The organism is Citrobacter rodentium NBRC 105723 = DSM 16636 (assembly GCF_021278985.1).
Lineage (GTDB): Bacteria > Pseudomonadota > Gammaproteobacteria > Enterobacterales > Enterobacteriaceae > Citrobacter_A > Citrobacter_A rodentium.
In genome coordinates this window covers 1,261,416-1,492,101 of sequence record NZ_CP082833.1, presented here as the reverse complement: position 1 = coordinate 1,492,101, position 230,686 = coordinate 1,261,416, and the positions used below count along the sequence as shown (strand labels likewise).

Below are 230,686 nucleotides of genomic sequence, written 5' to 3'. Positions count from 1 at the left end.
AGCGACGGTGCCGGACAGCCCTTCCCACATGCAGCCGGACAGCTGGGCCACCCTGCTGGCGCAGTGGGCGGATCGGGCGCTGCGTTCCGGTCATCAAAATCTGTTGTCTGAAGCGCAGCCGGAAATGGAGCGCACGCTGCTGACCACCGCGCTACGCCACACTCAGGGGCATAAGCAGGAGGCGGCGCGGCTGCTCGGCTGGGGACGAAACACCCTGACGCGGAAGTTAAAAGAGCTGGGAATGGAGTAAGCGTTCACGCTTGTGTAAAGATTAATAATTGAGCGCAAATTGCGGTTATTTTGCGCTTTACTGTTCCGATGAGTTGAGTATGATCATGCCCGGCAAACGGGGGACTTACTATGCTGGAATCGATTATAAATCTGCTATCAAGAGGAGCGGTCGATAGCCACACGCCACAAACTGCGGTCGCCGCAGTGCTGTGCGCGGCGCTGGTTGGGCTGTTCAGCTAACGATGTGCCGGATGGCGCTACGCTTCATGGACCTGGATATTGCAGGCCGGATAATAAGCGAAGCGCCATCCGGCAATATATTAAATCACCCGTGAGAACTGCTGCATCCGCGCTTTCTGCCGCAGATAGGCGTCAAAGCACATGCAAATGTTGCGAATCAGTAGCCGCCCCTTCGCCGTTACCCGAATCCCCTTCTCATTAACCTCCACCAGCCCGTCATTCGCCAGCGGCGCCAGCAGCTTCAGGTCTTCCGCAAAGTAGTCGGCAACGTTGAGATCCCACTGCTGTTCCACGGCGGCATAGTCGAGACGGAAGTTGCAGATCAGCGACTTAATGACGTCGCGGCGGATACAGTCGTCGCGCGTCAGCGCAATACCGCGCCACAGCGCGTTCCCCTGTTCATCCACCTGCTGATAATAAAGCTTCAGCTCTTTCTGGTTCTGCGCGTAACAGTCGCCAATCATACTGATGGCCGAAACGCCCATCCCCAGCAGATCGGTGTCGCCCTGGGTGGTGTACCCCTGGAAATTACGGTGCAAAACGCCGTTACGCTGGGCAATCGCCAGCTCATCGTCCGGGCGGGCAAAGTGATCCATGCCAATAAACTGATAGCCCGACTCCGTCAGCGAGGCGATAGTCTGCTGGAGAATATCCAGCTTCTGCTGCGCGCCCGGCAGGTCTGCGTCTTTAATCTTGCGCTGCGCGGCGAACAGCGTCGGCAGATGCGCGTAGTTAAAGACGCTCAGGCGATCCGGGTTCAGTTCGGCAACTTTCTTCAGGGTAAAGGCGAAGCTTTCCGGGGTCTGTTTTGGCAAACCGTAAATCAGGTCAATATTGGTCGAGGTAAAGCCGATGTCGCGGGCATGGCGAAGCAGCGCGAAGATAAACTCTTCGTCCTGTTCACGATTAACCAGACGCTGGACCTCTTTATTGAAGTCCTGCACCCCCATGCTCAGGCGGTTAAAGCCTTCGGCGCGTAAATGATCGAGCACGTCCAGTTCAATTTCACGCGGATCGACTTCGATCGAGATTTCCGCGTCAGCGTTGAAGCGAAAGTTGTCGCGCAGCAGCGTCATTAAGCGGCTGATTTGCGCTTTGTTGAGGTAAGTCGGCGTTCCGCCGCCCCAGTGCAGCTGGCTGACCTGGCGCCCTTTAAACAGCGGCGCCCGATGGCGGATTTCCTGTTCCAGCGCATCCAGATACCGATCGGCTTTATGCTGCTGGCGGGTGACAATCTTATTGCAGCCGCAGAAATAGCAGAGCTTATGGCAAAACGGGATATGGACGTAAAGCGAGAGCGGACGCTCAGGATAGCGCGCGACGGCCTGCAGGAATGCCTGCTCGTCAAAGGCTTCAGAGAACTCCAGCGCGGTCGGGTACGAGGTATAACGCGGCCCGGAATAGTTATATTTCTGGATCAGGGCCAGATCCCAGTCTATTTGTTGTTCAGACATGCTCACTCCTTCCGATGGCGTCTCTGGCGGGTACGGCGGACCGGCCTCACTCCACTGCGAGCGACAAGCCGGTTGCGCAGCCACTTTTGTCGCCGCGACAACCGCTGTAGTTTAACGAATAACCACACCAGATAACATATAACCGGAAGGGTTATAAGCAGGACGGGGAGGCCCACGCTGTAAACCGTCAGTTACCCCCGCGAAGCAGGCGCATCATATCTTCCTGCTTCTCGTCTTCTTCCTCTTCTTCGTCATCGTCGTAAGAGAGGCCCAGCTTCTGCATCAGTTCGTCGATACGATCCAGTCTGGCATCCACCCAGCTCTGCTCTTCGGCGCTCAGGGTTTCGCCTGCTTCCAGACGTTCTAACAGCGCATCCAGGCGCTCATCCGTTTCCAGTAAATCCAACTCAGCCTGCGGTGAAAGCATAGGTTTCTCACTCTTCGGTTTTTGCTGTCTGGTGACTTTTTCCGTCACGCCCAGGGGAATGGGGGTTTTACTGCCGATACGTGGGTCTTTTTGCTTGTTCTGGTTTTTTGCGCCCGATGCCGCGCCGCCGCCTGTCGCACGGCTTCCCGCCGTGTGACCACGGTGTTTTTTCTGGCGCTTGCGGTCGCGCGCTTCCTGATTCAACTCTTCGCGGGTTTTACGGCGCGCCTTTGCGGGGCCTTTGCCGCGTGATGTCGATGTGGATTTCATAGTGATTCGTCTTTGGCTGTTTTATTCAGTATACAATTGCGCCGGAATCTAGCAGAAATAAAGAAAAAAGGCGACAGATTGCTCTGCCGCCTTTTAACCTGACTCATAACCCTTAGCGGGTTCCACATTCCGTGTCGGCTCTCAACACACCCTGTTTTTCCTTCAGCCTGGAACGATCCGTGTCTTTTCCTTTTCCGTAAATTAAACGTCTCCGAACGTCTTGTCATCCTGACAATCCTGTGTCTTCGCCTCCTGGCGCTCCTGACCCTCATCCTGAGTCGTTTATCCTTCCAGCATCCTCGCTATGGGGTGTACTTTACTCTATTGACTTAAACTGACAACCCACTAACCACGCAAATCATACATTTTCAGAATAATACACAAAGTTAATTCTCTGATTTAGTTAGCATATTTAATTAATGGCCCTGCAATTACTCCTGGATTTCTTCCAGTAACAATCGGCAATGTCTCACAAAGCGAAGGGTTTTTACTTACATCGCGCTCGTGTCGAAAAATCCGTCTTTTGCTGCTGTTCAGGTATAATCGCCGCAAAGCTTTGACTGACGGAGACGACCGCTTTGATTAACCTGAATTATCAACAGACGCATTTTGTGATGAGTGCGCCTGATATTCGCCATTTACCTTCCGATACCGGAATTGAAGTGGCTTTTGCTGGCCGTTCTAACGCAGGCAAATCCAGTGCGCTGAACACGCTAACCAACCAGAAAAACCTCGCGCGGACGTCAAAAACGCCTGGCCGCACCCAGCTTATTAACCTGTTTGAAGTGGTCGACGGCAAGCGTCTGGTTGACCTGCCCGGCTACGGCTACGCCGAAGTGCCGGAAGAGATGAAGCGCAAATGGCAGCGCGCGCTGGGTGAATATCTGGAAAAACGCCAGAGCCTGCAAGGGCTGGTCGTGCTGATGGACATTCGCCATCCGCTGAAAGATCTCGACCAGCAGATGATCCTGTGGGCGGTAGAGAGCAATATTCAGGTGCTGGTTCTGTTGACCAAAGCGGACAAACTGGCCAGCGGCGCGCGTAAAGCTCAGCTGAACATGGTGCGTGAAGCGGTACTGGCGTTTAACGGCGATGTGCAGGTTGAAGCCTTTTCGTCGCTGAAGAAGCAGGGTGTGGACAAGTTACGGCAGAAGCTGGACAGCTGGTTCAGCGATCTGGCGCCGGTGGAAGAGGCGCAGGACAGCGAGTAAGTTGTACGCTGCCGGATAGCGACGCGATGCGTCTTATCCGGCCTGGCGATGGATACCGACAATAAAAAACGCCCCAGTCAGAAACTGACTGGGGCGGCTAAAATATTCAGCCAAATCCGATTACGTGAAGTAAAAGGTCTGAAAGATAGAACATCTTACCTCTGTACCCTACGCGAATAACTTTACTCTTTTTTAAGCAGCTCAGAAAGCACTTTTTGTAATTTTTTTTCATTCTTTACATAAGGAATTCCAATGCTCATCACAAAACGTGGTTTCTTATGTTGCTTAATTACGAAAAGAGCGCGTTATTCACCGTTCTCTTAGTGCGCCTGATCCCAGTTTTCACCGCTTCCCACTTCCACCAGCAACGGCACATCAATGCGCGTACAGTTTTCCATCAGTTGGTGAATCTTTTTCGAGACGACGTCGAGGTCGTCTTTATGCACTTCGAATACCAGTTCATCGTGCACCTGCATGATCATCCGCACGCGCGGCTGCTCGCTTTCCAGCCAGCCATCTACGGCAATCATCGCGCGTTTAATGATATCGGCGGCAGTCCCCTGCATCGGGGCGTTGATCGCCGCACGTTCAGCGCCAGCGCGGCGCGCGCCGTTACTGGATTTAATATCCGGCAGGTAGAGGCGACGCCCTTCCAGCGTTTCAACGTAGCCCTGCTCTTTCGCCTGGGCGCGCGTGCGCTCCATATATTCCAGCACGCCTGGATAACGCTCGAAGTAGAGATCCATATACTTCTGCGCTTCCTTACGCGGAATGTTCAGCTGGCGCGCCAGACCGAATGCGCTCATCCCGTAGATCAGGCCAAAGTTAATCGCCTTCGCGCTGCGACGCTGTTCGTTCGTCACCGTCTCCAGCGGTAAACCAAACACTTCCGCCGCGGTCGCGCGGTGAATGTCCTTACCTTCGGCAAACGCCGTCAGCAGCCCCTTATCGCGCGACAGGTGCGCCATAATGCGTAACTCAATCTGCGAATAGTCAGCGGAAACAATGACGTGATCCTTCGGCGGAATAAACGCCTGACGGATACGACGCCCTTCTTCATTGCGTACCGGAATGTTTTGCAGGTTCGGATCGGTAGACGACAGTCGCCCGGTGGCGGTTACTGCCTGATGATAGGAGGTATGGACACGTCCTGTTTTCGGGTTGATCATCAGCGGCAGCTTGTCGGTGTAGGTCGATTTCAGCTTCGCCAGGCCGCGATACTCAAGAATCACCTTCGGTAACGGATAATCCAGCGCCAGCTCTTCCAGTACCTCTTCCGATGTGGACGGCGCGCCGCCAGGGGTTTTCTTCAGCGGCTTGATCCCCTGTTTTTCAAACAGAATGGTTTGCAGCTGCTTAGTGGATGAGAGGTTAAACGCCTCACCGGCAATGTCATGCGCCTTCTGCTCCAGCTCCGCCAGACGCAACGTGATTTCTTCAGAGTGCTTATGCAGCACGGCGGGATCGATCATCACGCCGTTACGCTCAACGCGGGACAGCACCGGCACCAGCGGCATTTCGATATTTTCAAATACGTTCAGCGGGCCTTTATGCTGCTGAAGCTCTGGCCACATTTTCAGATGCAGCTGTAGCGTGACGTCCGCATCTTCAGCCGCATAGCGCCCCGCCTCTTCCAGCGCGATCTGGTTGAAGGTCAGTTGATTTTTGCCCTTGCCTGCAATCTCTTCAAAGGTAATGGTTTTGTGCTTCAGCCAGCGGTCAGACAGGCTGTCCATATCGTGACGCCCGGCGACGCTGTTCAGGATGTACGACTCCAGCATCGTATCAAAAGCAATGCCGCGCAGTTCAATGCCATAGTTGGCCAGAATACCGCGATCGTACTTCAGGTTTTGCCCGACCTTGCTAACCTTCTCATCTTCCAGCAGCGGTTTCAGCAGCTCCAGCGCGCGATCGCGGGCGATCTGATCCGGCGCGTCCAGATAATCGTGGGCGACCGGCACATAGGCCGCCACGCCGGGTTCAACCGCAAATGACAGCCCCACCAGATTGGCAGTGATGTTATCGAGGCTGTCCGTCTCGGTATCAAAGGCGAAGACAGGCGCTTTTTCCAGCTTCGCGATCCACGCTTTCAGCGTCGCTTCATCAAGAATAGTGACGTAGTTTTCATAAGAAAGCGCAGCGGTAGCCTCATCGGGCGATTCGTCAATAACGAGGGTTTCCTGTGGCTTAGCGGCAGGCTTTGCCCCTTTCGCCTGTAGCCACTTACCGGCTTCGACATCGGCGGTCCAGCGTTTGAACTCATATTTCCGGAACAGGTCCAACAGCTCATCGGCGATGGGCTGTTTCACTTCCAGCTGTTCGCAGGTTAACTCCAGTTCGACGTCGGTTTTTATCGTCGCCAGCTTATACGAGAGATAAGCCACCTCTTTATTTTGTTCCAGCTTGCCCGCCATCGTTTTGGCGCCGCGGAAGGTCAGCCCGGCAATTTTGTCTGATTCGGCATACAGAGTATCCAGCCCACCCAGACCCTGCAGCAGTGCCTGGGCGGTTTTTTCGCCCACGCCCGGTACGCCCGGAATATTGTCAGATGAGTCGCCCATTAGCGCCAGGAAGTCGATAATCAGCTCGGGCGGCACGCCATATTTATTAACCACTTCCTCCGGACCCAGAATCGTATTGGTCATGGTGTTGATAAGCGTAATGTTCGGCGTAACCAACTGGGCCATATCTTTATCCCCGGTACTGATCAGCACCGGACGGCCTGCTTTTTCCGCTTCACGCGCCAGGGTTCCGATAACATCGTCCGCTTCTACGCCGGATACCGCCAGCAATGGCAATCCCATCGCTTTAACCATCGCGTGCAGCGGTTCGATTTGCGCGCGCAGGTCGTCCGGCATCGGCGGGCGATGCGATTTATAGTGTTCAAATAATTCGTCACGGAAGGTTTTACCCTTGGCATCAAACACCACTGCGGCATGCGTCGGCTGGTACTGCATGATCAGGCTGCGCAGCATGTTGAGGACGCCGTACATCGCGCCGGTCGGTTCGCCAGCGCTGTTGGTCAGCGGTGGAAACGCATGGTATGCGCGATAGAGATAAGAGGAGCCGTCTACAAGGATAAGTGGGTTTTCTGGGATCTGAACCATAATGTCCGTGCCTGTTTATCAGTTTATGAGTAAAGGATGCCACAGACGGGATGAAAACATGAGTTTTTCGCCACATTTATGGCAAATCTTTTAGAGATCTTGTGGATCGCTCGCCAGGCTTCCTGTGGATAACTTTGTGCATATTTAGTTTTCTTCGATTTAATTTCAATCGGATACTTTTTTCTCTCTGTTTTTTGTCGTTTTATTTCATCTATTTATAAAAAATGTTATTCGTTTTCTTTACGATTTCAGGGAAATACGAATTGTGGATAGATAGACTGGCTTTTCCCCGGCAACGCAGAACCGTCATTTACATCATTTTCTGATAAAATCAGCCACCTTGTGCGATTTAGCGCACTGTTTATGGCTAATCCTTTGAATACGTTAATCATGAGGCGATGGCTCGCTCCAGTTACTTTGTTGCTGAGCATCGTATTGACCATTCTGGTCACCATTGTTTGCTCTGTGCCGATCATCATTGCCGGGATGGTAAAGCTTCTGCTGCCTGTCCCCTGGATCTGGCGCAGCGTCTCCCGCTTCTGTAATTTTATGATGTACTGCTGGTGCGAAGGGCTTGCATGTCTGTTACACCTGAATCCCTGGCTACAATGGGATGTGGAAGGGCTTGAGGGACTCACTAAGAAAAACTGGTATTTGTTGGTCTGCAATCATCGCAGCTGGGCGGATATTGTGGTGCTTTGCGTACTTTTTCGTAAGCACATTCCGATGAATAAATACTTCCTCAAGCAGCGGCTGGCCTGGGTGCCTTTTATCGGGCTCGCCTGTTGGGCACTGGATATGCCGTTTATGAAGCGCTATTCGCGCGCTTATCTCCTGCGCCACCCGGAACGACGCGGTAAAGATGTGGAAACCACCCGCCGTTCATGCGAGAAGTTTCGCGCGCAACCGACAACAATCGTTAATTTCGTCGAGGGTTCCCGCTTTACCGTAGAAAAACGCCAGCAAACCCGCTCGCCGTATAAAAACCTGTTGCCGCCCAAAGCGGCAGGGATTGCGATGGCGCTGAATGTGCTGGGCACCCGGTTCGATAAATTGCTCAACGTTACGCTGTGCTATCCGGAAAACGATCGGACCCCTTTCTTCGATATGCTGCAAGGAAGGCTGACGCGTATTGTAGTGCGCGTGGATATGCAGCCGGTGACCGGTGAACTGCATGGCGATTACGCGAATGATAAAGAGTTTAAGCGCCATTTCCAGCTCTGGCTGAATACGCTGTGGAGTGAAAAAGACGCGCAGATAGACGCTATCAAAGCGGTAAATAAAAAAGCCGGTCAGTGACCGGCTATATGTTATTTTTTGCTGACCAGATATTTCACGGTATCCGCATACTGCTGAACAAAGATATCCATACTGCTGGTATCCATGCCCTGCGGATTCACCTGATATTTGCCGTTAACAAACATCGCCGGCACACCCTGCAGTTGCAGGTCGGCAGCCGCTTTCTCCTGCTGGGCGACCAGCGATTTCACCACAAAGCTGTTCCACGCCGCGTCGTATTCTTCACCTTTGACGCCTGCGTCAACGAACACTTTACGAATATCCGCCACGCTCTGGATAGTCTGGGTTTTCTGTACCCCTTCAAACATCGGTACGGTCACTTTATCTTCGACGCCCAGCGCCATCGCCACTGCCCAGGCCTGCGTCATCTCCTTGCCCAACGGTCCGAGGAATTCGACGTGATATTTGGTCATTTTGACGCCTTCCGGCAGTTTTTTCCTCACGTTGTCAGAAACATGAAGAACTTCTTCAAACTGATAGCAGTGTGGGCAATAGAAAGAGAAAAATTCCAGCACCTGCGGTTCACCGGCAACGGGCTTTTCCAGGGTGGTGTACTGTTTGCCATCCTCGAACTGCGCTGCCGATGCGCTAAAAGCTAAAACCATACCAGCCAGCGCCAGCCAAATCTTCTTCATGATCACATCTCCGATTAATACATAGGTGTTAATTGTAATGGGGGTTGTTGCAAGATTTTAATCTGTTCAAGAAAAGTCGCGGTCTGCCGCCGCCAGTAATCTTCACCGGTTAACCACGGGAAATTTTTGGGGAAGGCGGGATCGTCCCAACGACGCATCAGCCAGGCAAGATAATAAACCAAACGCATCGCACGTAAAGGTTCCATCAGCCCGATTTCAGCCATACTAAATTCGCTATATTCTTCATATGCTTCAATAATGGTTTCCAGCTGCATACGTTGTTCAGCGCGATCGCCATTAAGCAGCATCCACAGATCCTGAATTGCCGGACCGTTACGGGAATCATCCAGATCAACGAATAGCGGCCCGTCGCGCCAGAGAATATTGCCGGCGTGGCAGTCGCCATGCAGACGTAACGGGGTAAAGTTCGTATGCCAGCGCCCGGTAACCGCCGCGATCAACGCATCCGTCGCCTGTAAGAACGCCTCTTTTTGTCCGGAAGGAATAAGCGTGGCACGTTCGAAAAGCTGGCGGGGCTCAATGAGATATTCATTCAGGCCAATCGTGGGCCGGAACGTAAAAGGCTGACGACGTCCGGTTCGATGCATGCGTCCCAGATAGCGAGCAACAGCTTCCATCTGGTCGATATTGTCCGCTTCAAACTGCCGTCCGCCTACGCTCGGAAAGATTGCGTAGTGGAATCCCTGATGATGCAGAAGCGTCTGGCCATTAAAAACCAGCGGGGCGGCGACCGGAACGTCATCACTGCACAATTCCAGAGTAAAGCGATGTTCTTCGAGGATTTGCTCAACTGACCAGCGCTCAGGGCGATAAAATTTGACGACAAAGCGCTGGCGGTCTTCATCCTGAAACTGGTAAACGCGGTTTTCGTAACTGTTAAGCGGGGTCAGACCGGAATCCACCCGGATCCCCTGCTCAAACAGCGCATCCATGATGGTATCCGGGTGTAGTGTCTGGAAAGTAAAAGCGTTATCGTTCATCCCATCATCCGGAAAATGCTTTGAATGATTCAGGATAACATTTCGCAGCGCTTCCGGTGCCGTCTCTTACAAGCTTTTACTCTTTAATTACGCCCCGTGCGCGCAGCAGCGCCGTCTTAAAATCTTCCTCGTAGTCCTTCTGGATACCGGGGATAACGGCGTCTTTCGCAGAATCGCGCATTTTCAGGTGATAGATCAGAATGTCGTCAGTTAAATCCGCCAGTTCGCCGTCAAAACCTGACTCTTTCGCCAGTTTCTGCAAAAATTGCAGCAGGTTAAGTTCGGGCTCTTTTTGCCAGGCTGGCTGGAGGAGTTCGATAACTTCATTCAGGCGTTTACATTTCATACTCGTGCTCCTTACTCTTGAGACAGACACGTTAGCAGGGTCAATCCCACAATAAAAGAGGCGATATCAGTGAATGAGGTTAGTGCAATTACCGGGGTTGTGCTGGCAGGCGGTAAGGCCAGACGAATGGGCGGTATTGATAAGGGGTTGCTTGAGCTAAAAGGGAAACCACTGTGGAAATACGTCTCCGATGCGCTCCTGCCGCAGCTGAATGAGGTAATTGTGAATGCAAATCGTCACCTTGAGATTTATCGCTCTGCCGGCCTGAAGGTGATTGCAGACTCGCTGGAGGATTATCCTGGCCCGCTGGCCGGAATGCTTTCCGTTATGCAGCAGCAAACAGGCGACTGGTTTCTGTTCTGTCCGTGCGATACGCCGTTTATTCCCGATGATTTGGTCATCCGCTTGCGATCTCAACGGCAAAATTCGCCAGTAGTGTGGGTACACGATGGCGAACGGGATCATCCCACTATCGCGCTGGTTAACCGCTCGGTTCAGCCATTTTTGCAGCAGTATTTGCTCTCCGGGGAGCGTCGGGTGATGGTTTTTATGCGCCAGGCAGGCGGACATGCCGTTGATTTCAGTGATTGCAAAGAGGCATTCGTAAATGTGAATACGCTTGAGGAGCTCGCCAGATGGCAGGAGCAACCGTGATCCCATTACTGGCAATCGCCGCATGGAGCGGGACCGGAAAAACAACTCTGTTAAAAAAGCTAATACCGATGTTGTGCGCCCGCGGCGTCCGTCCGGGTTTGATCAAGCATACCCATCATAATATGGACGTGGATAAGCCAGGCAAGGACAGCTATGAATTACGCAAGGCTGGCGCAGCGCAGACGCTGGTCGCCAGCCAGCAGCGTTGGGCATTGATGACCGAAACGCCGGACGAGCCCGAGCTGGATTTAACGTATCTGGTAAGCCGGATGGATGCCTCTAAGCTGGATATGGTGCTTGTGGAAGGCTTCAAACATGAAGCGGTTGCGAAGATCTTATTGTTTCGTCAGGAATGTGGTCACGGCGTGGAAGAACTGATTATTGATGAGCATGTGATTGCCGTTGCCAGTGATATACCACTCGATGTGGATGTGCCTGTTCTGGATATAAACGATATTCCACAGATCACAACGTTTGTTCTGGAGTGGCTCAAAAGCGGTTCATAACCGTGGAACTGACCCCGTAGGCCGGATAAGGCAACGCCGCCATCCGGCGTCATCACGGCGGACGTGCCTGATGCGCTGCGCTTATCAGGCCTGCAACACGGTCCGTTGTTGAATGTGATGCATCGCAGGCCGGGCTCTGTAGGCCGGATAAGGCGGAGCCGCCATCCGGCGTCATGACGGTGGACGTGCCTGATGCGCTGCGCCTGTCAGGCCAGCGACAAAACGCAAAAAGCCCATCCGTCAGGATGGGCTCTTCACCTTAATTAATGCCTGGCAGTTCCCTACTCTCGCATGGGGAGACCCCACACTACCATCGGCGCTACGGCGTTTCACTTCTGAGTTCGGCATGGGGTCAGGTGGGACCACCGCGCTACGGCCGCCAGGCAGATTCTGTCTGTCTGACGCCGGCAGGCGGCAGACTGTAATCTGTATCAATGCTGAAAATCTTCTCTCAACCGCCAAAACATCTTCGGCGTTGTAAGGTTAAGCCTCACGGTTCATTAGTACCGGTTAGCTCAACGCATCGCTGCGCTTACACACCCGGCCTATCAACGTCGTCGTCTTCAACGTTCCTTCAGGAGACTTAAAGTCTCAGGGAGAACTCATCTCGGGGCAAGTTTCGTGCTTAGATGCTTTCAGCACTTATCTCTTCCGCATTTAGCTACCGGGCAGTGCCATTGGCATGACAACCCGAACACCAGTGATGCGTCCACTCCGGTCCTCTCGTACTAGGAGCAGCCCCCCTCAGTTCTCCAGCGCCCACGGCAGATAGGGACCGAACTGTCTCACGACGTTCTAAACCCAGCTCGCGTACCACTTTAAATGGCGAACAGCCATACCCTTGGGACCTACTTCAGCCCCAGGATGTGATGAGCCGACATCGAGGTGCCAAACACCGCCGTCGATATGAACTCTTGGGCGGTATCAGCCTGTTATCCCCGGAGTACCTTTTATCCGTTGAGCGATGGCCCTTCCATTCAGAACCACCGGATCACTATGACCTGCTTTCGCACCTGCTCGCGCCGTCACGCTCGCAGTCAAGCTGGCTTATGCCATTGCACTAACCTCCTGATGTCCGACCAGGATTAGCCAACCTTCGTGCTCCTCCGTTACTCTTTAGGAGGAGACCGCCCCAGTCAAACTACCCACCAGACACTGTCCGCAACCCCGATAAGGGGCCCACGTTAGAACACCAGCCATTAAAGGGTGGTATTTCAAGGTCGGCTCCATGCAGACTGGCGTCCGCACTTCAAAGCCTCCCACCTATCCTGCACATCAAGGACCAGTGTTCAGTGTCAAGCTATAGTAAAGGTTCACGGGGTCTTTCCGTCTTGCCGCGGGTACACTGCATCTTCACAGCGAGTTCAATTTCACTGAGTCTCGGGTGGAGACAGCCTGGCCATCATTACGCCATTCGTGCAGGTCGGAACTTACCCGACAAGGAATTTCGCTACCTTAGGACCGTTATAGTTACGGCCGCCGTTTACCGGGGCTTCGATCAAGAGCTTCTCCGCGAGGATAACCCCATCAATTAACCTTCCGGCACCGGGCAGGCGTCACACCGTATACGTCCACTTTCGTGTTTGCACAGTGCTGTGTTTTTAATAAACAGTTGCAGCCAGCTGGTATCTTCGACTGGTTTCAGCTCCGTGAGCAAGTCACTTCACCTACGCGCCAGCGTGCCTTCTCCCGAAGTTACGGCACCATTTTGCCTAGTTCCTTCACCCGAGTTCTCTCAAGCGCCTTGGTATTCTCTACCTGACCACCTGTGTCGGTTTGGGGTACGATTTCGTGTTACCTGATGCTTAGAGGCTTTTCCTGGAAGCAGGGCATTTGTCACTTCAGCACCTTAGTGCCTCGTCATCACGCCTCAGTGTTAATGAACAACCGGATTTACCTGGTCGTTCCACCTGCACGCTTAAACCGGGACAACCGTCGCCCGGCCGACATAGCCTTCTCCGTCCCCCCTTCGCAGTAACACCAAGTACAGGAATATTAACCTGTTTCCCATCGACTACGCCTTTCGGCCTCGCCTTAGGGGTCGACTCACCCTGCCCCGATTAACGTTGGACAGGAACCCTTGGTCTTCCGGCGAGCGGGCTTTTCACCCGCTTTATCGTTACTTATGTCAGCATTCGCACTTCTGATACCTCCAGCATGCCTCACAGCACACCTTCAACGGCTTACAGAACGCTCCCCTACCCAACGAACGTATCCTTAAACCGACTCGACTTTGTATACGCTTTGACGTCGCTTCGCTCCGTCAATCGTAAGACGCTGAATCGCTTTAAGTGATACGTTCGCTGCCGCAGCTTCGGTGCATGGTTTAGCCCCGTTACATCTTCCGCGCAGGCCGACTCGACCAGTGAGCTATTACGCTTTCTTTAAATGATGGCTGCTTCTAAGCCAACATCCTGGCTGTCTGAGCCTTCCCACATCGTTTCCCACTTAACCATGACTTTGGGACCTTAGCTGGCGGTCTGGGTTGTTTCCCTCTTCACGACGGACGTTAGCACCCGCCGTGTGTCTCCCGTGATAACATTCTCCGGTATTCGCAGTTTGCATCGGGTTGGTAAGCCGGGATGGCCCCCTAGCCGAAACAGTGCTCTACCCCCGGAGATGAATTCACGAGGCGCTACCTAAATAGCTTTCGGGGAGAACCAGCTATCTCCCGGTTTGATTGGCCTTTCACCCCCAGCCACAGGTCATCCGCTAATTTTTCAACATTAGTCGGTTCGGTCCTCCAGTTAGTGTTACCCAACCTTCAACCTGCCCATGGCTAGATCACCGGGTTTCGGGTCTATACCCTGCAACTTAACGCCCGGTTAAGACTCGGTTTCCCTCCGGCTCCCCTATACGGTTAACCTTGCTACAGAATATAAGTCGCTGACCCATTATACAAAAGGTACGCAGTCACCCCATAAAGAGGCTCCCACTGCTTGTACGTACACGGTTTCAGGTTCTTTTTCACTCCCCTCGCCGGGGTTCTTTTCGCCTTTCCCTCACGGTACTGGTTCACTATCGGTCAGTCAGGAGTATTTAGCCTTGGAGGATGGTCCCCCCATATTCAGACAGGATACCACGTGTCCCGCCCTACTCATCGAGCTCACAGCCTGTGCATTTTCGTGTACGGGACTTTCACCCTGTACCGTGCGACTTTCCAGACGCTTCCACTAACACACAAGCTGATTCAGGCTCTGGGCTCCTCCCCGTTCGCTCGCCGCTACTGGGGGAATCTCGGTTGATTTCTTTTCCTCGGGGTACTTAGATGTTTCAGTTCCCCCGGTTCGCCTCGTTAACCTATGTATTCAGTTAACGATGATGCACCGTGGTGCACCGGGTTTCCCCATTCGGACATCGCCGGGTCAAAGGTTCATATCACCTCGCCGGCGCTTTTCGCAGATTAGCACGTCCTTCATCGCCTCTGACTGCCAGGGCATCCACCGTGTACGCTTGTTCGCTTAACCTCACAACCCGAAGATGTTTCACTTCATGATTGCGATAATTGAGAGACTCACGAACAACTTGCGTTGTTCTGTGTTTCAATTTTCAGCTTGATCCAGATTTTTAAAAGAGCAAAACTTCGCAGTGAACCCTTTCAGGTACACTCTGAAGTTTTATAACGTAAACATTCCACAGAATGGTGGAGCTATGCGGGATCGAACCGCAGACCTCCTGCGTGCAAAGCAGGCGCTCTCCCAGCTGAGCTATAGCCCCATACGGTGTGGTTAAACCTCATTACCCGTAATTTTTGCTGAGGCAAGGCGTGGTGACACGAAGCATACTTAAAGTATGTGAGTGTCGCCGCAACGCAGCATCAGCAAAAATTTGGTAGGCCTGAGTGGACTTGAACCACCGACCTCACCCTTATCAGGGGTGCGCTCTAACCACCTGAGCTACAAGCCTGTAGAGGTTTTTACTGCTCGTTTTTCATCAGACAATCTGTGTGGACACTACAAAGGCAGGTTCTTTAAGGTAAGGAGGTGATCCAACCGCAGGTTCCCCTACGGTTACCTTGTTACGACTTCACCCCAGTCATGAATCACAAAGTGGTAAGCGCCCTCCCGAAGGTTAAGCTACCTACTTCTTTTGCAACCCACTCCCATGGTGTGACGGGCGGTGTGTACAAGGCCCGGGAACGTATTCACCGTGGCATTCTGATCCACGATTACTAGCGATTCCGACTTCATGGAGTCGAGTTGCAGACTCCAATCCGGACTACGACATACTTTATGAGGTCCGCTTGCTCTCGCGAGGTCGCTTCTCTTTGTATATGCCATTGTAGCACGTGTGTAGCCCTGGTCGTAAGGGCCATGATGACTTGACGTCATCCCCACCTTCCTCCAGTTTATCACTGGCAGTCTCCTTTGAGTTCCCGGCCGGACCGCTGGCAACAAAGGATAAGGGTTGCGCTCGTTGCGGGACTTAACCCAACATTTCACAACACGAGCTGACGACAGCCATGCAGCACCTGTCTCAGAGTTCCCGAAGGCACCAATCCATCTCTGGAAAGTTCTCTGGATGTCAAGACCAGGTAAGGTTCTTCGCGTTGCATCGAATTAAACCACATGCTCCACCGCTTGTGCGGGCCCCCGTCAATTCATTTGAGTTTTAACCTTGCGGCCGTACTCCCCAGGCGGTCTACTTAACGCGTTAGCTCCGGAAGCCACGCCTCAGGGGCACAACCTCCAAGTAGACATCGTTTACGGCGTGGACTACCAGGGTATCTAATCCTGTTTGCTCCCCACGCTTTCGCACCTGAGCGTCAGTCTTCGTCCAGGGGGCCGCCTTCGCCACCGGTATTCCTCCAGATCTCTACGCATTTCACCGCTACACCTGGAATTCCACCCCCCTCTACGAGACTCAAGCCTGCCAGTTTCGAATGCAGTTCCCAGGTTGAGCCCGGGGATTTCACATCCGACTTGACAGACCGCCTGCGTGCGCTTTACGCCCAGTAATTCCGATTAACGCTTGCACCCTCCGTATTACCGCGGCTGCTGGCACGGAGTTAGCCGGTGCTTCTTCTGCGGGTAACGTCAATGACTGCGGTTATTAACCACAATCCCTTCCTCCCCGCTGAAAGTACTTTACAACCCGAAGGCCTTCTTCATACACGCGGCATGGCTGCATCAGGCTTGCGCCCATTGTGCAATATTCCCCACTGCTGCCTCCCGTAGGAGTCTGGACCGTGTCTCAGTTCCAGTGTGGCTGGTCATCCTCTCAGACCAGCTAGGGATCGTCGCCTTGGTGAGCCGTTACCCCACCAACAAGCTAATCCCATCTGGGCACATCCGGTGGCAAGAGGCCCGAAGGTCCCCCTCTTTGGTCTTGCGACGTTATGCGGTATTAGCTACCGTTTCCAGTAGTTATCCCCCTCCACCGGGCAGTTTCCCAGACATTACTCACCCGTCCGCCACTCGTCAGCGAAGCAGCAAGCTGCTTCCTGTTACCGTTCGACTTGCATGTGTTAGGCCTGCCGCCAGCGTTCAATCTGAGCCATGATCAAACTCTTCAATTTAAGTTTGATGCTCGTGAATTAAACTTCGTAATGAATTACGTGTTCACTCTTCGAGACTTGGTATTCATTTTTCGTCTTGCGACGTCAAGAATCTATGTCACTTTGAGTGCCCACACAGATTGTCTGATAAATTGTTAAAGAGCAGTGCCGCTTCGCTTTTTCTCAGCGGCGCGGGGTGTGCATAATACGCTTTCCCGCCTCAGAGTCAAGCATTTATTTTTTGCTTTTCTCCGTGAGGTTCCTCCCGGAACCCCGCTGACCCGGCGGCCTGTGTGCCGTTGTTCCGTGTCAGTGGTGGCGCATTATAGGGAGTTATTCCGGGCTGACAAGAGGAAATTTAAAATAATTTATCAACCGCGCATTTTTTATGCTTTGCGTTTATTTAACCGACGATTTGTCAGTTAATTGAGCGATTTCGCGGGCAAAACTGGCGACCTGCTCCCAGTCGGTATAGATCACTTCTTTACGGGTATCCGTTTCGCCACCCGACATTTTCATAATCAGCTTGATCATGATGCGGTCATACCAGCGATAGCGCGGATAAAGCAGCGCCCCGGCGATCACCGCGCTGCGGTCTGGCCGCCATTGGGAATGCATTAAAAACTTACGCGCGTAGCTGTTCGTCTGCGGCGTGCGTTTTTCCGGCTTACGCGCAACCAGATTGACCGAGTAAAACGCGCTTGGCATTTGGTTCAGGCGTGTCGCATGTTTCTTCACAAAATCCAGGAAAGCAGAATGATAATGCCCGTAACGGATAGAGGCGCCGATGACCACGCGGTCATAGCTCTCCCAGTCCGGCTCTTCGGTTCGGTGCAGATTGAAGACATCTGCCCAGATGCCAAGCTCTTTCAGTTCCGACGCCAGATACGCGGCGATTTCGCGAGTTTGCCCATCCCGGGAAGAAAAAAGTATCAATGTTTTCACGCGTTACTCCATTATTCACGCCAGAAGGTCGGGGTAAAAAGCACCAGCAAAGTGAAGACTTCGAGACGACCAAACAGCATATTGGCAATCAGGATCCATTTCGCCACCGGATTCATACTGGCAAAGTTGTCCGCCACCACCCCCAGCCCAGGTCCGAGGTTGTTCAGCGTCGCCACCACGGACGCAAAAGCGGAAAAGTCATCCACGCCGGTAGCGATAATCGCCAGCATACTGACAATAAATACCAGAGCATACGCCGAGAAAAAACCCCAAACTGCTTCGAGAATACGTTCCGGTAGCGCTCGGTTGCCCAGCTTAATACTGTAGACCGCATTAGGATGCACCAGGCGCTTCAGTTCGCGGTTCCCCTGTTTGAACAGCAGCAGAATACGGATCACCTTCAGCCCGCCGCCCGTAGACCCGGCGCAGCCGCCGATAAATGCCGAGCACAGCAGCAGCACCGGCAGGAACAACGGCCAGCGCGCAATGCTGTCGGTGGTGAAACCTGCCGTTGTGGCCATCGACACCACCTGGAAAAACGCCTGGTTAAGGGTCGTCAGCGCAGAGTTATAGACGTCATGGAACCACAGCACGAGCGTGCAGATCACCACCAGCGTCAGCTGGACGCCGATGAACATGCGGAACTCGGGATCGCGCCAGTACACTTTCAGGCTGCGCCCGCTCAGTAAAGAGAAGTGCAGACCATAGTTACAGCCGGAGATTAATAAGAAGATGGCGATAATGCTGTTGATTGTCGGGCTGTCAAAATAGCCCACGCTGGCGTCGTGCGTGGAGAATCCGCCGATAGCGATCGTGGCAAAGCTGTGTCCGATGGCGTCAAACGCGGGCATTCCGGCAAACCACAGCGCCAGCGCGCAGGCCACCGTCAGCAGGACGTAAATCAGCCACAGCGTCTTTGCCGTCTCCGCAATACGCGGTCGCATTTTGTTGTCTTTCAACGGCCCCGGCATTTCTGCGCGATAGAGCTGCATCCCCCCGACGCCGAGGATAGGGAGTATCGCCACCGCCAGCACAATAATCCCCATACCGCCAAACCACTGGAGCATCTGGCGGTAAAAGAGAATCGCATGCGGTAACGAATCTAATCCCACCAGCGTGGTGGCGCCGGTGGTGGTTAAACCGGAAAACGATTCGAAAAACGCATCGGTAATGGTGAGATTCGGGCTTTCCGAGAAGATAAAGGGCAGCGCACCCACGCTGCCCAGCACGGTCCAGAACAGCACCACGATGAGAAACCCTTCGCGGGACTTCAGTTCGCCCTTCTCCTTGCGGTTCGGCCACCACAGCATGGAGCCAATCGCCAGCGCGACAAAAAAGGTTTGCGTAAATGCACGTCCCGCGCCATCACGATAGATGAGGGCTACCAGTCCGGGAATAATCATCGTCCCCGAAAATAAGATGACCAGTAGTCCAACGATTCGGGTAATGGCGCGAAAATGCATCTCTGCCGCTTCCTTAGTTCTTCAAAATGAGGGGGGATTATTCTTCAATCGCTAACAATTGCAATGAACCACGGCTAAAATCCGCCAGCTTTGCTGAAAATTCGTCCACTTTGGCATAAGGAAGCGCCACCCTGAGCAGAACGCAGGCCTGGTAATCACTGCTGACGATATTGCCGCCATGCTGAGCCAGAAGCGTTTCAACGCCGGTCAACTGCGCATACTCACACTGCAAAGTATATTCGGTTAACGGCGTCTTGCGCTGTGTCGTCAACTGCCGCAGCGCCTGATTGACGCCGCCGCCGTAGGCTTTCACCAGGCCGCCCGTGCCGAGAAGTATGCCGCCGTAGTAGCGCACCACCACGGCGGTAATTTCCCCGACGCCGCTGCCCATTAACTGAGCGAGCATCGGTTTGCCCGCGGTGCCTGCCGGTTCGCCGTCGTCGGAAAAGCCCAGCTGCTGTGAATCATCCGGCGCGCCCGCCACCCACGCCACGCAATGGTGGCGGGCATCCGGGTGCGCCGCTCTGACCGACTCAACAAAGGCTTTCGCCGCCTCCACGCCGTCAGTGTGCGCCAGCAGCGTAATGAAGCGGCTTTTTTTGATCTCCTCAACAACGGTGACCGACGCAGCGGGAATTAACCAACTCTCCATTACGCCAGTTTCAGATCCCGCGTCATGTTTTCCACGCTGTTTTCGTGGATCACGACGTTATCTTCAATACGAATGCCGCCAAACGGCTTCAGCGCCTCAATTTTCTGCCAGTTAAAGTGCTTACTGAACGGGCCTTCGCGCCAGGTTGCGAGCAGCGACTCGATGAAGTAGATCCCCGGCTCAATGGTCAGCACCATGCCCGGCTGGAGCACACGGGTGCAGCGCAGGTACGGATATTTTGCCGGCGCGGCGAGATGCGTACCGCTGTCATCCTGCATAAAGCCCCCGACGTCATGCACCTGAAGCCCCAGCTGATGGCCGATCCCGTGCGGCATAAACGGCCCGGTCAGATCGTTTTCCACCATCGCCTCTTCGCTCATGTCGGTAACAATCTGGTGTTTACGCAGCAGTTTAGCGATGCGCTGATGGAACTGAATGTGATAGTCGATGTAGCTGACGCCCGCTTTCATGGTGGCGATTAACGCCAGTTGCTCATCGTTAACGTCTTTTACCAGCTGCGCATAGTCGTTGTCGCTTTTCGCCGACCAGGTCCGCGTCAGGTCCGCCGCATAACCGTTATACTCCGCGCCCGCGTCCAGCAGGAAGCTGCGGATTTCCGACGGCGCCTGATGATCCAGCTTTGTGTAATGCAGCACGGAGGCGTGCTCGTTAAGCGCAACGATGTTGCTGTAAGGCACATCAGTGTCACGGTGACCGGTGGCGGTCAGATAGGCCAGGTTAATATCGAACTCGCTCATGCCGGAACGGAACGCTTCTTCCGCCGCACGGTGCCCGTTCACCGCCATTTTCTGCGCTTCGCGCATACAGACCAGTTCGTAGTCCGTTTTACAGGCGCGATGATAGTGCAGGTAATCAATCACCCCTTTCGGGTTGATGTTGCTGGCCGCAATATCCAGTTGCAGCGCCCGCTCCGGCACCGGACCGATATAGCCAATGTTGCCGCGCGCGGCGGGCAGCTGGCTGCCAATACCGTCGGCTTTCGGCAGGGCAATCACCTCAATCTCTTCCGTCCAGAACGAGGTCGGCAGCGGCTCCACGTTGTGCCAGTAATCTACCGGCAGGTAAAACCACAGTTTGGGTTTATTTACGCCATCCACCAGCAGCCAGCAATTTGGCACCTGGGTGACCGGCACCCAGGCTTTGAACTGCGGGTTAACCTTGAAAGGATAGGGATGATCGTCGAGAAAAACGTTAACCAGCTCGCCGGAGTGAATAAGTAACGCATCCAGTTTGAAGCGCGCCAACGCGTCGCGCGTCCGCTCCTGTAAGGTAACGATATGATTTTTATAGAGCGCGGCCAGTGATTCCATTTTCTATCCTTCTGTTTTTGACCTTTCGTCTCCGCATCTTAGCACAACGTTTCGGGAGAGCGTGATTTCTGCCGAGCGTGATCTGAACGGCATTTTTTTAATCACTTGTTTGCATTTCCTTAACACAAAATACACACTTCGACTTATCTGGTACGACCAGATAACTTTGCGGATTCAGGAGACTGACATGCTTTACAAAGGCGACACCCTGTACCTCGACTGGCTGGAAGATGGCATCGCCGAACTGGTGTTCGATGCCCCTGGCTCGGTCAATAAACTCGACACTGCGACCGTCGCCAGCCTCGGCCAGGCGCTGGATGTACTGGAAAAGCAAACAGATTTAAAAGGGCTGCTGCTGCGTTCGAATAAAGCGGCCTTTATTGTCGGTGCGGATATCACCGAATTCCTTTCGCTGTTCCTTGTTCCTGAAGAACAGTTAAGCCAGTGGCTGCATTTCGCCAACAGCGTCTTTAACCGTCTGGAAGATCTGCCGGTGCCGACCCTCTCCGCCGTCAACGGCTATGCGTTGGGCGGCGGCTGCGAATGCGTGCTGGCGACCGACTACCGTCTGGCGACGCCGGATCTGCGCATCGGCCTGCCGGAAACGAAGCTGGGGATCATGCCCGGCTTCGGCGGTTCCGTACGTATGCCGCGTATGCTCGGCGCGGACAGCGCGCTGGAAATTATTGCCGCCGGTAAAGACGTCGGCGCGGAGCAGGCGCTGAAAATCGGCCTGGTCGACGGCGTGGTGAAGCCCGAAAAACTGGTTGAAGGCGCGCTGGCGGTTTTACGCCAGGCGATTAACGGCGATCTGGACTGGAAAGCCAAACGCCAGCCGAAGCTGGAGCCGCTGAAGCTCAGTAAGATTGAAGCCACGATGAGTTTTACCATCGCCAAAGGCATGGTCGCGCAGACGGCGGGCAAGCATTACCCGGCCCCCATCACCGCGGTAAAAACCATTGAGGCGGCAGCGCGTTTTGGTCGTGAAGAAGCGCTGAATCTGGAAAACAAAAGCTTTGTTCCGCTGGCGCACACCAATGAAGCCCGCGCGCTGGTCGGTATTTTCCTGAACGATCAGTTTGTTAAAGGCAAGGCGAAGAAGCTGACCAAAGATGTTCAGACGCCGAAGCAGGCTGCCGTACTGGGCGCCGGTATTATGGGCGGCGGTATCGCTTATCAGTCGGCGTGGAAAGGCGTGCCGGTGATCATGAAGGATATCAACGACAAATCGCTGACGCTGGGGATGAACGAAGCCGCCAAGCTGCTGAATAAACAGCTTGAACGCGGTAAGGTTGACGGCCTGAAGATGGCGGGCGTGATTTCGTCGATTCATCCGACCCTCGACTACGCCGGTTTTGAACGCGTGGATGTGGTTGTCGAAGCGGTGGTCGAGAATCCGAAAGTGAAAAAAGCGGTACTGGCGGAGACCGAAGAAAAAGTCCGTCCGGATACCGTACTGGCCTCGAACACCTCGACCATTCCCATTAGCGAACTGGCAAGCGTGCTGAAACGCCCGGAAAACTTCTGTGGGATGCACTTTTTTAATCCGGTTCACCGGATGCCGCTGGTTGAAATTATTCGCGGAGAGAAAAGCTCGGATGAAACCATCGCTAAGGTGGTCGCCTGGGCAAGCCGTATGGGTAAAACGCCGATCGTGGTCAACGACTGCCCCGGCTTCTTTGTTAACCGCGTGCTGTTCCCTTACTTCGCTGGCTTCAGCCAGCTGCTGCGCGACGGCGCGGACTTCCGCAAAATCGACAAGGTGATGGAAAAGCAGTTTGGCTGGCCGATGGGCCCGGCGTACCTGCTGGACGTGGTGGGCATTGATACCGCGCATCATGCTCAGGCGGTAATGGCCGCTGGCTTCCCACAGCGAATGCAGAAAGATTATCGCGACGCGATCGACGCCCTGTTTGACGCCAACCGTTTTGGCCAGAAAAACGGCCTCGGATTCTGGCGTTATAAAGAAGACAGCAAAGGCAAGCCGAAGAAAGAAGAAGACGCTACCGTAGAGAGCCTGCTGGCCGACGTCAGCAATGCGAAGCATGACTTCAGCGATGAAGAGATCATCGCCCGCATGATGATCCCGATGGTCAACGAAGTGGCGCGCTGTCTCGAAGAAGGCATTATCGCCAGCCCGGCGGAAGCCGATATGGCGCTGGTCTACGGCCTGGGCTTCCCGCCGTTCCACGGCGGCGCGTTCCGCTGGCTGGATACGCTCGGCAGCGCCAGATATTTCGATATGGCGCAACAGTACCAGCACCTCGGCCCGCTGTATGCCGTGCCGGAAGGTCTGCGTAATAAAGCGCGTCATAACGAACCGTACTATCCCCCGGTTGAGCCTGCCCGTCCGGTTGGTTCCCTGAAAACGGCTTAAGGAGTCACAATGGAACAGGTGGTAATTGTTGATGCGATCCGTACCCCGATGGGCCGTTCGAAAGGGGGCGCGTTTCGCAATGTGCGCGCGGAGGATCTGTCCGCGCATCTGATGCGCAGCCTGCTGGCGCGCAATCCGGCGCTGGAGGCGACGGCGCTGGACGATATCTACTGGGGTTGCGTGCAGCAGACGCTGGAGCAGGGCTTTAACATCGCCCGTAACGCCGCGCTGCTGGCGGAGATCCCGCATTCCGTCCCGGCGGTTACCGTTAACCGTCTGTGTGGTTCGTCAATGCAGGCGCTGCATGACGCCGCGCGTATGATCATGACCGGCGACGCGCAGGCGTGTCTGGTCGGCGGCGTGGAGCATATGGGCCATGTGCCGATGAGCCACGGCGTGGATTTCCACCCGGGACTCAGCCGCAACGTCGCCAAAGCCGCAGGCATGATGGGGCTGACGGCGGAAATGCTCTCCCGTATGCACGGCATCAGCCGTGAAATGCAGGATGCCTTTGCCGCGCGTTCGCACGCCCGCGCCTGGGCCGCCACCCAGTCCGGCGCGTTTAAAAACGAGATTATCCCGACCGGCGGTCATGACGCGGACGGCGTGCTCAAACAGTTTAACTACGACGAAGTGATCCGCCCGGAAACCACCGTCGAAGCGCTGTCCACTCTGCGCCCGGCGTTCGATCCGGTCAGCGGGACGGTAACGGCAGGCACCTCGTCCGCCCTCTCCGATGGCACTGCCGCGATGCTGGTAATGAGCGAAAGCCGCGCCCGTGAGCTGGGCCTGACGCCGCGCGCCCGCGTACGTTCAATGGCGGTAGTCGGCTGCGATCCGTCAATCATGGGCTACGGTCCGGTACCGGCGTCGAAGCTGGCGCTGAAAAAAGCCGGGCTGAGCGCCAGCGATATCGGCGTGTTTGAGATGAACGAAGCGTTCGCCGCGCAGATCCTGCCGTGCATTAAAGATCTGGGACTGATGGAGCAGATTGATGAGAAGATCAACCTCAACGGCGGCGCGATCGCCCTCGGTCATCCGCTCGGCTGTTCCGGCGCGCGAATCAGCACCACGTTGCTCAACCTGATGGAGCGTAAGGACGTAGAGTTTGGTCTGGCGACGATGTGCATCGGTTTAGGCCAGGGGATCGCGACGGTGTTCGAGCGCGTTTAATCACAGAGTGTCATATGTTGTAGGCCGGGAAAGCGAAGCGCCCCCGGCAACGATGCCGGATGGCGACGTAAAAACGTCTTATCCGGCCTACAACTTATACCGGGCAAATCGCGGGATGAAATACCCTTTTCGCCAGGCCATTGTGATCAGAAAATTTAGTTGCCGTTCTTCCCGCCTGTCAGGGGCGGGTTTTTTATTGCTTAAATGAAGGCGAAGGCGTCGCCAAACAGGCGATCGGCCCGCGCGCTGCGCTCATTGCAGAACAGATCCCGCGCGATTTTCGCCATCTCAAAACGTCCCGCGATGTAAATATCATGCTCCGCCAGCGTGCCGTGGTCCTGCATCACAGCGGTGAGAACCGTGCCGGTACGCCCGCGCCAGTCCGCTTCCGGCTGTTCCACCACCGGTTCGACGCGCAGATTAGGGTGATTCACAGAGAGCGCTTCAAGCTCAGAGAGATCGTAGAGGTGTTTTTCTTCCCGGCCGCCCCAGTAAATCGTGATATCACGATTCGGGTTACGCGCCAGCGCCGTCAGCAGAATTGAACGGACGTAGGAGAAACCAGTGCCGCCCGCAATCAGGATCAGCGGACGCTCTTCGTCATCACGCAGCCAGGCTTCGCCATGAGGAATATCAACGATAACTTCATGATCTTTCAGGATGCGATCCATCACCGCTTTCGCATAGAGATTAATTTCAGACGCGCCGATATGGAGTTCAATAAAACCCTGCTCGTCCGGCGTTGACGCCATTGAGAACGGGCGTTTGTCCCGTTCATCCATCACGACCATCAAATACTGACCGGCACGAAAGGAAAATGCCGCATCGGGTACTAATCGAACGCGGTATACGGTATCGGTGATAGCTTCTACCGAGGTCACTTTACAGCTTAAGGTTGTCATGCGCTCCCTCTATGGGTCTGTAGGGCAGTACGTTCGCGCCTCAGGCGCCCTTACCGTTATTAAAGATGGCCAGTTCATCCCAGATTGCATCAATACGCGCTGTCACATCGGCATCTTTTCTGATTGGTCGTCCCCACTCGCGTTGGGTTTCGCCTGGCCATTTATTGGTGGCATCCAGCCCCATTTTTGAACCCAGCCCGGAGACCGGAGAGGCAAAATCCAGGTAATCAATGGGCGTGTTTTCGACCAGCACCGTATCCCGCGCCGGGTCCATACGGGTGGTTATCGCCCAGATAACATCGTTCCAGTCGCGTGCGTTGACGTCGTCATCGCAAACGATAACAAATTTGGTGTACATAAACTGACGTAAAAACGACCAGACGCCCATCATGACCCGTTTGGCATGTCCCGCGTACTGTTTTTTCATCGTGACGACGGCCAGACGGTACGAGCAGCCTTCCGGCGGCAGATAGAAGTCGACAATTTCCGGAAACTGCTTTTGCAGAATCGGCACGAACACTTCGTTCAGCGCCACGCCGAGCACCGCAGGCTCATCCGGCGGACGTCCGGTATAAGTGGAGTGGTAAATCGCATCGTCACGCCGGGTGATGTGCGTGACGGTGAAAACCGGGAAACTGTCCACTTCATTGTAATAGCCGGTATGGTCGCCGTAGGGGCCTTCCGGGGCCATTTCGCCGGGTTCAAGATACCCTTCCAGCACGATTTCCGCGCTGGCGGGCACCTCGAGATCGTTAGAAACGCATTTCACCACTTCGGTTTTCGTGCCGCGCAGCAGACCGGCAAACGCATACTCCGAGAGGGTGTCCGGCACCGGCGTAACGGCGCCAAGAATAGTGGCCGGGTCCGCGCCCAGCGCCACGGAAACCGGGAAGCGTTCGCCAGGGTGCGCCGCGCACCACTCCTGATAATCCAGCGCGCCGCCGCGATGGGACAACCAGCGCATAATGAGCTTATTTTTACCAATCAACTGTTGACGATAAATCCCCAGATTCTGCCGCTCTTTGTGCGGCCCGCGGGTCACGGTTAACCCCCAGGTGATCAGCGGCGCGGCATCTTCCGGCCAGCAGGTCATAATGGGAATCTGGGTTAAATCAACGTCATCGCCAGAGAGGACTTTCTGCTGACACGGCGCGCCACGCAGCCGCTTCGTCGGCATATTCAGCACCTGCTTAAACTGCGGCAGTTTATCGAACAGATCGCGAAAACCTTTTGGCGGCTCCGGCTCCTTCAGAAAAGCCAGCAGCTTACCCACTTCCCGCAGCGCGGAGACGTCCTCCTGCCCCATCCCCATCGCCACGCGTTTTGGCGTGCCGAACAGATTGCACAACACCGGCATTGAATAGCCTTTCGGATTTTCAAACAGCAGCGCAGGACCGCCAGCTCGCAGCGTACGGTCAGCAATTTCGGTGATTTCCAGGTGCGGATCGACTTCAAGCGTGATGCGTTTCAGTTCGCCCTGTTGTTCAAGCAGCGTCAAGAAGTCGCGTAAATCGTGATATTTCATGGCGTCCATTATAGCCTCTGGGTAAGCGCCTCATTATACGGCGTTCATCATCGTGATGCTGTATTTTTGTTAAATTAGCGTGAACTCTGGCAGTCCGCAAACAAGCGGCCCGAAATACGACAGGGATAATTAACTTAGCGCATAGCTTTTGTTATGCTTGCGCCCCGAACTAGCGGATAAGAGTCATTATGCAATCCTGGTATTTACTGTACTGCAAGCGCGGGCAACTTCAGCGTGCCCAGGAACACCTCGAAAGACAGGCTGTAAACTGCCTGACGCCGATGATCACCCTGGAAAAAATGGTGCGCGGAAAACGTACCGCAGTCAGCGAACCGCTGTTTCCCAACTATCTGTTTGTGGAATTCGATCCGGAAGTGATCCATACCACCACGATCAACGCCACGCGCGGCGTCAGCCACTTCGTCCGCTTTGGCGCATCGCCGGCGACGGTACCTTCCGCCGTCATTCACCAGCTGTCTGTTTATAAACCGGAAGGCATTGTCGATCCAGAAACGCCCTACCCCGGCGACAGCGTGATTATCACCGAAGGCGCCTTCGAAGGGCTTCAGGCGATTTTCACCGAACCGGACGGCGAAACGCGTTCTATGCTGCTGCTCAACCTGCTGAATAAAGAGGTGAAGCAGAGCGTTAAAAATACCGGTTTCCGAAAGCTGTAAACGCTTTTTCCGCGCGGAGGAGTGAGGCCTTAAGCGGACTTCAGGGTAATGCCAAACAGTTTTTCAGCGTTGGCATCCGTGGCGGCGGCCAGCTGCTGCGGATCTTCACCACGCCAGTGCGCGATGCGCTGAAGGATATGCGGCAGATACGCGGGCTCGTTGCGTCGTGATGCCGGTTTCGGCGACAAATCACGCGGCAGCAGGTATGGCGCATCGGTTTCGATCAGAAGCTTTTCGGTCGGAATCAACGGCAGCAGTTCGCGCAGCGCCAGCCCGCGGCGCTCATCGCACACCCAGCCCGTAATGCCAATATACAATCCCCGCTCAAGGCACTCCTGCATCTCCTGGCGCGTGCCGGTAAAACAGTGCAGCACCGCGCCCGGCAGTTTGTCCAGCCACGGGTCGAGCAGCGCAAGGAAACGCGTATGGGCATCGCGACAGTGCATAAAGACCGGCATCTGTAGTTCGGCGGCGATCCGCAGTTGCGCCTCAAAAGCGTGCTCCTGCGCCTGCGGCGTGGAGAAATTACGATTGAAATCAAGGCCGCACTCACCTATCGCCACCACCTCTGGCAGCGCGGCCAGTGCGACGATAGCCTCTCCGGTATCTGCCCGCCATTCGCTGCTGTCGTGGGGATGGACGCCAGCGGTAGACCAGCAGTGGGGATAATGCTGCGCCAGACGTTGCGCCTGCTGGCTTTCATAAAGATTGGTTCCGGTAAGAAGCAGGCCGTTCACGCCAGCCGCATACGCGCGCGCCACCACCTCGTCGTGGTCTTTCACAAACTGCGAACTGGTTAAATTCACGCCGATATCGAACATGCTTCTCTCCTTACAACAACCGCCCTGACGGGCGGTTGAAATTACTCTTCTGTCTTTCCGGCTTTCTCAGCTTCTGCTTCCGCCTCGTTGTCTTCATCCCGCGAAACTCGCTTTCCGACATAGAAACGCGCGAAGAAAACGCCGACCTCAAACAGGCAGTACATCGGTATTGCCAGCAGCGTTTGCGAGAAGACGTCCGGCGGCGTCAGCAGCATCCCCACGACAAACGCGCCAACCAGTACGTAAGGACGTTTTTTACGCAAATCTTCCGGAGTGGTAATGCCGACCCAGCACAGCAAGACGATGGCGACCGGCACTTCAAAAGAGACGCCAAACGCCATAAACAGCGCCATGACGAAACTCAGGTAGCTGGCGATATCGGTCGAAACCTGTACCCCTTCCGGCGCGGTGTTGGCCAGAAAGCCAAACGCCAGCGGAAAGACCACAAAGTAGGCAAACGCCATACCGATGTAGAACAGCAAAGAGCTGGAGATCAGCAGCGGCACGACCAGACGGCGTTCATGCTTATACAGCGCTGGCGCAACAAACGCCCAGACCTGATAAAGAATGACCGGCGCTGACAGGATCAGCGACACCATAAAGGTCAGTTTGATGGGGGTGAAAAACGGTGAGGCGACATCCGTCGCGATCATGGTCGCCCCATGTGGCAACTGTTTAATCAGCGGCGCGGAAACCAAGTGATAGATGTCATTGGCAAAATAAACCAATGCCACGAAGATCGCGATAACTGCGACAATGCAGTAAAGCAGGCGTTTGCGCAGCTCAATCAGATGCGTGATAAGCGGTTGAGTATCTTCTACAGCCATGTTTACGGTTTATCACTCGTCGTAGGGGAAGTGCCAGCAACAGGCGTTGCGGGTTTTGGTTCAGCGTCATTCGCCTTAACGGCAGGTTGGTCCGCATCAGCAGGCTTCGTCGCCTCAGCGGTTGCAGGAGCCTGTTCCGGCGCGCTGGCCTGTACTTCTGCCGTCGCGGGAGTGACCCCTTCATGCTGCGCTTCGTTCCCTTTGACTACCGGATTATGGATAGTATGCGCTTCATCGCTCGCCTTTTCCGGCTCGTTAGCGCTATAAGAACGTTTCATGGACTCTGCCGCCTGACGCAGTTCATCCATCGAGGCTTTAAGCTCGGGCGTCAGGTTTTCCAGACTCGCTTTTTCCACCTTTTTCAGACTGTCCTGAAATTCCTGCAGCTTCAGTTCCTGGGTCAGCTCATTCTGAACGGTCGTCGCGAGGGATCGCAATGCGCGAACCCAGCCCGCAATCGTTTTGACTGCAACCGGCAGTCGCTGCGGCCCCAGAACCACAAGGCCAATAATAAATACCAGTAACAGCTCGCTAAAACCAATATCAAACACGAATTATACCTGCTCTTTATCGTGGCGCTTGGCGTCTTCGGTTTTAGCGTCTGCGGGTTTGTCAGCGATAGACTTCGCGGTAAAGTCGGCATCCTGGCTGGTTTTATCCTGTTTAGCATCATCATCGCTCATGGCTTTTTTGAAGCCTTTGATGGATGCGCCGAGGTCGGAACCGATGGAGCCGAGCTTTTTGGTGCCAAACAACAGTACAACGATGACGGCAATGATCACCAACTGCCAAATACTGATACCACCCATACATGTTCCTCTGTGATAGATGATGAAATAATAAAGCCGCATTATACGTTATGCGACCTGTCCTGGGCGATGAAAAAATCAGCGCGTTTTGCGCCAGCCAACGATCCAGGCGACGATACCGCCCGCCATCAACCAGCCGGGCGTCAGCCCCCATTCAGGACGACTAATCAGCAGGAATGTGCCGCTCAGCAATAACGTTACGCCAATACCCAATAAATAGCGGGACTGGCCCTGACGCACATGGTTCTCTTGAAGCTCGCGCGCAATCTTATCAACACTGTGCCGTAAATATTTGCCCTGGCGCAAACTGTCGTACACCAGTTCAGGTAGTTCTGGCATTTTTTCGACCCAGAACGGCGATTTTTCCTTTAATGCCCTGACCAGAGCAGGAATGCCGACCTGATCTTTGATCCACGACTCGAGGAAAGGCTTCGCCGTTTTCCATAAATCGAGCTGCGGATACAGCTGACGCCCCACTCCTTCAACGTACAGCAATGTCTTCTGCAACAATACCAGCTGCGGCTGTACTTCCATGTTAAATCGACGCGCCGTATTGAAAAGGTTTAACAACACGTGACCAAAGGAGATTTCCGCCAGCGGTTTTTCAAAGATGGGCTCGCATACGGTACGAATAGCGAACTCAAACTCCTCAACGTTGGTATCCGGCGGCACCCAGCCTGAATCAACGTGCAGTTCCGCCACTTTGCGGTAATCGCGGTTGAAGAAGGCGATGAAATTCTCCGCCAGATATCTTTTATCTTCTTTGTTCAACGAACCGACAATGCCGCAGTCAATACCAATATATTGCGGGTCTTCGGGGTGTTCATAACTGACAAAAATATTGCCGGGGTGCATATCGGCGTGGAAAAAACTGTCGCGAAACACCTGCGTGAAGAATACCTGCACGCCGCGTTCCGCCAGCAGCTGCATATTGGTGCCGTTCTTCTCCAGCGCCGCCACATCCGAGACCGGAATGCCGTAGATGCGCTCCATCACCATCATATTCTCACTGCAATAGTCAGAATAGACTTCAGGCACGTAGAGCATCGGGCTGTCTTCGAAGTTACGGCGCAGCTGGATGGCGTTGGCCGACTCGCGCAGCAGGTTCAGCTCATCAATGAGCGTCTTTTCATATTCGCGCACCACTTCGGTTGGCCGCAGGCGGCGGCCATCCGGCAACAGGCGCGGAACCCAACGCGCAAGGCGGTAGATAAGTTTAAGATCCGCTTTGATGACCGGCAGGATATCCGGGCGGATAACCTTGATGACCACCTCTTTACCGTTCGATTTCAGCCTGGCGGTATGCACCTGGGCAATGGATGCTGACGCCAGCGGTTTGATGTCAAAATCATCAAACCAGGCTTCCACCGGCAGTCCGCCCATCGCCGCTTCAATTTGCGCTTTCGCCCGTTCGCCGTCGAACGGCGCGACTTTATCCTGCAACAGCGCGAGCTGATCGGCAATTTGCGGCGGAAAAAGATCGCGACGGGTAGAGAGCATTTGCCCGAACTTAATCCACACAGGACCCAGCTCTTGCAGCGCCAGTCTCAGCCGCTCGCCGAGGAGTTTGTCTTTGTGTCGGTTCGGCATCCAGAACAGGCCGTAACGCCATAACCGTAGCGGCAGCGTGATCCGCATCCGGGGAATGAGCTCATCAAGTCCGTAGCTTAAAAAGGTGCGAATGATGAAATATAGGCGCCGTACTTCACCTGGCGTCATTTAGCCTCCAGTTTTTCCAGCCGTCGGGTCAGCGCATCGACAGCGCGATCCACCGCCGCCGTCTCTTCCGCAAACCAGGCGACCTCAAGGGGTCCGGGCGCCATTCGCCACTCTTCAGTCATCGCTTCGGCGATATAGCGCTGTTGGCGTTGAAGACCGTGGCGAAGAAATTTAGTCCCGCCGCGCAGGGCTTTGCTGATCCCTTCGGCCGCAATATCGCCGGTATAAGGCACCAGCAGTTCCGCGGGGTCGAACTCCGCTAAATCGGCAAGGGCAACGAAATTCTGCACCACCTGAATGTCACCCTGCACTTCCAGTTCGCCACTGCGAATCAGCGCGGTAAGCTGCTGTCGGTCACGAAGCTTAGGCAGCACGCTGGCGTAGGTAATGACGGTGCAGTCAGCCTCGCCCGCCCATTCTCCCAGCACGTCGACCTGCCGCTCGCCGAACAGCAAAATTAAAGATGTCGAAAAGCCTTTTAGCTCCACTCGCAGCACTTTGCCCAGCAGACGCGTGCGCGCTGTTTTCAACGCCGGTGAACGGTACAGAAAGGTATTGAGCAGACTTTCCATTCCTGCGGTCACTAAGGGTTTAAAAGGCATTCCCGTCTCCAGTCAGAACTTATAGCCACGATGCAGCGCAACCACACCCGCCGTCATGTTGTAGTAGTCAACGCTTTCAAACCCGGCGTCCTGCATCATGGCCTTCAGCGTATCCTGATCGGGATGCATACGGATGGACTCCGCCAGGTAGCGGTAGCTGTCGGCATCATTTGCGACGATAGAACCAATACGCGGCAGAATGTGGAAGGAATAGGCGTCGTAGGCTTTGCTCAGCGGTTCGATAATCGGTTTGGAAAATTCCAGCACCAGCAGGCGACCGCCCGGCTTCAGCACGCGGAACATGGAACGCAGAGCTTTGTCTTTGTCCGTGACGTTGCGCAGGCCAAAAGAAATGGTAATGCAGTCAAAGGTATTGTCCGGGAAAGGCAGCGCTTCGGCGTTGGCCTGGACATATTCCACATTGCCGACGATCCCGATATTGCGCAGCTTCTCGCGACCCATTTTGAGCATTGAGTCATTGATGTCCGCCAGAACCACTTTGCCGGTTTCGCCAACCAGGCGGGAGAACTTAGCCGTCAGGTCGCCGGTGCCGCCCGCTAAATCAAGAACCGTCTGACCGCGGCGTACGCCGCTACAGTCGATAGTGAAGCGCTTCCACAAACGATGAATGCCGAATGACATCAAATCATTCATGACATCATATTTTGAGGCCACCGAATGAAAAACGTGGGCCACCATATCCGCTTTCTGCTCTTTAGCGACTGTCTGAAAACCAAAGTGCGTCGTTTCTTGTGAATTATCCACCATCTCAGTGCCTGCTCATCAAAAAATTGTTCAAGAAGTGTAACAGATTGGGGCAATTTGCCCTACTCTTCTGCCCGATCCGGCAACGCTGAACGGACTACAGCGACTGCTGTTTTATCCCATCATCGTCGTAATTCAGTGTCTTTTCATGCTCTTCGGGAACGGCCCGCAAACGGTACTCCTCATCCTGCGAGGTGGCCTGTTCCGCCAGTTCCGGATTAATCTCGCGTTTAATTTCTACCCCTAATCCGCGAAAGGCTTCCGCCTGGGCCAGTACATTGCCGCGCCCCGAAGCGAGCTTTTTCATGGCCTGGCAGTAGTTATCCTGGGCTTTCTCCAGGCTTTGCCCAATCGCCGACATGTCATCCACAAACAGCCGCATCTTGTCGTAAAGTTTACTGGCCCGATCGGCAATCTGCTGTGCGTTACGGCTTTGATGCTCGTAGCGCCACAGATTAGCGATGGTACGTAAAGCCACCAGCAGCGTCGTGGGGCTGACCAGCATAATATTATTTCTCAGCGCCTCGGTAATCAGTTCGGGCTGCCTGTCCAGCGCCAGTAAAAACGCCGGTTCTACGGGGATAAACATCAGCACGTAATCCAGCGTTCGCAGCCCCGGAAGCTGCTGGTAATCTTTTCGTCCCAACAGACGAATATGATTACGCACGGAGGCAATATGCTCCTGAAGCGCGCTTTCGCGGGTGTACTCATCATCGGCGTTAAAATAGCGCTCGTAGGCCACCAGCGTCATTTTAGCGTCGATCACCACATCTTTACCCTGCGGTAAACGCACAATCACGTCAGGCTGCATCCGCGAACGGGCATCATTTTCGATGCTGACCTGCGTTTCGTACTCATAGCCTTCGCGCAGCCCGGACGCCTCCAGCACGCGGGTAAGCACCACCTCGCCCCAGTTGCCCTGGGTTTTATTATCGCCTTTCAGGGCCCGCGTCAGGTTGATTGCCTCCTGCGCCATTTGCGCGTTCAGCTGTTGCAGATTGCGGATCTCATGCGCCAGCGTGTGCCGCTCGCGCGCCTCCTGACCAAAGCTGTCCTGCACCTGGCGGCGAAAACCGTCCAGCTGTTCACGCAGCGGCGTCAGCAGGCTGTTAAGACTTTGCCGGTTTTGCTCATCGACCCGGCGATTGCTCTGTTCAAAAATACGGTTAGCCAGATTCTCAAACTGTTCGCTGAGACGCTGCTCGCTGTTGATCATCTGACGAATTTTGTCTTCCGCATGTTGCTGCGCGGCTTCCATCCGCGTGGTGACTTCACGCAGATCCGCCTCCAGAGAGGTGTTAATGCTGCGCAGGCTGCGAAGTTCGTTATTCAGCAGTTCGCACTCATCGCGCCAGTGCTCGCTTTGCGCAAGCTCCTGTTTCGCCGCGCTTAACGCCGCCACCATATCTTCACGTTCGGCAAGCTGATCGGCTTTTTGCTGCGCGTGCTGATAGCTGGCGATCAACCAGCCAAGCGCAATGCCCACCAGCGCTATCACCGCGTAAATTACGATTGAGATGTCCAAAATGCCTCCTGCCGCTGCCGCTCACCTGCACAAAATAGGATTGTGCTGTATAAACGTCCAGTTTAAAAGGAAATTCCTGCGAGGCGTTACGCAAAATAAAAAGGCCGAACGCGTCGGCCTTATACGGAAATCATGAGGATTAGATCAGACGGCGAGCCGCTTCCACCACGATTTTCACCGCGTGGCTTTCGGTTTGCTTCATGGTCTCAGCATTCGGGATCTCTTGCTGAGTGCGGTTGACGATGACGCCTGCCACCATTCCCGCACGCAGGCCCTGGCTGGCGCACATGGTCAGCAGCGTGGCGGACTCCATTTCATAGTTCATCACGCCCATTGCCTGCCACTCTTCCATAGAGCCCTTAAAGCGGCTGACCACGCGCCCGGAATAGGTGTCGTAACGCTCCTGGCCCGGATAGAAGGTATCGGAAGAGGCGGTGACGCCCACGTGCGTGGTCGCGCCGACCGATTTCGCCGCGTCAACCAGCGCGGTGGTACATTCAAAATCCGCCACCGCCGGGAACTCCATTGGCGCGAAGTGCAGGCTTGCGCCGTCGAGACGCACGGACGCCGTGGTCACCAGAACATCGCCAACGTTAATGTGCGGCTGAATCGCACCGGTCGTGCCAATACGCAGGAAAGTGCGGATACCAAGCTGCGCCAGCTCCTCTACGGCAATCGACGTCGACGGGCCGCCAATGCCGGTCGAGCAGACGATCACGGGCTTGCCGTCCAGTTCTGCGCGCCAGGTGGTAAATTCGCGATGCGATGCCAACTTAACCGGCTTATCCATCAGCGCGGCGATTTTTTCCACACGCTCAGGATCGCCAGGGACGATGGCAAGCGTAGCCCCTTGTAAATCGTTTTTGGTGAGGCCGAGATGAAAAACATCCGATCCGGACATAAGAAACTCCTCTGTGATTCGATTTGGGTCAGAAGAAGCAAAAAGATACTTTACCGAAGGATACAGCCCCTTTTTGTGATACCTATCACTTTGAGATAAACCACTTGCATAACATTACGCAATAAAAGTGATAACCCTCACATTAATGCACTGATTTCATCTTTCATTGCACAAAAATTGAACCGAATCAGGCAGTGTGGGTTTGTTAAAGGCTGTCTATAGTTAACACTGCGCTAATTATCTGAGGGTACGGAGAATACCATGACAACATCACAACAAACCGGCTTTGCACCTGCTGCCTCTCCCCTTGCCTCGACAACGGTTCACACCCCGGACGATGCCATTCTTGCGGGCTTCACGACCATTCCCTCACAGGGTGAGGAGATGCCGGCTTACCACGCACGTCCGAAAACAAGCGATACGCCGCTGCCTGTGGTCATTGTAGTGCAGGAAATTTTTGGCGTGCATGAACATATCCGCGACCTGTGCCGCCGTCTGGCGCTGGAGGGATACCTGGCGATCGCGCCTGAGCTCTATTTCCGCGAAGGCGATCCGAATGATTTCGCCGATATCCCTACGCTTATCAATGGCCTGGTAGCCAAAGTGCCCGATTCCCAGGTGCTGGCCGACCTGGACCACGTCGCCAGCTGGGCGTCCCGCAACGGCGGCGATGCTCATCAACTGATGATGACTGGCTTTTGCTGGGGCGGACGTATTACCTGGCTGTACGCGGCGCATAACCCGCAGCTGAAAGCCGCCGTCGCATGGTACGGAAAACTGGTCGGCGATAAGTCGTTGAATTCACCGAAACATCCTGTCGATATCGCCACCGATCTCAACGCCCCGGTGTTAGGGCTTTATGGCGGGCAGGATAACAGCATTCCGCAGGATACCGTCGAAACGATGCGTCAGGCGCTACGCGCCGCTAACGCCAACGCGGAGATTGTGGTTTACCCTGAGGCTGGTCATGCCTTTAATGCCGACTATCGCCCGAGCTACCATGAAGAGTCAGCCAAAGATGGCTGGCAGAGAATGCTGGCGTGGTTTGCGCAGTACGGTGGTAAGAGATAATCGCGGGCCGGGTAAGATGGACTACCGCCAGGTAAATCGCCGGGCGGCGGCGTCGCCTTACCCGGCCTACAGAAATTACCCCTGACGCAGATTCTGCGCGGCCTGCACCATATTCGCCAGCGCCGCGCGGGTTTCCGGCCAGCCGCGGGTTTTCAGGCCGCAGTCCGGGTTAACCCACAGGCGCTGAGCCGGAATACGCTGCGCCGCTTTTCGCAGCAGCCCTTCAATCCACTCCACGCTCGGCACATTCGGCGAGTGAATATCGTAGACGCCCGGCCCGATCTCGTTCGGATAATCAAACTCCTCAAACGACTCCAGCAATTCCATATCGGAACGTGAAGTTTCAATGGTAATCACATCCGCATCCAGCGCGGCGATGGACTCCATGATGTCATTAAACTCGCAGTAGCACATGTGGGTATGGATCTGCGTTTCATCCTTCGCCACCGCGGCGTTGAGGCGAAACGCCTCCACGCTCCATGTCAGATAGGCGTCCCATTCGCTGCGACGCAGCGGCAACCCTTCACGCAGCGCCGGTTCGTCAATCTGAATAATGCCAATCCCGGCGGCTTCCAGATCCGCTACTTCATCACGTAGCGCCAGCGCGATTTGCTTCGCGATGGTTTCACGGCTCACGTCTTCACGCGGGAACGACCAGCAGAGAATCGTTACCGGACCGGTCAACATCCCTTTTACCGGCTTGTCGGTCAGCGACTGCGCGTACTTCGCCCATTCGACGGTGATGGGTTCAGGGCGGCTGACGTCGCCAGTCACCACCGGCGGCTTAACGCAGCGCGAACCGTAGCTCTGCACCCAGCCGTTCTGGGTAAAGACAAAGCCGTCCAGATGCTCGCCAAAGTATTCCACCATGTCGTTACGTTCAGCCTCACCGTGAACCAGCACGTCGAGGCCCAGTCGCTCCTGCTCAACAATCGCCTGCTTAATATGTTCAGCGATGCCGGTACGGTAGTGATTCGCATCCAGATTACCCTTTTTGAAATCCAGCCGCAGGCCGCGAATTTCCGTGGTTTGCGGGAAAGAACCGATCGTGGTCGTCGGCCAGGCGGGTAAGTTAAAACGCGCGCGCTGGGCTTCAGCACGGACTTCGTATGGATTCGCCCGCTGACTGTCCCGTTTGCTAATCGCCGCCAGGCGCTTCGCTACCGCCGCGTTGTGTACGCGCGTTGAGTGTCGACGCGCCTGTATCGGCGCGCTCCATTCGCGAATTGCCGTCGTGTCGCCGCTGTTCAGCGCATCGCGCAGCAGCGCCAGCTCTTCACATTTTTGCAGGGCGAAAGCGAACCAGCTTTTGACTTCCGCATCCAGACGGGTTTCCACGCTCAGATCGATTGGGCTGTGCAGCAGCGAACAGGAAGAAGCAACCCACAGCGCGCGTTCGCCGACAATCGCTTTGATTTGCGCGTATTTTTCCGTCAGATCGGCGCGCCAGACGTTACGACCGTTTACCAGACCGGCAGAGAGCAGCCAGTCAGCGGGCAGACGCTCGTGCAGTTCTGCCACATCGTCTTTACCGTGGACCAGATCGACATGTAGCCCCTGTACCGACAGCGCGGCGATGGTGTCGAGATTCGGCGTTACGCCTTCAAAATAGGTGGTCAGCAGCAGCTTCACCTGTCCTGCGAGCGCCTCATAAGCCGGTTTAAAGGCATCCAGCCAGGCCTGCGGCAGTTCCAGCACCAGCGCAGGTTCATCGATTTGCACCCACTCAACGCCGCGTTTTGCCAGCTCAGCCAGCAGTTGTTGATAAACCGGCAGAATGTCATCAAGCAGGCTCAGACGATCGAACTGCTCGCCTTTCACTTTACCCAGCCACAGATAGGTCAGCGGCCCCAGCAATACAGGCTTTACCCTGTGGCCCAGCTGCCGCGCTTCGTCCACTTCCTCCAGCAGTTGAGTCCAGGTGAGCGCAAATTTTTGCCCCTTCACAAACTCCGGCACCATATAGTGATAGTTGGTGTTAAACCATTTGGTCATTTCCGCTGCGGCAGCCGGTTCACCGGTCGGCGCACGGCCGCGCCCGATGCGGAACAGGGTATCGATATCAACAGAACCGTCTTTGTTCTGATGACGAGCCGGCACGTTGCCCAACAGCAGACTGGTGGTGAGCACATGGTCGTACCAGGCGAAATCGCCCACCGGCAGCAGGTCAATGCCCGCCTGTTTTTGCTGCTCCCAGTGGCGGGCGCGCAGTTCGCGCCCCACCGCCAGCAGTTCTTCACGGGACGCGTTGCCCGCCCAATAGCTTTCTTGCGCTTTTTTCAGCTCGCGACGCAGGCCAACGCGAGGAAAACCGAGGGTGTGATTAATAATTGTCATTTTTATAACCTCATAATGTGTAATCCGAAGGATTTCGGATTCAGGGAAGGCGGCAAACTTGCTCATCCTCAGGAGCTTACTGAAGTAAGTGACTGGGATGAGGAAGTGCAGCCAACGCACCATAAATTCGAAAGACACAGGATTTAGCCATCCAGATGTTTACACATCCATATTTGGCGGTTACTGTATATTCCTCAAGCGCAATTTGCTCATGCCGAAGTGAAGGACTTTCATGATCGAGATTAAACACCTGAAAACGCTCCAGGCGTTGCGGAATACCGGGTCGCTCGCCGCCGCCGCGGCAACGCTACATCAAACCCAGTCCGCCCTGTCCCACCAGTTCAGCGATCTGGAACAGCGCCTTGGCTTCCGGCTGTTTATACGTAAGAGCCAGCCGCTGCGCTTTACGCCGCAGGGCGAGATTTTGTTGCAGCTGGCCAACCAGGTGTTGCCGCAAATTAGCCGCGCGCTACAGGCCTGCAATGAACCGCAGCAAACGCGTCTGCGCATCGCTATTGAGTGCCATAGCTGCATTCAGTGGCTGACCCCGGCGCTGGAAAACTTCCGCGTCAAATGGCCGCAGGTGGAGATGGATTTCAAATCCGGCGTGACCTTTGATCCCCAGCCTGCGCTGCAACAGGACGAGCTGGATCTGGTGTTGACCTCCGACATTCTGCCGCGCAGCGGCCTGCACTATTCGCCGATGTTCGATTTTGAGGTGCGTTTGGTGCTGGCGCCCGACCACCCGCTGGCCGGTAAAACACAGGTCACGCCGGAAGATTTGGCCAGCGAAACGTTGTTGATCTATCCGGTCCAGCGCAGCCGACTGGATGTCTGGCGACATTTCCTGCAGCCTGCGGGGGTCAGTCCGGCGCTGAAAAGCGTGGATAACACGCTGCTGATGATTCAGATGGTAGCGGCAAAAATGGGCATCGCCGCCCTGCCGCACTGGGTGGTGGAGAGTTTTGAACGCCAGGGCCTGGTGGTGACTAAAACCCTGGGCGATGGATTATGGAGCCGCCTCTACGCCGCCGTGCGCGACGGCGAGCAGCGCCAGCCGGTGACCGAAGCGTTTATTCGCTCGGCGCGCAATCACGCCTGCGATCATCTGCCGTTTGTGCGGAGCGCGGAGCGACCCAGCGGCGATGCACCCACAGCGAAGCCAGGATCACAGCCGCGCCTGTAATAAAGCTCGGCCAGTGAGGCTGCTGATGCCAGATCGCCAGATTGACCAGCAGTCCCGCCGGCACATGCATGTTGTTCATAATGCCTAACGTACCGGCGTCCACCTGGGTTGCGCCGTAGTTCCACATGAAGTAGCCAATTCCTGACGCCGCCACGCCCAGAAACACCAGGATACCCCACTGGAGCGACGTTTGCGGCATTTTCTGCCCGTTGCCCAGAGCAAACCAGGCCACCACCGCCACCAGAAACGCGCCGACGTAAAACCAGGCAAAAGCGTTATGCTGCGGCATCGGACGGGTTTCCATCAGGCGCTTATAGCCCACCATGCCAATGGCAAAGCTGATATTGGAAAGCTGGACCAGCAGCAGGCCGGTCCAGAAGTGGTCGGTGACCTGGTCATAACGAATAATCCCGGCGCCAATCACCGCCAGCAGCGCGCTGAACGCATAGCCCCAGCGCAGGCGACGTCTGCTCATCAGGTCATAAATCAGGGTGATATAGAGCGGCGTCAGCACCGTAAACAGCAGCAGTTCAGAAACCGTCAGGTAGAGATAGGCATGGAAACTCAGCATGTACATAATGCCAAGCTGCATCGCGCCCACCAGCATGTACAGCCCTGCCGTTTTCAGGCTATGGCCACGGGTGCGCAGGAACGGCAGAAAGACCAGCGCCGCGAGCCCCACCCGCACCAGCACGGCAAAATAGCTGTCGACATGCCCGGCAAGGTATTCGCCATACAGGCTGAAGGAGAAAGCCCACAGGATGGTGGTAATAATGAGTAACGCCACAATGGATATCTCTGAGAACAAGGAGCATCCATTGTAGCGGAGAGTCAGGTTGACAACTGGCTAACGAATAAACAGTCGATTAACGTAAAAACAGATCGCGCAGGTAGTGCGGCACCGCGTCATCGGCGTTAATGCCGATCACCTCCAGCTGCGGATAGAGATCTTTTAGCCGCTGGTGAGCGTTGCCCATAATGCAGCCTTTGCCCGCCATCGTCAGCATTTCAGCGTCGTTCATGCCGTCGCCAAAGGCGATGCAGTCGGCCAGACTGTAGCCCATCGCCTTCGCTACCGCTTCCAGCGCATGGCCTTTTGAGACGCCGCCAGCCATCACCTCCAGACAGGTAAGCGTGGAGAAACTGACGTTCACGCGATCGCCCCAGCGGGCGTTTATGGCCTGTTCCAGCGGCAACAGCGCTTCATGGCTATCGCTGGTGAAGAACACTTTGCTGACCCCTTCCGGCTCAAGCAGCGCAGGCTCAAACAGCGAATAGTTAAATACCGCCTCTTTAAAAAAACGCATTTCATCCGGACGATGGCGGTTCATAAACCATTCATCGTCACGGTAGACGTTAGTGATGATATCCGGATTCGCATTTACCACGCCAAACAGGTCGCTGGCGATATCGCGATCCAGGTTGTGGGTAAACACCAGATTACCGTCCATATCATGCACCCGCGCGCCGTTAGAGGTGATCATATAGGACCTGATCGCCAGATTATCGCGGATCTGTCCGACATCGACATGGTGACGACCGGTGGCGAAAACAAAGTTAACGCCGCGCGCGGTCAGCAGCTTCAGCGTCTCTTTGGCGTAAGGAGATAAGGTATGGTCGGGCGAGAGCAACGTGCCATCTAAATCAGACGCAACAACCTGATACATATAAAAATTCAACCTCTGAATAAAGCGGTTTCCGCTGGTGAGTTATGCTTGTTGAAAAAATCAACAATAGCGTTAAGCGCGACTGAGCGCATGGCGTCCTTTTCAAAAAGGATCTCATGGTACGCGCCTTTAATGACCAGCGGTTGCTCCCCTTCGACCGGGTACCCCGCCGCAGCGCGAATTTCACAATAACGATCGTGCATGCGGTTATCCACCACACGCTCTTCTTCTGCCTGAATCAATAGCGTCGGCGTGGCGTCATCGCCCGCCCCGGCCAGCACCTGCTCCGCCGCCAGAATGCCTTCGCGCACCCAGTGGTAGGTCGGACCGCCGACGCGCAGCTGCGGCTCGTCAGCATAAAAACGCAGGTTACGCCGGTAACGCTGTCGGCTATGCGTTAACAGATTCATGCCGAACGGCAACGCCCGCCAGCGCCCGGTGCCGATAGCGTAACCTTCGCGGAACCGCGGATGCCCCTCAGCCCAGTCGAGAATATGCCGCACCACCCAGTCGGGCAGACGCATCATAATCCCGAACATCGGCGCGCAGAGCGCGATGGCATCGCACTGGTGCGGATGACGTTGCAGAAACAGCGTCGCAATCGCGCCGCCCATTGAGTGCGCCAGAATATAGCGTTTCCGCCACGGCCCCGGCTGGACCTCCTGCTGCCAGAACGCGGTTAAATCATCCACATAGTCGTTAAAGTTTTCGACATGACCACGATGTGGATCGGACAGCATACGCCCTGAACGCCCCTGACCGCGATGGTCGATAATGAGAATATCGAAGCCCTCATGAAACAGGTCATAGGCCAGTTCGGCGTATTTAACGTAGCTTTCGATACGTCCCGGACAAATCACAATGACCCGATCGTTCTTCCCGGCGCAAAAACGGACGAAACGCACCGGCAAATTATCCACGCTGGTAAATTCCGCTTCCTCGCGCTGGCGCCAGAAATCGGTCAGAGGCCCCATTGCAAAAGCCGCGAACGCATTTTCTCTTGTTTCCCAGTCTTTTTGCTGCTGAAACATCGGATATCCAGCCTCGTTTGCCCGGTAAAATCATTTTTTCGCCGTTGCCTGATACAACCGCGCAACAGTAGGGTATTGTGGCATAAAAACAGACAAGCAGGGAATTTCACATGACCTTTGAATGGTGGTTCGCCTACCTTTTGACTGCCATAATTCTGAGCCTTTCGCCCGGCTCTGGCGCTATTAACACCATGACCACCGCCATCAACCACGGCTATCGTGGCGCAGCGGCGTCCATCGCCGGGTTACAGACTGGCCTTGCGATACATATTGTGCTGGTCGGCGTCGGCCTGGGAACGCTGTTCTCGCGCTCGCTGCTCGCCTTTGAGGTGCTGAAATGGGCGGGCGCGGCCTATCTGATCTGGCTGGGCATCCAGCAGTGGCGCGCAGCGGGCGCAATAGATCTGAATACGATGGCGAATACCCGCTCCCGCGGGCGACTTTTTCAACGCGCCGTGCTGGTGAATCTGACCAATCCGAAAAGCATTGTCTTTCTCGCCGCGCTGTTCCCGCAGTTCATTATGCCGAAGGAGCCGCAGCTGATGCAGTATCTCATCCTCGGCGTCACGACGATTGTGGTCGACATCGTGGTGATGATTGGTTACGCCACGCTGGCGCAGCGCATCGCGCAATGGATTAAAGGGCCGAAGCAGATGAAAGCGCTGAATAAAGCGTTTGGTTCGCTGTTTATGCTGATAGGGGCGCTACTGACCACGGCAAGGCATGCGTAATAAATGGAATCACGTTCGCAATGCATTGTTAACTTGCTGATAAACGACAGGGAGCAGACTGGGAACACACAAGATGTTCAGGTGGTATAAACTGGCGCAGTAGCAGGACATTCGCCCGGGTATGATGCCCGGGCGGGAAGAAGATCAGCGCGAAATGATCAAATGGATGCCAAACCCGGCGAACAGCGCGCCGGCAACGCCATCGATCCATTTCGCCAGCCGCTGATAGCCGCGACGCATCCGCGGCAGCGCGAACAGGCTGGCCACCACCGTAAACCATGCGAATGTCTCCACGATAATCAGCACGAAAATCCCCCAGCGCGCGGCAGTGCCGACGTTATCGCCAACAAACAGAGAGAACACCGAGCCGAAATAGATAATCGCTTTCGGATTGGCCAGGTTAGTCAGCAGACCTTTCAGGAAGCTGCGCCCGCTTTGCGCCAGTTCAACCTGAGGCGCAGGCGCGGCTGCGTCCTGCTTTTTCAGCGCCCCACGCAGCATCTGGTAGCCCATCCAGCACAGATACAGGCCGCCGCCGACCATAATAATGGTGTGCAGCCAGGCCATTTTTTGGATAATCAGATGCAGGCCGAGCAGCGCGATGCCCGCCCAGACCATGACGCCGCAGGTGATCCCCAGCACACCCATCATCGCTTCTTTACGTGAGCGGCTGACGGCGGTCTGCGAAACGAAAAAGAAATCCGGACCCGGGCTCATCAGCGCCACAATGTGCACCATCGCCACGGTGAGAAATAACATAAGCATGATCGATATACTCGCGGGGGAAATAGTTCAGTGAGTCACCATCCTGACACTTTTTTGCCGGGCTGGCTACTCCTCATCGTCACCGTCGACGTGGGCGCGAATCAGCGCCATAAACTCTTTACCGAAGCGCTCCAGTTTGCGCATACCCACGCCGTTAACGCTGAGCATTTCGCTGGCGGAAACCGGCATCTGTTCCGCCATCTCAATCAGCGTAGCATCGTTAAACACCACGTATGGCGGGATGTTCTCTTCATCAGCAATCGCTTTACGCAGCTTGCGCAGTTTGGAAAACAGTTTGCGATCGTAATTGCCGCCAAAGGATTTCTGCATGACCCGCGGCTTAAGAGCGACGATACGCGGAACGGCCAGCTGCAGCGACGCTTCGCCGCGCAGCACCGGGCGCGCCGCGTCGGTCATTTGTAACGCCGAATGCTGGGCGATATTCTGCATCACCAGTCCCAGATGAATCAGCTGACGGATCACGCTGACCCAGTGCTCATGGCTCTTCTCGCGACCCATGCCGTAAACCTTGAGCTTGTCGTGGCCCAGTTCGCGGATGCGCTGGTTGTTCGCGCCGCGGATCACCTCAACCACGTAGCCCATCCCGAAACGCTGATTTACCCGCCCGATAGTCGAGAGGGCAATCTGCGCATCCTTCAGGCCATCATAGCGTTTTGGCGGATCGAGACAGATATCGCAGTTGCCGCACGGCTCCTGCCGCCCTTCGCCAAAGTAGTTCAGCAGCACCAGACGGCGACAGGTCTGCGCCTCGGCAAACGCCCCCATCGCATTGAGCTTGTGTCGCTCTATATCCTGCAACTGGCCCTGCGGTTTCTCTTCCAGACAGCGGCGCAGCCACGCCATATCCGCCGGATCGTAAAACAGCATCGCTTCCGCTGGCAGACCGTCGCGACCAGCGCGACCGGTTTCCTGATAGTAGGATTCAATGTTGCGCGGAATATCAAAATGGACCACAAAGCGCACGTTGGGCTTGTTGATGCCCATCCCGAACGCCACGGTCGCCACCACGATTTGCAGATCGTCGCGCTGGAATTTCTCCTGCACGTCGGCGCGAACGTGATTCTCCAGCCCCGCATGGTATGCCGCCGCGCTGAGCCCCCGGCTTTGCAGGCGCGCAGCGGTGTCTTCCACCTTCGCCCGGCTATTGCAGTAAATGATGCCGGACTTGCCGCGCTGCTCCTGCACGTAGCGCATCAGCTGGTCGAGAGGCTTAAATTTCTCCATCAGCATGTAGCGAATGTTGGGCCGGTCAAAGCTGCTGATCTGAATTAAGGGGTCGTTGAGGCCTAATAAACGAACAATATCCAGCCGGGTGGTTTCATCCGCCGTGGCGGTCAGCGCCATAAACGGTAGCGCAGGGAAGCGCTGGCGAAGCTGGCCTAACGCCGCGTATTCCGGGCGGAAATCGTGGCCCCACTGGGAAATACAGTGCGCCTCATCGACGGCCAGCAACGCCGGATTCCAGTGCGCCAGATGCTCAAGAAAGTTATCCAGCATCAGCCGCTCAGGCGCGATATACAGCAGGCGGATTTTCCCGCTGCGGCATCCGGCCATCACCTCAAGCTGCTGTTCACGCGTCTGGGTCGAATTCAGGCAGGCCGCCGCCACGCCGTTCGCCAGCAGCTGATCGACCTGGTCTTTCATCAGGGAGATCAGCGGCGATACCACAACCGTCAGGCCATTAAGCAGTAAGGCGGGAATTTGATAGCACAGCGATTTTCCGCCGCCGGTCGGCATCACCACCAGGCAGTCGCGTCCGGACATAACGGTGTCAATGATCGCTTCCTGACCCGGGCGGAACTGTTGGTAGCCAAAGGTTTCCTGCAAAACCTGTTTAGCCCCGGACTCCAGATTCATCACTTCCGCCTGCGCCACATTCACCCCGTTCGCCCATCAAACAAAACAGGCGCTATTTTCAGCGCCTGAGAGAGAAACTGCAATGTTTAATCGATCAGAAGATGTCGTTAAGCATCACGCCAACGCCCACGCGCGTCTGGTTAAAGTTATAGTCGATAAGTGATTCGCCATAGCCGCTGTACACCTGGGTGTAGAGACGGACGTGCTTCGTCAGCGGATAGCTCAGACCCAGCTCGGCGCCGCCGTAGCCGGTATTCCAGTTATATTGTCCCTTCGCGCTCAGCACCGCATCGCCCAGGTGATAACCGATCTTCAGCTGATAGTAGCCCATATATTTGGTGATATCCGGGTTATCGTCAGTGCTGCCGATGACATACCACGGCTTCACTTCCACCAGCCAGTTGCCGTTTTGCGCCATCAGGCGCGTGTAAAGACGGTTCCAGCTGCGGGAGGTCGGGTCGGAGCGGCCATTGGAATCGTGGTTGTAGCCCATTTCAATATCGCGCAGCGTCCAGCCCGCAAAGCGATAGTCGGTCGCAAAGCCGAGAAACAGCTGCGGCTCATAGTTAGTTTCCCGAAACGGCGCAGACTCTTCGCTGTTGGACAACTGCCACCAGGATTTCTGCGTATACGATGCGCCAAGCACCGAGTTCGGTCCGAGGATCCCCCGCCACAGCGGGAACGCCAGGCTCAACTGGAATTTCACTTCATCTTTACGGGCGTTTTCAGACCAGTTATAGGTGCTGATCGCTTCTTTGTTTAGGTCGCTGGTATTGGTGTAGATCAGGTAGTTAGTGTCGTAAGGGTAAAGCGTGAACGGGTTATCATGCTCTACCAGCATATTGGCGATAATGCTGCCCTGTACCGCTGGCGTATCATGTACTTCTTTTACCGTCGCTTCTTGCGCAAATGCTGCCACTGGCAGCATGGCGGCTGCCGTTAACCCACCCAGAATCGCCCGCATTCGTGTTGTTCTCCTGAACAAAATATTTAAGATTTGAATAAAATTGTGCCTGTCATTCTACATATTTACACACGCCGCGGTTAGTTATCCCGTCTTAAAGTAGAAATCAACAAACAAGAAGCATAACATCAACATTTCATTAACCAATGGAGTGACAAAATCGTATGTCTGCTGTTCTCACCGCGGAGCAAGCCCTGAAGCTTGTGGGCGAAATGTTTGTCTATCATATGCCGTTTAACCGGGCGCTGGGGCTGGAGCTGGAACGCTACGAAAAAGACTTTGCCCAACTGGCCTTTACAAATCAGCCGATGATGGTTGGCAACTGGGCGCAAAGCATTCTGCATGGCGGGGTCATCGCCTCTGCGCTGGATGTCGCCGCCGGGCTGGTTTGCGTCGGCAGCACGCTAACCCGTCATGAGACGATCGGCGAAGACGAACTGCGCCAGCGCCTGTCGCGCATGGGTACGATCGACCTGCGTGTCGACTACCTGCGTCCGGGCAGAGGCAACCGCTTCACCGCTACCAGCAGCCTGCTGCGGGCCGGGAACAAAGTCGCCGTGGCGCGGGTGGAATTGCATAACGAAGATCAGCTTTACATTGCCAGCGCCACCGCCACTTATATGGTAGGGTAAAACACGATAAACTGTTGTTACATTTCAGACATGAGTTTTCCCGATGGATGCAAAGCAAACGCGGCAGGGCGTTTTACTCGCTCTTGCCGCTTATTTTATTTGGGGCGTGGCTCCCGCGTACTTCAAGCTGATTCATTACGTTCCCGCTGACGAAATTCTGACCCATCGCGTGATCTGGTCATTTTTCTTTATGGTGGCGCTGATGAGCGTCAGCCGTCAGTGGTCAGGCGTTAAAACGCTGCTGCAAACGCCAAAGAAGGTGTTCCTGCTGGCGCTCTCTGCCGTACTCATCGGCGGCAACTGGCTGCTGTTTATCTGGGCGGTCAACAACCATCATATGCTGGAGGCCAGCCTCGGTTACTTTATCAACCCGCTAGTGAATATCCTGCTGGGGATGCTGTTTCTTGGCGAACGCTTTCGCCGGATGCAGTGGCTGGCGGTGATCCTGGCGGTGTGCGGCGTGCTGGTGCAGCTATGGACCTTCGGTTCGCTGCCGATTATCGCGCTGGGCCTGGCCTTCAGCTTTGCCTTTTACGGCCTGGTGCGCAAGAAGATCGCTGTTGAAGCGCAAACCGGGATGCTATTCGAAACGCTATGGCTGTTGCCGGTGGCGGCAATTTATCTGTTCGGTATTGCCGACAGCCCAACCAGCCATATGGGGCAAAACCCGATGTCGCTCAACCTGCTGCTGATCGCCGCGGGCGTCGTGACCACCGTACCGCTGCTGTGCTTTACCGGCGCGGCGACGCGCCTGCGTCTCTCAACGCTGGGCTTTTTCCAGTACATTGGCCCAACGCTGATGTTCCTGCTGGCGGTGACGTTTTACGGCGAAGTACCGGGCGCGGATAAGATGGTGACCTTCGCCTTTATCTGGGTGGCGCTGGCGATATTTGTGATGGATGCGGTGTATACCCAGCGCAGAGCGCGTAAGGGGTTGTAACGCCTTCCGCCGGATGGCGGCTGCGCCTTATCCGGCCTACATTAACGTGCACTTGTGAGCCGGATAAGCGAAACGCCACCGGATATGAGGGACGTAGATACTGTTATCGCCTGCAAGCTTTTTTATTTTCCGCCTTACCGGATTGCAGGCATACCAGTCACAGCGCCGTCAGGCGCTGTTTTTTCATCCCTTCCACCATATTTTACGCTGCTACCGGATTATGCCGGGACGCATCGAACGGCACGCCTGACTTCAGAACACCGTACGCCACCTGCGCCAGCTTGCGCATCATCGCACCGATTATCACTTTCCCTTTTTTACCGTTCCCTGCCAGACGGTCACGGAACGCTCTTCCCCATTCCGTTTTACTTACCGCCACCATCGCAGGCATATACAGCGCCCTGCGAAGCGACGCATGTCCGGCTTTACTCATCCGGCTGGCCCTGTTCACACTGCTGCCTGATTCATACCGCCGCGGCGTCAGACCCGCAAAAGCGGCGAACTGCCTGGCATGGGTGAAGCGCTCCTTCAGACCGGTATAAGCCAGTAATACCGCGGACGTTTTCTCCCCGATGCCCGGGATACTTTCCAGCAGCTTCCTGCGGTGCTTCATATCCGGGTCATCATCCGTCAGGTCCTTTATCTGCTTTTCGATGCGCTTAAGTTCGGCATGAAGCCACAGCAGATGGGCGTCTATACTCGGACGCTGCACCTCACGCGCTGTCTCCAGGCGGTTCAGCTCCTGCGTGTGCATGTCCGTCAGCGACTGATGGCGCAGCACCAGAGCCCGCAGGGCCCGTTCAACCGGATGCGGGGCTTCCCACGCCGGAGGGCGCTTCTGACGACAGAACTCTGCCAGCATACGGGCATCCACTGCATCGGTTTTGCTGCGCAGACCTTCACTCTGTGCAAAGGCTTTACCCAGGGCGGGGTTGATGACGGAGACGGTGTAACCGGCATCACTGAGATGAGCGGCAACGTCTTCCATATACGTACTGGTGGCTTCCATGCAGATATGTGCCGGTGCCACGCGATGACCGCTGAGCCAGCGGAGAAGTTCGTCGTGGCCCTTCGGGGTGTTGGCAAATTTTTTGCTGCGGTGACGGCCATCAGGCCGCAACACATCGACATCCAGCTTAGCTTTAGAGACATCGATACCGATAAAATGAAGTTCCTGTTCCATAGTGAGACCAGCCTTGTGAATGCGGATTACCGGGAAAACCGGTCCATGATACTGTCCGGTTTGTCACTTGTGGAGAACGGCGGTCCGCTGCATAAATCTACGTCACAGGTTATTAGCCTGAGGCCTGATACGGCATGCGGACCGCATGGCAGAGAGAACTGGCCGGTTCTCCCTGCACTGAAGGGATAATACAAGGCCGGATAAGCGCAGCGCCATCCGGCATGAGGGAGCGTAGGCCCGGTAAGCGCAACGCCACCGGGCGGAATATCAAAGCCAGTTCTTCCGCTTAAAGTACAGATACGGCGCCAGTCCGGCGAGGATCATAAAAATAATCGCGCCAGGATAACCGAAGCTCCACTTCAGCTCCGGCATAAACTCAAAGTTCATCCCGTAGCTGGAGGCCACCAGCGTCGGCGGCAGGAACACCACGGAAACCACCGAGAAGATCTTGATGATGCGGTTCTGCTCAATGTTGATAAAACCCATCGCCGCCTGCATCAGGAAGTTGACCTTCTGGAACAGCGATTCATTGTGCGGCAGCAGAGACTCGATATCGCGCAGGATCTCCCGCGCCTGCTCCAGCTGACCGCCCGGCAGACGCGCTTTGCGCACCAGGAAATTCAGCGCGCGCTGGGTATCCATCAGACACAGACGCACCTTCCAGCCGATATCTTCCAGCTCCGCCAGGGTGGAGAGCGCCTCGTCATACTCATCGCCCTGATGCCCTTCCATGATCACACGGCTGAGCTGCTCCAGGTCGCTGTAAATATTTTCAATTTCATCCGCCAGCTGTTCGATTTTGGTTTCGAACAGATCGAGCAGCAGTTCGTAAGCGTTGCCGTCGATCATCGCCTGGCTACGGGCGCGCATACGATACAGCCGGAACGCCGGTAGCTCGCGCTCGCGCAGGGTAAACAGACGGCCATCGCGGATGGTGAACGCCACCGTTGAGTTACCGGCGTGATCCTCCGCATCTTCAAAGAAGAAAAAGGAGTGGATGTGCAGACCATCCTCATCTTCAAAAAAACGCGCGGAGGCTTCGATGTCTTCCAGTTCAGGGCGGGTCGCCAGGCTCTGGCCCAGCTCCGATTGTACGCGCAGACGCTCGTCGTCGTCCGGTTCGACAAGGTCGACCCATACGGCGTCAATCAGGGTTTGTGATTCTTCGACTTCCAGCCGGCTCAGTCGATTGTTTTCCAGTTGAAATGCGCTCAGCATGACCGGGACTCCCAATGCTTAAAAATATCGGACAGTTCGGTGGGCACACAGAAACAAATTGGGTTTCAGACCATAAAAGCCTGACTCAGCGCGACGGGAAAGAATACAGGTCGCTGACAACCGCTAAGGCTATCAGCAAAAAGGGATAGCCTTAGGAGTTGATCCTGGATGACAGGATAGTGAGCCAGTATCTACTGGGTGTGTCCAAGGCGAATGTCCTCATAGCGTAATCGTGCGCGCATGTTACGCCAGCGGCAATATGGCGTCAACACGCAACGGAACGCGAAAAAGTAATAATTTCCCCTTATACAAAAAGGTTAGCAGAGCAGGGGGATTTATCTATGATTTCAGAATATTAAGCGGCAGTCTGCCGGGGAAAAGGGTAAACCTGATAAGCGTACGACATCCATGCCGGATGGCGGCGTAAACGCCTTATCCGGCCTACAAATCAAAATATTACGCTTCACGTAGGCCTGATAAGCATAGCGCCATCAGGCAATCAAACCGTTTCCAGCTTCGCGTAGGCAGCGACCAGCCATTTGATCCCCTGCCCCTGGAAGGCGACCTGCAAACGGCTGTGCTCGCCGCTGCCTTCCAGATTCACGATGGTGCCTTCGCCGAACTTCGCATGACGCACGCGCTGGCCCAGCTTGTAGCCGGTATCGTTTTCCGCAATGGGTGTGCCCATCCGCTGATGGCTCACCGGTCGGCTGACCGTGGCGCGCAGGCGAACTTCCTCCACACACTCTTCCGGCAGCTCGCCGATAAAGCGCGACGGGCGATGATAGACCTCTTTGCCGTACAGACGGCGCGTTTCGGCATAAGTTAAGGTGAGTTTTTGCATCGCGCGGGTGACGCCAACGTAGGCCAGACGGCGCTCCTCTTCCAGACGACCGCCTTCATCGAGCGACATCTGGCTCGGGAACATCCCCTCTTCCATCCCGACGATAAACACCTGCGGGAACTCCAGCCCTTTCGCCGAGTGCAGGGTCATTAACTGCACCGCATCCTGCCAGGTATCCGCCTGCCCTTCGCCCGCTTCCAGCGCCGCGTGCGAGAGAAACGCCTGCAACGGCATTAAATCTTCGTCTTCTTCGTTGTAGCTGAACTGGCGCGTCGCCGTCACCAGTTCCTCTAAGTTTTCAATACGGGTCTGCCCCTTCTCGCCTTTCTCCTGCTCGTACATGGTGCGCAGGCCGGAGTCTCTGATGACCCGATCGGTCTGTACGTGCAGCGGCATATCGGCGGTTTCCTGCGCCAGCGCGTCGATAAGCTCCATAAAGCGTTGCAGCGCGCTGGCGGCGCGTCCGGCCAGCGCTTTCTCCTGCAACAGCTCGCGACAGGCCTGCCACAGCGTAAGCTGACGATCGCGCGAGGTCTGGCGCACCACGTCCAGAGTCCGATCGCCAATTCCGCGGGTCGGGGTATTCACCACGCGTTCAAAGGCGGCGTCGTCATTACGGTTGGCGATCAGGCGCAGATAAGAAAGCGCGTCTTTAATCTCCTGGCGTTCGAAGAAGCGCATACCGCCATAGATCCGGTACGGCATACTCGCCTGCAGCAAAGCCTCTTCCAGTACGCGCGACTGAGCGTTGCTGCGATAGAGGATGGCGCACTGCTCAAGCGCCCCGCCGTTGTCCTGCCAGGTCTTGATGCGGTTAACCACAAAGCGCGCTTCGTCCAGTTCGTTAAACGCGCAGTAGAGCGAAATCGGCTCGCCGTCGACGCCGTCGGTCCACAGTTTTTTGCCCAGACGCCCGTTGTTGTTCTCAATCAGGGCGTTGGCCGCGCTGAGGATATTGCTGGTCGAACGGTAGTTCTGTTCCAGACGAATGGTCTGCGCGCCGGGGAAGTCGTTGAGGAAGCGCTGGATGTTTTCCACCTGCGCGCCGCGCCAGCCGTAGATCGACTGATCGTCATCGCCGACGATCATCACCTTACCGGTATCGCCCGCCAGCAGGCGCACCCAGGCGTACTGAATGTTGTTGGTATCCTGGAATTCGTCCACCAGGATATTGGTGAACCGCTCGCGGTAGTGCTGGAGAATGTGCGGTTTGTTGAGCCACAGCTCATGGGCGCGCAGCAGCAGCTCGGCGAAATCCACCAGCCCGGCGCGATCGCACGCCTCCTGATAGGCCTGATACACCTTCTGCCAGGTCTGTTCCACCGGATTACCGAAGCTTTGCAGATGATGCGGACGCAGCCCTTCATCTTTCTGGCCGTTGATGTACCACATCGCCTGGCGCGGCGGCCACTGCTTGTCGTCGAGGTTCATCGCCTTCATCAGACGTTTGAGCAAACGCAGCTGATCTTCGCTGTCGAGGATCTGGAAATCCTGCGGCAGGTTCGCGTCCATATGGTGCGCGCGCAGCAGCCGGTGCGCCAGCCCGTGGAAGGTGCCGACCCACATCCCGCCCTGGCTGGTGCCCATCAGTTGGCCGATACGGTGGCGCATCTCCGCCGCCGCCTTGTTGGTGAAGGTCACCGCCATAATCGAATAGGGCGAGTTGTTCTCCACGGTCAGCAGCCAGGCAATGCGGTGCACCAGCACGCGGGTTTTACCGCTCCCCGCCCCCGCGAGCACCAGCATGTTGCTACGTGGCGCGGCCACCGCTTCACGCTGTTTATCATTGAGGCTGTCAAGCAGGTAAGAAACGTCCATTGGCACCGCCGCGTAAAAACATGAAATCAGAAACCGCCCGGTGGCGCTTCGCTTACCGGACCTGCGTTGTCGTAGGGCGGATAAGCGCAGCGCCATCCGCCAGAATGCCTGGGAATTTATACAGAACTGTTGACGATTATATCAGCGAGGTCAGAGATGCCAACCGCGAAATTTCCATATGCGGCAGCAATCGACTATCAAACGTCTGCATCAGGTCGGCATTTTGCGGTTTGATCCAGCAGGCCTGCAAACCGCTGCGGATCGCCCCGGCAACGTCGGTGGTCAAATCGTCGCCGACGTGCAGGATCCCGCCGGGCGGCAGGTTGAGCTTTTCCGCCGCCAGCAGGTACATGTCGCTGAACGGCTTTGAACGCCCGTCCGGACCGGCACGCAACACAAAGGTAAAGTAGTCGCCAAGACCAAACAGTTCCGGCCGGGCGTTGCCGTTAGTGATCGCCACCAGCGGCCACTTCTTCGCTAACGCTTTCAGCGTGTCGTGGGTTTCCGCGGGAACGTCCACCTGACTGCGCCATTTGGCAAAGTTTATCATCGCGGCGTTAGCGCCAGCCGCCGCTTCTTCCGCCGAAAGGCCCGCGTTGAGCATCGCCTGCTCCACCGCACGGTGTCGCCAGCGGGTGACATCGTGATAGATCTCCGGCTCCGCTTCCCGCACCACCTGACGCAGCTGTTGCAGATCGGCGTTCTGAATCGTGCGCAGCGCCGGGTGATAACTTTGCACAAAGGCGAGCGCTTCCTGCTCGGTGCGCAGGATAACCGGACGGTTATCATACAGGGTGTCATCGAGATCGAAGGTGATCGCACTGATCTGCCCTAAGGAGCGGTAAAAACGCATTATTTCCCCCGTTTGGCGCGCGGATGCGCCGCATCGTACACCGAGGCAAGGTGTTGAAAATCAAGGTGTGTATAGATCTGCGTGGTGGAGAGGTTAGCGTGCCCCAACAGCTCCTGTACGCCACGCAGGTCGCCGCTCGACTCCAGCATGTGGGTCGCAAAGGAGTGGCGTAATTTGTGGGGATGCACATGGCTGTTCAGCCCTTGCTTAATGCCCCACTCAGCGAAGCGCTTTTGCACATTACGCGCGGAAATACGCTTGCCGAGTTTCGACAGGAACAGCGCGTTTTCCTCGCAGCCAAACAGCCCGCGCAGATCCAGCCAGTGTTCGATCCACGCCACCGCGTTACGGCCAATCGGCAGACGGCGCTCTTTGCTGCCTTTGCCCATTACCCATACTTCGCCGGTGTCGAGATCGAGATGATTGATATCCAGCCCCACCAGTTCCGACAAACGCAGCCCCGCGCCGTACATCACCTCCAGCATCGCCCGGTCGCGCACGGCGAGCGGATCGTTAAGGTCAATATCCAGCAGGCGGTTCACGTCGTCGACGTCGATATTTTTCGGCAGATGGCGCGGGGCCTTAGGCGCCGAAACGCCTTTCGCCGGGTTAGCATTCAGTTTGCCTTCGCTGACTATCCAGTCAAAGAAACTGCGCAGCGCGGAAAGACGTAACGCCAGGCTGGCGGGACCAAGCCCTTTACGACGGCTACGCACCGCGAAACTGCGCACCATCGCGGCGTCACACTGCTGCCAGCTCTCCAGTCCCGCCTCTGCGGCGAGGGCGATGATAGCGTCAAGCTGGCGCTGATAATTCTTTAAGGTAATGGGGCTAAGCTGCCGCTCCACGCCGAGATAGCGCAGGAAGCGGTCGACGTCGGTGTGAAAATCGCTCATACGCGTTCAATCCAGCGCTCCAGCAGATCCGGCATCATCAGCGCTATTTCCTGCAACAGTTGCGTGCCCTGCCCCTGCTGGTAATGATGCACATCGCGGCTGCTGAACAGAATGACGCCCAGATCGCCGTCACGCCCCAGCATCGACATCGCCACCGACCCAATAGCTTTGGCTTCCGGCAGCACCACCAGCAGTTCCGGGCCGTTTAACGGTCCCAGATAGTGCCGCTCCTGCCCGAGACGCTGAATACGCAGCGGCTCGAAAGCCTGACGGCTTAACGCCAGATGGGTGTAACTCGACGGCGCGCCAAGCCGCCAGCGGTCGGGAAACAGACGCACCGTCGCGCCCGCCAGCCCCAGATCGCGCGCCCAGCGATGGAAGCGCATCAGCATATCGTCCAGACTGCTCGCCGCAACCAGACGGCTCTGCAGATGCAGAAGACGATAAAACAGACTTTCGTTGGCGGTCGCCTGCGCCATCAGCAGCGACATGTTCTCTTCAAGAACGTTGATGTGGTTGCGCGCGCGCGCCATATGCCACTCAACAAGCGATACCGTGCCGCGCACCGGATGGGGAACGCGCATCGATTCCACCGCGTGCGCATTGCGGATAAAGAATTCAGGATTCTTTTGCAGATAGTCGACGACCGCCCGGTCATCGAGTTCCATAAGCGTTTCCTGTAGTCCTTCTCCTGGCTGCTTCATAGATGGATAAACCCGTCGTAAACATGTGTCGCCGGGCCTGTCATGTATAACGGATGGCCCGGCCCTTTCCAGACGATATCAAGGCGACCGCCCGTTAATTCCACGCGCACTTCGTCAGCCAGCAGCCCCTGCTGGATGCCAACGGCGACCGCCGCGCACGCGCCGCTGCCGCAGGCCTGCGTTTCTCCCGTGCCGCGCTCGTAAACGCGTAAACGAATATGCTCGCGCTTCACGACCTGCATAAAACCGATATTCGCCCGTTCCGGAAAACGTTCATGGCTTTCCAGCACCGGTCCCAGCGTCTCCACCGCCGCGGTGTCGACATTGTCGACCTGTAACACGCAGTGCGGGTTGCCCATTGAAACCACGCCGCACAATATGGTCTGCTCAGCCGCGCGCATAATATAGGTCTTTTCCGCTTTGTTAGCGCGAAAAGGCACCTGCGACGGCTCAAAGTTGGGTTCCCCCATATTGACGCGCACCAGTTCGTCATCCGTTACGCTCAGCACCATTCGGCCATTGGCCGTGCTGACGCGGATATCGCGCTTATTGGTCAACCCTTTCAGGCGTACGAAGCGGGCAAAACAGCGCGCGCCGTTACCGCACTGGGCGACTTCACTGCCATCGGCATTAAAAATACGGTAATGAAAATCCAGCTCCGGATCGTAGGGCGGCTCCACCACCAGCAGCTGGTCAAACCCCACCCCAAGATGCCTGTCAGACAAACGACGGATCAGTTCTGGTGAAAAAAAGACATTCTGCGTTACCGCGTCGACGACCATAAAATCGTTGCCAAGGCCATGCATTTTAGAGAATTGCATCATTCACTCCGTTCACGCGGGGACAGAAACACACCGTCAGTAGTTCACCTGTGTCGGCCCGTTACCCGTAGCCCGATCGTTCTGGTCGGGTAGCGTTGATTGCGTTTGCGGATCGACCGGCTTCGTCGGCGGCGGTGCGTTTTTATCGGCTGGCGGGAAATAGAGCGGACCTTTTAAGCCGCAGCCCGTCAGGCTGAACAGAGCCAGAAGTACAGCGAGTGCCTGAAACACGTTTTTCATTATGGTTTGCCTGTAAGTTCATGCTTTCTGCTTTCTATCATCGCAGGAGAAGATGTAAAAGCAAGAGTTTGCCCGTAATCTGCAACACGTTTTGTTTCGCGTTATACTGCCGCCATCAACAAAAAAATGGAAAACGACAATGAACGACAGTGAATTTCATCGCCTTGCAGACGCCCTGTGGATGTCCATCGAAGAACGTCTGGACGACCGGGACGGTGACAGCGATATCGACTGCGAAATCAACGGCGGCGTATTGACCCTCAGTTTCGAAAACGGCAGCAAAATTATCATTAACCGTCAGGAGCCGCTGCATCAGGTGTGGCTGGCAACCAAACAGGGCGGCTATCACTTTGATCTGAAAGGCGACGAGTGGGTCTGCGATCGCAGCGGCGAAACCTTCTGGGATCTGCTGGAACAGGCGGCGACGCAGCAGGCGGGCGAGCAGGTCAGCTTCCGTTAGTCTGGTTACGTTCGCCCGGACAGAGGCCCGATAAGGCATAGCCGCCATCGGGCACGATAATTACGAAAAATACTGTTGCAGCAGCGGCGCGTCGTTATCCTGATTGGCAGGCGGAAGGGGGTTGAGGGCCTGCGTGCGGAACGGGATCACCTGCGCGCGCCCGTCGGTTTTCACAATCTGATAGAACTGCGGCAGGTTGAAGTTGATAAAGCTGGAGCCGTAGGTAAAACGGTCATGCGAAGACGAATAGAAGCGGCTGACGTCACGCACCAGATCCTCTTTGCTGCCCTCGCAGTGGTGATACACTTCCGCACGGTTACTCTCGTCCAGAATATAAATGTTAAAGCCCTTCTCATCGCCGCTCTCTTCAAAGAAGAACTGAATAATACCTTCGCTGGCGAAGCCATCCACCACCGGCGGCAGTTTCACCTGATTGGTCTCCACCTGAACGGAAAGACCGTGCAGCTTGTTGTGCGAGATCGCGCCATAAAATTCAATGGCATTTTCCAGTTTCTGCACCGACACGTTCAGACGTTCAAAGAACAGTCCCCAGGTCTGGCCGGAGACTCGCAGCGCCTTAAAGCGTCCCGTCTCCTGGCGCGTACTGGAGAGACGCAGCTCGATGCATTCGGAAACCAGCTGCTGTACGCGGGTGCGAATCAGACCGCGCAGATGCTGGCTGTAGCAGAACACCTCCACGCTGTCCGGCGGCGCAGCGTCCTGGTGCATCTTGCCGAGAATGGTTTTCAGCGCTTCAATCATCGCCTGTTCGCCGTTGAAGTGCAGCGTACGCACCTCGTTCCACGAGTTGCGGTACAGCAGGTCAATGCTGCCCACCAGGCAGTTTTGCTCTTCGCCGAAGCTGAACACGTTCAGCTTACGGAAATCGAAATGCACCACCTGATTGCGGAACGCCACCGTCGGGTCATATTCGAGGTTGACGATAATCGCCAGATGGCGAATTTCACACGGGCTGTAGAGCGCTTTCGGCGTTGGCGCAGGCAGGCGCAGCGGGAAGTGGTGCGAAACGTCAGCGACCATCTCCTGTAGCTTCGGCAAATCGACAATGCCGTTGCCCTTGATAAACAGATGCGTCCGCGAGGTCAGTAGACCGTTAAACCACGCCCAGGCCACCAGCTTGTTCAGATAGCGGTTATATTCCAGCGGCTGATGGCTGATGATCGAATCCATGTTCGGCGCGCGATTGTACAGATACCAGCCAGAACGGTTGGCGCGGCCCGGCGGCACATGGATAAAGGTTAAATTCGGTTCGGAGAGGTCGGGGGAAATCTGCGGGTTCACCAGCGTCACTTTCCCCGGCAGAGCTTCAAACGCGGCGTACAGCTTACGGGTGAGCACGCCAATATCCTGCGGGCTGGCGCTGACGCTGAGGTTGTTGCGTCGCGCGAAGCGGATCAGGTTGCGGTAGCTTTGCATCATGGCGTCAAGCAGTTCATTGTGCGCTTCGCGTACCTGATCGATCTTCCAGTTCGCCCGGTTATCGAGCATTGCCAGGCGGGCGTCGTCCCATCCCCATTCGTTGACCAGCTGGCTTAACACTTCACGACGCCAGCCCACGCAGGCGCGCTCGCGGCTCAGTTTCTCGCACACTTTCAGATAGAAACATCGACGCACCAGATCCAGACGCGTCGGATCTTCAATCGCCGTGAGGTATTCGGTGACGCGCTCCAGCATCATGCAGTACGGATCGAGACCAAACGACACGATCTCGCCGTCATGCAGGCGCTGTTTAATGTCTTTCGCCAGCAGGCGCGGATTAGGATATTCCCAGGAGTAAGCTTCCAGCAGCAGCGTTTTCAGCACCGCTTTATACGGGGAGTCGATACTTTTATACAGCTGCCAGAGGCTGGCGCCAAAGTACTCTTCGGCGGAGAGCGAGCTTAAGCCGCCCAGATCGAGCCACTCGTTCGGCGTGAGCACGCCCTGCGCGTACAGCGACATGACGTAGTCGTCATAGTGCTCTTCTTCATCGCCCGGCACCATATTCCACAGAATACGTTTACCGGCGAGGCGCACCGCGGTGCGGTAGAATTCATCAAGCAGCAGGATGTGCTGCGTGGAGCCACAGTCCTCACCACCCAGACTGCCGCTTTCATTATGGCGGAAACGGTTTTCGTCGATCAGGAAGAAACTCACTTCCACGCCCAGCGAGGCGGCCCAGCTTTCCAGCAGGCTGCATTTTCGCTGCAGCAACTGACGTTCTTCGCTGTCGAGCCACGACTGGTGGCACACCCAGATATCCAGGTCGGACGAGCAGCTCTGGCCGACCGAAGAGGTACTGCCCATCGAGTACACGCCGGTGATCGGCAGCTCGCCTTTCGGCGGGTCCTGCGGCGTAAGCCCGCGGTGCAGCTCGAGTTCATTCAGGTAGTGGCGTTGGGTTTCATCAGGCGTGTAGAAGCAAATGCCTCTGGGAACGTTACCATCAAGGTATCCCGGCATCAGCGGATGGTGGTAATGCAATAATGTCGGCAGAAGACTGTATACCTGCTGGAAGGCAGGTCCCATGGCAGCAAGCGCGCGATCGACACGCAGTTGGTTTATGGCATCCAGTCTCTGTTTCAGAGTCTCAATATAGAGGTACAAGACGTATCGCCTGATGTTGCTACCCGTCATGTTGTTGATTGCCGCAGCGCTGACGCCGTTGAACAACCTTCACCATTCGGGATAAACCGTATGTCAAAAAAACCGTTACCCTTCTCGCCGGTGATTTTGTGCTGACCGACGAAAAAATGGTCTAAAACGTGATCAATTTAACACCTTGCTCATTGACCGTAAAGAAAGATGCACTACTTACAAGTGTAGCATCAATCCCTGCGCGTAAATTCTGGAATACATCCGGGCGGCATACCGTCAGGGTTTACTGCCAACAGTCGCGCAGCGTCCTGGCCTATACTTACCTTTAACCGTAAAACTGACATCCCGGTTATAAGGATGTTAGGATGAACCACGGACGATAATGACGGTAACAAGCATGTTAGACAATGTTTTAAGAATTGCCACACGCCAAAGCCCCCTTGCGCTCTGGCAGGCACATTATGTCAAAGACGCGCTGATGGCAAATCATCCGGGCCTGGTCGTGGAACTGGTGCCGATGGTAACGCGGGGCGACGTCATTCTTGATACCCCTCTGGCGAAGGTGGGCGGCAAAGGCCTGTTCGTCAAAGAGCTGGAAGTCGCGCTGCTGGAAAAACGCGCCGATATCGCGGTGCACTCAATGAAAGATGTGCCGGTAGAATTTCCGGCCGGTCTGGGACTGGTCACTATCTGCGAGCGCGAAGATCCGCGCGACGCCTTTGTCTCGAATAACTATCCCTCGCTTGATGCGTTGCCTGCGGGCAGCATCGTCGGCACCTCCAGCTTACGCCGCCAGTGCCAGCTGGCCGAGCGTCGTCCGGATCTCATTATCCGCTCGCTGCGCGGCAACGTCGGCACGCGCCTGAGCAAGCTGGATAATGGCGAGTATGATGCGATTATCCTCGCCGTCGCCGGCTTAAAACGCCTGGGGCTGGAATCGCGCATTCGCGCCGCGCTGCCGCCGGAAGTTTCGCTGCCTGCCGTAGGCCAGGGCGCGGTCGGCATTGAATGCCGCCTCGACGACAGGCGCACTCAGGCGCTGCTGGCGCCGCTGAATGATGAAATCACCGCCCTGCGGGTGAAAGCCGAGCGGGCGATGAACACCCGTCTGGAAGGCGGTTGTCAGGTGCCGATTGGCAGCTACGCGGAAATGATCGACGGTGAACTCTGGCTACGCGCGCTGGTTGGCGCGCCGGACGGTTCGCTGATGGTGCGCGGCGAACGTCGCGGTTCACCGGAGCAGGCGGAACAGATGGGCATCTCGCTCGCCGAAGAGCTACTGGACAACGGCGCCCGCGCAATTCTGACCGAGGTCTATAACGGAGAGTCCCCCGCATGAGCATCCTGGTCACCCGCCCGTCTCCCGCAGGGGAAGCATTAGTGAGCCGTCTGCGCACACTGGGGCTGGAGGCCTGGAGTTTTCCGCTCATTGAATTTACGCCGGGCCGCGATCTGCCGCTGCTGGGCGATGCGCTGGCGGCGCTTACCGATAACGATCTGCTGTTTGCGCTGTCGCAGCATGCCGTCTCGTTTGCCCATGCTCAGCTGGAACGACAAGGCGGAAAATGGCCCGCCGCTCCGCGCTATTTCGCCATTGGCCGCACTACCGCGCTGGCGCTGCATACCGTTAGCGGCCACGATATTCGCTATCCTCAGGATCGGGAAATCAGCGAAGTCTTGCTACAATTACCTGAATTACAAAATATTGCGGGTAAACGCGCGCTGATTTTACGCGGTAACGGCGGTCGGGAACTGCTGGGGGAAACCCTGACGGCGCGCGGTGCCGACGTCGCTTTCTGTGAATGCTATCAGCGCAGCGCGAAGCATTATGATGGCGCGGAAGAGGCGATGCGCTGGCAGGCGCGCGGGGTGACGACGGTGGTTGTCACCAGCGGCGAAATGCTGCAACAGCTCGCCGCGCTGATCCCGCAGTGGTATCGCGAAAACTGGTTACTCCGCTGTCGGCTTCTTGTCGTCAGCGAGCGTCTGGCGCACCTCGCCCGGGAACTGGGCTGGCAAGATATTCAGGTCGCCGATAACGCCGACAACGATGCGCTACTGCGCGCATTACAATAACTCTCATAATGGGAAGCCATAATGACGGAACAAGAAAAATCCTCCGCCGTGGTTGAAGAAACCAGGGAGGCCGTGGATACCACGCCACAGCCAGTTACTGCTGAAAAAAAGAGTAAAAACAGCGCCGCGCTGGTTCTGAGCGCAGTGGCCATCGCCATTGCATTGGCGGCGGGTGTTGGACTTTATGGCTGGGGGAAGCAACAGGCAACCACGCAAACCGCGGCAAACGATGCGCTGGTTAACCAACTGACCGCACTGCAAAAAGCGCAGGAAAGCCAGAAAAGCGAGCTGGAAGGCATTATCAAACAGCAGGCCGACCAGCTTGAGCAGGCTAACCGCCAGCGGGCTGAACTGGCGAAACAGCTGGACGAAGTACAGCAGAAAGTGGCGACCATTTCCGGCAGCGACGCGAAAACCTGGCTGCTGGCGCAGGCCGACTTCCTGGTCAAGCTGGCCGGGCGTAAGCTGTGGAGCGATCAAGACGTCACCACCGCGGCGGCATTGCTGAAAAGCGCCGACGCCAGCCTGGCGGACATGAACGATCCGAGCCTGATTACCGCGCGCCGGGCAATTACCGACGATATCGCCAGCCTCTCCGCTGTCGCCCAGGTCGACTATGACGGCATTATCCTTAAAGTGAATCAGCTGTCGAACCAGATCGACAATCTGCGCCTGGCGGATAACGACAGCGACGGTTCGCCGATGGATGCCGACAGCCCAGAGCTTTCCAGTTCGATTCGCGAATGGCGCATCAATCTGCAAAAGAGCTGGCAGAACTTTATGGACAGCTTTATCACCATTCGCCACCGTGATGACACCGCGGTGCCGCTGCTGGCGCCGAATCAGGACATCTATCTGCGGGAAAATATTCGTTCCCGTCTGTTAGTCGCTGCGCAGGCCGTGCCGCGCCATCAGGAAGAGACGTACCGCCAGGCGCTGGATAATGTCTCCACCTGGGTGCGCGCCTATTACGATACCGAAGACGCCGCCACCAAAGCGTTCCTTGAAGAAGTGGATAAGCTGAGCCAGCAGAACATTACGATGGACGTGCCGGAAATGCTGCAAAGCCAGGCCATTCTTGAAAAACTGATGCAGACCCGCGTGCGTAATCTGCTGGCGCAACCCGCAGCGACGCCGTCTGCACCTGCACCTGCACCTGCACCTGCACCTGCCGCACCGCAGGCTGATGCCCCGGCAGCCGCGCCGCAAGGAGAATAATGATGCTGAAAGTATTATTGCTCTTTGTGCTGCTGATTGCCGGGATTGTCGTCGGTCCGATGATTGCCGGGCATCAGGGCTACGTGCTGATCCAGACCGACACCTACAATATCGAAACCAGCGTCACCGGACTGGTCATCATCCTGATCCTCGCGATGGTGGTGCTGTTTGCCATTGAGTGGCTGCTGCGGCGAATCTTCCGCACCGGCGCGCACACCCGCGGCTGGTTTGTTGGCCGTAAGCGCCGTCGCGCGCGTAAGCAGACCGAACAGGCGCTGCTGAAGCTGGCGGAAGGCGACTATCAGCAGGTTGAAAAACTGATGGCGAAAAACGCCGATCACGCGGAGCAGCCGGTGGTGAACTATCTGCTGGCGGCGGAAGCGGCGCAGCAGCGCGGCGATGAGGCGCGCGCCAATCAGCATCTGGAACGCGCGGCGGAACTGGCCGATAACGACACCATCCCGGTGGAAATTACGCGCGTTCGTCTGCAGCTGGCGCGTAATGAGAACCATGCGGCGCGTCACGGCATCGACAGGCTGCTGGAAGTGACGCCGCGTCATCCGGAAGTGCTGCGTCTGGCGGAACAGGCTTATATCCGCACCGGCGCCTGGAGTTCGCTGCTGGATATTATCCCGTCCATGGCGAAGGCTAACGTCGGTGATGAAGAGCATCGCGACGCGCTGGAACAGCAGGCGTGGATTGGTTTAATGGATCAGGCGCGGGCCGATCGCGGAAACGAAGGTTTGCGCGAATGGTGGAAAAATCAGAGCCGTAAAACCCGCCATCAGGTTGCCCTGCAGGTAGCGATGGCTGAACACCTGATTGAGTGCGACGATCACGACATGGCGCAGCAGATTATTATCGACGGACTGAAACGTCAGTATGACGATCGTCTGCTGCTGCCGATTCCGCGTCTGAAAACCAATAATCCGCAGCAGCTGGAAAAAGTGCTGCGCCAGCAGATTAAGTCCGTCGGCGATCGACCGCTGCTGTGGAGCACCCTCGGCCAGTCGCTGATGAAACACGGAGAGTGGCAGGAAGCGACCATCGCCTTCCGCGCCGCGCTGAAGCAGCGCCCGGACGCCTATGACTACGCCTGGCTTGCCGACGCGCTGGATCGCCTGCACCAGCCGGAAGAAGCGGCCACCATGCGCCGTGACGGTCTGATGCTGACGTTGCAGAATAATCCCCCGCAGTAATCCCCTCTGCCCGGTAGCGACGACGCTAACCGGGCCTGCAATACCCTAAAAATGCATAAAAAAACGCCTGCCCGGTAAGGGGCAGGCGTCAAAACAGGTCTGTATGACAACATAAATGGGTGCTTCACTCAACGTTATGTCCATGGTGTCTGATGAGGCCGAAGCGACATCTGTCAGTGGACGATAAGCACCGTAAACGGCTCTGCATCATTCCTGAGTTTATGAGGCACTATGGCGAGCATAAGAGATGGAATGAGCATCTACAGGTCTATTATTGCACATAGCGTGCCAGAGATGCACTGCCAAAAATAAGGATTCAGACTTTTTACCGCGCCAGCGCTGGCGCGGTTCAGGGCGAAGGATTTTGTTTTATCCCTCACAGGCTAAACGCAGGTTGTCGCCAGTCGGAGACAGCTATCAGCGAGGAAAGGAAACTGACTTAGTTTCAGTAAGTTATCCGTCACCAGATGGCGACAGCAGAGGGGGGAGTTTGTCGCCTGCGGGCGACTGCGCGGGAGAGTCGCAGAAAACAAAAAACCCCGCCGAAGCGGGGTTCAAAATTGGTCGGCGAGAGAGGATTCGAACCTCCGACCCACTGGTCCCAAACCAGTTGCGCTACCAAGCTGCGCTACTCGCCGATGTACTGCTTTTTTGAATTTTTAGTTCAATTCATTAAGTCGTGGTGCGAGGGGGGGGACTTGAACCCCCACGTCCGTAAGGACACTAACACCTGAAGCTAGCGCGTCTACCAATTCCGCCACCTTCGCATTTCACAACTTTTAATAATGGGGTGGCTAATGGGATTCGAACCCACGACAACTGGAATCACAATCCAGGGCTCTACCAACTGAGCTATAGCCACCACTGCAAATCTGTATTACGCGGTATCAAACCACCGCAGCTCCAGCACCGGGTGAATGGTGCGCCCGACAGGATTCGAACCTGAGACCTCTGCCTCCGGAGGGCAGCGCTCTATCCAGCTGAGCTACGGGCGCTTAGCGCCGTTGCGGGGGTGGATAATACGGACTTCACTCCCCGCTGTCCAGTGCCTTTTTAAATAAAATGCGCGTTTGGTTACGCTTTGCGCGTTTTGTCGCTTATTCCCCCGTTCCGCGGGTGATACCGTGACGGTTGAGGCCAAAAACCTTGTAAATAAGCGTCACGCCAAGCAAAAAGAGGATACCGACAAACAGCGACAGTCGGGTATCTTCATTTATGTACATGCCGATCAGCACGCAGATCAGGAAGGCCATCGTCAGCCAGTTCGCCCACGGAAACAGCACAGAGCGGAACGGATGGCTGGCGATCGTCTCTTTGTGCGTGCGACGAAAACGCAGCTGGCTAATCAGAATCACAAACCACGGCACCATACCCGGCAGCACGCTGGCGCTGTAGACATAGACAAAGACGCGCTGCGGATTGGGAATGATGTAGTTCAGGCAGGAGCCGATTAGCAGAATCAGGATCGACAGCGCCACCCCCGCCACCGGAACGCCGTGACGCGACACCTTCGCCATTGCCGTCGGCAGTTGGCGGTTCTTCGCCAGCGCGTAGAGCATTCGCCCGCAGCTGTACATCCCGCTGTTGCAGCCGGACAGCGCCGCCGTCAGCACCACAAAGTTGATAATCCCCGCGGCGGCGGTAATGCCGATTTTGGCAAAGGTCAGCACGAACGGGCTGCCGCTGCTGCCAATTTCATTCCACGGGAAAATAGTGACGATAACGAAAATCGCCCCGACGTAGAAAATCAGGATGCGCCACAGCACTTTGCCGACCGCGCTACGCAGAGTGACCTGCGGATTTTTCGCCTCACCGGCGGTGATGCCGATCAGCTCCACCCCCTGATAGGAGGCGACCACAATACATAACGCGGTGAGAAAGCCTTTCCAGCCGCCGGCGAAAAAGCCGCCGTGTTCGGTCAGATTGCCAAAGCCGATCGCCTGACCGCCGTTGCCAAAGCCGAAGAAAATTACCCCCAGCCCGATGACAATCATCACGATAATGGTGGTGACTTTAATCATCGCAAACCAGAATTCGATTTCGCCATACAGACGCACGGCAGCCAGGTTCGCCAGCGCCACCAGCCCGACGGCGATAAGCGCCGGTATCCACTGCGCCATCTCCGGAAACCAGAACTGAACGTAAACGCCAATGGCGGTAATTTCCGAGATCCCGACCGCCATCCACATAAACCAGTACGACCAGGCGGTAAGATAGCCAAAAAACGGGCTCATGTAGCGGTGCGCGTAAACGGCGAACGATCCGGTGACCGGCTCCAGAAACAGCATCTCGCCCATAGAGCGCATAATGAAAAAGACGAACAGGCCGGCGATGATGTACGCCAGTAAGACCGACGGCCCCGCCCACTTCAGGGTACTGGCCGCGCCCATAAACAGCCCGACGCCAATGGTGCCCCCAAGGGCAATCAATTCGATGTGACGAGCCTCCAGCCCACGCTGTAGCTCAGGTTTATTCTCTGCCATACGTCCTCTTGTCGTGTTTGCTTACTGTCCGGCTTTGCCGGTTATTGTTATGGGTACATCGATGGGGGCGCATGGTTTCGCAAATTTGCTGAAATGGCAAATGAAGCATTAAAAAAATGCATGTTTTGGGTAATAAACAAACGATTCATAGCGTGACGGACGGCGTATTTAGCTCAATACGCTGTCCGTTGATAAGAGAGAGTCAGAGATCGCCGGTATAGTGCCAGCGCAGATAGCGCAGTAAACGAAGCTGACGCGTGATGCGGCTCGGCTGCGAAAGCAGGCGATAAAGCCACTCCAGCCCCAAGTTTTGCCACATCTTCGGCGCGCGCTTCACATGACCGGTAAACACATCGTAGGTCCCGCCCACGCCCATATACAGCGCCTGCGGATGCACCTGACGGCAGTCGCGCATAAAGATTTCCTGTTTCGGCGATCCCATCGCCACGGTGACAAACTGCGCACCGCTGGCCTGAATACGCGCAAACAGCGCCTGCTGCTGTTCCGCTTTGAAATAACCATCCTGGCTGCCGACAATATTGACGTTCCACTGCGCGCGCAGTTTCGCTTCGGTTTGCGCCAGCACGTCGGGTTTACCGCCGACAAGAAACACCGGCGTTCCCTGCTGCCCTGCCCGCGCCATCAGCGCTTCCCAGAGATCGGCCCCCGCCACTCGCGACACCTGCGCCCGGGGAAACTTTTTCCGTACTGAACGCACGACGCTGATGCCGTCGGCGTATTTGAATTCTGCCGCCTCAATCAGCGCTCTGACCTGCGGATTATCTTCCGCCGTCAGCACCTTTTCCGCGTTAATTGCCACCAGCGTACCCTGTCTGAGCTGGCCGTCGGCATAGAGGTAATCCAGCGCGTGCCGCATGTCACGCCAGCCAATCAGCTGTAGCCCGCGCAGCGCATACATCGGCGCCGTTGTATTATCAGTCATCACTATCCTTCAACCTGTTTGCCTGGCAGTGTTTTTATGCGTTTATGGATCAGCCCGGCGCTGGCAAACAGCCAGAACAGCAGTTTTGCCATCAGCAGACAGGCGCCAAAAACCACAAGGAAAAAAACCACGCGCGATACAAACGAGTCCAGCCCTTCCCGGGCCAGCACGATCATATTGAATATCGCGCCGAAGCAGAAACTATGCAAAATCGCCGCCTTGTAGCGGTTAGTTTCCCGGTTTCCCAGCTCATACAGCCAGTCGAACCATTTGATGATCAGTCCCACCACGAGCGCGCCCAGCGGAATAAACGGCGCACCGCCCATCACCACCAGCGATCCGATCAGCGTCGGCGAAATCGCCAGCCCGGAGTGGTTGTTCAGCACTTCCCAGGTAAAGTAGTTCGCCGCGTTCAGCACCATCGTCGGACGCCCCGGCCACAGCCAGGAAGGGATAAACACATAAAAGTCGCGAACGATCGGCGCCAGCCCCTGAAACGCGATCTTGTCGTAATTTTGCAGCAGTAGCGCCAGATTTTCCCACGGTGAAAAGGTATCGCGGGTCAGATAGAGGAAGGTATAGAACGCCTCATCGCCACTGACGTTCAGCCCGTAGCGTTTTAGCGCCAGCCAGAACATGCCGACAATGCCCAGCACGCCCGCAGCCGCCAGCATCCACAGCGAGATCCAGCCGCGGATAATGCCGATAAACAGGAAAATAGCGAAGGCGATGATGATATTGGCGCGCGTGCCGCCGACAATCATATAGGTCAGCAGACCAAACGCCACGGTGCTGACGAGGAAAAACAGCCAGGCTTTGCTGTCCTGACGCAGAAAATAGACCACCAGCATCGCCGGAATAAAAAAGTAGAAGAAGCGCTTTAACGCCACGCCGGAGACTTCGCTGGAGAAAATCTGGCTGTAAGAGTGCAGGCGAAACAGCAGAAAACCATTGTGCATGAAGAAGATACCGACGCTGACCAGCGCGATGCCCATCAGCACCACCCAGGTCAGTTGGGTCTCCACGCGGTTCATGGTAAACAGCGGTTTGCGTGGGGCATCGCTTACCCGTTTGCGTAAGCGGGTCTTATAAGTGACGTAATAGACCGCGTAGAAACAGGCGGCGGAGAGCAGCGCCTGTAGCAAAATTTCCGGCGGCGCGACGCCGACGTCAAAGCGGAACACCAGCACGCTGGTCAGCGGAAAACCAAAAAAGAAGGTCAGCAAAAACAGCAGTGAGAAAAAGACGTTGAAGTTAAAGCGCACACGGCGAAACTCGAACCACGTTAAGGTGGCGATAAACAGCGTCGCGAGTAGCCAGACGGCAAACAGACCGCTGAACTGCATCAGGCTCATACGGCCTCCCCTGCGGCAATTCTGATGGCGCGAAGCCAGGGTTGCTGGTAGTTCGGGCTGAAGAAGGTAATCGCGCTCTTGTCTACCGACGCCAGCTGGCGCTGGGCTTCACGCACCACCTGTTCGTTCAGCGCATCGCTGGTAAACAGCACCGGTAGCTGCTGCTCCACCATATCCTGCCAGAACGGGTTCTCGCGGTTCAGCACGCACGGCACTCCGGCCTGGATCAGCAGACACAGCGTACCAATCCCCTGCTGACGGGCAAAAATAAAGTAGCCGAGATCGCACTGGCGAAGCAGCGCCAGATAGGCGTCAAATTCCAGCTTTTCTTCAAGTATTTGCAGATTTTCGCCGCTGAACAGCGCCAGACCGACCTGTTTCACCTCGGCGATATAGGCCGCGTTATTTGCCGGATAGCCCATTGGCACAATCACATTCACCGTATCGCCAAACTGCTGATGTACCGCTTCCAGCGCGGCAACATGTTCGTTGCTGCGATCGCCGGAGTTCCCCACCAGGATGGTCATTTTTCCGCTGCGCTGGCGATCGTTCACCATATTATTCAGCGCCGGGTCCATGCGCGTCGGGAAATAGAGTAGCTCCCCAGGCACGCGCGGATGCTGTCCGGCAAAGTAGCTTAGATCGCCACGGGTGGCGAACACGCAGCCCACGCGGTTCTGCGCCAGTCGGCGAATCGGGTAGAACAGTTTGAATTTCAGGCCGCTGGAGACTTCATACAGATCCGCTCCCCAGATATGCCAGTAAAACTGAGCGGGCTTAATGCCGCCGCTGAGCAACGCCAGCCACAGCGCGGTATTGAACTGGCCGTGAAAGAAGAAGCGCTGCTGGCGGTTCGCTTTGGCTTTGGCGATAACCGCCTCAGCCAGCGATTTTTTACCTTTGTAGAACGAGATGGCGAGCGCCGGACAGCTTGCGCTCAGCCCGGCGTCTTCTCCGGCCACCATAAATACGCGGGCATGCTCGCTGGTCTGCGCCAGCGCGTCGTTAAAAAACCGCAGCACGGTTTGATTATGGTGAGGGATATCCGATCCCAGTACGTGAATCAGTACAGTCATGCCCGCCTACGCCAGAGTAAAAATACGCCACAACACAGTGAAAAATAGACGACATAGGTTGCCATGTACGCCTGCGCCGCGCCCAGCGCGCCGTGCGCGGGGATCAACCCGTGCGCAAATGCCGTCAGTAAAATGAACTGGCTGACCTCAGCCAGTATGTAAAACCGCAGCGACGCTTTCGCGATCACCAGATAACCGAACACATAGGCGCCGACTTTCAGCACATCACCCACTAACTGCCAGGCAAACAGATCGCGCATGGCGGTAAATTTATCAGAGAAAAGCAGCCAGATGGCGACATCGCGCAGCAGCCAGACGGTAAAACTCGCCGCCGCCACCGCGGGCAGCACAAACTTCAGCGATTTCACCACCTCCCGCGTGATATCGCCTTTCTCCGTCAGGCGCGACAACGTCGGCAGCAGCCAGACGCTGAACGAGGCGGTAATAAATTGCAGGTAAGCATCGGAGATACTGCTTACCCCCTGCCAGATGCCCACTTCATCCCAGCTGTAGTGCGCCGCCAGCAGGTTTCGCATCATCACGTAGGCCACCGGCAGCGTCACGGAGGTGATCAGCGCCATCAGGGTAAATTTGCTGAGCTGGCCCGCCAGTCCATTATCCCAGGAGGGTTTCAGATAGCCCAGCGGGATCGTCCCCCGCTTCATCAGCATCGCCGCTGCGGGAATGACCACCAGCGCAGGCACCAGCGCCAGGCCGAGCAGCGCGCCTTCATAACCGCCCACCCGGTAACAGCCGTAGTAGGCGACGACGCCCACCAGACTGCCGATAATTAACGACAGCGCGTTTCCGGCGGCGTCGCGAAAGCCCTTCATCAGCGCCAGCAGCAGGTTCGCCCATGCGATGCCCATCTGCACCAGCGCCACCAGGCGCACCAGCCCCTGATACTGCGTGTGGCCGAATAAGCCCTGGCTAATCGGCGCTGCCGCCAGCAGGAACGCCAGCGCCAGCAGCGTGGAGAATCCCAGCACCATCGCTGAAGCGGTGCCGACGACGTTGCGCAGCTGTTGCGGGTTATCGTGGGTCTGCGCGACGTATTTAGTGACGCCGTTAAAAATCCCGGCCCCCGCCAGCACGCCGAGCACGGTCACCATCTGGCGGAAGTTTCCCGCCTGCCCGACGCCCGCCGGACCGAATGACACCGCCAGCAGTTTAACCACCAGTAAACCCGCGCCAATTTTGACCAGCGTGCTGGCCGCCGTCCACAGGGACGCTTTCGCAAGCGACATATCAGGCGAAATAGTTCAGCAAGGTGGTAATGACCGTGCGCTGGTTAACCGCTGACAGGTTATAGAACAGCGGCAGGCGCAGCAGGCGCTCGCTCTCTTTGGTGGTGTGGCGATCTTCGCCGTGGAACGCGCCAAACTTATCCCCTGCCGGGCAATCATGCAGCGGGATATAGTGGAACACCGCCATAATTTCCGCCTCTTTGAGAAAGTTGATCAGCGCGCTCCGGTCATCAATATCACGCAGCTTGATATAGAACATATGGCCGTTCTGTTTGCAGTCGTCCGGAACGGACGGTAGTTCAATACGCCCGGCGCGCGCCAGCGGTTGCAGGGCGTCAAAGTAAGTTTGCCACAGCGCCAGACGCTGTTGGTTAATGCGGTCAGCGGCTTCCAGCTGCGCCCACAGATAGGCAGCCTGTAGATCGGACATCAGATAGCTGGAGCCGATATCACACCAGGTGTATTTATCCACCTGCCCACGGAAAAACTGGCTGCGGTTAGTCCCTTTTTCGCGGATGATCTCCGCGCGTTCGATCAATTTACTATCGTTAATCAGCGTTGCGCCGCCTTCGCCGCCCGCCGTGTAGTTTTTCGTCTCGTGGAAGCTAAAACAGCCGATGTGGCCAATCGTCCCCAGCGCACGGCCTTTATAGGTCGACATCACACCCTGCGCGGCGTCTTCCACCACGTACAGGTTATACTTTTCCGCCAGCGCCATGATGGTATCCATTTCACAGGCCACGCCCGCGTAATGAACCGGCACAATCACCCGGGTTTTGTCAGTAATCGCCGCTTCAATGCGCGTTTCGTCAATGTTCATGGTATCCGGGCGGATATCCACAAAGATGATTTTCGCGCCGCGCAGCACGAAGGCGTTAGCGGTGGAAACAAAGGTGTAGCTCGGCATGATCACTTCATCGCCCGGCTGAATATCCAGCAGCAGCGCCGCCATCTCCAGAGAGGCGGTGCAGGAGGGCGTCAGCAGCACTTTCGCACTGCCGAAGCGCTGCTCCAGCCACTGCTGGCAGCGACGGGTAAAGCCGCCATCGCCGCACAGTTTGCCGCTGCCCATCGCGGACTGCATATAGTCGAGTTCGGTTCCCACCACCGGCGGCGCATTAAATGGAATCATATTGTCACCTGTATAACCAGTACGCGGTGCCTGCCACATTGGCACCGCTTTGTATGTAACGTTTAAGCGCGGCGGTGTTGCCCATCTGGGTCGCCACCCGCAATGTTGTTTTGCCGCGCGCCTGTGCCCAACCCAGCGCCGCCTGCATCAGTTCAGCGCCCGCGCCGCGCCCGGCCAGTAAGCCGATGCGCGCCTCACGGTCATTCAGTTCACGCAGCGAGACATAGCCGCGAATATCGCCGTTTGCCGCACGCAGAAGCAGACACTGGTGATCGAACGTGCCGCGCACCGCGTTCTCAATCCACTGAGCATAAAAACGCGCGCTGGCGTCCGGCGCGTACCAAGGCGCGCGGAAGCGACTCTGCGCAAAGGCAACGGCAGCCAGCTGACGCAGCGCCGGAATATCCGCAGGTTGTGCAATTTCCGCGCCAGCCTGTTCGCCGGTTGGCGTCACCGGCAGCGCCAGATCCACTTCGCCCTCAACCAGCGAAAAGCCAAGCTGCTGCAAGGCATCCAGCCAGGCGGTTTCGGCTGCCGGGATTTTCGCCTGCACCCGTGACCAGGCCTGCAACCGTTCTGCCGTCAGGGGCGCTGCCGCCGGGTCGATGCGCACAATGGCGCTGTTAACGCCAAAAAAGGCGTTTTCCCACTCAAGCGGCTCAATACTGGCGTGGACGCGCACGGAGCAACTCCAGCAGATACTGGCCGTAGCCGGTTTTCGCCAGCTGGCTGGCGGCGCGTTTGACGTCGTCATCGTCCAGCCAGCCGTTGCGCCAGGCAATCTCTTCCAGACAGGCGATTTTAAAGCCCTGGCGTTTCTCTACCGTCTGCACAAAGGTGCTCGCTTCAATCAGGCTGTCGTGAGTCCCGGTATCCAGCCAGGCGAAACCGCGTCCCAGTAACTCAACGGTCAGCTTTCCGGCTTCAAGATACATCTGGTTAATCGAGGTGATCTCCAGCTCGCCGCGCCCGGAAGGCTTTACGCGCTTTGCGTACTCAACGACCTGACTGTCATAGAAATAGAGCCCCGTCACCGCCCAGTTAGATTTGGGCTGCTTCGGTTTTTCTTCTAATGAGATAGCGCGAAAGTTGTCATCGAACTCAACGACGCCAAACCGCTCAGGATCCATAACCTGATAGCCAAAGACCGTCGCGCCTTCGCTCCGCGCCACCACCTGTCGCAGCTTAGGACTGAAGCCCTGACCAAAGAAGATGTTGTCGCCAAGCACCAGACAGGAGGGTTCGCCGTTAAGGAACGTTTCACCAATGATAAACGCCTGAGCCAGGCCATCCGGGCTGGGCTGTTCGGCATACTGCAAATCAATGCCAAACTCTGAGCCATTCCCCAGCAGCCGCTGAAAATACCCTTTATCTTCCGGCGTGGTGATGATCAAAATCTCACGTATCCCCGCCAGCATCAGCACGGACAGCGGGTAATAGATCATCGGCTTGTCGTAAACCGGCAGCAGCTGTTTTGACACGCCGCGCGTAATGGGGTGCAAACGGGTGCCGGACCCGCCCGCCAGAATGATACCTTTCATGCCTCTCTCCTTCAGGAGTTAAAGCCTGGCTGTTAGCCCTTAAGCCCTAAACGTTCACCCCGATAGCTACCGTCCTGCACAGGCTTCCACCAGGCCTCATTCGCCAGATACCATTGCACGGTTTTACGCATCCCGCTTTCAAAGGATTCCCGCGGCGTCCAGCCCAGCTCGCGCGCGATTTTCGATGCATCGATAGCGTAACGTAAATCGTGACCGGGACGGTCATCGACAAAGGCGATCAAATCACGGTAGTGGGCAATACCCTGCGGTTTTTCCGGCGCCAGTTCTTCCAGCAGATCGCAAATCGTCTCGACCACCATCAGATTCTTACGCTCGTTGTGACCGCCAATGTTCCAGGTTTCCCCCACCGTTCCGGCGGTCGCCACGAGATACAGCGCCCTGGCATGATCTTCGACATACAGCCAGTCACGAATCTGCTGCCCGTTGCCGTACACCGGCAGGGGTTTACCCGCCAGCGCATTGAGGATCGTCAGCGGAATCAATTTTTCCGGGAAGTGATAAGGACCGTAATTGTTGGAGCAGTTCGTCACCAGCGTCGGCAGACCGTACGTGCGCAGCCAGGCGCGAACAAGGTGGTCGCTGCTGGCTTTTGACGCTGAATAAGGGCTGCTTGGCGCATACGGCGTGGTTTCCGTAAAGAAATCATCCGTAGAATGCAGATCGCCATACACCTCGTCAGTGGAAATATGGTGAAAGCGGAACGCCGCTTTTTTGTCCGCTGCCAGCGCATGCCAGTAGGCGCGCGCCGCTTCCAGCAGGGTGTACGTGCCAACGATATTCGTTTCAATAAACGCCGCCGGGCCGTCGATGGAGCGATCGACATGGCTTTCCGCCGCCAGGTGCATCACGCAGTCCGGCTGATAGTGCTGAAAAACGCGATCCACCGCGGCGCGGTCACAAATATCCACTTTCTCAAAGGCGAAACGATCGCTCTGCGCAACCGGCGCCAGCGACATCAGATTTCCCGCGTAGGTGAGTTTATCGACCACCACCGCGGCATCTGCCGTTTCGTTAATGATATACCGCGCCACCGCCGAGCCGATAAACCCCGCGCCGCCGGTAATCAGGATCCGTTTCATTAGCGCCAGACTCCTTTGGTATCCACAACATATTGCTGACGGATCGCATCGCCCTGTATCGCTTTAAATTCATTATGGTCGACCAGCATCACCAGCACGTCGGCGGTTGCCAACGCATCGTTAAGCGTCGCCAGCGTGCAGAGGCCATCCAGCTTTTTCGGTAACTGATGGATATTCGGCTCCACCGCCAGCGTTTCGCCGCTGTGCCAGCGCGCGATACCCTGCGCAATGCCCATCGCCGGGCTTTCTCGCAGGTCGTCGATATTGGGCTTAAACGCCAGGCCGAAGCAGGCAATTTTAATCTCGCTGGCGCGCTTGTTTGTGGCCGCAAGACAATCCGCCACCGCGGCTTTCACCCGCTCGACCACCCAGTGCGGTTTGCCGTCGTTAACCTCGCGCGCGGTGCGAATCAGACGCGACTGTTGCGGATTTTGCGCCACGATGAACCACGGATCGACGGCGATGCAGTGACCGCCGACGCCAGGGCCGGGCTGGAGAATATTAACCCGTGGATGACGGTTCGCCAGGCGAATGAGTTCCCAGACGTTAATCCCTTGATCGGCGCAAATCAGCGACAGTTCGTTTGCAAAGGCGATATTAACGTCGCGGAAGCTGTTCTCGGTAAGCTTGCACATTTCCGCCGTGCGGGAGTTTGTGATGACGCACTCGCCTTCAAGGAAGATTTTGTACAGCTCGCTGGCGCGCGCCGAGCATACCGGAGTCATGCCGCCGATGACGCGGTCGTTTTTTATCAGTTCGACCATAACCTGCCCCGGCAGTACGCGTTCAGGGCAATAGGCGACGTTGACGTCCGCCTGCTCGCCAGCCTGCTGGGGAAAGGTGAGATCCGGGCGTATTTCCGCCAGCCACGCGGCCATCTGCTCGGTCGCCCCGACCGGCGAAGTCGATTCGAGGATCACCAGCGCCCCTTTTTTCAGCACCGGCGCGACGGATTTCGCCGCAGCCTCCACATAGGCCATATCCGGTTCATGGTCGCCTTTAAACGGCGTGGGAACCGCAATCAGATACGCATCGGCTTCAACGGGCGTGGTGGTAGCGCGCAGATAACCCCCCTCTACCGCCGTTTTCACGACCTTATCCAGATCCGGTTCGACGATATGAATTTCGCCGCGGTTGATGGTTTCCACCGCATGCGGGTTCACGTCCACGCCAATGACCTGTTTCTGACGCGAAGCAAAGGCCGCCGCAGTGGGTAAACCGATATAACCCAGCCCAATAACAGAAATGGTCGAAAAACTCATAGCGATACTCGATTATTTTTTAAAGCGTCCAAAATGCGTCCACAGGCCTGCCCGTCGCCGTAAGGATTATGGGCGCGGCTCATGACCTGATATTCGTTTTCGTCATGCAGTAAACGCGTGACTTCCTCAACAATGCGCCGCGGATCCGTTCCCACCAGCCGTACCGTGCCTGCGGTAATGGCCTCGGGCCGTTCGGTTGTCTCACGCATCACCAGCACCGGTTTGCCCAGCGACGGCGCCTCTTCCTGAATTCCCCCTGAGTCGGTCAGGATCAGCCAGGCGTGATTCATCAGCCAGACAAAAGGGAGATAATCCTGTGGTTCAATCAGCATCACGTTTTCAACGTGGCCGAGAATACGGTTGACCGGTTCACTGACGTTGGGGTTCAGATGGACTGGATAGACAATCTGTACATCCTGATTCGCCGCGGCGATTTGGGCCAGCGCATGGCAAATCTGCTCAAAGCCGCGGCCAAAGCTCTCACGACGATGACCGGTCACCAGGATCATCTTTTTATCGGCGTTAAGAAAAGGATACTGCACGGCCAGTTCGGTACGCAGCGTATCGCTAGCCAGCACGCGGTCACGCACCCAAATCAGCGCATCAATCACCGTGTTGCCGGTAACAAAGATGCGGTTGTCGGCGATATTCTCGCGCAGCAGGTTTTGCCGGGAGTTTTCCGTCGGCGCAAAGTGGTACATCGCCAGATGCCCGGTCAACGTGCGGTTTGCCTCTTCCGGCCACGGGGAGTACAGGTCGCCGGTGCGGAGTCCGGCTTCTACATGTCCGACGGGAATACGCTGGTAAAAAGCGGCAAGGCTGGTCGCAATGGTGGTGGTGGTGTCGCCATGCACCAGAACCACATCCGGCTTAAAATCGGCGAGAACAGGCTTAAGCCCTTCCAGGATTCGACAGGTAATTTCCGTCAGTCCCTGGCCGGGCCGCATAATGTTGAGATCGTAGTCAGGTACAATGGAAAAGAGATTCAATACCTGATCGAGCATCTCCCGGTGCTGCGCGGTGACGCACACTTTCGCGTCGAACTCAGGATCCTTTGCCAGCGCATGCACCAGGGGCGCCATTTTGATGGCTTCCGGTCGCGTGCCAAACACAGTCAGTACTTTCACATCGATTCTCTTCGAATAGTCAGTGAGGGCCCAGCCCCCCACTGCGGCAGTCGTGCTAGATCGTGCGGCGGCGGGTTAACGCAACGCCTGCGCCGATAAGCCCCCCAACGATGCCCCACATCACCATCAGGAAGGCTCGGCGCGGGCTATCGCGTTTTACCGGTTCTTCCGGCGTCCGCAAATAGCGATAGGTCTGAAAACGCGGATCCAGAGTCGGCCCCACATCCAGCGTATTGAGCATGGCCCGATTCTGGAAGTAGTCCAGATCGAAGGAAGGACCGACAGCCTGCAGGTTTTCAAGGCGCGCCTGGAGCATCGGGCGACCTAACAGAAACAGTTCGGAATCAGGCAGCTCGTCCGGCGGCACGTCTGTCTCCGTACGGGAAATATTATGCTGTTCGGCGATTTTGAGCGCCCGTTCAATGCTGCTTACGCGGCGGGAGTAAATGGCTTTCGCCACCTCTTCCTGACGCTTCACCTGCGCCTTCATTTGTATGGTTCGCGCCGCCCACGCGCCCTTCAGCTCATCATTCAGATGGCTGGCGGCACGCTGGCTGGAGAAGGCGACATACTGACGCAGCAGGTTATTTGCATCTGGCGCCGTTTCAGCGATGAGCTTAACGCTGTCGTTAATCGCGCGGGTGAAATCGCCGGGAATAAACTGAATGTTATTGATCAGTTCATCAAGCATTGCGGCGTCGGCTTTACTGTTGCCAACCATCCGCTGCTTGTAATAATCGGTTTGCAGCCAGAAGTCGCGACGCGTATCCCAGGAGGCCAGCTGCATCACAAACTCTTTATAAGCTTCATCCATCACCGAAGGCTGGTCGGCGGGGGCGCTGCTGGCTTTGACGTCCAGATTGCGCAAAAATTGCTGCTGAGAATAGTAGCCGCCCAGCATGTTTACCGTGGGGCGATCGGAGATGGCGGTCGCGCTCCACTCCTGGCGGGCAAAAAAGGTATACGCTAAGGCGATCAGCGCGAATAACAGCGCAATACCGACAATCCACACCTTCCCGGCCCATAAAGTACGAAACAACCCACGAATATCCAGTTCATTTTCAGCGCTCACGGCGTGTGCCCCCGGTAATGGTTGAGTCATCGCACCCTCGATTTACTTAGTTAATTTTGGATTGTTATCACGGTTTCTTCGCAGTCTGCGCTTTATGCGTTTGATAAACCTTGCCACTTTCCAGGCACGCTTAATGCAGTAACCGTAGAGGAAGAATGCTAGCAAAAACAGCACCAACATGACCCATTCAGGTACAAAATGGGAGTATTCCGCAAACACGCCAATGGCGGCCAGTATCGCGGCGGCGAGGGTGATCAGCACAAACGCCTGGCGGGAAGTAAACCCTGCGCGCATGATCAAATGATGAATGTGCTGGCGATCGGGGGAGAACGGGCTCATGCCTTTACGCAGACGGCGGTACATAATGGCGACCATATCCATCAGCGGAATGGCGATAATCCACAGCGCGGTCACCGGACTGATAGGATGCGTTTTGCCCTGAGTGGTTTCCAGCAGGATCCAGATAACGGTGAAACCAATCAGCGTACTGCCGGCATCGCCCATAAACACTTTATAGCGCCGCCCGAGCGCGCCGAGGTTAAGCAGGATATACGGCAGAATGGCGGCAATCATGGCAAAGCACCAGATAGCCAGGCTCGTCTGACCGTCAAACCACAGGATAAGCCCCATCGCGGCAAACGAGACGCTGGACAGCCCGCCCAGCAGTCCGTCGATACCATCCACCATATTAAACGCATTGATCGCGGCCCACACCGCGAAAAGCGTGAGGAAATAGCCAAACGGACCGAGCACCAGCTCCCACGGACCAAAAATGTAGCCCAGGCTGCTGAGGTAGAGTTTACCGACCACCATCATGACCACGCCGATAGCGGCCTGGATGGTGGCGCGTATTTTTACGCTGATGTCAAAACGATCGTCGAGCGCGCCGATAAATACCAGCACACCCGCACAGGCCAGATAGAGCGCCGCATGAGGGATATAGTAATTGACGATGCCAAAGGTAAAACAGATCCCTGCGTAAACTGAAATGCCCCCAACTAACGGTATCAGCCCCTGGTGACGTTTGCGGAAGTTGGGTTTATCCACTAAACCGATCTTTTTTGCCACCTTGCGCGCAAAAAACAGGAACAGTGTCGTGAATAAAAAAATACTGATGAGATCAGTACTGACGGTCAGTAAATTCACAATGCGTGCTCTCAGAGAAAATTATTAGCTGAAGTATAACCACGAAGCCCTTTATTCAGAAGGGAAACTCCCTTCCGAAGCGACTGTTTTGTATAATTTTTAACCCAATCTCGCTTTTGGCAAAAAAACGCAAAGCGGCGGCGTGGAGTAGCACGCCAAAATTGTTAAGCTGTCGTTAAGATTACAGTTATAAAAGCAAAACGCCACGTAAAAACGTGGCGTTTTCGGCAGAGAACGCGATTACGAACGCTTCATCATGTCGAAGAAGTCGTCGTTGGTCTTGGTCATTGCCAGCTTGTTAATGAGAAATTCCATCGCGTCGATTTCGCCCATTGGGTGAATGATCTTACGCAGGATCCACATTTTCTGCAGTTCTTCCTGAGTGGTAAGCAGCTCTTCTTTACGCGTACCGGAACGGTTGTAGTCAATGGCCGGGAAGACGCGTTTTTCCGCGATCTTACGGGAAAGGTGCAGTTCCATGTTACCGGTGCCCTTGAACTCTTCGTAGATAACCTCGTCCATCTTGGAGCCGGTATCGATAAGCGCGGTCGCGATGATGGTCAGGCTACCGCCCTCTTCAACGTTACGCGCCGCGCCGAAGAAACGCTTCGGACGGTGCAGGGCGTTGGCATCCACACCACCGGTCAACACTTTACCGGAGGCCGGAACAACGGTGTTATACGCACGCGCCAGACGGGTGATGGAGTCGAGCAGAATGATAACGTCTTTCTTATGTTCAACCAGACGTTTCGCCTTCTCGATAACCATTTCAGCTACCTGAACGTGACGGGATGCCGGTTCGTCGAAGGTGGAAGCGACCACTTCGCCTTTCACCAGACGCTGCATCTCGGTCACTTCTTCCGGACGTTCGTCAATCAGCAGCACCATCAGCACGCAGTCCGGATGGTTGTAGGCGATGCTCTGCGCGATATTCTGCAGCAGCATGGTTTTACCCGCTTTCGGCGGCGCGACAATCAGACCACGCTGACCGCGACCGATTGGCGAAGCCAGATCCAGCACGCGCGCCGTTAAGTCTTCGGTAGAACCGTTACCACGTTCCATGCGCAGACGTGAGTTGGCATGCAGCGGAGTTAAGTTTTCGAAGAGAATTTTGTTACGGGCGTTTTCCGGTTTGTCGTAGTTAACTTCGTTAACTTTCAGCAGCGCAAAGTAGCGTTCGCCTTCTTTCGGCGGGCGAATCTTACCCGAGATGGTATCACCAGTGCGGAGGTTGAAACGGCGGATTTGGCTGGGAGAAACGTAGATGTCATCAGGACCGGCAAGGTAGGAGCTGTCTGCGGAGCGGAGGAAACCAAATCCATCCTGCAATATCTCCAGCACACCGTCACCAAAGATATCTTCGCCACTCTTTGCGTGCTGCTTCAGGATGGCAAAAATAATGTCCTGCTTGCGCATACGGGCCAGGTTTTCCAGCCCCATATTTTCGCCGAGAGTGATCAGCTCAGAAACCGGCGTATTCTTTAATTCGGTAAGATTCATAATGGTGTGAGTTCTTAAACTTGGGGTAAATCTCGAACTTAATGTTGTGAATGGTATGGCAGGGTCATCCATGCCTGTTTACGGCCATCAATTCATGTCTGTTCGCTGTCTGGTCACAGGAAAGTACGCAGCACTGAAACGACAAGACGGATTGAATGATAAGGCCCAGAATCTATCCACTTCTCGCGCGAGAAAAAACGGGAAGTATCGGAAATAACAAGATTCAAACTAAATAAGGTATGTTTACTACGTAGTCAACATTAACTTAGCACGACTCACGTCGGGCGTCCAGTCATCCACAACAATTAGGATTAAGGGCGCCCGAGCATGGACATCCTCTTACGCGATGTTCGCGTCGAGGAACTCTTTCAACTGACCTTTGGACAGCGCGCCCACTTTGGTCGCCGCCACTTCACCGTTGCGGAACAGCAGCAGGGTCGGGATGCCACGAATACCGTACTTCGGCGCAGTACCCGGGTTCTGGTCGATGTTCAGTTTAGCAACCGTCAGTTTGCCCTGATATTCGTCAGCGATTTCATCCAGAATCGGGGCGATCATTTTGCACGGTCCGCACCACTCTGCCCAGAAATCAACGAGGATCGCCCCGTCCGCTTTGAGTACATCCGTGTCAAAACTGTCGTCAGTCAGGTGAATAATTTTATCGCTCATATATAACTCCACAGGAATAAGCCTGGCGTGTTGGTGTGGCTATTGGTGTAGCATTAACCAACTAAAGGTTGACTTTATTTCACCGGATACGCTTTCGTAAAGCAATAGTAAGCTGATATTCTACCACACTATGAGCAAAACACATTTAACAGAACAGAAGTTTTCCGACTTCGCCCTGCACCCACAGGTTATTGAAGCCCTTGAAAAGAAAGGGTTTCATAACTGCACGCCCATTCAGGCTCTCGCGCTGCCGCTTACGCTGGCTGGTCGTGATGTTGCGGGGCAGGCGCAAACCGGTACCGGAAAAACGATGGCGTTCCTTACGTCCACGTTTCATTATCTCCTCTCTCATCCCGCGATTGACGATCGCAAGGTGAACCAGCCGCGCGCCTTAATTATGGCGCCGACGCGCGAGTTAGCCGTGCAGATCCACGCCGATGCCGAACCGCTGGCGCAGACCACCGGCCTGAAGTTAGGCCTCGCTTACGGCGGCGACGGCTACGACAAACAGCTGAAGGTGCTGGAAAGCGGCGTCGATATTCTGATCGGCACCACGGGTCGTCTGATCGATTACGCAAAACAGAATCACATCAATCTGGGCGCTATCCAGGTTGTCGTCCTCGACGAAGCCGATCGCATGTACGATCTGGGCTTTATTAAAGATATCCGCTGGCTGTTCCGCCGCATGCCGCCCGCAACGCAGCGTCTGAACATGCTGTTCTCAGCCACCCTCTCTTATCGCGTTCGTGAACTGGCGTTTGAACAAATGAACAACGCCGAGTATGTCGAAGTCGAACCTGAACAGAAAACCGGTCACCGCATCAAAGAAGAGCTTTTCTACCCGTCTAACGAAGAAAAGATGCGCCTGCTGCAGACGCTGATCGAAGAAGAATGGCCCGATCGCGCCATTATTTTCGCCAATACCAAGCACCGCTGCGAAGATATCTGGGGTCACCTGGCGGCTGATGGCCATCGCGTCGGTCTGCTGACCGGCGACGTGGCGCAGAAAAAACGCCTGCGCATTCTTGATGAATTCACCCGCGGCGATCTGGATATCCTTGTCGCCACCGACGTCGCCGCCCGCGGCCTGCATATTCCTGCCGTGACGCACGTATTTAACTACGATCTGCCGGATGATTGCGAAGACTACGTTCACCGTATCGGCCGTACCGGTCGTGCCGGCGCGAGCGGTCACTCAATAAGCCTGGCGTGTGAAGAATATGCGCTGAACCTGCCGGCGATCGAAACGTATATCGGTCACTCTATTCCGGTCAGTAAATATAACCCGGACGCGCTGATGACTAATCTGCCGAAGCCGCTGCGCCTGACGCGCGCGCGCCCTGGCAATGGTCCGCGCCGTACCGGCGCGCCGCGTAATCGTCGTCGTTCAGGTTAAAAAATATGCTCAGCTCCACCTCGTCGCTCTATGCCGCTATTGATTTAGGTTCGAATAGTTTTCATATGCTGGTAGTACGCGAGGTGGCGGGCAGCATCCAGACGCTCACGCGCATAAAACGCAAGGTGCGTCTGGCGGCTGGCCTGAACAGCGATAGTGTGCTTTCCGCGGAAGCGATGGAGCGCGGCTGGCAGTGCCTGCGCCTGTTCGCCGAACGCCTGCAGGATATACCCCCCTCTCAAATCCGCGTGGTCGCCACTGCGACATTACGCATTGCGGTCAATGCCGACGCGTTTATCGCCAGAGCGCAGGAGATCCTTCACTGTCCGGTGCAGGTCATCAGCGGCGAAGAAGAAGCGCGTCTGATTTACCAGGGAGTGGCGCATACCACCGGCGGCGCCGACAGGCGTCTGGTGGTAGATATTGGCGGCGCGAGCACCGAGCTGGTTACCGGCACCGGCGCGCAAACCACCTCGCTGTTCAGCCTGTCGATGGGCTGCGTCACCTGGCTTGAACGCTACTTTTCCGATCGTAACCTGGCGCAGGAGAATTTCGACGAGGCGGAAAAAGCCGCGCGCGAAGTGCTGCGTCCGGTCGCCGACGAACTGCGTCACCACGGCTGGAAAGTGTGCGTAGGCGCCTCCGGTACGGTACAGGCGTTGCAGGAAATCATGATGGCGCAGGGGATGGACGAGCGCATCACGCTGGCGAAGCTTCAGCAGCTGAAACAGCGGGCGATCCACTGCGGCAGGCTGGAAGAGCTGGAAATTGAAGGCTTAACGCTTGAGCGCGCGTTAGTGTTCCCGAGCGGGCTGGCTATTCTGATCGCCATCTTCACCGAGCTGAATATTCAGGGCATGACGCTGGCAGGCGGCGCGCTGCGTGAAGGGCTGGTTTACGGCATGCTCCATCTCACGGTCGAGCAGGATATTCGCAGCCGCACCCTGCGTAACATTCAGCGGCGTTTTATGGTGGATACCGATCAGGCGAATCGCGTCGCCGTACTGGCGGCCAATTTTCTCGATCAGGTAGAAAATGAGTGGCATCTGGAGCCAATCAGCCGCGAACTGCTGAACAGCGCCTGTATGCTGCATGAAGTGGGCCTCAGCGTCGACTTCAGACAGGCCCCGCAGCACGCGGCATATCTGGTCCGTAATCTCGATTTGCCTGGCTTTACGCCCGCGCAGAAAAAGCTGCTCGCCACGCTGCTGCTGAACCAGACTAACCTGGTCGATCTGTCATCGTTACACCAGCAAAACGCCGTGCCGCCGCGGGTGGCCGAGCACCTCTGTCGTCTGCTCAGACTGGCGATTATTTTCGCCAGCCGCCGGCGTGACGATCTGCTGCCCGCCATTTCGCTCCAGGCGGCAAATGAAATTCTGACCGTTACGCTGCCGCAGGGGTGGCTGGAACAGCATCCGCTGGGTAAAGAGCTGATTGAACAGGAAAGCCAGTGGCAAAGCTATGTTCACTGGCCTTTAGATGTTCAGTCATCGTGACGTTGCCGGATAAGGGCGTCAGCGCCTTATCCGCCCTGGGGCTTCGCGCGCTTTGCCGCCATCATCGCTTTCAGATTCGCCAGATGGTTTTGTCCCTTTTGCATCCGCTCTTCGGCGCTCACCACCTTGCGCTCCTGCTCCCAGATCAGATCATCCTGCGGTAGCTCAAGCAGAAAGCGGCTCGGCTCCGGGCGCACCAGTTCACCGTACTGTCGCCGTTCTTTACAGAGGGTAAAAATCAGCTCTTTCTGGGCGCGGGTGATCCCCACGTAAGCCAGGCGGCGCTCCTCTTCTATGTTATCTTCATCAATGCTGCTCTGGTGCGGCAGAAATCCCTCTTCCATGCCCACCATAAACACGTACGGAAACTCAAGACCTTTAGAGGCATGCAGCGTCATCAGCTGCACCTGATCCAGTTCTTCTTCGCTTTCACCGCGCTCCATCATGTCGCGCAGCGTAAAGCGCGTGACCACCTGGGTCAGGGTCATCGGCTCATCCAGTTCGCTGCCTTCGAGCATTTCGGTCATCCAGCTAAACAGCTGATTGACGTTTTTCATGCGCATTTCAGCCGCCTTCGGGCTGGGCGAGGTTTCATAAAGCCAGGATTCGTAGTCAATGCCATGAATCAGATCGCGCACGGCGGCCACCGGCTCGCGCTCCGCCAGACGCTGGACTTCGCCCAGCCAGTGGGTGAAGCGGGTCAGCGATTCATATCCCCGCCCGGTAAGCGTCTGGGCCAGCCCCAGATCGAAGCTGGCGGTAAACAGGCTTTTATTACGCGTCATCGCCCACTCCCCCAGCTTTTGCAGCGTGGCCGGGCCAATCTCGCGTTTTGGCGTATTCACAATGCGCAGGAAGGCGCTGTCATCATCGGGGTTGGTCAGCACCCGCAGGTAGGCCAACAAGTCTTTAATCTCCGGGCGGGAGAAAAACGACGTGCCGCCGGAAATTTTGTACGGAATACGGTTCTGCATCAGGAATTTTTCAAACACCCGCGACTGGTGGTTGCCGCGGTACAGAATGGCGTAATCCTTATATTGCGTTTTATTGACGAAGTGGTGGGCGATCAGTTCGCCAGTCACCCGTTCCGCTTCGTGTTCTTCGTTATTGGCGCTGAGCACTTTGAGTTCCGCGCCGTAGCCAAGCTCGGAAAAGAGGCGTTTTTCAAAAACGTGCGGGTTATTGGCGATGAGGATGTTCGCCGCTTTAAGGATACGTCCGGACGAACGGTAGTTCTGCTCCAGCTTGATCACCTGTAACGCCGGAAAGTCCTGACTTAACAGAACCAGGTTTTGCGGGCGCGCGCCGCGCCAGGAGTAGATCGACTGATCGTCATCGCCCACCACGGTGAATCGCGCGCGGCTGCCCACCAGCAGTTTCACCAGCTCGTACTGGCTGGTATTGGTATCCTGATACTCATCCACCAGCAGGTAGCGTATTTTGTTCTGCCAGCGCTCTCGCACCTCTTCATTGCGCTGAAGCAGCAGGGTCGGCAGCAAAATCAAATCGTCAAAATCGAGAACGTTACAGGCTTTCAGGTGCGCATCGTACAGGCCATAGCAGTGCGCAAAGATACGATCGCGCTCCCCTTTAGCGCCAGCCGCAGCCTGTGCGGGCGTTTGCAGATCGTTTTTCCAGTTCGAGATTGTCGAGATCAACTGTTGCAGCAGCACCTTGTCCTCTTCAAGCAGACCTTCCGTCAGCTCTTTCAGCAGCGCGAGCTGGTCGGTATCGTCAAACAGCGAGAAGTTGGATTTCATGCCCAGCGCGGCGTATTCACGCTTAATGATTTCCAGCCCCAGGGTATGGAAAGTGGAGATCATCAAACCGCGCGCTTCTTTACGTCCCAGCGTCTGCCCGACGCGCTCTTTCATCTCGCGCGCCGCTTTATTGGTGAAGGTGACCGCTGCGATATGGCGCGCCTGGTAGCCGCAGCCGCGAATCAGATGGGCGATTTTATTGGTGATAACGCGCGTCTTGCCGGAACCCGCCCCCGCCAGCACCAGGCAAGGGCCGGTGACGAATTCGACAGCTTGTTGTTGGCCGGGGTTTAAACGCATGGGAAAAGTGCTCAATCTTCGAACGGGGGAGGGATTGTAGCAGAAAGCGAAGCAGAGATTGAGCTTTCAGTTCCTTCGTGCGCCGTTTGCCTGCCGGTAAAAAAGCGTCGATCGCGCTCGCCGGCAATGATGAGTTCCTGAACAATATCCTACGGCGATCACACCGAAAAGGGAAAGTGAGTGAGACGGCATGCACAGAATTAATCTGTTGAGTTTGAAAGAAAAAAGGCAACCACAAATCTGTTGGACGGCTTTAAGTTGTACAAATACACAAAAAAGCAGCCACGCAAAGGCGTTTCTTTGTCTGTTCTCCCGAAACATTTCAGACCTAAATACGCTAATACAACGGGAGCAGGCCACCTACTGCGCCCTCCTCTTATGCTGAGCATACAATGAATAAGATTCAAGCCAATTACTATCTACAGGACGCTACCGCTCGTCAGATTGTGCAACGTACCATGGGGATTATTCCCTACTCGGTGAATGTAATGAATGAGCACGGGATGATCATCGCTTCCGGTGAAAGCTCACGTTTACATCAGCGCCATGAAGGCGCGGTGCTGGCGTTAACTGAAAACCGGGTCGTTGAGATCGACTCGGCAACGGCAAATAAACTCAAAGGCGTTAAGCCGGGCATAAATTTACCGATTAATTTTCGCGATCGGCTTATCGGCGTGCTGGGTATCACCGGTGAACCGAGTGAAGTAAAAGCCTACGCGCAACTCGTGAAAATGGCCTCGGAATTAATCATCGAGCAAATGGCGCTCCTTGAGCAAAAACAATGGGATAAACGCTACCGCGAAGAGCTGATTAACCAGCTGATTTTACGCGATCCCCCGCCGGACTCGTTGAGCGCGGTAGTGTCATGGCTGGGGATTAACCTTCAGCTACCGCGGGTAGTGGTGATTATGGAACTGCAACAGCCGGATCGCGATGCGCTGCGCAATCTGATGGATTATTTTGAATACCGCGCCCGCGATCATCTGGTGACCTTCTCCGATTTCAACGAACTGATCATTTTAAAACCCGTCGCGCTAAAAAATGGCGTCCGGGATAAATCACAGGAGCTGAGCGAGCTGCAAAGATTTAAACACTACGCGCAGTCGTGCGGTTTTTCACGGCTGATCGTCGGCAGCTATTTCTCCGGCGACAGCGGTCTGCGGCGCTCTTTTCAGACGGCGAAATCAACGCAGGCGATGGCGAAAAGGCTGAAATTAAAGCATCAGTTTATCTTTCACGACGACTATGCGCTGGCGTCGTTATTAGGCGGCCTTTCAGGCACCTGGCAAGCGGAAGAGCTATCCAAAATCTGGCGCGAACTGGTGGTCCATGACGCGAAAGGCGTTTTGCAAAAGACCCTGCAACACTATTTTGAACACAATTGTGATCTCTCGCAAACAGCGTCCAGCCTGCATATTCACGTCAATACTTTACGCTACCGATTACAGCGTGTTGAAGAAATAAGCGGAATAAAAATCAACAATTTAAAACAACTGCTTTGGTTGTATATCGGTATGGAATTACAACGCTAAACTGTATTTTCCTCCAGATTTACGGTCAGTTAGCCGCCTGAATTTGGTGCCTGCTACCAGGCGTATTGATGTCGGCTTCTCCATACTGCCCCCTGTTATTTTTATGGAGAAAGCAGACGATGGTTTCAATTTCCGCAACAGGCGCCGTCATCGCACTGGTGGTGGCTATCGTTTTAATCTTACGCAAAGTTTCTCCCGCTTACGGCATGATGGCGGGAGCGCTGGTTGGCGGGCTCGTCGGCGGCGCCGATCTGGTGCAGACCGTTACGCTGATGGTGACTGGCGCGCAGGGCATTACCAACGCCGTGCTGCGCATTCTGGCGGCGGGGGTGCTGGCCGGCGTGCTGATTGAATCCGGCGCGGCGAACACCATCGCCGAAACGGTGGTGAAAAAAGTCGGCGAAAGCCGGGCGCTTTTAGCGTTAGCGATTGCCACCATGATCCTGACCGCCGTTGGCGTGTTCATCGACGTGGCGGTGATTACCGTCGCGCCGATTGCTCTGTCGATCGCCCGGCGCGCCGGACTCTCCAGGCTCGCCATTCTGCTGGCGATGATTGGCGGCGGTAAAGCAGGCAATGTGATGTCGCCAAATCCTAACGCCATCGCCGCTTCGGACGCCTTTCACGTCCCGCTGACCTCGGTAATGATGGCGGGCGTTATTCCCGGCCTGTTCGGTCTGATAATGGCCTATTTCCTCGCTAAGCGCCTGAGCCACAAAGGTTCAATGGTGACAACGGAAGAGGCGATTTCACATGACGCGCAGGGTACGCAGCCGGGGTTCCTGGCCGCGATCAGCGCGCCGCTGGCGGCCATTGTGCTGCTGGCCTTGCGTCCGGTTGCGGGTATCGCCATCGACCCGCTCATCGCCTTGCCGGTGGGAGGCCTGGTCGGCGCGATCCTGATGGGCAGATTTAAGCAAAGTAACGCATTTATGCTGTCCGGGCTGACGCGCATGGCGCCGGTCGCCATTATGCTGCTCGGAACCGGTACTCTCGCCGGGATCATCGCTAACTCCGCGTTAAAAGATGTGCTGATTGAGGGGCTGACCGCCTCCGGCCTTCCTTCTTACCTGCTGGCGCCGATTTCCGGGGCGATTATGTCGATGGCAACGGCGTCGACAACCGCAGGCACCGCCGTCGCCGCCGGGGTATTCAGCCAGACGCTGCTGGGGCTTGGCGTGTCGGCACTCGCTGGCGCGGCGATGATTCATGCAGGCGCGACCGTACTGGATCACCTCCCCCACGGCAGTTTCTTTCACGCTACCGGCGGCAGCGTCAGTATGCAAATCCACGAACGCTTAAAACTGCTGCCTTATGAAACCCTTGTCGGTTTTGTTATCGCCCTGATTTCCACACTGATGTTTGGCGTCTTCGGACTTGCCGGGTAAAGAGATGATGAAAATAGTCATTGCACCAGATTCGTTTAAAGAAAGTTTATCAGCCATGCAGGTCGCAAACGCCATCGAGCAGGGGTTCCGCGAGATTTATCCCGACGCCCAGTATGTCAAACTGCCGATGGCTGACGGCGGCGAAGGCACCGTTGAGTCGATGGTCGAAGCCACCGAAGGCCAGTACCGGCATCAGGTGGTAACGGGTCCGCTGGGGAGCCCTGTGCAGGCGCGCTGGGGCATTCTGGGCGACGGAAAAACGGCGATTATTGAAATGGCGGCGGCATCCGGACTGCATCATGTCCCGCCCGCACGTCGTAATCCTCTGCTTACCACCAGCTATGGCACCGGCGAGTTACTTCTCGCCGCGCTGGATCACGGCGTTGAGCATGTCATTCTTGGTATTGGCGGCAGCGCCACCAACGACGGCGGCGCCGGGATGCTCCAGGCGCTCGGTGTTGCTCTTCTTGATGCTAACGGAGACAAACTGCCGTTTGGCGGCGACGCGCTGAGCAGGCTGGCGAAAATCGATATCGCACATTGCGATCCGCGCCTGAACAACATTGCGCTGACCGTTGCCTGCGACGTCAATAATCCGCTGTGTGGCCCGACGGGAGCATCGGCGATATTCGGTCCGCAAAAAGGAGCGACGGCAGAGATGGTCGCGACGCTGGACAGCGCGCTGGCCAACTTTGGCAAACGGCTTCAGGAGACGACCGGACGAGATGTGATGAACGCGCCGGGCGCAGGCGCGGCTGGCGGTATGGGCGCGGCATTATTAGGGCTACTCAACGCGGAATTAAAGCCGGGCGTTGAGATTGTCATTAACGCCCTGCAGCTTGCAAAACTGGTTGCGGATGCCAGCCTGGTGATCACCGGGGAAGGCCGTCTCGATAGTCAGAGCATCAGTGGAAAAACGCCGATTGGCGTCGCGCGCTGCGCCAAACAGTTCCAAAAACCGGTGATTGCGCTGGCGGGCGGATTAACGCCCGATCATCAGATAGTGCATCAACACGGGCTGGACGCGGTTTTCTCCGTTCTGACGCGCATAGCCACGCTGCCGGAAGCGCTCCAGGAGGCAGAGTATAACCTGCGCGTCTCGGCGCGAAATATTGCCAGCATCTGGAAGCTTTCGCAGCAGCAGACCGGCTGACACATTGCCAGGCCAGCGAACAAAAGCTGGCCTGGATATTCTTTCGCTCATCCCCCGTGCTAAAATCCCTCGCTTCAATTCCCTCACGCAAGGCGCAATCATGGCAAAAACCGCAGCAGCACTGCATATTCTTGTAAAAGAAGAAAAACTGGCACTGGATCTTCTGGAGCAAATTAAGAACGGCGCCGATTTTGGCAAGCTGGCGAAAAAACACTCTATCTGTCCGTCAGGCAAACGCGGCGGCGACTTAGGCGAATTCCGCCAGGGTCAGATGGTCCCGGCGTTTGATAAAGTGGTCTTTTCCTGCCCGGTGCTGGAACCAACCGGTCCGCTGCACACCCAGTTTGGCTACCACATCATTAAGGTACTGTACCGTAACTAATAAAAAACCCGGTGACTCAATGCACCGGGTTTTGCCGGATGGCGGCTACGCCTTATCCGGCCTACGAAACGCTTCTGCTGCTACCTTCCTCTATGCCAACACATCGGCAAATCAGCTGGCGACCGCAATACGCTTCATATCGGTCATATAACCGCGCAGTTTCTTACCCACCTGCTCGATCGCGTGGCCGCGAATCGCTTCGTTGACGTCGCGCAGTTGAGCATTATCAACCGCCCCTTCGGCAATCGCTTTACCCAGATCGCCCGGCTGCAGCGTGGTCATAAACTCTTTAAGCAGCGGCACGCAGGCGTAAGAGAACAGATAGTTACCGTATTCGGCGGTGTCGGAGATCACCACGTTCATTTCGTACAGACGCTTACGGGCGATGGTGTTGGCGATCAGCGGCAGCTCGTGCAGTGATTCATAGTAAGCAGACTCTTCAATGATGCCGGAATCCACCATCGTTTCGAACGCCAGCTCAACGCCCGCTTTCACCATCGCGATCATCAGGACGCCCTTATCGAAGTACTCCTGCTCGCCGATTTTGCCTTCATACTGCGGCGCGGTTTCAAATGCGGTTTTACCGGTTTCTTCACGCCAGGTCAGCAGTTTCTTGTCGTCGTTGGCCCAGTCAGCCATCATGCCGGAAGAGAATTCGCCGGAGATAATGTCGTCCATATGTTTCTGGAACAGCGGCGCCATAATGGTTTTCAGCTGTTCAGAGAGCGCATAAGCGCGCAGTTTCGCCGGGTTAGAGAGTCTGTCCATCATCAGGGTAATACCACCCTGCTTCAGCGCTTCGGTGATGGTTTCCCAGCCGTACTGAATCAGTTTTTCGGCATATGCCGGATCGGCGCCTTCTTCCACCAGCTTGTCAAAGCACAGCAGCGAACCCGCCTGCAACATACCGCACAGGATGGTCTGTTCACCCATCAGGTCGGATTTCACTTCCGCCACGAAAGAGGACTCCAGAACCCCCGCGCGGTGGCCGCCGGTCGCTGCCGCCCAGGCTTTGGCAATCGCCATACCTTCGCCTTTCGGATCGTTTTCCGGATGCACCGCAATCAGGGTCGGAACGCCGAAACCACGTTTGTACTCTTCGCGCACTTCAGTACCCGGGCACTTCGGCGCCACCATCACGACGGTAATGTCCTTACGGATCTGCTCGCCCACCTCCACGATGTTGAAGCCGTGGGAATAGCCCAGCGCGGCGCCGTCTTTCATCAGCGGCTGTACCGCACGCACCACGTCGGAGTGCTGCTTGTCCGGAGTCAGGTTAACCACCAGATCCGCCTGCGGGATCAGCTCTTCGTAGGTGCCCACCTTAAAGCCGTTTTCGGTCGCTTTACGCCAGGAGGCACGCTTCTCGGCAATGGCCTCTTTACGCAGGGCGTAGGCAATATCCAGACCGGAGTCGCGCATGTTCAGCCCCTGATTCAGACCCTGAGCGCCGCAGCCAACGATGACCACTTTTTTACCCTGAAGGTAGCTTGCACCATCGGCAAATTCGTCGCGGCCCATAAAGCGACATTTACCCAGCTGCGCCAGCTGCTGGCGCAAGTTCAGTGTATTAAAGTAGTTAGCCATGGTGGTGTACTCCGTGATGTTGTGTGGTCGTGCTTATTGTCCGGTTCGCAAATTCATATTTGCGGGAATGAACCCACATTACAACAGGAAATTCATTGCGGAAATTGATATATTCACAACGTTACGTTGCAATTTATGCAATATAAAATAAGGGAGAATGCCCCGTGGATTTACGCGATCTGAAAACCTTCCTGCATCTGGCGGAAAGTCGCCACTTTGGCCGCAGCGCGCGGGCAATGCACGTCAGTCCCTCCACGCTTTCCCGACAAATACAGCGGCTGGAAGATGACCTCGGCCAGCCGCTGTTTGTGCGCGACAACCGTACCGTCACCCTGACGGAGGCGGGCGAGGAGCTACGCATCTTCGCCCAGCAAACGTTGTTGCAATATCAGCAGTTGCGCCACACGCTCGATCAGCAAGGACCGTCGCTCTCCGGTGAACTGCATATCTTCTGTTCGGTAACGGCAGCCTACAGCCATCTGCCGCCGATACTCGATCGTTTTCGCGCCGAACATCCTTCGGTGGAAATCAAGCTCACCACCGGCGATGCCGCCGACGCCATGGAAAAAGTGGTCAGCGGCGAAGCAGATCTGGCGATAGCCGGAAAACCGGAAACGCTGCCCGGCGCGGTGGCGTTTTCGATGCTGGAGAATCTGGCGGTGGTGCTGATTGCCCCGGCGTTGCCCTGCCCGGTGCGTAATCAGGTGTCGGTGGAGAAGCCCGACTGGTCAACGGTGCCGTTCATTATGGCCGATCAGGGACCGGTGCGCCGTCGCATTGAACTGTGGTTCCGCCGTCATAAAATCAGCAGCCCGTTGATTTACGCCACCGTAGGCGGTCATGAAGCGATGGTATCAATGGTGGCGCTCGGCTGCGGCGTGGCGCTGCTGCCGGAGGTGGTGCTGGAAAACAGCCCGGAACCGGTACGCAACCGCGTGATGATTTTAGAGCGTAGCGACGAAAAAACGCCGTTTGAGCTGGGCGTTTGCGCGCAAAAAAAGCGGCTGCATGAGCCGCTGATTGATGCGTTCTGGAAGATATTACCGAATCACTAATTGCCGGATGGCGGCTACGCCTTATCCGGCCTACAGTCGTGATCAGGCGCTTTTCTGAAAGTCCTGGCCCGCCAGAAAGAACCTGAACGCCGGGTTGTTGCTCTCATCGTGGCAGTCGTAGCCCAGTTCATTAAGACGGGTTTCGAAATCCGGTTCATGATCGCCCAACTCAAACGCCGCCAGCACGCGGCCATAGTCGGTCCCGTGACTGCGGTAGTGGAACAAAGAGATATTCCAGCGCGTGCCCAGCGTATGCAGGAACTTCAGCAACGCGCCCGGTGATTCCGGGAACTCAAAGCTGTAAAGACGTTCCTGGAGCGGCTTCGAAGGACGACCGCCCACCATGTAACGCACGTGCAGCTTCGCCATTTCATCGTCGGAAAGATCGACCACGCTGTAGCCGCCGTCATGCAGCAAATTAAGGATCTCTTTGCGCTCTTCCATACCGCGGCTCAGACGCACGCCGACAAAAATGCAGGCATCTCTGGCATCGGCAAAACGGTAGTTGAACTCCGTCACCGAGCGCCCGCCCAGCAGCTGACAGAACTTAAGGAAACTGCCCTTCTCTTCCGGAATGGTCACCGCCAGCAGCGCTTCGCGCTGTTCGCCCAATTCGCAGCGTTCAGAGACATAGCGCAGGCCGTGAAAGTTAACGTTAGCGCCGGAAAGGATGTGCGCCAAGCGCTCGCCGCGGATGTTGTGGCGGGCGATATACTTTTTCATCCCCGCCAGAGCCAGCGCGCCGGACGGCTCCGCCACCGCGCGCACATCTTCGAACAGATCTTTCATCGCCGCGCAAATCGCATCGCTGTCGACGGTGATGATATCGTCGAGATACTCCTGGCACAGACGGAAGGTTTCATCGCCAATGCGTTTTACCGCCACCCCTTCGGCAAAGAGGCCAACGCGCGGAAGGTCGACAGGCTGCCCGGCCTCCAGCGCCGCCTTCAGGCAGGCGGAATCTTCCGCTTCCACGGCAATCACCTTGATTTGCGGCATCAGCTGTTTGATCAGCACCGCCACACCTGCCGCCAGTCCACCGCCGCCGACCGGCACAAACACCCGGTCAAGGTGGGCATCCTGCTGCAACAGCTCCAGCGCCAGGGTGCCCTGACCGGCGATTACCATCGGGTGATCGAAAGGCGGAACCCAGGTAAATCCCTGCTGCTGCGCCAGCTCAATCGCTTTGGCTTTCGCCTCATCAAAGTTAGCGCCGTGCAGCAGCACTTCGCCGCCGAAACCGCGCACCGCATCGACTTTAATATCGGCCGTCGCCACGGGCATGACAATCAGCGCCTTGACGCCCAGACGCGCCGAGGAAAACGCCACCCCCTGCGCATGGTTACCCGCCGAGGCGGTGATCACGCCGCGCGCTTTTTGCTCTTCGTTCAGCCCCGCCATCATCGCGTAGGCGCCGCGCAGCTTAAAGCTGTGAACCGGCTGCCGATCTTCACGCTTTACCAGCACTACGTTATCGAGACGCGCCGAAAGCTTTTCCATTTTTTGCAGCGGCGTCACCTGCGCGGCTTCATAAACCGGCGCGCGCAGTACCGCCCGAAGATACTCCGCGCCTTCCGGGGCGGCTGACAGAGGTTGCGATTCGGCCATCATCAGCCTCCCAGTTTCGATTTATCGCGCACCGCGCCTTTGTCTGCGCTGGTCGCGAGACTGGCATAGGCACGCAGGGCGAACGACACCTGGCGCTGACGATCTTTCGGCGTCCAGGCTTTATCGCCGCGCGCTTCCTGCGCTTCACGACGTGCCGCTAGTTCGGCCTCGCTTACCTGAAGCTGAATGCTACGGGCAGGGATATCGATCGCGATAGTATCGCCATCTTCAATCAGACCGATATTGCCGCCGCTGGCCGCTTCCGGCGAAACGTGACCGATGGAAAGGCCGGACGTACCGCCGGAGAAACGCCCGTCGGTGATCAGCGCACAGGCTTTACCCAGTCCCATCGATTTCAGGAAGCTGGTCGGATAGAGCATCTCCTGCATCCCCGGCCCGCCTTTCGGCCCTTCGTAGCGGATAACCACCACATCGCCTTCCACCACTTTGCCGCCGAGAATCGCCTCAACCGCATCGTCCTGGCTCTCGTAGACTTTCGCCGGACCGGTGAATTTCAGGATGCTGTCGTCCACCCCGGCGGTTTTCACAATGCAGCCGTTTTCCGCAAAGTTACCGTAGAGCACCGCCAGACCGCCGTCTTTGCTGTAGGCATGCTCCAGAGAGCGGATACAGCCTTCCGCACGGTCATCATCCAGCGAATCCCAGCGACACTCTTGAGAAAACGCTTTTGTGGTGCGAATACCTGCCGGACCGGCGCGGAACATCTGCTTCACGGCCTCATCCTGCGTCACCATCACGTCATATTGTTCAAGCGTCTGCGGCAGCGTCAGGCCCAGCACGTTTTTCACGTCGCGGTTCAGCAGACCCGCGCGATCCAGTTCGCCGAGGATCCCCAGCACGCCGCCCGCACGGTGGACATCTTCCATATGGTACTTCTGGGTGCTCGGCGCAACTTTGCACAGCTGCGGCACCTGGCGGGAAAGCTTATCGATATCGCTCATGGTGAAGTCGATTTCCGCTTCCTGCGCCGCCGCCAGCAGATGCAGTACGGTGTTGGTGGAGCCGCCCATGGCGATATCCAGCGTCATGGCGTTTTCAAACGCCGCCTTGCTGGCGATGTTGCGCGGCAGCGCGCTTGCGTCATCCTGCTCGTAATAGCGTTTGGTCAGCTCAACGATGCGCTTACCGGCATTCAGGAACAGCTGTTTACGGTCGGCGTGGGTCGCCAGCAGAGAACCATTACCCGGCTGCGACAGCCCCAGCGCTTCGGTCAGACAGTTCATTGAGTTGGCGGTAAACATCCCTGAACAGGAACCGCAGGTCGGACAGGCGGAACGCTCCACCTGATTACTTTGATCGTCAGAAACTTTCGGATCCGCCCCCTGCACCATCGCATCCACCAGATCGAGCTTGATGATCTGATCCGACAGTTTGGTCTTTCCGGCCTCCATTGGCCCACCGGAAACGAAGATCACCGGTATATTCAGGCGTAAAGAGGCCATCAGCATCCCGGGCGTGATTTTGTCGCAGTTAGAGATACAGACCATCGCATCGGCGCAGTGGGCATTCACCATATACTCTACAGAGTCAGCGATCAGTTCGCGGGACGGCAGTGAATAAAGCATCCCCCCGTGGCCCATCGCGATACCATCATCCACGGCAATGGTGTTGAACTCTTTCGCCACGCCGCCCGCCGCCTCGATTTGTTCGGCCACCAGCTTGCCGAGATCGCGCAGATGAACGTGACCCGGCACAAACTGTGTGAACGAGTTCACGACGGCGATGATCGGTTTGCCAAAATCATCATCAGTCATTCCGGTTGCGCGCCACAGCGCGCGGGCTCCTGCCATATTGCGGCCATGAGTGGTGGTGGCGGAACGGTACTTAGGCATGCTTTTTACTCCCAGTGTCTGTCTGTTAAACGGGGCGGTGCGTGCCGTCCCATTTTTTATTCTTAGTGATTAACCTGATCCAACCAGCCGTATTTATCTTCGGTTTCACCGGTAAAGAGGCCAAAGAAAGCCTGCTGGATGCGTTTTGTTACCGGGCCGCAGCGGCCTTCGCCGACCTGAATGCCGTCGACGCTGCGAACCGGGGTAATTTCCGCGGCGGTGCCGGACATAAAGACTTCGTCCGCCAGATACAGGGATTCGCGTGACAACACCTGTTCGCGTACTTCAATGCCCAGATCTTTCGCCAGTTTAATGATCGCGTCGCGGGTGATGCCCGGCAGCGCAGAGGAGGTAAACGGCGGCGTAAACAGTACGCCATCTTTCACTTCAAACAGGTTTTCGCCTGCGCCTTCGGAGATATAACCATTCACATCCAGCGCAATCCCCTCCTGATAGCCGTGACGACGCGCTTCGCTGCCGACCAGCAGCGAGGAGAGGTAGTTGCCGCCCGCTTTCGCCGCGGTCGGGATGGTATTCGGCGCCGCACGGTTCCAGGAAGAAACCATCGCGTCGATCCCCTGCTCCAGCGCTTCTGCGCCCAGGTAAGCGCCCCACGGGAACGCGGCGATGATCACGTCGGTGGTGTATCCTTCAGGCGGATTCACGCCCATTCCAACGTCGCCAACAAATACCAGTGGACGAATGTAGGCGCTGGTCAGATTGTTTTTACGAATCACTTCACGGCAGGCTTCCATCAGTTCATCCACGCTCCGGGAAACCGGGAAACGATAGATTTTGGCTGAATCATGCAGACGCTGCATGTGTTCACGATGACGGAACACCACCGGCCCTTTGTGAGAATCGTAGCAACGGATACCTTCAAACACAGATGTACCGTAATGCAGCGCGTGGGACATCACGTGGACTTTCGCGTCCTCCCAGCGAACCATCTCACCATTGAACCAAATGTAATCAGCTTTTTTCGTCGTCATTTTTTCTTCCTGTCGCGCTCAGGCGCGGATTTGTTGTGATGTGGTTGTGCTCTGGCAGATAGCGACATGCGCAACGTCTGCCAGCTTTGTTAACTGACTAAACAGTAAGTCGACCGACCGTGGGCTGGCAACGGTCAATTCGATATTTATGTTTTGCGCGTCGCTGGCCGCTTCCATATTCATGGCGCAGACCTGAAAACCGCGATGGCGGACCACACGTAAAACGCGTTCTAATGTTTCTGGATTAAAGCGAGCTTCTACAGCGACCTGATGTTGCATCATGATGATTTCTCCAGCATTTCTGAGTTGCTGGCGCCAGGCGGCACCAGTGGCCAGACGTTCTCAAGTTCGTCGATTGAGACATGAAGCAGGTATGGCCCCTCACTGTTCAGCATGGTGTCGAGCGCCGCTTCAACCTGGTCTTTACGGGTGATGTGTTGGCCAGGTATGCCGAAGGCGCTGGCTAACATAAGGAAATCGGGGTTATCGGTCAGGGTGGTTTCGCTATAGCGTTCCTCGAAAAACAGCTGCTGCCACTGTCGGACCATCCCTAACCGTTGGTTGTCGAGCAAAACAATTTTCAACGGCAGCTGTTTGCGTTTCACGGTGCCCAGCTCCTGAACGTTCATCATGAAAGAGCCGTCACCGGAGATACAGATTACGGTATCGTCAGGACGCGCAACCTGCGCCCCTACCGCAGCCGGTAAGCCAAAGCCCATCGTACCCAGGCCGCTGGAGGTGATGAAATTTTCCGGACGACTGTAGCTCATGTGCTGCGCTGACCACATCTGATGCTGACCAACGTCGGTCGTCACTACGCTGTCAGCGGGTTTACGCTCAGAAAGCTGTTTCAGCAGCAGCGGCGCGTAAATGGCCTCTCCCGGATGGTCGTAGCGCCAGGCATGTTCCGCCCGCAGCGCCGCGTTATGTTGACGCCATGCATCGATGCTTATCGTTTGCTGCAGCGCAGACAGCAGCCTGTTCAGATCGCCCTGCAAGGCAACGTGCGCCTGACGCAATTTATTCAGTTCTGCCGGGTCTATATCCATATGGATCACGCTGGCGTGCGGTGCGAAAGTATTCAGCTTACCCGTCACCCGGTCATCAAAACGTGCGCCTACTGCAATCAGCAAATCGCACTCCTGGACCGCGAAGTTCGCCGCTTTGGCGCCATGCATGCCCAACATACCCAGATAGTACGGATAATCCGCCTCGACGGCGCCCAGACCTTTCAGCGTGCAGGTGACGGGCATCTGCGTTACTGCCAGAAACTCGCGCAGCGCCGGCACTGCCTGCGCCATCCCTACGCCGCCGCCGACATACAGCATCGGTTTTTGCGCCTGCGCCAGCATAGCGCGGGCCTGTTCAACATCGGCATAAGGGAAAACCGCTTCGCTTTCGACGGTGGTGAAATAAGGTTCCAGCGCGCCGCTGGCTAACTGAATGTCTTTCGGAATATCGACCAGAACGGGTCCGGGACGGCCGGAACTGGCCACTTCAAACGCCTCGGCCATGATACGCGGCAGTTCCTCCAGCGACTGCACCAGAAAACTGTGCTTCGTGCAGGCCAGGGAAAGCCCAAGAACGTCGACTTCCTGAAAGGCATCGGTGCCGATGAACGGGGCAGAAACCTGGCCGGTGATCGCCACTACCGGAACGGAATCCAGCAGCGCATCCGCCAGTCCGGTGATCAGGTTGGTCGCTCCCGGACCGGAAGTGGCAATACAGACCCCGGTTTTACCAGTAGCGCGGGCATAACCGATCGCGGCCATCGCTGCGCCCTGTTCGTGGCGGCACAGCAGGTGTTCCACGCCGCCGTCATACAATGCGTCGTAGACCGGCATTATGGCACCGCCGGGGTAGCCGAATACTGTCTCGACACCCTGCGCACGCAACGCGTGTACCACCCACTGTGCTCCGTTCATAGTTAGTTCCCCGTCATAAATCCTGAGAAACAGAGTTTTATGCTATTGTTCATTTCCTGCTCCTCATTTCTGTTTTTAAGGTCAAAAAAAACCCCGGACCTTTCGGTGCGGGGGTCTTAGTTCGTTAAGGCTTGATTTCTAAGCCTTTCCTCGTCCAAGTGCAGCCCCGCACGGTGGGATAATAATCACCACCACGCTAATCACGACCAAGCTAATCACTCGTAGAAGGGCTGTCATTGTTGTCTGTTCTTGCATCTTGTTCGAAGGAATGCCTAAAGAGTTACCATAGTATTTACCGATAGCACAAGAATTTTTTATGGACCTGTTTCTGGCTTCGCTGACAATTTTGCTGAAACAGTTTGTTTTTTATAGAAAAAACAAAAACTGAAAAAATTTCACTTATCGTTTGTCTGGTTCAGGACTTTTTTACTGCGCGATCCGGCAAAAAGTGCGTCTGCGAGCGACTTCCCAAGGCCTTCACAATCGGCTGAAAACATAAAAACTTCCTGGAATGCGCGTCGAAAAAACGCAATTTGACGCGATATAGAGAAATCATACTCCGCCATAATAGCGGCATCGGGAGGATCTATGTCACTGTCTATTGTTCATACGCGAGCTGCGCTTGGCGTTCACGCCCCAGCCATCACTATCGAAGTTCATATCAGTAATGGTCTGCCCGGTTTAACCCTGGTGGGTTTGCCGGAAACCACCGTTAAAGAGGCTCGCGACCGGGTGCGTAGCGCCATCATCAATAGCGGTTATGAATTTCCGGCGAAAAAAATCACCATTAACCTGGCTCCGGCCGATCTGCCGAAAGAGGGAGGAAGGTACGATTTACCTATCGCTGTCGCGCTTCTGGCGGCTTCAGAACAGCTTACAACCCATAGGCTTAATCAATACGAGTTAGTGGGCGAATTAGCGCTTACAGGCGCGCTACGCGGCGTTCCTGGCGCCATATCCAGCGCAACGGAAGCGATACGGGCAGGAAGAGGCATCATTGTCGCCAAAGAGAACGAAGAGGAAGTCGGGCTTATTGGTGGCGATGGCTGCCTGGTGGCCGATCATTTGCAGGCCGTCTGCGCTTTTCTGGAAGGAAAGCAGTCGCTTGATCATCCCACCGCCAGTGAAGCTGCGCCCTGCGCTACGCATGAGGATCTGCGCGATATCATTGGTCAGGAGCAAGGTAAACGCAGTCTCGAAATTACGGCGGCAGGCGGACATAACCTGCTGTTGATAGGTCCACCAGGTACAGGGAAAACGATGCTGGCCAGCCGTCTCAATGGACTTTTGCCGCCGCTGAGCAACGAGGAGGCGCAGGAGAGCGCGGCTATCCTCAGCCTGGTCAACGCAACCTGTGTGCAAAAGCAGTGGAAACAACGCCCTTTTCGGGCGCCGCATCACAGCGCATCCCTGACGGCAATGGTCGGCGGCGGCTCAATCCCCGCGCCGGGAGAAATATCGCTGGCGCATAACGGCATACTTTTTCTGGATGAATTACCCGAATTTGAACGCCGCACCCTGGATGCGCTACGTGAACCCATTGAATCCGGTCAGATTCATCTTTCGCGTACGCGAGCCAAGATCACTTATCCCGCCCGCTTTCAGCTGGTTGCGGCTATGAATCCCAGCCCTACGGGGCATTATCAGGGCAATCATAACCGCTGTACGCCCGAACAGACGCTGCGCTATCTCGCCCGACTCTCCGGTCCGTTTCTTGATCGCTTTGATCTCTCACTGGAGATCCCTTTACTGCCGCCTGGCATTCTCAGGCAAACGGAGCTCAAAGGGGAAAGTAGCGATACGGTAAAACGGCGGGTCATCGCCGCACAGTCGCGCCAGTATCAGCGCCAGGGCAAACTGAATGCACATTTACACAGCAGGGAGATTCGCCAGTATTGTTCGCTGGCTGCTGAGGATTCGCAGTGGCTGGAGGAGACGCTTATCCATCTCGGGTTATCAATACGGGCGTGGCAGCGGCTATTGAAAGTATCGAGGACCATTGCCGATCTTGAACAGGCGGAGGAGATTACACGCCGGCACTTGCAGTAGGCGGTCAGCTACCGGGCGATCGATCGTCTGCTTGCTCACCTGCAAAAACTACTGACGTAAAAAAAGGGCTTACGCCCTTTTTTCATTAGTCATCAGACTCTGTGTAGTCTTCAGCGCCTTCCATCTGCGGCTTACCGCCAGACAGCGTGTGGAAACGTTTTGGACGCTTGATGCGCGACATGTATTTGGACCATACACGTTCCGCTTCGGTCACCGGCTCGCGCTCACCACGGCATACCGCCACAAAGAGTTTCTCCTCTTCGGTAACCGGCTCACGTTTGCCCAGATTCAGCTCGTTGAAGGCATAACCATGACGTTCAAGCAGTTGCGCCTCTTTGATGGTGAAATCACCATGACGAGAGAACCCGCGTGGATAATATTTGTTGTCGAAATATCGATTAGTCGTCGTAAAGCTTTCCGCCATCCTGCACGCTCCTAATTCTTTGGCCGAGCTATTTATGGCGCGGAGTATTAGTTACGCTTGACAGAGTGTAAAACAAAACATTTAAATCATAACGACAAATAATTTTGCGGAGAGCACTGTGGATACGGAATTGTTAAAAACTTTCCTGGAAGTAAGCCGGACGCGCCATTTTGGCAGGGCTGCGGAAGCGCTCTATTTGACGCAGTCGGCCGTAAGCTTTCGCATCAGACAGCTGGAAAACCAGCTCGGTGTGAACCTTTTTACCCGGCACAGAAACAATATCCGCTTAACTGCCGCCGGTGAGAAACTCTTACCCTATGCCGAAACGCTGATGAATACATGGCAGGCGGCGCGTAAGGAGGTTGCCCATACGTCACGGCATAACGAGTTCTCTATCGGCGCCAGTGCTTCTCTGTGGGAATGTATGCTCAATGAATGGCTGGGACGTCTCTATCAGACTCAGGAACCGCAAGCCAGTCTGCAGTTTGAAGCGCGAATTGCTCAACGCCAGTCGCTGGTAAAACAGCTGCACGAACGCCAGCTTGATCTGCTTATTACCACCGAAGCCCCTAAAATGGATGAATTCAGCAGTCAGCTACTGGGACAGTTCATGCTGGCATTGTATTGTTCACGCCCGTCAACAACAAAGGATGCGCTGAATTATCTGCGTCTGGAATGGGGACCGGATTTTCAACAGCACGAAGCCGGATTGATCGCCGCAGATGAAGTACCGGTGCTGACAACCAGTTCAGCTGAGCTGGCCAGGCAGCATTTGCCTGTGCTGAACGGGTGCACCTGGCTACCCACGAAATGGGCTAAAGAGAAAGGCGGACTGCACACGGTTGCCGACAGCAAAACGTTAATACGGCCACTTTACGCAATATGGCTGCAAAACAGCGATAAACATACGCTTATCAGAGATCTTTTGAAGACTAACGTGCTGGCTGAATAAGAGAAATAAGCTGGCAGGGATGCCATAAGAAAAGGGGCGAAGGTATTTCAGAGGCAAAAAAAATCCTTAGCAAATGCTAAGGATTATTTTATGGCAGGGGCGGAGAGACTCGAACTCCCAACACCCGGTTTTGGAGACCGGTGCTCTACCAATTGAACTACGCCCCTAATTAGGGTGGCGGAACGGACGGGACTCGAACCCGCGACCCCCTGCGTGACAGGCAGGTATTCTAACCAACTGAACTACCGCTCCACCGAATTTTTCTACAACCACTGATTTTTACATCAGTTTACTGCTTAATTTGATGCCTGGCAGTTCCCTACTCTCGCATGGGGAGACCCCACACTACCATCGGCGCTACGGCGTTTCACTTCTGAGTTCGGCATGGGGTCAGGTGGGACCACCGCGCTAGTGCCGCCAGGCAAATTCTGTGTCAGAAACGAATCTTTTTCACTGATGCTGCGTTGCCTGCGCTCGTAAAGTCAGTCACATACTTCAGTATGCTCCTTCCTTTCCTTCGCTTGCCGCCTTGCCTCAGCGCAAAATCTTTCGTTTCCGCTAATCTGTATCAGAACTGAAAATCTTCTCTCAACCGCCAAAACATCTTCGGCGTTGTAAGGTTAAGCCTCACGGTTCATTAGTACCGGTTAGCTCAACGCATCGCTGCGCTTACACACCCGGCCTATCAACGTCGTCGTCTTCAACGTTCCTTCAGGAGACTTAAAGTCTCAGGGAGAACTCATCTCGGGGCAAGTTTCGTGCTTAGATGCTTTCAGCACTTATCTCTTCCGCATTTAGCTACCGGGCAGTGCCATTGGCATGACAACCCGAACACCAGTGATGCGTCCACTCCGGTCCTCTCGTACTAGGAGCAGCCCCCCTCAGTTCTCCAGCGCCCACGGCAGATAGGGACCGAACTGTCTCACGACGTTCTAAACCCAGCTCGCGTACCACTTTAAATGGCGAACAGCCATACCCTTGGGACCTACTTCAGCCCCAGGATGTGATGAGCCGACATCGAGGTGCCAAACACCGCCGTCGATATGAACTCTTGGGCGGTATCAGCCTGTTATCCCCGGAGTACCTTTTATCCGTTGAGCGATGGCCCTTCCATTCAGAACCACCGGATCACTATGACCTGCTTTCGCACCTGCTCGCGCCGTCACGCTCGCAGTCAAGCTGGCTTATGCCATTGCACTAACCTCCTGATGTCCGACCAGGATTAGCCAACCTTCGTGCTCCTCCGTTACTCTTTAGGAGGAGACCGCCCCAGTCAAACTACCCACCAGACACTGTCCGCAACCCCGATAAGGGGCCCACGTTAGAACACCAGCCATTAAAGGGTGGTATTTCAAGGTCGGCTCCATGCAGACTGGCGTCCGCACTTCAAAGCCTCCCACCTATCCTGCACATCAAGGACCAGTGTTCAGTGTCAAGCTATAGTAAAGGTTCACGGGGTCTTTCCGTCTTGCCGCGGGTACACTGCATCTTCACAGCGAGTTCAATTTCACTGAGTCTCGGGTGGAGACAGCCTGGCCATCATTACGCCATTCGTGCAGGTCGGAACTTACCCGACAAGGAATTTCGCTACCTTAGGACCGTTATAGTTACGGCCGCCGTTTACCGGGGCTTCGATCAAGAGCTTCTCCGCGAGGATAACCCCATCAATTAACCTTCCGGCACCGGGCAGGCGTCACACCGTATACGTCCACTTTCGTGTTTGCACAGTGCTGTGTTTTTAATAAACAGTTGCAGCCAGCTGGTATCTTCGACTGGTTTCAGCTCCGTGAGCAAGTCACTTCACCTACGCGCCAGCGTGCCTTCTCCCGAAGTTACGGCACCATTTTGCCTAGTTCCTTCACCCGAGTTCTCTCAAGCGCCTTGGTATTCTCTACCTGACCACCTGTGTCGGTTTGGGGTACGATTTCGTGTTACCTGATGCTTAGAGGCTTTTCCTGGAAGCAGGGCATTTGTCACTTCAGCACCTTAGTGCCTCGTCATCACGCCTCAGTGTTAATGAACAACCGGATTTACCTGGTCGTTCCACCTGCACGCTTAAACCGGGACAACCGTCGCCCGGCCGACATAGCCTTCTCCGTCCCCCCTTCGCAGTAACACCAAGTACAGGAATATTAACCTGTTTCCCATCGACTACGCCTTTCGGCCTCGCCTTAGGGGTCGACTCACCCTGCCCCGATTAACGTTGGACAGGAACCCTTGGTCTTCCGGCGAGCGGGCTTTTCACCCGCTTTATCGTTACTTATGTCAGCATTCGCACTTCTGATACCTCCAGCATGCCTCACAGCACACCTTCAACGGCTTACAGAACGCTCCCCTACCCAACGAACGTATCCTTAAACCGACTCGACTTTGTATACGCTTTGACGTCGCTTCGCTCCGTCAATCGTAAGACGCTGAATCGCTTTAAGTGATACGTTCGCTGCCGCAGCTTCGGTGCATGGTTTAGCCCCGTTACATCTTCCGCGCAGGCCGACTCGACCAGTGAGCTATTACGCTTTCTTTAAATGATGGCTGCTTCTAAGCCAACATCCTGGCTGTCTGAGCCTTCCCACATCGTTTCCCACTTAACCATGACTTTGGGACCTTAGCTGGCGGTCTGGGTTGTTTCCCTCTTCACGACGGACGTTAGCACCCGCCGTGTGTCTCCCGTGATAACATTCTCCGGTATTCGCAGTTTGCATCGGGTTGGTAAGCCGGGATGGCCCCCTAGCCGAAACAGTGCTCTACCCCCGGAGATGAGTTCACGAGGCGCTACCTAAATAGCTTTCGGGGAGAACCAGCTATCTCCCGGTTTGATTGGCCTTTCACCCCCAGCCACAGGTCATCCGCTAATTTTTCAACATTAGTCGGTTCGGTCCTCCAGTTAGTGTTACCCAACCTTCAACCTGCCCATGGCTAGATCACCGGGTTTCGGGTCTATACCCTGCAACTTAACGCCCAATTAAGACTCGGTTTCCCTCCGGCTCCCCTATTCGGTTAACCTTGCTACAGAATATAAGTCGCTGACCCATTATACAAAAGGTACGCAGTCACCCCATAAAGAGGCTCCCACTGCTTGTACGTACACGGTTTCAGGTTCTTTTTCACTCCCCTCGCCGGGGTTCTTTTCGCCTTTCCCTCACGGTACTGGTTCACTATCGGTCAGTCAGGAGTATTTAGCCTTGGAGGATGGTCCCCCCATATTCAGACAGGATACCACGTGTCCCGCCCTACTCATCGAGCTCACAGCCTGTGCGTTTTCGTGTACGGGACTTTCACCCTGTACCGTGCGACTTTCCAGACGCTTCCACTAACACACAAGCTGATTCAGGCTCTGGGCTCCTCCCCGTTCGCTCGCCGCTACTGGGGGAATCTCGGTTGATTTCTTTTCCTCGGGGTACTTAGATGTTTCAGTTCCCCCGGTTCGCCTCGTTAACCTATGTATTCAGTTAACGATGATGCACCGTGGTGCACCGGGTTTCCCCATTCGGACATCGCCGGGTCAAAGGTTCATATCACCTCGCCGGCGCTTTTCGCAGATTAGCACGTCCTTCATCGCCTCTGACTGCCAGGGCATCCACCGTGTACGCTTGTTCGCTTAACCTCACAACCCGAAGATGTTTCACTTCATGATTGCGAAATTGAGAGACTCACGAACAACTCTCGTTGTTCTGTGTTTCAATTTTCAGCTTGATCCAGATTTTTAAAGAGCAAATATCTCAAACATCACCCGAAGATGAGTTTTGAGATATAACGGCTGGCGACTTTCACTCACACAAACCAGCAAGTGGCGTCCCCTAGGGGATTCGAACCCCTGTTACCGCCGTGAAAGGGCGGTGTCCTGGGCCTCTAGACGAAGGGGACACGAAAATTGCTTATCACGCGCTGCGTGATATTTTCGTGTAGGGTGAGCTTTCATTAATAGAAAGCGAGCGGCCTTATTTCATTCAGCCTCACTCCCAACGCGTAAACGCCTTGCTTCTTTACTTTCATCAGACAATCTGTGTGAGCACTACAAAGGCAGGTTCTTTAAGGTAAGGAGGTGATCCAACCGCAGGTTCCCCTACGGTTACCTTGTTACGACTTCACCCCAGTCATGAATCACAAAGTGGTAAGCGCCCTCCCGAAGGTTAAGCTACCTACTTCTTTTGCAACCCACTCCCATGGTGTGACGGGCGGTGTGTACAAGGCCCGGGAACGTATTCACCGTGGCATTCTGATCCACGATTACTAGCGATTCCGACTTCATGGAGTCGAGTTGCAGACTCCAATCCGGACTACGACATACTTTATGAGGTCCGCTTGCTCTCGCGAGGTCGCTTCTCTTTGTATATGCCATTGTAGCACGTGTGTAGCCCTGGTCGTAAGGGCCATGATGACTTGACGTCATCCCCACCTTCCTCCAGTTTATCACTGGCAGTCTCCTTTGAGTTCCCGGCCTAACCGCTGGCAACAAAGGATAAGGGTTGCGCTCGTTGCGGGACTTAACCCAACATTTCACAACACGAGCTGACGACAGCCATGCAGCACCTGTCTCACGGCTCCCGAAGGCACAACCGCATCTCTGCAGTCTTCCGTGGATGTCAAGACCAGGTAAGGTTCTTCGCGTTGCATCGAATTAAACCACATGCTCCACCGCTTGTGCGGGCCCCCGTCAATTCATTTGAGTTTTAACCTTGCGGCCGTACTCCCCAGGCGGTCTACTTAACGCGTTAGCTCCGGAAGCCACGCCTCAGGGGCACAACCTCCAAGTAGACATCGTTTACGGCGTGGACTACCAGGGTATCTAATCCTGTTTGCTCCCCACGCTTTCGCACCTGAGCGTCAGTCTTCGTCCAGGGGGCCGCCTTCGCCACCGGTATTCCTCCAGATCTCTACGCATTTCACCGCTACACCTGGAATTCCACCCCCCTCTACGAGACTCAAGCCTGCCAGTTTCGAATGCAGTTCCCAGGTTGAGCCCGGGGATTTCACATCCGACTTGACAGACCGCCTGCGTGCGCTTTACGCCCAGTAATTCCGATTAACGCTTGCACCCTCCGTATTACCGCGGCTGCTGGCACGGAGTTAGCCGGTGCTTCTTCTGCGGGTAACGTCAATGACTGCGGTTATTAACCACAATCCCTTCCTCCCCGCTGAAAGTACTTTACAACCCGAAGGCCTTCTTCATACACGCGGCATGGCTGCATCAGGCTTGCGCCCATTGTGCAATATTCCCCACTGCTGCCTCCCGTAGGAGTCTGGACCGTGTCTCAGTTCCAGTGTGGCTGGTCATCCTCTCAGACCAGCTAGGGATCGTCGCCTTGGTGAGCCGTTACCTCACCAACAAGCTAATCCCATCTGGGCACATCCGGTGGCAAGAGGCCCGAAGGTCCCCCTCTTTGGTCTTGCGACGTTATGCGGTATTAGCTACCGTTTCCAGTAGTTATCCCCCTCCACCGGGCAGTTTCCCAGACATTACTCACCCGTCCGCCACTCGTCAGCGAAGCAGCAAGCTGCTTCCTGTTACCGTTCGACTTGCATGTGTTAGGCCTGCCGCCAGCGTTCAATCTGAGCCATGATCAAACTCTTCAATTTAAGTTTGATGCTCGTGAATTAAACTTCGTAATGAATTACGTGTTCACTCTTCGAGACTTGGTATTCATTTTTCGTCTTTCGACGTCAAGAATCCATGTCACTTTGAGTGCCCACACAGATTGTCTGATAAATTGTTAAAGAGCAGTGCCGCTTCGCTTTTTCTCAGCGGCGCGGGGTGTGCATAATACGCTTTCCCGCCTCAGAGTCAAGCATTTATTTTTTGCTTTTCTCCGTGAGGTTCCTCTCAGAACCCCGCTGACCCGGCGGCCTGTGTGCCGTTGTTCCGTGTCAGTGGTGGCGCATTATAGGGAGTTATTCCGGGCTGACAAGAGGAAATTTTAAATAATTTTCTGAGTGTTTCTTTTTTCACCAATCCGGGCGTTAAGCTGCCATAAAATAAGCGATTTGCTGTTTTTGCGGCCGCATTCATCCTTCCCGGTGGCATACTAATAAGTAATAAAAAGAGAAAGGACAACAAGTAATGCCTTTAAACGCACAACAATTGGCTGCACAGAAAAACATTTCCTGGGTGCTGGCGGAAAAGCTGGCGCAACGGATCTTAAAAGGTGAGTATGCCCCCGGCGACATCCTTCCCGGCGAGATTGAACTGGGCGACCAGTTTGGCGTCAGTCGCACTGCGGTCAGGGAAGCGGTCAAAACGTTAACCGCTAAAGGGATGGTGCTCCCTCGCCCTCGCATTGGAACCCGGGTAATGCCCCAGGCTAACTGGAACTTCCTCGACCAGGAGCTTCTCAACTGGTGGATGACAGAGGAAAACTTCCAGCAGGTAATCGACCATTTTCTGGTAATGCGCATCAGCCTGGAGCCGCAGGCCTGCTCGCTCGCGGCGACGATTGGCACGGCGGAACAGAAAGCGCACCTCAACACCTTAATGGAAGAGATGGTCGCGCTGAAAAAGAACTTTAAACGCGAGCGCTGGATTGAGGTCGATATGGCCTGGCATGAGCATATTTATAAGATGAGCGCGAATCCGTTCTTAACCTCTTTCGCCTCGCTGTTTCATTCCGTTTATCACACCTATTTCAATTCAATTACCTATAACACCGTTGTGAAGCTGGATCTGCACCAGGCGATAGTAGACGCCATTGCGCAAAGCGACGGTGACGCCGCCTTCAAAGCCTGCCAGGCTTTACTTATCGCCCCGAATGAGCGTCCGGATAATTAATGGGATTGTGAATGACCAGTAAAAAAGCACGCAGTATGGCCGGGTTGCCGTGGATAGCGGCAATGGCCTTTTTCATGCAGGCACTGGACGCCACTATTCTGAATACCGCTTTACCCGCTATCGCGCAGAGTCTTAACCGTTCACCGCTGGCCATGCAGTCCGCCATTATCAGTTACACCCTGACGGTGGCGATGCTGATCCCGGTAAGCGGATGGCTGGCGGATCGCTTCGGTACGCGCCGCATATTTATGCTTGCCGTCACGCTGTTCACCCTTGGCTCGCTCGCCTGCGCGCTTTCCGGTTCGCTGCCTGAACTGGTTATTTTTCGCATCGTACAGGGAATCGGCGGCGCGATGATGATGCCGGTCGCACGCCTGGCGCTTTTACGGGCTTACCCGCGAAGCGAACTGTTACCGGTACTGAACTTTGTCACGATGCCCGGTTTAGTCGGGCCGATTCTGGGACCAGTGCTGGGCGGCGTGCTGGTTACCTGGGCCAGCTGGCACTGGATTTTCCTGATAAATATACCCATCGGCGTCGCAGGCATTTTGTACGCGCGCAAATATATGCCGAACTTCACCACGCCGCGCCGCAAATTTGATATGTCCGGCTTTTTTCTCTTTGGCCTGAGCCTGGTGCTCTTTTCCAGCGGAATGGAGCTGTTTGGCGAGAGGATTGTCGCCACCTGGATTGCGCTGGCGATTATCGTGCTCAGCATTGTTCTGCTACTGGCTTACATTCGCCACGCCCGTCGCCATCCCACTCCGCTGATTTCGCTGTCGCTATTTAAAACCCGCACCTTCTCTGTTGGTATTGCCGGTAATCTGGCGACGCGGCTGGGCACAGGATGCGTCCCGTTCCTGATGCCGCTGATGATCCAGGTAGGATTTGGATACCCGGCGCTGATTGCCGGCTGCATGATGGCGCCTACCGCGCTGGGCTCAATACTGGCGAAATCAATGGTGACCCAGGTTCTGCGCAGCCTGGGCTACAGGAGAACGCTGGTAGGAATTACGATTTTCATCGGCCTGATGATTGCGCAGTTCGCTTTGCAGTCTCCTGCAATGCCCATCTGGATGCTGATCCTGCCGCTGTTTATTCTGGGGATGGCGATGTCGACGCAGTTTACGGCGATGAATACGATTACGCTTGCCGACCTGAATGACGACAACGCCAGCAGCGGCAACAGCGTGCTGGCCGTAACGCAGCAGCTCTCTATTAGCCTGGGCGTTGCCGTCAGCGCGGCGGTATTACGCATTTACGAAGGCGTTGCGGGAACCAGCACCGTGGAACAGTTCCACTACACCTTTATTACTATGGGCGCGATCACGATCGTATCCGCGCTAATGTTCATGCTGTTGAGGGCGAAAGATGGCCGCAACCTGATCAAAGACCGGCACAAGCCTAAACCGACCCCCGCGCCATCAGAACAGGAGTAAGCTGCAGACGCTGCTGCTGTAAATCGGGCTGCGCCATGCGATGGATCAGCACATCAATGGCCAGCTCGCCCAGTTCATCTTTCGGCTGATGAATAGTGGTCAGCGGCGGCGTCATGTAACGCGCCAGTTCGATATCATCGTAGCCAATCACCGCCATGTCCTGCGGGATGCGCAGTCCGGCCTGGTATAACGCCTGATAAGCGCCGACCGCCATCGCATCGTTGCCGGTAAAAACCGCATGAGGGCGCTGCGGATGCGCGAGCAGTCGATGCATGGCGTCAAACCCGCCGCCAAACTCAAAATCGCCCATAATTTCATATCCCGCAGGGATGACCAGTCCGGCACGTTTCATGGCGGCGCGGTAACCCTCGACACGCAACCGCGCCGGGGTTTTGTCCAGCGGACCGGTGATACAGGCGATGCGGGTAAATCCTTTATCGATCAGATACTGAGTGGCTAAGTCGCCGCCGAGCAAGGAGTTATCCTGAATCAGATCGCTGTCGCCTTCGCCATCGAAAGGCGACCAGTCCATCATCACGGTGGGAATGGACGGATAACGCTGCATAATTTCACGCGACGGCTGATGCGTTTCGGTACAGAGCAGCAGTAAACCGTCTACCCGCTTTTGCATCAGCGTCTCCAGGTTGCGGTTCATGCGCTGCTCATCGCCTTCGGTGTTGCATAACACCAGGCTGTAGCCGCGCTCGAAGCAGCTACGCTCTACGCCGCGCACCAGTTCGGAGTAAAAAGGGTTAGTACTGGCGGTAATCAGCATACCAATGGTGCGCGTCTGATTAAGCTTCAGGCTGCGCGCCAAGGCAGAAGGAGCATAGTTTAACGCTTTGATCGCCGCGTCGACTTTTTCGGTAATCGCTTCGCTGACAAAGCGATCCTTATTAATGACGTGCGAAACGGTAGATGTGGAAACGCCCGCCAGGCGGGCAACATCCTTCATGGTAGCCAAACGTTACCTCTGCTGACCTAAAAACGCCTCGATCTCTTCACGCCACGGCACAGAAGGCTGAGCACCTTTACGGGTAACAGCGATAGCCGCGGCAGCATGGGCGAAACGAATCGCATCAGGCAGCGGCATATCTTCCAGCAGCCCGGTAATCAGCGCGCCGTTAAAGGTATCTCCCGCTGCGATGGTATCGACAGCCTCGACCTTAAAGCCAGGTACGCGACGTCCTTCACCTTTCACGCTGGCCCAGACGCCCCGGCTACCCAGGGTGATCAGCACCGTATCGATGCCTTTATCATGCAACGCCTGCGCGGCTTTCACGGCGTCATCGTCATTTTCCACGCGGACCCCGGTCAGCTTTTCCGCTTCCGTTTCATTAGGGGTAATGATATCCACCAGCGCCAGCAGCTCGTCAGAAAGCGCCCGCGCCGGCGCCGGATTCAGCACCACGCGCGTGTTATTTTGCCGGGCGATTTTCGCCGCGGCGAGTACGCTTTCGATCGGCGACTCCAGCTGCATCAGCAGTGCGGAAGCCTGAGCGATGCGTTCACGCTGCGCGTCAACTAACGCCGGGGAAAGCGCGGCGTTTGCCCCGGCATGAATGCCGATAACGTTCTCACCTGCGCCGTTCACAAAAATGAGCGCCACGCCGGTGGCTTCACCCGCAATAACGCTGACGGGTGCAACATCGATATTGTCGCTCGTCAGCTGTTGACGAATATTGTTTCCGATGGCGTCATCACCCGTACAGGCAATAAACGCAATGTTTGCCCCGCTGCGTCCCGCAGCCACTGCCTGATTCGCGCCTTTACCACCAAAAGCGACCTGATAGTGATTACCGGTGACGGTTTCACCGGGTGCAGGAAATGTCTCGAGATTAAGGATATGGTCGGCGTTGATACTGCCGAGAACGACAAGTTTGCCTGCGGTTTTCATGTTCGGGGTGTCCATCAGAGAGCGCCACCGGTATGACCCGGTGGCGTATGCCACACTTTACTTTTCTTTATTTGATGTCCCTCAGGCAACGCGCGGTTGCCTGAATCGCATTTTACTGCTTGATGACCAGCTTCAGATCAACCGGATATTTGGCCTGAACTTTTTCGCCTTTCAGCACCTTATCCGCCGTCTCAACGCCTTTGGCGCCGATCTGGTCAGGTAACTGCGCGATGGTCGCTGCCAGTTTGCCATCATTTACCGCTTTTTCGCCATCCGGCGTGCCGTCAAATCCGACAACCATCACATCAGATTTACCGGCGGTTTGCAGCGCACGTAGCGCGCCCAGCGCCATTTCGTCGTTCTGCGCAAACACCGCCTGTACGTCCGGATGCGCGGTCAGCAGGTTCTGCATTACGTTCAATCCTTTGGTGCGGTCGAAGTCAGCTGGCTGGCTGGCCAATACATTGAATTTATGCGCGGCAACCGCCTGCTGGAAACCTTCGCCACGTTCACGCGCCGCGGACGTTCCGGCAATCCCCTGCAGTTCGATTACTTTCGCGCCAACGCTGGCTTTCTTCGCGATGTAGTCACCGGCAATTTTGCCGCCCAGCACGTTATCGGAGGCGATATGGCTCACGACCTCGCCTTTGGTTGCCTGACGGTCAAGGGTAATCACCGGGATATTCGCCTGGTTAGCCATCTTCACGGCGTTACCCACCGCGTCGGAATCAGTCGGATTGATCAGCAGAATTTTGGTGCCGCGTACCGTTAAATCCTGAACGTTAGCCAGCTCTTTCGCCGGGTTGTTCTGGGAATCCAGCACCACCAGGTTGTAACCCAGCTTATCAGCTTCTTTCTGCGCCCCATCTTTCAGGGAAACAAAGAACGGGTTATTGAGCGTGGAGACCACCAGCGCAATGGTATCTTTTGCCATCGCGTTCGCGCTTACGGTGGCGCTTAGCGCAACGGCAGAAACCAGGGTAGCCAGTTTTTTCATGTTCATATTTAAGATGTCCTGTAATCGTTGTTACTGTTTTTTGTTGTCTACCAGTACCGCCAGCAATATCACCACCGCTTTGACGATCATCTGGTAATAGGAGGATACACCTAACAAATTCAATCCATTATTCAGGAAACCAAGAATTAATGCGCCGATCAAGGTCCCGACAATACGTCCCTTACCGCCCGCCAGGCTGGTGCCGCCAAGCACGACGGCCGCGATGGCATCCAGTTCATAACCGGTCCCGGCAGTGGGCTGCGCGGAGGAAAGACGCGCCACCTCAATAATGCCCGCCAGCGACGCCAGCAAACCGCAGAGTGAATAAACAATGACTTTGATTTTACTGACGCTGATGCCGGACAGACGGGTTGCCGCTTCGTTGCCGCCCAGAGCATAAATATAGCGGCCCAGGCGGGTATGGTGCAGCATGTACCACGCCGCCAGGAAGACAATGCCCATAATCCACACCGGCGTTGGCACGCCCAGCGGTCGGCCAATACCAAACCAGCCAAACAGATCGGCATTATCAGTAAAGCCGGTGTTTATCGGGCTGCCGTTGGTGTAGACCATCGTCACGCCGCGCAGCAACAGCATCATCACCAGCGTGGCGATAAACGCCTGCACCCGTCCTTTCGCCACGATAACCCCTGTCACCGCTCCCACCGCGGCGCCCAGCGCCAGCGCGGCTGCCACCGCCACCAGCGCGTTAACTTCAATTCCGACAATTGAAGCGGCAACCGCACCGGTGAGCGCCAGCAGGGAACCGACGGACAGATCGATCCCCGAAGTCAGAATAACCAGCGTCATTCCGACCGCCATGATGGCGTTCACCGATGTCTGTTGAAGAATATTGAACAGGTTATTGACGGTAAAAAAGTTAGGACTCAACGTCGAAACAATCGCGATCAGCACCAGCAGGGCGATAAGCGACTTCTGCTCCATCAGCCACGCTTTGGTGAAATAACGGCGACCAGAAACAGCCTGGGTAGTCATCTTTTTTACTCCTGATTCACGCGATTAAGCTTGCCGACAGCGGCAGCCATCAGAACTTCCTGGGTGGCCTGCTCGCGAGTGAACTCACCGCCGAGATGCCCTTCATGCATGACGATAATGCGATCGCTCATGCCTAATACTTCTGGCATCTCAGAAGAGACCAGAATGATGCTCAGGCCGTCGGCCTTAAACTGGTTGATAAGCTGATAAATTTCTTTTTTCGCCCCGACGTCCACGCCGCGCGTCGGCTCATCAAGGATCAGCACTTCAGGACGGGTCATCAGACCGCGGGCAATCGCCACTTTCTGCTGATTACCGCCGGAAAGCAGGCCAATCGCCTGTTCCATCGACGGCGTTTTCACATTGAACAAGCGGATAAAATCGCTCACCGCCTGCTGTTCATCTTTATGTCTTAGTCCACCACCGGCACGGCTGAAATAGCGCAGGGCGGTCAGCGACATATTCTCTTTTACCGACATACCAAGCACTAAGCCGTCGCGCTTGCGGTCTTCGGAGATATAAACAATTCCGTTCGCCAGGCCGTCCTGCGGCGAACGGGTGACCACCTCGCGTCCGTCGAGGGTCACGTGGCCGCTGGTGCGCGGCAGGGCGCCATACAGCACTTTCATCAGTTCGGTTCGCCCGGCGCCCATCAGGCCGGAAACGCCGAGGATCTCCCCTTTACGCAACGTAAAGGAGACATGATTAACGCCCGGTCCGCACAGGTTATCGACCTTCAGACGAACCTCGCCTGGCGCTTTATCCAGCCGTGGATATTGATCTTCCAGCTTACGCCCCACCATCATTTCAATCAGTGAATCTTCGGTCAGCGAGGCGACTTCACGTTCGGCAATAAACTGCCCGTCACGGAAGACGGTCACATCGTCGCAGATCTCGAAAATCTCTTTCATGCGGTGAGAGATATAGACAATGCCGCGCCCCTGCGATTTCAGTTCGCGAATGACGCGGAACAGGGATTCGGTTTCAGTATCGGTAAGCGCGTCGGTCGGCTCATCCATAATGATGACTTTTGATTCGAAGCTCAGCACCTTGGCGATTTCCACCATCTGCTGATCGCCTATCGACAGATCGCCCAGCAGGCGGTCGCTCTTAAAGCGCAGGTTGAGCTTCGCTAACAGCAGGTCCGCTTCGGCATACATTTTTTTCCAGTCGATTTTGCCAAAGCGGTTCACAAACTCGCGGCCAAGGAAGATATTTTCCGCAATGGTGAGCTGCGGGATCAGGTTCAGTTCCTGGTGGATGATGCCGATCCCGGCTTCCTGAGATGATTTTGGTCCGTTAAAGGTAGTCTCTTTTCCCAGCCACAACAGCGACCCGGCATCGCGGGTATAGATGCCGGTCAGCACTTTCATCATGGTGGATTTACCGGCGCCGTTTTCACCCACCAGCGCCATCACGCGGCCTGCATAAACGTTGAGCGCGGCGCCGGAGAGCGCCTTCACGCCGGGGAACGACTTATCGATGCCTTTGAGTTGCAGTAATGCGTCCATGATGGCCTCAGAAGGTGACGCCGGCACAGAGAATGATATTCGCATACGGGGAACACTCCCCGCTGCGAATTACCGCCTGACTGTCTGCGGTCTGTTGCTTAAATTGTTCGTGCGTGGTGTAACGAATGTCTATGGTATTTCCCTGGCGTTGTTGCAGTTGCTCAATAAAGCTGAGCAACGTTTCGTGGAGTTGCGGATTATGTTGTTTTATTTCCGCCGCAAGAATGGCCGCCTCGACCTGCATTTCACGCGTCACCACCTCCAGTACCTGCATGAACGACGGTACGCCCTGGGTTAACGCCATATCAATACGCGCTGTGCCGTTGGGGATGGGAAGCCCTGCGTCACACACCACCAGCGTATCGGTATGCCCCAGACGGGAGATGACCGATGAGATCTCAGAGTTGAGTACTGCGCCTTTCTTCATTTTTCTGCTCCACCAGCGAAACGTTTCGCTGGCGTCAGTTTAATCTTAAGAGCGCTCAGAAAACCACCATGACGTAGCAGATTTGTGATCGTCGTCGAAACGTTTCGCTAAATGAAATGGAGACTGAAGAAGGTGCCCGGCGGCGCTTCGCTTGCGCGGGCCTACGGGTGTGGTAGGCCGGGTAAGCGTAGCGCCACCCGGCATGTTGAAAGGTTAAATCTCGACCTGAGTACCCAACTCGATGACGCGGTTAGGCGGGATCTCAAACTGGTCCGGCGCGCGCAGCGCGTTACGCTGGAGAATAAGATACAGCTTGCCGCGCAGGCGCAGATACCACGGGCGCTTGCCGATAATTAACGACTCATGCGACATAAAGAAAGACGTCTCCATCATCCGGCAGCTCAGTCCTTCCAGACCGCAGCGATGGAATACCTCTTCCACATTCGGCGTTTCCCGCCAGCCGTAGCTGGCGACAACGCGCCAGAAGGTCGGCGAGAGTTGTTCAATCTGCACGCGGCGAACGTTGTGCACATAGGGCGCATCTTCCGTCCGCAAAGTCAGCAGGATCACCCGCTCATGCAGCACCTTGTTATGCTTCAGGTTGTGCATCAGGGCAAACGGAATGACGTTCAGCGCGCGGGACATATACACGGCGGTGCCCGGCACCCGCACCGGCGGTGATTTTTCCAGCGAGGCGATCATCGCTTCCAGCGAATTACCGTGCTCATGCATACGGCGCAGCAGACGGAAGCGCTCGCTTTTCCAAGTGGTCATGATGGTGAACATTAGCAGACCCAGCGACAGCGGTAGCCAGCCGCCGGACAACAGCTTGTCGAGGTTGGCGGAAAACAACGGAACATCGATGCACAGGAAAGCCACCAGAATCAGCGCCACGAAGTACTTATTCCAGTGCCAGTTTTTACGCGCCACGGTAGTGGAAAGAATGGTGGTCAGCACCATCGTACCGGTGACGGCAATCCCATACGCCGCCGCCAGGTTGCTGGAGTGCTCGAAGCTGACGATAACAATCACCACGGCGATATAGAGCATCCAGTTGACGAACGGAATATAGATCTGCCCGGACTCCATTTCGGAGGTGTGAATAATACGCATCGGCGACAGATACCCCAGGCGAACCGCCTGACGGGTCAGCGAAAAGACGCCGGAGATGACCGCCTGCGAAGCGATAACCGTCGCCAGCGCGGCGAGGATCAGCAGCGGAATCAGCGCCCAGTCAGGCGCCAGCAGGAAGAACGGGTTTTTGATCGCTTCCGGTTGCTTTAACAGCAGCGCCCCCTGACCAAAGTAGTTCAGCACCAGCGACGGCAGCACGACAGAGAACCATGCCAGACGGATCGGGAACTTACCGAAGTGCCCCATATCGGCATACAGCGCTTCAACGCCGGTGATCGAGAGCACCACCGCGCCAAGCGCAATAAACGAAACGGTTTTATATTCGAGGAAGAAATGTATCGCCCACATCGGGTTTAAGGCGTGGAGAACTTCCGGGTTGCCAATAATGCTGCGCACGCCCAGCACCGCCAGCACCAGAAACCAGGTCAGCATGATCGGCGCAAACAGCTTGCCCACCATCCCCGTACCGTGCTTCTGAATCATAAACAGCAGCGTCAGAACGACAATCGACAGCGGAACAATCCAGGTATCCAGCTGCGGCGCGACGATCTCCAGACCCTCTATCGCCGACATGACCGAAATCGCCGGGGTGATCACCACCTCGCCATAAAAGAAGCTGCCGCCAATCAGCCCCATAATCACCAGCATGGAGGTTGTACGCGCGGAGGTATTCCGCCCGGCCAGCGACATCAGCGTCAAAATGCCCCCCTCACCGGCGTTATCCGCCCGCATGACGAAGGTCAGGTACTTGATGGAAACCACCAGGATCAGCAGCCAGAAAATCAGCGACAGAAAGCCAAAAACAGCATCGCGTTCAACGCCAAAGCCAAACTGACCGGACAAACATTCACGAAGAGTATAGAGTGGGCTGGTGCCAATATCACCGTAGACAACCCCGATCGCCGCGAGGGTAATCGCAGACAATGATTGCTTATTATGAGTGCTCATAGACTAGTCTTTCATATATAAAGAAATGTGTACCTGGTCCCCTGGCCCACAAAAAAGCGCACAGTATGCACGATTAATCGCAAAATCGTACCCCTAAATAAGACCAGATTAACCTGGCTCAAAGAAAAAGAAACCGCCTGCCAAACCAGTTCAGCCTCTGATACGTTACGTCTATACTCGCTGATAACGCTGTCCATTTCACGAAGGATGCCACTCTATTATGGCTCACCCACATTTAATAGCGGAAAGAATTTCGCGCCTGAGCAGCGCGCTGGAAAAGGGGTTATTCGAGCGCAGCCATGCCATTCGTTTATGCCTGCTGGCGGCCCTGAGCGGCGAGAGCGTTTTCTTACTGGGCCCGCCAGGGATAGCTAAAAGCCTGATCGCCCGCCGCCTGAAATATGCTTTCCGGAATGCGCGCGCTTTCGAATATTTAATGACCCGTTTTTCCACGCCGGAGGAGGTATTCGGCCCGCTTTCGATTCAGGCGCTGAAAGACGAAGGGCGTTATGAGCGTTTAACCACCGGCTATCTTCCGGAAGCCGAAATAGTCTTTCTTGATGAGATCTGGAAGGCAGGTCCGGCCATCCTGAATACCCTGCTGACCGCCATCAATGAGCGCCACTTTCGAAACGGGGCGCATGAAGTAAAAATCCCGATGCGTCTGCTGGTGGCGGCATCCAACGAACTGCCGGAAGCGGACAGCAGTCTGGAGGCGCTGTACGACCGTATGCTTATCCGCCTGTGGCTGGATAAGGTTCAGGATAAGGCGAATTTCCGCGCGATGCTCACCAGCCAGCAGGATGAAAATGAACTCCCCGTCGCCGCCTCGCTACAGGTCAGCGATGACGAATATGTCCAGTGGCAGAAGGACATTGGCGCGATATTGCTGCCCGATCACGTATTTGAACTGATTTTTACCCTGCGCCAGCAGCTGGAAAATTTGCCCAACGCCCCCTATGTTTCCGACCGGCGCTGGAAAAAAGCCATTCGTCTGTTACAGGCCAGCGCCTTCTTTAGCGGCCGCGAAGCGGTAGCGCCTGTCGATCTCATCCTGCTGAAAGATTGCCTGTGGCACGACGCCCAGAGCCTGAACCTGATGCAACAGCAGCTGGAAATATTGATGACCGGACACGCCTGGCAGCAGCAGGCGATGCTGACGCGCCTCGGCGGCATCGTCCAGCGGCGCATCCAGCTCCAGCAGCAGCAAAGCGATAAAACCGCCCTGACGGTAACTCGTCAGGGCGGCATGTTCAGCCGTCGACCGCATTATGATTTACCGCCAGAAATCACGACCTCCACGGTAACGCTGCTGCTGCAAAAACCGTTGCGGCTTCATGATATGGAAGTCATTCATATCACCTTCGATCGCAGCGCGCTGGCGCAGTGGCTGGCGAAAGGCGGCGAGATCCGCGGCAAACTCAACGGGATCGGTTTTGCCCAGACGCTGAATATGGAAGTCGACAGCGCCCAGCACCTGGTGGTGCGCGACGTCAGCTTACAAGGCACCCGCCTGGCGCTTCCCGGCGCATCTGAAGAAGCCATGCCGGGCGAGATAAAACAGCAGCTCGATGAACTGGAAAACGACTGGCATCAGCAGCATACCCGCTTCAGCGAGCAGCAAAAATGCCTGTTTATCCACAGCGACTGGCTGGGACGTATTGAAGCGAGCTTACAGGACGTTGGCGAGCAGATCCGTCAGGCGAAACAATGCTGACGCTGGATACGCTGAATGTGATGTTAGCCGTCAGCGAAGAGGGGATGATCGAAGAGATGATCCTCGCGCTGCTGGCCTCGCCGCAGCTGGCGGTGTTTTTTGAAAAATTCCCGCGCCTGAAAGCGGCGATTACCGACGATCTCCCCCGCTGGCGCGAAGCCTTACGCAGTCGGCTGAAAGATGCGCGCGTACCGCCGGAACTCACCGAAGAGGTGTTGTGCTATCAGCAGAGCCAGCTACTCTCTGGCGCGCAGTTTATTGTCCAGCTCCCGCAGATCCTCGCCCTGCTGCACCGTCTGCATTCGCCTTATGCCGCGCAGGCGCAGCAGCTGGTGGACAGCAACGCGGTGATAACGCCCGCGCTGCATACCCTTTTTCTCCAGCGCTGGCGTTTAAGCCTGGTGGTGCAGGCGACCACGCTCAACCAGCAATTGCTTGAAGAAGAGCGCGAACAGTTGCTCAGCGAAGTCCAGGAAAGAATGACCCTCAGCGGACAGCTCGATCCGGTACTGGCGGAAAATGACAACGCCGCGGGCCGCCTGTGGGATATGAGCGCCGGGCAGCTCAGACGCGGTGATTATCAGCTGATCGTCAAATATGGCGATTTTCTCGCAGAGCAGCCTGAGTTGAAACAGCTGGCGGAACAGCTGGGACGTTCGCGGGAAGCCAGGTCCGTTCCACGCAAAGACGCGCCGATGGAAACCTTCCGCACGCTGGTGCGCGAACCGGCAACGGTGCCCGAGCAGGTCGACGGCATTCAGCAAAGCGACGACATTCTGCGCCTGTTGCCGCCCGAACTGGCGACCCTCGGCATTAGCGAGCTGGAATATGAATTCTATCGCCGACTGGTGGAAAAACAGCTGCTCACTTACCGTCTGCACGGCGAAGCGTGGCGTGAAAAAGTCACCGAACGTCCGGTGACGCATCAGGATTTCGACGAACAGCCGCGCGGACCGTTTATCGTCTGCGTGGACACCTCCGGTTCGATGGGCGGCTTCAACGAACAGTGCGCAAAGGCTTTTTGCCTGGCGTTGATGCGCATCGCCCTCGCCGATAACCGTCGCTGCTTTATTATGCTGTTTTCCAGCGAGGTGGTGCGCTACGAGCTTACCGGACCGGAAGGTCTTGAGCAGGCGATTCGCTTTTTAAGTCAGCGTTTTCGCGGCGGTACGGATATCGCCAGCTGTTTTCGCGCCATTATCGAACGGATGCAGGGACGGGAGTGGTTTGATGCCGATGCGGTGGTTATTTCAGATTTTATCGCCCAGCGTTTGCCCGACGATGTGGTCAGTAAGGTCAGCGAGCTACAGCGCGCCCATCAGCACCGTTTTCATGCGGTAGCGATGTCGGCACACGGCAAACCCGGCATCATGCGCATTTTCGATCATATCTGGCGCTTTGATACCGGGATGCGAAGCCGCCTGCTGCGACGCTGGCGGCGATAAGAAAATTACAGCAGAGACGGAACGTTTTCACGCACCTGCGCAGGCCACACGCCGCACTGCACCTGTCCGATGTGCGGCAGTTGCAGCAGCAGCATGGTCAGGCGGGACTGGCCGATACCGCCGCCGATGGTCTGCGGCATTTCACCGCGCAGCAGCGCCTGGTGCCATTCCAGGCTCAGACGGTCTTCATCACCGGTGAGCTGAAGCTGACGTTTCAGCGCCTCAGCATCAACGCGGATACCCATTGAGGAGATCTCGAAAGCGTCTTCCAGTACCGGGTTCCACACCAGAATATCGCCGTTCAGCCCGGCATAGCCCAGTTCAGAGGCGGAGCTCCAGTCATCATAATCCGGGGCGCGAACGTCATGACGGTGTCCGTCGCTGAGCTTACCGCCGATACCAATCAGGAATACCGCGCCCAGCTCTTTCGCAATGGCGCGCTCGCGGCCTTTAGCATCCAGATGCGGAAAACGCGTCAACAGATCCTGACTGTGAACAAAGTGGATCTCATCCGGCAGGAACGGCGCCAGACCAAACTCTTTGCTGACCGCGGCTTCAGTCGCCTTAATTCCCGCCCAGATAGCCTCTACCGTGCTTTTCAGGGTGGAAAAATGACGTTCGCCGTCGCCCATCACGCGCTCCCAGTCCCACTGGTCAACGTAGACCGAGTGTAATGGAGAAAGCCGGTCTTCATCCGGACGCAGGGCTTTCATGTGCGTGTACAGCCCTTCACCCGCGCTGAAGTCATGCTGACCCAGAGTCTGACGTTTCCACTTCGCCAGTGAATGCACCACTTCGAACTGGGCGTCAGGCAGCGCTTTCACTTTTACCTGCACCGCTTTTTCACAGCCAGACAAGTTATCCTGCGTGCCATCGCCTACCCGGCTCAGAATCGGCGCCTGAACTTCAATCAGACCCAGACGCTCCTCAAGCTGACGAGAGAAGTGCGATTTCACGAAGCTAATTTGACGTTGTTTGGCGATATAAGCGGTTTTCATTGTAATTACTCCTGCGTCCTGTTGCCTATGATTAAGCAACAAAATGCGGGCACAATTCAATATTCAACAAATAAAAAGCCTGCATCAGTTTTAATTCTCTAAAATTTACCGCTAAAATAGTGTGAATCATTAATCTTCATAAGAAAAACCTATGGAAAATTATCAGATCGACAATCTGGACCGCGGCATTCTCGACGCCTTAATGGAAAATGCCCGCACCGCCTATGCCGAACTGGCGAAACAGTTTGGCGTCAGCCCCGGGACGATTCACGTGCGGGTAGAAAAGATGAAGCAGGCGGGGATCATCACCGGCGCCCGCATCGATGTCAGCCCCAAGCAGCTGGGCTATGACGTTGGCTGCTTTATCGGCATCATCCTGAAAAGCGCCAAAGATTACCCTTCCGCGCTGGCCAGGCTGGAAAGTCTTGCTGAAGTGACCGAGGCCTATTACACCACCGGCCACTACAGCATCTTTATAAAGGTAATGTGTAAGTCGATCGACGCGCTCCAGCACGTACTTATCAACAAGATCCAAACAATTGATGAAATTCAGTCCACCGAGACATTGATCGTCCTGCAGAACCCGATTATGCGTACCATCAAGCCATAGTCGGCTTTTTTAATCCCACATTTTTCCACAGGTAGATCCCAGCTCGCTCACAGCGTACAATAGCCGCCTCTTTATATGAGCGAGCGATCAATGGCAGATATTACTCTTATCAGCGGCAGCACCCTCGGCGGTGCGGAATACGTGGCGGAACATCTGGCTGAGAAGCTGGAAGAGGCCGGTTTTTCAACCGAAACCCTGCACGGTCCGCTGTCAGAAGAGCTATCTCCCTCCGGGATCTGGCTGGTGATCAGTTCCACCCACGGCGCGGGGGACATACCGGACAATCTGCTTCCTTTCTATGAAGAGCTTCAGGCGCAGAAGCCCGATCTGTCACAGGTCCGGTTTGGTGCGATTGGCATCGGCAGCCGTGAATATGACACCTTCTGCGGCGCGATCGAAAAGATAGAAGCGGAACTGAAGCGTGCAGGCGCGAAACAGATCGGCGAAACGCTTAAGATCAACATCCTTGAACACGATATTCCGGAAGATCCGGCGGAAGCCTGGCTGGGATCGTGGATTAATTTACTCAAATAAGTGTAAAGATCGTGCGATCGAGTGTGGATAACTCTGGTAAGAAGCTTGGATCAACCGGTAGTTATCCAAAGAATAACCGTTGTTCAGTTTTTGAGTTGTGCATAACCCCGCATTCTGATCCCAGCTTATACGGAGCAGGATCACCGATCATTCACAGCTAATGATCCTTACCAATGTATTGATCTTATTAGCAGGATCCGGCTTATCCACACCCTGTCGCGATCCTAATAAGAGATCACAATAGAACAGATCTCTAAATAAAAAGATCTTCTTTTTAATACCCAGGATCCCGGGTCTTTCTCCATCGACTAAAGTTGAGTAGAATCCACCGCCCGGGCTTCAATCCATTTTCATACCGCGTTATGCGAGGCAATAACCATGTTTTATCCGGATCCTTTTGACGTCATCATCATTGGCGGGGGTCATGCAGGCACTGAGGCCGCGATGGCCGCAGCGCGTATGGGTCAACAAACCCTGCTTTTGACACACAATATCGATACGCTGGGGCAGATGAGCTGCAACCCGGCGATTGGCGGTATTGGGAAGGGACATCTGGTAAAAGAAGTGGATGCGCTCGGCGGACTGATGGCGAAGGCGATCGACCAGGCGGGGATCCAGTTCAGGATACTAAACGCCAGCAAAGGTCCAGCTGTTCGCGCCACCCGCGCCCAGGCGGATCGCGTGCTGTATCGCCAGGCGGTCCGTACCGCGCTGGAAAATCAGCCGAACCTGATGATCTTCCAGCAGGCGGTGGAAGATCTGATTGTCGAGAACGATCGTGTCGTGGGCGCCGTCACTCAGATGGGGCTAAAGTTCCGCGCGAAAGCCGTTGTGCTTACCGTCGGGACCTTCCTTGACGGCAAAATTCATATTGGTCTGGATAACTACAGCGGCGGCCGCGCCGGCGATCCGCCCTCCATTCCTCTCTCCCGCCGTTTGCGTGAACTACCGCTGCGCGTAAGCCGCCTCAAAACCGGTACGCCGCCGCGTATTGACGCGCGCACTATCGATTTCAGCGTGCTGGCTCAGCAGCATGGCGACAACCCGATGCCGGTTTTCTCGTTTATGGGTAATGCGGCGCAGCACCCGCAGCAGGTGCCGTGCTATATCACCTACACGAACGAGAAAACCCATGACGTGATCCGTAATAACCTCGATCGCAGCCCGATGTACGCCGGGGTGATCGAAGGGATCGGCCCGCGTTACTGCCCGTCGATCGAAGACAAAGTGATGCGCTTTGCCGATCGTAACCAGCATCAGATCTTCCTCGAGCCGGAAGGGCTGACTTCCAACGAAATCTACCCGAACGGCATCTCCACCAGTCTGCCGTTTGACGTGCAGATGCAGATCGTCCGCTCAATGCAGGGCATGGAAAACGCGAAAATCGTGCGTCCGGGCTATGCCATTGAGTATGACTTCTTCGATCCGCGCGACCTGAAACCGACGCTGGAAAGCAAATTTATCCACGGCCTGTTCTTTGCCGGACAAATTAACGGCACCACAGGATACGAAGAGGCGGCCGCGCAGGGTCTGCTTGCCGGTCTGAATGCCGCACGCCTGTCTGCGGACAAAGAGGGTTGGGCGCCCGCGCGCTCCCAGGCCTATCTCGGCGTGCTGGTGGACGATCTCTGTACGCTGGGCACCAAAGAGCCGTACCGCATGTTTACCTCCCGCGCCGAATATCGCCTGATGCTGCGTGAAGATAACGCCGATCTGCGTCTGACTGAAATGGGGCGTGAGCTGGGGCTGGTGGATGATGAGCGCTGGGCGCGTTTCAACGAGAAGCTGGAGAATATCGAACGCGAACGCCAGCGGCTGAAATCGACGTGGATTACGCCGACGGCGGAAACTGCGGTGGAAGTCAACGCTCACCTTACCGCGCCGCTTTCCCGTGAAGCCAGCGGTGAAGATCTGCTGCGTCGCCCGGAAATGACCTATGCGCAGCTCACCGCGCTGTCGCCGTTTGCGCCTGCGCTTGCCGACGCTCAGGCCGCTGAACAGGTCGAAATTCAGGTGAAGTACGAAGGTTATATCGCCCGTCAGCAGGATGAGATCGAAAAACAACAGCGCAACGAGAATACGCTGTTGCCGGCAACGCTGGACTACCGCCAGGTTTCCGGACTGTCGAACGAAGTGATCGCCAAGCTCAACGATCATAAACCGGTTTCTATCGGCCAGGCTTCGCGTATCTCTGGGGTGACGCCTGCGGCGATCTCTATTCTGCTGGTATGGCTGAAAAAACAGGGAATGCTGCGCCGCAGCGCATAACGTTTTGAAATCCGCCCGGTGACGCGACGCTTACCGGGCCTGCAAACAGTTCTGGCGAAGAGCTTCGCCCGCCCGGCAAATTTCCGGGGCGGATAAGGCGAAGCCGCCCGCCGGCAAGGACAACGACAGGTAACCACCGTGCTCAATAAACTCTCTCGTCTGCTGGCTGATGCCGGCATTTCGCTTACCGATCACCAGAAAAATCAGCTGATTGCCTATGTCGATATGCTGCACAAATGGAACAAAGCCTACAACCTGACCTCGGTGCGCGACCCTGACGAAATGCTGGTGCGTCATATCCTGGACAGCATTGTTGTGGCGCCGCATTTACACGGCGAGCGCTTTATTGACGTCGGTACCGGACCGGGGCTGCCCGGGATTCCACTCTCTATCGTCCGTCCGGAATCGCATTTTACCCTGCTCGACAGCCTGGGTAAGCGGGTCCGCTTTTTACGTCAGGTCCAGCATGAGCTTGCGCTTAAAAACATTACGCCGGTACAGAGCCGCGTTGAAGCGTTTCCAGCCGAACCGCCGTTCGACGGCGTGATCAGCCGGGCATTCGCCTCGCTCAACGATATGGTGAACTGGTGTCATCATCTGCCCGGCGAGAACGGCTGTTTTTATGCGCTGAAAGGTCAGTTGCCTGAGGATGAGATTGCCGCGTTACCCCCGCAGTTTAGCGTCGGGGCGGTGTTCAAATTGCAGGTGCCGCAGCTGGAAGGCGAGCGTCATCTGGTAGTGATTAAGCCAAACAAAATTTAATTTTTATCAAAAAAGTTAGAGAAAAATCGCATTTTCGCTTGTTAACACATTGAGGCGTTCTGGTCGTTTAACCTCGTTACATTTAACGTCATGATCACTGGCTGTTATCAACGAAGCAACGTGGCTTTTTTTGTAAAGCGATGGATTAGTCATTCATGAAAATATCAGCCTGCTAAAAATGCAGCGAGCAAAGCAATCGTTGATGTTAAGTTTTTATTAAAAATGTCAATAGCTGGTTTTTGAAGTGTAAGCAGCCGTTTTTAAAACAGTGATTAATTTTCGGCTTAAATATCAGAAAGTTGAAATGGCGACATTTGCCAAGTCATAAAACAACGTCGGCGCGAATATGCTTAATGTGTGATCTGAAGCACGCTTTGTAGCCAGTGTTTATGCGGTATTTGCCGTTTTGCACGATCGTTCACAGTTTGGCGAAAAGTAATAAATGTGGGCTGGAGAAAAATATTTAAACATTTATTCACCTTTTGGCTACTTATTGTTTGAAATCACGGGGGCGCACCGTATAATTTGACCGCTTTTTGATGCTTGACTCTAAGCCTTAAAGAACGTTTTATACGACACGCGGCATACCTCGATGGGAGCAGGAGTGAAAAACGTGATGTCTGTGTCGCTCGTGAGTCGAAACGTTGCTCGTAAGCTTCTGTTCATTCAGTTTCTGGCGGTAGTGGCAAGTGGATTGCTGTTCAGCCTCAAAGACCCCTTCTGGGGCACTTCCGCAATCTGCGGAGGTATGGCAGTCTTTCTGCCTAATGTGTTGTTTATGATATTTGCCTGGCGTCACCAGGCGCATACGCCTGTCAGGGGCCGGGTGGCCTGGACGTTCGCCTTCGGCGAGGCCCTGAAGGTGTTGGCGATGCTCGTTTTGCTGGTGGTGGCGTTGGCGGTTTTGAAGGCGGTTTTTTTGCCGCTGATCGTTACGTGGGTTTTGGTGCTGGTGGTTCAGATACTGGCGCCGGCTGTAATTAACAACAAAGGGTAAAAGGCATCATGGCTTCAGAAAATATGACGCCGCAGGATTACATAGGGCACCACCTGAACAACCTTCAGCTGGACCTGCGTACATTCTCGCTGGTGGATCCGCATAACCCCCCAGCCACCTTCTGGACGCTCAATATTGACTCCATGTTCTTCTCGGTGGTGCTGGGTCTGTTGTTCCTGCTTATGTTCCGTAGCGTAGCCAAAAAGGCGACCAGCGGCGTACCAGGTAAATTTCAGACCGCGATTGAGCTGGTGATCGGCTTTGTAAATGGTAGCGTGAAAGACATGTACCATGGCAAAAGCAAGCTGATTGCGCCGCTGGCCCTGACGATCTTCGTCTGGGTGTTCCTGATGAACCTGATGGACTTACTGCCTATCGACCTGCTGCCGTACATCGCGGAGCACTGGATCGGTCTGCCGGCACTGCGCGTGGTTCCGTCTGCTGACGTGAACATCACCCTGTCTATGGCGCTGGGCGTATTTATCCTCATTCTGTTCTACAGCATCAAAATGAAAGGCATCGGCGGCTTCACGAAAGAGTTGACGCTGCAGCCGTTCAATCACTGGGCATTCATCCCTGTCAACTTAATCCTTGAAGGGGTAAGTCTGCTGTCCAAACCGGTTTCTCTCGGTCTGCGACTGTTCGGCAACATGTATGCCGGTGAGCTGATTTTCATTCTGATTGCTGGTCTGTTGCCGTGGTGGTCACAGTGGATTCTGAATGTGCCGTGGGCCATTTTCCACATCCTGATTATTACGCTGCAAGCCTTCATCTTCATGGTTCTGACGATTGTCTATCTGTCGATGGCGTCTGAAGAGCATTAATTTACCAACACTACTACGTTTTAACTGAAACAAACTGGAGACTGTCATGGAAAACCTGAATATGGATCTGCTGTACATGGCTGCCGCTGTGATGATGGGTCTGGCGGCAATCGGTGCTGCGATCGGTATCGGCATCCTCGGGGGTAAATTCCTGGAAGGCGCAGCGCGTCAACCTGATCTGATTCCTCTGCTGCGTACTCAGTTCTTTATCGTTATGGGTCTGGTGGATGCTATCCCGATGATCGCTGTAGGTCTGGGTCTGTACGTGATGTTCGCTGTCGCGTAGTAAGCGTTGCTTGAATTAAGAGCAATATCAGAACGTTAACTAAATAGAGGCATTGTGCTGTGAATCTTAACGCAACAATCCTCGGCCAGGCCATCGCGTTTGTCCTGTTCGTTCTGTTCTGCATGAAGTACGTATGGCCGCCGTTAATGGCTGCCATTGAGAAGCGTCAAAAAGAAATTGCTGACGGTCTTGCTTCTGCAGAACGAGCACACAAGGATCTTGACCTTGCAAAGGCCAGCGCGACCGACCAGCTGAAAAAAGCGAAGGCGGAAGCTCAGGTAATCATCGAGCAGGCGAACAAACGCCGTGCCCAGATCCTGGACGAAGCCAAAACTGAAGCAGAGCAGGAACGTACTAAAATCGTGGCCCAGGCGCAGGCGGAAATTGAAGCCGAGCGTAAACGTGCCCGTGAAGAGCTGCGTAAGCAAGTTGCTATCCTGGCTGTTGCTGGCGCCGAGAAGATCATCGAACGTTCCGTGGATGAAGCTGCTAACAGCGACATCGTGGATAAACTTGTCGCTGAACTGTAAGGAGGGAGGGGCTGATGTCTGAATTTGTTACGGTAGCTCGCCCCTACGCCAAAGCAGCTTTTGACTTTGCCGTCGAACACCAAAGTGTAGAGCGCTGGCAGGACATGCTGGCGTTTGCCGCCGAGGTAACGAAGAACGAACAAATGGCAGAGCTTCTCTCTGGCGCGCTGGCGCCGGAAACGCTCGCCGGGTCGTTTATCGCAGTATGCGGTGAGCAGCTGGACGAAAACGGTCAGAACCTGATTCGGGTAATGGCTGAGAATAACCGTCTGAACGCGCTCCCGGATGTTCTTGAGCAGTTCATTCACCTGCGTGCCGCAAGTGAGTCTATCTCTGAGGTAGAAGTCACTTCCGCGACCGCACTGAGTGAAGAACAGCTTGCGAAGATTAGCGCTGCGATGGAAAAACGTCTGTCACGCAAAGTTAAGCTGAATTGCAAAATCGATAAGTCTGTAATGGCAGGCGTTATCATCCGTGCGGGTGATATGGTCATTGATGGCAGCGTACGCGGCCGTCTTGAGCGCCTTGCAGACGTCTTGCAGTCTTAAGGGGACTGGAGCATGCAACTGAATTCCACCGAAATCAGCGAACTGATCAAGCAGCGCATTGCTCAGTTCAATGTTGTGAGTGAAGCTCACAACGAAGGTACTATTGTTTCTGTAAGTGACGGTGTTATCCGTATTCACGGCCTCGCCGATTGTATGCAGGGTGAAATGATCTCCCTGCCGGGTAACCGTTACGCTATCGCACTGAACCTGGAGCGCGACTCTGTGGGTGCGGTGGTAATGGGTCCGTACGCTGACCTCGCCGAAGGTATGAAGGTGAAATGTACGGGTCGTATCCTGGAAGTTCCGGTTGGCCGCGGCCTGCTGGGCCGTGTGGTTAACACCCTGGGCGCGCCAATCGACGGTAAAGGTCCGGTTGAGCACGACGGCTTCTCGGCTGTTGAAGCTATCGCGCCGGGCGTTATCGAACGTCAGTCCGTCGATCAGCCGGTACAGACCGGTTATAAATCCGTTGACGCCATGATCCCAATCGGTCGTGGTCAGCGTGAACTGATCATCGGCGACCGTCAGACAGGTAAAACCGCTCTGGCTATCGACGCCATCATCAACCAGCGCGATTCCGGCATTAAGTGCGTGTACGTCGCTATCGGTCAGAAAGCGTCCACCATCTCTAACGTGGTGCGTAAACTGGAAGAGCACGGCGCGCTGGCGAACACCATCGTTGTGGTGGCTACCGCGTCTGAATCTGCCGCGCTGCAATACCTGGCGCCGTATGCCGGTTGCGCAATGGGCGAATACTTCCGCGACCGCGGCGAAGATGCGCTGATCATTTATGATGACCTGTCTAAACAGGCTGTGGCCTATCGTCAGATCTCCCTGCTGCTCCGTCGTCCGCCTGGACGTGAAGCATTCCCGGGTGACGTATTCTACCTCCACTCCCGTCTGCTGGAGCGTGCTGCGCGTGTTAACGCCGAATACGTTGAAGCCTTCACTAAAGGTGAAGTGAAAGGGAAAACCGGTTCTCTGACCGCGCTGCCGATTATCGAAACGCAGGCTGGCGACGTTTCCGCGTTCGTTCCGACCAACGTTATTTCCATTACCGATGGTCAGATCTTCCTGGAAACCAACCTGTTCAACGCCGGTATTCGTCCTGCGGTTAACCCGGGTATCTCCGTATCCCGTGTAGGTGGCGCAGCGCAGACCAAGATCATGAAGAAACTGTCCGGCGGTATCCGTACCGCGCTGGCGCAGTATCGTGAACTGGCGGCGTTCTCCCAGTTCGCTTCCGATCTTGACGATGCAACCCGTAAACAGCTTGACCACGGTCAGAAAGTGACCGAACTGCTGAAACAGAAACAGTATGCGCCGATGTCCGTTGCGCAGCAGTCTCTGGTTCTGTTCGCGGCAGAGCGTGGTTATCTGGCGGATGTAGAACTGGCGAAAATCGGTAGCTTCGAAGCCGCTCTGCTGGCTTACGTCGACCGTGATCACGCTCCGTTGATGCAAGAGATCAACCAGTCCGGTGGCTATAACGACGAAATCGAAGGCAAGCTGAAAGGCATCCTCGATTCCTTCAAAGCAACCCAGTCCTGGTAACGTCTGGTGGCCTGCCTTAAGGCGGGCCGCAAGGCATTGAGGAGAAGCTCATGGCCGGCGCAAAAGAGATACGTAGTAAGATCGCAAGCGTCCAGAACACGCAAAAGATCACTAAAGCGATGGAGATGGTCGCCGCTTCCAAAATGCGTAAATCGCAGGATCGCATGGCGGCCAGCCGTCCTTATGCAGATACCATGCGCAAAGTGATTGGTCACCTTGCAAACGGTAATCTGGAATATAAGCACCCCTATCTGGAAGAACGCGACGTTAAGCGCGTGGGCTACCTGGTGGTGTCGACTGACCGTGGTCTGTGCGGCGGCTTGAACATTAACCTGTTCAAAAAACTGCTGGCGGATATGAAAGCATGGTCCGATAAAGGCGTTCAGTGCGACCTCGCAATGATCGGCTCTAAAGGCGTGTCTTTCTTTAATTCCGTTGGCGGCAACGTTGTCGCTCAGGTAACGGGCATGGGGGATAACCCTTCCCTGTCCGAACTGATCGGTCCGGTGAAAGTGATGTTGCAGGCCTATGACGAAGGCCGTCTGGACAAGCTTTACATTGTCAGCAACAAATTTATTAACACCATGTCTCAGGTTCCGACCATCACTCAGCTGCTGCCGTTACCGGCTTCAGAAGATGATGAACTGAAACGCAAAGCCTGGGATTACCTGTACGAACCAGACCCGAAAGCGCTGCTGGATACCCTCCTGCGTCGTTATGTGGAATCTCAGGTTTATCAGGGCGTGGTAGAAAACCTGGCCAGCGAGCAGGCCGCCCGTATGGTGGCGATGAAAGCCGCGACCGACAATGGCGGCAGCCTGATTAAAGAGCTGCAGTTGGTATACAACAAAGCTCGTCAGGCCAGCATTACTCAGGAACTCACCGAGATCGTCTCGGGGGCCGCCGCGGTTTAACCAGGTTATTTCGTAGAGGATTCAAGATGGCTACTGGAAAAATTGTCCAGGTAATCGGCGCCGTAGTTGACGTCGAGTTCCCTCAGGATGCCGTACCGCGCGTGTACGACGCCCTTGAGGTACAGAATGGTAATGAGCGTCTGGTGCTGGAAGTGCAGCAGCAGCTCGGCGGCGGTATCGTACGTACCATCGCTATGGGTTCTTCCGACGGTCTGCGTCGTGGTCTGGAAGTGAAAGACCTCGAACACCCGATCGAAGTCCCGGTAGGTAAAGCAACGCTGGGTCGTATCATGAACGTACTGGGCGAACCAGTAGACATGAAAGGCGACATCGGTGAAGAAGAACGCTGGGCTATCCACCGCGACGCGCCGTCCTATGAAGAGTTGTCTAACTCTCAGGAACTGCTGGAAACCGGCATCAAAGTTATCGACCTGATGTGTCCGTTCGCCAAGGGCGGTAAAGTCGGTCTGTTCGGTGGTGCAGGCGTAGGTAAAACCGTAAACATGATGGAGCTGATCCGTAACATCGCGATCGAGCACTCCGGTTACTCCGTGTTTGCGGGCGTGGGTGAACGTACTCGTGAGGGTAACGACTTCTACCACGAAATGACCGACTCCAACGTTATCGACAAAGTATCCCTGGTATACGGCCAGATGAACGAGCCGCCGGGAAACCGTCTGCGCGTGGCGCTGACCGGTCTGACCATGGCGGAAAAATTCCGTGACGAAGGTCGTGACGTTCTGCTGTTCGTCGACAACATCTACCGTTACACCCTGGCCGGTACGGAAGTATCCGCACTGCTGGGTCGTATGCCTTCCTCGGTAGGTTATCAGCCGACCCTGGCGGAGGAGATGGGCGTTCTGCAGGAACGTATTACCTCCACCAAAACCGGTTCTATCACCTCCGTACAGGCGGTATACGTACCGGCGGATGACCTGACTGACCCGTCTCCGGCAACCACCTTTGCGCACCTTGACGCTACCGTGGTACTGAGCCGTCAGATCGCCTCTCTGGGTATCTACCCGGCCGTTGACCCGCTGGACTCCACCAGCCGTCAGCTGGACCCGCTGGTGGTAGGTCAGGAACACTACGACACCGCGCGTGGCGTACAGTCTATCCTGCAGCGTTACCAGGAACTGAAAGACATCATCGCCATCCTCGGTATGGATGAACTGTCTGAAGAAGACAAACTGGTGGTAGCACGCGCGCGTAAGATTCAGCGCTTCCTGTCCCAGCCGTTCTTCGTAGCGGAAGTCTTTACCGGTTCTCCGGGTAAATACGTTGCGCTGAAAGACACCATCCGTGGCTTTAAAGGCATCATGGAAGGCGAATACGATCACCTGCCGGAGCAGGCGTTCTATATGGTCGGTTCCATCGACGAAGCCGTGGAAAAAGCCAAAAAACTTTAACGCCTTAATCGGAGGGTGATATGGCAATGACTTACCACCTGGACGTCGTCAGCGCAGAGCAACAAATGTTCTCTGGTCTGGTCGAGAAAATCCAGGTAACGGGTAGTGAAGGTGAACTGGGTATTTACCCGGGACACGCGCCGCTGCTCACCGCCATTAAGCCTGGTATGATTCGCATCGTTAAACAGCACGGTCATGAAGAGTTTATCTATCTGTCCGGCGGCATTCTCGAAGTGCAGCCTGGCAGCGTGACCGTTCTGGCTGATACCGCGATTCGCGGACAGGATCTCGACGAAGCGCGAGCCCTGGAAGCGAAGCGTAAGGCTGAGGAGCATATTAAGAGCTCCCATGGTGACGTGGATTACGCTCAGGCGTCTGCGGAACTGGCCAAAGCGATCGCTAAACTGCGCGTTATCGAGTTGACCAAAAAAGCGATGTAACACCGGCTTGAAAGCATATAAACCAGCCTGATATAAGGCTGGTTTTTTTTCGCCTGTGATTTATGGCCCATGCGGCATCTTACTTCAAGACTCAAAAAAATAGCAAAAACATCGGCCTAACGCTTTAATCAGGGTATAGCGCGACTTTTCGCAAGACAAAAGCCGTGCTAATGGTCGAAAATGACGCTATCGCCGCTGGGGGAACCCCGGTATTGAGCGTTTTATCTTCTCCCCATTTCACGCTGAAAAAAATGTAGTATTTTCAAAGTGAAACGGTATAAATTCGTTCTCAAATTACAGTCAGGACGCGTATGTTGAACAAAGCTATGAGCGTCGTGATCCTTGCCGCTGGCAAGGGTACGCGTATGTATTCCGATCTTCCCAAAGTGCTGCACACCCTTGCCGGTAAGGCGATGGTTCAGCATGTCATTGATGCGGCGAATGAATTAGGCGCCTCTCAGATTCACCTGGTCTACGGCCACGGTGGCGAGCTGCTTAAAAGTACCCTCAAAAACGACAACCTTAACTGGGTGCTTCAGGCGGAACAGCTGGGAACCGGTCATGCGATGCAGCAGGCTGCGCCCTTCTTTGGCGATGACGAAGACATTTTAATGCTCTATGGCGACGTACCGCTGATCTCTGTGGAAACACTCCAGCGCCTGCGCGATGCCAGACCACAGGGCGGCATTGGCCTGTTAACCGTGGTGCTGGATGATCCAGCCGGCTACGGGCGGATCACGCGCGAAAACGGTAAGGTCACCGGCATTGTTGAACATAAAGACGCCAGCGATGAGCAGCGTCTGATTCAGGAGATCAACACAGGTATCCTGATTGCCAACGGCGCGGACATGAAGCGCTGGCTGGCGAAGCTGACCAATAACAACGCGCAGGGCGAATATTACATCACCGATATTATCGCGATGGCGCATCAGGAAGGTCGTGAAATCGCGGCTGTGCACCCGGCTCGCATCAGCGAAACGGACGGCGTGAATAACCGCCTGCAGCTTTCCCGTCTGGAGCGCGTTTATCAGTCCGAACAGGCGGAAAAACTGCTGCTGGCAGGCGTGATGCTGCGCGATCCTTCGCGTTTTGATCTGCGCGGCGCCCTCACCCACGGGCGGGATGTGGAAATTGATACTAACGTTATCATCGAAGGCAACGTTACGCTTGGCAACCGCGTCAAAATTGGCGCTGGCTGCGTGATTAAAAACAGCGTCATCGGCGACGACTGTGAAATCAGCCCGTACAGCGTGGTGGAAGATGCGCATCTGGAAGCGGCCTGCACCATCGGCCCGTTCGCCCGTCTGCGTCCGGGGGCGGAGCTGCTTGCAGGGGCGCACGTGGGTAACTTCGTTGAAATGAAAAAAGCGCGGCTGGGTAAAGGCTCGAAAGCGGGCCACCTGAGCTATCTTGGCGACGCGGAAATTGGCGACAACGTCAATATCGGCGCTGGCACCATTACCTGTAACTACGACGGCGCTAACAAGTTCAAAACCCTGATTGGCGACGACGTGTTTGTCGGGTCCGACACCCAGCTGGTGGCGCCGGTAAGCGTAGGGAAGGGCGCCACCATTGCCGCAGGCACCACCGTGACGCGCGATGTCGCCGATAATGAACTGGTATTAAGCCGCGTGCCGCAGGTCCATAAACAGGGCTGGCAGCGTCCGGTGAAGAAAAGGTAACGAATAAATCCGTTGTGATTTTGTAGGCCGGATAAGCGTCAGCGCCATCCGGCAGACACGGGATGAGGCGGTAAAAATATATCGCCCGCCCACCAGCAATACCCATAAAAATACCCCCACTCTCTACAAGGCTCGGGGCGCCCGGAAAAACGGGTTTTATCCAAAGGATTTCGCGTTGCGGCAAGCGGGAGCTTACATAAGTAAGTGACCGACCAGCACAGCCACGGCGTGAAAGACGAAGGATAAATACAGGTCGAAAGACAACGAGAGGCATAATGCCTGAATTCGGAATCAAAAATATGTGTGGAATTGTTGGCGCTATCGCGCAGCGTGATGTAGCTGAAATCCTTCTCGAAGGTTTACGTCGTCTGGAATACCGTGGTTATGACTCTGCCGGTCTGGCCGTGGTGGATGCGGAAGGTCATATGACCCGCCTGCGTCGACTGGGAAAAGTGCAGATGCTGGCCCAGGCCGCGGAAGAACATCCGCTGCATGGCGGAACCGGTATCGCGCATACCCGCTGGGCGACCCACGGCGAACCTTCAGAAGCAAACGCGCATCCGCATGTTTCTGAACACATTGTGGTGGTGCATAACGGCATCATCGAAAACCATGAACCGCTGCGCGAAGAGCTGAAAGCGCGCGGCTACACCTTCGTTTCTGAAACCGACACTGAAGTGATTGCTCACTTAGTGCACTGGGAGCTGGAGCAGGGCGGTACGCTGCGTGAAGCGGTACTGCGGGCGATCCCGCAGCTGCGCGGCGCATACGGCACGGTAATCATGGATACCCGCCAGCCGGATACGTTGCTGGCGGCGCGCTCAGGCAGCCCGCTGGTCATTGGCCTCGGCATGGGCGAAAACTTTATTGCTTCCGATCAGCTGGCGCTACTGCCGGTCACCCGTCGCTTTATCTTCCTTGAAGAAGGCGATATCGCGGAAGTGACGCGTCGTACGGTCTCTATCTTCGATAAATCCGGCGCGGAGGTGAAGCGTCAGGATATCGAATCAAATCTGCAATATGACGCAGGCGATAAAGGCATTTACCGCCACTATATGCAGAAAGAGATCTACGAACAGCCGAACGCGATTAAAAACACCCTCACCGGGCGCATCAGCCACGGCGAAGTGGATTTAAGCGAGCTGGGACCGAAAGCCAACGAGCTGCTGTCACAGGTTGAGCACATCCAGATCATCGCCTGCGGCACCTCTTACAATTCCGGGATGGTATCCCGTTACTGGTTTGAGTCGCTGGCGGGCATTCCGTGCGATGTGGAGATCGCCTCCGAATTTCGCTACCGCAAATCCGCAGTGCGTCGCAACAGCCTGATGATCACGCTGTCGCAGTCTGGTGAAACGGCGGATACGCTGGCTGGCCTGCGTTTGTCGAAAGAGCTGGGGTATCTCGGTTCGTTGGCTATTTGCAACGTGCCGGGGTCGTCGCTGGTGCGTGAGTCGGATCTGGCGATGATGACCAATGCCGGCACTGAAATCGGCGTGGCGTCGACCAAAGCGTTCACCACCCAGCTGACCGTTCTGCTGATGCTGGTGGCGAAACTGGCGCGTCTGAAGGGGCTGGATGCGTCGATTGAGCATGATATCGTTCACGGTCTGCAGGCGCTGCCGAGTCGTATTGAGCAGATGCTTTCTCAGGACAAACGCATTGAACAACTTGCCGAAGACTTCTCTGACAAGCATCACGCTCTGTTCCTCGGTCGTGGCGATCAGTACCCGATCGCGCTGGAAGGCGCGCTGAAGCTGAAAGAGATCTCATACATTCACGCGGAAGCCTATGCGGCAGGCGAGCTGAAGCACGGTCCGCTGGCGCTGATTGATGCCGATATGCCGGTTATCGTCGTTGCGCCGAACAACGAACTGCTGGAAAAACTGAAATCCAACATCGAAGAGGTACGCGCCCGCGGCGGCCAGCTGTATGTCTTTGCCGACCAGGATGCCGGTTTTGTCAGCAGCGACAACATGCACATCATTGAGATGCCGCACGTTGAGGAAGTCATTGCCCCGATCTTCTATACCGTACCGCTGCAACTGCTGGCGTACCACGTGGCGCTGATTAAAGGCACCGATGTGGACCAGCCGCGTAACCTGGCAAAATCGGTTACCGTTGAGTAATACGCAAAATGCCCTGCGAAAGCGTAATGCCGTTCACTTAAGCGGTGCGGCATTGCGTTTCACCGGATAACGGGTTTTTGATATCTTAACCGCCCTCGGCCTTGATGGTCGGGGGCGTTTTGTTATGAACACCGCTTCCAGAGCCCCCCGCAGATGCTCCAGCCGTTTCGGGATGGTCCCCGGTGACACCGTATTTCCCAGCACTATCATTTCTGTGGCGATAAACTGGAACGCGAACTTAAAGCTGATTTCCGACGCCGCTTTTTTGTGTTTCTCCGTTGCTTTTGTTGCCTCACGCCGTATCAGATTATAAGCCAGCAACATGCCCCACACCTCCTGTTCCAGCAACTCAACCTTCCGGCTTCTCAGTACCAGAGCGTTATTCAGCAGGCTGCTTTTCAGGTTTCTGAACCCGACTTCGATTTCCCATCTTGAGTGATAAAGCTCTGCCACCTCTCTGGCCTTATAACGGTCTGCCTGAAGTGACGTCAGGACCGTTTTTTCCACTCCGTTCAGTTCATAAGTTACCGCCCGCGCATACCAGTATTCCGGCAGCGAAGGATTCTTTTTCCTTGCCTGTGGTGACACTTTCAGTTTCAGAAGCCGGTCTCCGGGACCGTAACTTTCTTCCGTTTCTGCTGCGATATTCTTCCAGGCGGGCAGCAGCCAGTGGCGGTTACAACCCTGCCGGTTCAGCGACAGCAACAGGTCTGCGCTGTAGAACAGCTTGTCAAACAGCGTAATGGAGTTATCCGGAATGGTGACGAGCATTGAGTGGGCCAGCAGGGTTTCGCTCCGTCGGTAAGGCGCGGTCGCGGCATCCAGCAGAATGTGACTACCCAGGTTCATTAAAGCCACCAGACGCATTACCGGGTATGCGCTTTGCCGCTCAGTGGATGTGTTGGCAGAGCCATAATGTTCACGCAGCTCAGGTTCATCAGGTGTCCTGAACTGTGCGCCATCGATGGCAAAAAGTTGCAGGCCATGCCAGTCATCTTTCTGGTAACGCTCAGTTCCCCATGTCTGCGCGGTCTGGCGGAAAAGCCATTCCACCGGTGCAGCACCCACGCGCTGACGCGCCTGGGTGACAGCGCTGCGGGCCAGCAGGTTCATCCCCGCTTCACCATCCGCGCTCAGGTTCAGACGACGAACCACATCGGTAATCGACTCATTACGGAAGAAGGCCATAGCCACGACCATCCAGATAACCATGTCGCCAGGTAAACGACGGCGGCGAACGGTCGCATGTGCAGAAAGAGTCAGGCAGTGTTGTATCCATTCGACGGGAAGATGCTGAGCAAACAGTTGTGCAGAAGGGGGCGGCATCAGCGGATGGTCGCTGAAATCGAGCAGGTCATTGAGAAGTGGCATAAGAAAACGGCTCCCTGTTGTGGAAGCCGTTATAGTGCCGCAGATTAAGGATCGGTCAACCGATCCTTAACTGATCGGCATTACTGCGAAAGCGGGGCTTTTTTTAATCCCCCCTCCCGCCGTTTGAATGTCACAAAACGCGCTCTTCTGCTACTTTTACCGTGTCAAAAAAAGGAAATCTTTCTGTAAAACCAGCGTCACATATATCGATAACTTTATGAAAATTAATGCTTTATTTCCCTGTTCTAAAGTGAAGTTTTCATTGTCATAAAACTGTCATATTTCGTACATTTAACTGTCACCTGTTTGTCCTATTTTGCTCAACGTAGCAACTCAAACAATGGTTTACGAAAATCGTGCAGGAGACATTATGAAAGTTATGCGTACCACTGTCGCAACTGTTGTCGCCGCGACCTTATCCATGAGCGCTTTCTCTGTATTCGCAGCAGCAAGCCTGACAGGTGCAGGTGCAACTTTTCCTGCGCCAGTGTATGCCAAATGGGCGGATACCTATCAGAAAGAGACTGGTAGCAAAGTTAACTACCAGGGTATCGGCTCCTCCGGCGGTGTTAAACAGATTACGGCAAACACCGTTGATTTCGGCGCATCTGATGCACCGTTATCTGACGAAAAACTGAACCAGGAAGGGCTGTTCCAGTTCCCGACCGTCATCGGCGGCGTGGTGCTGGCGGTAAACATTCCGGGGCTGAAATCGGGCGAACTGGTGCTGGACGGTAAAACCCTGGGCGATATCTACCTCGGCAAAATCAAGAAGTGGGATGATGAAGCCATCACCAGACTGAATCCTGGCCTGAAACTGCCTGCGCAGAATATCGCGGTGGTGCGTCGCGCCGACGGTTCCGGCACCTCTTTTGTCTTCACCAGCTACCTGGCGAAAGTGAATGAAGAGTGGAAAACCAAAGTAGGGGCTGGCTCTACCGTTAACTGGCCGACCGGTCTGGGCGGTAAAGGTAACGACGGTATCGCGGTATTCGTTCAGCGTCTGCCAGGCTCTATCGGCTACGTTGAGTACGCTTACGCCAAACAGAACAATCTGGCCTATACCAAACTGATCTCTGCCGATGGCAAACCGGTTAGCCCGACGGAAGAGAGCTTCTCCAACGCGGCGAAAGGCGCAGACTGGAGCAAATCCTTCGCTCAGGACCTGACCAACCAGAAAGGTGACGATGTGTGGCCGATTACCTCTACCACCTTCATCCTGGTGCACAAAGAGCAGAAGAAACCTGAGCAGGGCGCTGAAGTGCTGAAATTCTTCGACTGGGCATACAAAAACGGCGGCAAACAGGCGAACGATCTGGACTACGCCAGCCTGCCGGACAGCGTGGTTGAACAGGTCCGCGCGGCATGGAAGACCAACGTGAAGGACAGCAGCGGTAAAGCGCTGTACTGACAGGATATCTTTAACGAGTTGGCGGATGGCGCTACGCTTATCCGCCCTACGGTTCCTGCAACTCGCATTATTTAGGGTATGGCATTACGTTAGTCTGGAAGCACGATAAAATGCGCGCTTCCAGGCCCAAACTTAAAGAGTGATTTATGGCTGCAACCAAGCCTGCTTTTAACCCACCGGGTAAAAAGGGTGACATGATATTCAGCGCGCTGGTAAAACTGGCTGCGCTGATTGTGCTATTGATGCTGGGCGGCATTATTGTCTCTCTCGTCATCTCCTCCTGGCCGAGCATTGAGAAGTTTGGCTTCTCGTTCCTGTGGACCAAAGAGTGGGACGCGCCGAACGATATCTACGGCGCGCTGGTGCCCATCTACGGCACGCTGGTGACCTCTTTTATCGCCCTGCTGATCGCCGTTCCGGTGAGCTTCGGCATTGCGCTGTTTCTGACTGAACTCGCGCCGGGCTGGCTGCGTCGCCCGCTGGGTATCGCTATCGAACTGCTGGCGGCGATTCCCAGCATCGTTTACGGCATGTGGGGCCTGTTTATTTTCGCCCCGCTGTTCGCCACTTACTTTCAGGAGCCGGTCGGCAATATTCTTTCCAGTATTCCGTTTGTCGGCGCTCTGTTCTCCGGCCCGGCGTTTGGTATCGGGATTCTGGCGGCTGGGGTGATCCTCGCTATTATGATCATTCCGTACATCGCCGCGGTTATGCGTGATGTGTTTGAGCAAACCCCGGTGATGATGAAAGAGTCGGCCTACGGCATCGGCTGCACCACCTGGGAAGTTATCTGGCGTATCGTCCTTCCGTTCACCAAAAATGGGGTCATTGGCGGCATTATGCTGGGTCTGGGGCGCGCGCTGGGGGAAACGATGGCGGTGACCTTTATCATCGGCAACACCTACCAGCTCGACAGCGCTTCTCTGTACATGCCGGGCAACAGCATCACCTCGGCGCTGGCTAACGAATTTGCCGAAGCGGAGTCCGGTCTGCACGTTGCGGCGCTGATGGAGCTGGGGCTGATTCTGTTCGTGATTACCTTTATCGTGTTGGCGGCGTCTAAGTTTATGATTATGCGCCTTGCGAAGAACGAGGGGACGCGCTAATGGCTACGCTTGATATGCAAAATACCGCAGCGCTGGCGGAGTCTCGCCGCAAAATGCAGGCGCGTCGCCGTCTGAAGAACCGCATCGCCCTGACGCTCTCGATGGCGACGATGGCGTTTGGTCTGTTCTGGCTTATCTGGATCCTGATGTCCACCATTACGCGTGGCATCGACGGAATGTCACTGGCGTTGTTTACCGAAATGACGCCGCCGCCGAACACCGCGGGCGGCGGGCTGGCGAACGCTCTGGCGGGCAGCGGCCTGCTGATCCTCTGGGCGACCGTGTTCGGTACGCCGCTGGGGATCATGGCGGGGATTTATCTTGCCGAATATGGCCGTAAATCCTGGCTTGCCGAAGTGATTCGCTTTATCAACGACATCCTGCTTTCCGCGCCGTCTATCGTGGTCGGTCTGTTTGTCTACACCATCGTGGTGGCGCAGATGGAGCACTTCTCCGGTTGGGCCGGGGTGATTGCGCTGGCGCTGTTGCAGGTGCCTATCGTGATCCGCACCACCGAAAACATGCTGAAGCTGGTGCCGGACAGCCTGCGTGAAGCGGCCTATGCGCTGGGCACGCCGAAGTGGAAGATGATTTCGGCCATCACCCTTAAGGCCTCCGTTTCCGGGATTATTACCGGCGTGCTGCTGGCCGTTGCGCGTATCGCGGGGGAAACCGCGCCGCTGCTGTTTACCGCCCTCTCCAATCAGTTCTGGAGTACCGACATGATGCAGCCGATCGCCAACCTGCCGGTGACCATTTTTAAATTTGCGATGAGTCCGTTTGCGGAATGGCAGCAGCTGGCCTGGGCCGGGGTGCTGATTATTACCCTGTGCGTCCTGCTGCTGAATATTCTGGCGCGCGTGATTTTCGCTAAGAAGAAACACGGCTAAGTCTGGATTTATTGCCGGATGGCGGCGTAACCGCTTTATCCGGCCTACCGTAGGCCTGATAAGCAAAGCGCCATCAGGCATGATGAGGAAAAGATTGAAATGAGTATGGTTGATACTGCCCCGGGTAAGATTCAGGTTCGTGATTTGAACTTCTACTACGGCAAATTCCATGCCCTGAAGAACATCAACTTGGATATCGCGAAGAACCAGGTAACGGCGTTTATCGGGCCTTCGGGCTGCGGTAAATCGACGCTGCTGCGTACCTTCAATAAGATGTTTGAGCTGTATCCGGAGCAGCGTGCGGAAGGCGAGATCCTGCTGGATGGCGATAATATCCTGACCAACAGCCAGGATATCGCGCTGTTGCGCGCGAAAGTGGGGATGGTATTTCAGAAGCCGACGCCGTTCCCGATGTCCATCTATGACAATATCGCTTTTGGCGTGCGTCTGTTTGAGAAGCTTTCCCGCGCCGATATGGATGAACGCGTGCAGTGGGCGTTGACCAAAGCCGCACTATGGAATGAAACCAAAGATAAATTGCACCAGAGCGGGTACTCTCTCTCCGGTGGTCAGCAGCAGCGTCTGTGTATTGCGCGCGGGATCGCGATTCGCCCGGAAGTTCTGTTGCTGGATGAGCCGTGTTCAGCGCTGGACCCCATCTCTACCGGTCGCATTGAAGAGCTGATCACCGAACTGAAGCAGGATTACACCGTGGTGATCGTAACCCATAACATGCAGCAGGCGGCGCGTTGCTCCGACCATACGGCGTTTATGTATCTGGGCGAGCTGATTGAGTTCAGCAACACAGACGATCTGTTCACCAAGCCTGCGAAGAAACAGACCGAAGACTATATTACTGGCCGCTACGGTTGATATGCCCTCAGAAATCTTTTGGGCATCTGCATCTGGAGAAATGATGGACAATTTAAATCTCAATAAACATATTTCCGGCCAGTTCAACGCTGAACTGGAGAGCATCCGCACGCAGGTGATGACCATGGGCGGCATGGTGGAGCAGCAGCTTTCGGATGCGATCACCGCGATGCACAACCAGGACAGCGAGCTGGCGAAGCGCGTTATTGATGGCGATAAGCACGTCAATATGATGGAAGTGGCGATCGACGAGGCCTGCGTGCGCATCATCGCCAAGCGCCAGCCGACGGCGAGCGACCTGCGTCTGGTGATGGCGATTATTAAAACCATCGCTGAGCTGGAGCGTATCGGCGACGTGGCGGATAAAATCTGCCGTACCGCGCTGGAGAAGTTTTCGCAGCAGCATCAGCCGCTGCTGGTGAGCCTGGAGTCGCTGGGGCGTCATACCGTGCAGATGCTGCATGACGTGCTGGACGCCTTCGCGCGCATGGACCTCGATGAAGCGGTGCGAATCTATCGTGAAGACAAAAAAGTGGACCAGGAGTACGAAGGCATCGTCCGTCAACTGATGACCTATATGATGGAAGATTCCCGTACCATTCCGAGCGTGCTGACCGCGCTGTTCTGCGCCCGTTCCATCGAGCGTATCGGCGACCGCTGCCAGAATATCTGCGAATACATCTTCTATTTCGTGAAGGGGCAGGATTTCCGTCACGTTGGTGGCGACGAGCTGGACAAGCTGCTGGCGGGAAAAGACCCGAAAGAGTGATGTTTGTGGCGGGTGGCGCTAACGCTTACCCGCCCTACCTGTCTTCCAGGCCGGATAAGCGTTAGCGCTATCCGGCACAGGGTACGGTAATATTACCGTGTAATATCCCACCCGCGCGCTTTCCACAGTTCCGGCAACTGCGCCAGATCGGTAAAGGTGGTCACTTTAGGATGTTCGATCGGTTTGTTATGCGGATCGGCGCAGAAGTAGAACACTTCCATTCCCGCATCAATTCCCGCCTGCGCGCCCGCGGACGAATCGTCCACCAGAATGCAGTTCTCCACGTTAACGTTCATCGCTTTGGCGGCATGAAACATCAACGCCGGATCGGGCTTCCAGCGCTGGATGTCGTAGCCGCTGAACAGTTTTTCCGGGAAATGATGCAACATGCCGAGTTTGCCCAGCGAGTGCTGCATTTTACTCACCGGACCGTTAGACACGACGCACATCGGCACGGTCATGCTGTCGAGCAGCGCGTTGGCGCCGGCGATAACGTCCAGTTCTGAGTCGAAAAGGCGTGCGACCTCGGCGCGGTAAACGGGTTCTAAGTCGGCCTTGGCCAACGAAACCCCCTGCTCCTCATTAATGATATCAATGATTTCATAGAGTTTTACGCCCTTAAAGCGTTTGAAAACCTCTTCGAGATCGAGCGTGATACCAAATTCCTGGAACATGGTGACATACGCACGGGAACAGATAACCTCACTGTCAACCAGCGTACCGTCACAGTCGAAAAATACCGCTTCAATTCCGGACATGCCTTTCCCTTTTTACCAGTTTAACGTTTACGTACGACGCGATCGTGAGACGCAATCGTTGCCGTATAAGCAAAATCAATGAAAAAAACCTCTCACAATCACCCCCTATTGTCGCATTTTGGTATAGGATAGCGACGAATTTTCCCTCCTTGTTCGGAAATTGATAATGAGTCAACAACACACCACCCAGACTTCTGGTCAGGGGATGCTGGAACGCGTGTTTAAACTGCGCGAACATGGCACGACGGCACGCACCGAAGTGATCGCCGGTTTCACCACCTTCCTGACGATGGTTTATATCGTTTTTGTTAACCCGCAGATTCTCGGCGTTGCTGGCATGGACACCAGCGCCGTCTTTGTCACCACCTGCCTGATCGCCGCATTTGGCAGCATTCTGATGGGACTGTTCGCCAACCTGCCGGTGGCGCTGGCGCCAGCGATGGGGCTGAACGCCTTCTTTGCTTTCGTGGTGGTTGGCGCGATGGGCCTGCCGTGGCAGGTGGGCATGGGCGCAATTTTCTGGGGCGCGGTCGGTCTGCTGTTACTGACTATTTTCCGCGTGCGTTACTGGATGATTGCCAATATCCCCGTCAGCCTGCGCGTGGGTATTACCAGCGGTATCGGTCTGTTTATCGGTATGATGGGGCTGAAAAACGCGGGAGTTATCGTCGCCAACCCGGAAACGCTGGTCAGCATTGGCAACCTGACCTCCCACAGCGTGCTGCTGGGCGTGCTCGGCTTCTTTATTATCGCTATTCTGGCGTCGCGTAATATTCACGCGGCGGTGCTGGTGTCGATCATCGTCACCACGCTGCTGGGCTGGATGCTGGGCGATGTGCACTACAACGGTATCGTCTCCACGCCGCCGAGCGTTTCTTCGGTAATTGGCCATGTCGATCTGGCGGGTTCCTTTAACCTCGGGCTGGCAGGCGTTATTTTCTCCTTTATGCTGGTGAACCTGTTTGACTCCTCCGGCACGCTGATCGGCGTAACCGACAAAGCGGGTCTGGCGGATGAGAAAGGAAAATTCCCGCGCATGAAGCAGGCGCTGTTTGTCGATAGCGTCTCTTCCGTCAGCGGGGCGTTTATCGGCACCTCTTCCGTTACCGCCTATATTGAGTCTTCTTCCGGCGTTTCCGTAGGTGGACGTACGGGCCTGACCGCCGTGGTGGTGGGTCTGCTGTTCCTGCTGGTTATCTTCCTGTCGCCGCTGGCGGGAATGGTGCCGGGCTACGCGGCAGCCGGGGCGTTGATCTACGTTGGCGTGCTGATGACGTCGAGCCTTGCCCGCGTGAAGTGGGAAGATCTGACCGAGTCCGTTCCGGCCTTTATCACCGCGGTGATGATGCCGTTCAGCTTTTCAATTACCGAAGGGATTGCGCTGGGCTTTATCTCTTACTGCGTGATGAAAATCGGCACCGGACGCCTGCGCGACCTCAGTCCGTGTGTGGTGGTGGTGGCGCTGCTGTTCGTGCTGAAGATTGTCTTTATCGACGCGCACTAAATCTGGTCGTTGTCGGATGGCGCTAACGCTTATCCGGCCTACAAATTGCGTAGGCCGGTAAGCACAGCGCCATCAGGCATTACGCTTTCACCCGCTGGATATAATCGGCAAACGCGGTCAGCTGGCCAGTCAGATGATCCAGCGTGCTCTGATCAATCACTTCGCCGCTCTGCGGATCCACCTTGTTCTGAATCACCCCGCCCATAAATTCCGGTTTGTTCATCACCATGGCATCCAGGAAAACCAGGATCTGGCGCAGATGATACTGGCAGCGAGCGCCGCCGATTGCGCCCATCGAGCTGGTCTGAATCAGCACCGGCTTGCCAGCCAGCGGCTGCTCGGGCAGACGGGACAGCCAGTCGATGGCATTCTTCAGGCCGCCTGGCACAGAGTAGTTGTATTCCGGCGTTACGATGACCACTCCATCGGCCTTGCGGATCTGTTCCGCCAGCGCTTCCACGCTCGCCGGGAAGCCTTCTTCCTGCTGCACGTCAGCATCATAGAGCGGAATATCGCCAATAGACGGCAGCGCATTCACTTCCATTCCTGCCGGGGCGATTTTGGGCAGCGTACGGGCAACCATTGCGTTAAACGAGCCTTTGCGCAGGCTTCCCAGTAACGTTACAACTTTCAATGTCTCAGACATGGTGACTCCATCAGTTATGCGTATAAGTTTTCGCTGCGGATAAATGCGCGAATCGAATCAGACGACCCGTTTCCGCATTTGCGCGGCTCTGGATGTCGGGCAGGCTTTTCCAGCCCTGCTTCCCATCAAATTCCCAGATTTGAAGTTTATCAATGGCTGGTGTAACCGCAACTGACCACACCAACAGATCTTCCGCATCGCAGATGGCTTCAATCTGCGCGGCATGCGCGCACTTCAGGCGGCCTGCGCCGGGCAGAAGCTGGAGTTCGCGAGGATCGTCATTACAGACATCGCCGGTGAGTTTCAGGATGCTCTGACGTAGGGTGATCAGCTGCGCGCGCGCTTCATCTGGATCGTTCTGCTTGCTGATCCACAGGCTTTCATTACTGGAAAAGGTTGGGGAGCGTACCTTATGTGGACTCATAAAACCCCGATTAGCGCGCTGGAGTTCCATATCCAGCCCACAAACACCTTCGGTTGCCAGCGCCACGCCCACCATATTCCCGGCGCAGGCGAAGGAGAAAGCTGGCAGATTTTTGTCGCGAAATACCGGTTTGCCTTTAGCCTGAAGTACGATTTCAGGTAACTCGATGGTGCCATACAGCATGAACATAAGTTCTGCGAGTAGTCCTCTCGACGCCAGGAAGCGGGTCTGGCGATGCGCCGGAAGGTTGCGCGCTTCGAGATGGCATAATGACGGGAGACGTTCTGAAAACAATCGGCCTTCCGTAAGGACCCCTCTGGCAAAATGTATCCCCATTTTTCGCTCCATGATTAATGGTCTGTGATGATAACGAGAGTAACATTGACAGCTGTTATAGACAGGGATAATCGCCAAAAAATCCGCTGTAAGCAGCCTTGCTTACGCGGATTTACATTTCAGGGGAACGGCGGTTTGTCGACAGGCCGCATAAGGCGTTAGCCGCTATCTGGTCGTGGCATATTGCCTGTTTCAGGATTGATTCTTCTCTGCCATTTTTACGTGTAAAAGCCTGGTTCGGGCACAAATCTCATTAAAAAGTACGGACAGCGATAAATTGATATTCATCACATGGTTTCGGTAATTTTTTTGCTATTTAATTTTTCTCTTAACAGGGAGGGGTAATATGCCGAGGCCATTAAATTTAACATTAGATCTGTCGTTCATGCATGAAAGGGAAAAAATAATTAACCGGATGAGAGAGTTTGGTATTGAATATGTGCATGGAACTAATAGCAAAGCGCTTCACGGGTTATCTGTTGGAAAGGCATTGTGGTCTCGTGCCATGCTGGATGCCATAAAATTAACGCCGCTCTCTGGAGAGGATGGCTACACGCGTCTGGCATCTCACGATCAGCCTGTATACACAGGGGTTTCGCTGATGAGCGTGTTCCGGTATGAAGAAGCCGTGTATTATTCAAAACTCAGGCTTGAGCCGCATAAAGATGGCCATGAGCCATTTAGTGTGCTGCTTGGTATTTCTGCTGATATTATTCTTTCCGATGAGATAGATGAGCATAAGTTAGCTAAGGGATCCATCCCGCAGACAAAGATAATGAAAGTTATTGTCCCGCCAGGGAAAGGGAATATCGCAAAAGAGCTGTTGGTCTATTCTGGTGATTTGATGTCTAAGATATATGAATGGGATATATTTGGCTGATTTATTTTTAAAGATAGCTAATAAAGGGAGTTTATTATATAGCCGCTATTTCTTTTTCGGCATTTTGGCTGCGCGATGAGCATATACATGGACACAACCATCGCCGATGTCCTCACACAACCCCGTACAGTAAAACCCGCATTAACAGGAAGTCTTTGCGGGTTAGTGAACGTTCACGGACGTAAAACTTACTTACCGATACAAAAGCTGGAGAAAATCCGCCCCAGCAGATCGTCTGAAGTAAATTCGCCGGTAATTTCGCTCAATGCCTGCTGCGCCAGGCGCAGTTCTTCCGCCAGCAGTTCGCCCGCCCAGGCGCCCAGCAGTTGACCCTTGCCCTGCTGGAGATGCTCTGCGGCCTCGGCCAGCGCCTGTAGATGACGGCGACGGGCCAGGAAGCCGCCTTCCATATTGGTGTCAAAGCCCATGCTCTGCTTAAGATGGTTACGCAGCACGTCAACGCCTTCGCCGGTACGCGCGGAGAGGCGAACAAGTGAGTGACCATTCACTTCGCTGATGCCCAGCGCCTCGCCGGTAATATCCGCTTTGTTTCGCACTACGGTAATCGGCAGTTTCGCCGGTAGCCGGGCGATAAAATCGGGCCAGATCTCAACCGGGTCAACGGCGTCCGTGGTGGTGCCGTCTACCATAAACAGTACGCGGTCCGCCTGCTCGATCTCCTGCCATGCGCGTTCAATGCCGATGCGCTCCACTTCATCGCTGGCATCGCGCAGACCGGCAGTGTCGATGATGTGCAGCGGCATACCGTCGATATGAATATGCTCGCGCAGCACGTCGCGGGTAGTGCCGGCAATATCCGTCACGATAGCCGCTTCACGGCCCGCCAGCGCGTTCAGAAGGCTCGATTTACCGGCGTTAGGGCGTCCGGCAATGACCACCTTCATCCCTTCGCGCAGCAGGCTGCCCTGACGTGCTTCAGCGCGCACCGCATCGAGATCGGCAATCACCTCGTTAAGCTGCGCTTCGATTTTGCCATCGGAGAGGAAGTCGATTTCCTCATCCGGGAAGTCAATCGCCGCCTCCACATAGATGCGCAGGTGAGTGAGCGCTTCCACAAGGTGGTTGACGCGTGCGGAGAACGCCCCCTGAAGCGAGTTCAGCGCCGAACGCGCCGCCTGTTCGGAACTGGCGTCGATCAGGTCGGCTATCGCTTCCGCTTGCGCCAGATCGAGCTTATCGTTGAGAAACGCGCGCTCGGAAAACTCGCCGGGTCGGGCAATGCGCACGCCAGGAAGCGTCAGAATGCGTTTTAACAACAGGTCGAGAATGACCGGTCCGCCATGCCCTTGCAGCTCCAGCACGTCTTCGCCGGTAAACGAGTTCGGGCCGGGGAACCACAGAGCAATCCCCTGATCCAGCGCGGCGCCATCGGCGTCTTTAAACGGCAGATAGTCGGCGTAGCGGGGCCTGGGCAGTTTGCCCAGCACGGCTTCGGCAACCTCGCGCGCCTTAAGGCCGGATATACGCAGAATGCCGACGCCGCCGCGTCCCGGTGGGGTTGCCTGGGCGACGATAGTGTCGTTATGGCTCATGATAAATCTCGTTATTTCGCAATAAAAAAGGCGGTCATCAGACCGCCCTTCAGGTTATGTTCCGTGTGCCGGATGGCGGCTTCGCCTTACCCGGCCTGATGCCAGGTTAAGACTTTTTCTCGCGGCTATGCAGACCACGTTTTTCCAGCCCGCGATAAATCAGCTGCTGCTGGATGATGGTCACCAGGTTGCTGACGATATAGTACAGCACCAGACCTGACGGGAACCACAGGAAGAACACGGTGAAGATGACCGGCATAAAGGTCATGATCTTCTGCTGCATCGGGTCGGTCACGGTGGTCGGCGACATCTTCTGGATGAAGAACATCGTCACGCCCATCAGGATCGGCAGGATGTAGTACGGGTCCTGTGCGGACAGGTCATGGATCCACAGAGCGAACGGCGCATGGCGTAGTTCAATGGAGCCCATCAGCATATAGTACAACGCCAGGAAGATTGGCATCTGGATAATCAGCGGGAAGCAGCCGCCCAGCGGGTTAACCTTCTCAGCTTTGTACAGGGCCATCATCTCCTGGCTCTGACGCTGTTTGTCATCGCCCAGACGCTCACGCATAGCCTGAATCTTCGGCTGCAGCATACGCATCTTCGCCATGGAGGTGTACTGCGCTTTGGTCAGCGGGTACATGATGCCACGAACGATAAAGGTGATAACGATGATGGAGAAGCCCCAGTTACCCAGGAAGCTATGGATCCACTTCAGCAGTTTAAACAGCGGCTGAGAGATGAACCACAACCAGCCGTAATCCACGGTCAGATCCAGGTGCGGTGCAACGGCCGCCATTTTATCCTGAATTTCCGGGCCGACCCACAGGGTGCTGGTCATCGCGCCAGTCTGGCCAGGTTGTACCAGTACCGGCTGAGATTTATAGCCGATAGCCGCCACGCCGTTACCCAGATTCGCGGTATAGAAGTTGTTGGTGCCGTCGTTACGCGGAACCCACGCGGTGGCGAAATACTGTTGCAGCATCGCTACCCAGCCGCCGTTGGCGTTGACGTTCAGGTTTTCGTTATCGGCGATGGTGTCGAATTTGTATTTCTCATACTTCTCATCCGGCGTGGAGTACGCTGCGCCACGGAAGGTATGCAGCGCGAAGTTGCTGCTTCCGGTATCGCGATGAGACGGCAGATTGATGGATTGCTTCAACTGGCCAAAGGTGGAGATTTCCAGCGGTTTCGCGCCGGCGTTCAGCACGTTGTAGTTGACGTTAACCGCATAATCGCCACGTTTGAGGACAAACGTTTTAGTAAACGTATTGCCCGCAGCGTCGGTATACGTCATCGGAACCTGCAGCTCGTTCTGACCGTCGGCCAGCACAAACGTATCTTTTTCAACGTTGTACAGCGGACGCGGGCCGTTAGCCGGATTATCCGGGCCATCACGACCGGTCAGGCCGCTCTGTGCCTGATAGATAAACTGCGGGGTGGTTTCCAGCAGCTGGAACGGTTCGCTGGAACCGAGTTCTTTCGGATAAGCTGGCAGCAGGGCCTGTTCCACATCACCGCCACGGGTGTTAATGGTCAGATCAAGTACGTCGGTCTTAACCGTAATCAGTTTCCCCTGGCCACTGGCCGGTACGCCCTGGTCGGCGGCGCTACCCGCTGCGGTGGTCGTTGTCTGCGTGGTCTGTTGGGTCTGAGGTTGCGGATTTTTATCCTGCTCCCAGGCTTGCCAGATCATGAAAGACACGAACAGCAAAGCGATGATAAGAAGATTGCGTTGCGAATCCATCGTTAGTGTTCTCTGGTATCAAATGGTCCGGGCGGGACGGGATCGTCACCACCAGGGTGTAAAGGGTGGCATTTTAATACGCGTTTCACCGTCAACCAACTGCCTTTTATCACTCCAAACCTGCGCAATGCCTCAATTCCGTAGCTTGAGCAGGTTGGTGTGAAACGACAGTGCGGCCCAAGCAGCGGACTGATCAGGCGCTGATAGACCCGAATAAGGGCTATCAGGACCCGCGAGCCAGGCGACAATGGCGGCGCCATAATTTTTCCAACGCTTCCGAAAGAGCACGGTTATCGAGGTCGGCAACCCCCTTTTTCGCCACCACCACGAAGTCCATTGCGGGGAGTTCGTGCTGACGCAGACGAAAGCTTTCACGCGTCAGACGTTTAATCCGGTTGCGTTCATGAGCGCGTCGAACGTGTTTCTTGGCGACGGTAAGACCGATACGGGGATGCCCCAGCGAATTCAGGCGGCCGAGGATGGTGATTTGCGGCGTGCCAGCCCGTTGTGGCTGCTGGAAGACGAATGTGAAATGACTGGGAGTTAACAAACGTAACTCCCTGGGAAATGCGAGCTTAACCACTCAGGGGTTAGCTTTATTACTTGGAAACGGTCAGACGAGCGCGGCCTTTAGCACGACGACGTGCCAGAACCTGACGACCATTTTTAGTAGCCATACGAGCACGGAAGCCGTGAGAACGGTTGCGCTTCAGTACAGACGGTTGAAAAGTGCGTTTCATGGCGATTTCTACCTAAACTTGAATAAATTCATGACATTTACGAGAGCCCGAACGAATTTCAAATGACGGACGCCCAAGTCGTGGGTGATTAAAGAGGCCGGATTGTAATAATTGTACACTCCGGAGTCAATTCTCTTTCCTTAAATCCCTGCCTTTTTCCGCACCTTTTCGTGCGAAAAACAGCCAGTGCTGACGCCATGTTACGGGCATCGCGCGACGGGTGGAGAATTATACGGACAACCGGCCAAAGCGCAAGGATCGCGCCGGATCTTTATGAGATCGTTTTAAGGCGCAACGCAACGTTTCTCATTAATTTTTCCGATATGCGCGCGAAATCGTGCTGATCTTCGCCAGGATCGTTTACACTTACCCGGTCATGTGACGACCTGTGGATAAATCGGGAAGAATCTGTGAGAAACAGAAGATCTCTTTCTCAGTTTACGCTATGATCCGCGGTCCCGATCGTTTCAAAGATCCTGATCGGGGAAAATTGCAGATAGCAATTCGCACGTCACCCTTTGCACAGGGTCTTGTCGATGTGCGTCAACAATCATGAATGTTTCAGCCTTGTCATTATCGACTTTTGTTCGAGTGGAGTCCGCCGTGTCACTTTCGCTTTGGCAGCAGTGTCTTGCCCGATTGCAGGATGAGTTACCAGCCACAGAGTTCAGTATGTGGATACGCCCGTTGCAGGCGGAACTGAGCGATAACACGCTGGCTTTGTATGCGCCAAACCGTTTTGTGCTCGATTGGGTAAGAGACAAGTATCTCAATAATATCAATGGGCTGCTGAATAACTTCTGCGGAGCGGACGCCCCGCAGCTGCGTTTTGAGGTCGGGACGAAGCCCGTGACTCAAACCCTGAAAACGCCGGTGAACAACAATTTCGCCGCGCCCGCTCAGGTGACTCAGGCGCAGCCGCAGCGTCCGGAACCCACGGCGTCCCGTCCTGGCTGGGACAACGTTCCGGCGCCGGCGGAACCGACCTATCGCTCAAACGTCAACGTCAAACACACCTTTGATAACTTTGTCGAAGGTAAATCTAACCAGCTGGCGCGCGCGGCGGCGCGTCAGGTGGCGGACAACCCCGGCGGCGCTTACAACCCTTTATTCCTGTATGGCGGCACCGGCCTGGGTAAAACTCACCTGCTGCACGCGGTAGGCAACGGCATTATGGCCCGCAAGCCCAACGCGAAAGTGGTCTATATGCACTCCGAACGCTTTGTGCAGGATATGGTAAAAGCCCTGCAAAACAACGCTATCGAAGAGTTTAAACGCTATTACCGCTCCGTTGACGCGCTGCTGATCGATGACATCCAGTTCTTTGCCAACAAAGAGCGATCCCAGGAAGAGTTTTTCCACACCTTTAACGCCCTGCTTGAAGGCAATCAGCAGATCATTTTGACCTCGGATCGTTATCCTAAAGAGATCAATGGTGTCGAGGATCGTCTGAAATCCCGCTTCGGCTGGGGGCTGACGGTAGCGATCGAACCGCCAGAGCTGGAAACCCGCGTGGCGATCCTGATGAAAAAGGCTGACGAGAACGACATTCGTCTGCCGGGCGAGGTGGCGTTCTTTATTGCCAAGCGGCTGCGCTCTAACGTGCGCGAGCTGGAAGGGGCGCTGAACCGCGTCATTGCCAACGCTAACTTTACCGGTCGGGCGATTACCATCGACTTCGTGCGCGAAGCGCTGCGCGATCTGCTGGCGTTGCAGGAAAAACTGGTCACTATCGACAATATTCAGAAGACGGTGGCGGAGTATTACAAAATTAAGATTGCGGATCTGCTTTCCAAGCGGCGTTCCCGCTCGGTAGCGCGTCCGCGTCAGATGGCGATGGCGCTGGCGAAAGAGCTCACCAACCACAGTCTGCCGGAAATCGGCGACGCGTTTGGTGGGCGCGACCACACCACCGTGCTTCATGCCTGCCGTAAGATTGAGCAGCTGCGTGAAGAAAGCCATGATATTAAAGAAGATTTCTCCAATTTAATCAGAACATTATCTTCGTGACGCTATGAAATTTACCGTTGAACGTGAACACTTATTAAAACCGCTTCAGCAGGTCAGCGGCCCGCTGGGTGGTCGTCCTACGCTGCCGATTCTCGGTAACCTGCTGTTGCAGGTCGCTGACGGTACGCTTTCCCTTACCGGCACCGATCTGGAAATGGAGATGGTGGCGCGCGTTGCGTTGATTCAGGCGCATGAGCCTGGTGCGACCACCGTGCCGGCGCGCAAATTCTTCGATATCTGCCGCGGCCTGCCGGAAGGCGCTGAAATCGCCGTCCAGCTGGAAGGCGATCGTATGCTGGTGCGTTCCGGACGCAGCCGTTTCTCGCTGTCCACCCTGCCTGCCGCCGACTTCCCGAATCTGGATGACTGGCAGAGCGAGGTCGAATTCACGCTGCCGCAGGCCACGATGAAGCGCCTGATTGAAGCCACGCAGTTCTCGATGGCGCATCAGGACGTGCGTTACTATTTAAACGGCATGCTGTTTGAGACCGAAGGCGAAGAGCTGCGCACCGTGGCGACCGACGGTCACCGTCTGGCGGTCTGCTCTATGCCCGTTGGCCAGTCGCTGCCCAGTCATTCGGTGATCGTGCCGCGTAAAGGCGTTATTGAACTGATGCGTATGCTCGACGGCGGCGACAACCCGCTGCACGTGCAGATTGGCAGCAACAACATCCGCGCGCACGTGGGCGACTTTATCTTTACCTCCAAGCTGGTGGATGGTCGCTTCCCGGACTATCGTCGCGTACTGCCGAAGAACCCGGATAAACATCTGGAAGCGGGATGCGACATTCTCAAGCAGGCGTTTGCCCGCGCGGCGATCCTGTCCAACGAGAAGTTCCGCGGCGTGCGTCTGTATGTGAGCGAAAATCAGCTCAAAATTACCGCTAATAACCCGGAACAGGAAGAAGCGGAAGAAATTCTGGATGTGACCTATCCGGGCACGGAAATGGAGATCGGCTTTAACGTCAGCTACGTGCTGGATGTGTTGAATGCGCTGAAGTGCGAAACGGTGCGCATTATGCTGACCGACTCTGTGTCGAGCGTGCAGATAGAAGATGCGGCGAGCCAAAGCGCAGCATACGTTGTTATGCCCATGCGCTTGTAGTGGAAAATATCGGGCTATCTTACTTGCCATTTTCAACCTGGGCTGTGCTCGCCCCTGTCACGTACTTCGTGTACGCTCCAGGGTCTGCGCGCAGTCCGCGTTGAAACTGGCTGCGCCGATTACGCCCTGGCCTGAAGAATCTCTGATATGTCACTAACGCGCCTTCTTATCAAAGACTTCCGCAATATCGAAAACGCGGATCTCGCTTTATCTCCCGGCTTTAACTTCCTGGTCGGCGCCAACGGTAGCGGCAAAACCAGCGTGCTGGAAGCCATCTATACGCTCGGCCACGGCCGGGCGTTTCGCAGTTTGCAGCCTGGTCGCGTGATTCGTCACGACCAGGAGTCGTTTGTCCTGCATGGTCGATTACAGGGTGATGAGCGGGAAACCTCGATCGGCCTGAGCAAAGATAAACAGGGCGACAGCAAAGTGCGCATTGACGGCACCGACGGCCATAAGGTCGCGGAACTGGCGCACCTGATGCCGATGCAATTGATTACGCCGGAGGGGTTTACTTTACTCAACGGCGGCCCCAAATACAGAAGAGCGTTCCTTGACTGGGGATGCTTTCACAACGAAGCCGGATTCTTCACCGCCTGGAGCAACCTGAAACGGCTGCTGAAACAGCGCAACGCGGCGCTGCGCCAGGTGAGCCGCTACGAACAACTGCGTCCGTGGGATAAAGAGCTTATCCCGCTGGCGGAACAGATCAGCGCATGGCGCGCGGCGTACAGCGCCGGTATCGCACAGGATATGGCGGACACCTGCCAGCAGTTTCTTCCTGAGTTCACGCTCTCCTTCTCCTTTCAGCGCGGCTGGGAGAAAGAGACTGACTATGCCGAAGTGCTGGAGCGCAGCTTTGAACGCGACCGCATGTTGACCTACACCGCGCACGGTCCGCATAAGGCGGACTTTCGCATTCGCGCCGATGGCGCGCCGGTGGAAGATACCCTGTCGCGCGGGCAGCTTAAGCTGCTGATGTGCGCCTTACGTCTGGCGCAAGGCGAGTACCTCACCCGTGAAAGCGGGCGGCGGTGTCTCTACCTGATAGATGATTTTGCCTCTGAACTTGATGATGCGCGCCGCGGGCTGCTGGCCAGCCGCTTAAAAGCGACGCAATCGCAGGTCTTCGTCAGCGCAATCAGCGCTGAACACGTTCTGGACATGTCGGATGAAAATTCGAAGATGTTTAACGTAGAAAAGGGTAAAATAACGGATTAACCCAAGTTGAAATGAGCGAGAAACGTTGATGTCGAATTCCTATGACTCCTCCAGTATCAAAGTCCTGAAAGGACTCGATGCGGTGCGTAAGCGCCCGGGTATGTATATCGGCGACACGGATGACGGCACCGGTCTGCACCACATGGTATTTGAGGTGGTAGATAACGCTATCGACGAAGCGCTCGCGGGTCACTGTAAAGATATTATCGTCACCATTCACGCCGATAACTCCGTTTCCGTACAGGATGACGGACGCGGCATCCCGACCGGTATTCACCCGGAAGAGGGGGTGTCGGCGGCGGAAGTGATCATGACCGTTCTGCACGCGGGCGGTAAATTCGACGATAACTCTTATAAAGTGTCCGGCGGTCTGCACGGCGTTGGCGTTTCCGTAGTAAACGCCCTGTCGCAGAAACTGGAACTGGTTATCCAGCGCGATAACAAAATTCACCGTCAGATCTACGTGCATGGCGTGCCGCAGGCGCCGCTGGCCGTAACCGGCGACACCGACAAGACCGGTACGATGGTGCGTTTCTGGCCGAGCCTGGAAACCTTCACCAACGTCACTGAATTTGAATATGAGATCCTGGCGAAGCGTCTGCGCGAGCTGTCCTTCCTTAACTCCGGCGTCTCTATCCGTCTTAAAGACAAGCGCGACGGTAAAGAGGATCATTTCCACTACGAAGGCGGCATCAAGGCGTTCGTTGAGTATCTGAACAAGAACAAAACGCCGATCCACCCGAACATCTTCTACTTCTCCACGGAAAAAGACGGTATCGGCGTGGAAGTGGCATTGCAGTGGAACGATGGTTTCCAGGAAAACATCTACTGCTTTACCAACAACATTCCGCAGCGTGACGGCGGTACGCACCTGGCAGGCTTCCGTGCGGCGATGACCCGTACTCTGAATGCCTACATGGATAAAGAAGGCTACAGCAAAAAAGCCAAAGTCAGCGCCACCGGCGACGATGCCCGCGAAGGGCTGATCGCGGTGGTGTCCGTGAAGGTGCCGGATCCGAAATTCTCCTCCCAGACCAAAGACAAGCTGGTGTCGTCTGAGGTGAAATCGGCGGTGGAACAGCAGATGAACGAACTGCTGAGCGAATACCTGCTGGAGAACCCGTCCGACGCGAAAATTGTAGTCGGCAAGATTATCGACGCGGCGCGCGCCCGTGAAGCGGCGCGTCGCGCCCGTGAAATGACCCGTCGTAAAGGCGCGCTGGACTTAGCCGGTCTGCCGGGCAAGCTGGCGGACTGTCAGGAACGCGATCCGGCGCTGTCCGAACTGTACCTTGTGGAAGGGGACTCCGCGGGCGGCTCTGCGAAGCAGGGGCGTAACCGCAAGAATCAGGCGATTCTGCCGCTGAAGGGGAAAATCCTCAACGTCGAGAAAGCGCGCTTCGACAAGATGCTCTCTTCTCAGGAAGTGGCGACGCTGATCACCGCGCTGGGCTGCGGCATTGGCCGTGACGAGTACAACCCGGACAAACTGCGCTATCACAGCATCATCATCATGACCGATGCGGACGTCGACGGCTCGCACATCCGTACGCTGCTGTTGACCTTCTTCTACCGTCAGATGCCGGAAATCGTCGAGCGCGGGCACGTCTACATTGCCCAGCCGCCGCTGTACAAAGTGAAGAAAGGCAAGCAGGAACAGTACATTAAAGACGATGAAGCTATGGACCAGTACCAGATCTCCATCGCGCTGGACGGTGCGACCCTGCATACCAACGCCAGCGCCCCGGCGCTGTCTGGCGAAGCGTTAGAGAAGCTGGTTTCTGAGTACAACGCGGCGCAGAAAATGATTGGCCGTATGGAGCGTCGTTTCCCGAAAGCGCTGCTGAAAGAGCTGGTTTATCAACCGACGCTGGTGGAAGCCGATCTCGCTGACGAGCAGAAAGTGACCCGTTGGGTGAACGCGCTGATCACCGAGCTGAACGAGAAAGAGCGGCACGGCAGCATGTGGAAATTCGATATTCAGCACAATGCGGAACAGAATCTGTACGAGCCGATCGTTCGCGTGCGTACCCACGGCGTGGATACCGACTACCCGCTGGATCATGAGTTTGTCACCGGCGCGGAATACCGTCGTATCTGCACGCTGGGCGAGAAGCTGCGCGGCCTGATTGAAGAAGATGCGTTTATTGAACGCGGCGAGCGTCGTCAGCCGGTCGCCAGCTTCGAGCAGGCGCTGGACTGGCTGGTGAAGGAGTCCCGTCGCGGCCTCGCTATCCAGCGTTATAAAGGTCTGGGCGAGATGAACCCGGAACAGCTATGGGAAACCACGATGGACCCGGAAAGCCGTCGTATGCTGCGCGTTACCGTGAAAGATGCGATTGCCGCCGACCAGCTGTTCACCACGCTGATGGGCGACGCCGTGGAACCGCGTCGTGCGTTTATCGAAGAAAACGCCCTGAAAGCGGCGAACATCGATATTTAACGTAACGCCCCGCGTTGTTGGCCCGGTAAGCGCTTGCGCCACCGGGCTTTTCTTTGCCCGCAAAAAAGGAATCCGGCTTCCCCTTTCCATCCCCCTTTTGATAGCTGTTTTTTGAGCGGAATCGCGTTAGCATGAGGCAGTGCTCATTTAATGCGGGGAATTCATGGCTATCAAACTCATTGCTATCGATATGGATGGCACCCTTTTGCTGCCCGATCATACCATTTCACCGGCGGTTAAAAACGCCATTGCCGCCGCCCGTGAAAAAGGGGTCAACGTGGTGCTGACCACCGGTCGTCCCTACGCCGGAGTGCATAACTACCTGAAAGAGCTGCACATGGAACAGCCTGGCGACTACTGCATTACCTACAACGGCGCGCTGGTGCAGAAGGCGGGCGACGGCAGTACCGTTGCGCAAACGGCGTTGAGCTATGACGACTATCGCTATCTGGAACAACTCTCCCGCGAGGTCGGTTCGCACTTCCACGCGCTGGATCGCAATACGCTGTATACCGCCAACCGTGATATCAGTTACTACACCGTACATGAGTCGTATGTGGCGACGATTCCGCTGGTGTTCTGTGAAGCGGAGAAGATGGACCCGGCGACTCAGTTCCTGAAAGTGATGATGATTGATGAACCTGCGATCCTCGATAAAGCCATATCCCGCATCCCCGCAGAGGTGAAAGAGAAGTACACCGTGCTGAAAAGCGCGCCGTACTTCCTCGAAATTCTTGACAAGCGGGTCAATAAAGGCACAGGCGTGAAATCTCTGGCCGATGCGCTGGGGATCAAAGCGGAAGAAATTATGGCGATTGGCGATCAGGAGAACGATATCGCGATGATCGAGTACGCCGGAACGGGCGTGGCGATGGACAACGCCATACCTTCAGTGAAAGAGGTTGCTGACTTCGTCACCAGGTCCAACCTTGAAGACGGCGTGGCGTATGCCATTGAGAAGTTTGTGCTGAATTAACCCCTGCTTTTGCCTGATGGCGTTACCTTATCAGGCCTGTAAGTCATTAACCTGCCATGCGAACCCGCTCCCGTAGCGGGTTTTTTTATGCTTGCTGTTGCCCATCCTTCATAACAATTTTATTACGAATTGTCGTTTTTGTGATCTAAATTGTAGTACAACACAGTATGATTGTACTACATTGAGCGCATGGCGATGATGAACAGCATCACGTTAGTACTACAAAAGTGAGGCGTATTGCAGCGGTAACGGTAAAGTAGAGCAGTACATTCAGAGCATAAGGACTCTCCATGACTCTCAACAAAACCGATCGCATCGTTATCACGCTGGGCAAACAGATTGTTATCGGCAAGTACGTGCCGGGTTCGGCGCTTCCGGCGGAAGCGGAACTGTGTGAGGAGTTTGCAACCTCACGCAACATCATTCGCGAAGTGTTCCGTTCCTTGATGGCGAAGCGACTTATCGAAATGAAGCGCTATCGCGGCGCATTTATCGCGCCACGAAACCAGTGGAATTACCTCGATACCGACGTATTGCAATGGGTGCTGGAAAATGACTATGACCCGCGGCTGATTGGCGCAATGAGCGAAGTGCGTAACCTGGTGGAGCCGGCTATTGCGCGCTGGGCGGCAGAGCGGGCCACCTCGAGCGATCTGGCGGAAATCGAATCGGCGCTCAACGACATGATCGCCAACAACCAGAACCGGGACGCCTTTAACGAAGCGGACATTCGCTATCACGAGGCGGTTTTACAGTCGGTGCATAACCCGGTTTTACAGCAGCTCAGCGTGGCGATCAGCTCGCTACAGCGGGCCGTTTTTGAACGAACCTGGATGGGGGACGAGGCCAACATGCCGATGACGCTCCAGGAACATAAGGCGCTATTCGATGCGATACGGCATCAGGATAGCGATGCGGCAGAGCAGGCGGCCTTAACCATGATCGCCAGCTCAACACGAAGGCTCAAGGAAATTACATGACAGCTCGCTACATCGCCATTGACTGGGGATCGACCAATCTGCGCGCTTGGCTTTACCAGGGCGAAAAATGTCTCGACAGCAGACAATCAGAAGCAGGCGTCACGCGCCTGAACGGGAAATCTCCCCAGGCGGTGTTAGCTGAAGTCACGCACAGCTGGCGCGACAGCGCCACTCCGGTGGTGATGGCGGGAATGATCGGCAGCAACGTGGGCTGGAAAATCGCTCCCTATTTGCCGGTTCCCGTCCATTTTTCCGCTATTGGCGAGCAGTTAACCGCCGTTAGCGACAATATCTGGATCATTCCCGGCCTGAGCGTTTCACGCGAGGATAACCACAACGTCATGCGTGGCGAAGAAACGCAACTGCTGGGTGCCCGCACACTCTCTCCTTCTTCTGTCTATGTCATGCCGGGAACCCACTGTAAATGGGTGCTGGCCGATGCCGAACAGATTCACGATTTCCGCACCGTTATGACCGGCGAACTACACCATCTCCTGCTGCGTCATTCGCTGGTGGGCGCAGGTTTACCGGAGCAGGAAACGTCTGCCGGGGCGTTTAACGCCGGGCTTGAGCGCGGACTCGCCTCGCCTGACCTGCTGGCGAAACTTTTTGAAGTTCGCGCCTCGCACGTGCTGGGAAGTCTGCCGCGCGAGCAGGTCAGCGAATTTTTATCCGGCCTGCTGATTGGTGCGGAAGTCGCCAGTATGCGCGATTTTGTCGCGAACGAGCGGGCTATTACTCTCGTCGCGGGCTCATCGCTGACCGCGCGCTATCAGCAGGCGTTTCGCGCCGCCGGGCGCGAGGTGGCGACGGTGGCCGGCGATACGGCATTCCAGGCTGGTATAAGGAGCATCGCACATGCAGTGGCAAACTAACCTCCCGCTGATCGCAATTTTGCGCGGCATTACTCCCGATGAGGCTCTTGCGCACGTTGGCGCCGTCATCGACGCAGGCTTTGATGCGGTCGAAATTCCGCTTAACTCGCCACAATGGGAAAAAAGTATCCCCGCCGTCGTTGACGCGTATGGCAAGCGGGCGCTGATTGGCGCCGGAACGGTACTCAGGCCCGAACAGGTCGACAAGCTTGTGCAAATGGGGTGCAGGCTGGTGGTTACGCCGAATATTCAGCCTGAGGTGATTCGGCGCGCGGTGGGCTACGGCATGACCGTTTGTCCGGGATGCGCGACCGCCAGCGAAGCCTTCACCGCGCTGGATGCCGGTGCGCAGGCGTTAAAAATTTTCCCGTCATCGGCCTTTGGCCCGGACTACATCAAAGCGCTAAAAGCGGTGCTCCCGCCGGATGTGCCGGTATTTGCCGTGGGCGGCGTTACGCCGGAAAACCTGGCGCAATGGCTTAACGCAGGCTGCGTAGGGGCCGGGCTGGGCAGCGATCTCTATCGCGCCGGTCAGCCGGTGGAACGTACCGCGCAGCAGGCGGCGGCATTTGTGAAAGCGTATCGAGAGGCAGTGAAATGAAAATAACCAAAATCACCACGTACCGTTTACCTCCGCGTTGGATGTTCCTGAAAATCGAAACCGACGAAGGCGTGGTGGGCTGGGGCGAACCGGTGATCGAAGGGCGCGCCCGCACCGTGGAGGCGGCGGTGCATGAGTTTGGCGATTATCTGATTGGGCAGGACCCGTCACGGATTAACGATCTGTGGCAGGTGATGTACCGGGCCGGTTTTTATCGTGGCGGCCCCATCATGATGAGCGCCATTGCCGGTATCGATCAGGCGTTATGGGATATCAAAGGCAAGGTGCTGAACGCGCCGGTCTGGCAGCTGATGGGCGGCCTGGTGCGCGATAAAATTAAAGCCTACAGCTGGGTCGGCGGCGACCGCCCGGCAGAGGTGATTGATGGTATTAACAAGCTGCGCGGCATTGGCTTTGACACCTTCAAGCTTAACGGCTGCGAGGAGATGGGCGTTATCGATAACTCGCGCGCCGTTGACCGCGCCGTCAATACCGTGGCGCAGATCCGCGAAGCTTTCGGCAGCGAAATCGAATTTGGCCTCGATTTCCACGGCCGCGTCAGCGCGCCGATGGCGAAGGTGCTGATTAAAGAGCTGGAGCCGTATCGCCCGCTGTTTATTGAAGAACCGGTGCTCGCCGAACAGGCGGAGTATTATCCGAAGCTGGCCGAACAGACCCACATTCCCATCGCCGCGGGGGAGCGTATGTTCTCGCGCTTCGAGTTCAAACGCGTGCTGGAAGCGGGCGGCATCGCCATTTTGCAGCCGGATCTCTCCCACGCCGGCGGCATTACCGAATGCTACAAAATTGCCGGGATGGCGGAAGCATACGATGTGGCGCTGGCGCCGCACTGTCCGCTGGGCCCCATCGCGCTGGCCGCCTGCCTGCATGTCGACTTTGTATCGCGCAACGCGGTATTCCAGGAGCAGAGCATGGGGATTCACTATAACCAGGGCGCGGAACTGCTCGACTTTGTGAACAATAAAGAAGATTTCAGCATGGACGGCGGCTTCTTTAAACCGTTAACCAAACCGGGTCTGGGCGTGGAAATTGACGAAGCCAAAGTGATTGCGCTGAGTAAAAATGCGCCGGACTGGCGTAACCCACTTTGGCGTCATGAGGACGGTTCTGTAGCCGAGTGGTAAATGCGCGTCATACTTCGCGCTGGTGATGCGTTGGCTGCGTTTTCTTACCCCGGTCACATACTTTTGTATGCTCCCGGGGATGCGAAAACTTGCCGCCTTTCCCAAGCACGAATTATTTAGCGCATTTCGTTTACGTTTTTAATTAAAAAAAACCAATACACCCTCTGTAAATTACAGGGCATGGTGAGCGGCTTCGCTATGCCCAAAATCTGGAGACAGATTGCGATGGATATTCCAGTTACTGCTGCAAAAACCGGGCGTCGCCGCTACGTGACGCTGATTATGATCTTTATTACCGTAGTTATTTGTTACGTTGACCGCGCCAACCTGGCCGTGGCCTCCGCGCATATTCAGGAGGAATTTGGCATTACCAAAGCGGAAATGGGCTACGTCTTTTCCGCCTTCGCCTGGCTGTATACGCTGTGCCAGATCCCCGGCGGCTGGTTTCTTGACCGCGTCGGCTCGCGCCTGACCTACTTTATCGCTATTTTCGGCTGGTCGGTGGCGACGCTATTGCAGGGCTTCGCCAGCGGGTTGCTGTCGCTGATCGGCCTGCGGGCGATTACCGGGATTTTCGAAGCCCCGGCCTTTCCGACCAATAACCGGATGGTGACCAGCTGGTTCCCGGAGCACGAGCGCGCCTCGGCAGTCGGCTTTTACACCTCCAGGCAGTTTGTCGGCCTGGCGTTCCTCACCCCGCTACTGATCTGGATCCAGGAGCTGCTGAGCTGGCACTGGGTGTTTATCGTCACCGGCGGCATCGGCATTATCTGGTCGCTGATCTGGTTTAAGGTTTACCAGCCGCCACGCCTGACCAAAAGCATCAGTAAAGCGGAGCTGGACTACATTCGTGACGGCGGGGGGCTGGTGGATGGCGATGCGCCGGTGAAAAAAGAGGCGCGACAGCCGCTGAGCAAAGCCGACTGGAAGCTGGTGTTTCACCGTAAGCTGGTAGGCGTGTATCTGGGGCAGTTTGCCGTTACCTCCACGCTGTGGTTCTTCCTGACCTGGTTCCCGAACTATCTGACCCAGGAAAAGGGCATTACCGCGCTGAAAGCCGGTTTTATGACGACGGTGCCTTTCCTTGCCGCCTTCTTCGGCGTACTGCTCTCCGGCTGGCTGGCCGATAAGCTGGTGAAAAAAGGCTTCTCCCTTGGCGTGGCGCGAAAGACCCCGATCATCTGCGGTCTGTTGATCTCCACCTGCATCATGGGCGCCAATTACACCAACGAGCCGGTATGGATTATGACGTTGATGGCGCTGGCCTTTTTCGGCAACGGTTTCGCCTCTATCACCTGGTCGCTGGTTTCTTCCCTGGCGCCGATGCGTTTGATTGGCCTGACCGGCGGCGTGTTTAACTTTGTCGGCGGTCTGGGCGGGATCACCGTACCGCTGGTGATTGGCTACCTGGCGCAGGACTACGGCTTTGGTCCGGCGCTGGTCTATATCTCGGCGGTTGCCCTGATTGGCGCGCTCTCTTATATCCTGCTGGTGGGGGATGTTAAACGCGTAGGGTAACCATCGCTTATCAGCCCGTCAGTCTGAACGGCGGGCTGTTCATCCTGCGCCAGAGGAATATGCGCCACGCCGCTTTGCATAACCCGCTTTCGGGTCAGCGCCGAGGTTAATATCCGGCTCTTAAGGATCTTGCCATACAGCTTAATGCGCAGTTGACGGGTGACCTTTCGGTAAGCGCTATTTTTGTCGGCCGCATGACGCGTCAGCACGGCGTTAAGCCTGTCTGCGCTGTCCAGCGCGTAGCTTATTCCCTCCAGTGAGCTGGCGCTGATAAATCCGGCCGCCTCGCCAATCAGGAATGCGTTATCTTTACCGCAGACAAAATCTTTCCAGCGTGAGGGAAATAGCACCGTGCATTTCTCGCTTTTCAGCGGGTTACCGAAGCGGAACTGAAAGGCTTCCATCTTCGCTTTTAGCGCCTCGAATCGCGCCTGGCCGTCTTTCATTGGATATGCGCCGCCGAAAATAAAATAGCCGTCCTTGCTGATGCTCCACGAATAACAGTCCGTTATCGCATTATCGAAAATGCAGGAATAAAACGGCACCGGATGGCTTTCGGCAAACCACTGCTGGATGGCGACATATTTGCGAATCTGATGCTGTGGGTAGAGATAGCGACGCACCAGCGAATTTGCGCCGTCGGCGCCGACCAGATAGCGGGTGGTGACTTTCTGCTCCTGGCCATCGGCGCGAAAAATAATGTGCCATTTATCCTCTTCCCGCCAGATTTTACGACACAGGCTGTCGTGATAAACCCGCACATCGTCAGGAATCAGCGATTTCAGCCATAAATCGAAGGCGTGACGGTTTATATTGATATAGCTGCGCTGGTAGTTACGTTCCAGCGAAGCTTCAACGTCTATTGTTTTAACGCTGAAGATTTGCGGGTTGGCGATGACATCGACGGGCAGCGTGAGCCCGTCGCGAATAAATGCCCGCTGCGCGTCCGGCGCCAGCAGACCGCCGCAGGGCTTGGTGAAGCCTTCGTTTCCGCACTGTCGCTTTTTATCCAGCGCAATCACCTGCATTTTACCGCTTAATTTACGCGCCAGCGCGGCGCCAGCCGGGCCGAGACCGATAATCGCTACGTCGAAATGTTCCATCTTTCTGTCCGTAAAAATTAAGATGGCGTCAGGCTAGCGCCTGAAAGTGAAGTCCTTGTGAAGTATGATGAGCGAAAATGTCATGAAACGGACTACCGCATGAAGCAGATCACCTTTACCCGGCGTAATCATCAACTGACCAATATCAATAGCTGGACACCGGACAGCCGCTGGCTGGTGTTTGACGTTCGCCCTTCCGGCGCGTCGTTTACCGGTGACACCATTGAGCGCGTAAACGTTCATACGGGGGAGACAGAGGTGATTTACCGCGCCACCCGTGGGGCGCACGTCGGCGTAGTGACCGTTCATCCCCAGACAGAGAAATATGTCTTTATTCATGGGCCTGAAAATCCGGATGCGCACTGGCAATACGATTTTCATCACCGTCGCGGGGTGGTTGCTGAACGGGGAGGCATCACTAACCTCGACGCGATGGATATTACCGCGCCCCTGACTCCCGGCGCGCTGCGCGGCGGCAGCCACGTGCATGTCTATAGCCCGGACGGTAAATGCGTCAGCTTTACCTATAACGATCATCTCCTTCATGAGCGCGATCCGGCGCTGGATTTACGCAACGTTGGCGTCGCGACGCCTTATGGCCCGGTAACCGTCGCGGCGCAGCATCCCCGGGAATACAGCGGAAGCTACTGGTGCGTGCTGGTCAGCCAGACCACGCCTTCGCCGCAGCCGGGCAGCGATGAGATCAATCGGGCTTATGAAGAAGGTTGGGTGGGGAATCATGCGCTGGCGTTTATTGGCGACACGCTTTCGGTTACGGGCGAAAAGGTGCCGGAGCTGTTTATTGTCGATCTGCCTCATGATGAGGCTGGCTGGAAAACGCCCGGCGACGCGCCGCTGGAAGGGACGGACGCCACTCTGCCCGCGCCGCCGCGCGGAGTGCGGCAACGTCGTCTGACGTTCACCCACTCGCGCCGTTTTCCGGGGCTGGTGAACGTACCGCGCCACTGGGTGCGCGCTCATCCAGCGGGGGATGAGATTGCGTTTTTGATGCGCGATGAGAAGGGTATCGTGCAGCTCTGGCTTATATCCGCACAGGGCGGAGAACCGCGGCAGCTGACGCATCATACCGCAGGGATTCAGTCAGCATTCAACTGGCATCCGTCGGGGAAATGGCTGGGGTTTGTGCTGGATAACCGCATCGCCTGCTGCGATGCGCAAAGCGGCGCGATAACCTTTCTGACGCCGCAGCATGGTCATCCGCCCTCGGCGGACGCCGTGGTGTTTTCACCGGATGGCCGGTTTATCGCGTGGATGGAAGAGGTGGACGGTTACCGACAGCTTTGGCTGACAGAAACCGGACGGTAGTCAGGGGGCGGACATTTTTGCCGGTGGGATCACGGCGTTAACCGCCTGTGCTCCCTCCTCGCTTTTCTCTACCCGCGATCTCACTGAACTGTCTTTGCGGAACAGATCCCACGGCAGAAGAAGGGTATCCATGACCGCCGTAAACGGCATATCCAGAATGGCCAGCGATTTTGTGCCCCAGTTTGTCTCATCGTCACCTATCATCGCGGCGCTGGCGCGGGTGCCCGGATACGTTCCCTCTTTCCCGCCGGTATGTGACATTACGCTGGAGCAACCATTCAGCAAAACCATCCCACTGCACAACATCAGCGTTAATAACACATTTCTTATCATAATTTATTCATCTGTGGCGTATCGGTGTTTGCATGATGAGTTATAGCGATCCCTTGCCAGAAAATCAGACTCATCACGTCGCTCTGTGGCGGCTGTCGCACTTTAACATTACGTGCCTTACCTTCAGTCTATGCAATAGACACCAAACTGCAAAAAAAAGTCCGCCGGATGCGCTTGAAAAGTTCGTGAACGGACCCATTTTGATTGTGTAGACAACTGAAGGGCCCGCCTGATGGGGGTTCTGACTACCCGACCTGTCCACAATGGAAGGTCACACATTCTCGCTGATTTCAGGAGCTATTGATTATGCGTAACTTTGATTTATCCCCGCTGTACCGTTCTGCTATTGGTTTCGACCGCCTGTTCAACCTGCTTGAAAACAACCAGAGCCAGAGCAATGGCGGCTATCCTCCGTATAACGTCGAGCTGGTAGACGAAAACCATTACCGCATTGCGATTGCCGTGGCCGGGTTTGCTGAAAGCGAACTGGAGATCACCGCCCAGGATAATCTGCTGGTGGTGAAAGGCGCCCATGCGGATGAGCAAAAAGAACGTACTTACCTTTACCAGGGCATCGCGGAACGCAACTTTGAGCGTAAGTTCCAGTTAGCCGAGAACATTCATGTTCGTGGCGCGAATCTGGTGAATGGCCTGCTGTATATCGAACTTGAGCGCGTGATTCCGGAAGCGAACAAACCGCGCCGCATCGAAATCAACTAATTCCGCGGGCCGCGCTGCGCGGCCTGTTAAATCCTGCTCGCCGTCAGGGAGCACAGGTGTATTAACTCGCTTCTCAGAAGGAGATTATTATGCGTAACTACGATTTATCCCCGCTGCTGCGTCAATGGATCGGTTTCGACAAACTGGCCAGCACGCTGCAAAACGCCGGTGAAAGCCAGAGCTTCCCGCCCTATAACATCGAAAAAAGTGACGATAACCACTATCGCATTACCCTTGCGCTGGCCGGTTTCCGTCAGGAAGATCTGGATATTCAACTGGAAGGCACACGGCTGACCGTGAAGGGCACGCCCGTACAGCCTGAAAAAGAGACTAAATGGTTACATCAGGGGCTGATCAGCCAGCCGTTCAGCCTGAGTTTTACTCTTGCTGAAAATATGGAAGTGTCCGGCGCCACCTTCGTTAACGGGCTGCTGCATATCGATTTAACCCGCAACGAGCCAGAAGCCATTGCCCCCCAGCGTATCGCCATCAGCGAGCGCCCCGCACTGAATAGCTAAAACATAGCTCCTTACCCTTGCCCCGCCAGAAATGACGGGGCTTTTTTGTGCTTTACCACCCATACATTGCGGTTGTACTCTGCGAGAATCCATTTACTCAATAATGTTATTCACAGGGAATAAAAGATGAGTGATATAGCATTGACGGTCAGCGTTCTGGCGGTGGTGGCGGTTGTTGGATTATGGATCGGCAATATCAAAGTGCGGGGGATCGGCTTTGGCATTGGCGGCGTGCTGTTTGGCGGCATTATCGTCGGTCATTTTGTCGACCAGGCCGGGGTGACGCTGAGCGGCGATATGCTGCACTTCATCCAGGAGTTTGGCCTGATTCTGTTCGTTTACACCATCGGTATTCAGGTGGGACCTGGCTTCTTTGCTTCGCTGCGCGTTTCCGGCCTGCGCCTCAATCTGTTTGCGATTCTGATTGTTATCATGGGCGGCCTGGTCACCGCGATTCTGCATAAAATTTTCGCCATTCCGCTGCCGGTGGTGCTGGGGATTTTCTCCGGGGCGGTGACCAATACTCCGGCGCTGGGGGCGGGGCAACAAATCCTGCGCGATCTGGGCACGCCAATGGACGTGGTGGATCAAATGGGGATGAGCTACGCGATGGCCTATCCGTTCGGCATTTGCGGCATTCTGCTGACTATGTGGCTGATGCGCATGATCTTCCGCGTGAATGTGGAGGCGGAGGCTCAGCAGCATGAGTCGACCCTCACCAACGGGCACTCGCTGATCAAAACCATCAATATCCGCGTTGAAAACCCTAACCTCAACAATATGGCGATTCAGGACGTACCGCTCCTGAACAGCGACAAAATTATCTGCTCGCGCCTGAAGCGTGAAGAGACGCTGATGGTGCCGTCGCCCACCACCGTTATTCAGCTCGGCGATCTGTTGCACCTGGTCGGGCAGCCCGGCGATCTGCATAACGCTCAGCTGGTCATTGGTCAGGAAGTGGATACCTCCCTTTCCACCCGTGGCACCGATCTTCGCGTTGAGCGCGTGGTGGTCACCAATGAAAAAGTGCTGGGTAAGCGCATCCGCGATCTGCACTTTAAAGAGCGCTATGACGTGGTGATCTCCAGGCTCAACCGCGCCGGTGTCGAACTGGTCGCCAGTAGCGACGCCAGCCTGCAGTTTGGCGACATTCTCAACCTGGTGGGGCGACCGGCCTCCATTGACGCCGTCGCCAGCGTGGTGGGCAACGCCCAGCAGAAGCTGCAACAGGTGCAGATGCTGCCGGTGTTTATCGGTATCGGGCTGGGCGTTATGCTCGGCTCCATTCCGCTTTTCGTTCCCGGATTCCCGGTGGCGTTAAAGCTGGGGCTGGCGGGTGGTCCGCTGATTATGGCGCTGATCCTCGGGCGTATCGGCAGCATCGGTAAGCTGTACTGGTTTATGCCGCCGAGCGCTAACCTGGCGCTGCGCGAGCTGGGGATTGTGCTTTTTCTGGCGGTGGTCGGGCTGAAGTCGGGCGGTGACTTTATCGATACCCTGACCCAGGGAGAAGGCTTAAGCTGGATTGGCTACGGAATATTTATCACCGCAATTCCGCTGATTACCGTTGGCCTGCTGGCGCGTATCTTCGCCAAAATGAACTACCTGACGCTGTGCGGAATGCTGGCCGGTTCTATGACCGATCCGCCCGCGCTGGCGTTTGCCAACAACCTGCACGCCACCAGCGGCGCGGCGGCGCTGTCCTATGCGACCGTTTATCCGCTGGTGATGTTCCTGCGCATTATCACCCCGCAGCTGCTGGCGGTGATTTTCTGGGGACTGGGGTAAGTTCACGGCCCGGATGGACACGACGCAAATGGTAGTCCACCGGGCTCTCGCTGGCATTTCTGAACATCACCGAATAATTCAAAAAATCACCGCTATCGCTGTACAAAAGTGATGTAATCCGTAACAGCGGTGTCTGTTCAGGCACATTCATTAGTGCGGCAAGCTGTTTATCAGCAAGCACCGGCGTCAGATTTTCGTAGCCGCCGCTGATGATAATGCCGCACGTTTTCTCGATGTAAGCGAATTTTCCTCCCTCCAGATGGGCAACTGAAAGATTGCGGAACAGTTTTACCGGCATGTAGCTGTCTTCCAGCATCAGCGGTTTCTCCTCTATATGGCGTATGCGGCGGGAGAAGTAAATACGTTCGTTAATCTGAATACGTAACTGGCTGGCAATCGCCGGCGGCGCTGGCATCACCTCAAAGGCCAGAACCTGGCTTTTTACACTTTTCTCTTGCCGTTGCAGTATTTCCGTCAGCCCGTTCAGATGGGCGGTCTCATGATAAATATCTTTGCGGACAACGTAGTTTCCGCTGCCGTGGCGGCGCTGCACCAGCCCCAGGTCTACTAACATGTCGATAGCTTTACGGATGGTCATTCGTGAAACCGCAAACTCTTCGGCAAGCTTTTTTTCACCCGGCAACGGGTTGCCAATATGGTAATCAGAAGAGTTAAGTCGAATTCGCAGTCGTTCCGCCACTGATTTATAGATCATCTTTTTTATTCCTGATATTAATGCGCGTTATTTATAGATAACGATCTTCACGATATTCGCTGGTATTTCGATACATGATAGAGTAATTGATAAACTCATTTTCCCGGCTATAGGTTAACGATGTAATACATAATATCGGCGTGCTCTCTTTGATGTTAAGAAGACTGGCAATACCGCTTTCTACCAGTACAGGAGTCAGGCATTCATAAGTACCACCGATGGAAATATGGCACTCTTTTTCAATATACTTGAATTTTGAACCTTCGAGGTGCGTCACCGTTAAGTTCTTAAAAAAACGAACAGGCATATAGCTATCTTCTAACATTAATGGTGTGCTATTAACAAAGCGAAGTCGCCTTGAGTAGTAAACCTGTTCATTATTTGCAAGATGTAATTGCGCCGCTATCACTTCAGTTGCCGGTTGGATTTTAAAGGCAAGGACGTCGCTGGTGATTTTTCCGTGAAAGACTTTCATCGCATCAAAAAATCCAGGAATACTATCTGTTCCCGCATATACATTTTTATGGATGATATATGTTCCACTCCCATTTTTTCTGAAAACCAATCCCCACCCGACCAGTAAATCGATAGCTTTGCGCACGGTCATTCTGCTGACACCAAATTCTGAGGCTAATCGGTTTTCGCCAGGGAGAGCGCTACCCACTTCATATTCAGCGGTGCCTATGCGAACTCTTAGTGTATTTGCAATATTTTTATAGATCATCATTAGACCTCTTTCGCTACATAAAATATCGATATACATCCAATTAACCAATTGAAACTAAATGTGTTTTTTCTTTTCGATAAAACAGGAATTACCAGGCTGTATAGAAACCACTAAAAAAATATACAGCTTACATAAAATAAAATCATGATGCTGGTCACAAATGTTTTTATTGCAAAGGCAATGACGAATCCTTTCTGTTTTATCTTATTGGTGAAGTATGAAAAATCGTTAAGTTATATTCATTGTAAATGTAACATATAAGGATTAAAAATGCTGAGTAAAATACAGCGCTTTGGTGGCGCGATGTTCACCCCTGTATTGTTATTTCCTTTTGCTGGCATTGTTGTGGGAATATGCATTCTATTACAGAACCCTCTTTTTGTTGGGGAAGCGTTGACCTCTCCGGACTCGCTTTTTGCTCAAATCGTTAAAGTGATTGAGGACGGCGGTTGGGCTGTTTTTCGCAACATGGCTTTAATATTTGCGATTGGATTACCTATTGGACTTGCCAATAATGGCCACGCCAGGGCTTGTTTAGCTGTACTGGTCAGTTTTCTGGCATGGAATTATTTCATTAACATTATGGGAACGCTATGGGGGGATTTTTTTGCCGTCGATTTTTCTTTGGCTCCCACAACCGGAAGCGGATTGACAACGATCGCGGGGATAAAAACATTAGATACTAGTATTATAGGCGCTATTGTTATCTCCGGTATTGTTACGGCTATCCATAATCATTTTTTTGATAAACCCTTACCTGCCATTATCGGCATCTTTCAGGGTACGTCCTTTGTCGTCATTGTAGCTTTTTGGGTGATGTTACCCTGTGCGTGGTTAACATTACTGTGCTGGCCGAAAGTGCAGGCAGGAATTGGTTCATTGCAGGATTTTTTACGCACTGCCGGGGCGTTCGGCGTATGGGTCTACACTTTCCTTGAGCGCATCCTGATTCCAACGGGGCTGCATCATTTTGTCTACGGTCCTTTTATGTTTGGTCCGGCCGCAGTGGAAGGTGGAATTCAGATCCACTGGGCGAACCATTTGCTTGAATACAGCCAGACTACCACGCCACTCAAAACTCTTTTCCCGGAAGGCGGATTTGGCCTGTTTGGTAATTCAAAAATCTTTGGCGCTCCCGGAATTGCGCTTGCTCTCTATTACACCGCAGCAGTGGAGAACCGGAAAAAAATCGCCGGGTTGCTCATACCAGCGACGTTAACCGCCGTACTTGTGGGTGTGACGGAGCCTCTGGAGTTCACCTTCCTGTTTATCTCTCCCGCGTTGTTCGCGATTCATGCCCTCCTTGCCGCCACAATGGCGACAACCATGTACCTCTGCGGCGTGGTGGGCAATATGGGAGGTGGGTTGATCGATACAATGTTGCCGCAGGACTGGATCCCAATGTTCCATAACCATGCCGGAATGATATTCACCCAGATGGGGATTGGGCTGGTCTTTACCGTGCTCTACTTCGTGATCTTTCGTGCGCTTATCCTGCGTTTCAATCTTAAGACGCCGGGTCGTGAAGAGAGTGAAGTTCGGCTCTATAGCAAAGCCGATTATAAGGCTGCGCAGACTGCGGCATCAAAAGTGCCCCACGAGCAGGCAATAGGTTTTCTGACGGCTTTGGGCGGCGCTGCCAATATCGAAAATATCAATAACTGCGCCACCCGTTTGCGTATCACGCTCCGGGATATGGCGTTAACTCAACATGATGACGTCTTCAAAACGTATGGCGCGTACGGCGTTGTTCGTCATGGCAATGCGATCCAGGTCATTGTCGGACTTAATGTTCCGATGGTGCGCGAGCAGATGGAAACGCTAATGAAAACCCCTTTCTCAAACGAACAGATCCTCAGGACGGAGGCAGTATCATGAAAAAATTCTCGGTGGTTATTGCGGGCGGCGGCAGTACTTTTACTCCGGGCATCGTATTAATGTTGCTGGCTAATCAGGAGCGTTTCCCGCTACGCACGCTGAAATTCTATGACAATGACGGCGCTCGCCAGGAAATAATTGCCGAAGCCTGCAAAATCATCCTCAAAGAGCAGGCGCCAGAGATTGAATTTAGTTACAGCACCGATCCCGAAACCGCATTTACCGATGTTGATTTCGTGATGGCGCACATCCGCGTAGGCAAATACCCTATGCGGGAGAAAGACGAAAAAATCCCCCTGCGTCATGGCGTTCTGGGTCAGGAAACCTGCGGGCCGGGCGGGATCGCCTATGGCATGCGTTCCATTGGCGGCGTGCTGGAACTGGTGGATTACATGGAAAAATATTCACCGGCCGCCTGGATGCTTAACTATTCGAACCCGGCGGCCATCGTGGCGGAGGCGACGCGACGTCTGCGTCCGAAGGCCAGAATCCTCAATATATGCGATATGCCCATTGGCATTGAAAGCCGGTTTGCGCAGATTGCTGGCTTACAAAGCCGTAAGCAGTTGCGGACGCGTTATTATGGGTTGAATCACTTTGGCTGGTGGACATCGATTGAAGATTTACAGGGCAACGATCTTATGCCGCTGTTACGTGAACATACGAAAAAATACGGTTATGTTCCGCTGCTTGATGTTCCGCCCACAGAAGCAAGCTGGAACGATACTTTTGTAAAAATGAAGGATGTCTGCCTGCTTGATCCTGAAACCCTGCCGAATACCTATTTGAAATACTATTTGCTGCCCGATTATGTCGTACAGCATTCAAATCCGGAATATACCCGTGCCAATGAGGTCATGGATCATCGTGAAAAACAGGTATTTGGAGCCTGTCAGGCCATTATAGACGCGGGAAATTCTTCTGCCGGCGAGCTGGAAATTGACGAACATGCTTCTTATATAGTCGATCTGGCGGTAGCCATTGCTTTTAACACTCAGGAGAGAATGCTGCTGATTGTGCCGAATAACGGGGCTATTAATAATTTTGATGATGATGCGATGGTGGAGATCCCGTGTCTGGTGGGCCATAACGGACCGGAGCCGCTGACCGTGGGGGAAATCCCGCAGTTTCAAAAAGGCCTTATGAGCCAGCAGGTAGCCGTTGAAAAGCTGGTCGTGGATGCCTGGCAACATCGCTCTTATCAGCGCCTATGGCAGGCGATCACGCTGTCGAAAACCGTGCCAGGTTCGACCGTGGCTAAAGCGATTCTTGATGACCTGATCGAAGCCAATAAAGAGTTCTGGCCGGAACTGCGCTAACCCTGTTGACCGGCATCCTGCGGGTGCCGGTTCGCATGCTTCAGCACCGCCGACGGCGCATAGCCAAACTTCTGCTTAAACGCTTTACTGAAATGAAACAGGTCAAAGAAATTGAGTCTGTCCGCTACCTGACCGACGGAATTCCCCTCCTGTTTTAACAGCGATAACGCCAGCTCCAGGCGGGCATCCAGCACATATTCTTTCGGCGTTTTGCCGGTATAGCGCAAAAAAAGGCGTCGCAGCCAGGCTTCGCTACAGGGAATGGTCGCCGCCATGTCCGCGACGCTCCAGCGGCGCTGCAGGCTGGCGTGCAGGGTGGCGATTAATTTTTCAATTTGCCGACGCTGAGGGTCTTTTTTCCCTTCGGCATAAATAAGACAAATCCATTGATAAATGATTTTGGTAAGAAAAGCGACGGCGAGATTATTTTTTATGGGCTCTGCTGACGTTATTAACTGCGATACCTGAGCAAGCTCATTATTATAAACCTCGCCCTGATAAATAACGCATTGTTGGCGAACGGGAATATCCATGATACTGGTTGGCGTAAATTCCATCCAGTATTGTTCCCACAGCAAACCGTCGCAATGATAGGACAGAATATCGGTCGGTTTTAAAAAGATGATGCAGTTGCCGTTAAGGGTGATCTGCTCGCCATCTTTTAGCAGAATTTTCCCGCAGCCCTGCACGGTATAGACCGCGACCCAGGAGTTGGCGATCAGCGGCTTTCTCTTGTCGCGCGGCCAGATTACCCGATAATGCTCATCGGCGAAGGTGTGCCACAACGAGATTAATGAAATTCCGCTGGAGATCACATTTTCATTAATAAGCAGCGGAATATTGTACGTAGTTTCGTTTTTTACATGCGAACTTTGCAAATTTCCATTCATTTTAATTTCTCGCCGGAGAATTATGCTCACAACCTGAACATAACAGAAAAAGATCCGTTCAGGGATATGACGTAGGTACTTTAAGAAATCTGTCTGCCTGAACCGGCATGTAATACCTCTTCCTGACTCTGAGGCCGCCGGGACATAAACAATAAAAGGGCTAAGAGATGAATACGCTACAAATTATGAGCTTTGTCGGCTTTACGCTATTGGTGGCGGCGATCACCTGGTGGAAGGTACGCAAAACGGATACCGGATCGCAACAAGGGTATTTTCTGGCAGGACGTTCGCTGAAGGCGCCGGTAATCGCCGCGTCGCTGATGTTGACCAACCTCTCCACCGAACAGCTGGTGGGCCTTTCCGGGCAGGCTTACAAAAGCGGGATGTCGGTGATGGGCTGGGAAGTGACCTCCGCCGTCACTTTAATCTTCCTGGCGCTGATTTTCCTGCCGCGCTATCTGCAGCGCGGTATCGCCACCATTCCCGACTTTCTCGAAGAACGCTATGACAAAACCACGCGCATTATTATCGATTTCTGTTTCCTGATCGCAACCGGCGTCTGCTTTCTGCCGATCGTGCTCTATTCCGGCGCGCTGGCGCTAAACAGCCTGTTTCATATCAGCGAATCGCTGCACATTTCCCACGGCGCGGCGATCTGGCTGCTGGTGATTTTGCTGGGGCTGGCGGGGATACTTTATGCGGTAATCGGCGGACTGCGGGCTATGGCGGTAGCGGATTCGATTAACGGCATCGGCCTGGTGATTGGCGGCCTGCTGGTGCCGGTATTTGGTTTGATAGCGATGGGAAAAGGTAGCTTTTTACAGGGCATCGAACAGCTCACCACCGTACACGCGGAGAAACTCAACTCCATCGGCGGCGCGAACGATCCACTGCCCATCGGCGCGGCGTTTACCGGCCTGATTCTGGTGAATACCTTCTACTGGTGTACTAATCAGGGCATTGTCCAGCGCACGCTGGCTTCGAAGAGCCTGGCGGAAGGGCAAAAGGGGGCGTTATTAACCGCCGTGCTGAAAATGCTCGCCCCGCTGGTTCTGGTATTGCCGGGGCTGATTGCCTTTCATCTGTATCAGGATTTGCCGAAAGCGGATATGGCTTATCCGACGCTGGTCAATAACGTCCTGCCGGTTCCGCTGGTCGGATTCTTTGGCGCGGTGTTATTTGGCGCAGTTATCAGCACTTTCAACGGCTTTCTTAACAGCGCCAGCACCTTATTCAGCATGGGGATCTACCAGCGCATTATTAACCAGGATGCCAAACCGGAGCAGTTAGTGCGCGTCGGGCGTAAATTTGGTTTCTTTATTGCGATTATTTCCGTGCTGGTGGCGCCGTGGATCGCCAACGCGCCGGAAGGGCTTTATAGCTGGATGAAACAGCTTAACGGTATCTACAACGTACCGCTGGTGACCATTATCATCATGGGCTTTTTCTTCCCGCGCATTCCCGCGCAGGCGGCAAAGGTGGCGATGGCGCTGGGAATTGTCAGCTACATCACCATCAACTACCTGGTGAAGTTCGACTTTCACTTCCTCTATGTCCTGGCCTGCACCTTCTGTCTCAACGTGGTGGTGATGCTTATTATCGGCCTGATAAAGCCGCGCGCTACGCCATTTAAATTCCAGGATGCGTTTGCCGTGGATATGCAGCCGTGGAAAAACGCCAAGATCGCCTCCGTTGGCATCCTGTTCGCCATGATTGGCGTCTATGCCGGCCTCGCGCAATTTGGCGGCTACTCCACGCGGTGGCTCACCGTTTTCTGCTACACCGTTACGGCGGGAGTGGTGCTTTATCTGTTTTACAGCAGCTGGCAGGCCCGCCGTTCTGCTGGCGCGAACTGTCTTTCCGACGCTAAGGATAACCTATGACCCGGCCTAATTTTCTGTTCATTATGACCGATACCCAGGCGACCAATATGGTGGGTTGCTACAGCGGTAAGCCGCTGAATACCAATAATATTGATCGTCTTGCCGCCGAAGGCATCCGCTTTAATTCCGCCTACACCTGCTCGCCGGTGTGTACGCCTGCCCGCGCGGGATTGTTTACCGGCATCTACGCAAACCAGTCCGGTCCGTGGACCAATAACGTTGCGCCGGGAAAGAACATCTCCACCATGGGGCGCTACTTTAAGGATGCCGGTTATCACACCTGCTATATCGGGAAGTGGCACCTCGACGGGCATGACTATTTTGGTACAGGCGTCTGCCCTTCCGAATGGGATGCCGATTACTGGTACGATGGCGCTAATTATCTGGCGGAGCTGACGGAAGAAGAGATTGGTTTGTGGCGTAACGGACTGAACAGTATCGAAGATTTACAGGCTAATAATATTGATGAAACCTTCACCTGGGCGCACCGTATCAGCAACCGGGCGGTGGATTTTCTTCATCAGCCTGCACGCGCTGACCAGCCCTTCCTGATGGTTGTCTCCTATGATGAGCCGCACCATCCGTTTACCTGTCCGGTAGAGTATTTACAGAAGTATCAGGATTTCTATTACGATCTTGGGGCGAAAGCGCGCGATACGCTGGCGAATAAACCTGAACATCACCGCCTGTGGTCGCAGGCGATGCCGTCGCCGGTGGGCGATGACGGGCGCTATCACCATCCGCTCTATTTTGCCTGCAACGACTTTGTTGATGACCAGATTGGCCGGGTGATCAACGCCCTGACGCCGGAGCAGCAGGCGAATACCTGGGTGATTTACACCTCCGATCACGGCGAGATGATGGGCGCGCATCGGCTGATCAGTAAAGGCGCGGCGATGTACGATGACATTACCCGCATTCCTTTGATTATCCGTCCGCCGCAGGGGGAGCATCGTCAGGTGGATACGCCGGTCAGCCATATTGATTTGCTGCCTACCATGATGGCGCTGGCCGGGATAGACAAACCGGCTATTTTGCCGGGTGGAAATATTCTGGCGGCGGATTCGCCGCGCGGCGTGATGGTAGAATTCAACCGTTATGAGATTGAACACGACAGCTTTGGCGGGTTTATTCCGGTGCGCTGCTGGGTGACGGAGGAGTATAAACTGGTGCTCAATCTGTTCACCAGCGATGAACTGTATGACCGGCGTAACGATCCGGATGAGCTGAATAACCTGATTGATGCGCCTGGATTCGCCGACGTTCGCAACACGATGCACGATGCGCTACTGGATTATATGGATAAAATCCGCGACCCGTTCCGCACCTACCAGTGGAGCCTGCGCCCGTGGCGAAAAGAGGCGCAGCCGCGCTGGATGGGCGCTTTCCGGCCACGTCCTGAAGATGGCTATTCACCTGTGGTGCGTGATTACGATACCGGTTTACCCACTCAGGGGGTGAAAGTGGAGGAGAAAAAGCAGAAGTTCTGACTACACTGTTCGCTTGCCCGGCCTGAATGGGGTCGCCCCGGCAGGCCGGATTATCCGGCTGGATCGTTAAAAAAGTGAGCCGCCGCTGAGCCAGGAACAAACCACGAGAAACAGTACAATTACGCAGAATATTGCCAGACCAAACAACAACGCATGGAAGGCGAGCGTACCGCCGCCGAAGATGAGCGCGCCTCTGACGCTCCACAGACTTTCTTTACGCATACCGCCGATGAAAGCGCAGATAAGCGCGATGATGGCGAGCGCAACCTCCGTACCATGCATAATTTTATCCATATCCGCAGCGCGTTCATTTGCCGCGGCTGGCAGGGTTTCACCATTAAGCCCGGCAATAATGCCTTTTTTAACGGCGGATACCTGTTCTGCAATGACATTCTCCAGGCGCGGGCGCGGAGGAGTAAACGGACCAAAAGAGAAGTGAAAAAGAGTGATAATGAGCGCAACGGCGCCAAACAGCATTCCCGCGGCGCTGGTTTTATTTTGCGATATGATTTCCATTCGACCTCCTTGTGTAACGGCACAAGCGTATCACTGATATGGCAATCGAAATTCCTAAAATGAAAAGAACCCGGCTATTGAAACCTGATGCAAAGGAGTCCTGATGAAAATTTCCCGCCTCGGAGAAGCGCCGGACTACCGCTTCTCGCTGGCAAACGAGCGCACTTTTTTAGCCTGGATCCGCACCGCGCTGGGTTTTCTGGCGGCGGGCGTGGGCCTTGACCAGCTCGCGCCGGAGTTCGCCACGCCGGTCATTCGTGAACTGCTGGCGCTGCTGCTGTGCCTGTTTTCGGGCGGGCTGGCGATTTATGGCTATCTGCGCTGGCTGCGCAACGAAAAGGCCATGCGCCTGAAGGAAGATTTACCCTATACCCACAGCCTGCTGATTGTCAGTCTGATTTTGATGATCGTGGCGGTGATTGTGATGACGCTGGTGCTGTATGCCGGATAGCCGGAAAGCGCGGCGCATTGCCGATCCCGGACTGCAACCCGAGCGCACGTCGCTGGCCTGGTTTCGCACTCTGCTGGGTTATGGCGCGCTGATGGCGCTGGCGGTAAAACATAACTGGCACCAGGCCGGATTCCTGTTCTGGGTCTCTCTTGCGGTGCTGGCTGTGGTGGCGATCATTCTCTGGCGCTATACCCTCAGTCGTAACCTGATGGACGTAACGCACTCAGATTTTTCACAAACTCGCGTGGTTCGTGACAAATTTATGATCTCCCTCGCGGTGTTATCGCTCGCAATACTGTTTGCTGTTACGCACATTCGCCAACTTATCGTATTTGTCAGGAATCTCGTATGACAGGATGTCAGGTCATGGTCAAGCCGGCCAGCTCACGTTGTAACCTGGATTGTCGTTACTGTTTTTATATTGATAAACCCACTCAACCGGTCATGGATGACGCCACGCTTACGGCATTTATTCAGCAACATATTGCCGCGCAGCCGGGGCCGGAAGTGCTGTTTGCCTGGCAGGGGGGAGAACCGACGCTGTGCGGGCTGGAATTTTTCCAGCGCGTGGTGACATTACAAAAGCAGTATGGCAAAGGGAAACAGATCCACAACACCTTCCAGACTAACGGTATTTTACTCAACGACGACTGGTGCCGTTTTCTGCGCGATAACGGCTGGCTGGTGGGGCTATCGCTGGATGGTCCGGCTGAGTTTCACGACGCGTATCGCGTCAGCCGAAGCGGAAAACCAACCCATCATAAGGTCATCAACGCGCTGAAGAAACTGGTCGCGCATCGCGTAGAGTTCAACCTGCTGGTGGTGATCAATCGCCTGAACAGCCAGCAGCCGGAGCAGATGTACCGTTACCTCCGCCAGCTGGGTACGCCGTTTCTGCAATTTATTCCGCTGGTGGAGCATGACGAGAACGGCGCGCTGACCGCCGGGTCGGTACAGCCGCAGGCGTGGGGCGCGTTTCTGAGTCGGGTATTCGATCTGTGGGTGCGGGAAGATATTGGTCGCGTCTATATCCAGCTTTTCGATTCGACCCTCGGCGTATGGTGCGGCTATCCGTCGCAGACGTGCGTGTTAAGCGAAACCTGCGGTCACGCGTTTGCGCTGGAAGCGAACGGCGATCTCTATCAGTGCGACCATTATGTCTATCCGCAACACCTGCTGGGCAATATTCATCGCACGCCGTTGCGAGAACTGAACGCCAGCCCGCAGGCGAAGGCGTTTGGCCAGCGTAAAAAAACCACCCTTAATGCGGCCTGTCAAAGCTGCGCCTGGCGGAAGTTCTGTCATGGCGACTGCCCTAAACATCGGGATGCAGCAGGAATAAGCCGGTTATGCGCGGGATATCAGGCCTTTTTTGTCCATACCGCGCCCCATATGCGGGTGATGCGCGATCTGCTCAAACAGCATCGCTCGCCGATGGAGCTGATGGCTATGCTGCGGTAGAGGAAAAGCAGGCCGGATAAGCGCAGCGCCATCCGGCATGTTTCGGCGTGAAATTAACGCCCTTTCGCGAGGTATTGTTCCATTTCTGCTTCCGGCACCATGCCGCCGCCGGTTGCCCAGACCAGATGCGTCGCGTTACCGAGCTGCGACGGCGTGAAGCCATGCATCCGCAGGTAGTCCGCTGAGGCGCAGACGCGTTGCGGTCCGGCCATTCCCGCCAGCGCCGACGGTTCCAGACGGATATTTTCCTCCTGCGCCAGCCAGCCCAGCATGTCGTACATCGTCCGATCGTCAAGGGTGTACAGGCCATCCAGCAGGCGCTCCATCGCCCGGCCAACGAAGCCCGATGCGCGCCCCACGGCCAGCCCGTCGGCCGCCGTCAGGTTATCGATGCCAATGTCCTGTACGGAGATGGCATCATGCAGGCCGGTATACACGCCAAGCAGCATACACGGCGAATGGGTCGGCTCGGCGAAAAAGCAGTGAACGTTGTCGCCGAAGGCCAGCTTGAGACCAAACGCCACCCCGCCCGGGCCGCCGCCCACGCCGCACGGCAGATAGACAAACAGCGGGCGATCTGCGTCGACCACGCGCCCCTGTTTTTCAAACTGTGCCTTCAGACGCTGCCCGGCCACCGCATAGCCTAAAAACAGGGTGCGCGAGTTTTCATCGTCAATAAAGAAGCAGTTCGGGTCGGACTCCGCCGCCTTGCGCCCCTGTTCCACCGCCACGCCGTAATCTTCTTCATACTCAACCACGGTAACGCCGTGGCTGCGCAGTCTGGCCTTTTTCCACGCGCGGGCGTCGGCGGACATATGCACCGTCACCTTAAAGCCGATGCGGGCGCTCATGATGCCGATCGACAGTCCAAGATTGCCCGTTGATCCCACCGCGATGCTGTACTGGCTGAAGAAAGCTTTGAACTCCGGGTTGAGAAGTACGCTGTAGTCGTCTTCTGTGGTCAACAGACCGGCCTCCAGCGCCAGTTTTTCCGCATGGGTCAGCACTTCATAAATACCGCCGCGGGCTTTAATGGAACCGGAGATTGGCAGATGACTATCTTTTTTCAGCAGGATCTCGCCGTTGATGGCCTGACCATACTCTTTTTCCAGCCGCAGCTGCATCGCCGGAATCGCCACTACGTCAGACTCGATAATCCCCCCGCTGACGGCGGTTTCCGGGAAGGCTTTAGCAAGATACGGCGCAAAGCGGGCCAGCCGGGCGTGCGCGCCTTTAACGTCGGCTTCCGTTAATCCAACGTAAGGTAAACCTTCCGCAAGAGAAGTCGTGGCAGGGTTAAACCAGGTGGTTTCTTTCAGCTCCACCAGATCCTCTACCAGAGGATAACGGGTAATGAGTTGTTGAATGTTTTCCATAGTACGTCTCTTTGCATTCAGATGATAAAGGAAAGCAGGAATGTGCAGGCCAGCGCAATGACCGAGGCGATAAATGTCGCGGTCGTATAGTATTTGAACGTTTCATTCAGCGTTGCGCCGCAGTACTGCTTCACCAGCCAGAAGAGGGAATCGGTGACGATCGTGCAGCCAATCGCGCCAGAACCGATGGCAATGGCGATGATCTCCGGGCTGACGCCGGGATAGAGCGGCAGCATCGGGGCGACAATCGCCGTTGCGCCCATCATCGCCACGGTGGCGGAACCGACCGCCGCGTGAAGAATCAGCGCCACCAGCCAGGCCAGCAGAATTGGGTGCATATCCATGTTCGAGAGGAGCACCGCCAGCGTATCCGCCAGTCCGCTGCTTTTGAGGATCGCATTGAACGCGCCGCCTGCGCCGATAATCAGCAGGATATTGGCAATCGAACCAAAGCCGTTTTCGGTATGGGTCAGCATCTCACCCATGCTCATCTGCTGGCGCAGGCCGAGGATGTAATAGGCTACGAAGACGGCGATGAACATAGCGGTGATCGGGTTGCCGATAAACTCCAGTAGCGTATAGAGGGTACTGCCTTTGGTCATATTCAGCTCAGCGACGGTTTTTACCAGCATCAGGCCAATGGGCAGCAGAATGGTAAACAGCGTTGCGCCTAAAGATGGCAGCGTGCTTTCTTCACGCACCTTAAGGTCGGCGAACTCGGCCGGTACTGCCTTAAACGGCAGGCGGTTGCCGAGAAACTTGAGGAAAAGCGGTCCGCCGATCAGCGATGCCATCAGCCCGACCAGCAGTCCGTAAACGATCACCGAACCTATATCCGCGCCCAGTTTATTCGCGACAAACAGCGCCGCCGGATGCGGCGGCACCACACAGTGGACGGCCATCAGCGCGGTACAGAGAGGGATGGCGAGCTTAAGCAGCGAAGTATTGGTTTTTTTCGCAATAGAGAACCCCAGCGGAATAAGCAGTACCACGCCCACTTCCACAAACAGCGTGATCCCGCAGATTAACCCCACCAGCACCATAATGACGTCGGCAGAGAGCCAGCGGCAGCGCTGGAGTGTCAGCCCGATTCGCTCCGCCGCGCCGGAAACCTCCATCATTTTGCCGAGAATGGTGCCCAGGCCGATAACCGCAGCCAGGAAGCCCAGCGTACTGCCAATACCGTTTTCAACGGCATTGACCATGTCCAGCGGTCCCATACCCATCATGATCCCCACGAAGAAGCTGGCGAGCAGCAGCGCCAGAAACGGGTGGAATTTGAATTTCACGATGGTCAATACAATTAACACGATGCTTACCAGCAGCGTGCTCACAACCCAGATTTGAGAGTGCATATCTCACCTTGCCCTGTGATTTATCTCCCTCCATTGGATAAAAAAACAGCGCGTGCTGACAAACGATATAAATATGCCTTCACATGAATCAGATTGAATCAAACAGGTGATACAGGTCGAAAAAAGGTGCTTATTTGCGAGGTGATTCACTATGGCTCATCTTATTGCTGAATTTTTGCGCTCGATTTTTTACACTTTACCAATGACTTTCTGTACTACCGAGGCAACAATGGAACCCGTTCGCGAGGGACGTAACCGGCTACTGAACGGCTGGCAGCTCTCTAAACTCTACACTTTCGAAGTGGCGGCCCGGCATCAATCGTTCGCGATGGCGGCTGAGGAACTCTCTCTTACGCCGGGCGCCATCAGCCATCGTATTAACCAACTTGAAGAGGAGCTGGGCATTCAGCTGTTTGTGCGGTCGCACCGTAAAGTTGAGCTGACCCATGAAGGCAAGCGGGTGTTCTGGGCGCTAAAGACATCGCTGGATACGCTGAACCAGGAAATTCTCGATATCAAAAATCAGGAGCTGTCCGGCACCCTGACCGTCTATTCGCGACCGTCGATTGCGCAATGCTGGCTGGTGCCCGCGCTGGGTGATTTTACCCGCCGCTACCCCGCTATTTCTCTGACGATCCTCACCGGAAACGACAACGTTAACCTACAGCGAGCCGGGGTCGATCTGGCGATCTACTTCGACGATGGGCCGTCGGCGCAGTTGACTCACCATTTTTTGATGGATGAGGCCATTCTGCCGGTATGCACGCCGGACTACGCGCGTCGCTTCGGGTTAGACGGGCGGTTGGCCAGCCTGCGTCACTGTACGCTACTGCACGATCGCCAGGCGTGGAGCAATGATTCGGGAACCGATGAGTGGTTCAGCTGGGCGCGGCATTTTGAGGTGACTTTGCCGCAATCGTCGGGAATTGGTTTCGATCGCTCTGATTTAGCGGTCATTGCCGCGATGAATCATATTGGCGTGGCGATGGGGCGGAAGCGGCTGGTGCAGAAACGTCTGGAGAGCGGCGAACTGGTGGCCCCGTTCGGTGAGATGACGTTAACCTGCCATCAGCATTACTACATGACGACATTGCCCGGCAGGCAGTGGCCGAAAATCGAGGCGTTTATCGGCTGGCTGCACGAACAGGCCGGACGGTAAATCCGGCCATGCCTGGGTTAAATTGCCTGTCCCTGATGCGACACGCGCGCCGCCAGCGGCAGCCAGCAGAGTAAAATCAGCAGCCCCATCAGGGTCATTAAAAGACCGAGGCTACCCTGACCGGTCTGTGGCAGCATCGCCGAAAGCCAGGCAAGCACCCCGGAACCGATGTTTTGCAGGCCGCCGACCAGCGCGCCCGCCGTACCGGCGAGGAACGGAAACGGCTCCATCGCGCCGCTGGTCGCCAGCGGGAACAGCATCCCGGCGCCGAAGAAAAACAGCGCGGCGGGGATCAGCAGCGTCCAGACGTTCATCACCCCGAACCAGCCGGGGATCCACATCATCAGCCCCGCCAGCAGACAGCTCATCACCGACTGCCACATCAGCGTGGCGAAACGCTTGTTTGGCCGACCGGCAAACCACGCGCCGAAAAAGGCCGCCGGAATAGGCAGAATAAACAGGATACTGACCACCATACTGCTTAAGCCTAACACTGCGCCCATCAGCACCCCGGAACAGGCTTCAAACACCGCGATTCCGGCCAGACCGCCGATTAGCATCAGCAGATAGCAGTTAAACGCGCCGTTGCCAAACAGGGTCTTATAGCTGGCGATAAGCCGCGTGCGCGGCGCATCAGCCGGGCGGGTTTCCGGCATCCAGCGCGCCATGCTGAAGGTGACACCCGCGCAGAGGACGAGCAGAAAAGCGTAACAGGCGCGCCAGTTCCACATTGTATCCAGCATCCCGCCAATCAGCGGCGCCAGCAGCGGGCTGACCAGAATCCCCATATTCAGCAGGCTGTTGGCGTGGCGCAGCTGTGTGCCTTCATACAGATCGCGCGGCAGGGTACGCGCCATCACCCCGCCGACGCCGGTGCCCATTCCCTGTAGCGCGCTGGCGGCAATCAATACCGTCAGGCTGTGGGTGGTTATGGCGATGAGGGTGGCAAGCATAAAAACGGTCATACCGATGAGGCTCACCGGGCGGCGACCCACGCGATCAGACAGCGGGCCATAGAACAGTTGCGACACGCCGTAGGTCAGCAGATAGGCCGCCATCACGCTCTGAACCGCGCCTTCGCGAACGTTCAGGTCGCGCGCCATATCGGCGATGGCGGGGATATAAATGGTTTGCGCCATCTGACCCACAGCCACAAGTAATACCAACATCAACAACAAATTGACGCTTCTCTGCCTTTTCATTTCGCTGATTACTTTTAAAAAAGATGAAAATTAAGGATAAGGTGCTGCATTACGCCGCAAATTCGAGTGAAATCTACCACACAAAAAGCAGAAGGCCAGTTTGCAGGCTGGAATGTATAAGCGGGGAACGGCAGGAAATGTAAACAAATAGCGGCAATAAATGTTGCCGGACTGCAATGGGCGATCCGCTGGCTGCAAAATGTGATTCGTAGGCTGGATAAGGCGTAGCCGCCATCCGACAAAATGCCCGGTGGCGCTGTCGCTTACCGGGCCTACGGATTACAAACCACAAACCACAAACCACAAACCACAAACCACAAACCGTAGGCCGGATAAGGCGTAGCCGCCATCCGGCAAGCAGAGCGGCCCTCACGACAGGCGTAACAGAATCGCCCCGGCAGCGATCCCACCGGCGGCGACCAGCCGCAGGCCCGCCACCCGCTCTTTCAGCAGCAGCCAGGCGATCAGCGCGCCAAACAGAATTGAAGTTTCCCGCAGCGCGGCGACCACCGCCAGCGGCGCCTGGGTCATTACCCACAGCGCCAGTCCGTAAGAGCCCATTGTGCCAATGCCGCCGAAAATCCCTTTCTTCCAGTGCTGCGCCAGATAGCGCGCCGCTTCACGCCGCCGGGCCACCATCGCCCAGCCCAGCAGACATGAACCGTTGAGGAAAAAGGTCCACAGCGTATAGCCCAGCGCGGTTTCCGACACCCTGACCCCGGTGCCGTCAACCAGCGTATAACCGGCGATAAAGCAGGCGTTAATCAGTGCCAGCACAATGCCGCGCTGCGAACTGGCGCGACCATTAAAAGCCATCCCGAGGATCGCCAGGCAGATCACCGCGATGCCCGCCCATGCCACTGACGACAGGCTGTCGCCGAGGAACAGTACGCTGATTATCGCCACCAGCAGCGGCGCGGTGCCGCGCATCAGCGGATAGGTCTGGCTCATATCCGAAACCTGGTAGGTTCGGGCGACCAGCACGGTGTAGATCACCTGGAGCGCGGTGGATGCGGCTAAAAACGGGATGCTGGCAGTGGAAGGCTGCGGCGCGAACGGCAGGAAAATCAGCGCCATTAGCGCCGCAGAACCGCTGACGCTGATAGCCGCATACAGCTTATTGTTTCCTGCTTTGACGATAGCGTTCCAGCTGGCGTGCAGCAGCGCGGCAAACAGCAAAATGCAGAAAACGGAAAGGGTCATGATTCAGGCATCGTTAGCGGACGTCATAAAAACGTAACATAACCCGCAGGCGTAAGCATCTGCCAGATGTGAAAGGGGAGCGGTTGCCCGCTCCCCTTTGGTGCGGCTTGAATCTGAATCACTTAAAGTATTTCAGAACAGCATCAAGCAGTTGCATCACTGCAACAATGAGTTTCAGGATAAGAATAATAATATCCACGAGGCTCATACGCGTCTCCTCTGGTAAAAGGAGCACGGTGCTGACGTGCCTTTCCGCCGCCTGTTGCCAGCACCTTTGTTGACATAACACAGTGTGCTCACCGGGGGGGGTTAAGGCGCTGACGGCACCACCCGTTTCAGCCAGGACTTAGTTGCGCCGGGTAACGATGCGGCCCCACCTGACACTCTGTGTACAACGTCATTATAGATAAACACTGTATGGATGAACAGTAATTTATGGACAGAAGAAAACTTCTGGTCCATACTCAAAAACGTCAAAATTCGCGCCGAAATTGCGTGTTCGTCACAGAACGCGTATACTTTCGCTGTTGACATAACACAGTGTGCTTTGCGGCCACCAACCGCATTACGCTGAAAAACCTCGCTCCGGCGGGGTTTTTTGTTTCTGGCGCTTTTTCTTACTGAAATGTGATCGTTGACGCATTTTCGCACAGATGAATATTTTTCCATTGTCTCGCTTAACAAGCTGTGCTTGTATAAATCCTGTTAATGATTAAACAGACAAGGTCCCTAATGAACCCTTCCATGCTGACTGCGACCCTACTAAACACTGCGCCATCCAGCGCAGCGGTCGTCGTGCGTGTGGTGGTGGTCGTCGGCAATGCGCCGTAGGGTCCGGAACAACACACGATTCCAAAACCCCGCCGGCGCAAACCAGGCGGGGTTTTTCGTTTAGAGACCTGCCCGGCGCCCCGGCCAAGAAGAAAAGGACTGGAGCATGGCAAGTTCGGGCACAACATCCGCATCCACGCGTAAGCGCTTTACCGGCGCTGAATTTATCGTTCATTTCCTGGAGCGTCAGGGCATTCAGATCGTTACCGGTATTCCCGGCGGGTCGATCCTGCCCGTCTACGACGCCTTAAGCCAGAGCACGCAAATCCGCCATATCCTGGCGCGACATGAGCAGGGGGCGGGATTTATTGCTCAGGGCATGGCGCGCACCGACGGTAAACCGGCGGTTTGCATGGCCTGTAGCGGGCCGGGCGCGACTAACCTGGTCACCGCTATTGCCGATGCGCGTCTGGATTCCATTCCGCTGATCTGCATCACCGGACAGGTTCCGGCCTCGATGATCGGCACCGACGCTTTCCAGGAAGTGGACACCTACGGCATCTCTATCCCCATCACCAAACACAACTATCTGGTCAGACACATCGACGAACTTCCGCAGGTGATGAGCGACGCCTTTCGTCTCGCTCAGTCGGGACGCCCTGGCCCGGTGTGGATAGACATACCTAAGGATGTGCAAACGGCGGTATTCGAGCCAGAAGAGATCCCGGCTCCGGCGGAAAAAATGGCGGCGCCTGCCTTCAGCGAACAGCACGTTCGCGACGCGGCGGCAATGATTAACGCGGCGAAGCGTCCGGTGCTGTATCTCGGCGGCGGGGTGATCAATGCGCCTGAGCGGGTGCGCGAACTGGCGGAAAAAGCGCAGTTGCCGACCACCATGACGCTGATGGCGCTGGGCATGTTGCCGAAGGCGCATCCGTTGTCGCTGGGAATGCTGGGGATGCACGGCGCGCGCAGCACTAACTATATCCTGCAGGAGGCCGATCTGCTGGTGGTGCTGGGGGCGCGTTTTGATGACCGGGCGATTGGCAAAACCGAGCAGTTCTGCCCGAACGCCAAAATTATCCATGTGGATATCGATCGCGCCGAGCTGGGTAAAATCAAGCAGCCGCACGTGGCTATTCAGGCGGACGTGGACGAGGTGCTGGCGCAGTTAATTCCGCAGATTGAGGCGCAGCCGCGCACGGAGTGGCATCAGCTGGTGAGCGATTTGCAGCGCGAGTTTCCCTGTACCATTCCGCAGGAGAGCGATCCGCTCAGCCACTACGGGCTGATTAACGCGGTGGCCGCCTGCGTGGACGACAGCGCGATTATAACCACCGACGTGGGGCAGCACCAGATGTGGGCGGCGCAGGCGTATCCGCTGAACCGTCCGCACCAGTGGCTGACCTCCGGCGGGCTGGGCACGATGGGCTTTGGCCTGCCAGCGGCGATTGGCGCGGCGCTGGCGAACCCGGACAAGAAAGTGCTGTGCTTCTCCGGCGACGGCAGCCTGATGATGAACATTCAGGAGATGGCGACCGCCAGTGAAAACCAACTGGACGTGAAAATCATCCTGATGAACAACGAAGCGCTGGGGCTGGTGCATCAGCAGCAGAGCCTGTTCTACAAGCAGGGGGTGTTTGCCGCCACCTATCCGGGGATGATTAACTTTATGCAGATTGCCGCCGGATTTGGCCTGGAAACCTGTGATTTAAACAATGAAGCCGATCCGCAGGCGGCACTGCAGGCGATTATCAGCCGTCCGGGTCCGGCGCTGATCCACGTGCGCATTGATGCTGAAGAGAAAGTTTATCCGATGGTGCCGCCGGGCGCGGCAAATACTGAGATGGTGGGGGAATAAGCCATGCAGAAACAATCACATGAGAACGTCATTCTGGAACTCACCGTCCGCAACCACCCTGGCGTGATGACCCACGTCTGCGGGCTATTCGCCCGTCGCGCATTTAACGTCGAGGGCATTCTCTGCCTGCCGATTCAGGGCAGCGACCAGAGCCGCATCTGGCTACTGGTTAATGACGATCAGCGTCTGGAGCAGATGATCGCGCAGATCGACAAGCTGGAGGATGTGGCTAAAGTGGTGCGCAATCAGTCGGATCCCACCATGTTCAACAAAATTGCCGTGTTCTTTGAATAAAATGCTCAAGGCTTGAACGGTACGGCGCTTATGGTTAAGGTAAGCGCCTTTGCTATCCGGCAGGACCCATCGTCAGGACAAAATCATGATCACCATCGCCCTTATTGACGATCATCTTATCGTCCGCTCCGGCTTTGCGCAGCTGCTGGGGCTGGAGGCGGATTTGCAGGTTGCGGCTGAATTCGGTTCCGGTCGCGAAGCGCTGGCGGGTCTGCCGGGGCGGGGCGTGCAGGTGTGTATCTGCGACATCTCCATGCCGGACATTTCCGGGCTGGAGTTGTTAAGCCAGCTGCCGAAAGGCATGGCGACCATCATGCTTTCGGTACACGACAGCCCGGCGCTGGTGGAGCAGGCGCTGAACGCCGGGGCGCGCGGCTTCCTCTCCAAACGCTGTAGCCCCGATGAGCTGATCGCCGCGGTGCATACGGTCGCCACCGGCGGCTGCTATCTGACGCCGGATATCGCCATCAAGCTGGCGGCCGGACGCCAGGACCCGCTGACCCGACGCGAACGCCAGGTGGCGGAAAAGCTGGCTCAGGGCATGGCGGTAAAAGAGATTGCCGCCGTGCTGGGACTTTCGCCGAAAACGGTGCACGTGCACCGCGCGAATCTGATGGAAAAGCTGGGCGTCAGCAATGACGTCGAACTGGCGCGCAGGATGTTTGACGGCTGGCAATGAACACGTTTTTCTCCCGGCTGACCACCGTAGCCGCCTGCTTTTTCATCTTCTCCGCCGCCTGGTTTTGCCTGTGGAGCATCAGCCTGCATCTGGTGGAACGCCCTGAACTGGCGGTGCTGCTGTTTCCGTTCGGCCTGCGGCTGGGGATGATGCTGCAATGTCCGCGCGGCTACTGGCCGGTACTGCTGGGCGCGGAGTGGCTGCTGATCTTCTGGCTGGCGCAGGAGGTGGCGCTGGCGCATCTGCCGTTACTGGCCATCGGCAGCGTGCTGACGCTCCTGCCCGTGGCGTTAATCTCCCGCTATCGTCACCAGCGCGACTGGCGGACCTTGCTGTTGCAGGGAGGCGCGCTCGCCGCCGCCGCGCTGTTGCAGTCGCTGCCCTGGCTGGGGCAGGGCGAGGAGGCGTGGAACGCGCTGCTGCTGACGCTCACTGGCGGATTAACGCTGGCGCCGATTTGTCTGGTGTTCTGGCACTATCTGACCAGCACTACCTGGCTGCCGCTTGGCCCGGCGCTGGTTTCGCAGCCGGTGAACTGGCGCGGGCGGCACCTGATCTGGTACCTGCTGCTGTTCACCGTCAGCCTGTGGCTCCAGCTGGGATTACCCGCCGAGCTTTCCCGCTTCACGCCGTTCTGTCTGGCGCTGCCGATCATTGCTCTGGCCTGGCACTACGGCTGGCAGGGGGCGCTGATTGCCACCCTGATGAACGCCATCGCGCTGATCGTCAGCCAGACCTGGCACGATCACCCCGTGGATTTACTGCTTTCTCTGCTGGCGCAAAGCCTGACCGGGCTATTGCTTGGCGCGGGCATTCAGCGCCTGCGCGAGCTAAACCAGTCGCTGCAAAACGAACTGGCGCGCAACCACCGACTGGCGGAACGCCTGCTGGAAACCGAAGAGAGCGTGCGGCGTGACGTGGCGCGCGAGCTGCACGATGATATCGGCCAGACGATTACCGCCATCCGTACCCAGGCGGGCATTGTGCAGCGTCTGGCTGCGGAAAACGGCGGCGTGAAGCAGAGCGGACAGCTTATCGAACAGCTGTCGCTCGGCGTGTATGATTCGGTGCGTCGGTTACTGGGCCGCCTGCGCCCGCGGCAGCTGGACGATCTCACCCTTGAGAAGGCGATTCGCTCGCTGTTGCGTGAAATGGAGCTGGAAAGCCGCGGCATTATCAGCCATCTCGACTGGCGGATAGACGAAGCGGCGCTGAGCGAGAGCCAGCGGGTGACGCTGTTCAGGATCTGTCAGGAAGGGTTGAACAATATTGTCAAACACGCCAACGCCAGCGCGGTAACGCTTCAGGGCTGGCGGCAGGATGACCGGCTGATGCTGGTGATTGAGGATGACGGCAGCGGCCTGCCGCCGGGGCCGGGAGCGCAGGGATTTGGTCTGACCGGTATGCGCGAGCGCGTAACGGCGCTTGGCGGTTCGCTGACCATTTCCTGTACTCACGGCACGCGCGTCAGCGTCTCGTTGCCTCAACGTTACGCCTAAGGAGCGGCATGTTTCAGTTTTTAAAAGCGCCGGCCAGCGCGCCGCTGCTGACCGATAAGCAGGACATTGATGCCCGCTACCGCTACTGGCGGCGGCATATTCTGCTGACTATCTGGCTGGGGTACGCCCTGTTCTATTTTACCCGTAAGAGCTTTAACGCTGCGGTGCCGGAGATCCTCGTCAGCGGCGTGCTGACCCGCAGCGACATCGGCCTGTTGGCGACGCTGTTTTATATCACTTACGGCCTGTCGAAGTTTATTTCCGGCATTGTCAGCGACCGTTCCAACGCCGGCTATTTTATGGGGCTGGGGCTTATCGCTACCGGCGTGGTAAATATCCTGTTCGGTTTCTCCACCTCGCTGTGGGCATTCGCGCTGCTGTGGGCGCTGAACGCCTTTTTCCAGGGCTGGGGCGCGCCGGTCTGCGCCCGCCTGCTCACCGCCTGGTATTCGCGTAACGAACGCGGCGGCTGGTGGGCGATCTGGAACACCGCGCATAACGTCGGCGGGGCGTTGATCCCCATGGTGATGGCGGCGACCGCCCTGCACTATGGCTGGCGGGCCGGGATGATGATTGCCGGGACGCTGGCGATTATCGTCGGCATCCTGCTGTGCTGGCGTCTGCGCGACAGGCCGCAGGCGGTAGGATTGCCGCCGGTGGGTGACTGGCGGCACGATGCGCTGGAGATCGCCCAGCAGCAGGAGGGAGCCGGACTCAACCGCCAGGCGATCCTCACCCGCTATGTGTTGCTCAATCCTTACATCTGGCTGCTGTCGCTCTGTTATGTGCTGGTGTACATCGTGCGCGCGGCGATCAACGACTGGGGCAATCTGTATATGTCGGAGACGCTGGGAGTCGATCTGGTGACCGCCAATACGGCGGTGACGATGTTTGAACTGGGCGGATTTATTGGCGCGCTGGTGGCGGGCTGGGGCTCGGACAAACTGTTTAACGGCAACCGCGGGCCGATGAACCTCATCTTCGCCGCCGGAATTTTACTTTCAGTAGGGTCTTTGTGGCTGATGCCGTTCGCCAGCTATGTGATGCAGGCGGCATGCTTTTTCACTACCGGCTTCTTCGTGTTCGGCCCGCAGATGTTAATTGGCATGGCGGCGGCGGAATGCTCGCACAAAGAGGCGGCGGGCGCGGCGACCGGCTTTGTCGGGCTGTTTGCCTATCTCGGCGCGTCGCTTTCCGGTTGGCCGCTGGCGCAGGTGCTGGAGATCTGGCACTGGACGGGATTCTTCGTGGTGATCAGCATCGCGGCGGGCATTTCTGCGCTGCTGTTACTGCCGTTCCTCAACGCCCAGGCGCCGCGGGCGGCCAGCGTTACGTGATGCAGCTCACTTTTTTACGGCGATCAGGGCAAAACTAAGAAATTTTCCCGGTTTTGCCAGGACGCTGTCTCAGGCCAGTTCCTCTGCTGATTTTTACAATGCCTGCCATTCGCAGGAAAAAATTAGCTCGGGAGAGTTCTATGCTGGCCTTTCTGAATCAGGTGCGCAAGCCGACCCTGGATCTGCCGCTCGACGTGCGGCGCAAGATGTGGTTCAAACCGTTCATGCAGTCCTACCTGGTGGTCTTTATCGGCTACCTGACCATGTACCTGATCCGCAAGAATTTTAACATCGCCCAGAACGACATGATCTCCACCTACGGGCTGAGCATGACGCAGCTGGGGATGATTGGCCTCGGCTTCTCCATCACCTACGGCGTGGGGAAAACGCTGGTTTCTTACTACGCCGACGGTAAAAACACCAAGCAGTTCCTGCCGTTTATGCTGATCCTCTCCGCCATCTGTATGCTCGGTTTCAGCGCCAGCATGGGCAGCGGTTCCGTCAGCCTGTTTTTGATGATCGCATTCTACGCGCTGAGCGGCTTTTTCCAGAGTACCGGCGGCTCGTGCAGCTACTCCACCATCACCAAGTGGACGCCGCGTCGCAAGCGCGGCACCTTCCTCGGCTTCTGGAATATTTCGCATAACCTCGGCGGCGCAGGCGCGGCTGGCGTGGCGCTGTTTGGCGCGAACTACCTGTTCGACGGTCATGTCATCGGCATGTTTATCTTTCCGTCGATCATTGCGCTGATTGTGGGTTTTATCGGCCTGCGTTTCGGCAGCGATTCGCCTGAATCTTACGGCCTCGGCAAAGCTGAAGAGCTGTTCGGTGAGGAGATCAGCGGAGAGGACAAAGAGACCGAAGAAAACGAGATGAGCAAATGGCAGATCTTTGTGGAGTACGTGCTGAAAAACAAAGTGATCTGGCTGCTCTGCTTCTCGAACATTTTCCTGTACGTGGTGCGTATCGGTATCGACCAGTGGTCCACCGTCTATGCCTTCCAGGAGCTGAAGCTTTCTAAAGAGGTGGCGATTCAGGGCTTTACCCTGTTTGAAGTCGGCGCGCTGGTCGGCACGTTACTGTGGGGCTGGCTCTCTGACCTCGCCAACGGTCGCCGCGCGCTGGTGGCCTGCATCGCGCTGGCGCTGATTATCGCCACCCTGGGAGTGTACCAGCACGCCAGCAACCAGTATGTTTATCTGGCGTCGCTGTTCGCGCTCGGCTTCCTGGTGTTTGGTCCGCAGCTGCTGATCGGCGTGGCGGCCGTCGGTTTCGTCCCGAAAAAAGCGATCGGCGCCGCCGATGGTATTAAGGGCACCTTTGCGTATCTGATTGGCGACAGCTTCGCCAAGCTGGGTCTGGGGATGATTGCCGACGGCACACCGGTATTCGGACTGACCGGCTGGGCAGGCACCTTCGCCGCGCTGGATGCCGCCGCGATCGGCTGTATCTGCCTGATGGCGATGGTTGCGGTGCTGGAAGAACGCAAAATCCGCCGCGAGAAAAAGATTCGGCAGTTGAAACCCGCTTAAGTGAGTAATCAGTAACGACGTTGCCCGGCGCGATGCCGGGCTTTTTTATTTTTCTCTAAAAGTTAAAACATTTTCTGATTTTCATCTTCGCAGTCCACATCTTTCTGTTTCGTTCCTGTATACAGGTGTAAGGTGCAAATACTGACGTCTGACATAGGGATATGGTGATGAACGGAAAACCGGCGGCCCGTCAGGGCGACATGACACAGTACGGCGGGCCGATAGTTCAGGGGTCAGCGGGCGTGTTTATCGGCGCGCCCACCGGCGTCGCCTGTTCGGTCTGTCCCGGCGGCATCACCTCCGGCTCGCCGGTTAACCCCCTGTCGGGCGCCAAAGTGCTGCCCGGCGAAACGGACCTCGCCCTGCCCGGCCCGCTGCCGTTTGTCCTTTCCCGCACCTACAGCAGTTATCAGACGAAAACGCCTGCGCCTGTGAGTGTCTTCGGTCCCGGCTGGAAAGCCCCTGCTGATATCCGCCTGCAGCTTTCTGATGACGAACTTATCCTTAACGATAACGGCGGGCGCAGCATTCGCTTTGAGCCACTGTTCCCCGGTGAGACCGCCTTCAGCCGCAGCGAGTCGTTCTGGCTGGCCCGCGGCGGCGTGCTGACGCTGCATGAGAGCAACCCGCTGCACCGCCTGTGGCAGGCCCTGCCGGAGGAGATTCGCTTAAGCCCGCACATTTACCTTGCCACGAACAGCGCGCTGGGGCCGTGGTGGATTCCGGGCTGGCCTGAGCGGGTGCCGGAGGCGGATGAGGTGCTGCCCGCCCCGCTGCCGCCGTACCGGGTGCTGACCGGGCTGGCGGACCGCGCCGGGCGCACGCGGCGCGTCAGCAGGCCATTACATCCGGAATAAAAGCCCCTGAATTTCCGCAGACGGTGCCGGTTTCCGGCTACGGCGCGGACAGCGGTATCCGCCTGGAGGCGGTGTGGCTGACGCATGACCCGCAATACCCGGACAACCTGCCCGCCGCGCCGCTGGCGCGTTATGAATACACCCCGCGCGGGGAGCTGGCGGCGGTGTATGACCGGGGCGGCGTCCGGGTGCGTCAGTTTGAATACGACCCGCAGCATCCGGGACGGATGTGCGCGCACCGGTACGCCGGACGCCCGCCGGTCAGCTATCTTTACGACACCGCCCTTTACGACACCGCCGGCCGGGTGGTGGAGCAGCGTAACCCGGCGGGCCTGAGCTACCGCTACCGGTATGACAGGAACAGCGTCGTGATTACCGACAGCCTGAACCGCCGCGAAGTGCTGCACACGGAAGGCGAAGGCGGCCTGAAGCGGGTGGTGAAGAAGGCGCTGGCGGACGGCGGCTGTGTCCTCAGTGACCATGATAACGCGGGCCGCCTGCTGGCGCAGACTGACGCCACAGGGCGCAGGACAGAATACCGGATGAATGCCGGCTCCGGCCTGGTGACGGAAATTGTCACGCCTGACGGCCGGTCCGTGCGGTTCAGCTATAACGACCGGCACCAGCTCATCTCCTCCACCGGGGCGGACGGCCTGCGCAGCCGGCGGGAATATGACGACCGGGGACGGCTGACGGCAGGGACCTCCCGTCAGGGCGACACCACCCGCTGGTTTTATGATAATCCGGACAGTGAGCTGCCCTGCGCTGTGGAAGACGCCACCGGCAGCCGCAGGACGATGACCCGCAACCGTTACGGCCAGGTGCTGACCGTCACCGACTGTTCGGGATATGAAACCCGTTATGAGTATGACCGCTTCGGGCAGACCACAGCGGTTCACCATGAGGAAGGGCTGAGCGTTTACCAGGATTACGATAACCGGGGCAGACTCATCAGCCGGAAGGATATACAGGGCCGGGAGACGCGTTACGAATACAGCATCGCGGGCGACCTGACCGCCATCATTCATCCGGACGGCCGCCGCCATGAAACGCAGTATGACGCGGCGGGACAGCCGGTCAGCCTGAGCGCAGGCGGCCTGACGCGGCAGATAACATACGATGCTGCCGGGCGCGTCACCGCGCTGACGAATGAAAACGGCGCTGTCACCACGTTGACTACGACGTCATGGACCGGCTGACGGAAGAGTGCGGCTTTGACGGCCGGACACAGCGTTACGGATATGACCCCGGCGGACAGCCTGTCCGCAGCGAAGAGGGCTCCCTCATCACCCTCTGGCATTACGATGCCTCCGGTCGCCTGACGCACAGCACGGTGAACGGTGAGGAGGCTGAACGCCGGCTGTACGATGAGCGCGGCTGGCTGACGGAAATCAGCCACCCCGGCGACGGCCACCGCGTCGCGGTTCACTATGAGTATGATGATAAAGGCCGGATGCGCAGCGAGCGACAGACCGTCCACGCCCCGCAGACAAATGAACTGCTGTGGGAGCACGTCACGCAGCACGATTACCGGAACGGACTGGCGACCAGAACCACCCCTGACCACCTGCCGCCGGTGGAATGGCTGACCTACGGCAGCGGTTATCTGGCGGGGATGAAGCTCGGCGACACGCCGCTCACCGACTTCACCCGCGACCGCCTGCACCGGGAGACGCTGCGCAGCTCCGGGGCATACGAACTGGCCAGCACGTACAGCGCAGGCGGGCAGCTGCAGGGTCATACGCTGAATATAACGGAACTGAACCGGGAATACGCCTGGAGCGACGGCGGAGAGCTGGTGAGTATCCGCGGTCCCCTGCAGCAGCGGCAGTACCGGTACGACGACGCGGGACGGCTGAATCAGGTATTCCTGACCGCCACAGAAACGACAGCAGACTGGCTGACCGACCCGGCGGGCAACCGCATTGCGGACCGGCAACAGTACCCGGCGCTGCCCGCAACATGGCCGGATAACCGTATCACTGAGGACAGCCACTGGTTTTACCATCACGATGAACACGGCAGGCTGACGGAGAAGGACGAGCGGCGTATCCGCGACGGCGGCAGCCTCAGCCACCATTATCATTACGATAACCGGCACCGGCTGGTGCGTTATGTCCGCATGCAGCAGGGACAGACGCGGCTGGAAAGCCGCTACCTGTATGACCCTGTGGGCCGCCGTATAAGTAAACAGGTATGGAGAAGCACGGGCGGGAAAGACCGCCCGTCCCTCAGCCACACGCCGGAGGTGACATGGTACGGTTATGACGGCGACAGGCTGGTGACCACACAGACGGCAGACCGCCGTGTGCAGACGGTATACATGCCGGGCAGCTTCACGCCGCTGCTCAGGGCCGAAACGGAACTGGCGGAGCTGGAGAAGGCCGCCGCACACCGCACGCTGGCGCAGAAGCTCCAGCAGGAGGCGAACATGACGTTCGTGCCGGAGCTGGTAATGATGCTGGACGTGCTGGAGGGGGAGCTGCGGCGCGGAGAAGTCAGCGAGCCGAACCGGCAGTGGCTGGCGCAGTGCGGGCTGACGCCGGAGCAGATGAAGAACCAGACGGAGCCGGAATACGTGCCGCGGCGTAAAATCCACCTGTACCACTGCGACCACCGGGGCCTGCCGCTGGCGCTGATACGCCGGGACGGAGGGACGGCCTGGCAGGCGGAATATGATGAATGGGGCAACGTGCTGCGGGAGGATAACCCGGAGGGGCTGGAGCAGCTCATCCGCCTGCCGGGACAGCAGTATGATGAGGAGACGGGGCTGTACTATAACCGTCACCGCTATTACGACCCGCAGCAGGGACGGTATATCACCCAGGACCCGACTGGACTAAGAGGGGGCTGGAATCCCTATACGTATCCGTTAAATCCGTTCACAGAATCAGATCCGCTGGGATTAAGTGGATTGAGGTAAGCGTCTCATTTAAACCGTCTGGTCTGTTTCCTCCGGCTCCACAAAAATAATGTCCATCATTTTTAGTGGACACTATCGTATGGAATACCGGACCTGGATTACTGAAGCTTTACGCCTTCACTTCGAAGAACATTTACCTCGGGTTGTGGCCGGACGTCGCCTGGGTGTACCAAAATCAACAGTTTGTAGTATGTTCGTGCGCTTTCGGAGAGCTGGCCTTTCGTGGCCTTTGCCCGCAGGCATGTCGGAGCAGGAACTTGATGCCTGCCTTTACGGACAATTTTCCACGGTACCAGTCGTACGTCCTGAAAGCACCGTTATATCCGAAACCCCCGTGGTAAAAAAACGTCCCCGGCGGCCCAACTTCCCTTATGAGTTTAAAATCGCCTTAGTGGAGCAGTCACTGCAGCCCGGAGCCTGTGTGGCGCAGATCGCCCGGGAAAACGGAATCAACGATAACCTGCTCTTCAACTGGCGCCATCAATACCGGAAAGGTGGCCTGCTGCCTTCCGGAAAAAATATGCCGGCACTGCTTCCCGTGACGTTAACGCCGGAGCCGGATAATAAAATCCCGGCCCCCGCACAGGAACCAGAGCAGATAAATACACCGTCCGACAGTCTGTGTTGTGAGCTGGTTCTGCCGGCCGGAACTCTCAGGCTTAAAGGTAAACTGACGCCGGCGTTATTACAGACACTTATCCGCGAAATAAAAGGGAGCAGCCACTGATGATATCTCTCCCTGCAGGTTCGCGTATCTGGCTGGTTGCAGGTATCACCGATATGCGAAATGGCTTTAACGGCCTGGCATCAAAAGTTCAGAACGTCCTGAAGGATGACCCGTTCTCCGGACACCTGTTCATCTTCCGCGGACGCCGGGGTGACCAGATAAAAGTGTTGTGGGCTGACAGTGACGGACTGTGCCTCTTCACCAAACGCCTGGAGCGGGGCCGCTTCATCTGGCCAGTCACCCGTGACGGCAAGGTGCACCTTACTCCGGCTCAGTTATCCATGCTTCTTGAAGGTATCAACTGGAAGCACCCGAAACGAACGGAACGCGCTGGAATCCGCATATAACCCGTTGTAAAGTGAGGATATGGACACCTCACTTGCTCATGAGAACGCCCGCCTGCGGGCACTGTTGCAGACGCAACAGGACACCATCCGCCAGATGGCCGAATACAACCGCCTGCTCTCACAGCGGGTGGCGGCTTATGCTTCCGAAATCAACCGGCTGAAGGCGCTGGTTGCGAAACTGCAACGTATGCAGTTCGGTAAAAGCTCAGAAAAACTTCGCGCAAAAACCGAACGGCAGATACAGGATGCACAGGAGAGAATCAGCGCACTTCAGGAAGAAATGGCTGAAACGCTGGGTGAGCAATATGACCCGGCACTGCCATCCGCCCTGCGCCAGTCTTCAGCCCGTAAACCGTTACCGGCCTCACTTCCCCGTGAAACCCGGGTTATCCGGCCGGAAGAGGAATGCTGTCCTGCCTGTGGTGGTGAACTCAGTTCTCTGGGATGTGATGTGTCAGAGCAACTGGAGCTTATCAGCAGCGCCTTTAAGGTTATCGAAACACAACGTCCGAAACTGGCCTGTTGCCGGTGCGACCATATCGTGCAGGCACCAGTACCTTCAAAACCCATTGCACGCAGTTATGCCGGAGCGGGGCTTCTGGCCCATGTTGTCACCGGGAAATATGCAGACCATCTGCCGTTATACCGCCAGTCAGAAATATACCGTCGTCAGGGAGTGGAGCTGAGCCGTGCCACACTGGGGCGCTGGACAGGTGCTGTTGCTGAACTGCTGGAGCCGCTGTATGACGTCCTGCGCCAGTATGTGCTGATGCCCGGTAAAGTCCATGCTGATGATATCCCCGTCCCGGTCCAGGAGCCGGGCAGCGGTAAAACCCGGACAGCCCGGCTGTGGGTCTACGTCCGTGATGACCGTAACGCCGGTTCACAGATGCCCCCGGCGGTCTGGTTCGCGTACAGCCCGGACCGGAAAGGCATACATCCACAGAATCACCTGTCCGGTTACAGCGGAGTGCTTCAGGCCGATGCTTACGGTGGCTACCGGGCGTTATACGAATCCGGCAGAATAACGGAAGCCGCGTGTATGGCCCATGCCCGGAGAAAAATCCACGATGTGCATGCAAGAGCGCCAACCGATATCACCACGGAAGCCCTGCAGCGTATCGGTGAACTGTATGCCATCGAAGCAGAAGTCCGGGGATGTTCAGCAGAACAGCGTCTGGCGGCAAGAAAAGCCAGAGCTGCGTCACTGATGCAGTCACTGTATGACTGGATACAGACTCAGATGAAAACACTGTCGCGTCACTCGGATACGGCAAAAGCGTTCGCATACCTGCTGAAACAGTGGGATAGCCTGAACGTGTACTGCAGTAATGGCTGGGTGGAAATCGACAACAACATCGCAGAGAACGCCTTAAGGGGAGTGGCCGTAGGCCGGAAAAACTGGCTGTTCGCGGGTTCTGACAGCGGTGGCGAACATGCGGCGGTGTTGTACTCGCTGATCGGCACATGCCGTCTGAACAATGTGGAGCCAGAAAAATGGCTGCGTTACGTCATTGAGCATATCCAGGACTGGCCGGCAAATCGGGTACGCGATCTGTTGCCCTGGAAAGTTGATCTGAGCTCTCAGTAAATATCAATACGGTTCTGGCGAGCCGCTTACGGATTGAGTGCGTTAGAGCCCTTGCTGAATCAACCGGGCATGAAAGATGCTTATAATTGTGCCGTAACTCAATATGAGAATTCACTTCCGAAACCCTTATCTGAGTGGAAATTTTCACGATGGGAAGAGGATAAAGGAAAGAGATTTGGGAATAGTTATATAAATATAAACGCGATATGTGAAGATCAATTTGGTAACACAAGATCTGTTAACGCCCGGACTTTTCAAACCGGTTGGTTCCCTATTAATGAGGTTGAGGCTGGTAGGGGCATCCCAGACCCTGGAGAAGATCTTTCGGATATGGCAACAGCTACGGATTCTGCTATTGATGGTATCAAAGGAGTCATAGATGCTCACTCCACGGGAATAACATGTGGTTCAAAGAGTGGTTATCTGTGCTTTAAAGATTCTGAAATGACTCAAAAATCAGGAGAAAAATTATGTGGAAAAAGGTAACAAAGTTAAATGGATAAGTATATAAAAAAATTCTCGGAATTACCGCCAAAAGTTGGAGTGGCACTTTCATATATTATTTGTATAAATATTTGTGCATTTGCAAGGAATTCTCTTAAGATTATCCTTTGGTATATGTTTAGAGAGTCTTATCAAAGTCATTGGTTAATTGTTTTTTTTAACTCAATGGCTTATTCTATAATGTTTTTATGTGGATGCCTTACAGGTTTTTTAATACATAAAAACTCTATTTTTCATTCCTCACTAGCTGTAGCTCTAGGTGTTATGTTTACTTATTTAGTTTCGGGGATAGGTCAAAATGAGTATATTTTACTTCTTGAAGGTGCTCTAACAGGTGCTGTTTTAGGTGGAATTGGGGGAGGGGGGGCTCTAATAATAAGAAAGTTCTGGCGCTCGAAATGAAAAAATTGAAACATTTCAACCGCCTGATATTTTTACTACCACGACGCGCATGGAAGACGGGCGGAAAAGGATGAGCGGCGTATCCGCGACGGCGGCAGCCTCAGCCACCATTATCATTACGATAACCGGCACCGGCTGGAGCGTTATTTCCGCACGCAGAAGGGACGGTATATTACGCAGGATCCGATTGGACTTAGAGGGGGATGGAATCCGTATACGTATCCGTTAAATCCGGTCACAGAGATAGACCCGGAGGGATTAAACCCGTTAGTTCTTGGTTTTGCGGCATTAATGAGTTGTGGTTTGCTTTCGTCAGCAGGTGTAATCCAAAGTAGTCAGCAAGATCGGGATCAATATGGACGTAGGGTTAACCCAGAAGCAGATAAATTAACAAATGAACATAGGACTGGTTTAAATCCAGGTGGGAATTGTACTCCGCAGGATCTTAATGATTTGCAAAATGAAAAAGACAGATTATGTAACCAGTCCAGAGCTTGTGCTCCTCAAATGCCAAAAAGTGAATTATTAAGGCGATATGAAATAAATCTGGCCTGTGCTTCGGTTAGAAAGCAGATTAATAATCAATGTTTCGGAGGTGGGGATAGGATTCACATGAGCGAAGAGAGTGAAGCCTATGGTGTGGGGGCAGTTTGCAGCCGCTATGCGAGTATGAAATGACAAATTTTGAAGATAAAAATATTTTCTTAGAAGAATTAGTAAGGAATTTCCCCATTAAACGTGATGGCGAGATTTCTTTTGGCATGCTTGAAATGTATGAAGGGGAAGTTGTATATGATTACTTTTATGAAAAAACATGGCTTGAATTAATCAGCGGACTTGATTTCAGATTGGATGGTGAGGCTTTAGAAAAAGGGTGTCTATATCTTAATAAAGATGATTTCATATATTATTTTCCATTGTATATATATGCGAGTGTTATTAATGTCGATGGGTGGGCTTTTGAATATTCATTTTTCATGAACTACTTAATACCTGATGTTATGGGAGAGGAAGAATATTTTGCCTTCATTGATAGATTTAGTGAATTGCAGAATATTTTAATATATGATTTTGTTTTATATAAGTCTGAAAAGGGGGACGTAGTGGCAAGTGAAGCTTTTAATAAATTTTGGTGTTTGTATTCATGAGCAACTTGCTGTGGGTCTGTCGTGGGAGATTAATCTGAAACCATCAGCATGATGGGTCCGCAGTATGAAGAGAAGACGAAGTTGCAAGACAACCACCACCAGTATCACGACTTTCAACAGGCACAGACACAGCAGCAGGATTTGCTCACAGCGCGGGAAGAACGCCGCGTTATTGAGGCGAGGGGAGAAGGGGAAGAAAGCCGGATCGCCGAAATGGAACTCATGAATGCACAGGTGCGTTATCAGGTCCTCAAAACACAAAGCGAGAAACGGATACTAAAAGCACCCTTTACAGGACTGGTGGTCAGGTCCGTCACAATTGACGGCGGCAAAACCGCGATTCCCCTGCCGGGGGAGGTGGTAAGTCAGGGAACACCGCTGATGACAATCATAGGCCTGGATCGTATTCAGGTGCTGGCTCAGGTTGATGAAGCTGATCTTCACCTGTTGCGTGAAGGTATGCAAGTACAGGTCACCGGTGATGGTTTACAGGGTTGCAGCTGACGGGGCGAATCATGTCTATTGCCGTGCAGAGCAATACGGCGGATTCACCTGGTGTTACGGCGAATTATGATACGGTGGTATCCATTGATACACCCCAGACGGCGTCTGTTTATCCGGTCAGGCTGGGTATGAGCGCCCGGGTTGTGGTCACTCTCTACAGCAATGAATAGGGGATAATTGTTCCGCCAGAGGCGTTACAGACTGATGCCGGAGGAGATGTAAGGGTCATATACCGGTCCACTCCCCATGCCCGGTCCTCCAGAATTCGTGTTGACCCCGGTCGGGCTGTTTCTGAAGGGATAGAAATAAAAGGGTTACAATCAGGTTATATTCAGATACCAGTGCGTAAAAAGGGGGAAGCCCAACTATATCTGACATGATCGCGGATTTTTCTTCTTGGTCGCCTGGTCGTGATTGTATATCTGATGTGCAGGCTGTCCGCGATATGGAGATAAAGTATATGAACTTTTTAAACGAACCGGGAAGTACCGCAGCAAAAACTGAGGCTGCGTTGAAACACTGGATCAGAACAAACAGTATCCTGCACAGATAGAACTACGAAGCCTGGTATTGCAGACTGGGGAAGTTGGCATTTGACAGTTCAGGTCTTGAGCTGAAATCCCATTCAGTGCGGTGGGAGATGCACTGGCTGGCAGTTGACGGCCCGATTGCCATAATATACGGTAGAAACCGGTCCGGTACCGTCATGCAATGCGCAATGCCTGTACTTCCGCCAGTCAGTAGCTGAATGCACTTTACGCTAGGGGTAATGAACGGGCCGGATAACCGGCCTGTTCAATTTTAATACTGCTGTCAGTACCCAAGAATCCCAGAGGCAGTTTCTGCGTCCTCCGGAGTCAATGTACCTGCATTCTGGCGGAGTTGCTCATGTATCCTCAGCAGGCTCAGGATACAGCGTGGATGAACTGTGGAGATGACTGGGACTACATTGTTAGCTTAAATCCATATATTTCAATTATTTTGTCTGGGCTATTTTTAAAGGTCCGCTTTCTGGCTAAATTAAAATGTTCGCATGTGGGTTAAGTTTCAGCTTTTGCCAAATATTTCCAGACTCCTTGTCTGAAGTTGCTGCAGTGCTTCCATCATGTCGTTCTGATTCAGACTTCGTTATGATTTCTTGCCGGATTGTTTCTTCCTGCGTGAGATCTGGCCGTTCAGTGATGGCAGGGCCTGTGAGCGGGTGTTGTCCCGTTTGTCCTGAACCAGCTTTATCTTCTCCAGAGTCAGTCCCAGGCATTTATTGTCGATGATGGCCCCCTGGTCCAGTTCTCCCAGCCGGTCGTAGGTGATAAAGGGCAGGGAAGTACCGTTAGCCCGGAGCTCGATAGTGCCGTCCGGATACTGCCAGACATCAATGTGTTTTTCCTGAAGCGCCGGTTTTCTTCATTATCTTCAAGCAGATAAAGTGTCTTATCGTACTGTAATGTCAGGTTTTTTGAGTCTTTACGTTGCACACGCCAGGTGAATGGCTCCTCCAGATTCTCATTATTCTCAAGCGGACTGTGAACGTCGAAATCGTGGCGTGGCGGTTTCGCAAACCGGCGGTTGTAGTCAGCCATGAACTCTTCGGCAAAGGCGTTTGCAGTCTCAGGTGTACTGATACAGCGCAGGCGCAGCTCCTTAATCCGGGGACTATCCCGAAACGGCTGGAGTATTTGCGGGGGCTCTGGAAGCGGTGTTCATAAAAAAACGCCCCCGACCATCAAGGCCGAGGGCGGTTAAGATATCAAAAACCCATTATCCGGTGAAACGCAATGCCGCACCGCTTAAGTGAACGGCATTACCCATAAGGGGGCTTTTATTATCTAATAATAGATCTTTATTTAAATTAATTCCATGACCCTGACAATGATTTAAAATTATTTTTCCCAGTCATGTTTGTCCCAAAGCCATCCCAATTTACAGAACTACTATCTTTATATGTATATGTTTTTCCTCTGAATTCCAGTTTTGCCTCTATAGTGTGATTACCCCAATGATTTTCCCAGCAATCATTACCCATTGAGTTTACTGATCCATAACCAAGATCAGACGAATAATAATCCCCGCTACCGGTGATAATTTCTTGTGAAAGAATATCTTTACTAACTGCACCATAGCCTTGTTTTACCAGTTGTTTAAGCTCTAAATGTAGAGGTTCAAGTAACGTATTCCCGCCAAAACCAAACTTTACCCTAGGTGCAATAATTACATGTCTAGTCTCTTCAACAAGATTTTTTCTACACATACCAGCAGGAGAGTTGTCATTGTTCCAAGCAATATAAGTCATAAAAGAAAAATCTATACCTTTCAGCTCTGGTGGCGTCAATGCTTTAACAGAAATATTTTTAGAATATACGCTATTCTCTGCTCCACCTCGACCATGATAAATAATTTCGAGAACTAAATTTTTATCCCAAAATGATTTACTTGCAGCAATAGTCTCGTTCTTATTTTCAAACTCTGAAACTAAAGTATACTCCTTGTTGTACACTTTTTCTCCGGTGCTTTGGTCTTTTAGTATTACAGAAACTTTAGACGGCGTTTTATATTTGTCCTGTGTTCTCCAGTTAAAATTTATACTATCTGATGTATAAAACGGCTTCCATTCCCCTGAGGTATGGCTTTCACCTTGGCTGGTATATTGCACGTCATATACACCAATGACTGGTTTAGCATAAACCTCCACATCATAGTATCCAGAACTTTGCTCATAAAACTCATTTGCTAATACACTTAATGTTAATCTTGACTGACCTTCCCCTAATGAAACAATCTCTCCTTTTTCATTAATCTCAATTGCATTCGGATTGCTACTTTCCCACCTTGTTTCTAGCTCTGTTGGCACACCAGTATTAGGGGATTGAATTTTATACTGTGCACTACTATTAGTTTCTTCCGTTTTTTTACTAAACTCAATAGAATGAATTCCCTTATTGAGTATATAAGGGATTTTTATCGTTTCAGATTTAAATTTTTCGTTCCCTTTTGTTGAAACTGTGATGTTAGTGGAGCCTGGTTTAATCTTCCTTACTGTACCATTGTCGGAGACTGTTGCTACCGTATGGTCATCAACTTCATACTCAAAAGATAGTTCGCCAACTCCGACATCGAGATTATCAAAAGAAATATTCAGCGTATTGACTATATTATCATTCCATTTTGTTTGAATTATTTCCTGAGCTGATTTAAGTTTAGGGCTGGCCTTATCAACAATCAACTCATAACTGGCCTGAGTAGGATTATATTGACCATTACCAGATGTTTGAACAGTAATTGTAGCAACTCCTGATTTATGTAATCTTACCTGCCCCGTAGATGGATCAACTGAAGCCACTTCAGGTAAAGAACTTGACCACATCTGTTGTACACCATTTGGTATACCCTTTGGTGTTTGTGATGCTGTGAAGTTTTTCGTATAGCTTACTTTATGTTGAGCATTATCAAAACGTATCTCTGGTGTAGTTGCTCCTACTGTAATAGTTATATCTGAGCCGATAGTTTCTCCATCAACTTTTGCCAGTAAAGTCACCTGTCCTTTATTTGTTGACGTTGCTCTTACCTGATAGATTCCATTACCAGTCTCAATGGCGGGGGAAAGGGTAAAACCAGTAAGAGAATTTTTACTATCAATATTTATCTTTTTACCAGTAATACCATTATCATATTTATCTTTTAAGAGCACGGTCATAGTTGCAGTATCTTTACCGTCAGCACCGATAATTTTTTTATCTACAACAAAACTGGATTTTGAGGCATCTAAAGCTCCTGGAACGACGGTGACTGTATTTGCCTGTTTTTTATTCTTCTCATCAAGATATGCTGTCATTATCAGTCTTCCTGATATATTGCTCTTCACTTTTGTTGTTGCAACGCCATTATTGTCTGTGCGGGATACGGGTTCAAAATTTTCTGCTTGTCCTTGTAGTTGCCAGGATACGACAACATTAGGTAATTTATTACCGTAAGCATCAGTGACTGTTACGCTATATGTCACACCGTCACTATCACCAGCTACAAATTGCTCTCTACTAGATATGACTTGAGCAATTTTCCAGCTATCAGCATTCCCCTTTACTGTCAACTTTTTAGTCTGGGTAAATGGTTTATTATTTACCATAACTGATAAGTTCGCTACACCAGACTTACTTCCGGTTACGACCATCGCATAGTAACCAGGATTACTATCATTTTCCTGAGCATCACCAACAGTTACAGTATTATTATCACTCATTCCTTTGACTATTTGCCCTGATAATGGATTGCCTTTTTTATCTTTTAATAAAAGCTCTAATTTCGCGAACTCCTTACCAGCCATAATACTTTCTGGTGTTAAAGTCAGTACTGAACTCTTTTCATCAGGTGCACCTTCACTAAATAAGACATCTGGAGCATTAATTGTTTCTGAAGGTAAAATTAAACTGACTTTTGCGATACCAGGCTGTAAGCGTGTTAACGTAACTTTTGCTGTTCCAGATTTATCTGTATTTGTTACAGTCGCCCCCAACGTGCTTCCACTATTAGTGGACCATGTAACAGGAATCCCTTCACCTAAAACATTATCATTTTTGTCTACAAGTGTAGCCATGTAAGTTACGGTTTCACCAACCATAGCCTGTGTTGGCGTCACACTGATATTTCCTTTAATTGTAGCAGAAGTTTTGTCCGGTTTTATATTAAGTTTCATTTGTTCATTAATCGGTGCGCCATTTACTGATGCACTAATTGTTGTTATACCTGTTTTTTTTCCACTTACCTGTGCTTCATAAACCCCCTCTGCAACTTTAACAAGATTAGTTGAGGTAATAGATAAGTTAGGAGAAAAACTTAACTTAACTTTTTCTTCCATTCCATCTTGTAAGTCACCGTTAGCATTCCTTACTATTACTCTAACAGTTGCCCTTTCCTTTCCTGCTATAATTTCTGTTGGCATGACATTAAGTGACGAGCGATATTCTTTCGTAATTGTTATATCCGCTGATCCTAAACGAGTATTGCGCGCAACAGGTATTACAGAAAACTTTTCAAATTCAGTACCAGCAGTTAAGATATGCGACATATTCCCCAGCATTCTGACGAATAAATGGAGTTAATTTTGCTCCTGTATTTTCTCTATTTTTTGTTTCTTTTTGTATGGATATTTCACTTTCATTAAGATCAACAGGATTACCTTTTTTATCGTTAATTTTGAGAACCAATTGTTTCTGAGTTCTACCATCTGCAGGAATAACCATATTACCCGGTGATAATGAGCTCATCTTAACATCAATAGCAGCCTGTGTGACTGTTACTTGCACTTCCGATTTTTCTGATAAATTACCTTTTTTATCTATAGCAACTACTTGAATTGTATACGTATTCACTCCATGTTTATTAGATTGATAATCAGGCAATATGACACTGTAATTCGTCCCACCATCAGATACAATTTTTCCGCCAGCTGAAATTAATTCTGATGCAGACCAGTCAATACGTTCCACACCATACTTACTGTTAACGGAAACACCCAGTGATTTCTTCTCTCCGGCATACCCACTAACTAATTTTACAGTTTTTAGGCTAATAATTTCTTTTTTCTTATACTCCAAAACAATGTTGTTATTACGCTCTACAAAATCATAACGATTGCCCGCTAAAGTGCGCATCGTAGCAACAGCGCTAGGATTAATCTGCTGCTTCCAGTCTATGCCTGGTTGATAGTTTACCTGAACCCCTATACGTGCATCGTTTTCTCCAGCCCTCCCCTCTTTATACTCTGTGTTGAATGTAAGCAAAGGAAAGGGGGTATAGTTCACACCTATAGTCATTGCATGAGGGTTACGCTGTTGCTTATTTTTACCAAAAAGTGCAACATTTTCACCATAGTATTGCTCATATCCTAACTCTGCCCCTAATTGTGGTAGAGCCGGAATCCACGCCTGAGCATGAATGTCCCATCCGTTTGCAGGCCGCTCTTCATAATCAATTATATCTGGAGAACTCTTCCAGTTCGTTATGCGAAAATAACCATTCATCCCCAGTTTCAGAAAATCTCGCCAATACTCAACACCAGCACCTAAGCGAGCATGATCTCGGGATAAATCATAATCAAAGAAAGTATTACCCCCTAGCATCCAACCATCGTTATACCAACGATAGCCAAACCCCAAATTGGACATAAAACGATCATCTGTATAGTGAAAACTCCCTTGACTGAAAAGAAGGCTGTTTCTTTTTTCATATAATGGAACAAGCAAATCTACCTGGGAGTTTTGCAGAGAAAATTTTTCATCTGTGTCTAACTTCACTCGAGCATTTCCCAAATGACTCAGCCATTGCTGAGCCTTACTATTTACTTCATCTATTGCCATTTCTCCGGCCTTGGAAGATACGACTTCAGCCATAGTATAATTAGATAAAGAAATAGCTGTTTGAGATGCTAAGGATGATAGTTTTTTATCATCAATTATATTATCTAAGTTATCATTTTCCCACGTTACCGGAATAAAAGGAGTAACGGGTACATCAATTTCATCCCCAGCCTTAACGTTGTCAATTCCACGAGAAAACGTCCTAAACTGATTTAGCTTTTTCAGTTCTTGGATATTCATATTATATTTTTTAGCAATAGAAAGTAATGTCTCGCCTTCCGTAAGGATATAAGGCTTTGTTTTTATTTCTTTATCTGCTTTTTGCTGAGAAATAAAACGTTTCTCGTTTTCAGCATATGCCGTATTGGATGAAAAAATCCCGGAAAAAGGGTATGCTATTTGAATAAAAATATTCAGCCAAGTAATGCCGTTAACTACTTGAGTTTTTTTAGATAGTGTTTTTTTATTTAAAGGAGATTTTTTATTCATTGTGTTACAAGTTCAACAATAAACCAGAGAAATTATTTTTACCTGAAAGAGTGACGTTTTCTTACGATATCATTTTTGCATAGTATATGTACCTGCTCAATTTATTCACAAAGAGAAACAAGACATGTCTCAATATTCATTATAAAATGAGCTTTTACTTTTTCAAGACATCAATCATGTTTTTTGACACACATTAAAATAAACTGATTCACAATTTTAAGTGTAAGGAAAAACAAAAGGAACATTCAAAAAAAAGCACCTGCATTCATTTATATTTTCCTGTTTTTTATTAGTTAGCAGAATTTTTTGTAAAAACTAACTCCTACCTCATATCTACAGAGCTGTAAACATATCGCACCTTCGTTTTATCTATAAGTCACTGAAATTAGAGCCAACCACAACTACGGCGACAAGCATATTGATAATGAAGTTAATTTCACACGTTGTATTTGTTATTGAATGCATTTTTGTGCAAACCAGTAACGGTGGAAAATATAACGTCAGTCATTTTCTTCTCTTTATCTGTTATTTCGCCACATGCTCGAAGAATAAGTTGCCAGCAACAATAAATAAAACACATTTGTTTTGACTTTGTTTTGTATTTTTTATTTGTCTAATGGTGATTGTTTTTTGAAACAAGGTTCATGAAAATTAATATGTTATTTGATGGTGCCAATATTTTCATATAAAACAAATATATTCCTCAAGCGGGGGCATTATCGAATAAAATATATTTTTAGGTGCTTTACTGTAAATTGTTCCGTTTCAGATACAAACATGTTTGAGATACTGACAGCATCATAATGTTGTCGGTATTCCTCCTACGTAATATTGTTCTGTGATTAATAAGGGTATTTATTGTTATATTCTGGAAAACATTTTTCCGTGATTTCCCGGCATACAGTGAGAACAGTATTGACGGAGCAACTGGCAGCTCTATGCACCAGAGTAGCAGTTCGCTAACCCGGTTGAGGGAAATCACCGATCGGACGGCAAGGACTTGGGTGAATGAAGCCATGGAAGCGGCTGCGGCCGACGGCGTCTCGTTCTCGGTGCCGGTGACGCCACACACGTTCCGCCACAGCTACGCGCCGGCATCCCGCTGGAGGCTCTGCAGGCCTTGATGGGGCACAAGTCGATCAGCTCGACGGAGGTCTACACGAAGGTGTTTGCGCTCGATGTTGCGGCGCGGCTTCCAGATGCCAGGCGATGAGGTGGTGACCATACTGAGAGCAGGGTTTATGGAAGATGATAACGGTCTGACGCACCCTGCGGGCTTGTCCAACCCCTCCTCTGTCCAGAAGCCTGTTCTGAACAGACGGCGCGTTATGATGAAAAGCAATAACTTTACCAGCTTTTTGCCGGTCAGGAAGAGGAATTGCAGACGGGGAAACTCAGTGACGAATTTGCGCCAGGTCTTCTTCTGTCAGATTGGTCAATTTCATGACGGTACTGCGATCGATGCCGTTCTGCAGCATGGTACGGGCAATTTTAAGGGGGGCCTCACGCTCGCCTTTTTCAATTCCGCGTTGCTCACCGAGTTGAATCCCCTTCTCAATGCCCTTCTGTTCAAGCTGTTGTGCGATGGTCATAAGTGCGTCTCCGTGTTGCGGTACACGCTGTGCCAGTTCGCGTACAAAGGCTTCGGCGTCGGATGTTTCGCCTGCCTGAACCATAGAGTGTACCAGCGATATTACCTGCGATGAAGAAAGATATCCGGCCAGCAAAATGGGCACCAGCCGGTCAACCAGTTCTGCCAGGTCCCGCTTGAATATACTTTTGCAGTAAGGTCAGGGCGGCCATGCTGCGATGACCAGCAATTTCATCATCAGGAATGACAGTGAAGTCAATCAGCGGGAAAGCGCTGTTGTAGAGTCTGCCTGCCAGTGCCGGATCGTCAAATTCATCCAGCCACCGGGTGGAGTACGGATACGGGCTGCGTTTAGCCGTATAGAACAGCACCGGTATCACCAGTGGCAGCTTCTTATGGCCTGCCTCCAGGTGACGTTGCATGGCAGCAAAAGCATATCGTACCAGACGAAAGGCCATATGTTTATCTGGCGATGACTGATGCTCGATCAGTACATGTATGTAACCGTCACTGCCAAAGTTTTCAGACTGTAGAGCACGTCGCTGAAATACTGGCGGAGATCATCTTCAACGAACGAGCCGGATTCCAGCTTCAGTGTGCTGAGATCACAGATCGTGCGCAGTTCAGCGGGCAGGTGGATCTCCATAAAATCTCTTGCAATATCCTGCTGCGTCAGGAACTGCCTGAAGGTGGCATCGTGGGGAATCGGCGTGGTGTTTTTCTTCGTTAGTCCATGCCCTGAAAATGACCCGGTTATAGTATCACAGGCAAAAAATACTGACACTGGTGGGGAATGAATAACTGACGGGAAGTCCGGGCTGAAACTGGTACTGATGAAGCACATACCTTAATGTGACTGGCTGACGCGCCCTGTGGGCTTGTCCAGCCATTGAATTCATGTTGAAATCTCTCCCCTGTTAGATATCGACACATAAAGCCCGTAATTGCTGGTGAACGTGATGACCAGCTCCGGGAATTGTGCCGTCTTCAGCTGGAACTAGGGGGTGCCCATTTTAATGCCCAGCCGTTTCGCTTCGGCACTGCGCGCGATTACACAAGTATTGTTGTTACTGAGCACCACAACGGGCTTATTACGCAGGTCCGGACGAAACGCCAGCACATATCAGGAGCTCAATTCAGTTCTTTTTCTTTAAATTTTTTCCAAAAACAATCCTGCCTGGGGAAATCGGATGAGGTCCTTCAGTGTTCACTCAGAGATCGAAGTGTCAGATTATCCACCTGTAAACTGGCGAATGATATTTTTGACTCAGTTCGCCGGTAGAGTACTAAAGATATCCAAGGGTGGAAAAATGATGAAGGTACAGTTTACCTGTTCCAGGTAGTCAGTCAGGGTATTGACAAATATTGTGCTGAAAATAAAACGACGCTTCCCATAGGAGGGAAAGAGTTTTTACGCTTGTATCTACCAAGACAGGAATCCCTTTGGATGTCCGCGCGGCGCAAAGATCAGTTAATCATATAATAATTGGAAATGGCACTTTTGGTTAGAAAGTGGATATTCTTTGTGAGGGGGCAAGCAGAGATACAAAAAATCATGTCACCGAAATATAGCAAACAAACTGGCTGGCCATTTTTATGAATCTCATATTTTCTACTAAGGTGGATATTAAAAAAGTACGGGAGAACATACCTGATTATATCAGGACTGCAAGCACGATACAGGCATAAATGAAAGTGATTAATATTAAACTTTAAGGACAAAAATATAAACTGCTTAAAAAAAGTTCTTTATGTGAGGACGTTTTCCTGTTGTCATCCATGATGCAGCAGGACACTCCTTCTGTGCATTACCCGGACGGATATTCGTTTGATGCGTTAATGCCGTTCCGGGGCGGGAATGCTCTGTTTGATTAATTGTATTGCATTAACAGGATCACATTTTCACTATACCAGGATTGACGGCATTACTCTGCTGGTTGTTAAAATACAGTCTGGACTTGTCTGGCACGCCGGATAACGGTGTACGCTGTATGTAATACAACCAGGAGGAAATCGATGCCATTGTCAATAAGAAATATATTTTCACGTGCTTCTACACATCGACCAGAAATATCCGGGCCTGTAATTGATAAACCAATACCTAAAAATTGCACTCTGATTTCAAGCACATGTAATTTGGATGGTATAATGGTCATAAACAGAAGGACCAGCTTTTATGATATAAAGCCGCCTGGTGCCGGAGAACGACAGCCATCCCTAAAAATTTCTGCCTCAGAAGCTCAGTGGATGTGCAAAATTATAGAGACCGAGATTAATAACTCAAATAAATCCTGACGATTTTTCGGGCAGATACCGCCACAGGGATTGTGCCGATGTCTGCTATTATAATAAATATTGAACAATATTTTTTACATATGTATTTGCTGCAATATGGTCAGATATATAATCAGTATTAACGCATTTTCAGGCACACATACATAAAGCTATGGCGTCGCTTTGGGCATGACGGTGATACAATTTTCTCCACGTCCCCCTCTTTTGTCAGTTGATTGAGCATGACTGCAATATCTCTTGGTGTCGTCAAGAATCCAGGCCTTGCATTTTGGGATACATAACGTCGACAGGAGCCAGAGGCACCTTCAGTAAGTACTCTGCCGACAATATCCGCACAGTTTTTCCCGATCATACGATAATGAGGATTGCTTTTTGTTTTTATCTGCATCCATGCATCCTGCATTTTTACCAGATCAAAGCAATCTGAATGCAGATGATAGGTAACATGAGGCTGCCCGTTTTCAAGCTGAAGATCATATTCTTTAGGTATAAGGATGTAGGGAGCCTTCATAATCTCATTATTATGAATGAAAGAACTGTTCAAAACATTATTTCGTCCAAAAAACTTTGCTGTACCATCTGGCCACCAACTGACATAGTGTTCAGGAGAATTGCCATTACCTATCTGTAATGAGCAATGCCCTACATTTTCATTCTTTGGATACCAGATAAAAACACTTCCACTTATACCGTTCATAATAAAAAATTCTGATGCTCCCTCTGAGAATATACTGACAATATATGTGAATATGATGAAAAAAATTAAATCACAGGGACATTATATCTCATTTTCAAGAAGAAGACAGACATTATTTTCGTAGAATGATGTATTCATAGGTTTCCGATTAATATAACGGGGATTTATATTGCCTTTCATGTTATCCACAGTTGAATCTTATGGTCAGCAGCGATATTAAAGGGTAGTTCCTGAGCATCATGGAAATACTACAGGACGAACAAAAAGCAAAACACGGTATACTTATCATTAAGAGCACTGACTTCTTGCACGGTTCCGCAATAAGTGCTTACATACAATGCAGAGAGATCAGAAACTGATAACAGGCCTTAATCGTTGCCCAATGGAAGTTGTTGTAACCAGACCTGCCCGGAGCGCTTTGCCCGTCTGGATATTCTATGGCTGGTTGAGTGTAGATCATTGTGGTGAGCGGTAGAGGACATTTCTGCCCAAAAATACAGTCTGTGTAATATATGATATAAAATTAAAAAAGAAACTATTTTAATCATTAAAAATAACTAATGAAAAACTTAAAAAAGATTGATGTATTTCTTTTTGTGAGGTGTTGTAATATAAAATAAAAGGAGATAAAGGTATCAATTAAAACCGGATAAATCTATAGCAGACAATATACCAGTTCATGCAGGGAGGATACATAGTATGCCGGGAACAATAAGCTCCAGTGGTTTTGGGTTTAGCATCGCAAAGCAGCCTCACTCTTCCGGACAAAAAACGGTGATAGATGGTTTCTTTTTAGGAACGAGGAAAATCTCATTCTCTTATCTCAGACTGGAAAGCGAGTTAATGCAGTGTATCAACCTGAAAAACGAAGGAAAAATGAATGAGTGGATGAGGGAAGAATGTATTTGCTTTGTTTCTCGGGACGTCAATAAACAACTGGATATTTTTGCTAAAAATAACCAGACAACCATACCTGGATGTGTCCGGGAACGTGTTTTCCAGCGCGCAAGTTTTCATTGCGGTTTCTCGCTGGATGTAAGATGTGCTCAGACATCCACTCATCACATGATTTTAAATAGCCTGTATTTTCAGAAAAAAATGGATACACTTTTCGGCTCAGCAGATGTGGAAGTCAGGAATCAGTGTGTCCGTACAGCTTTAAGCAGTCTTGCTGATATTTTCTTTGAGAGAAATGTTAATAGTATTGATATGAATAAGTTCCGCGATAAGGTTTATGATGCTATTGTTCAGGAGGCTCAGAGAACCTAAAAAACATTCAATTGCAATTCAAATGATATTTTTATGTTTTTTTTGCTCTCAAATGAGATGAGTGGTAAAGGGGGGGAGAGGGTGTATTTTAAAATAAATAGTCTTTATTGGATTTTTATTGCTCTGGTTCTGTTGATTATACGCTACGCTATTGTTTATAACATGACCATGAGGTATCATCATATATCCAAGGATGTTTAGTTTTTAAGAGGAGTGAGCTGATATGTCTCTTGTTAATTTATTTGGTGGTCGTGCTATGAGCCTGAGCCCGGCGTTTATACAGACTGTTCAGTCAAGAGCCATTACGACAGGATGTGCACATATAAAGGTTGGTGGATGTTGTTATTCCGTTTCTCATGTTAAATCCCTGGATGGATTCTGTGTCCAGTCTATCGGCAATCGTGGGTTATTGGGTCGTTTATTGGGACGCAGTGGGGGGGGCGAGGGTAGAGTTGCTGCTTTGGAATTGCAGTTTAATCAAAACCGAAACCCAATAAAAGCACATAATGAATACATAAGTAAAATATTCGAAAGCAGCATATAATAACGCTGAAGAAAAATCAACGTTCCGAAAAATGCTGAGTAATATGATTTGTGCTCAGAGGTTTTTGTGTTGTCTCCGGGCAATAACGACAGGCCAGTACATGCTGGCCTGAGTAATTATGTCTGATGAGTGCTGCTGTTTTATCTCCGTAAGGCGTCAGTTGAACTCTCCACTGGTTCTCTTGCATAAATTGCGTCAGAGAGGATAATATTCCATCATTAATTATATAAAGGGTTATACTGGTTTTGTCTATATTAGACACGGAAGGCACTGTGTTTTTAAGATGCATGTCTATTTGGTCTTTGTGACGAAGTGTCGCCGCAGAGTATTCGATGGCGACGCCATCAACTATTGTGCATGATATTTGACAGGATCTGCACTGACTTCGAGGTGCAAGCAAATACCCCATTAACCCTGAGGACGGCTACATCGTCCGCGCTATCCTTTCCCGTCCTGAACGGCGGGGCTTGCCGCGCACATGGTCATAATTTAGCCTGGTATTTTCACCATCGTCGCATAGATTGCGGATATCAACTATTGTGATTTCGTTTGGGGTAACTCGAAAATCAGTAGAGTAATCTTGATTTTTTTGTGGGATGTTTATTAAAAATACTTCTGTATGATGAATCCCCATGTGCGGAGGGGGCTAAATGATCGAGTTTTAGGACTCGTGACGAGTTCAGTTTATTCATTACTGAACTCAGCATGGGCATCATGCGTACATCACTAACGTTCTTCTATCTCATCATTTTCCCTGTGATGCGCATAGCGCAGATTTTTTTCTTCTGATTGCAGGGAGATGCTACTACCCACGTAATGTGGACACAGCCCTAAGCGAGGTGGACTGACCCCGCCACAGCTACTGTGACGATGCCAGCGATTGTAATCGCATTCAATATAATTAAATACCGTCGTCCGTATTATTTCCCGACTGATAAAGCGTTCACCGTGGATGCATTCGACTTTCAATGAGTGGAAGAAGCTTTCCGCACAGGCATTATCGTAGCAACAGCCCTTTGCACTCATGCTCCCGCGCAGATTATACCGCTTCAGCAAAGCCTGATAATCCGCTGAACAATACAGGCCTCCGCGACGATGACATTTTGTGGTCGCTTACGCCGCCACAGCGCCATCTGTAGCGCATCGCAGGCAAGCTGTGCCGTTATCCGTGACGACATCGACCAGCCGATAACAGCACGTGACCAAAGATTTGTCTACGGGCGTGGGCTCAGCCCACACCATTAACGTATCGAAATCACTCAAAGACGCGTATCCGACCTGGGTAATATGCAGAAGTGTTGTTCTGTCGTATTAAAATTGCATTCTTCTTTGTGGACAATCATTCCCGGTGTAAAAGCTTCACGGCTGAGTGGATGTGAAGCATTGCGCCGGAGCATTTCAGTCAGGGCACTTATATCATATAAAGAACAGACTTTTGAGCACCGTGCATTTTTGACAAAAACACCTGTTTCTGGGACACATAGCGTTATCGGACAACTCAGATGCAGCACACTGCAGGGAAAGTCTCCTGGATTAACGGAAAATGCATAAGAGTTAACTCTACTCTGAACTTCATTTCTGACACTTTCCTGCAAAGGCGGAGCTGAACTGGTTTGCTCTATATATTGACTGAATGCCTGCAGAAAAGAACTCCCTCCGTTAAGCTGTCTCTCCAGGCTTTCAGCGAGTCGACGATGCCTCCGCTCCCCAATGCGATCCAGAAAACTGCCCGGAATGGGCTCCACACTAAATCCGTCCATAAATGAAATATGATGAAGCCGCAGACTACGGCTTCCCACAAGAAGCACATCACTCTGATTGCTTCTTGCTACATTACGTAACGCCTCCACTTCACTTTCTGGCAATATTCTTCCATTTGAGAAATTTAACATAATAGGCATATGTTTTCCTTTTAAATTACTAACAAAAAATAAACAATAATAAATGCAATAAACGCATTAGGGAAATAAAATTCATTACATCATCCTTTACGTAATGATTTTTTTCCGCTAACATAACCATAAGCTTGCTATATTGTAAATACAGACAAATAAAGGAATTACTATGCCAGCGAATATATCAGGAAGCTCTTTCAGTTCTTTGGGGATCAATTTTTCTAGGAAGTCGTCCTGCTGGGGAAGAACTGAAGAGGTTCTGAAATGCACAATGGGGGGCAGAAGTGTCAGTTTCTCTACTGATCATATGAATAAACAGATTCTGAGTACGGTTTCCCGGCAGAGCACTAAAGATCTTTTAGCATGGAAAAAAGATGAAAAAGTAATTTATCCATCACGATTAGTCAATATTGGAATTGATAAGTATTGCGCTGAAAATAACACAAACGTTACTGGAAGGGTTCGACAAAGAGTTTTTGCTATGATATCTAAGGATTTTGGCATCAAATTAGATGCCCGCTCAGCACAAAGTTCTATAAATCATATCATAACCGGAAATGGCTCTTTTGGTAAAAAAACAGCCTCTCTTTGTGAGGGCATGGACAGAGGTGTGAAGAATAAGGCTGCAGATATGTTGGCAAATCAGCTAGCAGACATATTTTTCGAGAAAAATATCAGTCAGGATATTAACATTAAAAAACTTCAGAATGACGTAAAAAGATATATTATTATGGCAAATGCCATGTCGGCATAATAATTATCTTTAATATTATATTATAAATATTGACTACAACCCGGGAAGAACGTCACTAACAGGCGTTCTTCCTGTAATTAAATTCAGGTCTATAAAATTTTTATGCAACTGGCTGCGCATAATTATATTTTCAAATTAAGAAGCTATCTTAATAGAATATAAAGATAGTTTTCTCTCATTAGAGCATTAATTTTAATCACCTGATATATATTCTATAACACAGCTATAGTATCTGGATGCTGTCAACCTTCACCGGAAGGCGGTCCCCAAATTGTGCTGTGTGAAAAATTACTTTGTTACAGGGCGGGAGGGCTGTACCTGTCAGAATTCACATAACGCCCCCCTTCCTATTCTTGCAGGCCTGTTCTGGCATTACCCCATTTCTCCCAAAAACCGTCAAACAGCCCTTAGCCCGCGTCATTATTGGCTTCAGCGTGACCCGCAGCTAAAAAAGGATCTTTTACGTATTTGGTTTTACCCGCAATAATGCGCTGAGGAATCCCCAGTAATGGGCGGGTGAAAAAAGACAGGCACAGAGTTTTGTGATCTACTGATTGTGCAACCAATTCAATGAGATCACCTCTATGCCTGCTTATCAAGTATGTCAGAATTTCTTCCGCGATACCTTAGCTCCGTTTCACAAATACCGACAAAATGCTTTACTGGATGCCACCCTTGCTTTAATCAACGGTGCATCACTGACGCTGACCAGTATCGGACGTTATTTACCCGGCACTGCTCAGGTCAAAAATAAAATCAAACGCGTTGATCGCCTGCTGGGTAATGAATCACTCCATTCTGATATTCCTCTGATTTTCAAAGGCATTATTACCATGCTGACGCAAAAATTATCGCTGTGTGTTATTGCTGTTGACTGGAGTGGTTATCCGTCTCAGGAATACCATGTTCTCCGCGCCATCCTGCTCTGTGACGGACGCTCACTTCCCCTGCTAAGCTGGATAGTCCCGTCAGAAAAACAACAGAACTCGCAGATATAAAAAGACTTCCTGGATGCCCTTGCCGGGGCGGTAAACCCGAAGGCCAGAGTCATAATCATTACTAATGCGGGCTTCCAGAACGCATGGTTCCGGCATATCAGGTCACTCGGCCGGGATTTTATTGGTCGCGTCAGGGGGAATATCCAGATGCGGCTGAACAGCAAAGGGGAGTGCTGGTTCAGGCGTCAGGAATTACAGGCCAGCAGCAAACCGAAATATCTGGGGTCGGGTACACCTGCGCAGGCCGAATATGCCCGGTGTGATGGTCATTTTTATCTGCACAGGAAAGAACCGAAAGGCCGGAAACACCGGCACTCAAGGTGCCGTATAAAACGGAAATCTCAGGCTCAGGACGGGCGTTCTTCAGCAAAAGACCCGTGGCTTATCTTCAGCAGCTCAGACGATTTTAAGCCACGTGAAATCATGAAGTTATATAGTCGTCGTATGCAGATAGAGCAGAACTTCCGGGATGAGAAAAGCGAACGCTTCGGGTTCGGGCTACGGGCGAGTTACAGCCGTTCAGCGGGAAGAATGCTGGTGCTGAGTCTGCTGGCAACGCTGAGTACAATAGCGCTGTGGCTTATTGGCTATCATGCTGAACATAAAGGATTACACCTGAGATACCAGGCCAACAGTATTAAATCGCGGCGGGTAATCTCGTATCTGACGTTAGCGGAGAATATCTTACGACACTCTCCGCTGATTTTAAGGCGAACGGTGCTGAGCACCGTTCTTAACCACCTCGCCAGAACTTACAGGAATATGGTGCTGGTTTATTAGCGCTGATTTAGTGGGGATCCCTCAGCGCAATAATGCGGGATAAGACAACAAAGGATACGCGCGCTGCGATTTATTGTGATGGCTTTAGTCCAGAATAACTGTATCCATAATCAGTGCGTGCGCTACGTGAAAAATAGCCGATGAACAACATCATTGGCTGGGTTCATCGGCAACAGAGCGACACGGGGCTTAAGCTGCAGACGTTTAACTGTAAATTCGCCGTCTGTTTCTGCGATAACGATATCCCCTTGCTGCGGTTTAACCAGTAGATCGCCGGAATGCAACCCCTTATTCCTCATTGAGTCGCCGATCGCGCGAACAAAATATGTCGCGCTGGGACGTCGGATACACCAGGCGTTCAGGTCCAGTTCTTCTTCTGTGTAATCAGCAGCAGGCGACGGAAATCCAGCAAGACAATGTTCTGTAAACAGAGGTGCAGTGAACAAAGCTGGTTCCGTTGCTGAGGTGACGAAAATTAACATGGCATACTCCTTAATATGCCTATGTATATATACAGTTAGTACTGGGAGACAGGTAGAGATCAAGGGGTGAAAGTCCCCGACCATTGAAGGACCAGCAAGCTACGTTGCCGGAGAGTGTTCTGCGTGAACCACAGCGGGAGCGGGATATGGTCCGTGAGCTGAAGAAAGAGAAAACCTTGGGCGGAGACTGATGCAGGAAGACAAACCACTAAGGTGACGAATAATAAAATACGTAATAATCCACGGGCTGCCATGAAATTATCAGCCTGCAACTTATAGTGGGTTATATGATTTTTTAAAGTTTTGTTCGTACTCTGTAAAGTAAGGTTATGGATACTCATTAGTGCTATTTTAATATATATTAAATTATCTTATTTTTGTGTTTTTACAATGAGAAACATCCATTTATAATCAGAAAAAAAATATTCCTTGAAAAATGATTATAAATTCGTAGTTTCATAAGTGGTGTGACATAACTTAAGTAAAGGTGAGAGAATGAAAGAGCTAAACAGAGAGGATTGTAAAAAAATATATGGCTGCGGTATAAACATTGCGCCAGCATTACGTGGACTTGGAGAGTTCGGTGAAGATTTTGCCCATGGAGCAGAAGGGGGGGTTCAGCTGGCTGATGCGCTGGGATTGTTTGAGCCTCCGGAGAAATCCACACCAAAATACACAACAGACCCACAATTATTGAGTCTGGATGTCAATATTGCGAATACTTACATGCATGAGATGCAGACGCACACCGGTAGCGATCAAATCACGGATAATATGCGTGAAGATGCTATTCATAATTTACAGAATGATGGGCGGGTTTATTTTAATCCCGTATCAAATCATTTTGAAGCTCTGGGCGGTACGCCAGCTGAAGGGGCGTTTTCTGCTGATGAAATTAAAGATCCTGATGTAAAACAGTTCATTGAACAGGGCATGAATAAAGACATCCAGGATGTGCATTCTTCTGACGCATCAGTAGCGCAGAATGCTCTTGAATCTATACAGAACAGCACAAGAGAAGGCGCTTATCATTTTTCTGTAGAACAAAATAAATTTGTCGTTGGATAATATGATAGAGGGGGATTCCCCCTCTTAAAAATCATGCAAAAATTTATTGAGAAAAATTATCGCTCTGATTTTGGTGACGTGATTGTAACCACCACGTATTCTCAGCGTGTTATTATTATATGCTCACTTTTTATTTTTATTTGTGTCCTTCTGTTTATGTCTTTTGCAGAATACACGCAAAAAAGGGATGTTAACGGAATTGTTTATCCTGATAAAGGTATTGTCAATATTAAAAGTAAACAGTCAGGCACTTTATCAGCACTTTATATAAATGGTGGTGATTATATTAATACTGGCGAAAAATTGCTTGCAATCGATGCATCTTCATCAACTCATTATTTCAGAAATAACGAAGAAAATTATCGTGAGATGCTTTCAAAATTAAGAGGGATTAGTAGCAGTGAAACACAGGCTAATATAAAAACTCTGGATGCCAAAAAAAAATTAACAGAGGAGCAGATTGCTCAAACCAGAAACAGTATTGCGATTATGACGAGTCAAATCAGATTACTCGATGCAGCGATACATTCTCAGCAAGTAACATTTAATAGAATCCAAGATGCTTATAAAAAGAAGTATGTTTCAGATATTGAGAAAAACAATGCTGAGATGCAGTTAGTTGATAAAAAAATGCAGCGGCAATCGCTTAATAATGAAATTTTATCCAGAGAAGGACAAATTATAACTCTCAAAAAGGAATTGGATGATACCATTGACAGAATCAAAAATATTCAGAATGAAGATAAGAAAGAGAGTCTCCAGTCATTAATGAAAATGTATGGTATTGCTTCAGATACAGAGTCTGTCCTCCGTGCACCTGTTGCGGGTAAAATTGCAGAAATTGTAGAAAGAACAGGTCGTTTTGTTAACGCAGGTGATACTATACTGACAGTTATCCCACAAGGCAGTGTAAACCAGATTGTATCCTTTATATCACCGGAGCTCATTGGTGAAATAAAAAAAGGTACGCGAGTGGCGCTGAAATATGATTCTTATCCCTATCAGCGTTTTGGGGTTGAATATGGTATTATCATTGATATATCCAGGGTCCCACTTCAGCCTGAAGATATCTATACAAACTTTGGACTCAAACTTGAAAATTCCTGTTTCAGGGTTGTAATTAAAATTACTGAGCGAAAGGAAAAGATTACTGTTATTCCAGGTATGAGTCTTAAAGTTGAAATACCTACCAGAAAAGCATCAATCATTAAATGGATATTCCCTTTTTTCAGAGATAAGAATGTAGATATATAATATGCTCGAACAGAATATTTTTTTTAAAAAAAGACATCTGCCACTTATATTTCAGACGGAAAGAACAGATTGCGCTCTTTCATGTATCGCTATGGTTGCTAATTTTCATGGCATTCCATTAAATCTGACGGAACTGAAGAGTATTTATCCTCAATATAAAAAGGGAATGAACCTGAATGATGTCTATGACATTCTTTCTTTTGCAGGAATGAATGTGAGAGTATTATCTGTTGATAATGATGAGCTAGGGAAAGTGATATTGCCATGTATACTTCACTGGAATTGTGACCATTTTGTTGTTTTGAAAAAAATAAAAAAAGGTAAATTTATCATTCATGATCCAGAAAAAGGCTTGCTTAAACTTGGTCATGTAAAATTCTTTGATCATTTTACAGGTATTGTTGTTGAGTCCGTTCCCGGTCTTGTCATTACGGATTCTTCATCAACATATCTGCTTCCCGGTAGAGACAAGAGTTATACAGTCTCTAAAAATTTGAAATTTTTCTTCTCATTGCTCAGGCAGTGTCAGTCACCTGTTTATTTTATACTGATATTATTATTTATCATCGAGTTTATTAATATTTGTTTACCACAGGTGACACAACTAATCATAGATGATGTTATTGTAAATAGTGATATGCATCTACTGATTGTCGCGACATCAGGTTACTTCCTGCTCAGTCTGATACAGTTAGTCGTAAGTTCTGCCAAGGACGGTATCCTGATATGGATGACCGCTCAGCTCGGATATCAACTTCCTCTCAGCTTTTACAATAAATTAATGGAATTACCTGTCTCCTTTTTTAACTCAAGAACGCTTGGGGACCTAATATCAAGATTTGATTCGGTTGATATTATAAAAAACACTACAACGACTCAGTTACTTGCTACCGTACTGGACTCTATCATGGTATCAGCATCATTTATTATGTTGATGATTTATGATAGGTCTTTAACATTAATAGTGGTAATTATGCTATTTCTTTATGTTCTCACTAAACTTTTTTCGTATAAAGTTTATAAATATTGTAATGTGAGCACGCTCAAATCAAGAGCGAGGCAGCAGGGTGCTGTTATTGAAAGTGTTAAGAACCATCAACTTTTAAAATTGTATTCTGAATGTAGGGGCGTCAGAGGAAACTTTACTCAGAGCCTTGTGGATGTGGTAAATAATCAAGCTAAAGTAGGTTATATTCAGATCGTTTTTACCGGAGCGAATTTATTTTTGTCCTCTTTGAAAAATGTTTCCATTTTGTATTTTGGAGGTGCTCAGGTTATGTCGGGAAATTTTAGTATTGGTATGTTGGTTGCTTTTATTTCATACTCTGAACAATTTTGCCGTCGCTCAATGAAAATCATTGATTTCATGATGCAGGGTTATATGTCCGGAGCTCACATTGAACGCATCAATGAAGTCATAACAGCCAGCCCGGAGACTGAGTTTCTTACACAATCGT

The 230,686-nt window shown here is 54.1% G+C and carries 194 protein-coding genes, 9 tRNA genes, 6 rRNA genes, 12 pseudogenes and 1 other annotated feature (2 of these 222 only partly in view); of the genes and pseudogenes, 104 read left to right on the top strand and 117 right to left on the bottom strand.

The annotated features are described in order from the left end of the window. Positions 1–250 carry the final stretch of a nitrogen regulation protein NR(I) gene (gene glnG, locus K7R23_RS07035; protein WP_012907873.1) on the top strand. 1,160 nt of this gene lie to the left of the window's left edge, so only the last 250 of its 1,410 coding nucleotides appear in the window; the start codon falls outside the window, past its left edge; the stop codon is at positions 248–250. A 110-nt stretch (positions 251–360) separates the two neighbouring features. Beyond that, positions 361–471: a YshB family small membrane protein gene (locus K7R23_RS07030; RefSeq protein WP_148222112.1), complete on the top strand. Its 111-nt coding sequence runs from the start codon at positions 361–363 to the stop codon at positions 469–471. 80 nt (positions 472–551) lie between these two features. On the opposite strand, the gene hemN is transcribed toward K7R23_RS07030, so the two are convergent. The 3 genes and pseudogenes from hemN to K7R23_RS25930 form a co-directional block, all read right to left on the bottom strand. Further along, positions 552–1,925, bottom strand: coding sequence for an oxygen-independent coproporphyrinogen III oxidase (gene hemN, locus K7R23_RS07025; protein ID WP_012907874.1), 1,374 nt, complete (start codon positions 1,923–1,925; stop codon positions 552–554). Positions 1,926–2,112: 187 nt separating this feature from the next. Next, entirely contained in the window at positions 2,113–2,622 is a 510-nt protein-coding gene (gene yihI / locus K7R23_RS07020; protein ID WP_012907875.1) for a Der GTPase-activating protein YihI, read from the bottom strand. Positions 2,623–2,734: 112 nt separating this feature from the next. After that, a pseudogene (locus K7R23_RS25930) lies at positions 2,735–2,919 on the bottom strand (hypothetical protein). Positions 2,920–3,200: 281 nt separating this feature from the next. Here K7R23_RS25930 and yihA point away from each other — a divergent pair. Then, a complete protein-coding gene (yihA, locus tag K7R23_RS07015; RefSeq protein WP_024132976.1) occupies positions 3,201–3,833 on the top strand; it encodes a ribosome biogenesis GTP-binding protein YihA/YsxC in 633 nt (210 codons plus the stop codon). A gap of 106 nt (positions 3,834–3,939) precedes the next feature. Here yihA and spfP read toward each other — a convergent pair whose 3' ends face one another. Together spfP and polA are read right to left on the bottom strand one after the other, a co-directional pair. Further along, on the bottom strand, positions 3,940–3,987 hold the full coding sequence (gene spfP, locus K7R23_RS26040; RefSeq protein ID WP_071892919.1) for a small protein SpfP: 48 nt from the start codon (positions 3,985–3,987) through the stop codon (positions 3,940–3,942). Between the two features lie 166 nt (positions 3,988–4,153). Next, on the bottom strand, positions 4,154–6,940 hold the full coding sequence (polA, locus tag K7R23_RS07010) for a DNA polymerase I (RefSeq protein WP_012907877.1): 2,787 nt from the start codon (positions 6,938–6,940) through the stop codon (positions 4,154–4,156). Between the two features lie 363 nt (positions 6,941–7,303). Between polA and K7R23_RS07005 the strand changes: the two genes are divergently transcribed. Then, positions 7,304–8,239: an acyltransferase gene (locus K7R23_RS07005; protein ID WP_012907878.1), complete on the top strand. Its 936-nt coding sequence runs from the start codon at positions 7,304–7,306 to the stop codon at positions 8,237–8,239. A gap of 11 nt (positions 8,240–8,250) precedes the next feature. Here the strand turns inward: K7R23_RS07005 and dsbA are convergent, their stop codons facing one another. The 3 genes from dsbA to K7R23_RS06990 form a co-directional block, all read right to left on the bottom strand. Beyond that, positions 8,251–8,874 carry a thiol:disulfide interchange protein DsbA gene (gene dsbA / locus K7R23_RS07000; RefSeq protein ID WP_012907879.1) on the bottom strand — a complete coding sequence of 208 codons (624 nt, stop codon included), beginning with the start codon at positions 8,872–8,874 and terminating at the stop codon, positions 8,251–8,253. Positions 8,875–8,888: 14 nt separating this feature from the next. After that, positions 8,889–9,875, bottom strand: coding sequence for a serine/threonine protein kinase (locus tag K7R23_RS06995; RefSeq protein ID WP_012907880.1), 987 nt, complete (start codon positions 9,873–9,875; stop codon positions 8,889–8,891). Positions 9,876–9,951: 76 nt separating this feature from the next. After that, positions 9,952–10,221 carry a YihD family protein gene (locus tag K7R23_RS06990; protein WP_024132978.1) on the bottom strand — a complete coding sequence of 90 codons (270 nt, stop codon included), beginning with the start codon at positions 10,219–10,221 and terminating at the stop codon, positions 9,952–9,954. A gap of 69 nt (positions 10,222–10,290) precedes the next feature. Here K7R23_RS06990 and mobA point away from each other — a divergent pair, with 69 nt between their 5' ends. Next, entirely contained in the window at positions 10,291–10,875 is a 585-nt protein-coding gene (mobA, locus tag K7R23_RS06985) for a molybdenum cofactor guanylyltransferase MobA (RefSeq protein ID WP_012907882.1), read from the top strand. After that, positions 10,872–11,381, top strand: coding sequence for a molybdopterin-guanine dinucleotide biosynthesis protein MobB (gene mobB, locus K7R23_RS06980; protein ID WP_081442334.1), 510 nt, complete (start codon positions 10,872–10,874; stop codon positions 11,379–11,381). The genes mobA and mobB overlap by 4 nt, the downstream gene beginning before the upstream one ends. Positions 11,382–11,649: 268 nt before the next feature. Here the strand turns inward: mobB and rrf (K7R23_RS06975) are convergent. The 9 genes from rrf (K7R23_RS06975) to pepQ all read right to left on the bottom strand — a co-directional run bounded on the left by rrf (K7R23_RS06975) (position 11,650) and on the right by pepQ (position 21,269). After that, positions 11,650–11,765: ribosomal RNA gene (rrf, locus tag K7R23_RS06975) — 5S ribosomal RNA — on the bottom strand. A gap of 95 nt (positions 11,766–11,860) precedes the next feature. Next, positions 11,861–14,848: ribosomal RNA gene (locus K7R23_RS06970) — 23S ribosomal RNA — on the bottom strand. A gap of 174 nt (positions 14,849–15,022) precedes the next feature. Then, positions 15,023–15,098 (bottom strand) — tRNA-Ala (locus K7R23_RS06965). Between the two features lie 112 nt (positions 15,099–15,210). Next, a tRNA-Ile gene (locus K7R23_RS06960) sits at positions 15,211–15,287 on the bottom strand. Positions 15,288–15,357: 70 nt separating this feature from the next. Next, positions 15,358–16,899 (bottom strand): 16S ribosomal RNA (locus K7R23_RS06955). The 16S, 23S and 5S rRNA genes sit together here with 2 tRNA genes alongside, the layout of an rRNA operon. Positions 16,900–17,277: 378 nt before the next feature. Next, entirely contained in the window at positions 17,278–17,823 is a 546-nt protein-coding gene (hemG, locus tag K7R23_RS06950) for a menaquinone-dependent protoporphyrinogen IX dehydrogenase (RefSeq protein WP_012907885.1), read from the bottom strand. 11 nt (positions 17,824–17,834) lie between these two features. Beyond that, positions 17,835–19,286, bottom strand: a complete 1,452-nt coding sequence (gene trkH, locus K7R23_RS06945; RefSeq protein ID WP_012907886.1) for a Trk system potassium transporter TrkH — start codon at positions 19,284–19,286, stop codon at positions 17,835–17,837. Positions 19,287–19,323: 37 nt separating this feature from the next. Next, positions 19,324–19,938, bottom strand: a complete 615-nt coding sequence (locus tag K7R23_RS06940) for an IMPACT family protein (protein WP_012907887.1) — start codon at positions 19,936–19,938, stop codon at positions 19,324–19,326. Then, on the bottom strand, positions 19,938–21,269 hold the full coding sequence (pepQ, locus tag K7R23_RS06935; protein ID WP_012907888.1) for a Xaa-Pro dipeptidase: 1,332 nt from the start codon (positions 21,267–21,269) through the stop codon (positions 19,938–19,940). Before pepQ ends, K7R23_RS06940 begins: the two co-directional genes overlap by 1 nt. Before the next feature lie 187 nt (positions 21,270–21,456). On the opposite strand from pepQ, the gene fadB reads away from it, so the two are divergent. Both fadB and fadA read left to right on the top strand, forming a co-directional pair. Beyond that, positions 21,457–23,646 (top strand): fatty acid oxidation complex subunit alpha FadB, encoded by a 2,190-nt coding sequence (gene fadB, locus K7R23_RS06930; protein ID WP_012907889.1) that lies wholly within the window; start codon positions 21,457–21,459, stop codon positions 23,644–23,646. Positions 23,647–23,655: 9 nt separating this feature from the next. Then, the gene (gene fadA, locus K7R23_RS06925; protein WP_012907890.1) at positions 23,656–24,819 is read left to right on the top strand and encodes an acetyl-CoA C-acyltransferase FadA; all 1,164 of its coding nucleotides are present in this window, start codon (positions 23,656–23,658) and stop codon (positions 24,817–24,819) included. A 200-nt stretch (positions 24,820–25,019) separates the two neighbouring features. Here fadA and fre read toward each other — a convergent pair whose 3' ends face one another. Then, positions 25,020–25,721, bottom strand: a complete 702-nt coding sequence (fre, locus tag K7R23_RS06920) for an NAD(P)H-flavin reductase (RefSeq protein WP_012907891.1) — start codon at positions 25,719–25,721, stop codon at positions 25,020–25,022. A 40-nt stretch (positions 25,722–25,761) separates the two neighbouring features. Beyond that, positions 25,762–27,255 carry a 4-hydroxy-3-polyprenylbenzoate decarboxylase gene (ubiD, locus tag K7R23_RS06915; protein WP_012907892.1) on the bottom strand — a complete coding sequence of 498 codons (1,494 nt, stop codon included), beginning with the start codon at positions 27,253–27,255 and terminating at the stop codon, positions 25,762–25,764. A 179-nt stretch (positions 27,256–27,434) separates the two neighbouring features. Between ubiD and rfaH the strand changes: the two genes are divergently transcribed. Next, positions 27,435–27,923: a transcription/translation regulatory transformer protein RfaH gene (gene rfaH, locus K7R23_RS06910; protein ID WP_012907893.1), complete on the top strand. Its 489-nt coding sequence runs from the start codon at positions 27,435–27,437 to the stop codon at positions 27,921–27,923. Positions 27,924–27,952: 29 nt separating this feature from the next. Here the strand turns inward: rfaH and tatD are convergent, their stop codons facing one another. The 9 genes from tatD to udp form a co-directional block, all read right to left on the bottom strand. Continuing rightward, positions 27,953–28,744, bottom strand: a complete 792-nt coding sequence (gene tatD / locus K7R23_RS06905; protein WP_012907894.1) for a 3'-5' ssDNA/RNA exonuclease TatD — start codon at positions 28,742–28,744, stop codon at positions 27,953–27,955. A 41-nt stretch (positions 28,745–28,785) separates the two neighbouring features. Beyond that, positions 28,786–29,571 carry a Sec-independent protein translocase subunit TatC gene (gene tatC / locus K7R23_RS06900; protein WP_012907895.1) on the bottom strand — a complete coding sequence of 262 codons (786 nt, stop codon included), beginning with the start codon at positions 29,569–29,571 and terminating at the stop codon, positions 28,786–28,788. A 2-nt stretch (positions 29,572–29,573) separates the two neighbouring features. Beyond that, complete coding sequence (gene tatB / locus K7R23_RS06895; RefSeq protein ID WP_012907896.1) at positions 29,574–30,122, bottom strand: Sec-independent protein translocase protein TatB; 549 nt, start codon at positions 30,120–30,122, stop codon at positions 29,574–29,576. A gap of 3 nt (positions 30,123–30,125) precedes the next feature. Next, positions 30,126–30,380: a Sec-independent protein translocase subunit TatA gene (tatA, locus tag K7R23_RS06890; protein ID WP_024132980.1), complete on the bottom strand. Its 255-nt coding sequence runs from the start codon at positions 30,378–30,380 to the stop codon at positions 30,126–30,128. Positions 30,381–30,458: 78 nt separating this feature from the next. Next, positions 30,459–32,099 carry a ubiquinone biosynthesis regulatory protein kinase UbiB gene (gene ubiB / locus K7R23_RS06885; protein ID WP_012907898.1) on the bottom strand — a complete coding sequence of 547 codons (1,641 nt, stop codon included), beginning with the start codon at positions 32,097–32,099 and terminating at the stop codon, positions 30,459–30,461. Further along, positions 32,096–32,701: a ubiquinone biosynthesis protein UbiJ gene (ubiJ, locus tag K7R23_RS06880; protein WP_012907899.1), complete on the bottom strand. Its 606-nt coding sequence runs from the start codon at positions 32,699–32,701 to the stop codon at positions 32,096–32,098. The genes ubiB and ubiJ overlap by 4 nt, the downstream gene beginning before the upstream one ends. 12 nt (positions 32,702–32,713) lie before the next feature. Continuing rightward, entirely contained in the window at positions 32,714–33,469 is a 756-nt protein-coding gene (gene ubiE, locus K7R23_RS06875; RefSeq protein ID WP_012907900.1) for a bifunctional demethylmenaquinone methyltransferase/2-methoxy-6-polyprenyl-1,4-benzoquinol methylase UbiE, read from the bottom strand. 94 nt (positions 33,470–33,563) lie between these two features. After that, positions 33,564–34,991, bottom strand: a complete 1,428-nt coding sequence (gene rmuC / locus K7R23_RS06870) for a DNA recombination protein RmuC (protein ID WP_012907901.1) — start codon at positions 34,989–34,991, stop codon at positions 33,564–33,566. A 139-nt stretch (positions 34,992–35,130) separates the two neighbouring features. After that, positions 35,131–35,892, bottom strand: a complete 762-nt coding sequence (gene udp, locus K7R23_RS06865; RefSeq protein WP_012907902.1) for a uridine phosphorylase — start codon at positions 35,890–35,892, stop codon at positions 35,131–35,133. A 261-nt stretch (positions 35,893–36,153) separates the two neighbouring features. On the opposite strand from udp, the gene K7R23_RS06860 reads away from it, so the two are divergent. After that, a complete protein-coding gene (locus K7R23_RS06860; protein ID WP_012907903.1) occupies positions 36,154–36,963 on the top strand; it encodes a dienelactone hydrolase family protein in 810 nt (269 codons plus the stop codon). A gap of 75 nt (positions 36,964–37,038) precedes the next feature. On the opposite strand, the gene metE is transcribed toward K7R23_RS06860, so the two are convergent. Then, the gene (gene metE, locus K7R23_RS06855; protein WP_012907904.1) at positions 37,039–39,300 is read right to left on the bottom strand and encodes a 5-methyltetrahydropteroyltriglutamate--homocysteine S-methyltransferase; all 2,262 of its coding nucleotides are present in this window, start codon (positions 39,298–39,300) and stop codon (positions 37,039–37,041) included. Positions 39,301–39,532: 232 nt separating this feature from the next. Here metE and metR point away from each other — a divergent pair, with 232 nt between their 5' ends. Continuing rightward, positions 39,533–40,486, top strand: coding sequence for an HTH-type transcriptional regulator MetR (gene metR, locus K7R23_RS06850; RefSeq protein ID WP_012907905.1), 954 nt, complete (start codon positions 39,533–39,535; stop codon positions 40,484–40,486). On the opposite strand, the gene K7R23_RS06845 is transcribed toward metR, so the two are convergent. From K7R23_RS06845 to pldB, 3 genes are all read right to left on the bottom strand, one after another. Beyond that, positions 40,374–41,273: a carboxylate/amino acid/amine transporter gene (locus tag K7R23_RS06845; protein WP_012907906.1), complete on the bottom strand. Its 900-nt coding sequence runs from the start codon at positions 41,271–41,273 to the stop codon at positions 40,374–40,376. The genes metR and K7R23_RS06845 overlap by 113 nt on opposite strands. A 79-nt stretch (positions 41,274–41,352) precedes the next feature. Continuing rightward, entirely contained in the window at positions 41,353–42,153 is an 801-nt protein-coding gene (gene yigL, locus K7R23_RS06840) for a sugar/pyridoxal phosphate phosphatase YigL (RefSeq protein WP_012907907.1), read from the bottom strand. Positions 42,154–42,161: 8 nt separating this feature from the next. Then, positions 42,162–43,184: a lysophospholipase L2 gene (pldB, locus tag K7R23_RS06835; RefSeq protein WP_012907908.1), complete on the bottom strand. Its 1,023-nt coding sequence runs from the start codon at positions 43,182–43,184 to the stop codon at positions 42,162–42,164. Positions 43,185–43,294: 110 nt separating this feature from the next. On the opposite strand from pldB, the gene rhtB reads away from it, so the two are divergent. Further along, the gene (gene rhtB / locus K7R23_RS06830; RefSeq protein ID WP_012907909.1) at positions 43,295–43,915 is read left to right on the top strand and encodes a homoserine/homoserine lactone efflux protein; all 621 of its coding nucleotides are present in this window, start codon (positions 43,295–43,297) and stop codon (positions 43,913–43,915) included. 144 nt (positions 43,916–44,059) lie between these two features. Here the strand turns inward: rhtB and rhtC are convergent, their stop codons facing one another. The 3 genes from rhtC to pldA form a co-directional block, all read right to left on the bottom strand. After that, entirely contained in the window at positions 44,060–44,680 is a 621-nt protein-coding gene (rhtC, locus tag K7R23_RS06825) for a threonine export protein RhtC (protein ID WP_012907910.1), read from the bottom strand. Positions 44,681–44,746: 66 nt separating this feature from the next. Continuing rightward, entirely contained in the window at positions 44,747–46,576 is a 1,830-nt protein-coding gene (gene recQ, locus K7R23_RS06820) for an ATP-dependent DNA helicase RecQ (protein WP_012907911.1), read from the bottom strand. A 76-nt stretch (positions 46,577–46,652) separates the two neighbouring features. Continuing rightward, entirely contained in the window at positions 46,653–47,522 is an 870-nt protein-coding gene (gene pldA / locus K7R23_RS06815) for a phospholipase A (protein ID WP_012907912.1), read from the bottom strand. Positions 47,523–47,686: 164 nt separating this feature from the next. Here pldA and yigI point away from each other — a divergent pair, with 164 nt between their 5' ends. Together yigI and rarD are read left to right on the top strand one after the other, a co-directional pair. Beyond that, positions 47,687–48,154, top strand: coding sequence for an acyl-CoA thioesterase YigI (gene yigI / locus K7R23_RS06810; RefSeq protein WP_012907913.1), 468 nt, complete (start codon positions 47,687–47,689; stop codon positions 48,152–48,154). Between the two features lie 43 nt (positions 48,155–48,197). Further along, positions 48,198–49,094, top strand: a complete 897-nt coding sequence (rarD, locus tag K7R23_RS06805; RefSeq protein WP_012907914.1) for an EamA family transporter RarD — start codon at positions 48,198–48,200, stop codon at positions 49,092–49,094. A 202-nt stretch (positions 49,095–49,296) separates the two neighbouring features. On the opposite strand, the gene K7R23_RS06800 is transcribed toward rarD, so the two are convergent. The 9 genes from K7R23_RS06800 to lptM all read right to left on the bottom strand — a co-directional run bounded on the left by K7R23_RS06800 (position 49,297) and on the right by lptM (position 57,671). Further along, positions 49,297–50,277, bottom strand: coding sequence for an IS110-like element ISCro4 family transposase (locus K7R23_RS06800; RefSeq protein WP_012904434.1), 981 nt, complete (start codon positions 50,275–50,277; stop codon positions 49,297–49,299). A gap of 267 nt (positions 50,278–50,544) precedes the next feature. Then, complete coding sequence (gene corA / locus K7R23_RS06795) at positions 50,545–51,495, bottom strand: magnesium/cobalt transporter CorA (RefSeq protein ID WP_012907915.1); 951 nt, start codon at positions 51,493–51,495, stop codon at positions 50,545–50,547. A gap of 151 nt (positions 51,496–51,646) precedes the next feature. Next, on the bottom strand, positions 51,647–51,703 hold the full coding sequence (gene ysgD / locus K7R23_RS06790; protein ID WP_211180520.1) for a protein YsgD: 57 nt from the start codon (positions 51,701–51,703) through the stop codon (positions 51,647–51,649). A 291-nt stretch (positions 51,704–51,994) separates the two neighbouring features. Beyond that, positions 51,995–54,157, bottom strand: a complete 2,163-nt coding sequence (uvrD, locus tag K7R23_RS06785; protein ID WP_012907916.1) for a DNA helicase II — start codon at positions 54,155–54,157, stop codon at positions 51,995–51,997. A 136-nt stretch (positions 54,158–54,293) separates the two neighbouring features. After that, complete coding sequence (yigB, locus tag K7R23_RS06780; RefSeq protein WP_012907917.1) at positions 54,294–55,010, bottom strand: 5-amino-6-(5-phospho-D-ribitylamino)uracil phosphatase YigB; 717 nt, start codon at positions 55,008–55,010, stop codon at positions 54,294–54,296. Then, positions 55,010–55,906 (bottom strand): tyrosine recombinase XerC, encoded by an 897-nt coding sequence (gene xerC / locus K7R23_RS06775; protein ID WP_012907918.1) that lies wholly within the window; start codon positions 55,904–55,906, stop codon positions 55,010–55,012. The genes yigB and xerC overlap by 1 nt, the downstream gene beginning before the upstream one ends. Then, the gene (locus tag K7R23_RS06770) at positions 55,903–56,610 is read right to left on the bottom strand and encodes a DUF484 domain-containing protein (protein ID WP_012907919.1); all 708 of its coding nucleotides are present in this window, start codon (positions 56,608–56,610) and stop codon (positions 55,903–55,905) included. The genes xerC and K7R23_RS06770 overlap by 4 nt, the downstream gene beginning before the upstream one ends. Further along, on the bottom strand, positions 56,607–57,431 hold the full coding sequence (gene dapF, locus K7R23_RS06765; protein ID WP_012907920.1) for a diaminopimelate epimerase: 825 nt from the start codon (positions 57,429–57,431) through the stop codon (positions 56,607–56,609). The genes K7R23_RS06770 and dapF overlap by 4 nt, the downstream gene beginning before the upstream one ends. A gap of 36 nt (positions 57,432–57,467) precedes the next feature. Then, a complete protein-coding gene (gene lptM / locus K7R23_RS06760) occupies positions 57,468–57,671 on the bottom strand; it encodes an LPS translocon maturation chaperone LptM (RefSeq protein ID WP_012907921.1) in 204 nt (67 codons plus the stop codon). Between the two features lie 139 nt (positions 57,672–57,810). Between lptM and cyaY the strand changes: the two genes are divergently transcribed. After that, positions 57,811–58,131 carry an iron donor protein CyaY gene (gene cyaY, locus K7R23_RS06755; protein ID WP_012907922.1) on the top strand — a complete coding sequence of 107 codons (321 nt, stop codon included), beginning with the start codon at positions 57,811–57,813 and terminating at the stop codon, positions 58,129–58,131. 60 nt (positions 58,132–58,191) lie between these two features. On the opposite strand, the gene cyaA is transcribed toward cyaY, so the two are convergent. After that, positions 58,192–60,738 (bottom strand): class I adenylate cyclase, encoded by a 2,547-nt coding sequence (gene cyaA / locus K7R23_RS06750; RefSeq protein ID WP_012907923.1) that lies wholly within the window; start codon positions 60,736–60,738, stop codon positions 58,192–58,194. A 388-nt stretch (positions 60,739–61,126) separates the two neighbouring features. Between cyaA and hemC the strand changes: the two genes are divergently transcribed. From hemC to hemY, 4 genes are read left to right on the top strand one after another with little or no spacing between them, the layout of a single operon-like run. Beyond that, complete coding sequence (gene hemC / locus K7R23_RS06745) at positions 61,127–62,068, top strand: hydroxymethylbilane synthase (RefSeq protein WP_012907924.1); 942 nt, start codon at positions 61,127–61,129, stop codon at positions 62,066–62,068. After that, positions 62,065–62,805, top strand: coding sequence for a uroporphyrinogen-III synthase (gene hemD / locus K7R23_RS06740; protein ID WP_012907925.1), 741 nt, complete (start codon positions 62,065–62,067; stop codon positions 62,803–62,805). The genes hemC and hemD overlap by 4 nt, the downstream gene beginning before the upstream one ends. Positions 62,806–62,826: 21 nt before the next feature. Next, a complete protein-coding gene (gene hemX, locus K7R23_RS06735) occupies positions 62,827–64,023 on the top strand; it encodes a uroporphyrinogen-III C-methyltransferase (protein WP_012907926.1) in 1,197 nt (398 codons plus the stop codon). A gap of 2 nt (positions 64,024–64,025) precedes the next feature. Continuing rightward, positions 64,026–65,222 carry a protoheme IX biogenesis protein HemY gene (gene hemY / locus K7R23_RS06730; protein ID WP_024132983.1) on the top strand — a complete coding sequence of 399 codons (1,197 nt, stop codon included), beginning with the start codon at positions 64,026–64,028 and terminating at the stop codon, positions 65,220–65,222. A 561-nt stretch (positions 65,223–65,783) separates the two neighbouring features. On the opposite strand, the gene K7R23_RS06725 is transcribed toward hemY, so the two are convergent. From K7R23_RS06725 to trxA, 19 genes are all read right to left on the bottom strand, one after another. Next, positions 65,784–65,860, bottom strand: a tRNA-Pro gene (locus K7R23_RS06725). A 42-nt stretch (positions 65,861–65,902) separates the two neighbouring features. Beyond that, positions 65,903–65,989 (bottom strand) — tRNA-Leu (locus tag K7R23_RS06720). Between the two features lie 19 nt (positions 65,990–66,008). Further along, positions 66,009–66,084, bottom strand: a tRNA-His gene (locus K7R23_RS06715). Between the two features lie 56 nt (positions 66,085–66,140). Then, a tRNA-Arg gene (locus K7R23_RS06710) sits at positions 66,141–66,217 on the bottom strand. Positions 66,218–66,319: 102 nt separating this feature from the next. Continuing rightward, entirely contained in the window at positions 66,320–67,705 is a 1,386-nt protein-coding gene (gene thrP, locus K7R23_RS06705; RefSeq protein ID WP_012907928.1) for a bifunctional threonine/serine APC transporter ThrP, read from the bottom strand. Positions 67,706–67,907: 202 nt separating this feature from the next. Then, positions 67,908–68,648, bottom strand: coding sequence for a lipopolysaccharide N-acetylmannosaminouronosyltransferase (wecG, locus tag K7R23_RS06700; protein ID WP_012907929.1), 741 nt, complete (start codon positions 68,646–68,648; stop codon positions 67,908–67,910). A 2-nt stretch (positions 68,649–68,650) separates the two neighbouring features. After that, positions 68,651–70,003: an ECA oligosaccharide polymerase gene (wzyE, locus tag K7R23_RS06695; protein WP_012907930.1), complete on the bottom strand. Its 1,353-nt coding sequence runs from the start codon at positions 70,001–70,003 to the stop codon at positions 68,651–68,653. After that, positions 70,000–71,079, bottom strand: coding sequence for a TDP-N-acetylfucosamine:lipid II N-acetylfucosaminyltransferase (locus K7R23_RS06690; RefSeq protein ID WP_012907931.1), 1,080 nt, complete (start codon positions 71,077–71,079; stop codon positions 70,000–70,002). The genes wzyE and K7R23_RS06690 overlap by 4 nt, the downstream gene beginning before the upstream one ends. Further along, positions 71,076–72,326 (bottom strand): lipid III flippase WzxE, encoded by a 1,251-nt coding sequence (wzxE, locus tag K7R23_RS06685; protein ID WP_012907932.1) that lies wholly within the window; start codon positions 72,324–72,326, stop codon positions 71,076–71,078. The genes K7R23_RS06690 and wzxE overlap by 4 nt, the downstream gene beginning before the upstream one ends. 1 nt (position 72,327) lies before the next feature. Beyond that, entirely contained in the window at positions 72,328–73,458 is a 1,131-nt protein-coding gene (gene rffA, locus K7R23_RS06680; protein ID WP_012907933.1) for a dTDP-4-amino-4,6-dideoxygalactose transaminase, read from the bottom strand. A gap of 4 nt (positions 73,459–73,462) precedes the next feature. Further along, entirely contained in the window at positions 73,463–74,140 is a 678-nt protein-coding gene (gene rffC, locus K7R23_RS06675) for a dTDP-4-amino-4,6-dideoxy-D-galactose acyltransferase (RefSeq protein WP_012907934.1), read from the bottom strand. Next, a complete protein-coding gene (gene rfbA, locus K7R23_RS06670) occupies positions 74,118–74,999 on the bottom strand; it encodes a glucose-1-phosphate thymidylyltransferase RfbA (protein ID WP_012907935.1) in 882 nt (293 codons plus the stop codon). The genes rffC and rfbA overlap by 23 nt, the downstream gene beginning before the upstream one ends. A gap of 32 nt (positions 75,000–75,031) precedes the next feature. Next, the gene (rffG, locus tag K7R23_RS06665; RefSeq protein WP_012907936.1) at positions 75,032–76,099 is read right to left on the bottom strand and encodes a dTDP-glucose 4,6-dehydratase; all 1,068 of its coding nucleotides are present in this window, start codon (positions 76,097–76,099) and stop codon (positions 75,032–75,034) included. Beyond that, positions 76,099–77,361 (bottom strand): UDP-N-acetyl-D-mannosamine dehydrogenase, encoded by a 1,263-nt coding sequence (gene wecC, locus K7R23_RS06660; protein ID WP_012907937.1) that lies wholly within the window; start codon positions 77,359–77,361, stop codon positions 76,099–76,101. The genes rffG and wecC overlap by 1 nt, the downstream gene beginning before the upstream one ends. Continuing rightward, positions 77,358–78,488, bottom strand: a complete 1,131-nt coding sequence (gene wecB / locus K7R23_RS06655) for a non-hydrolyzing UDP-N-acetylglucosamine 2-epimerase (RefSeq protein ID WP_012907938.1) — start codon at positions 78,486–78,488, stop codon at positions 77,358–77,360. Before wecB ends, wecC begins: the two co-directional genes overlap by 4 nt. A gap of 55 nt (positions 78,489–78,543) precedes the next feature. Next, entirely contained in the window at positions 78,544–79,590 is a 1,047-nt protein-coding gene (gene wzzE, locus K7R23_RS06650; protein ID WP_012907939.1) for an ECA polysaccharide chain length modulation protein, read from the bottom strand. A gap of 12 nt (positions 79,591–79,602) precedes the next feature. Beyond that, positions 79,603–80,706: a UDP-N-acetylglucosamine--undecaprenyl-phosphate N-acetylglucosaminephosphotransferase gene (wecA, locus tag K7R23_RS06645; protein ID WP_012907940.1), complete on the bottom strand. Its 1,104-nt coding sequence runs from the start codon at positions 80,704–80,706 to the stop codon at positions 79,603–79,605. A gap of 240 nt (positions 80,707–80,946) precedes the next feature. Next, positions 80,947–82,206, bottom strand: coding sequence for a transcription termination factor Rho (rho, locus tag K7R23_RS06640; RefSeq protein WP_002437993.1), 1,260 nt, complete (start codon positions 82,204–82,206; stop codon positions 80,947–80,949). Positions 82,207–82,545: 339 nt separating this feature from the next. After that, positions 82,546–82,875: a thioredoxin TrxA gene (gene trxA / locus K7R23_RS06630; RefSeq protein ID WP_012907942.1), complete on the bottom strand. Its 330-nt coding sequence runs from the start codon at positions 82,873–82,875 to the stop codon at positions 82,546–82,548. Between the two features lie 130 nt (positions 82,876–83,005). Between trxA and rhlB the strand changes: the two genes are divergently transcribed. Together rhlB and gppA are read left to right on the top strand one after the other, a co-directional pair. Further along, positions 83,006–84,271 (top strand): ATP-dependent RNA helicase RhlB, encoded by a 1,266-nt coding sequence (gene rhlB, locus K7R23_RS06625; RefSeq protein WP_012907943.1) that lies wholly within the window; start codon positions 83,006–83,008, stop codon positions 84,269–84,271. 5 nt (positions 84,272–84,276) lie between these two features. Further along, on the top strand, positions 84,277–85,770 hold the full coding sequence (gene gppA / locus K7R23_RS06620; RefSeq protein ID WP_012907944.1) for a guanosine-5'-triphosphate,3'-diphosphate diphosphatase: 1,494 nt from the start codon (positions 84,277–84,279) through the stop codon (positions 85,768–85,770). A 26-nt stretch (positions 85,771–85,796) separates the two neighbouring features. On the opposite strand, the gene rep is transcribed toward gppA, so the two are convergent. Continuing rightward, positions 85,797–87,830: a DNA helicase Rep gene (gene rep, locus K7R23_RS06615; RefSeq protein WP_012907945.1), complete on the bottom strand. Its 2,034-nt coding sequence runs from the start codon at positions 87,828–87,830 to the stop codon at positions 85,797–85,799. Positions 87,831–88,222: 392 nt separating this feature from the next. On the opposite strand from rep, the gene K7R23_RS06610 reads away from it, so the two are divergent. The 4 genes from K7R23_RS06610 to ppiC all read left to right on the top strand — a co-directional run bounded on the left by K7R23_RS06610 (position 88,223) and on the right by ppiC (position 92,285). After that, positions 88,223–89,362 (top strand): sugar diacid recognition domain-containing protein, encoded by a 1,140-nt coding sequence (locus K7R23_RS06610; RefSeq protein WP_012907946.1) that lies wholly within the window; start codon positions 88,223–88,225, stop codon positions 89,360–89,362. Positions 89,363–89,481: 119 nt separating this feature from the next. Then, positions 89,482–90,750 (top strand): GntP family permease, encoded by a 1,269-nt coding sequence (locus K7R23_RS06605; protein ID WP_012907947.1) that lies wholly within the window; start codon positions 89,482–89,484, stop codon positions 90,748–90,750. A gap of 7 nt (positions 90,751–90,757) precedes the next feature. Continuing rightward, positions 90,758–91,903, top strand: a complete 1,146-nt coding sequence (locus tag K7R23_RS06600) for a glycerate kinase (RefSeq protein ID WP_012907948.1) — start codon at positions 90,758–90,760, stop codon at positions 91,901–91,903. Positions 91,904–92,003: 100 nt separating this feature from the next. Beyond that, positions 92,004–92,285, top strand: coding sequence for a peptidylprolyl isomerase PpiC (ppiC, locus tag K7R23_RS06595; protein WP_001140251.1), 282 nt, complete (start codon positions 92,004–92,006; stop codon positions 92,283–92,285). A 111-nt stretch (positions 92,286–92,396) separates the two neighbouring features. On the opposite strand, the gene ilvC is transcribed toward ppiC, so the two are convergent. After that, positions 92,397–93,872 carry a ketol-acid reductoisomerase gene (gene ilvC, locus K7R23_RS06590; RefSeq protein ID WP_012907949.1) on the bottom strand — a complete coding sequence of 492 codons (1,476 nt, stop codon included), beginning with the start codon at positions 93,870–93,872 and terminating at the stop codon, positions 92,397–92,399. A gap of 164 nt (positions 93,873–94,036) precedes the next feature. Between ilvC and ilvY the strand changes: the two genes are divergently transcribed. Then, positions 94,037–94,927 (top strand): HTH-type transcriptional activator IlvY, encoded by an 891-nt coding sequence (gene ilvY, locus K7R23_RS06585; protein ID WP_012907950.1) that lies wholly within the window; start codon positions 94,037–94,039, stop codon positions 94,925–94,927. A gap of 42 nt (positions 94,928–94,969) precedes the next feature. On the opposite strand, the gene ilvA is transcribed toward ilvY, so the two are convergent. The 7 genes from ilvA to ilvL form a co-directional block, all read right to left on the bottom strand. After that, complete coding sequence (gene ilvA, locus K7R23_RS06580; RefSeq protein ID WP_012907951.1) at positions 94,970–96,535, bottom strand: threonine ammonia-lyase, biosynthetic; 1,566 nt, start codon at positions 96,533–96,535, stop codon at positions 94,970–94,972. Between the two features lie 2 nt (positions 96,536–96,537). Then, positions 96,538–98,388, bottom strand: a complete 1,851-nt coding sequence (ilvD, locus tag K7R23_RS06575; protein ID WP_012907952.1) for a dihydroxy-acid dehydratase — start codon at positions 98,386–98,388, stop codon at positions 96,538–96,540. Between the two features lie 62 nt (positions 98,389–98,450). After that, positions 98,451–99,380 (bottom strand): branched-chain-amino-acid transaminase, encoded by a 930-nt coding sequence (gene ilvE / locus K7R23_RS06570; RefSeq protein WP_012907953.1) that lies wholly within the window; start codon positions 99,378–99,380, stop codon positions 98,451–98,453. 18 nt (positions 99,381–99,398) lie between these two features. Continuing rightward, positions 99,399–99,662 (bottom strand): acetolactate synthase 2 small subunit, encoded by a 264-nt coding sequence (ilvM, locus tag K7R23_RS06565; protein ID WP_012907954.1) that lies wholly within the window; start codon positions 99,660–99,662, stop codon positions 99,399–99,401. Continuing rightward, positions 99,659–101,305, bottom strand: coding sequence for an acetolactate synthase 2 catalytic subunit (gene ilvG / locus K7R23_RS06560; protein ID WP_012907955.1), 1,647 nt, complete (start codon positions 101,303–101,305; stop codon positions 99,659–99,661). The genes ilvM and ilvG overlap by 4 nt, the downstream gene beginning before the upstream one ends. Positions 101,306–101,307: 2 nt before the next feature. Continuing rightward, positions 101,308–101,358: a peptide IlvX gene (gene ilvX, locus K7R23_RS25925; protein WP_217968170.1), complete on the bottom strand. Its 51-nt coding sequence runs from the start codon at positions 101,356–101,358 to the stop codon at positions 101,308–101,310. An 85-nt stretch (positions 101,359–101,443) separates the two neighbouring features. Continuing rightward, the gene (gene ilvL, locus K7R23_RS06555; RefSeq protein WP_001311244.1) at positions 101,444–101,542 is read right to left on the bottom strand and encodes an ilv operon leader peptide; all 99 of its coding nucleotides are present in this window, start codon (positions 101,540–101,542) and stop codon (positions 101,444–101,446) included. Between the two features lie 351 nt (positions 101,543–101,893). Here ilvL and K7R23_RS06550 point away from each other — a divergent pair, with 351 nt between their 5' ends. After that, positions 101,894–103,354: a YifB family Mg chelatase-like AAA ATPase gene (locus K7R23_RS06550; RefSeq protein WP_042623004.1), complete on the top strand. Its 1,461-nt coding sequence runs from the start codon at positions 101,894–101,896 to the stop codon at positions 103,352–103,354. 85 nt (positions 103,355–103,439) lie between these two features. On the opposite strand, the gene maoP is transcribed toward K7R23_RS06550, so the two are convergent. Continuing rightward, entirely contained in the window at positions 103,440–103,778 is a 339-nt protein-coding gene (gene maoP, locus K7R23_RS06545; protein ID WP_012907956.1) for a macrodomain Ori organization protein MaoP, read from the bottom strand. Positions 103,779–103,896: 118 nt separating this feature from the next. Between maoP and hdfR the strand changes: the two genes are divergently transcribed. After that, positions 103,897–104,730, top strand: a complete 834-nt coding sequence (hdfR, locus tag K7R23_RS06540) for an HTH-type transcriptional regulator HdfR (RefSeq protein WP_012907957.1) — start codon at positions 103,897–103,899, stop codon at positions 104,728–104,730. A gap of 91 nt (positions 104,731–104,821) precedes the next feature. Here the strand turns inward: hdfR and K7R23_RS06535 are convergent. From K7R23_RS06535 to K7R23_RS06510, 6 genes are all read right to left on the bottom strand, one after another. Beyond that, positions 104,822–104,897 (bottom strand) — tRNA-Trp (locus tag K7R23_RS06535). 8 nt (positions 104,898–104,905) lie between these two features. Further along, a tRNA-Asp gene (locus tag K7R23_RS06530) sits at positions 104,906–104,982 on the bottom strand. Positions 104,983–105,036: 54 nt separating this feature from the next. Then, positions 105,037–105,152 (bottom strand): 5S ribosomal RNA (gene rrf, locus K7R23_RS06525). Between the two features lie 194 nt (positions 105,153–105,346). Then, positions 105,347–108,334, bottom strand: a 23S ribosomal RNA gene (locus tag K7R23_RS06520). 184 nt (positions 108,335–108,518) lie between these two features. Beyond that, a tRNA-Glu gene (locus K7R23_RS06515) sits at positions 108,519–108,594 on the bottom strand. A 171-nt stretch (positions 108,595–108,765) separates the two neighbouring features. Further along, a 16S ribosomal RNA gene (locus K7R23_RS06510) occupies positions 108,766–110,307 on the bottom strand. A gap of 481 nt (positions 110,308–110,788) precedes the next feature. On the opposite strand from K7R23_RS06510, the gene K7R23_RS06505 reads away from it, so the two are divergent. Together K7R23_RS06505 and mdtD are read left to right on the top strand one after the other, a co-directional pair. Then, positions 110,789–111,493, top strand: a complete 705-nt coding sequence (locus K7R23_RS06505; protein WP_012907958.1) for a FadR/GntR family transcriptional regulator — start codon at positions 110,789–110,791, stop codon at positions 111,491–111,493. Positions 111,494–111,504: 11 nt separating this feature from the next. After that, on the top strand, positions 111,505–112,932 hold the full coding sequence (gene mdtD, locus K7R23_RS06500; protein ID WP_012907959.1) for a multidrug transporter subunit MdtD: 1,428 nt from the start codon (positions 111,505–111,507) through the stop codon (positions 112,930–112,932). Here mdtD and rbsR read toward each other — a convergent pair. From rbsR to kup, 7 genes are all read right to left on the bottom strand, one after another. After that, entirely contained in the window at positions 112,898–113,896 is a 999-nt protein-coding gene (gene rbsR, locus K7R23_RS06495; RefSeq protein ID WP_012907960.1) for a ribose operon transcriptional repressor RbsR, read from the bottom strand. The genes mdtD and rbsR overlap by 35 nt on opposite strands. 3 nt (positions 113,897–113,899) lie before the next feature. Then, positions 113,900–114,829 carry a ribokinase gene (rbsK, locus tag K7R23_RS06490; RefSeq protein WP_012907961.1) on the bottom strand — a complete coding sequence of 310 codons (930 nt, stop codon included), beginning with the start codon at positions 114,827–114,829 and terminating at the stop codon, positions 113,900–113,902. 112 nt (positions 114,830–114,941) lie between these two features. After that, positions 114,942–115,832 carry a ribose ABC transporter substrate-binding protein RbsB gene (gene rbsB / locus K7R23_RS06485; protein WP_012907962.1) on the bottom strand — a complete coding sequence of 297 codons (891 nt, stop codon included), beginning with the start codon at positions 115,830–115,832 and terminating at the stop codon, positions 114,942–114,944. 24 nt (positions 115,833–115,856) lie between these two features. Then, complete coding sequence (rbsC, locus tag K7R23_RS06480) at positions 115,857–116,822, bottom strand: ribose ABC transporter permease (protein WP_012907963.1); 966 nt, start codon at positions 116,820–116,822, stop codon at positions 115,857–115,859. A gap of 5 nt (positions 116,823–116,827) precedes the next feature. Beyond that, the gene (rbsA, locus tag K7R23_RS06475; RefSeq protein ID WP_012907964.1) at positions 116,828–118,333 is read right to left on the bottom strand and encodes a ribose ABC transporter ATP-binding protein RbsA; all 1,506 of its coding nucleotides are present in this window, start codon (positions 118,331–118,333) and stop codon (positions 116,828–116,830) included. Positions 118,334–118,340: 7 nt separating this feature from the next. Beyond that, on the bottom strand, positions 118,341–118,760 hold the full coding sequence (rbsD, locus tag K7R23_RS06470; protein ID WP_012907965.1) for a D-ribose pyranase: 420 nt from the start codon (positions 118,758–118,760) through the stop codon (positions 118,341–118,343). Between the two features lie 213 nt (positions 118,761–118,973). Further along, entirely contained in the window at positions 118,974–120,842 is a 1,869-nt protein-coding gene (gene kup, locus K7R23_RS06465; RefSeq protein WP_012907966.1) for a low affinity potassium transporter Kup, read from the bottom strand. 220 nt (positions 120,843–121,062) lie between these two features. On the opposite strand from kup, the gene ravA reads away from it, so the two are divergent. Both ravA and viaA read left to right on the top strand, forming a co-directional pair. Beyond that, a complete protein-coding gene (gene ravA, locus K7R23_RS06460) occupies positions 121,063–122,559 on the top strand; it encodes an ATPase RavA (protein ID WP_012907968.1) in 1,497 nt (498 codons plus the stop codon). Next, a complete protein-coding gene (gene viaA / locus K7R23_RS06455; protein ID WP_012907969.1) occupies positions 122,553–124,004 on the top strand; it encodes an ATPase RavA stimulator ViaA in 1,452 nt (483 codons plus the stop codon). The genes ravA and viaA overlap by 7 nt, the downstream gene beginning before the upstream one ends. 5 nt (positions 124,005–124,009) lie before the next feature. On the opposite strand, the gene asnA is transcribed toward viaA, so the two are convergent. Further along, positions 124,010–125,002, bottom strand: a complete 993-nt coding sequence (gene asnA / locus K7R23_RS06450; protein ID WP_012907970.1) for an aspartate--ammonia ligase — start codon at positions 125,000–125,002, stop codon at positions 124,010–124,012. Positions 125,003–125,153: 151 nt separating this feature from the next. Between asnA and asnC the strand changes: the two genes are divergently transcribed. From asnC to glmS, 15 genes are all read left to right on the top strand, one after another. Beyond that, positions 125,154–125,612 (top strand): transcriptional regulator AsnC, encoded by a 459-nt coding sequence (asnC, locus tag K7R23_RS06445; RefSeq protein ID WP_012907971.1) that lies wholly within the window; start codon positions 125,154–125,156, stop codon positions 125,610–125,612. Positions 125,613–125,702: 90 nt separating this feature from the next. Next, a complete protein-coding gene (gene mioC / locus K7R23_RS06440) occupies positions 125,703–126,146 on the top strand; it encodes an FMN-binding protein MioC (protein ID WP_024132987.1) in 444 nt (147 codons plus the stop codon). A 378-nt stretch (positions 126,147–126,524) separates the two neighbouring features. Further along, positions 126,525–128,414, top strand: coding sequence for a tRNA uridine-5-carboxymethylaminomethyl(34) synthesis enzyme MnmG (gene mnmG, locus K7R23_RS06435; RefSeq protein ID WP_012907973.1), 1,890 nt, complete (start codon positions 126,525–126,527; stop codon positions 128,412–128,414). A gap of 138 nt (positions 128,415–128,552) precedes the next feature. Then, a complete protein-coding gene (gene rsmG / locus K7R23_RS06430; protein ID WP_012907974.1) occupies positions 128,553–129,176 on the top strand; it encodes a 16S rRNA (guanine(527)-N(7))-methyltransferase RsmG in 624 nt (207 codons plus the stop codon). Between the two features lie 616 nt (positions 129,177–129,792). After that, entirely contained in the window at positions 129,793–130,173 is a 381-nt protein-coding gene (atpI, locus tag K7R23_RS06425) for a F0F1 ATP synthase subunit I (protein ID WP_024132988.1), read from the top strand. Positions 130,174–130,181: 8 nt separating this feature from the next. Continuing rightward, positions 130,182–130,997, top strand: a complete 816-nt coding sequence (gene atpB / locus K7R23_RS06420) for a F0F1 ATP synthase subunit A (RefSeq protein ID WP_012907976.1) — start codon at positions 130,182–130,184, stop codon at positions 130,995–130,997. 46 nt (positions 130,998–131,043) lie between these two features. Next, complete coding sequence (atpE, locus tag K7R23_RS06415) at positions 131,044–131,283, top strand: F0F1 ATP synthase subunit C (protein ID WP_000429386.1); 240 nt, start codon at positions 131,044–131,046, stop codon at positions 131,281–131,283. A gap of 59 nt (positions 131,284–131,342) precedes the next feature. After that, a complete protein-coding gene (atpF, locus tag K7R23_RS06410) occupies positions 131,343–131,813 on the top strand; it encodes a F0F1 ATP synthase subunit B (protein WP_003023796.1) in 471 nt (156 codons plus the stop codon). A gap of 14 nt (positions 131,814–131,827) precedes the next feature. After that, on the top strand, positions 131,828–132,361 hold the full coding sequence (gene atpH / locus K7R23_RS06405; RefSeq protein WP_012907977.1) for a F0F1 ATP synthase subunit delta: 534 nt from the start codon (positions 131,828–131,830) through the stop codon (positions 132,359–132,361). 12 nt (positions 132,362–132,373) lie between these two features. Then, positions 132,374–133,915 (top strand): F0F1 ATP synthase subunit alpha, encoded by a 1,542-nt coding sequence (gene atpA, locus K7R23_RS06400; RefSeq protein ID WP_012907978.1) that lies wholly within the window; start codon positions 132,374–132,376, stop codon positions 133,913–133,915. A gap of 50 nt (positions 133,916–133,965) precedes the next feature. Further along, on the top strand, positions 133,966–134,829 hold the full coding sequence (gene atpG, locus K7R23_RS06395; protein WP_012907979.1) for a F0F1 ATP synthase subunit gamma: 864 nt from the start codon (positions 133,966–133,968) through the stop codon (positions 134,827–134,829). A 26-nt stretch (positions 134,830–134,855) separates the two neighbouring features. Continuing rightward, positions 134,856–136,238 carry a F0F1 ATP synthase subunit beta gene (atpD, locus tag K7R23_RS06390; RefSeq protein WP_012907980.1) on the top strand — a complete coding sequence of 461 codons (1,383 nt, stop codon included), beginning with the start codon at positions 134,856–134,858 and terminating at the stop codon, positions 136,236–136,238. 20 nt (positions 136,239–136,258) lie between these two features. Beyond that, entirely contained in the window at positions 136,259–136,678 is a 420-nt protein-coding gene (locus K7R23_RS06385; RefSeq protein WP_001251971.1) for a F0F1 ATP synthase subunit epsilon, read from the top strand. A 311-nt stretch (positions 136,679–136,989) separates the two neighbouring features. Next, complete coding sequence (gene glmU, locus K7R23_RS06380) at positions 136,990–138,360, top strand: bifunctional UDP-N-acetylglucosamine diphosphorylase/glucosamine-1-phosphate N-acetyltransferase GlmU (RefSeq protein WP_012907981.1); 1,371 nt, start codon at positions 136,990–136,992, stop codon at positions 138,358–138,360. Positions 138,361–138,659: 299 nt separating this feature from the next. Then, the gene (glmS, locus tag K7R23_RS06375) at positions 138,660–140,489 is read left to right on the top strand and encodes a glutamine--fructose-6-phosphate transaminase (isomerizing) (protein WP_012907982.1); all 1,830 of its coding nucleotides are present in this window, start codon (positions 138,660–138,662) and stop codon (positions 140,487–140,489) included. A gap of 33 nt (positions 140,490–140,522) precedes the next feature. Here glmS and K7R23_RS06370 read toward each other — a convergent pair whose 3' ends face one another. Next, a complete protein-coding gene (locus K7R23_RS06370) occupies positions 140,523–141,860 on the bottom strand; it encodes an IS4-like element ISCro3 family transposase (protein WP_012904641.1) in 1,338 nt (445 codons plus the stop codon). Positions 141,861–142,230: 370 nt separating this feature from the next. On the opposite strand from K7R23_RS06370, the gene pstS reads away from it, so the two are divergent. The 5 genes from pstS to phoU all read left to right on the top strand — a co-directional run bounded on the left by pstS (position 142,231) and on the right by phoU (position 146,909). Continuing rightward, positions 142,231–143,271 carry a phosphate ABC transporter substrate-binding protein PstS gene (gene pstS / locus K7R23_RS06365; RefSeq protein WP_012907983.1) on the top strand — a complete coding sequence of 347 codons (1,041 nt, stop codon included), beginning with the start codon at positions 142,231–142,233 and terminating at the stop codon, positions 143,269–143,271. Positions 143,272–143,417: 146 nt separating this feature from the next. Then, positions 143,418–144,377 (top strand): phosphate ABC transporter permease PstC, encoded by a 960-nt coding sequence (pstC, locus tag K7R23_RS06360; protein WP_012907984.1) that lies wholly within the window; start codon positions 143,418–143,420, stop codon positions 144,375–144,377. Next, a complete protein-coding gene (pstA, locus tag K7R23_RS06355) occupies positions 144,377–145,267 on the top strand; it encodes a phosphate ABC transporter permease PstA (protein ID WP_012907985.1) in 891 nt (296 codons plus the stop codon). Before pstC ends, pstA begins: the two co-directional genes overlap by 1 nt. A gap of 99 nt (positions 145,268–145,366) precedes the next feature. Then, positions 145,367–146,140, top strand: a complete 774-nt coding sequence (gene pstB, locus K7R23_RS06350; protein WP_012907986.1) for a phosphate ABC transporter ATP-binding protein PstB — start codon at positions 145,367–145,369, stop codon at positions 146,138–146,140. 43 nt (positions 146,141–146,183) lie between these two features. Then, positions 146,184–146,909: a phosphate signaling complex protein PhoU gene (gene phoU, locus K7R23_RS06345; RefSeq protein ID WP_012907987.1), complete on the top strand. Its 726-nt coding sequence runs from the start codon at positions 146,184–146,186 to the stop codon at positions 146,907–146,909. A 92-nt stretch (positions 146,910–147,001) separates the two neighbouring features. Here phoU and yieH read toward each other — a convergent pair whose 3' ends face one another. Further along, the gene (gene yieH, locus K7R23_RS06340) at positions 147,002–147,667 is read right to left on the bottom strand and encodes a 6-phosphogluconate phosphatase (protein WP_012907988.1); all 666 of its coding nucleotides are present in this window, start codon (positions 147,665–147,667) and stop codon (positions 147,002–147,004) included. 166 nt (positions 147,668–147,833) lie between these two features. Here yieH and adeP point away from each other — a divergent pair, with 166 nt between their 5' ends. Continuing rightward, positions 147,834–149,171, top strand: coding sequence for an adenine permease AdeP (adeP, locus tag K7R23_RS06335; protein WP_024132989.1), 1,338 nt, complete (start codon positions 147,834–147,836; stop codon positions 149,169–149,171). Between the two features lie 79 nt (positions 149,172–149,250). Here adeP and K7R23_RS06330 read toward each other — a convergent pair whose 3' ends face one another. Continuing rightward, positions 149,251–149,817, bottom strand: a complete 567-nt coding sequence (locus tag K7R23_RS06330) for an NADPH-dependent FMN reductase (RefSeq protein WP_012907990.1) — start codon at positions 149,815–149,817, stop codon at positions 149,251–149,253. 10 nt (positions 149,818–149,827) lie between these two features. Next, positions 149,828–150,577: a 4'-phosphopantetheinyl transferase family protein gene (locus K7R23_RS06325; protein WP_024132990.1), complete on the bottom strand. Its 750-nt coding sequence runs from the start codon at positions 150,575–150,577 to the stop codon at positions 149,828–149,830. A 346-nt stretch (positions 150,578–150,923) separates the two neighbouring features. Between K7R23_RS06325 and K7R23_RS06320 the strand changes: the two genes are divergently transcribed. Beyond that, positions 150,924–151,457, top strand: coding sequence for a hypothetical protein (locus K7R23_RS06320; RefSeq protein WP_012907992.1), 534 nt, complete (start codon positions 150,924–150,926; stop codon positions 151,455–151,457). A 188-nt stretch (positions 151,458–151,645) separates the two neighbouring features. Here the strand turns inward: K7R23_RS06320 and mnmE are convergent, their stop codons facing one another. The 5 genes from mnmE to rpmH form a co-directional block, all read right to left on the bottom strand. Further along, complete coding sequence (mnmE, locus tag K7R23_RS06315; RefSeq protein ID WP_012907993.1) at positions 151,646–153,010, bottom strand: tRNA uridine-5-carboxymethylaminomethyl(34) synthesis GTPase MnmE; 1,365 nt, start codon at positions 153,008–153,010, stop codon at positions 151,646–151,648. 106 nt (positions 153,011–153,116) lie between these two features. After that, positions 153,117–154,760 carry a membrane protein insertase YidC gene (yidC, locus tag K7R23_RS06310; RefSeq protein ID WP_012907994.1) on the bottom strand — a complete coding sequence of 548 codons (1,644 nt, stop codon included), beginning with the start codon at positions 154,758–154,760 and terminating at the stop codon, positions 153,117–153,119. Between the two features lie 2 nt (positions 154,761–154,762). Beyond that, on the bottom strand, positions 154,763–155,020 hold the full coding sequence (yidD, locus tag K7R23_RS06305; RefSeq protein WP_001307474.1) for a membrane protein insertion efficiency factor YidD: 258 nt from the start codon (positions 155,018–155,020) through the stop codon (positions 154,763–154,765). Next, positions 154,984–155,343, bottom strand: a complete 360-nt coding sequence (gene rnpA / locus K7R23_RS06300) for a ribonuclease P protein component (RefSeq protein WP_012907995.1) — start codon at positions 155,341–155,343, stop codon at positions 154,984–154,986. The genes yidD and rnpA overlap by 37 nt, the downstream gene beginning before the upstream one ends. Positions 155,344–155,359: 16 nt before the next feature. Beyond that, entirely contained in the window at positions 155,360–155,500 is a 141-nt protein-coding gene (gene rpmH / locus K7R23_RS06295; RefSeq protein ID WP_000831330.1) for a 50S ribosomal protein L34, read from the bottom strand. 603 nt (positions 155,501–156,103) lie between these two features. Between rpmH and dnaA the strand changes: the two genes are divergently transcribed. From dnaA to K7R23_RS06245, 10 genes are all read left to right on the top strand, one after another. After that, on the top strand, positions 156,104–157,510 hold the full coding sequence (gene dnaA / locus K7R23_RS06290; RefSeq protein ID WP_012907996.1) for a chromosomal replication initiator protein DnaA: 1,407 nt from the start codon (positions 156,104–156,106) through the stop codon (positions 157,508–157,510). Between the two features lie 4 nt (positions 157,511–157,514). Further along, entirely contained in the window at positions 157,515–158,615 is a 1,101-nt protein-coding gene (gene dnaN, locus K7R23_RS06285; RefSeq protein ID WP_012907997.1) for a DNA polymerase III subunit beta, read from the top strand. A 147-nt stretch (positions 158,616–158,762) separates the two neighbouring features. Next, positions 158,763–159,836, top strand: a complete 1,074-nt coding sequence (gene recF, locus K7R23_RS06280) for a DNA replication/repair protein RecF (RefSeq protein ID WP_012907998.1) — start codon at positions 158,763–158,765, stop codon at positions 159,834–159,836. A gap of 28 nt (positions 159,837–159,864) precedes the next feature. After that, on the top strand, positions 159,865–162,279 hold the full coding sequence (gene gyrB, locus K7R23_RS06275; RefSeq protein WP_012907999.1) for a DNA topoisomerase (ATP-hydrolyzing) subunit B: 2,415 nt from the start codon (positions 159,865–159,867) through the stop codon (positions 162,277–162,279). Between the two features lie 163 nt (positions 162,280–162,442). Beyond that, positions 162,443–163,255, top strand: a complete 813-nt coding sequence (gene yidA / locus K7R23_RS06270; RefSeq protein WP_012908000.1) for a sugar-phosphatase — start codon at positions 162,443–162,445, stop codon at positions 163,253–163,255. A 290-nt stretch (positions 163,256–163,545) separates the two neighbouring features. After that, positions 163,546–164,235 (top strand): D-galactonate utilization transcriptional regulator DgoR, encoded by a 690-nt coding sequence (dgoR, locus tag K7R23_RS06265; protein ID WP_012908001.1) that lies wholly within the window; start codon positions 163,546–163,548, stop codon positions 164,233–164,235. Further along, complete coding sequence (locus K7R23_RS06260) at positions 164,232–165,110, top strand: 2-dehydro-3-deoxygalactonokinase (protein ID WP_012908002.1); 879 nt, start codon at positions 164,232–164,234, stop codon at positions 165,108–165,110. The genes dgoR and K7R23_RS06260 overlap by 4 nt, the downstream gene beginning before the upstream one ends. Continuing rightward, positions 165,094–165,711: a 2-dehydro-3-deoxy-6-phosphogalactonate aldolase gene (locus K7R23_RS06255; RefSeq protein ID WP_012908003.1), complete on the top strand. Its 618-nt coding sequence runs from the start codon at positions 165,094–165,096 to the stop codon at positions 165,709–165,711. The genes K7R23_RS06260 and K7R23_RS06255 overlap by 17 nt, the downstream gene beginning before the upstream one ends. After that, complete coding sequence (dgoD, locus tag K7R23_RS06250) at positions 165,708–166,856, top strand: galactonate dehydratase (protein ID WP_012908004.1); 1,149 nt, start codon at positions 165,708–165,710, stop codon at positions 166,854–166,856. Before K7R23_RS06255 ends, dgoD begins: the two co-directional genes overlap by 4 nt. Before the next feature lie 180 nt (positions 166,857–167,036). Next, positions 167,037–168,374, top strand: a complete 1,338-nt coding sequence (locus K7R23_RS06245; RefSeq protein ID WP_043013312.1) for an MFS transporter — start codon at positions 167,037–167,039, stop codon at positions 168,372–168,374. Here the strand turns inward: K7R23_RS06245 and cbrA are convergent. Then, the gene (cbrA, locus tag K7R23_RS06240) at positions 168,335–169,477 is read right to left on the bottom strand and encodes a colicin M resistance lipid reductase CbrA (RefSeq protein WP_012908006.1); all 1,143 of its coding nucleotides are present in this window, start codon (positions 169,475–169,477) and stop codon (positions 168,335–168,337) included. The genes K7R23_RS06245 and cbrA overlap by 40 nt on opposite strands. 99 nt (positions 169,478–169,576) lie before the next feature. Here cbrA and K7R23_RS06235 point away from each other — a divergent pair, with 99 nt between their 5' ends. Next, complete coding sequence (locus tag K7R23_RS06235; protein WP_012908007.1) at positions 169,577–170,803, top strand: YidR family protein; 1,227 nt, start codon at positions 169,577–169,579, stop codon at positions 170,801–170,803. Here K7R23_RS06235 and K7R23_RS06230 read toward each other — a convergent pair whose 3' ends face one another. Next, positions 170,804–171,136, bottom strand: a complete 333-nt coding sequence (locus K7R23_RS06230) for a YceK/YidQ family lipoprotein (RefSeq protein ID WP_042623351.1) — start codon at positions 171,134–171,136, stop codon at positions 170,804–170,806. A 240-nt stretch (positions 171,137–171,376) separates the two neighbouring features. Continuing rightward, positions 171,377–171,449 (top strand) — a sequence feature (ROSE (Repression Of Heat Shock gene Expression) occurs in the 5'-region of heat shock genes and acts as an RNA thermometer to modulate expression.). On the opposite strand from K7R23_RS06230, the gene ibpA reads away from it, so the two are divergent. The 3 genes from ibpA (at position 171,443) to K7R23_RS06215 (ending at position 174,162) form a co-directional block, all read left to right on the top strand. After that, the gene (gene ibpA, locus K7R23_RS06225) at positions 171,443–171,856 is read left to right on the top strand and encodes a small heat shock chaperone IbpA (protein WP_001532742.1); all 414 of its coding nucleotides are present in this window, start codon (positions 171,443–171,445) and stop codon (positions 171,854–171,856) included. (Overlaps the previous feature by 7 nt.) Positions 171,857–171,945: 89 nt before the next feature. Then, positions 171,946–172,374 carry a small heat shock chaperone IbpB gene (ibpB, locus tag K7R23_RS06220; protein WP_012908010.1) on the top strand — a complete coding sequence of 143 codons (429 nt, stop codon included), beginning with the start codon at positions 171,946–171,948 and terminating at the stop codon, positions 172,372–172,374. A 126-nt stretch (positions 172,375–172,500) separates the two neighbouring features. Then, positions 172,501–174,162 (top strand): putative transporter, encoded by a 1,662-nt coding sequence (locus K7R23_RS06215; RefSeq protein ID WP_012908011.1) that lies wholly within the window; start codon positions 172,501–172,503, stop codon positions 174,160–174,162. Here K7R23_RS06215 and K7R23_RS06210 read toward each other — a convergent pair. Next, a complete protein-coding gene (locus tag K7R23_RS06210) occupies positions 174,119–174,877 on the bottom strand; it encodes a GntR family transcriptional regulator (protein WP_012908012.1) in 759 nt (252 codons plus the stop codon). The two genes, K7R23_RS06215 and K7R23_RS06210, sit on opposite strands and share 44 nt — an antisense overlap. A gap of 31 nt (positions 174,878–174,908) precedes the next feature. Continuing rightward, the gene (locus K7R23_RS06205; protein ID WP_012908013.1) at positions 174,909–175,601 is read right to left on the bottom strand and encodes a GntR family transcriptional regulator; all 693 of its coding nucleotides are present in this window, start codon (positions 175,599–175,601) and stop codon (positions 174,909–174,911) included. Between the two features lie 273 nt (positions 175,602–175,874). Here K7R23_RS06205 and K7R23_RS06200 point away from each other — a divergent pair, with 273 nt between their 5' ends. Together K7R23_RS06200 and K7R23_RS06195 are read left to right on the top strand one after the other, a co-directional pair. After that, positions 175,875–177,482: an alpha-glucoside-specific PTS transporter subunit IIBC gene (locus K7R23_RS06200; RefSeq protein ID WP_012908014.1), complete on the top strand. Its 1,608-nt coding sequence runs from the start codon at positions 175,875–175,877 to the stop codon at positions 177,480–177,482. Next, entirely contained in the window at positions 177,479–178,801 is a 1,323-nt protein-coding gene (locus K7R23_RS06195) for a 6-phospho-alpha-glucosidase (protein ID WP_012908015.1), read from the top strand. The genes K7R23_RS06200 and K7R23_RS06195 overlap by 4 nt, the downstream gene beginning before the upstream one ends. Here K7R23_RS06195 and K7R23_RS06190 read toward each other — a convergent pair. Then, positions 178,798–179,691, bottom strand: coding sequence for a helix-turn-helix transcriptional regulator (locus K7R23_RS06190; RefSeq protein ID WP_024132993.1), 894 nt, complete (start codon positions 179,689–179,691; stop codon positions 178,798–178,800). The genes K7R23_RS06195 and K7R23_RS06190 overlap by 4 nt on opposite strands. Before the next feature lie 167 nt (positions 179,692–179,858). On the opposite strand from K7R23_RS06190, the gene K7R23_RS06185 reads away from it, so the two are divergent. Together K7R23_RS06185 and K7R23_RS06180 are read left to right on the top strand one after the other, a co-directional pair. Continuing rightward, positions 179,859–181,574, top strand: coding sequence for a solute:sodium symporter family transporter (locus tag K7R23_RS06185; RefSeq protein WP_012908017.1), 1,716 nt, complete (start codon positions 179,859–179,861; stop codon positions 181,572–181,574). Next, positions 181,571–183,064 (top strand): sulfatase-like hydrolase/transferase, encoded by a 1,494-nt coding sequence (locus K7R23_RS06180; RefSeq protein ID WP_012908018.1) that lies wholly within the window; start codon positions 181,571–181,573, stop codon positions 183,062–183,064. The genes K7R23_RS06185 and K7R23_RS06180 overlap by 4 nt, the downstream gene beginning before the upstream one ends. A gap of 66 nt (positions 183,065–183,130) precedes the next feature. Here the strand turns inward: K7R23_RS06180 and K7R23_RS06175 are convergent, their stop codons facing one another. Next, positions 183,131–183,580, bottom strand: a complete 450-nt coding sequence (locus K7R23_RS06175; RefSeq protein WP_012908019.1) for a hypothetical protein — start codon at positions 183,578–183,580, stop codon at positions 183,131–183,133. 103 nt (positions 183,581–183,683) lie between these two features. On the opposite strand from K7R23_RS06175, the gene K7R23_RS06170 reads away from it, so the two are divergent. Genes K7R23_RS06170 through K7R23_RS06160 form a run of 3 tightly spaced genes read left to right on the top strand, consistent with a single transcriptional unit; the run spans position 183,684 to position 185,492 of the window. Continuing rightward, positions 183,684–184,031 carry a YidH family protein gene (locus K7R23_RS06170; RefSeq protein WP_012908020.1) on the top strand — a complete coding sequence of 116 codons (348 nt, stop codon included), beginning with the start codon at positions 183,684–183,686 and terminating at the stop codon, positions 184,029–184,031. Beyond that, positions 184,021–184,383: a DUF202 domain-containing protein gene (locus tag K7R23_RS06165; RefSeq protein WP_012908021.1), complete on the top strand. Its 363-nt coding sequence runs from the start codon at positions 184,021–184,023 to the stop codon at positions 184,381–184,383. The genes K7R23_RS06170 and K7R23_RS06165 overlap by 11 nt, the downstream gene beginning before the upstream one ends. Next, entirely contained in the window at positions 184,380–185,492 is a 1,113-nt protein-coding gene (locus K7R23_RS06160; RefSeq protein WP_012908022.1) for an anaerobic sulfatase maturase, read from the top strand. The genes K7R23_RS06165 and K7R23_RS06160 overlap by 4 nt, the downstream gene beginning before the upstream one ends. A gap of 53 nt (positions 185,493–185,545) precedes the next feature. On the opposite strand, the gene dsdA is transcribed toward K7R23_RS06160, so the two are convergent. Together dsdA and dsdX are read right to left on the bottom strand one after the other, a co-directional pair. Further along, a complete protein-coding gene (gene dsdA / locus K7R23_RS06155) occupies positions 185,546–186,868 on the bottom strand; it encodes a D-serine ammonia-lyase (protein ID WP_012908023.1) in 1,323 nt (440 codons plus the stop codon). 17 nt (positions 186,869–186,885) lie between these two features. Continuing rightward, positions 186,886–188,223: a D-serine transporter DsdX gene (gene dsdX, locus K7R23_RS06150; protein WP_012908024.1), complete on the bottom strand. Its 1,338-nt coding sequence runs from the start codon at positions 188,221–188,223 to the stop codon at positions 186,886–186,888. 229 nt (positions 188,224–188,452) lie between these two features. Between dsdX and dsdC the strand changes: the two genes are divergently transcribed. Then, positions 188,453–189,382, top strand: a complete 930-nt coding sequence (gene dsdC / locus K7R23_RS06145) for a DNA-binding transcriptional regulator DsdC (RefSeq protein ID WP_012908025.1) — start codon at positions 188,453–188,455, stop codon at positions 189,380–189,382. Positions 189,383–189,399: 17 nt separating this feature from the next. On the opposite strand, the gene emrD is transcribed toward dsdC, so the two are convergent. From emrD to tisB, 3 genes are all read right to left on the bottom strand, one after another. Next, complete coding sequence (gene emrD / locus K7R23_RS06140; RefSeq protein ID WP_012908026.1) at positions 189,400–190,584, bottom strand: multidrug efflux MFS transporter EmrD; 1,185 nt, start codon at positions 190,582–190,584, stop codon at positions 189,400–189,402. Between the two features lie 369 nt (positions 190,585–190,953). Then, entirely contained in the window at positions 190,954–191,787 is an 834-nt protein-coding gene (locus tag K7R23_RS06135) for a DMT family transporter (protein WP_012908027.1), read from the bottom strand. Positions 191,788–191,905: 118 nt separating this feature from the next. After that, positions 191,906–191,995: a type I toxin-antitoxin system toxin TisB gene (tisB, locus tag K7R23_RS06130; RefSeq protein WP_012908028.1), complete on the bottom strand. Its 90-nt coding sequence runs from the start codon at positions 191,993–191,995 to the stop codon at positions 191,906–191,908. Between the two features lie 524 nt (positions 191,996–192,519). Between tisB and ivbL the strand changes: the two genes are divergently transcribed. From ivbL to K7R23_RS06040, 17 genes and pseudogenes are all read left to right on the top strand, one after another. Further along, positions 192,520–192,618, top strand: a complete 99-nt coding sequence (gene ivbL, locus K7R23_RS06125; protein ID WP_012908030.1) for an ilvB operon leader peptide IvbL — start codon at positions 192,520–192,522, stop codon at positions 192,616–192,618. 106 nt (positions 192,619–192,724) lie between these two features. Beyond that, positions 192,725–194,419 (top strand): acetolactate synthase large subunit, encoded by a 1,695-nt coding sequence (ilvB, locus tag K7R23_RS06120; protein ID WP_012908031.1) that lies wholly within the window; start codon positions 192,725–192,727, stop codon positions 194,417–194,419. Positions 194,420–194,422: 3 nt separating this feature from the next. Continuing rightward, the gene (gene ilvN, locus K7R23_RS06115; protein ID WP_012908032.1) at positions 194,423–194,713 is read left to right on the top strand and encodes an acetolactate synthase small subunit; all 291 of its coding nucleotides are present in this window, start codon (positions 194,423–194,425) and stop codon (positions 194,711–194,713) included. Positions 194,714–194,798: 85 nt separating this feature from the next. Next, positions 194,799–195,392, top strand: a complete 594-nt coding sequence (uhpA, locus tag K7R23_RS06110; protein WP_012908033.1) for a response regulator transcription factor UhpA — start codon at positions 194,799–194,801, stop codon at positions 195,390–195,392. Further along, on the top strand, positions 195,389–196,891 hold the full coding sequence (gene uhpB, locus K7R23_RS06105) for a signal transduction histidine-protein kinase/phosphatase UhpB (protein WP_012908034.1): 1,503 nt from the start codon (positions 195,389–195,391) through the stop codon (positions 196,889–196,891). The genes uhpA and uhpB overlap by 4 nt, the downstream gene beginning before the upstream one ends. A gap of 8 nt (positions 196,892–196,899) precedes the next feature. Next, entirely contained in the window at positions 196,900–198,228 is a 1,329-nt protein-coding gene (uhpC, locus tag K7R23_RS06100; RefSeq protein WP_012908035.1) for an MFS transporter, read from the top strand. A 140-nt stretch (positions 198,229–198,368) separates the two neighbouring features. Beyond that, positions 198,369–199,760 (top strand): hexose-6-phosphate:phosphate antiporter, encoded by a 1,392-nt coding sequence (uhpT, locus tag K7R23_RS06095; protein ID WP_012908036.1) that lies wholly within the window; start codon positions 198,369–198,371, stop codon positions 199,758–199,760. 167 nt (positions 199,761–199,927) lie between these two features. Further along, a pseudogene (locus tag K7R23_RS06090) lies at positions 199,928–203,540 on the top strand (RHS repeat-associated core domain-containing protein). 49 nt (positions 203,541–203,589) lie between these two features. Further along, entirely contained in the window at positions 203,590–204,267 is a 678-nt protein-coding gene (gene tnpA / locus K7R23_RS06085) for an IS66-like element accessory protein TnpA (protein WP_012904569.1), read from the top strand. Next, a complete protein-coding gene (tnpB, locus tag K7R23_RS06080; RefSeq protein WP_012904570.1) occupies positions 204,267–204,614 on the top strand; it encodes an IS66 family insertion sequence element accessory protein TnpB in 348 nt (115 codons plus the stop codon). Before tnpA ends, tnpB begins: the two co-directional genes overlap by 1 nt. A 19-nt stretch (positions 204,615–204,633) precedes the next feature. Beyond that, entirely contained in the window at positions 204,634–206,205 is a 1,572-nt protein-coding gene (locus K7R23_RS06075; RefSeq protein ID WP_012904571.1) for an IS66-like element ISCro1 family transposase, read from the top strand. A 69-nt stretch (positions 206,206–206,274) separates the two neighbouring features. After that, positions 206,275–206,691 (top strand): hypothetical protein, encoded by a 417-nt coding sequence (locus K7R23_RS06070; RefSeq protein ID WP_193352052.1) that lies wholly within the window; start codon positions 206,275–206,277, stop codon positions 206,689–206,691. Between the two features lie 9 nt (positions 206,692–206,700). Then, positions 206,701–207,111: a hypothetical protein gene (locus K7R23_RS06065; RefSeq protein WP_012908037.1), complete on the top strand. Its 411-nt coding sequence runs from the start codon at positions 206,701–206,703 to the stop codon at positions 207,109–207,111. Positions 207,112–207,228: 117 nt separating this feature from the next. Then, positions 207,229–207,789, top strand: a pseudogene (locus K7R23_RS06055) (RHS repeat-associated core domain-containing protein); the annotation flags it as partial. Then, a complete protein-coding gene (locus K7R23_RS06050; protein WP_024132995.1) occupies positions 207,786–208,259 on the top strand; it encodes a hypothetical protein in 474 nt (157 codons plus the stop codon). The pseudogene K7R23_RS06055 and the gene K7R23_RS06050, both read left to right, overlap by 4 nt. Positions 208,260–208,307: 48 nt before the next feature. Beyond that, positions 208,308–208,763 carry an efflux RND transporter periplasmic adaptor subunit gene (locus K7R23_RS06045; RefSeq protein ID WP_024132996.1) on the top strand — a complete coding sequence of 152 codons (456 nt, stop codon included), beginning with the start codon at positions 208,308–208,310 and terminating at the stop codon, positions 208,761–208,763. Positions 208,764–208,774: 11 nt separating this feature from the next. Next, on the top strand, positions 208,775–208,933 hold the full coding sequence (locus K7R23_RS06040; RefSeq protein ID WP_156110307.1) for a hypothetical protein: 159 nt from the start codon (positions 208,775–208,777) through the stop codon (positions 208,931–208,933). An 877-nt stretch (positions 208,934–209,810) separates the two neighbouring features. Here K7R23_RS06040 and K7R23_RS06035 read toward each other — a convergent pair. Continuing rightward, positions 209,811–210,409, bottom strand: a pseudogene (locus tag K7R23_RS06035) (ISNCY family transposase); the annotation flags it as partial. Here K7R23_RS06035 and K7R23_RS06030 point away from each other — a divergent pair. Further along, positions 210,404–210,558, top strand: a pseudogene (locus tag K7R23_RS06030) (IS4 family transposase); the annotation flags it as partial. The pseudogenes K7R23_RS06035 and K7R23_RS06030 overlap by 6 nt on opposite strands. A gap of 54 nt (positions 210,559–210,612) precedes the next feature. Here K7R23_RS06030 and K7R23_RS06025 read toward each other — a convergent pair. Both K7R23_RS06025 and K7R23_RS06020 read right to left on the bottom strand, forming a co-directional pair. Further along, a complete protein-coding gene (locus K7R23_RS06025; protein WP_158304845.1) occupies positions 210,613–213,822 on the bottom strand; it encodes an Ig-like domain-containing protein in 3,210 nt (1,069 codons plus the stop codon). Beyond that, the gene (locus K7R23_RS06020; RefSeq protein WP_049794265.1) at positions 213,794–215,602 is read right to left on the bottom strand and encodes an inverse autotransporter beta domain-containing protein; all 1,809 of its coding nucleotides are present in this window, start codon (positions 215,600–215,602) and stop codon (positions 213,794–213,796) included. The genes K7R23_RS06025 and K7R23_RS06020 overlap by 29 nt, the downstream gene beginning before the upstream one ends. A gap of 965 nt (positions 215,603–216,567) precedes the next feature. On the opposite strand from K7R23_RS06020, the pseudogene K7R23_RS06015 reads away from it, so the two are divergent. After that, positions 216,568–216,794, top strand: a pseudogene (locus K7R23_RS06015) (tyrosine-type recombinase/integrase); the annotation flags it as partial. Between the two features lie 202 nt (positions 216,795–216,996). On the opposite strand, the pseudogene K7R23_RS06010 reads toward K7R23_RS06015, so the two are convergent. The 3 genes and pseudogenes from K7R23_RS06010 to K7R23_RS05995 all read right to left on the bottom strand — a co-directional run bounded on the left by K7R23_RS06010 (position 216,997) and on the right by K7R23_RS05995 (position 220,185). Beyond that, positions 216,997–217,950 (bottom strand): annotated as a pseudogene (locus K7R23_RS06010) (Rpn family recombination-promoting nuclease/putative transposase). A 156-nt stretch (positions 217,951–218,106) separates the two neighbouring features. Continuing rightward, a pseudogene (locus tag K7R23_RS06005) lies at positions 218,107–218,313 on the bottom strand (Y-family DNA polymerase); the annotation flags it as partial. A gap of 1,293 nt (positions 218,314–219,606) precedes the next feature. Further along, positions 219,607–220,185, bottom strand: a complete 579-nt coding sequence (locus tag K7R23_RS05995) for a hypothetical protein (RefSeq protein WP_012908044.1) — start codon at positions 220,183–220,185, stop codon at positions 219,607–219,609. A 699-nt stretch (positions 220,186–220,884) separates the two neighbouring features. On the opposite strand from K7R23_RS05995, the gene K7R23_RS05990 reads away from it, so the two are divergent. The 3 genes and pseudogenes from K7R23_RS05990 to K7R23_RS05980 form a co-directional block, all read left to right on the top strand. After that, a complete protein-coding gene (locus K7R23_RS05990; protein ID WP_012908046.1) occupies positions 220,885–221,454 on the top strand; it encodes a type III secrection system effector, WxxxE family in 570 nt (189 codons plus the stop codon). 223 nt (positions 221,455–221,677) lie between these two features. Further along, the gene (locus K7R23_RS05985) at positions 221,678–221,998 is read left to right on the top strand and encodes a hypothetical protein (protein ID WP_012908048.1); all 321 of its coding nucleotides are present in this window, start codon (positions 221,678–221,680) and stop codon (positions 221,996–221,998) included. Positions 221,999–222,281: 283 nt separating this feature from the next. Next, positions 222,282–222,394: pseudogene (locus tag K7R23_RS05980) on the top strand (IS200/IS605 family transposase); the annotation flags it as partial. A gap of 444 nt (positions 222,395–222,838) precedes the next feature. On the opposite strand, the pseudogene K7R23_RS05975 reads toward K7R23_RS05980, so the two are convergent. Together K7R23_RS05975 and nleG8 are read right to left on the bottom strand one after the other, a co-directional pair. Next, positions 222,839–223,209, bottom strand: a pseudogene (locus tag K7R23_RS05975) (IS3 family transposase); the annotation flags it as partial. 48 nt (positions 223,210–223,257) lie between these two features. Continuing rightward, positions 223,258–223,899 (bottom strand): E3 ubiquitin-protein ligase NleG8, encoded by a 642-nt coding sequence (nleG8, locus tag K7R23_RS05970; RefSeq protein ID WP_012908051.1) that lies wholly within the window; start codon positions 223,897–223,899, stop codon positions 223,258–223,260. A gap of 301 nt (positions 223,900–224,200) precedes the next feature. On the opposite strand from nleG8, the gene K7R23_RS05965 reads away from it, so the two are divergent. Both K7R23_RS05965 and K7R23_RS05960 read left to right on the top strand, forming a co-directional pair. Next, positions 224,201–224,647 carry a type III secrection system effector, WxxxE family gene (locus tag K7R23_RS05965; RefSeq protein WP_232796112.1) on the top strand — a complete coding sequence of 149 codons (447 nt, stop codon included), beginning with the start codon at positions 224,201–224,203 and terminating at the stop codon, positions 224,645–224,647. Between the two features lie 584 nt (positions 224,648–225,231). Then, a pseudogene (locus K7R23_RS05960) lies at positions 225,232–226,425 on the top strand (IS4 family transposase). A 122-nt stretch (positions 226,426–226,547) separates the two neighbouring features. On the opposite strand, the gene K7R23_RS05955 reads toward K7R23_RS05960, so the two are convergent. Beyond that, positions 226,548–226,907, bottom strand: coding sequence for a S24 family peptidase (locus K7R23_RS05955; RefSeq protein ID WP_012908053.1), 360 nt, complete (start codon positions 226,905–226,907; stop codon positions 226,548–226,550). Positions 226,908–226,996: 89 nt separating this feature from the next. On the opposite strand from K7R23_RS05955, the pseudogene K7R23_RS25920 reads away from it, so the two are divergent. The 4 genes and pseudogenes from K7R23_RS25920 to K7R23_RS05940 all read left to right on the top strand — a co-directional run. Further along, positions 226,997–227,098, top strand: a pseudogene (locus K7R23_RS25920) (protein traI); the annotation flags it as partial. Positions 227,099–227,402: 304 nt separating this feature from the next. After that, entirely contained in the window at positions 227,403–227,975 is a 573-nt protein-coding gene (locus K7R23_RS05950; RefSeq protein ID WP_012908055.1) for a hypothetical protein, read from the top strand. A 33-nt stretch (positions 227,976–228,008) separates the two neighbouring features. Continuing rightward, positions 228,009–229,229 carry an HlyD family secretion protein gene (locus tag K7R23_RS05945; protein WP_012908056.1) on the top strand — a complete coding sequence of 407 codons (1,221 nt, stop codon included), beginning with the start codon at positions 228,009–228,011 and terminating at the stop codon, positions 229,227–229,229. Position 229,230: 1 nt separating this feature from the next. Continuing rightward, on the top strand, positions 229,231–230,686 hold the 5' portion of the coding sequence (locus K7R23_RS05940; protein ID WP_012908057.1) for a peptidase domain-containing ABC transporter. Its footprint extends 698 nt past the window's final position; only the first 1,456 of its 2,154 coding nucleotides appear in the window; the start codon lies at positions 229,231–229,233; its stop codon lies off the right edge, out of view.

Coding starts and splice junctions, on each gene's coding strand:
- K7R23_RS07030 (WP_148222112.1), top strand. CDS start 361: ATGCTGGAATCGATTATAAATCTGCTATCAAGAGGAGCGGTCGATAGC.
- hemN (WP_012907874.1), bottom strand. CDS start 1,925: ATGTCTGAACAACAAATAGACTGGGATCTGGCCCTGATCCAGAAATAT.
- yihI (WP_012907875.1), bottom strand. CDS start 2,622: ATGAAATCCACATCGACATCACGCGGCAAAGGCCCCGCAAAGGCGCGC.
- polA (WP_012907877.1), bottom strand. CDS start 6,940: ATGGTTCAGATCCCAGAAAACCCACTTATCCTTGTAGACGGCTCCTCT.
- K7R23_RS07005 (WP_012907878.1), top strand. CDS start 7,304: ATGGCTAATCCTTTGAATACGTTAATCATGAGGCGATGGCTCGCTCCA.
- dsbA (WP_012907879.1), bottom strand. CDS start 8,874: ATGAAGAAGATTTGGCTGGCGCTGGCTGGTATGGTTTTAGCTTTTAGC.
- K7R23_RS06995 (WP_012907880.1), bottom strand. CDS start 9,875: ATGAACGATAACGCTTTTACTTTCCAGACACTACACCCGGATACCATC.
- K7R23_RS06990 (WP_024132978.1), bottom strand. CDS start 10,221: ATGAAATGTAAACGCCTGAATGAAGTTATCGAACTCCTCCAGCCAGCC.
- trkH (WP_012907886.1), bottom strand. CDS start 19,286: ATGCATTTTCGCGCCATTACCCGAATCGTTGGACTACTGGTCATCTTA.
- K7R23_RS06940 (WP_012907887.1), bottom strand. CDS start 19,938: ATGGAGAGTTGGTTAATTCCCGCTGCGTCGGTCACCGTTGTTGAGGAG.
- pepQ (WP_012907888.1), bottom strand. CDS start 21,269: ATGGAATCACTGGCCGCGCTCTATAAAAATCATATCGTTACCTTACAG.
- fadB (WP_012907889.1), top strand. CDS start 21,457: ATGCTTTACAAAGGCGACACCCTGTACCTCGACTGGCTGGAAGATGGC.
- fadA (WP_012907890.1), top strand. CDS start 23,656: ATGGAACAGGTGGTAATTGTTGATGCGATCCGTACCCCGATGGGCCGT.
- fre (WP_012907891.1), bottom strand. CDS start 25,721: ATGACAACCTTAAGCTGTAAAGTGACCTCGGTAGAAGCTATCACCGAT.
- ubiD (WP_012907892.1), bottom strand. CDS start 27,255: ATGGACGCCATGAAATATCACGATTTACGCGACTTCTTGACGCTGCTT.
- rfaH (WP_012907893.1), top strand. CDS start 27,435: ATGCAATCCTGGTATTTACTGTACTGCAAGCGCGGGCAACTTCAGCGT.
- tatD (WP_012907894.1), bottom strand. CDS start 28,744: ATGTTCGATATCGGCGTGAATTTAACCAGTTCGCAGTTTGTGAAAGAC.
- tatC (WP_012907895.1), bottom strand. CDS start 29,571: ATGGCTGTAGAAGATACTCAACCGCTTATCACGCATCTGATTGAGCTG.
- tatA (WP_024132980.1), bottom strand. CDS start 30,380: ATGGGTGGTATCAGTATTTGGCAGTTGGTGATCATTGCCGTCATCGTT.
- ubiB (WP_012907898.1), bottom strand. CDS start 32,099: ATGACGCCAGGTGAAGTACGGCGCCTATATTTCATCATTCGCACCTTT.
- ubiJ (WP_012907899.1), bottom strand. CDS start 32,701: ATGCCTTTTAAACCCTTAGTGACCGCAGGAATGGAAAGTCTGCTCAAT.
- ubiE (WP_012907900.1), bottom strand. CDS start 33,469: ATGGTGGATAATTCACAAGAAACGACGCACTTTGGTTTTCAGACAGTC.
- udp (WP_012907902.1), bottom strand. CDS start 35,892: ATGTCCGGATCGGATGTTTTTCATCTCGGCCTCACCAAAAACGATTTA.
- K7R23_RS06860 (WP_012907903.1), top strand. CDS start 36,154: ATGACAACATCACAACAAACCGGCTTTGCACCTGCTGCCTCTCCCCTT.
- metE (WP_012907904.1), bottom strand. CDS start 39,300: ATGACAATTATTAATCACACCCTCGGTTTTCCTCGCGTTGGCCTGCGT.
- metR (WP_012907905.1), top strand. CDS start 39,533: ATGATCGAGATTAAACACCTGAAAACGCTCCAGGCGTTGCGGAATACC.
- yigL (WP_012907907.1), bottom strand. CDS start 42,153: ATGTATCAGGTTGTTGCGTCTGATTTAGATGGCACGTTGCTCTCGCCC.
- pldB (WP_012907908.1), bottom strand. CDS start 43,184: ATGTTTCAGCAGCAAAAAGACTGGGAAACAAGAGAAAATGCGTTCGCG.
- rhtB (WP_012907909.1), top strand. CDS start 43,295: ATGACCTTTGAATGGTGGTTCGCCTACCTTTTGACTGCCATAATTCTG.
- rhtC (WP_012907910.1), bottom strand. CDS start 44,680: ATGCTTATGTTATTTCTCACCGTGGCGATGGTGCACATTGTGGCGCTG.
- pldA (WP_012907912.1), bottom strand. CDS start 47,522: ATGCGGGCGATTCTGGGTGGGTTAACGGCAGCCGCCATGCTGCCAGTG.
- yigI (WP_012907913.1), top strand. CDS start 47,687: ATGTCTGCTGTTCTCACCGCGGAGCAAGCCCTGAAGCTTGTGGGCGAA.
- rarD (WP_012907914.1), top strand. CDS start 48,198: ATGGATGCAAAGCAAACGCGGCAGGGCGTTTTACTCGCTCTTGCCGCT.
- K7R23_RS06800 (WP_012904434.1), bottom strand. CDS start 50,277: ATGGAACAGGAACTTCATTTTATCGGTATCGATGTCTCTAAAGCTAAG.
- corA (WP_012907915.1), bottom strand. CDS start 51,495: ATGCTGAGCGCATTTCAACTGGAAAACAATCGACTGAGCCGGCTGGAA.
- uvrD (WP_012907916.1), bottom strand. CDS start 54,157: ATGGACGTTTCTTACCTGCTTGACAGCCTCAATGATAAACAGCGTGAA.
- yigB (WP_012907917.1), bottom strand. CDS start 55,010: ATGCGTTTTTACCGCTCCTTAGGGCAGATCAGTGCGATCACCTTCGAT.
- xerC (WP_012907918.1), bottom strand. CDS start 55,906: ATGAGCGATTTTCACACCGACGTCGACCGCTTCCTGCGCTATCTCGGC.
- K7R23_RS06770 (WP_012907919.1), bottom strand. CDS start 56,610: ATGAAGCAGCCAGGAGAAGGACTACAGGAAACGCTTATGGAACTCGAT.
- dapF (WP_012907920.1), bottom strand. CDS start 57,431: ATGCAATTCTCTAAAATGCATGGCCTTGGCAACGATTTTATGGTCGTC.
- lptM (WP_012907921.1), bottom strand. CDS start 57,671: ATGAAAAACGTGTTTCAGGCACTCGCTGTACTTCTGGCTCTGTTCAGC.
- cyaY (WP_012907922.1), top strand. CDS start 57,811: ATGAACGACAGTGAATTTCATCGCCTTGCAGACGCCCTGTGGATGTCC.
- hemC (WP_012907924.1), top strand. CDS start 61,127: ATGTTAGACAATGTTTTAAGAATTGCCACACGCCAAAGCCCCCTTGCG.
- hemD (WP_012907925.1), top strand. CDS start 62,065: ATGAGCATCCTGGTCACCCGCCCGTCTCCCGCAGGGGAAGCATTAGTG.
- hemX (WP_012907926.1), top strand. CDS start 62,827: ATGACGGAACAAGAAAAATCCTCCGCCGTGGTTGAAGAAACCAGGGAG.
- hemY (WP_024132983.1), top strand. CDS start 64,026: ATGCTGAAAGTATTATTGCTCTTTGTGCTGCTGATTGCCGGGATTGTC.
- thrP (WP_012907928.1), bottom strand. CDS start 67,705: ATGGCAGAGAATAAACCTGAGCTACAGCGTGGGCTGGAGGCTCGTCAC.
- wecG (WP_012907929.1), bottom strand. CDS start 68,648: ATGACTGATAATACAACGGCGCCGATGTATGCGCTGCGCGGGCTACAG.
- wzyE (WP_012907930.1), bottom strand. CDS start 70,003: ATGAGCCTGATGCAGTTCAGCGGTCTGTTTGCCGTCTGGCTACTCGCG.
- K7R23_RS06690 (WP_012907931.1), bottom strand. CDS start 71,079: ATGACTGTACTGATTCACGTACTGGGATCGGATATCCCTCACCATAAT.
- wzxE (WP_012907932.1), bottom strand. CDS start 72,326: ATGTCGCTTGCGAAAGCGTCCCTGTGGACGGCGGCCAGCACGCTGGTC.
- rffA (WP_012907933.1), bottom strand. CDS start 73,458: ATGATTCCATTTAATGCGCCGCCGGTGGTGGGAACCGAACTCGACTAT.
- rfbA (WP_012907935.1), bottom strand. CDS start 74,999: ATGAAAGGTATCATTCTGGCGGGCGGGTCCGGCACCCGTTTGCACCCC.
- rffG (WP_012907936.1), bottom strand. CDS start 76,099: ATGAAACGGATCCTGATTACCGGCGGCGCGGGGTTTATCGGCTCGGCG.
- wecC (WP_012907937.1), bottom strand. CDS start 77,361: ATGAGTTTTTCGACCATTTCTGTTATTGGGCTGGGTTATATCGGTTTA.
- wzzE (WP_012907939.1), bottom strand. CDS start 79,590: ATGACTCAACCATTACCGGGGGCACACGCCGTGAGCGCTGAAAATGAA.
- rho (WP_002437993.1), bottom strand. CDS start 82,206: ATGAATCTTACCGAATTAAAGAATACGCCGGTTTCTGAGCTGATCACT.
- trxA (WP_012907942.1), bottom strand. CDS start 82,875: ATGAGCGATAAAATTATTCACCTGACTGACGACAGTTTTGACACGGAT.
- rhlB (WP_012907943.1), top strand. CDS start 83,006: ATGAGCAAAACACATTTAACAGAACAGAAGTTTTCCGACTTCGCCCTG.
- gppA (WP_012907944.1), top strand. CDS start 84,277: ATGCTCAGCTCCACCTCGTCGCTCTATGCCGCTATTGATTTAGGTTCG.
- rep (WP_012907945.1), bottom strand. CDS start 87,830: ATGCGTTTAAACCCCGGCCAACAACAAGCTGTCGAATTCGTCACCGGC.
- K7R23_RS06610 (WP_012907946.1), top strand. CDS start 88,223: ATGAATAAGATTCAAGCCAATTACTATCTACAGGACGCTACCGCTCGT.
- K7R23_RS06605 (WP_012907947.1), top strand. CDS start 89,482: ATGGTTTCAATTTCCGCAACAGGCGCCGTCATCGCACTGGTGGTGGCT.
- K7R23_RS06600 (WP_012907948.1), top strand. CDS start 90,758: ATGAAAATAGTCATTGCACCAGATTCGTTTAAAGAAAGTTTATCAGCC.
- ppiC (WP_001140251.1), top strand. CDS start 92,004: ATGGCAAAAACCGCAGCAGCACTGCATATTCTTGTAAAAGAAGAAAAA.
- ilvC (WP_012907949.1), bottom strand. CDS start 93,872: ATGGCTAACTACTTTAATACACTGAACTTGCGCCAGCAGCTGGCGCAG.
- ilvA (WP_012907951.1), bottom strand. CDS start 96,535: ATGGCCGAATCGCAACCTCTGTCAGCCGCCCCGGAAGGCGCGGAGTAT.
- ilvD (WP_012907952.1), bottom strand. CDS start 98,388: ATGCCTAAGTACCGTTCCGCCACCACCACTCATGGCCGCAATATGGCA.
- ilvE (WP_012907953.1), bottom strand. CDS start 99,380: ATGACGACGAAAAAAGCTGATTACATTTGGTTCAATGGTGAGATGGTT.
- ilvM (WP_012907954.1), bottom strand. CDS start 99,662: ATGATGCAACATCAGGTCGCTGTAGAAGCTCGCTTTAATCCAGAAACA.
- ilvG (WP_012907955.1), bottom strand. CDS start 101,305: ATGAACGGAGCACAGTGGGTGGTACACGCGTTGCGTGCGCAGGGTGTC.
- ilvL (WP_001311244.1), bottom strand. CDS start 101,542: ATGACAGCCCTTCTACGAGTGATTAGCTTGGTCGTGATTAGCGTGGTG.
- K7R23_RS06550 (WP_042623004.1), top strand. CDS start 101,894: ATGTCACTGTCTATTGTTCATACGCGAGCTGCGCTTGGCGTTCACGCC.
- maoP (WP_012907956.1), bottom strand. CDS start 103,778: ATGGCGGAAAGCTTTACGACGACTAATCGATATTTCGACAACAAATAT.
- K7R23_RS06505 (WP_012907958.1), top strand. CDS start 110,789: ATGCCTTTAAACGCACAACAATTGGCTGCACAGAAAAACATTTCCTGG.
- mdtD (WP_012907959.1), top strand. CDS start 111,505: ATGACCAGTAAAAAAGCACGCAGTATGGCCGGGTTGCCGTGGATAGCG.
- rbsK (WP_012907961.1), bottom strand. CDS start 114,829: ATGAAAACCGCAGGCAAACTTGTCGTTCTCGGCAGTATCAACGCCGAC.
- rbsB (WP_012907962.1), bottom strand. CDS start 115,832: ATGAACATGAAAAAACTGGCTACCCTGGTTTCTGCCGTTGCGCTAAGC.
- rbsC (WP_012907963.1), bottom strand. CDS start 116,822: ATGACTACCCAGGCTGTTTCTGGTCGCCGTTATTTCACCAAAGCGTGG.
- rbsA (WP_012907964.1), bottom strand. CDS start 118,333: ATGGACGCATTACTGCAACTCAAAGGCATCGATAAGTCGTTCCCCGGC.
- rbsD (WP_012907965.1), bottom strand. CDS start 118,760: ATGAAGAAAGGCGCAGTACTCAACTCTGAGATCTCATCGGTCATCTCC.
- kup (WP_012907966.1), bottom strand. CDS start 120,842: ATGAGCACTCATAATAAGCAATCATTGTCTGCGATTACCCTCGCGGCG.
- ravA (WP_012907968.1), top strand. CDS start 121,063: ATGGCTCACCCACATTTAATAGCGGAAAGAATTTCGCGCCTGAGCAGC.
- viaA (WP_012907969.1), top strand. CDS start 122,553: ATGCTGACGCTGGATACGCTGAATGTGATGTTAGCCGTCAGCGAAGAG.
- asnA (WP_012907970.1), bottom strand. CDS start 125,002: ATGAAAACCGCTTATATCGCCAAACAACGTCAAATTAGCTTCGTGAAA.
- asnC (WP_012907971.1), top strand. CDS start 125,154: ATGGAAAATTATCAGATCGACAATCTGGACCGCGGCATTCTCGACGCC.
- mioC (WP_024132987.1), top strand. CDS start 125,703: ATGGCAGATATTACTCTTATCAGCGGCAGCACCCTCGGCGGTGCGGAA.
- mnmG (WP_012907973.1), top strand. CDS start 126,525: ATGTTTTATCCGGATCCTTTTGACGTCATCATCATTGGCGGGGGTCAT.
- atpI (WP_024132988.1), top strand. CDS start 129,793: ATGTCTGTGTCGCTCGTGAGTCGAAACGTTGCTCGTAAGCTTCTGTTC.
- atpB (WP_012907976.1), top strand. CDS start 130,182: ATGGCTTCAGAAAATATGACGCCGCAGGATTACATAGGGCACCACCTG.
- atpE (WP_000429386.1), top strand. CDS start 131,044: ATGGAAAACCTGAATATGGATCTGCTGTACATGGCTGCCGCTGTGATG.
- atpH (WP_012907977.1), top strand. CDS start 131,828: ATGTCTGAATTTGTTACGGTAGCTCGCCCCTACGCCAAAGCAGCTTTT.
- atpA (WP_012907978.1), top strand. CDS start 132,374: ATGCAACTGAATTCCACCGAAATCAGCGAACTGATCAAGCAGCGCATT.
- atpG (WP_012907979.1), top strand. CDS start 133,966: ATGGCCGGCGCAAAAGAGATACGTAGTAAGATCGCAAGCGTCCAGAAC.
- atpD (WP_012907980.1), top strand. CDS start 134,856: ATGGCTACTGGAAAAATTGTCCAGGTAATCGGCGCCGTAGTTGACGTC.
- K7R23_RS06385 (WP_001251971.1), top strand. CDS start 136,259: ATGGCAATGACTTACCACCTGGACGTCGTCAGCGCAGAGCAACAAATG.
- glmU (WP_012907981.1), top strand. CDS start 136,990: ATGTTGAACAAAGCTATGAGCGTCGTGATCCTTGCCGCTGGCAAGGGT.
- glmS (WP_012907982.1), top strand. CDS start 138,660: ATGTGTGGAATTGTTGGCGCTATCGCGCAGCGTGATGTAGCTGAAATC.
- K7R23_RS06370 (WP_012904641.1), bottom strand. CDS start 141,860: ATGCCACTTCTCAATGACCTGCTCGATTTCAGCGACCATCCGCTGATG.
- pstS (WP_012907983.1), top strand. CDS start 142,231: ATGAAAGTTATGCGTACCACTGTCGCAACTGTTGTCGCCGCGACCTTA.
- pstC (WP_012907984.1), top strand. CDS start 143,418: ATGGCTGCAACCAAGCCTGCTTTTAACCCACCGGGTAAAAAGGGTGAC.
- pstA (WP_012907985.1), top strand. CDS start 144,377: ATGGCTACGCTTGATATGCAAAATACCGCAGCGCTGGCGGAGTCTCGC.
- pstB (WP_012907986.1), top strand. CDS start 145,367: ATGAGTATGGTTGATACTGCCCCGGGTAAGATTCAGGTTCGTGATTTG.
- phoU (WP_012907987.1), top strand. CDS start 146,184: ATGGACAATTTAAATCTCAATAAACATATTTCCGGCCAGTTCAACGCT.
- yieH (WP_012907988.1), bottom strand. CDS start 147,667: ATGTCCGGAATTGAAGCGGTATTTTTCGACTGTGACGGTACGCTGGTT.
- adeP (WP_024132989.1), top strand. CDS start 147,834: ATGAGTCAACAACACACCACCCAGACTTCTGGTCAGGGGATGCTGGAA.
- K7R23_RS06330 (WP_012907990.1), bottom strand. CDS start 149,817: ATGTCTGAGACATTGAAAGTTGTAACGTTACTGGGAAGCCTGCGCAAA.
- K7R23_RS06325 (WP_024132990.1), bottom strand. CDS start 150,577: ATGGGGATACATTTTGCCAGAGGGGTCCTTACGGAAGGCCGATTGTTT.
- K7R23_RS06320 (WP_012907992.1), top strand. CDS start 150,924: ATGCCGAGGCCATTAAATTTAACATTAGATCTGTCGTTCATGCATGAA.
- mnmE (WP_012907993.1), bottom strand. CDS start 153,010: ATGAGCCATAACGACACTATCGTCGCCCAGGCAACCCCACCGGGACGC.
- yidC (WP_012907994.1), bottom strand. CDS start 154,760: ATGGATTCGCAACGCAATCTTCTTATCATCGCTTTGCTGTTCGTGTCT.
- yidD (WP_001307474.1), bottom strand. CDS start 155,020: ATGGCGCCGCCATTGTCGCCTGGCTCGCGGGTCCTGATAGCCCTTATT.
- rpmH (WP_000831330.1), bottom strand. CDS start 155,500: ATGAAACGCACTTTTCAACCGTCTGTACTGAAGCGCAACCGTTCTCAC.
- dnaN (WP_012907997.1), top strand. CDS start 157,515: ATGAAATTTACCGTTGAACGTGAACACTTATTAAAACCGCTTCAGCAG.
- recF (WP_012907998.1), top strand. CDS start 158,763: ATGTCACTAACGCGCCTTCTTATCAAAGACTTCCGCAATATCGAAAAC.
- gyrB (WP_012907999.1), top strand. CDS start 159,865: ATGTCGAATTCCTATGACTCCTCCAGTATCAAAGTCCTGAAAGGACTC.
- yidA (WP_012908000.1), top strand. CDS start 162,443: ATGGCTATCAAACTCATTGCTATCGATATGGATGGCACCCTTTTGCTG.
- dgoR (WP_012908001.1), top strand. CDS start 163,546: ATGACTCTCAACAAAACCGATCGCATCGTTATCACGCTGGGCAAACAG.
- K7R23_RS06260 (WP_012908002.1), top strand. CDS start 164,232: ATGACAGCTCGCTACATCGCCATTGACTGGGGATCGACCAATCTGCGC.
- K7R23_RS06255 (WP_012908003.1), top strand. CDS start 165,094: ATGCAGTGGCAAACTAACCTCCCGCTGATCGCAATTTTGCGCGGCATT.
- dgoD (WP_012908004.1), top strand. CDS start 165,708: ATGAAAATAACCAAAATCACCACGTACCGTTTACCTCCGCGTTGGATG.
- K7R23_RS06245 (WP_043013312.1), top strand. CDS start 167,037: ATGGTGAGCGGCTTCGCTATGCCCAAAATCTGGAGACAGATTGCGATG.
- cbrA (WP_012908006.1), bottom strand. CDS start 169,477: ATGGAACATTTCGACGTAGCGATTATCGGTCTCGGCCCGGCTGGCGCC.
- K7R23_RS06235 (WP_012908007.1), top strand. CDS start 169,577: ATGAAGCAGATCACCTTTACCCGGCGTAATCATCAACTGACCAATATC.
- K7R23_RS06230 (WP_042623351.1), bottom strand. CDS start 171,136: ATGATAAGAAATGTGTTATTAACGCTGATGTTGTGCAGTGGGATGGTT.
- ibpA (WP_001532742.1), top strand. CDS start 171,443: ATGCGTAACTTTGATTTATCCCCGCTGTACCGTTCTGCTATTGGTTTC.
- ibpB (WP_012908010.1), top strand. CDS start 171,946: ATGCGTAACTACGATTTATCCCCGCTGCTGCGTCAATGGATCGGTTTC.
- K7R23_RS06215 (WP_012908011.1), top strand. CDS start 172,501: ATGAGTGATATAGCATTGACGGTCAGCGTTCTGGCGGTGGTGGCGGTT.
- K7R23_RS06210 (WP_012908012.1), bottom strand. CDS start 174,877: ATGATCTATAAATCAGTGGCGGAACGACTGCGAATTCGACTTAACTCT.
- K7R23_RS06205 (WP_012908013.1), bottom strand. CDS start 175,601: ATGATCTATAAAAATATTGCAAATACACTAAGAGTTCGCATAGGCACC.
- K7R23_RS06200 (WP_012908014.1), top strand. CDS start 175,875: ATGCTGAGTAAAATACAGCGCTTTGGTGGCGCGATGTTCACCCCTGTA.
- K7R23_RS06195 (WP_012908015.1), top strand. CDS start 177,479: ATGAAAAAATTCTCGGTGGTTATTGCGGGCGGCGGCAGTACTTTTACT.
- K7R23_RS06190 (WP_024132993.1), bottom strand. CDS start 179,691: ATGAATGGAAATTTGCAAAGTTCGCATGTAAAAAACGAAACTACGTAC.
- K7R23_RS06185 (WP_012908017.1), top strand. CDS start 179,859: ATGAATACGCTACAAATTATGAGCTTTGTCGGCTTTACGCTATTGGTG.
- K7R23_RS06180 (WP_012908018.1), top strand. CDS start 181,571: ATGACCCGGCCTAATTTTCTGTTCATTATGACCGATACCCAGGCGACC.
- K7R23_RS06175 (WP_012908019.1), bottom strand. CDS start 183,580: ATGGAAATCATATCGCAAAATAAAACCAGCGCCGCGGGAATGCTGTTT.
- K7R23_RS06170 (WP_012908020.1), top strand. CDS start 183,684: ATGAAAATTTCCCGCCTCGGAGAAGCGCCGGACTACCGCTTCTCGCTG.
- K7R23_RS06165 (WP_012908021.1), top strand. CDS start 184,021: ATGCCGGATAGCCGGAAAGCGCGGCGCATTGCCGATCCCGGACTGCAA.
- K7R23_RS06160 (WP_012908022.1), top strand. CDS start 184,380: ATGACAGGATGTCAGGTCATGGTCAAGCCGGCCAGCTCACGTTGTAAC.
- dsdA (WP_012908023.1), bottom strand. CDS start 186,868: ATGGAAAACATTCAACAACTCATTACCCGTTATCCTCTGGTAGAGGAT.
- dsdX (WP_012908024.1), bottom strand. CDS start 188,223: ATGCACTCTCAAATCTGGGTTGTGAGCACGCTGCTGGTAAGCATCGTG.
- dsdC (WP_012908025.1), top strand. CDS start 188,453: ATGGAACCCGTTCGCGAGGGACGTAACCGGCTACTGAACGGCTGGCAG.
- emrD (WP_012908026.1), bottom strand. CDS start 190,584: ATGAAAAGGCAGAGAAGCGTCAATTTGTTGTTGATGTTGGTATTACTT.
- K7R23_RS06135 (WP_012908027.1), bottom strand. CDS start 191,787: ATGACCCTTTCCGTTTTCTGCATTTTGCTGTTTGCCGCGCTGCTGCAC.
- tisB (WP_012908028.1), bottom strand. CDS start 191,995: ATGAGCCTCGTGGATATTATTATTCTTATCCTGAAACTCATTGTTGCA.
- ivbL (WP_012908030.1), top strand. CDS start 192,520: ATGAACCCTTCCATGCTGACTGCGACCCTACTAAACACTGCGCCATCC.
- ilvB (WP_012908031.1), top strand. CDS start 192,725: ATGGCAAGTTCGGGCACAACATCCGCATCCACGCGTAAGCGCTTTACC.
- ilvN (WP_012908032.1), top strand. CDS start 194,423: ATGCAGAAACAATCACATGAGAACGTCATTCTGGAACTCACCGTCCGC.
- uhpA (WP_012908033.1), top strand. CDS start 194,799: ATGATCACCATCGCCCTTATTGACGATCATCTTATCGTCCGCTCCGGC.
- uhpB (WP_012908034.1), top strand. CDS start 195,389: ATGAACACGTTTTTCTCCCGGCTGACCACCGTAGCCGCCTGCTTTTTC.
- uhpC (WP_012908035.1), top strand. CDS start 196,900: ATGTTTCAGTTTTTAAAAGCGCCGGCCAGCGCGCCGCTGCTGACCGAT.
- uhpT (WP_012908036.1), top strand. CDS start 198,369: ATGCTGGCCTTTCTGAATCAGGTGCGCAAGCCGACCCTGGATCTGCCG.
- tnpA (WP_012904569.1), top strand. CDS start 203,590: ATGTCCATCATTTTTAGTGGACACTATCGTATGGAATACCGGACCTGG.
- tnpB (WP_012904570.1), top strand. CDS start 204,267: ATGATATCTCTCCCTGCAGGTTCGCGTATCTGGCTGGTTGCAGGTATC.
- K7R23_RS06075 (WP_012904571.1), top strand. CDS start 204,634: ATGGACACCTCACTTGCTCATGAGAACGCCCGCCTGCGGGCACTGTTG.
- K7R23_RS06070 (WP_193352052.1), top strand. CDS start 206,275: ATGAAAGATGCTTATAATTGTGCCGTAACTCAATATGAGAATTCACTT.
- K7R23_RS06065 (WP_012908037.1), top strand. CDS start 206,701: ATGGATAAGTATATAAAAAAATTCTCGGAATTACCGCCAAAAGTTGGA.
- K7R23_RS06050 (WP_024132995.1), top strand. CDS start 207,786: ATGACAAATTTTGAAGATAAAAATATTTTCTTAGAAGAATTAGTAAGG.
- K7R23_RS06045 (WP_024132996.1), top strand. CDS start 208,308: ATGATGGGTCCGCAGTATGAAGAGAAGACGAAGTTGCAAGACAACCAC.
- K7R23_RS06040 (WP_156110307.1), top strand. CDS start 208,775: ATGTCTATTGCCGTGCAGAGCAATACGGCGGATTCACCTGGTGTTACG.
- K7R23_RS06025 (WP_158304845.1), bottom strand. CDS start 213,822: ATGTCGCATATCTTAACTGCTGGTACTGAATTTGAAAAGTTTTCTGTA.
- K7R23_RS06020 (WP_049794265.1), bottom strand. CDS start 215,602: ATGAATAAAAAATCTCCTTTAAATAAAAAAACACTATCTAAAAAAACT.
- K7R23_RS05995 (WP_012908044.1), bottom strand. CDS start 220,185: ATGAACGGTATAAGTGGAAGTGTTTTTATCTGGTATCCAAAGAATGAA.
- K7R23_RS05990 (WP_012908046.1), top strand. CDS start 220,885: ATGCCGGGAACAATAAGCTCCAGTGGTTTTGGGTTTAGCATCGCAAAG.
- K7R23_RS05985 (WP_012908048.1), top strand. CDS start 221,678: ATGTCTCTTGTTAATTTATTTGGTGGTCGTGCTATGAGCCTGAGCCCG.
- nleG8 (WP_012908051.1), bottom strand. CDS start 223,899: ATGCCTATTATGTTAAATTTCTCAAATGGAAGAATATTGCCAGAAAGT.
- K7R23_RS05965 (WP_232796112.1), top strand. CDS start 224,201: ATGAATAAACAGATTCTGAGTACGGTTTCCCGGCAGAGCACTAAAGAT.
- K7R23_RS05955 (WP_012908053.1), bottom strand. CDS start 226,907: ATGTTAATTTTCGTCACCTCAGCAACGGAACCAGCTTTGTTCACTGCA.
- K7R23_RS05950 (WP_012908055.1), top strand. CDS start 227,403: ATGAAAGAGCTAAACAGAGAGGATTGTAAAAAAATATATGGCTGCGGT.
- K7R23_RS05945 (WP_012908056.1), top strand. CDS start 228,009: ATGCAAAAATTTATTGAGAAAAATTATCGCTCTGATTTTGGTGACGTG.